At 47.0% G+C, this 230,686-nt stretch carries 190 protein-coding genes, 3 rRNA genes and 2 pseudogenes (2 of these 195 running past the window's edge); 104 read left to right on the top strand and 91 right to left on the bottom strand.

Annotation, left to right across the window (positions count from 1 at the left end; genetic code table 11):
* The 8 genes from AYJ58_RS04165 to AYJ58_RS04130 all read right to left on the bottom strand — a co-directional run.
* Window positions 1-1,351, bottom strand: the 5' portion of a protein-coding gene (locus tag AYJ58_RS04165) for an AAA family ATPase (RefSeq protein ID WP_106649108.1). The gene continues 98 nt to the left of window position 1, outside the view; 1,351 of the gene's 1,449 nt are visible here — the first part of the coding sequence; it begins with the start codon at window positions 1,349-1,351; its stop codon lies beyond the left edge, outside the window.
* Between the two features lie 18 nt (window positions 1,352-1,369).
* Window positions 1,370-2,446, bottom strand: coding sequence for a 3-dehydroquinate synthase (gene aroB, locus AYJ58_RS04160; RefSeq protein WP_106649107.1), 1,077 nt, complete (start codon window positions 2,444-2,446; stop codon window positions 1,370-1,372).
* A 9-nt stretch (window positions 2,447-2,455) separates the two neighbouring features.
* On the bottom strand, window positions 2,456-2,971 hold the full coding sequence (gene aroK / locus AYJ58_RS04155) for a shikimate kinase AroK (RefSeq protein ID WP_006083542.1): 516 nt from the start codon (window positions 2,969-2,971) through the stop codon (window positions 2,456-2,458).
* Between the two features lie 216 nt (window positions 2,972-3,187).
* Complete coding sequence (locus AYJ58_RS04150; RefSeq protein ID WP_106649106.1) at window positions 3,188-5,239, bottom strand: type IV pilus secretin PilQ; 2,052 nt, start codon at window positions 5,237-5,239, stop codon at window positions 3,188-3,190.
* 21 nt (window positions 5,240-5,260) lie between these two features.
* Window positions 5,261-5,776, bottom strand: a complete 516-nt coding sequence (locus AYJ58_RS04145; protein ID WP_106649105.1) for a pilus assembly protein PilP — start codon at window positions 5,774-5,776, stop codon at window positions 5,261-5,263.
* Window positions 5,776-6,399 (bottom strand): type 4a pilus biogenesis protein PilO, encoded by a 624-nt coding sequence (locus AYJ58_RS04140; RefSeq protein ID WP_106649104.1) that lies wholly within the window; start codon window positions 6,397-6,399, stop codon window positions 5,776-5,778. The genes AYJ58_RS04145 and AYJ58_RS04140 overlap by 1 nt, the downstream gene beginning before the upstream one ends.
* Window positions 6,396-6,980: a PilN domain-containing protein gene (locus AYJ58_RS04135; protein ID WP_106649103.1), complete on the bottom strand. Its 585-nt coding sequence runs from the start codon at window positions 6,978-6,980 to the stop codon at window positions 6,396-6,398. Before AYJ58_RS04135 ends, AYJ58_RS04140 begins: the two co-directional genes overlap by 4 nt.
* Complete coding sequence (locus AYJ58_RS04130) at window positions 6,968-8,047, bottom strand: pilus assembly protein PilM (protein WP_106651741.1); 1,080 nt, start codon at window positions 8,045-8,047, stop codon at window positions 6,968-6,970. Before AYJ58_RS04130 ends, AYJ58_RS04135 begins: the two co-directional genes overlap by 13 nt.
* 188 nt (window positions 8,048-8,235) lie before the next feature.
* Here AYJ58_RS04130 and AYJ58_RS04125 point away from each other — a divergent pair, with 188 nt between their 5' ends.
* Window positions 8,236-10,770, top strand: a complete 2,535-nt coding sequence (locus AYJ58_RS04125; RefSeq protein ID WP_106649102.1) for a penicillin-binding protein 1A — start codon at window positions 8,236-8,238, stop codon at window positions 10,768-10,770.
* 101 nt (window positions 10,771-10,871) lie between these two features.
* On the opposite strand, the gene argH is transcribed toward AYJ58_RS04125, so the two are convergent.
* The 5 genes from argH to argC all read right to left on the bottom strand — a co-directional run bounded on the left by argH (window position 10,872) and on the right by argC (window position 16,359).
* Window positions 10,872-12,239: an argininosuccinate lyase gene (gene argH, locus AYJ58_RS04120; RefSeq protein ID WP_106649101.1), complete on the bottom strand. Its 1,368-nt coding sequence runs from the start codon at window positions 12,237-12,239 to the stop codon at window positions 10,872-10,874.
* Between the two features lie 109 nt (window positions 12,240-12,348).
* Window positions 12,349-13,587 (bottom strand): argininosuccinate synthase, encoded by a 1,239-nt coding sequence (locus AYJ58_RS04115; protein WP_106649100.1) that lies wholly within the window; start codon window positions 13,585-13,587, stop codon window positions 12,349-12,351.
* A 59-nt stretch (window positions 13,588-13,646) separates the two neighbouring features.
* Window positions 13,647-14,552 (bottom strand): ornithine carbamoyltransferase, encoded by a 906-nt coding sequence (locus AYJ58_RS04110; protein ID WP_106649099.1) that lies wholly within the window; start codon window positions 14,550-14,552, stop codon window positions 13,647-13,649.
* A 12-nt stretch (window positions 14,553-14,564) separates the two neighbouring features.
* The gene (gene argB, locus AYJ58_RS04105; RefSeq protein ID WP_106649098.1) at window positions 14,565-15,347 is read right to left on the bottom strand and encodes an acetylglutamate kinase; all 783 of its coding nucleotides are present in this window, start codon (window positions 15,345-15,347) and stop codon (window positions 14,565-14,567) included.
* Between the two features lie 31 nt (window positions 15,348-15,378).
* Window positions 15,379-16,359, bottom strand: a complete 981-nt coding sequence (argC, locus tag AYJ58_RS04100; protein ID WP_106649097.1) for an N-acetyl-gamma-glutamyl-phosphate reductase — start codon at window positions 16,357-16,359, stop codon at window positions 15,379-15,381.
* A gap of 620 nt (window positions 16,360-16,979) precedes the next feature.
* Between argC and ppc the strand changes: the two genes are divergently transcribed.
* Together ppc and AYJ58_RS04090 are read left to right on the top strand one after the other, a co-directional pair.
* The gene (gene ppc / locus AYJ58_RS04095) at window positions 16,980-19,649 is read left to right on the top strand and encodes a phosphoenolpyruvate carboxylase (RefSeq protein ID WP_106649096.1); all 2,670 of its coding nucleotides are present in this window, start codon (window positions 16,980-16,982) and stop codon (window positions 19,647-19,649) included.
* Window positions 19,649-20,194, top strand: coding sequence for a DUF1439 domain-containing protein (locus AYJ58_RS04090; protein WP_106649095.1), 546 nt, complete (start codon window positions 19,649-19,651; stop codon window positions 20,192-20,194). Before ppc ends, AYJ58_RS04090 begins: the two co-directional genes overlap by 1 nt.
* A gap of 91 nt (window positions 20,195-20,285) precedes the next feature.
* Here the strand turns inward: AYJ58_RS04090 and AYJ58_RS04085 are convergent, their stop codons facing one another.
* The 6 genes from AYJ58_RS04085 to AYJ58_RS04060 all read right to left on the bottom strand — a co-directional run bounded on the left by AYJ58_RS04085 (window position 20,286) and on the right by AYJ58_RS04060 (window position 29,665).
* Window positions 20,286-21,560, bottom strand: a complete 1,275-nt coding sequence (locus AYJ58_RS04085; RefSeq protein ID WP_106649094.1) for a CinA family nicotinamide mononucleotide deamidase-related protein — start codon at window positions 21,558-21,560, stop codon at window positions 20,286-20,288.
* Window positions 21,561-21,872: 312 nt separating this feature from the next.
* Window positions 21,873-21,988: ribosomal RNA gene (gene rrf / locus AYJ58_RS04080) — 5S ribosomal RNA — on the bottom strand.
* A gap of 229 nt (window positions 21,989-22,217) precedes the next feature.
* A 23S ribosomal RNA gene (locus tag AYJ58_RS04075) occupies window positions 22,218-25,120 on the bottom strand.
* 366 nt (window positions 25,121-25,486) lie between these two features.
* Window positions 25,487-27,029 (bottom strand): 16S ribosomal RNA (locus AYJ58_RS04070).
* Together the 16S, 23S and 5S rRNA genes form the textbook arrangement of a ribosomal RNA operon.
* 794 nt (window positions 27,030-27,823) lie before the next feature.
* The gene (locus AYJ58_RS04065; protein WP_006083558.1) at window positions 27,824-28,729 is read right to left on the bottom strand and encodes a helix-turn-helix transcriptional regulator; all 906 of its coding nucleotides are present in this window, start codon (window positions 28,727-28,729) and stop codon (window positions 27,824-27,826) included.
* A 69-nt stretch (window positions 28,730-28,798) separates the two neighbouring features.
* Entirely contained in the window at window positions 28,799-29,665 is an 867-nt protein-coding gene (locus AYJ58_RS04060; RefSeq protein ID WP_106649093.1) for a formate dehydrogenase accessory sulfurtransferase FdhD, read from the bottom strand.
* A gap of 319 nt (window positions 29,666-29,984) precedes the next feature.
* Here AYJ58_RS04060 and AYJ58_RS04055 point away from each other — a divergent pair, with 319 nt between their 5' ends.
* From AYJ58_RS04055 to AYJ58_RS04000, 12 genes are all read left to right on the top strand, one after another.
* Complete coding sequence (locus tag AYJ58_RS04055) at window positions 29,985-30,449, top strand: DUF3305 domain-containing protein (RefSeq protein ID WP_106649092.1); 465 nt, start codon at window positions 29,985-29,987, stop codon at window positions 30,447-30,449.
* Window positions 30,449-31,099 (top strand): DUF3306 domain-containing protein, encoded by a 651-nt coding sequence (locus AYJ58_RS04050; RefSeq protein ID WP_106649091.1) that lies wholly within the window; start codon window positions 30,449-30,451, stop codon window positions 31,097-31,099. Before AYJ58_RS04055 ends, AYJ58_RS04050 begins: the two co-directional genes overlap by 1 nt.
* A gap of 189 nt (window positions 31,100-31,288) precedes the next feature.
* Window positions 31,289-32,950 carry a 4Fe-4S binding protein gene (locus AYJ58_RS04045; RefSeq protein ID WP_198555667.1) on the top strand — a complete coding sequence of 554 codons (1,662 nt, stop codon included), beginning with the start codon at window positions 31,289-31,291 and terminating at the stop codon, window positions 32,948-32,950.
* A gap of 10 nt (window positions 32,951-32,960) precedes the next feature.
* Window positions 32,961-33,638, top strand: a complete 678-nt coding sequence (locus AYJ58_RS04040; protein WP_106649089.1) for a TorD/DmsD family molecular chaperone — start codon at window positions 32,961-32,963, stop codon at window positions 33,636-33,638.
* A 175-nt stretch (window positions 33,639-33,813) separates the two neighbouring features.
* The gene (locus AYJ58_RS04035; RefSeq protein WP_006083564.1) at window positions 33,814-34,011 is read left to right on the top strand and encodes a twin-arginine translocation signal domain-containing protein; all 198 of its coding nucleotides are present in this window, start codon (window positions 33,814-33,816) and stop codon (window positions 34,009-34,011) included.
* Window positions 34,012-34,028: 17 nt separating this feature from the next.
* Entirely contained in the window at window positions 34,029-36,881 is a 2,853-nt protein-coding gene (locus tag AYJ58_RS04030; protein ID WP_106649088.1) for a molybdopterin-dependent oxidoreductase, read from the top strand.
* Window positions 36,882-36,907: 26 nt separating this feature from the next.
* Window positions 36,908-37,504: a formate dehydrogenase FDH3 subunit beta gene (gene fdh3B, locus AYJ58_RS04025; RefSeq protein WP_106649087.1), complete on the top strand. Its 597-nt coding sequence runs from the start codon at window positions 36,908-36,910 to the stop codon at window positions 37,502-37,504.
* 49 nt (window positions 37,505-37,553) lie between these two features.
* The gene (locus tag AYJ58_RS04020) at window positions 37,554-38,582 is read left to right on the top strand and encodes a formate dehydrogenase subunit gamma (protein WP_012090498.1); all 1,029 of its coding nucleotides are present in this window, start codon (window positions 37,554-37,556) and stop codon (window positions 38,580-38,582) included.
* A gap of 382 nt (window positions 38,583-38,964) precedes the next feature.
* Complete coding sequence (locus AYJ58_RS04015; RefSeq protein ID WP_012090499.1) at window positions 38,965-39,165, top strand: twin-arginine translocation signal domain-containing protein; 201 nt, start codon at window positions 38,965-38,967, stop codon at window positions 39,163-39,165.
* 17 nt (window positions 39,166-39,182) lie between these two features.
* Complete coding sequence (locus AYJ58_RS04010) at window positions 39,183-42,035, top strand: molybdopterin-dependent oxidoreductase (protein ID WP_106649086.1); 2,853 nt, start codon at window positions 39,183-39,185, stop codon at window positions 42,033-42,035.
* Between the two features lie 29 nt (window positions 42,036-42,064).
* On the top strand, window positions 42,065-42,634 hold the full coding sequence (gene fdh3B / locus AYJ58_RS04005) for a formate dehydrogenase FDH3 subunit beta (protein ID WP_105250558.1): 570 nt from the start codon (window positions 42,065-42,067) through the stop codon (window positions 42,632-42,634).
* Window positions 42,635-42,711: 77 nt separating this feature from the next.
* Complete coding sequence (locus AYJ58_RS04000) at window positions 42,712-43,695, top strand: formate dehydrogenase subunit gamma (protein WP_106649085.1); 984 nt, start codon at window positions 42,712-42,714, stop codon at window positions 43,693-43,695.
* 79 nt (window positions 43,696-43,774) lie between these two features.
* On the opposite strand, the gene AYJ58_RS03995 is transcribed toward AYJ58_RS04000, so the two are convergent.
* The gene (locus AYJ58_RS03995) at window positions 43,775-45,832 is read right to left on the bottom strand and encodes a TonB-dependent receptor (protein ID WP_106651740.1); all 2,058 of its coding nucleotides are present in this window, start codon (window positions 45,830-45,832) and stop codon (window positions 43,775-43,777) included.
* 568 nt (window positions 45,833-46,400) lie between these two features.
* Between AYJ58_RS03995 and AYJ58_RS03990 the strand changes: the two genes are divergently transcribed.
* The 3 genes from AYJ58_RS03990 to AYJ58_RS03980 all read left to right on the top strand — a co-directional run bounded on the left by AYJ58_RS03990 (window position 46,401) and on the right by AYJ58_RS03980 (window position 50,473).
* Window positions 46,401-47,984, top strand: coding sequence for a methyl-accepting chemotaxis protein (locus tag AYJ58_RS03990; protein WP_106649084.1), 1,584 nt, complete (start codon window positions 46,401-46,403; stop codon window positions 47,982-47,984).
* Between the two features lie 353 nt (window positions 47,985-48,337).
* Window positions 48,338-49,879 (top strand): esterase-like activity of phytase family protein, encoded by a 1,542-nt coding sequence (locus tag AYJ58_RS03985; protein ID WP_106649083.1) that lies wholly within the window; start codon window positions 48,338-48,340, stop codon window positions 49,877-49,879.
* A 132-nt stretch (window positions 49,880-50,011) separates the two neighbouring features.
* Window positions 50,012-50,473, top strand: a complete 462-nt coding sequence (locus tag AYJ58_RS03980) for a hypothetical protein (RefSeq protein ID WP_232790857.1) — start codon at window positions 50,012-50,014, stop codon at window positions 50,471-50,473.
* Here AYJ58_RS03980 and AYJ58_RS03975 read toward each other — a convergent pair.
* Entirely contained in the window at window positions 50,462-51,373 is a 912-nt protein-coding gene (locus AYJ58_RS03975; RefSeq protein ID WP_198555586.1) for a bile acid:sodium symporter family protein, read from the bottom strand. The two genes, AYJ58_RS03980 and AYJ58_RS03975, sit on opposite strands and share 12 nt — an antisense overlap.
* 379 nt (window positions 51,374-51,752) lie before the next feature.
* Between AYJ58_RS03975 and AYJ58_RS03970 the strand changes: the two genes are divergently transcribed.
* The 3 genes from AYJ58_RS03970 (at window position 51,753) to AYJ58_RS03960 (ending at window position 54,426) form a co-directional block, all read left to right on the top strand.
* A complete protein-coding gene (locus tag AYJ58_RS03970; protein ID WP_106649082.1) occupies window positions 51,753-53,090 on the top strand; it encodes a coproporphyrinogen III oxidase family protein in 1,338 nt (445 codons plus the stop codon).
* 132 nt (window positions 53,091-53,222) lie between these two features.
* A complete protein-coding gene (locus tag AYJ58_RS03965; RefSeq protein WP_106649081.1) occupies window positions 53,223-53,456 on the top strand; it encodes a hypothetical protein in 234 nt (77 codons plus the stop codon).
* Window positions 53,457-53,484: 28 nt separating this feature from the next.
* Entirely contained in the window at window positions 53,485-54,426 is a 942-nt protein-coding gene (locus tag AYJ58_RS03960; RefSeq protein ID WP_106649080.1) for a DUF4424 domain-containing protein, read from the top strand.
* Between the two features lie 56 nt (window positions 54,427-54,482).
* Here AYJ58_RS03960 and AYJ58_RS03955 read toward each other — a convergent pair whose 3' ends face one another.
* A complete protein-coding gene (locus tag AYJ58_RS03955; RefSeq protein ID WP_106649079.1) occupies window positions 54,483-56,483 on the bottom strand; it encodes a ligand-gated channel protein in 2,001 nt (666 codons plus the stop codon).
* 124 nt (window positions 56,484-56,607) lie between these two features.
* On the opposite strand from AYJ58_RS03955, the gene AYJ58_RS03950 reads away from it, so the two are divergent.
* Both AYJ58_RS03950 and AYJ58_RS03945 read left to right on the top strand, forming a co-directional pair.
* Complete coding sequence (locus AYJ58_RS03950) at window positions 56,608-57,621, top strand: LysR family transcriptional regulator (protein WP_106649078.1); 1,014 nt, start codon at window positions 56,608-56,610, stop codon at window positions 57,619-57,621.
* 78 nt (window positions 57,622-57,699) lie between these two features.
* Window positions 57,700-58,581: a patatin-like phospholipase family protein gene (locus AYJ58_RS03945; RefSeq protein WP_106649077.1), complete on the top strand. Its 882-nt coding sequence runs from the start codon at window positions 57,700-57,702 to the stop codon at window positions 58,579-58,581.
* Here AYJ58_RS03945 and AYJ58_RS03940 read toward each other — a convergent pair.
* From AYJ58_RS03940 to AYJ58_RS03930, 3 genes are all read right to left on the bottom strand, one after another.
* A complete protein-coding gene (locus AYJ58_RS03940; RefSeq protein WP_006084548.1) occupies window positions 58,565-59,506 on the bottom strand; it encodes a LysR family transcriptional regulator in 942 nt (313 codons plus the stop codon). The genes AYJ58_RS03945 and AYJ58_RS03940 overlap by 17 nt on opposite strands.
* Window positions 59,507-59,534: 28 nt before the next feature.
* Window positions 59,535-60,392, bottom strand: coding sequence for a DMT family transporter (locus tag AYJ58_RS03935; RefSeq protein ID WP_106649076.1), 858 nt, complete (start codon window positions 60,390-60,392; stop codon window positions 59,535-59,537).
* 126 nt (window positions 60,393-60,518) lie between these two features.
* Window positions 60,519-61,292 carry an ABC transporter substrate-binding protein gene (locus AYJ58_RS03930; RefSeq protein ID WP_106649075.1) on the bottom strand — a complete coding sequence of 258 codons (774 nt, stop codon included), beginning with the start codon at window positions 61,290-61,292 and terminating at the stop codon, window positions 60,519-60,521.
* 160 nt (window positions 61,293-61,452) lie between these two features.
* Between AYJ58_RS03930 and trmL the strand changes: the two genes are divergently transcribed.
* Window positions 61,453-61,917 (top strand): tRNA (uridine(34)/cytosine(34)/5-carboxymethylaminomethyluridine(34)-2'-O)-methyltransferase TrmL, encoded by a 465-nt coding sequence (trmL, locus tag AYJ58_RS03925; RefSeq protein ID WP_006084553.1) that lies wholly within the window; start codon window positions 61,453-61,455, stop codon window positions 61,915-61,917.
* A 42-nt stretch (window positions 61,918-61,959) separates the two neighbouring features.
* Here the strand turns inward: trmL and AYJ58_RS03920 are convergent, their stop codons facing one another.
* On the bottom strand, window positions 61,960-62,556 hold the full coding sequence (locus tag AYJ58_RS03920; RefSeq protein ID WP_106649074.1) for a hypothetical protein: 597 nt from the start codon (window positions 62,554-62,556) through the stop codon (window positions 61,960-61,962).
* Between the two features lie 294 nt (window positions 62,557-62,850).
* Between AYJ58_RS03920 and AYJ58_RS03915 the strand changes: the two are divergent.
* The 3 genes and pseudogenes from AYJ58_RS03915 to AYJ58_RS03905 form a co-directional block, all read left to right on the top strand.
* A pseudogene (locus tag AYJ58_RS03915) lies at window positions 62,851-64,233 on the top strand (S9 family peptidase); the annotation flags it as partial.
* Between the two features lie 103 nt (window positions 64,234-64,336).
* Complete coding sequence (locus tag AYJ58_RS03910; protein WP_001206290.1) at window positions 64,337-65,545, top strand: IS4-like element IS10A family transposase; 1,209 nt, start codon at window positions 64,337-64,339, stop codon at window positions 65,543-65,545.
* A 13-nt stretch (window positions 65,546-65,558) separates the two neighbouring features.
* Window positions 65,559-66,209, top strand: a pseudogene (locus AYJ58_RS03905) (S9 family peptidase); the annotation flags it as partial.
* Window positions 66,210-66,311: 102 nt separating this feature from the next.
* Here AYJ58_RS03905 and AYJ58_RS03900 read toward each other — a convergent pair.
* The 5 genes from AYJ58_RS03900 to AYJ58_RS03880 all read right to left on the bottom strand — a co-directional run bounded on the left by AYJ58_RS03900 (window position 66,312) and on the right by AYJ58_RS03880 (window position 73,483).
* The gene (locus AYJ58_RS03900; protein WP_106651738.1) at window positions 66,312-67,775 is read right to left on the bottom strand and encodes a M16 family metallopeptidase; all 1,464 of its coding nucleotides are present in this window, start codon (window positions 67,773-67,775) and stop codon (window positions 66,312-66,314) included.
* Window positions 67,776-67,816: 41 nt separating this feature from the next.
* Window positions 67,817-69,148, bottom strand: coding sequence for a M16 family metallopeptidase (locus AYJ58_RS03895; protein WP_106649073.1), 1,332 nt, complete (start codon window positions 69,146-69,148; stop codon window positions 67,817-67,819).
* Window positions 69,149-69,285: 137 nt separating this feature from the next.
* Window positions 69,286-70,701 carry an amidohydrolase gene (locus AYJ58_RS03890; protein WP_106649072.1) on the bottom strand — a complete coding sequence of 472 codons (1,416 nt, stop codon included), beginning with the start codon at window positions 70,699-70,701 and terminating at the stop codon, window positions 69,286-69,288.
* A 192-nt stretch (window positions 70,702-70,893) separates the two neighbouring features.
* Complete coding sequence (locus AYJ58_RS03885) at window positions 70,894-72,069, bottom strand: hypothetical protein (RefSeq protein WP_106649071.1); 1,176 nt, start codon at window positions 72,067-72,069, stop codon at window positions 70,894-70,896.
* A 682-nt stretch (window positions 72,070-72,751) separates the two neighbouring features.
* Window positions 72,752-73,483, bottom strand: coding sequence for an ArsR/SmtB family transcription factor (locus AYJ58_RS03880; protein ID WP_106649070.1), 732 nt, complete (start codon window positions 73,481-73,483; stop codon window positions 72,752-72,754).
* 64 nt (window positions 73,484-73,547) lie between these two features.
* On the opposite strand from AYJ58_RS03880, the gene AYJ58_RS03875 reads away from it, so the two are divergent.
* The 3 genes from AYJ58_RS03875 to AYJ58_RS03865 are packed head-to-tail and all read left to right on the top strand — an operon-like array spanning window position 73,548 to window position 74,906.
* The gene (locus AYJ58_RS03875; protein WP_106651737.1) at window positions 73,548-73,931 is read left to right on the top strand and encodes an NIPSNAP family protein; all 384 of its coding nucleotides are present in this window, start codon (window positions 73,548-73,550) and stop codon (window positions 73,929-73,931) included.
* Entirely contained in the window at window positions 73,928-74,257 is a 330-nt protein-coding gene (locus AYJ58_RS03870; protein ID WP_106649069.1) for an antibiotic biosynthesis monooxygenase family protein, read from the top strand. Before AYJ58_RS03875 ends, AYJ58_RS03870 begins: the two co-directional genes overlap by 4 nt.
* A gap of 1 nt (window position 74,258) precedes the next feature.
* Window positions 74,259-74,906 carry a DUF6058 family natural product biosynthesis protein gene (locus tag AYJ58_RS03865; protein WP_106649068.1) on the top strand — a complete coding sequence of 216 codons (648 nt, stop codon included), beginning with the start codon at window positions 74,259-74,261 and terminating at the stop codon, window positions 74,904-74,906.
* A gap of 46 nt (window positions 74,907-74,952) precedes the next feature.
* Here the strand turns inward: AYJ58_RS03865 and AYJ58_RS03860 are convergent, their stop codons facing one another.
* Window positions 74,953-75,603, bottom strand: a complete 651-nt coding sequence (locus AYJ58_RS03860) for a methyltransferase domain-containing protein (RefSeq protein ID WP_106649067.1) — start codon at window positions 75,601-75,603, stop codon at window positions 74,953-74,955.
* Between the two features lie 105 nt (window positions 75,604-75,708).
* On the bottom strand, window positions 75,709-76,047 hold the full coding sequence (locus AYJ58_RS03855; protein ID WP_106651736.1) for a hypothetical protein: 339 nt from the start codon (window positions 76,045-76,047) through the stop codon (window positions 75,709-75,711).
* A gap of 326 nt (window positions 76,048-76,373) precedes the next feature.
* Here AYJ58_RS03855 and AYJ58_RS03850 point away from each other — a divergent pair, with 326 nt between their 5' ends.
* The gene (locus tag AYJ58_RS03850) at window positions 76,374-78,494 is read left to right on the top strand and encodes a putative bifunctional diguanylate cyclase/phosphodiesterase (protein ID WP_106649066.1); all 2,121 of its coding nucleotides are present in this window, start codon (window positions 76,374-76,376) and stop codon (window positions 78,492-78,494) included.
* 719 nt (window positions 78,495-79,213) lie between these two features.
* Here AYJ58_RS03850 and AYJ58_RS03845 read toward each other — a convergent pair.
* Both AYJ58_RS03845 and AYJ58_RS03840 read right to left on the bottom strand, forming a co-directional pair.
* Complete coding sequence (locus tag AYJ58_RS03845; protein WP_106649065.1) at window positions 79,214-79,837, bottom strand: tRNA-uridine aminocarboxypropyltransferase; 624 nt, start codon at window positions 79,835-79,837, stop codon at window positions 79,214-79,216.
* 156 nt (window positions 79,838-79,993) lie between these two features.
* Window positions 79,994-81,202, bottom strand: coding sequence for a multidrug effflux MFS transporter (locus AYJ58_RS03840; protein WP_106649064.1), 1,209 nt, complete (start codon window positions 81,200-81,202; stop codon window positions 79,994-79,996).
* A gap of 113 nt (window positions 81,203-81,315) precedes the next feature.
* On the opposite strand from AYJ58_RS03840, the gene AYJ58_RS03835 reads away from it, so the two are divergent.
* Window positions 81,316-82,287, top strand: a complete 972-nt coding sequence (locus tag AYJ58_RS03835; protein ID WP_106649063.1) for a LysR family transcriptional regulator — start codon at window positions 81,316-81,318, stop codon at window positions 82,285-82,287.
* A gap of 82 nt (window positions 82,288-82,369) precedes the next feature.
* On the opposite strand, the gene AYJ58_RS03830 is transcribed toward AYJ58_RS03835, so the two are convergent.
* On the bottom strand, window positions 82,370-84,241 hold the full coding sequence (locus AYJ58_RS03830; RefSeq protein WP_106649062.1) for a methyl-accepting chemotaxis protein: 1,872 nt from the start codon (window positions 84,239-84,241) through the stop codon (window positions 82,370-82,372).
* A 396-nt stretch (window positions 84,242-84,637) separates the two neighbouring features.
* Window positions 84,638-86,509 carry a methyl-accepting chemotaxis protein gene (locus AYJ58_RS03825; RefSeq protein WP_106649061.1) on the bottom strand — a complete coding sequence of 624 codons (1,872 nt, stop codon included), beginning with the start codon at window positions 86,507-86,509 and terminating at the stop codon, window positions 84,638-84,640.
* 374 nt (window positions 86,510-86,883) lie between these two features.
* Here AYJ58_RS03825 and AYJ58_RS03820 point away from each other — a divergent pair, with 374 nt between their 5' ends.
* Window positions 86,884-87,231 (top strand): hypothetical protein, encoded by a 348-nt coding sequence (locus AYJ58_RS03820; protein WP_106649060.1) that lies wholly within the window; start codon window positions 86,884-86,886, stop codon window positions 87,229-87,231.
* A gap of 19 nt (window positions 87,232-87,250) precedes the next feature.
* Here AYJ58_RS03820 and AYJ58_RS03815 read toward each other — a convergent pair whose 3' ends face one another.
* The gene (locus AYJ58_RS03815; RefSeq protein ID WP_106649059.1) at window positions 87,251-88,723 is read right to left on the bottom strand and encodes a DUF4145 domain-containing protein; all 1,473 of its coding nucleotides are present in this window, start codon (window positions 88,721-88,723) and stop codon (window positions 87,251-87,253) included.
* 33 nt (window positions 88,724-88,756) lie between these two features.
* Window positions 88,757-89,464 carry a hypothetical protein gene (locus tag AYJ58_RS03810; RefSeq protein WP_106649058.1) on the bottom strand — a complete coding sequence of 236 codons (708 nt, stop codon included), beginning with the start codon at window positions 89,462-89,464 and terminating at the stop codon, window positions 88,757-88,759.
* 190 nt (window positions 89,465-89,654) lie between these two features.
* On the opposite strand from AYJ58_RS03810, the gene AYJ58_RS03805 reads away from it, so the two are divergent.
* Together AYJ58_RS03805 and AYJ58_RS03800 are read left to right on the top strand one after the other, a co-directional pair.
* A complete protein-coding gene (locus tag AYJ58_RS03805; RefSeq protein WP_106649057.1) occupies window positions 89,655-90,185 on the top strand; it encodes a DUF2780 domain-containing protein in 531 nt (176 codons plus the stop codon).
* A gap of 100 nt (window positions 90,186-90,285) precedes the next feature.
* Window positions 90,286-90,759, top strand: a complete 474-nt coding sequence (locus AYJ58_RS03800; protein ID WP_106649056.1) for a tellurite resistance TerB family protein — start codon at window positions 90,286-90,288, stop codon at window positions 90,757-90,759.
* A gap of 175 nt (window positions 90,760-90,934) precedes the next feature.
* Here the strand turns inward: AYJ58_RS03800 and AYJ58_RS03795 are convergent, their stop codons facing one another.
* Window positions 90,935-91,759, bottom strand: coding sequence for an HDOD domain-containing protein (locus AYJ58_RS03795; protein WP_106649055.1), 825 nt, complete (start codon window positions 91,757-91,759; stop codon window positions 90,935-90,937).
* A 339-nt stretch (window positions 91,760-92,098) separates the two neighbouring features.
* Here AYJ58_RS03795 and AYJ58_RS03790 point away from each other — a divergent pair, with 339 nt between their 5' ends.
* Entirely contained in the window at window positions 92,099-92,710 is a 612-nt protein-coding gene (locus AYJ58_RS03790) for an energy transducer TonB (RefSeq protein WP_106649054.1), read from the top strand.
* A gap of 90 nt (window positions 92,711-92,800) precedes the next feature.
* Here the strand turns inward: AYJ58_RS03790 and yjeH are convergent, their stop codons facing one another.
* Window positions 92,801-94,063, bottom strand: a complete 1,263-nt coding sequence (gene yjeH / locus AYJ58_RS03785; protein WP_106649053.1) for an L-methionine/branched-chain amino acid transporter — start codon at window positions 94,061-94,063, stop codon at window positions 92,801-92,803.
* A 251-nt stretch (window positions 94,064-94,314) separates the two neighbouring features.
* Here yjeH and AYJ58_RS03780 point away from each other — a divergent pair, with 251 nt between their 5' ends.
* Window positions 94,315-94,746 carry an Lrp/AsnC family transcriptional regulator gene (locus AYJ58_RS03780; RefSeq protein ID WP_006079646.1) on the top strand — a complete coding sequence of 144 codons (432 nt, stop codon included), beginning with the start codon at window positions 94,315-94,317 and terminating at the stop codon, window positions 94,744-94,746.
* Window positions 94,747-95,019: 273 nt separating this feature from the next.
* On the opposite strand, the gene nrfD is transcribed toward AYJ58_RS03780, so the two are convergent.
* The 4 genes from nrfD to AYJ58_RS03760 all read right to left on the bottom strand — a co-directional run bounded on the left by nrfD (window position 95,020) and on the right by AYJ58_RS03760 (window position 97,669).
* Window positions 95,020-95,961 (bottom strand): cytochrome c nitrite reductase subunit NrfD, encoded by a 942-nt coding sequence (gene nrfD / locus AYJ58_RS03775; protein ID WP_106649052.1) that lies wholly within the window; start codon window positions 95,959-95,961, stop codon window positions 95,020-95,022.
* Window positions 95,958-96,644 (bottom strand): 4Fe-4S dicluster domain-containing protein, encoded by a 687-nt coding sequence (locus AYJ58_RS03770; protein ID WP_106649051.1) that lies wholly within the window; start codon window positions 96,642-96,644, stop codon window positions 95,958-95,960. The genes nrfD and AYJ58_RS03770 overlap by 4 nt, the downstream gene beginning before the upstream one ends.
* Window positions 96,645-96,653: 9 nt before the next feature.
* Window positions 96,654-97,115, bottom strand: a complete 462-nt coding sequence (locus tag AYJ58_RS03765; protein ID WP_106649050.1) for a nitrite reductase — start codon at window positions 97,113-97,115, stop codon at window positions 96,654-96,656.
* Window positions 97,116-97,192: 77 nt separating this feature from the next.
* Window positions 97,193-97,669, bottom strand: a complete 477-nt coding sequence (locus tag AYJ58_RS03760; RefSeq protein WP_106649049.1) for a DUF2726 domain-containing protein — start codon at window positions 97,667-97,669, stop codon at window positions 97,193-97,195.
* 410 nt (window positions 97,670-98,079) lie between these two features.
* On the opposite strand from AYJ58_RS03760, the gene AYJ58_RS03755 reads away from it, so the two are divergent.
* The 5 genes from AYJ58_RS03755 to menE all read left to right on the top strand — a co-directional run bounded on the left by AYJ58_RS03755 (window position 98,080) and on the right by menE (window position 104,281).
* The gene (locus AYJ58_RS03755) at window positions 98,080-99,048 is read left to right on the top strand and encodes a LysR family transcriptional regulator (protein ID WP_106649048.1); all 969 of its coding nucleotides are present in this window, start codon (window positions 98,080-98,082) and stop codon (window positions 99,046-99,048) included.
* 181 nt (window positions 99,049-99,229) lie between these two features.
* The gene (menD, locus tag AYJ58_RS03750; protein WP_106649047.1) at window positions 99,230-100,951 is read left to right on the top strand and encodes a 2-succinyl-5-enolpyruvyl-6-hydroxy-3-cyclohexene-1-carboxylic-acid synthase; all 1,722 of its coding nucleotides are present in this window, start codon (window positions 99,230-99,232) and stop codon (window positions 100,949-100,951) included.
* Window positions 100,951-101,745 carry a 2-succinyl-6-hydroxy-2,4-cyclohexadiene-1-carboxylate synthase gene (gene menH / locus AYJ58_RS03745; RefSeq protein WP_106649046.1) on the top strand — a complete coding sequence of 265 codons (795 nt, stop codon included), beginning with the start codon at window positions 100,951-100,953 and terminating at the stop codon, window positions 101,743-101,745. Before menD ends, menH begins: the two co-directional genes overlap by 1 nt.
* A 27-nt stretch (window positions 101,746-101,772) precedes the next feature.
* Complete coding sequence (gene menC, locus AYJ58_RS03740) at window positions 101,773-102,867, top strand: o-succinylbenzoate synthase (protein WP_106649045.1); 1,095 nt, start codon at window positions 101,773-101,775, stop codon at window positions 102,865-102,867.
* 1 nt (window position 102,868) lies between these two features.
* Window positions 102,869-104,281 (top strand): o-succinylbenzoate--CoA ligase, encoded by a 1,413-nt coding sequence (gene menE / locus AYJ58_RS03735; protein WP_106649044.1) that lies wholly within the window; start codon window positions 102,869-102,871, stop codon window positions 104,279-104,281.
* Window positions 104,282-104,381: 100 nt separating this feature from the next.
* Here menE and rpoH read toward each other — a convergent pair whose 3' ends face one another.
* From rpoH to ftsY, 4 genes are all read right to left on the bottom strand, one after another.
* Window positions 104,382-105,239, bottom strand: coding sequence for an RNA polymerase sigma factor RpoH (gene rpoH / locus AYJ58_RS03730; RefSeq protein ID WP_006079635.1), 858 nt, complete (start codon window positions 105,237-105,239; stop codon window positions 104,382-104,384).
* Window positions 105,240-105,460: 221 nt separating this feature from the next.
* Complete coding sequence (gene ftsX / locus AYJ58_RS03725; RefSeq protein WP_106649043.1) at window positions 105,461-106,426, bottom strand: permease-like cell division protein FtsX; 966 nt, start codon at window positions 106,424-106,426, stop codon at window positions 105,461-105,463.
* Window positions 106,423-107,136 (bottom strand): cell division ATP-binding protein FtsE, encoded by a 714-nt coding sequence (ftsE, locus tag AYJ58_RS03720; RefSeq protein WP_106649042.1) that lies wholly within the window; start codon window positions 107,134-107,136, stop codon window positions 106,423-106,425. The genes ftsX and ftsE overlap by 4 nt, the downstream gene beginning before the upstream one ends.
* 3 nt (window positions 107,137-107,139) lie before the next feature.
* Entirely contained in the window at window positions 107,140-108,663 is a 1,524-nt protein-coding gene (gene ftsY, locus AYJ58_RS03715; protein ID WP_106649041.1) for a signal recognition particle-docking protein FtsY, read from the bottom strand.
* A gap of 213 nt (window positions 108,664-108,876) precedes the next feature.
* On the opposite strand from ftsY, the gene rsmD reads away from it, so the two are divergent.
* Window positions 108,877-109,545: a 16S rRNA (guanine(966)-N(2))-methyltransferase RsmD gene (gene rsmD / locus AYJ58_RS03710; RefSeq protein ID WP_106649040.1), complete on the top strand. Its 669-nt coding sequence runs from the start codon at window positions 108,877-108,879 to the stop codon at window positions 109,543-109,545.
* Entirely contained in the window at window positions 109,520-109,804 is a 285-nt protein-coding gene (locus AYJ58_RS03705) for a DUF1145 domain-containing protein (RefSeq protein WP_198555582.1), read from the top strand. Before rsmD ends, AYJ58_RS03705 begins: the two co-directional genes overlap by 26 nt.
* 96 nt (window positions 109,805-109,900) lie before the next feature.
* Here AYJ58_RS03705 and AYJ58_RS03700 read toward each other — a convergent pair whose 3' ends face one another.
* A complete protein-coding gene (locus AYJ58_RS03700; protein ID WP_006079625.1) occupies window positions 109,901-110,464 on the bottom strand; it encodes a NapC/NirT family cytochrome c in 564 nt (187 codons plus the stop codon).
* Window positions 110,465-110,899: 435 nt separating this feature from the next.
* On the opposite strand from AYJ58_RS03700, the gene AYJ58_RS03695 reads away from it, so the two are divergent.
* The 6 genes from AYJ58_RS03695 to AYJ58_RS03670 all read left to right on the top strand — a co-directional run bounded on the left by AYJ58_RS03695 (window position 110,900) and on the right by AYJ58_RS03670 (window position 117,612).
* A complete protein-coding gene (locus AYJ58_RS03695) occupies window positions 110,900-111,262 on the top strand; it encodes a hypothetical protein (protein ID WP_106649038.1) in 363 nt (120 codons plus the stop codon).
* Between the two features lie 101 nt (window positions 111,263-111,363).
* Window positions 111,364-111,819 carry a DUF2057 family protein gene (locus AYJ58_RS03690; protein WP_106649037.1) on the top strand — a complete coding sequence of 152 codons (456 nt, stop codon included), beginning with the start codon at window positions 111,364-111,366 and terminating at the stop codon, window positions 111,817-111,819.
* A gap of 109 nt (window positions 111,820-111,928) precedes the next feature.
* Entirely contained in the window at window positions 111,929-112,366 is a 438-nt protein-coding gene (locus AYJ58_RS03685) for a hypothetical protein (protein WP_232790856.1), read from the top strand.
* 266 nt (window positions 112,367-112,632) lie between these two features.
* Window positions 112,633-112,893 carry a heavy metal-binding domain-containing protein gene (locus AYJ58_RS03680; protein ID WP_106649035.1) on the top strand — a complete coding sequence of 87 codons (261 nt, stop codon included), beginning with the start codon at window positions 112,633-112,635 and terminating at the stop codon, window positions 112,891-112,893.
* 21 nt (window positions 112,894-112,914) lie between these two features.
* Window positions 112,915-114,459 (top strand): efflux RND transporter periplasmic adaptor subunit, encoded by a 1,545-nt coding sequence (locus AYJ58_RS03675; protein ID WP_106649034.1) that lies wholly within the window; start codon window positions 112,915-112,917, stop codon window positions 114,457-114,459.
* Window positions 114,460-114,468: 9 nt separating this feature from the next.
* Window positions 114,469-117,612, top strand: a complete 3,144-nt coding sequence (locus AYJ58_RS03670) for an efflux RND transporter permease subunit (RefSeq protein ID WP_106649033.1) — start codon at window positions 114,469-114,471, stop codon at window positions 117,610-117,612.
* A gap of 74 nt (window positions 117,613-117,686) precedes the next feature.
* On the opposite strand, the gene AYJ58_RS03665 is transcribed toward AYJ58_RS03670, so the two are convergent.
* On the bottom strand, window positions 117,687-119,261 hold the full coding sequence (locus AYJ58_RS03665) for a hypothetical protein (protein ID WP_106649032.1): 1,575 nt from the start codon (window positions 119,259-119,261) through the stop codon (window positions 117,687-117,689).
* Between the two features lie 181 nt (window positions 119,262-119,442).
* Here AYJ58_RS03665 and AYJ58_RS03660 point away from each other — a divergent pair, with 181 nt between their 5' ends.
* Complete coding sequence (locus AYJ58_RS03660; protein ID WP_106649031.1) at window positions 119,443-120,612, top strand: ribonuclease T2 family protein; 1,170 nt, start codon at window positions 119,443-119,445, stop codon at window positions 120,610-120,612.
* A gap of 78 nt (window positions 120,613-120,690) precedes the next feature.
* Here AYJ58_RS03660 and AYJ58_RS03655 read toward each other — a convergent pair whose 3' ends face one another.
* From AYJ58_RS03655 to plsB, 3 genes are all read right to left on the bottom strand, one after another.
* Window positions 120,691-121,464 (bottom strand): VOC family protein, encoded by a 774-nt coding sequence (locus AYJ58_RS03655; RefSeq protein ID WP_106649030.1) that lies wholly within the window; start codon window positions 121,462-121,464, stop codon window positions 120,691-120,693.
* Window positions 121,465-121,613: 149 nt separating this feature from the next.
* Window positions 121,614-122,870: a tryptophan permease gene (gene mtr / locus AYJ58_RS03650; RefSeq protein ID WP_106649029.1), complete on the bottom strand. Its 1,257-nt coding sequence runs from the start codon at window positions 122,868-122,870 to the stop codon at window positions 121,614-121,616.
* A complete protein-coding gene (plsB, locus tag AYJ58_RS03645) occupies window positions 122,870-125,293 on the bottom strand; it encodes a glycerol-3-phosphate 1-O-acyltransferase PlsB (RefSeq protein ID WP_106649028.1) in 2,424 nt (807 codons plus the stop codon). Before plsB ends, mtr begins: the two co-directional genes overlap by 1 nt.
* A gap of 160 nt (window positions 125,294-125,453) precedes the next feature.
* Between plsB and lexA the strand changes: the two genes are divergently transcribed.
* The 6 genes from lexA (at window position 125,454) to AYJ58_RS03615 (ending at window position 131,581) form a co-directional block, all read left to right on the top strand.
* Complete coding sequence (gene lexA / locus AYJ58_RS03640) at window positions 125,454-126,074, top strand: transcriptional repressor LexA (RefSeq protein ID WP_106649027.1); 621 nt, start codon at window positions 125,454-125,456, stop codon at window positions 126,072-126,074.
* Window positions 126,071-126,583 (top strand): cell division inhibitor SulA, encoded by a 513-nt coding sequence (locus AYJ58_RS03635; RefSeq protein WP_006084614.1) that lies wholly within the window; start codon window positions 126,071-126,073, stop codon window positions 126,581-126,583. The genes lexA and AYJ58_RS03635 overlap by 4 nt, the downstream gene beginning before the upstream one ends.
* Before the next feature lie 402 nt (window positions 126,584-126,985).
* Window positions 126,986-128,524 (top strand): cytochrome c oxidase subunit II, encoded by a 1,539-nt coding sequence (gene coxB, locus AYJ58_RS03630; protein ID WP_106649026.1) that lies wholly within the window; start codon window positions 126,986-126,988, stop codon window positions 128,522-128,524.
* 9 nt (window positions 128,525-128,533) lie between these two features.
* Window positions 128,534-130,126: a cytochrome c oxidase subunit I gene (gene ctaD, locus AYJ58_RS03625; RefSeq protein ID WP_106649025.1), complete on the top strand. Its 1,593-nt coding sequence runs from the start codon at window positions 128,534-128,536 to the stop codon at window positions 130,124-130,126.
* A gap of 1 nt (window position 130,127) precedes the next feature.
* Window positions 130,128-130,709 carry a cytochrome c oxidase assembly protein gene (locus tag AYJ58_RS03620; RefSeq protein ID WP_106649024.1) on the top strand — a complete coding sequence of 194 codons (582 nt, stop codon included), beginning with the start codon at window positions 130,128-130,130 and terminating at the stop codon, window positions 130,707-130,709.
* Complete coding sequence (locus AYJ58_RS03615; protein WP_106649023.1) at window positions 130,706-131,581, top strand: cytochrome c oxidase subunit 3; 876 nt, start codon at window positions 130,706-130,708, stop codon at window positions 131,579-131,581. The genes AYJ58_RS03620 and AYJ58_RS03615 overlap by 4 nt, the downstream gene beginning before the upstream one ends.
* 4 nt (window positions 131,582-131,585) lie before the next feature.
* On the opposite strand, the gene AYJ58_RS03610 is transcribed toward AYJ58_RS03615, so the two are convergent.
* Entirely contained in the window at window positions 131,586-131,804 is a 219-nt protein-coding gene (locus AYJ58_RS03610; protein ID WP_106649022.1) for a DUF2909 family protein, read from the bottom strand.
* Between AYJ58_RS03610 and AYJ58_RS03605 the strand changes: the two genes are divergently transcribed.
* From AYJ58_RS03605 to AYJ58_RS03585, 5 genes are all read left to right on the top strand, one after another.
* On the top strand, window positions 131,803-132,567 hold the full coding sequence (locus AYJ58_RS03605; RefSeq protein ID WP_106649021.1) for an SURF1 family protein: 765 nt from the start codon (window positions 131,803-131,805) through the stop codon (window positions 132,565-132,567). The genes AYJ58_RS03610 and AYJ58_RS03605 overlap by 2 nt on opposite strands.
* Window positions 132,568-132,658: 91 nt before the next feature.
* A complete protein-coding gene (locus AYJ58_RS03600; protein WP_106649020.1) occupies window positions 132,659-133,204 on the top strand; it encodes a hypothetical protein in 546 nt (181 codons plus the stop codon).
* The gene (locus AYJ58_RS03595) at window positions 133,204-134,181 is read left to right on the top strand and encodes a COX15/CtaA family protein (protein ID WP_106649019.1); all 978 of its coding nucleotides are present in this window, start codon (window positions 133,204-133,206) and stop codon (window positions 134,179-134,181) included. Before AYJ58_RS03600 ends, AYJ58_RS03595 begins: the two co-directional genes overlap by 1 nt.
* A 14-nt stretch (window positions 134,182-134,195) precedes the next feature.
* Window positions 134,196-135,101 (top strand): heme o synthase, encoded by a 906-nt coding sequence (gene cyoE / locus AYJ58_RS03590; protein WP_006079596.1) that lies wholly within the window; start codon window positions 134,196-134,198, stop codon window positions 135,099-135,101.
* Window positions 135,102-135,148: 47 nt separating this feature from the next.
* Window positions 135,149-135,781, top strand: a complete 633-nt coding sequence (locus AYJ58_RS03585; protein WP_106649018.1) for an SCO family protein — start codon at window positions 135,149-135,151, stop codon at window positions 135,779-135,781.
* On the opposite strand, the gene AYJ58_RS03580 is transcribed toward AYJ58_RS03585, so the two are convergent.
* A complete protein-coding gene (locus tag AYJ58_RS03580) occupies window positions 135,782-136,828 on the bottom strand; it encodes a polysaccharide deacetylase family protein (protein ID WP_106649017.1) in 1,047 nt (348 codons plus the stop codon).
* Between the two features lie 22 nt (window positions 136,829-136,850).
* Here AYJ58_RS03580 and AYJ58_RS03575 point away from each other — a divergent pair, with 22 nt between their 5' ends.
* The gene (locus AYJ58_RS03575; protein ID WP_106649016.1) at window positions 136,851-138,218 is read left to right on the top strand and encodes an MATE family efflux transporter; all 1,368 of its coding nucleotides are present in this window, start codon (window positions 136,851-136,853) and stop codon (window positions 138,216-138,218) included.
* A 79-nt stretch (window positions 138,219-138,297) separates the two neighbouring features.
* Complete coding sequence (locus AYJ58_RS03570) at window positions 138,298-140,235, top strand: alpha/beta hydrolase family protein (protein ID WP_106649015.1); 1,938 nt, start codon at window positions 138,298-138,300, stop codon at window positions 140,233-140,235.
* 84 nt (window positions 140,236-140,319) lie between these two features.
* Here AYJ58_RS03570 and nfuA read toward each other — a convergent pair whose 3' ends face one another.
* On the bottom strand, window positions 140,320-140,898 hold the full coding sequence (gene nfuA / locus AYJ58_RS03565) for a Fe-S biogenesis protein NfuA (protein WP_006079591.1): 579 nt from the start codon (window positions 140,896-140,898) through the stop codon (window positions 140,320-140,322).
* Between the two features lie 241 nt (window positions 140,899-141,139).
* On the bottom strand, window positions 141,140-141,931 hold the full coding sequence (locus AYJ58_RS03560; protein ID WP_198555580.1) for a ComF family protein: 792 nt from the start codon (window positions 141,929-141,931) through the stop codon (window positions 141,140-141,142).
* Between the two features lie 32 nt (window positions 141,932-141,963).
* Between AYJ58_RS03560 and bioH the strand changes: the two genes are divergently transcribed.
* On the top strand, window positions 141,964-142,758 hold the full coding sequence (gene bioH, locus AYJ58_RS03555) for a pimeloyl-ACP methyl ester esterase BioH (RefSeq protein WP_106649014.1): 795 nt from the start codon (window positions 141,964-141,966) through the stop codon (window positions 142,756-142,758).
* A 61-nt stretch (window positions 142,759-142,819) separates the two neighbouring features.
* Window positions 142,820-143,377: a hypothetical protein gene (locus tag AYJ58_RS03550; RefSeq protein ID WP_106649013.1), complete on the top strand. Its 558-nt coding sequence runs from the start codon at window positions 142,820-142,822 to the stop codon at window positions 143,375-143,377.
* A 99-nt stretch (window positions 143,378-143,476) separates the two neighbouring features.
* Here the strand turns inward: AYJ58_RS03550 and AYJ58_RS03545 are convergent, their stop codons facing one another.
* From AYJ58_RS03545 to greB, 3 genes are all read right to left on the bottom strand, one after another.
* The gene (locus tag AYJ58_RS03545; RefSeq protein ID WP_106649012.1) at window positions 143,477-145,441 is read right to left on the bottom strand and encodes an LTA synthase family protein; all 1,965 of its coding nucleotides are present in this window, start codon (window positions 145,439-145,441) and stop codon (window positions 143,477-143,479) included.
* Between the two features lie 217 nt (window positions 145,442-145,658).
* On the bottom strand, window positions 145,659-148,022 hold the full coding sequence (locus AYJ58_RS03540) for a Tex family protein (RefSeq protein ID WP_106649011.1): 2,364 nt from the start codon (window positions 148,020-148,022) through the stop codon (window positions 145,659-145,661).
* A gap of 163 nt (window positions 148,023-148,185) precedes the next feature.
* Window positions 148,186-148,689, bottom strand: a complete 504-nt coding sequence (gene greB / locus AYJ58_RS03535; RefSeq protein ID WP_006079584.1) for a transcription elongation factor GreB — start codon at window positions 148,687-148,689, stop codon at window positions 148,186-148,188.
* 394 nt (window positions 148,690-149,083) lie between these two features.
* Between greB and ompR the strand changes: the two genes are divergently transcribed.
* The 3 genes from ompR (at window position 149,084) to AYJ58_RS03520 (ending at window position 153,280) form a co-directional block, all read left to right on the top strand.
* Entirely contained in the window at window positions 149,084-149,809 is a 726-nt protein-coding gene (gene ompR / locus AYJ58_RS03530) for an osmolarity response regulator transcription factor OmpR (protein ID WP_006079507.1), read from the top strand.
* Between the two features lie 42 nt (window positions 149,810-149,851).
* Window positions 149,852-151,168 carry a two-component system sensor histidine kinase EnvZ gene (gene envZ, locus AYJ58_RS03525; protein WP_106649010.1) on the top strand — a complete coding sequence of 439 codons (1,317 nt, stop codon included), beginning with the start codon at window positions 149,852-149,854 and terminating at the stop codon, window positions 151,166-151,168.
* Window positions 151,169-151,297: 129 nt separating this feature from the next.
* Window positions 151,298-153,280, top strand: a complete 1,983-nt coding sequence (locus tag AYJ58_RS03520; RefSeq protein ID WP_106649009.1) for a methyl-accepting chemotaxis protein — start codon at window positions 151,298-151,300, stop codon at window positions 153,278-153,280.
* 82 nt (window positions 153,281-153,362) lie between these two features.
* Here AYJ58_RS03520 and AYJ58_RS03515 read toward each other — a convergent pair whose 3' ends face one another.
* Together AYJ58_RS03515 and AYJ58_RS03510 are read right to left on the bottom strand one after the other, a co-directional pair.
* Window positions 153,363-153,836 carry a peroxiredoxin gene (locus AYJ58_RS03515; RefSeq protein WP_106649008.1) on the bottom strand — a complete coding sequence of 158 codons (474 nt, stop codon included), beginning with the start codon at window positions 153,834-153,836 and terminating at the stop codon, window positions 153,363-153,365.
* An 80-nt stretch (window positions 153,837-153,916) separates the two neighbouring features.
* Window positions 153,917-154,861, bottom strand: a complete 945-nt coding sequence (locus AYJ58_RS03510; protein WP_106649007.1) for a choice-of-anchor H family protein — start codon at window positions 154,859-154,861, stop codon at window positions 153,917-153,919.
* 359 nt (window positions 154,862-155,220) lie between these two features.
* On the opposite strand from AYJ58_RS03510, the gene AYJ58_RS03505 reads away from it, so the two are divergent.
* The 4 genes from AYJ58_RS03505 (at window position 155,221) to AYJ58_RS03490 (ending at window position 159,229) form a co-directional block, all read left to right on the top strand.
* Window positions 155,221-155,523: a PepSY domain-containing protein gene (locus AYJ58_RS03505; protein WP_106649006.1), complete on the top strand. Its 303-nt coding sequence runs from the start codon at window positions 155,221-155,223 to the stop codon at window positions 155,521-155,523.
* 2 nt (window positions 155,524-155,525) lie between these two features.
* A complete protein-coding gene (locus tag AYJ58_RS03500; protein ID WP_006079500.1) occupies window positions 155,526-156,221 on the top strand; it encodes a response regulator transcription factor in 696 nt (231 codons plus the stop codon).
* A complete protein-coding gene (locus AYJ58_RS03495) occupies window positions 156,214-157,578 on the top strand; it encodes an ATP-binding protein (protein WP_106649005.1) in 1,365 nt (454 codons plus the stop codon). The genes AYJ58_RS03500 and AYJ58_RS03495 overlap by 8 nt, the downstream gene beginning before the upstream one ends.
* Before the next feature lie 148 nt (window positions 157,579-157,726).
* A complete protein-coding gene (locus AYJ58_RS03490) occupies window positions 157,727-159,229 on the top strand; it encodes a DUF3300 domain-containing protein (RefSeq protein WP_106649004.1) in 1,503 nt (500 codons plus the stop codon).
* Window positions 159,230-159,318: 89 nt separating this feature from the next.
* On the opposite strand, the gene AYJ58_RS03485 is transcribed toward AYJ58_RS03490, so the two are convergent.
* A complete protein-coding gene (locus AYJ58_RS03485; protein ID WP_106649003.1) occupies window positions 159,319-159,795 on the bottom strand; it encodes a cytoplasmic protein in 477 nt (158 codons plus the stop codon).
* Between the two features lie 97 nt (window positions 159,796-159,892).
* Entirely contained in the window at window positions 159,893-163,438 is a 3,546-nt protein-coding gene (locus AYJ58_RS03480) for a bifunctional diguanylate cyclase/phosphodiesterase (RefSeq protein WP_232790855.1), read from the bottom strand.
* 704 nt (window positions 163,439-164,142) lie between these two features.
* Between AYJ58_RS03480 and AYJ58_RS03475 the strand changes: the two genes are divergently transcribed.
* The 6 genes from AYJ58_RS03475 (at window position 164,143) to cyoE (AYJ58_RS03450) (ending at window position 169,658) form a co-directional block, all read left to right on the top strand.
* Window positions 164,143-164,532 carry a hypothetical protein gene (locus tag AYJ58_RS03475; protein WP_106649000.1) on the top strand — a complete coding sequence of 130 codons (390 nt, stop codon included), beginning with the start codon at window positions 164,143-164,145 and terminating at the stop codon, window positions 164,530-164,532.
* A 188-nt stretch (window positions 164,533-164,720) separates the two neighbouring features.
* Window positions 164,721-165,764 (top strand): ubiquinol oxidase subunit II, encoded by a 1,044-nt coding sequence (cyoA, locus tag AYJ58_RS03470; RefSeq protein WP_106648998.1) that lies wholly within the window; start codon window positions 164,721-164,723, stop codon window positions 165,762-165,764.
* Between the two features lie 2 nt (window positions 165,765-165,766).
* The gene (cyoB, locus tag AYJ58_RS03465; protein ID WP_106648995.1) at window positions 165,767-167,746 is read left to right on the top strand and encodes a cytochrome o ubiquinol oxidase subunit I; all 1,980 of its coding nucleotides are present in this window, start codon (window positions 165,767-165,769) and stop codon (window positions 167,744-167,746) included.
* 1 nt (window position 167,747) lies between these two features.
* Window positions 167,748-168,368: a cytochrome o ubiquinol oxidase subunit III gene (gene cyoC, locus AYJ58_RS03460; protein ID WP_006084646.1), complete on the top strand. Its 621-nt coding sequence runs from the start codon at window positions 167,748-167,750 to the stop codon at window positions 168,366-168,368.
* A complete protein-coding gene (gene cyoD / locus AYJ58_RS03455; protein WP_106648993.1) occupies window positions 168,368-168,712 on the top strand; it encodes a cytochrome o ubiquinol oxidase subunit IV in 345 nt (114 codons plus the stop codon). The genes cyoC and cyoD overlap by 1 nt, the downstream gene beginning before the upstream one ends.
* A gap of 13 nt (window positions 168,713-168,725) precedes the next feature.
* On the top strand, window positions 168,726-169,658 hold the full coding sequence (gene cyoE, locus AYJ58_RS03450; protein WP_106648991.1) for a heme o synthase: 933 nt from the start codon (window positions 168,726-168,728) through the stop codon (window positions 169,656-169,658).
* A gap of 110 nt (window positions 169,659-169,768) precedes the next feature.
* On the opposite strand, the gene AYJ58_RS03445 is transcribed toward cyoE (AYJ58_RS03450), so the two are convergent.
* From AYJ58_RS03445 to AYJ58_RS03420, 6 genes are all read right to left on the bottom strand, one after another.
* Window positions 169,769-170,293, bottom strand: a complete 525-nt coding sequence (locus AYJ58_RS03445) for a protein disulfide oxidoreductase (RefSeq protein ID WP_106651734.1) — start codon at window positions 170,291-170,293, stop codon at window positions 169,769-169,771.
* A gap of 25 nt (window positions 170,294-170,318) precedes the next feature.
* Window positions 170,319-171,203, bottom strand: coding sequence for a DsbA family protein (locus AYJ58_RS03440; protein ID WP_106648989.1), 885 nt, complete (start codon window positions 171,201-171,203; stop codon window positions 170,319-170,321).
* Between the two features lie 123 nt (window positions 171,204-171,326).
* A complete protein-coding gene (locus AYJ58_RS03435; RefSeq protein WP_106648987.1) occupies window positions 171,327-173,438 on the bottom strand; it encodes a protein-disulfide reductase DsbD family protein in 2,112 nt (703 codons plus the stop codon).
* A gap of 382 nt (window positions 173,439-173,820) precedes the next feature.
* On the bottom strand, window positions 173,821-174,249 hold the full coding sequence (locus AYJ58_RS03430; protein ID WP_106648985.1) for a hypothetical protein: 429 nt from the start codon (window positions 174,247-174,249) through the stop codon (window positions 173,821-173,823).
* 441 nt (window positions 174,250-174,690) lie between these two features.
* Entirely contained in the window at window positions 174,691-176,244 is a 1,554-nt protein-coding gene (locus tag AYJ58_RS03425) for an ABC-F family ATP-binding cassette domain-containing protein (RefSeq protein WP_106648983.1), read from the bottom strand.
* Between the two features lie 410 nt (window positions 176,245-176,654).
* Window positions 176,655-177,401 carry a class I SAM-dependent methyltransferase gene (locus AYJ58_RS03420; RefSeq protein WP_106648981.1) on the bottom strand — a complete coding sequence of 249 codons (747 nt, stop codon included), beginning with the start codon at window positions 177,399-177,401 and terminating at the stop codon, window positions 176,655-176,657.
* Between the two features lie 266 nt (window positions 177,402-177,667).
* On the opposite strand from AYJ58_RS03420, the gene AYJ58_RS03415 reads away from it, so the two are divergent.
* Both AYJ58_RS03415 and AYJ58_RS03410 read left to right on the top strand, forming a co-directional pair.
* A complete protein-coding gene (locus AYJ58_RS03415) occupies window positions 177,668-179,932 on the top strand; it encodes a bifunctional diguanylate cyclase/phosphodiesterase (RefSeq protein WP_106648979.1) in 2,265 nt (754 codons plus the stop codon).
* A gap of 92 nt (window positions 179,933-180,024) precedes the next feature.
* Entirely contained in the window at window positions 180,025-180,870 is an 846-nt protein-coding gene (locus AYJ58_RS03410) for a 23S rRNA (adenine(2030)-N(6))-methyltransferase RlmJ (RefSeq protein WP_006079458.1), read from the top strand.
* Between the two features lie 68 nt (window positions 180,871-180,938).
* Here the strand turns inward: AYJ58_RS03410 and AYJ58_RS03405 are convergent, their stop codons facing one another.
* Genes AYJ58_RS03405 through AYJ58_RS03395 form a run of 3 tightly spaced genes read right to left on the bottom strand, consistent with a single transcriptional unit; the run spans window position 180,939 to window position 183,347 of the window.
* The gene (locus AYJ58_RS03405; RefSeq protein ID WP_106648977.1) at window positions 180,939-181,694 is read right to left on the bottom strand and encodes a lytic transglycosylase domain-containing protein; all 756 of its coding nucleotides are present in this window, start codon (window positions 181,692-181,694) and stop codon (window positions 180,939-180,941) included.
* A complete protein-coding gene (locus AYJ58_RS03400) occupies window positions 181,694-182,731 on the bottom strand; it encodes a DUF3137 domain-containing protein (RefSeq protein WP_106648975.1) in 1,038 nt (345 codons plus the stop codon). The genes AYJ58_RS03405 and AYJ58_RS03400 overlap by 1 nt, the downstream gene beginning before the upstream one ends.
* 49 nt (window positions 182,732-182,780) lie before the next feature.
* The gene (locus tag AYJ58_RS03395; protein WP_106648973.1) at window positions 182,781-183,347 is read right to left on the bottom strand and encodes a LemA family protein; all 567 of its coding nucleotides are present in this window, start codon (window positions 183,345-183,347) and stop codon (window positions 182,781-182,783) included.
* A 577-nt stretch (window positions 183,348-183,924) separates the two neighbouring features.
* Between AYJ58_RS03395 and AYJ58_RS03390 the strand changes: the two genes are divergently transcribed.
* Window positions 183,925-185,547 (top strand): AbgT family transporter, encoded by a 1,623-nt coding sequence (locus AYJ58_RS03390; RefSeq protein WP_106648966.1) that lies wholly within the window; start codon window positions 183,925-183,927, stop codon window positions 185,545-185,547.
* Window positions 185,548-185,621: 74 nt separating this feature from the next.
* Here AYJ58_RS03390 and AYJ58_RS03385 read toward each other — a convergent pair whose 3' ends face one another.
* The 4 genes from AYJ58_RS03385 to AYJ58_RS03370 all read right to left on the bottom strand — a co-directional run bounded on the left by AYJ58_RS03385 (window position 185,622) and on the right by AYJ58_RS03370 (window position 190,679).
* Window positions 185,622-185,945: a hypothetical protein gene (locus AYJ58_RS03385; protein WP_106648964.1), complete on the bottom strand. Its 324-nt coding sequence runs from the start codon at window positions 185,943-185,945 to the stop codon at window positions 185,622-185,624.
* 46 nt (window positions 185,946-185,991) lie between these two features.
* The gene (locus tag AYJ58_RS03380) at window positions 185,992-186,255 is read right to left on the bottom strand and encodes a hypothetical protein (RefSeq protein ID WP_106648962.1); all 264 of its coding nucleotides are present in this window, start codon (window positions 186,253-186,255) and stop codon (window positions 185,992-185,994) included.
* A gap of 134 nt (window positions 186,256-186,389) precedes the next feature.
* Window positions 186,390-189,524 carry an efflux RND transporter permease subunit gene (locus tag AYJ58_RS03375; RefSeq protein ID WP_106648960.1) on the bottom strand — a complete coding sequence of 1,045 codons (3,135 nt, stop codon included), beginning with the start codon at window positions 189,522-189,524 and terminating at the stop codon, window positions 186,390-186,392.
* A 9-nt stretch (window positions 189,525-189,533) separates the two neighbouring features.
* Window positions 189,534-190,679 (bottom strand): efflux RND transporter periplasmic adaptor subunit, encoded by a 1,146-nt coding sequence (locus tag AYJ58_RS03370; RefSeq protein WP_106648958.1) that lies wholly within the window; start codon window positions 190,677-190,679, stop codon window positions 189,534-189,536.
* Between the two features lie 906 nt (window positions 190,680-191,585).
* Here AYJ58_RS03370 and AYJ58_RS03365 point away from each other — a divergent pair.
* Window positions 191,586-192,332 (top strand): TorF family putative porin, encoded by a 747-nt coding sequence (locus tag AYJ58_RS03365; protein WP_106648956.1) that lies wholly within the window; start codon window positions 191,586-191,588, stop codon window positions 192,330-192,332.
* Window positions 192,333-192,465: 133 nt separating this feature from the next.
* Here AYJ58_RS03365 and AYJ58_RS03360 read toward each other — a convergent pair whose 3' ends face one another.
* A complete protein-coding gene (locus AYJ58_RS03360; RefSeq protein ID WP_106648954.1) occupies window positions 192,466-193,155 on the bottom strand; it encodes a DNA-3-methyladenine glycosylase I in 690 nt (229 codons plus the stop codon).
* Between the two features lie 207 nt (window positions 193,156-193,362).
* Between AYJ58_RS03360 and AYJ58_RS03355 the strand changes: the two genes are divergently transcribed.
* Window positions 193,363-194,010 (top strand): glutathione S-transferase family protein, encoded by a 648-nt coding sequence (locus AYJ58_RS03355; protein WP_106648952.1) that lies wholly within the window; start codon window positions 193,363-193,365, stop codon window positions 194,008-194,010.
* 24 nt (window positions 194,011-194,034) lie between these two features.
* On the opposite strand, the gene AYJ58_RS03350 is transcribed toward AYJ58_RS03355, so the two are convergent.
* Both AYJ58_RS03350 and prlC read right to left on the bottom strand, forming a co-directional pair.
* Window positions 194,035-194,565, bottom strand: a complete 531-nt coding sequence (locus AYJ58_RS03350; protein WP_106648950.1) for a thioesterase family protein — start codon at window positions 194,563-194,565, stop codon at window positions 194,035-194,037.
* 184 nt (window positions 194,566-194,749) lie between these two features.
* Window positions 194,750-196,789: an oligopeptidase A gene (prlC, locus tag AYJ58_RS03345; protein ID WP_106648949.1), complete on the bottom strand. Its 2,040-nt coding sequence runs from the start codon at window positions 196,787-196,789 to the stop codon at window positions 194,750-194,752.
* Between the two features lie 324 nt (window positions 196,790-197,113).
* Between prlC and AYJ58_RS03340 the strand changes: the two genes are divergently transcribed.
* The 3 genes from AYJ58_RS03340 to gorA all read left to right on the top strand — a co-directional run bounded on the left by AYJ58_RS03340 (window position 197,114) and on the right by gorA (window position 200,102).
* Window positions 197,114-197,896: a hypothetical protein gene (locus AYJ58_RS03340; RefSeq protein ID WP_106648947.1), complete on the top strand. Its 783-nt coding sequence runs from the start codon at window positions 197,114-197,116 to the stop codon at window positions 197,894-197,896.
* Window positions 197,897-198,035: 139 nt separating this feature from the next.
* Entirely contained in the window at window positions 198,036-198,578 is a 543-nt protein-coding gene (locus tag AYJ58_RS03335; protein WP_106648945.1) for a hypothetical protein, read from the top strand.
* Between the two features lie 168 nt (window positions 198,579-198,746).
* A complete protein-coding gene (gene gorA, locus AYJ58_RS03330) occupies window positions 198,747-200,102 on the top strand; it encodes a glutathione-disulfide reductase (protein ID WP_106648943.1) in 1,356 nt (451 codons plus the stop codon).
* A gap of 273 nt (window positions 200,103-200,375) precedes the next feature.
* On the opposite strand, the gene AYJ58_RS03325 is transcribed toward gorA, so the two are convergent.
* The 5 genes from AYJ58_RS03325 to AYJ58_RS03305 form a co-directional block, all read right to left on the bottom strand.
* Entirely contained in the window at window positions 200,376-201,383 is a 1,008-nt protein-coding gene (locus tag AYJ58_RS03325; protein ID WP_106648941.1) for an NADP-dependent oxidoreductase, read from the bottom strand.
* A 10-nt stretch (window positions 201,384-201,393) separates the two neighbouring features.
* Complete coding sequence (locus tag AYJ58_RS03320) at window positions 201,394-201,792, bottom strand: hypothetical protein (protein ID WP_106648939.1); 399 nt, start codon at window positions 201,790-201,792, stop codon at window positions 201,394-201,396.
* A 5-nt stretch (window positions 201,793-201,797) separates the two neighbouring features.
* Window positions 201,798-202,616: an oxidoreductase gene (locus AYJ58_RS03315; RefSeq protein ID WP_106648937.1), complete on the bottom strand. Its 819-nt coding sequence runs from the start codon at window positions 202,614-202,616 to the stop codon at window positions 201,798-201,800.
* Window positions 202,617-202,683: 67 nt separating this feature from the next.
* Entirely contained in the window at window positions 202,684-203,469 is a 786-nt protein-coding gene (locus tag AYJ58_RS03310; RefSeq protein WP_106648935.1) for an SDR family NAD(P)-dependent oxidoreductase, read from the bottom strand.
* Between the two features lie 70 nt (window positions 203,470-203,539).
* Entirely contained in the window at window positions 203,540-204,631 is a 1,092-nt protein-coding gene (locus AYJ58_RS03305) for an alkene reductase (RefSeq protein WP_106648933.1), read from the bottom strand.
* 130 nt (window positions 204,632-204,761) lie between these two features.
* On the opposite strand from AYJ58_RS03305, the gene AYJ58_RS03300 reads away from it, so the two are divergent.
* From AYJ58_RS03300 to AYJ58_RS03235, 15 genes are all read left to right on the top strand, one after another.
* Window positions 204,762-205,331 (top strand): TetR/AcrR family transcriptional regulator, encoded by a 570-nt coding sequence (locus tag AYJ58_RS03300; protein WP_106648931.1) that lies wholly within the window; start codon window positions 204,762-204,764, stop codon window positions 205,329-205,331.
* A 235-nt stretch (window positions 205,332-205,566) separates the two neighbouring features.
* Entirely contained in the window at window positions 205,567-205,767 is a 201-nt protein-coding gene (locus tag AYJ58_RS03295) for a DUF1656 domain-containing protein (protein ID WP_006079439.1), read from the top strand.
* 6 nt (window positions 205,768-205,773) lie between these two features.
* The gene (locus AYJ58_RS03290; RefSeq protein ID WP_106648929.1) at window positions 205,774-206,637 is read left to right on the top strand and encodes an efflux RND transporter periplasmic adaptor subunit; all 864 of its coding nucleotides are present in this window, start codon (window positions 205,774-205,776) and stop codon (window positions 206,635-206,637) included.
* A 5-nt stretch (window positions 206,638-206,642) separates the two neighbouring features.
* The gene (locus AYJ58_RS03285) at window positions 206,643-208,715 is read left to right on the top strand and encodes an FUSC family protein (protein WP_106648927.1); all 2,073 of its coding nucleotides are present in this window, start codon (window positions 206,643-206,645) and stop codon (window positions 208,713-208,715) included.
* 163 nt (window positions 208,716-208,878) lie between these two features.
* Complete coding sequence (locus AYJ58_RS21895; protein ID WP_198555578.1) at window positions 208,879-209,055, top strand: hypothetical protein; 177 nt, start codon at window positions 208,879-208,881, stop codon at window positions 209,053-209,055.
* 3 nt (window positions 209,056-209,058) lie between these two features.
* On the top strand, window positions 209,059-210,555 hold the full coding sequence (gene putP / locus AYJ58_RS03280; RefSeq protein WP_106648925.1) for a sodium/proline symporter PutP: 1,497 nt from the start codon (window positions 209,059-209,061) through the stop codon (window positions 210,553-210,555).
* An 11-nt stretch (window positions 210,556-210,566) separates the two neighbouring features.
* A complete protein-coding gene (gene proB / locus AYJ58_RS03275; RefSeq protein WP_106648923.1) occupies window positions 210,567-211,667 on the top strand; it encodes a glutamate 5-kinase in 1,101 nt (366 codons plus the stop codon).
* 48 nt (window positions 211,668-211,715) lie between these two features.
* Complete coding sequence (locus tag AYJ58_RS03270; RefSeq protein WP_106648921.1) at window positions 211,716-212,963, top strand: glutamate-5-semialdehyde dehydrogenase; 1,248 nt, start codon at window positions 211,716-211,718, stop codon at window positions 212,961-212,963.
* Between the two features lie 402 nt (window positions 212,964-213,365).
* Window positions 213,366-215,552, top strand: coding sequence for a TonB-dependent siderophore receptor (locus tag AYJ58_RS03265; protein WP_106648919.1), 2,187 nt, complete (start codon window positions 213,366-213,368; stop codon window positions 215,550-215,552).
* Window positions 215,553-215,592: 40 nt separating this feature from the next.
* Window positions 215,593-216,234, top strand: coding sequence for a nickel transporter (locus AYJ58_RS03260; protein WP_106648917.1), 642 nt, complete (start codon window positions 215,593-215,595; stop codon window positions 216,232-216,234).
* A gap of 27 nt (window positions 216,235-216,261) precedes the next feature.
* On the top strand, window positions 216,262-217,311 hold the full coding sequence (locus AYJ58_RS03255; protein ID WP_106648915.1) for an efflux RND transporter periplasmic adaptor subunit: 1,050 nt from the start codon (window positions 216,262-216,264) through the stop codon (window positions 217,309-217,311).
* Between the two features lie 4 nt (window positions 217,312-217,315).
* Window positions 217,316-220,495: an efflux RND transporter permease subunit gene (locus tag AYJ58_RS03250; RefSeq protein ID WP_106648913.1), complete on the top strand. Its 3,180-nt coding sequence runs from the start codon at window positions 217,316-217,318 to the stop codon at window positions 220,493-220,495.
* Entirely contained in the window at window positions 220,488-220,856 is a 369-nt protein-coding gene (locus AYJ58_RS03245; protein WP_106648911.1) for a hypothetical protein, read from the top strand. Before AYJ58_RS03250 ends, AYJ58_RS03245 begins: the two co-directional genes overlap by 8 nt.
* Window positions 220,853-222,442, top strand: a complete 1,590-nt coding sequence (locus AYJ58_RS03240) for a PepSY-associated TM helix domain-containing protein (RefSeq protein ID WP_106648908.1) — start codon at window positions 220,853-220,855, stop codon at window positions 222,440-222,442. Before AYJ58_RS03245 ends, AYJ58_RS03240 begins: the two co-directional genes overlap by 4 nt.
* Entirely contained in the window at window positions 222,439-222,765 is a 327-nt protein-coding gene (locus tag AYJ58_RS03235) for a DUF3325 domain-containing protein (RefSeq protein WP_106648905.1), read from the top strand. The genes AYJ58_RS03240 and AYJ58_RS03235 overlap by 4 nt, the downstream gene beginning before the upstream one ends.
* Window positions 222,766-223,150: 385 nt before the next feature.
* On the opposite strand, the gene AYJ58_RS03230 is transcribed toward AYJ58_RS03235, so the two are convergent.
* From AYJ58_RS03230 to AYJ58_RS03225, 3 genes are all read right to left on the bottom strand, one after another.
* Window positions 223,151-225,802 carry an SIR2 family protein gene (locus tag AYJ58_RS03230; RefSeq protein ID WP_106648901.1) on the bottom strand — a complete coding sequence of 884 codons (2,652 nt, stop codon included), beginning with the start codon at window positions 225,800-225,802 and terminating at the stop codon, window positions 223,151-223,153.
* Window positions 225,803-226,123: 321 nt separating this feature from the next.
* Entirely contained in the window at window positions 226,124-226,258 is a 135-nt protein-coding gene (locus AYJ58_RS22105) for a hypothetical protein (protein ID WP_269801903.1), read from the bottom strand.
* A gap of 10 nt (window positions 226,259-226,268) precedes the next feature.
* Window positions 226,269-227,801: a DUF3612 domain-containing protein gene (locus tag AYJ58_RS03225; protein WP_106648898.1), complete on the bottom strand. Its 1,533-nt coding sequence runs from the start codon at window positions 227,799-227,801 to the stop codon at window positions 226,269-226,271.
* A gap of 252 nt (window positions 227,802-228,053) precedes the next feature.
* Here AYJ58_RS03225 and AYJ58_RS03220 point away from each other — a divergent pair, with 252 nt between their 5' ends.
* The gene (locus AYJ58_RS03220; RefSeq protein ID WP_106648894.1) at window positions 228,054-228,617 is read left to right on the top strand and encodes a malate synthase; all 564 of its coding nucleotides are present in this window, start codon (window positions 228,054-228,056) and stop codon (window positions 228,615-228,617) included.
* Window positions 228,618-228,903: 286 nt separating this feature from the next.
* Window positions 228,904-229,854, top strand: coding sequence for a YeiH family protein (locus tag AYJ58_RS03215; protein WP_106648891.1), 951 nt, complete (start codon window positions 228,904-228,906; stop codon window positions 229,852-229,854).
* A 22-nt stretch (window positions 229,855-229,876) separates the two neighbouring features.
* Here the strand turns inward: AYJ58_RS03215 and AYJ58_RS03210 are convergent, their stop codons facing one another.
* Complete coding sequence (locus AYJ58_RS03210) at window positions 229,877-230,023, bottom strand: hypothetical protein (protein WP_105253023.1); 147 nt, start codon at window positions 230,021-230,023, stop codon at window positions 229,877-229,879.
* Between the two features lie 142 nt (window positions 230,024-230,165).
* Window positions 230,166-230,686: the 3' portion of a paraquat-inducible protein A gene (locus AYJ58_RS03205; protein ID WP_106648887.1), read on the bottom strand. The gene runs 115 nt beyond the window's last position; 521 of the gene's 636 nt are visible here — the last part of the coding sequence; its start codon lies beyond the right edge, outside the window; its stop codon occupies window positions 230,166-230,168.

Genomic DNA, 230,686 nt, shown 5'->3' with positions numbered 1-230,686 from the left:
TAACCACTTGTGCGGCGGCATTCGAAGCTGACTTGCTATTGCTGTAGTTGCCAACAAGGACAACCCAGCGTTGCTTATGTCGTGCAACGCGAACACCCTCGACATGCTCGATACTCTTTAGTGTTGAACGCAGGGTATCCAATTGAGCAACACTGGCAATCTGTATTGTGTAACCCTTGAGCGGCTTTTTCGTATCAAAGAATACTTTAGTTATCGGCTTTTCAACCTTTACAGTCGCAGCCGTTACAGGTTGAATCTCTGCTACTTTGGCTTGTGATTTGGTCCCTTCAGGCGGCTTATCCTCACCAAAAGACTTGCTACTCTCCTCACCCACACTCATCAAAGCGGCATCGTCAGGCACAGGATGTGGCGCTTCACCGTGGAATTCACTTAAAGGATCAAAGGCTTGTTCAGTTTTGGCTTCTGCCGTCTCGATTTCAATCACTTTCGCAGTCTCCGCAGCGAGCTTTAGTTGCTCAGCGCGCAGCATAAAATAGGGCGCTAAAACTTTTTGCCCGTAGGACAAGAAGGCGGGTGAATCTATCGATGGATAAGTCACGACCTCTGGAGCTTGCTCTTCAGAAAAAGGCTGAGTAACGCCAAACCAAATACCTAGCGCTAACAACATGCTCACAGCTGTCACCATCACGGCTTTATACTTCATCCAAGAAGATGTTTTCTCTGGCGTACTATGCAAGGCTTTATCTAACAGATTGACCACTTCCTGCGGCGTACCCGTTTGCTTCTCAAGCTGACTACGTACAATTTCCCTTGGCGTAAAAGGATTTTGCTCGCTGTATCTCAGTAACGTTTGATACAAGGCCTCACGCTCGGGCATGGTTAACGGCTCAATATTGATAGGCAATATCTGCCGCCGTAACGGCTCAGGCAATTGGGGTAATAGGTCGGCTAAAAATGCCGGTGGAACCGTGAGCGTGACGGCGATATTTTTACCCGCACACTGGATCTGATTGAGAATAATACACTCTGCCCATAATGCCTTAGGCAATAAATGCGCATCATCGATAATAATATGTAGGGGTTTAGTTTGGGTACTAGCAAGCCGCAACAAGGTATCGGCAAGGGGAATATCGTCGTCAAAAATCGGGGATGAAATTAACTGGACTAGAATTTTGCGCCGTATCTCAGCGTTATCAGCATGCATAGGACAAATCACAAATGCCGCATTGGATTCGTCAAAATCAGTCGCTAATCCGGTCACTAAGGTGGTTTTGCCTGAGCCGCTGACACCAGAAAGCACCAGCAGCTGATCGCTATAACTGGCAACATGATGCATTCTTTGTATGAGGGCTTCCTGAGAAGGAAGCAAGACAGAACCCTGAAACGTCACTCACCCACCACACAGTTTTTATGCGCAGCGAATAACCTGTTCAAGGGTGGATTCTGTGACTTGACTAAACACATCCGCGCGGCCTATAGCCGTTGGGAGCACGAGTCGAATCTGACCGCCTAAAACTTTTTTATCGCGTCGCATATGTTGAATGAAACTGTCGAAATCCATAGATTCCGGCGCACTCACTGGAAGATCAAAAGCTTGTAGTAACGCTATGATACGACAAACTATTGACTCATCGATAAGCCCCAGTGCCTTAGCTGTTTTAGCAGCAAGGACTGTGCCAGCTGACACTGCTTCACCATGCAACCAATTACCGTAGCCCATTTCGGCTTCAATCGCGTGACCAAAGGTATGACCCAGATTCAATAAAGCACGAACACCTTGCTCAGTTTCGTCTTGGCTAACCACATCAGCCTTAATCTCACAGCAACGGGAGATAGCATAAACCAATGCTTGGGCATCTAAGGTTTTTAGCGCCGTTACATTATCTTCAAGCCATTGAAAAAAATCAGCATCCCACATGATGCCATACTTGATGACTTCCGCCATTCCCGCCGCAAACTCGCGCGCTGGAAGCGTATGTAAACATAAAGTATCGATAAGCACGATTTGTGGCTGATAAAAGGCCCCAATCATGTTTTTACCAAGAGGATGGTTAACAGCCGTTTTACCGCCGACGGAAGAATCCACCTGCGACAATAAAGTTGTCGGAATTTGAATAAAATCGATCCCACGTTGATAACATGCCGCGGCAAAGCCCGTCATATCACCAATTACGCCACCACCCAAAGCCACCAGCACAGAATCTCGACCATAGTTTTGCTGCAGCAATGCAGTAAAAATAACATCTAGATGTGCTAAATCTTTGAATTGTTCGCCATCGGGGAGGATAACACTCTCTACCTCACCAAACGAAGCCATCGTCTCTTGTATCTGTTTTAGATACAAAGGCGCGACAGTTTCATTGGTGACGATAAGAATACGTTTTTTAAGCAGGTAGCGAGACAAGGTCTCGCCATCACTCATCAAATTCTGGCCAATGTAAATGGGATAACTACGTACACCTAAATCAACCTGAATTTGCTTCATAAATTCTGCCTAAAAACCTAATTGCTCAATGATCTGATTGGCGACAATCTTTGCGCTTTGATCATCAGTTTTGACAATCACATCGGCAATTTCTTCGTACAATGGATTACGGATCTCTGCAAGATTCTCCAACACTTCTCGAGGATCATCCACTTGCAATAATGGGCGTCGCTTGTCTCTTTGAGTACGAGCGACCTGTTTGTCGATAGTGGTTTCCAGATAAACCACAATGCCACGAGCAGACAGATGATTACGGATATCTTTGCTTTGTACTGAACCACCACCGGTGGCAAGGACAATACCTTGTTTCTCAGACAAATCAGCAATAACCTGAGCTTCACGACGACGGAAGCCTTCTTCACCTTCGACGTCAAACACCCAAGCAATATCAGCGCCTGTGCGTTGCTCAATCTCTTGATCTGAATCGTGGAATTCTAAATGCAGCATTTGCGCCAGATGGCGACCAATTGTGCTTTTACCTGCGCCCATAGGGCCTACCAGAAAAATATTACGTTTTTCAGCCATTTCTTGTACGTCTGAATCTTATTGAAAAGTATGCCTATATCGACTCAACATCAAGCCGACCTATATGTTACCTTGCTCTTATGAGACTTGACCGAGGATTATCTCAGCTTAAGGTCTACTATGGCAAGCCATGTGCGCTATTTATGCAAAGAATTGTATACCAGTAATAATAAAGCCAGCAATTACTGCTGGCTTTAGTCGATACATAGCAAGTGCTTAGATCTTCTCACCGACAATTTTCGGGGTGACGAAAATAAGTAGCTCTTGACGCTCATTTTTGTCTGTTGTGTTCCTAAACAAGAAACCAACTAAGGGAATATCACCTAGGATTGGCACTTTACTGACACGGCTAATGAGATTTTGCTGATAAATACCACCAAGTACTATGGTTTCGCCGTTATTAACGAGCACTTGGGTACCAATACGTTGAGTATCGATGGCCACAGCAGGACCCGTTGGAGTATCAACGGTTTTACCCTGAGAATCTTGAGTAATTTCTAGATCTAAAATGACTCGGTTATCAGGTGTAATTTGTGGTGTAACCCGTAGAGATAACACCGCCTTCTTAAACGTGACTGACGTTGCACCACTCGAAGTCGACTGCACATAAGGGATCTCGACACCTTGCTCAATATAAGCCGCCTTTTGGTTAGAGGTGGTAATACGAGGGCTAGCGATGATCTCACCTTTGTTTTCTTGCTCTAACGCACTTAATTCCAAATCTAGAATGGTTCCATCTGCCAATTTAGCGACATGAAAAGCAATACTCGCTGGATTAGTTGCTGCCGCGGGTAAGTTAACATTTAAACGCTGATCGGGGGTGGGGATAATTCCGTTGGCAATATTCTGTGCACCTTCTAATGTGCCAGAAGTTCCCTTGCTACCCTGCTGATCGGTGACACCCCAACGAATACCTAAGTCTTCGGAGACATCATCTTTTACAGTCACCATACGTGACTCGATCAACACTTGGCGGATAGGGATATCGAGCACTTCAACTAAGCGGTGGATGTTCTCAATCGTTTCAGCCGTATCTTTCACCAGTACAGTGTTGGTACGTTCATCGACCGCGACTGAACCTCGTGGTGAAAGTAAGCTCGAATCCGTACTTTTTAATAACTCTGCAATATCGACCGCTTTCGCGTAGTTAATTTGTAAATACTCGGAATAGAGCGGTGCTAACTCTTTAACCTCTTGTTTGTTTTTGAGGTTTTGGCTTTCACGAATTGCCAGCTCTTCGCTCGGCGCCACCATTAAGATATTACCTTCGATACGCTTATCTAATCCTTTGGTTTGAAGAATTAGTTCTAAAGCTTGATCCCAAGGCACATCATCCAATCTTAAAGTGATATTACCTTCCACAGTATCACTGGTGACTAAGTTAAAATTGTTATAGTCGGCAATGATTTGTAGCACAGTCCGTACAGGGATATTTTGAAAGTTAAGCGACAAGGTACGGCCATTGTATTTTTTAACATCTTTCTTGGCGGCGACTCTCTCGACTTTATTCATTGAAAGTCTAAAGAGATTATCTTCTTGCTTGTAAGTGAAATCATATTCACCCGCAATATCAACGACAATACGCGCTGTTAAATCTTCTTTAAATGTCTCGAAGCTTTTTACTGGTGTGGAGAAGTCTTTCACATCCATAACATACAGAAGATCGTTATTAATATCTGTGTTATACAACTTCACTTCAAGCTTAGCGCCCACTTGCTCGACATTAGCCGCAACCGAGCGATTATTGAGATAGACCAATAACTCACCGCCACCATTATCATTACGACGGAAATCGATATTTTTAATGCTATTAACGAAGGGGTTTTCAGCTTGGGCTTGAGTCCCTGACACTTCATCGTTAATCGTAAGCCGATATGAATTGCCCATTACTGAACCTTGGTAAGGTTTCACTTTGGACATACCTAAGATGACTTTTAGTTGGGTATCTTGCTGCTCAGTGGTGATATCTGCAACCCCAACCTGATTAATAGGTAAACGATCCTTAGATAAACCCGAGATACTATTATCGAAGGTCAGCACTAGCTCGGCGGGCGAAGCATTTGAATCTATTGCAGGCGGAGCGACCGCATCTTCAAAGACCAATTCTAGCTCCAATTGATGATCAACCAGAGCATGGTATTTAACATCCATTAATCGATTTGCCGCAAAGCTCGATGGCAAAATTCCAAATACCAGTGCGATCCCTATAACAGACTTGATTAAGCCTGAAGAAATTAACGGGACTTTTATCGCGGCAGAAGATTTCATTATTCCCTCATCCTTCGCTCGTTATTCTCCAGAAAGTTCTAAATTGCTTGTCCTTTCGGACCAACAACCAGAACCATCTGGAATTAATTCTACTACTTCGACATTTTGTGAAGTAACTTTAGAAATGCGTCCATTAAACAGACCTAAATACTCACCAACGCCCATCCGATACACACTGCCATCGTTTGTTTCGACTAGTGCCCAAGTCGTATCGGCTTCACTTAAGGTGCCGCGCATTTTTAAATTATCTAAAGGATAAGTTTCTAATCGTCCTTTTCGACGCTTTAAATCTGGTTGTAAACAATCTTTGCTGGTATCAACAACCTCTTCAGTTAGTTCACGTGAAGGTGGTACAAATGGGCTACGCATTAGCTCAGCCTGATAGGCAAAGTGCTCAAACTTTGGCGGTTCTTTTAAAGGTGGAATATGAGCAACGTGTTGCGCTTTAGTTGTAGTAACAAATAGCTCTAAATCACTGCGATCGCCAACACAACCCATTAAAAAAAGACTCAACGCCAATAGAGGTAAGAATTTCATTATTTCTTCCCCTTCTTAGCAGGCTTTTCAGGCGGTAATTCAGCCCCTTCTTTAAAGCGATAGGTCTTAGCTAAAATATCCATGGCTAAGTTACCAGCATCGTCGCGCTTAATCGTAAAATCATGCAGACTGACAATACGCGGCAGTTTTGCTACGCCACTTACCATATTACCTAGCTGATGATAATCGCCTGTAACAGACATTTTAATGGGGAATTCAATATAAAAATCCCGCTGAATTTCCGGCTCCCAATCTAAACTCTTAATTCGAAGTCCTGCATCGGTGGCGACAAAGGTTAAATCATCTAGCAAGCCTGGCATTTCATTCTCAGAGGGTAGCATCTTCAATAACTCGGCAAATTGCACTTCCATCGTTGCTAACTGCTCACGATAAAGTTTTAAATTTGCTGCGAGTTGATACTTATTCTTAAAATCATCTCTGAGTTGAAATTCCCTATCTTGCTCTGCGGTATAAGAGTCAATCGAATCTGAAACTACTAAGAAATAACCCGCTGCAAAAACACACAGTGCCAACAGGATCGCGAAAAAACTTTTAACTTGGTTAGGCCAACCACCAATATTTTCAAAGTCGATATCATTAAATTGACTTAGATCGAGTTTCATTTACTCGCTCCTTTTGTCATTTTCTCAGGCTCGCCCACATTCGCGCCTTTAATCGTGACTCTTAAACTGAATCGCTGTAATTGCCGTAATTCTTCATTTTGAGTCACAATCGACTGCATATTGGGATCGGTTAGCCACTCCGAGGTCTTAACCTTACGCATCATATTGGCAACGTTATTATTTGATTCACTGCGTCCTTCAATCAGTAACAAGCTGCCCTTTTTCTCTAAGCTAGAAAGGTAAATTCCTGGGGGCACAATTCGCACTAACTCATCTAACACATGGGTCGGTAAATTACGGGATTGTTGTAAATTCAAAATAATTTCGGTGCGGCGTTCAATATCCTTCTTACGCTCGGTAATCTTCTTAATCTCAGAAATTTGTGTTTCTAGCAGGCTAATTTCCGATTGCAAATAGGCATTACGCGCTTTTTGCTCATCAGTCATCACGTCCAAAAGAGATACAGCCACATAAACCAAGATTGCCGACGCTAAAAATACCGCGGCTAGAATACCAATATAATCGCGCTTTTGTTTCTCTCTCGCCTCTTCTCGCCAAGGGAGTAGGTTTATGTTCGCCATTGACCGTAACTCCTCAATGCTAAGCCACATGCAACCATATATTTACTGATTGTAGGTTGCAGTACAGTTTTAACCGACTCATCAGCATGCAGGCACCCTTGAAAAGGATCGGCAATAATAGTGTGGACCCCCAATTCATTCGTCAGTAAATTGGCCATACCTTCTAATTTAGAGGTCCCACCACATAATACGAGGTAGTCAACTTTATCTTTTCCACTCGAAGTACAATAGATTTGCAGCGTACGTTTTATTTGTTGTAATAGCTGAGTTTGGAAAGGTGATAGGACTTCAAACATATAATTTCGTGGTAGGTCGCCTTCAATTTTTGCTTTTTCGGCTTGATCATAAGACATGCCATAGAAGGATAATATTGACTGAGTAAATTGCTCACCTCCGAAGGCTTGTTCACGAATAAAAGTCGTCTCTCCCGCTTCAACTACAGAAAAAGTCGTCATATTGGCGCCAATATCGACCATAGCAACGGCCTTATGTTTCGCTCCTTCGGGTAGCTGGGCCAGAATTAATTCAGCTGCGCGACCTAAAGCATAACCTTCTACATCAACCACTTTAGCCTCAAGTTCTACACTATCGAGCGCATCGACTCTGACATCAATATTGTCGGTGCGGCATGCGCTCAACAACACATCCACTTTGGTAGGATCTGTACTGTTTACACTGAGGGTTTCAAAATCTATGCTGACTTCATCGAGTGAATACGGAATAAGGTTATCGGCTTCGATTTCGATCTGTGCTTCCATTTCCTCCTCGCTCAGCGAGGCGTCCATGTAAATGACTTTAGTCATGACTGCAGAGCCTGAAACACAAACCGCAGCATATTTAACCGATTTAGGTAAATTGCGTTTTATTTGCCTAAGGCATTCGACAACGGCATCAGCATCACGAATATCATGATCGTTAACGGCCCCTTTTTTTATAGGTACCGCCGCATGACTCACTATCTTGTATCCATCAGCAGTCTTACTCAACAAAATGGCCTTAACTTCATGGGAACCGATATCGATTCCGACCATCTGCGGAGCCTGACGCTTCCATAAATTTGAAAGCATATCCATTGTCACTTTTTTATTTATATTTCAGTAAAAGAGATTAGCACAAAATCAACTTGTTATACTTACTTGTATCGAATGTTTCGTCATTTTACAAATGCTATTTTAGGCTTCTCACGTTTTTACTTCACCAAGAGGTGTACGCCTTATATACTGTCGCACTTAACGGAACATTAGGATAAATTTTGGTGAAGTGGTTAAAACGTATTGTTATAGCACTATTCAGTCTAGCCCTTTTGGGCGTAGGCGCCATTGTGGCAGCATACTTTTATGTTTTGCCGGATTTGCCGGATGTTTCAACACTAAAAAATGTGCAACTTCAAACACCTTTACGCATTTACAGCAGTGACGGCAAACTTATTTCACAATTTGGTGAGAAGCGTCGCATTCCATTGAAGCTAGACGAAGTACCAAAACCCTTGCTTCAAGCATTTATTGCAACTGAAGATGCGCGTTTTTACGAACATGGTGGTATTGATCCTGTTGGCGTACTTCGCGCAGCATTAGTCATGCTAACCACAGGAGAGAAGAAGCAAGGTGCGAGTACCATTACCATGCAGGTCGCACGTAACTTCTTCTTAACCCGCGACAAAACGATTATTCGTAAAGTGAAGGAGATCTTTATTTCCTATCACATTGAAGAATTACTTACCAAAGATGAGATTTTAGAACTCTATGTGAACCGCATTTACTTAGGCCAACGCGCCTATGGTGTTGGTGCCGCTGCACAGGTTTATTTTGGTAAAGATGTTAAAGATCTTACACTCTCAGAAATGAGTATGATCGCCGGCTTACCCAAAGCGCCTTCAACACTCAACCCTGTGACCTCACCTTCTCGTGCTGTCGCTCGCCGTAATGTCGTCCTCATGCGGATGAATGAAGTAGGTTATATCAGCCAAGCTGAATACCAAGCCGCTTTACAAGAACCGCTGATTGCTAAATACCACGGCGCCGAAATTGATCTCTATGCCCCGTATATTTCTGAAATGGCTCGGGATTATATGGTGCAAAAGTACGGTGAAGAAGAAGCCTATACCAATGGCTACAACGTCTACACGACCATTTCATCGGATATACAACTGAAGGCTCAACAAGCGCTACGCAATAACGTTTATGCCTATGATGAGCGTCATGGCTATCGTGGTCCTGCCGCTGTGTTGTGGACAGACGAGAAACCAGAACAAGCTCAAATCAAGGCTGAACTTGCTAAGGTGGCTTCGATTCAAGAACTGCAACCCGCAGCCGTCATCAGCGTGGCAGATCAACAAGCCAGCGTCATGACCGCCAAGGGCGAAACTAAAATCATTGCTTGGGATGGTCTGAAGTGGGCGCGTAAATTTATTACCGATAAGCGTCAAGGCAGCGTTCCTAAGTCAGCCTCTGACATGCTCAAGGTCGGTGAACGTATTTGGATCCGTGATAACGGTCAATATTTGCAGTTATCGCAAGTACCAGAAGTTGCCAGCGCGACTGTGTCACTCGACCCACAAAATGGTGCGATTCGATCTCTAGTTGGCGGATATAGCTTTAGCCAAAGCCAATACAACCGCGTCACTCAAGCGAAACGGCAATTAGGCTCAAACATTAAACCTTTTATTTATGCTGCAGCGTTAGAGAAAGGCTTTACCTTAGCAACCCTAATTAACAATGCACCAATCAATAAACCCGATATCAGCCAAGGTACTGCATGGCGCCCTAAAAACTCGCCAGATATCTATGGCGGCCCAACCCGTTTACGTGTTGGCTTAGCGCAGTCAATTAACGTGATGTCTGTACGTGCAATGCGCCATGTTGGGCTCGATGCCACCATTGCAGAATTGGTTAAGTTTGGTTTCGATCCTAATGACTTACCGCGTAACGAGTCGATAGCTTTAGGTTCGTCTTCAGTAACACCATTACAAGTGGTTACTGCGTTTAACGTGTTTGCTAACGGCGGTTTCTTACTCGAGCCTTTCTATATCGATCGCGTCGAAGATGCCTACGGCAATGTGATTGAAAAAGCCAATCCAACATTGGCCTGTAAACCTAGCCAAAGCCTTAGCCAACCTGTAACACCGAGCGATCCTATGGCGTTCAGTGTTAGTAGAGATAGCAGCACAGAACCGAGTGCGCCCGTTGCTCAGTGTTTCGAACAAACGGGTCGCTTTGCACCTCAGATCATTTCAGAACAAACGGCATTCCTCATCACCGAAGCATTAAAGAGCGTGATCTGGGGGGGCGGCGATTGGAGCAAAGGCACGGGTTGGCAAGGTACAGCTTGGCGCGCAGCAAGATTGATAAAGCGTCATGATATTGCAGGTAAAACGGGTACAACTAACGAATCTCGCGATACGTGGTTCAGTGGATTTAGCCCGATACTCACTAGTACATTCTGGGTTGGTTTCGACGATCACGGTCGACAACTAGGCAGAACAGCATGGAACGCCAATGGCGAAAAAGATCAGATAACTGGCGCCGAAGCGGGCGCGAAAACGGCAGGTCCGGGCTGGAACGAGTTTATGAACAGTGTCTTACAAGGCACACCTGAAAGCACATCGATTCCGCCAGAAGGCATAGTTTCGGTACGCATCGATTTAGCGACAGGTAAACTTACCCGTAAAACCGACTATACCAGTGCGTTCGAGTACTTCATCTCGGGCACTGAGCCAAAGGAATACATTAGTGAAACGCAGGATGAAAATAACCTTTTCATCGATGCACCAACCGATGATTTATTCCAATAAACGAGTGATAGAAAGTCATTGCCGATACGCTGAATGACCCAATAAAAAACGCGACCTTAAGTCGCGTTTTTTTATTGGCTTGTTGATTTGAACAACTCGCCTTAGCGGGCTTTTTTAGCCGCTATCGCCTGCTGAATTTGCGGCAGTGCTGTCCCACCAAGCACATCGCGTTTCGCTAAACAAGCTTCAATAGTCAGGTTTGGATAGACATCATCTTCAATGATAGCGGCAAAAGTTTTTAATTCAGCCAAGGAGAAATCCTCGAGCGGAATTTGCTTCGCTATCGCGGCAACCACGACTTCACCCACAACGTGGTGCGCCTCACGAAATGGCATACCTTTAGATACGAGATAATCAGCAAGCTCAGTAGAATTGGCATAACCTTGCTGCGCGGCTAACAGCGCATTCGGACGATTCACCACTAAACCCGATAACACTAACGCCGCCATATCGAGGCAAATTGCCCAGCTATCAACCACGTCAAACAGGCCTTCTTTATCTTCCTGCATATCTTTGTTGTACGCCAAAGGCAGCGCTTTCATGGTCGTAAGAATGCCCACTAAGCTGCCATATACACGACCCGTTTTGCCACGGATAAGCTCTAATGCATCAGGATTTTTCTTCTGCGGCATCAGGGATGAGCCCGAGGTCACTTCATCACTCAAGGAAATAAAGTTGGCTTCGCCCGAGTTAAAGAAAATTAAATCTTCAGCCATACGGCTTAAGTGCATCATGCTGATCGATGCCGTTGAGCAAAGTTCAACCACGTGGTCTCTGTCTGACACACTGTCTAAACTATTGAGCGTCGGCGAAGCAAAGTTCAGCGCGGCAGCCAGTGCATGGCGATCCATTTTATAAGCTGTACCCGCAAGGGCGCCTGAACCTAAAGGACAAGTGTTAGCACGAGTTAACGCATCGGCTAAACGGCTGATATCCCGCTCAGTCATTTCTACATAGGCTAAACACCAGTGGCCAAATGTCACAGGTTGGGCGCGCTGCAGGTGAGTGTAACCCGGCATTACCGCATCAAACTCACGTTCTGCCAACGCCAGTAATTCAGCATGTAAGCTGTGAAGGCGCGCGAGTAATGCTTGGCCTTCGGATTGACACCAAAGCTTTAAATCGGTGGCAACTTGATCGTTACGGCTACGGCCAGTGTGCAGTTTTTTACCGAGATCGCCCACTTTGGCAATCAAGGCAGACTCGACGAAACTGTGAATATCTTCGGCGCCCGAGGCGAGAATAATCGCTGGATCGCCATTCACTTCCACCAGCAAATCATTGAGCGCTTTTTTCAAGTCGCTGCATTCAGTGGCAGTAATAATACCGACGCTAGCAATCGCATCGGCCCAAGCGATAGAACCGACCACATCCTGTTCGAACAGGCGATAATCCACGGGTAGCGAATCGTTGAATAATTTGAATAGCGCGCTCGTTTCGCCCTGAAATCTTCCACCCCATAAAGCCATGCTAACTCCCCTTACACACTGCTGATTTGAAATCGACTCATCTGAATCAAAAAACCGGATCAAAACCTAGAAACAAAAAAGGGCGCTAGGCGCCCTCTTTAACGACCTATTACTTACCCTTAACGTCATTAGCGTTGAGTGCGCGGATGCGGCTCGCTAACGAGTACAAGCGGATAAAGCCTTCTGCATGTTTTTGATCGTACACTTGGTCTTCACCGAAAGTGGCAAACGCTTCAGAGTACAAGCTGTTAGGTGAACGTTTCTTCACTGCCGTCGCTTGGCCTTTGTAGAGTTTAACCACGACTTCACCGTTAACTGACTCAGCCAATGACTCAGATGCCGCCAGCAGTGACTTACACAGAGGCGTGAACCAACGGCCGTCATACACTAAATGCGCCATTTGTGCGGCAACTTGCTCACGCCAGTTACGGCTAGTCTTGTCGAGTACAAGCTCTTCAATCGCACGTAGTGCTGCGAACATCACAGTGCCGCCGGGTGTTTCGTAACAGCCACGGGACTTCATGCCGACTAAACGGTTTTCGGTAATGTCGATACGACCCACACCGTGTGGCGCAGCAATGGCGTTTAATGTCATCAGCGCAGCATAAGGCGTTAGCGCTTCACCATTCACTTTAGTAATACGGCCATGTTCTACTTCTAGCGACACATATTCAGGCTTGTTCGGTGCATCTTCAGGATCGGCAGTCAGTGTCCATACGCCTTTGCTTGGCTCGTTCCATGGATCTTCTAACTCACCGCCTTCATGGGAAATATGGAAAGCGTTGGCATCACGGCTATAGATTTTAGTCGCTGACGCTGACGTCTTGATGTCACGTTCAGCTAAATAGGCCAGCAGATCTTCACGGCTCTGCATGGTCCATTCACGCCATGGTGCAATCACTTTTAAATCAGGTGCTAATGCGGCGAAGCAACCTTCGAAACGCACTTGATCGTTCCCTTTGCCGGTACAACCATGACACAGAGCATCGGCCCCCACTTTACGAGCCACTTCAACCTGCGCTTTAGCAATGATAGGACGCGCCATTGACGTACCGAGTAAATAAGTGCCTTCGTAAATCGCACCGCTCGCTATCGTTGGGTAGATATAGTCTTTAACGAATTCTTCTTTTAGATCGACGATATGACATTCAGAAGCACCTGAAGCTAAGGCTTTTTCAGTCAAGCCAACCAGCTCTTCTTCGCCTTGGCCAACGTCGGCGCAGAATGCGATGATTTCACAGTTATCGTAGTTTTCTTTTAACCAAGGAATAATGGCCGAGGTATCTAGACCACCTGAATAGGCTAAAACCACTTTTTTCACGCCAGTATTTTTTATCTCGATAGACATCTTAAATTCCTATGACTCGTTTCTCTCAAGGAGAAAACAGGCTGCTAAACAGGGTTAATTTAACTAAATAAGGTTACCAGTACCGCATTTTGGGCATGCATCCGATTTTCGGCTTGTTGCAGAATTAAGGATCCTGCACCGTCCATCACTTCATCTGTTACTTCTACACCACGGTGGGCGGGCAAACAATGCATAAAGAAGTTAGCGCCCGCTTTCGCCATCAAAGCTTTGTTGACTTGGTATGGTGCAAACTTCGCTTTGATATCCGCTAGCGGAGTGGGATCGCCCATTGAAATCCAAGTATCGGTATAAATAGCGTCGTGACCTTCAATCGCATCGATATCTGAAGTCAGTACCAGCTTACCGCCATATCGCTTAGCAAGCTCTTGCACTTCTGCCACTACGTAGCCATCAGGAAAGTGACCCGCTGGGCAGATCACTGTCATGGTGGCACCGAGAATAGCCGCACAGTACATCAGCGAGTGAGTGACATTATTACCATCACCAACATAAGCTAATTTAGCTTTGCTGACATCCTCAAACTGCTCTGCCAGTGTTAAAAAGTCAGCTAAGGCTTGGCAAGGATGATAAAGATCTGACAGCGCATTGATCACGGGCACTGTGCCAAACTCGGCTAATTGTTCAATGGTGGTGTGCGAATAGGTTCTCGCCACAATTGCGTCGGCCCAGCAAGACAGGTTAGAAGCAAAGTCAGCAACCGATTCCCGTTGACCTAGCGCACCATTTTGTTGATCTAGGTATAAACAGTGGCCACCGAGCTTATTAATACCGATATCAAAGCTAACGCGTGTTCTGAGCGAGGGCTTTTCAAATAACATCACCACACTCTTGCCATCCAGCGCGTGGCGGTACTCAGCCGGATTGGCTTTGATCGTCTTTGCCAAGGCAATCAGATCGAGTAACTGCTGCTGGGTTAACTCTTTTATCGATAGTAAATGCTTCATAACCTACTCCGTTTATGGTTGGATTTGTGTGCCCACGGCTTCACCTTTTGCTAATGCTATTAATTGGCTTGCATCACGCCACGAGGCAACTTGCACCGCCTGCCCCATCCACTGCGCGACTTCGAGCGCAGCTTCAACTTTGACCTTCATTCCTTTTTCGATCACACCTTGTTTAACAAGGTCTGCTATCTGCTTGCCATTTAAACTATGGATGAGCTGGCCTTTACCATCGAGCACCCCAGACACATCCGACAGCAGCACTAACTTGCCGCCCACTAATTTGGCTAAGGCCGTCGCCGCTTGGTCTGCATTGACGTTCAGCATTTGGCCATCGTCCATCATGGCGATGGAGCTACAAATCGGCATCCAACCTTGGGCGAGGATAAACTTAAGATAAGTGCCATCGTTTGGCGTGACTTCGCCCACTAAGCCTAAACGTTCATCTTTAATCTTTGCCGATACAGTATTGCCATCGGCGAGGCTCATGCCCACACTCACAATCCCAGCCTTAGTCGCTGCACCTTGCAGAATTTTGTTCGAAGTGCCCGCAAGTGCGCCGGCAATAATCGGCATTTGCTCAGGCGGAGTCACACGTAAACCTTCTAACTTGACGGTTTCCATGCCGTTAGCCGCTAACTGTTCATCCACCAAACAGCCGCCGCCATGCACCATCAACACTTGCTGACCATTGGCTAACATAGCCGCAGCCGTATCCATCAATCGCGCCATCCCCATTTCACATTGCAGCAGCGCGCCGCCCACTTTAAGCACTAATACTGAGTTGTTTGTAGACATCTTGACGACTCTCTTAAATAAGGATGAACAATTAAAGGTTAAAATGAATCTTTATGCATTGCAGCGCTTGGCTGGCAGCACCTTTCATCAAGTTATCGATGGCACTGGCTACCACTAAGTAACCGCTATTCTCATCAAACTTCCAACCTAAATGGCAGTTGGGTGTCAGCACCACATCGTCCACTTTAGGGAACTGATTGTGCTTTACGGTTACCAATGGCGCCTTGTCATACACGCTATAGGCATCTGCCACATCGGCAGTCGTAGTGCCTGGTTTTAGCTGCACGGTAATAGTCGCTAAAATGCCACGCTTAAAGTTGCCAAGGTGTGGGGTAAATATCACTTCTTGGCCAAGTTGAGTGGCGATCTCGGGTTGATGTCTGTGGCCTAATACGCCATAGGGTGTCAGGCTCACTTCACAAAAACTGGTGTGTAGCTGCGCTTTACGGCCCGCACCTGTTACGCCGCTCACGGCATTGATCACCGGATAAGCCGATGTCAGTAAACTCGCTAGCGGTTTTAACGCTGTCAATGATGCGGTTGGGTAACAACCTGGCACGGCAATCATCTTAGTCGCCGCGATTTCTTTAGCATTCCATTCGGCAAGGCCATATACGGCTTTGGCTAAAACTTCAGGATATTCATGCTCAAAGCCATACCACTTAGGATATTGCGCCACATCGCTGAAACGATAGGCACCGCTTAAATCGAATACTGCTAACCCTTGACTATAAAACCAAGCGGCTAAATGTAAGCTCACCGAATGCTCGGTCGCCAGCACCACGGCATCGGCTTCTGCAACGATTTTAGCCTTAGCCTCATCGGACAATGGTGACAGCGTTAACTCAATATGGCTAAAGCTAGGGTACAAATTCGCTAAAGGCTTACCTTTATCTAAACTGTTTTCAGAAACATACAAACCCTGAATCGTCAGTTCTGCTTCTGCATGGATTAAAGCGGTCAGTTGTGCGCCTGTGTAACCACTGGCACCAATAATGGCGATATTTTTCATGTGTTGTCTTATTAACCGAATCAAACAAACTTAAAGAATAGATGAATAGCGTACACGCATCCGCGCATATCTATGATGACAAGATTATCGTCGCAGGAAATCGTAATTGGTTGTTATTTTATTCACTGTCAGGTTAATGCTCTGAATCATGATATTTACTCTACGGGTCACAGAGGGTGACTCATCTCAACTGCAGGCTAGACTACCACAAATATCTAATTATGCAATATATGTGAATATATATTTTTAATTTATTTTTATGTTTTTTACTAAAACGCCGATCTGACCAGCCAGTCACTTATTCAGCTAACTCGTTAATAACTCAGTTATCCGTGGCAAATTTATGCAAAATTAGTCCTTTTTATTAACAGCTAAGATACATGACTGCAAAACCTAAAATGATGCACTTCATATTCACTTACGCTAATCATCACAAAATATTGCGTAGCTTCGCATTTATATTGAATATTCCTCAATGAACATTGCGATTGGTTGCATATTAGATAAGCCAGTCGTATAAGTTATAAGTTCTGCTGTTGACCATAGCCCCAAGTGATAGGTATTGTGCTAACGGGCTAAATGTACGGCAGGATTTTCATGTTTTTCTATTCGGAGTAACTATGGTTGTAACCAAGGCAGACAATATGACAGATATGTATGCGTCATTAAGATCAAACGTGAGTATGTTAGGACAAATCCTCGGTGACACTATGCGCACCCACCTCGGGGACTCCTTTCTCGAGAAGGTTGAACAGATCCGTAAACTTGCTAAAGATTCACGCCGGGGCGATCAAGCCGCTAGAGAGCAAATGCTCGAGTTACTCACCGCCCTGCCAGACGAAGAATTAGTTCCGTTTGCAAAGGCATTTAACCAGTTCCTCAACTTAGCTAATTTATCTGAACAATTTCATACCATTAGCCGCAACTGTGACGAACTCGTCTGTGTGCCAGATCCCGTGGAACAGCTGCTAGGCCGCATGTTAAATGGCCGTGTAGACCAAACGAAAATGCTCGACTGCCTTAAGACACTGGATATCGATCTAGTGCTGACAGCGCATCCCACTGAAATTTCCCGTCGCACCCTGATCCAAAAATACGCCGCCATTGTCGACTGCTTAACAGAGCAAGAAAACGACCAACTGTCGGATAGAGAACGTCAACAGATCAATCTGCGCCTGCGCCAATTAATCGCGCAAATATGGCACACCAATGAGATCCGCCGCGAGCGTCCAACTCCAGTAGATGAGGCTCGCTGGGGATTATCCACCATTGAAGAGTCACTCTGGCATGCGGTGCCTGACTTCTTAAGACAACTTAACGACCGAGTGCAGCAACGCACAGGCCAGCAATTACCGATTGATATCGCGCCAGTGCGCTTTTCAAGCTGGATGGGCGGCGATCGCGACGGCAACCCGTTTGTAACTGCCAAAGTCACCCAAGAGGTGCTCGATCGTAACCGCCATGCTGCCGCCAGATTATTCTTAAAAGATATCGTGCTGCTGGTCGGTGAACTGTCGATGGAAGAAGCCAATGATGAGTTAAAGGCTTATACCAATAACAGCTGCGAGCCATACCGCCACGTGTTGCGCTCCATTCGTCAAAGACTGCGCGATACCATAGATTATTTAAATGCGCGCATCGAAGGCCACAATCCTGAAGTCGATAAGTCGAGTCTGATTTGGCAAGAAAGTGATCTCAAAGCGCCGCTAGAAATGCTCTATAAGAGTTTAACCGACTGCGGTATGCGCTTAATTGCCAACGGTTTATTGCTCGACATTCTCCGCCGTCTCGCCTGCTTTGGCATTCATATGCTCAGGCTCGACATTCGCCAAGATGCCAGCCGTCACAGCGATGTGCTCGCCGAGTTAACTCGCTATCTCGGCATGGGTGATTTCAACCATTGGGACGAGACTGAGAAGCAAGCCTTCTTATTACGCGAACTCAGCAACCGTCGTCCACTGATCCCAGGTAACTGGCAACCCTCAGCCGATGTGGCCGAAGTGCTTAATACCTGTCGTTTGATTGCTAAACATCCGGCTAAAGCACTTGGATCCTATGTGATTTCGATGGCGGGTAAGCCATCGGATGTCTTAACGGTTTTACTCTTGCTCAAAGAAACGGGCTGTTCGCATCCAATGCGCGTGGTGCCACTGTTTGAAACCCTAAGCGACTTAAACAACGCCGCGGCCTGTATTACCGATTTGCTCGATATTGACTGGTATCGTGGCTATACCAAAGGCATGCAAGAGGTCATGATTGGCTACTCTGACTCCGCTAAAGATGCCGGTGTTATGGCGGCGGCTTGGGCTCAGTATCACGCTCAAGAACAGTTAGTGGCCGTCTGTAAACAAGCGGGCGTCAAGCTTACGCTATTCCATGGCCGTGGTGGCAGCATTGGTCGCGGGGGTGGTCCTGCACACAAAGCAATCCTATCGCAACCACCAGGTTCGGTAGATGGCCGCATTCGTGTGACTGAGCAGGGCGAAATGATCCGCTTCAAGTTTGGCTTGCCAAAACTCGCGGTTCAAAGCTTAGCCCTGTATACCTCGGCCGTATTGGAAGCAACCCTATTACCACCGCCAGAGCCTAAACAAGAATGGCGCAATTGCATGCAACGTATCGCTGAAGAATCAGTGGGTGCATACCGTGGCATAGTGCGTGATGAACCTGATTTTGTGGCTTATTTCCGCGCGGCAACGCCAGAAGTGGAATTAGGAAAACTGCCACTCGGCAGCCGCCCAGCTAAACGTCGTGTCGATGGTGGGATCGAAAGTCTGCGAGCCATTCCATGGATTTTTGCTTGGTCGCAAAACCGCTTGATGTTACCCGCATGGCTCGGCGCAGGTGAAGCACTACAAGCCGCCAGTGAACGCGGTGAAATGGGTTTACTGCAAGACATGGAGCGGGAATGGCCCTTCTTCAGCACTCGCATTTCAATGCTAGAAATGGTGTACGCCAAGGCGGAACCTAATTTGGCCCGCTACTACGAAACCTGTTTAGTACCTAAGGAATTGCATCACTTAGGCGAAACCTTGCGCCAACGCTTAGATCTGGGCATTAAAGTCGTGCTTGAGCTGACAAAATCGGATAGTTTAATGGCGCATACACCGTGGAATCGCGAATCAGTTAAACTGCGAAATCCGTATATCGATCCATTAAACTTCTTACAAACCGAGCTATTAGCGCGGACACGTAAGGAAACAACCGAAACTCCTGCGTCTGAACATGTGCAATTAGCGCTAATGCTGACTATTGCAGGTGTGGCAGCGGGTATGAGAAACACTGGTTAATGAAAAAACTTTCCCGCACGATTTGCTTGGGACTGACTGTACTGCTTGGCGGCTGCGTCTCGCAGTACAGTATCAGCGAGCACGAAATGGAGCAGTACCTCAGTAAAGAGATCCATTTTGAGATTAAACAAGGCAATCAATTAGTTGGCGCAGAAGTACGCATTAACGACATTAGTGTCAAGCTAGGTGCAAAACCTGACACTATGAGCGTAAGTGCCGCAACTCAAGTATCAATTAAGAATCCGATCTTTCCATTGAGTGCCAAACTCACTACGACTTTCGAAGCCAAGCCTTGGTATGACAGCGCAACGCACAGTGTCTATCTGCGCCAGCTCGAATTAGTCAAAGTGGAGTCAACACCAAAAGATATTGAAAAAGCCATCAGCAGTGCCACGCCGCAGGTAATGGGCTATCTAAGACAATTCTTAGAAAACCAGCCTGTGTATGTGCTGGATACTAAGGATAGTAACCAAGCACTGATGGCAAAAATGACCGAAAGCATTCAAGTTGCCCCAGGCAAATTAATGCTTAAGTTCACTAAATAATCTGCCATTTTTGTCGCTCTGTAGAAGTTAAAATGCTCCATCAGGAGCATTTTTGTTGGCGGATTTAAACTGGTATATACCCGTATAAGAGTTACTTACTGAATCGCCCAATCGACTGATAATCGACGATCACAGCTTCAGCTAAAAGCTCACGTCTTAGCATATCGTAAGCCACAGCAGCACTTAAACTGCGTACCAGATCCCGTGAACGTCTCGGTAGTTTAATCATCTGACTATAAACACCGCCGCGAGTTGCTAAAGCGATCGCCACAGTGCCCACAGGTTTCTCATCTGTGCCACCATCGGGCCCCGCAATTCCACTGGTTGCCAGCGCATAATCACTGTCTAAAATTTGCCTTGCCCCCTTAGCCATTTCTTCCACAGTCGCAATAGAGACTGCACCATGATCATCTAAGGTTGAAGGATTAACACCTAACACACGCACTTTAGATTCATTACTGTAAGTCACTAATCCGTGCTGTAAGTAAGATGAACTGCCAGGGAAATCAACTAACTGACTGGTGATCATGCCGCCAGTGCAAGACTCGGCAACGCTTAAGGTCAAGCCTGAGTTAAGTAGCTTATAATGAATTTCTTCGGCAAGAGTGGCTTTATCTTCCGCGACAACCGCAGTACCCAGCACCATTTTGATGTGCCCAGCGACGCGAGGTAATACTGCAATCGCTTTATCGCCACGGGCGAAAATCTTAATCTCAATATGCGGCATAGAAGAGCGGTAACCAATAGTAATGCCTTCTGGCAGCTCTAGCGGTTCTAACTTATCTGCCAAAGCGGACTCACCTTGACCTATGGTCAATAGTTTCTTTAATGCGACCTTAGCATCAAGGTTAAACTCTTCGCGAATAAAGGGCACAAACTGCTCTGTAACCATGTGCTTCAGCTCAAAAGGCACACCAGGCGTAAAGAATAACCAAGCGCGGTTAAGCTTAACTCTAAAACCACAAGCGGTTCCCACTGGGTTATCAACCATCACAGCTGAGGCTGGCAGCATAGCTTGCTTGAGATTACTTGAAGGCATTTCACGGTTATTACGGGTAAACCACTCCTCTAAACGCTCACGCCACTCCGCATTCTCAACCAATGGTTCGCCCTTTGCCTTAGCCATCGCTAAAGCAGACATATCATCACTCGTCGGCCCGAGACCACCATTAACGAGAATCACATCGGCATGTAGGCTACGTTCTTGGAAAACAGCAATCAGATCCTCGAGACGATCGCCGACGGTTACTCGACGCTGGATCTCGACACCATGCTCCATCATAGTACTGGCAAACCAAGCGGCGTTGGTATCAACAATCTGTCCCGCCAACACCTCTTCCCCAGTGCAAATCATCTCTAACTTCATCTCAGATCCTTATCTACCCCAATAAATTAAAACATAAGGTAAGTAACCGCTTAACTAATAGCAATAGCTAGGCTCGATCGAGAACTAAGATCGCTGTAGCAAAATCGGAGCATTGACAAAATAACCGTACAAATAACCAACAACCATTACTTATTATTGATGTCATGAAGAGTGAAAGAGAGTGTTAAGGAGAGAAAAATAGGAGGAAAACTGACTAATTGAATAGACACTAGGCTGGATTTAACAAATTGCGGACGCAAAAAAGCCAGCTTATTCAGCTGGCTTCGTTACATCTCTATGAGATAATTAGGCGCTTGGCGATGACCTACTCTCACATGGGGAGACCCCACACTACCATCGGCGCGTTTGCGTTTCACTTCTGAGTTCGGGATGGGATCAGGTGGTTCCACAAGGCTATTGTCACCAAGCAAATTCTTACTGGTTAATTGTCCGTCTGACGGCATTGTCTCCTTGCTACTGTGCTCATGTACTAACGTACACTCCGCGCCTCGCTCGTCACGGCTTTGTCAGCCTAACAATTTCCTGCGTAATTAACCTTTTAATTAAAATTTGAAAAGCTGATTTGCTTTGAGTCTTTCACTTTATCAAGTGTCGATATTCTGTCTAAGTTCGCTTAGCAAAACCCATCTGGGTTGTATGGTTAAGCCTCTCGAGTCATTAGTACATGTTAGCTCAACGCCTCACAACGCTTACACACCATGCCTATCAACGTCCTAGTCTCGAACGGCTCTTTAGAGGAATTAAATTCCTAGGGATGACTCATCTTAGGGCTCGCTTCCCGCTTAGATGCTTTCAGCGGTTATCGATTCCGAACGTAGCTACCGGGCAATGCCATTGGCATGACAACCCGAACACCAGCGGTTCGTCCACTCCGGTCCTCTCGTACTAGGAGCAGCTCCCTTCAATCATCCAACGCCCACGGCAGATAGGGACCGAACTGTCTCACGACGTTCTGAACCCAGCTCGCGTACCACTTTAAATGGCGAACAGCCATACCCTTGGGACCGACTTCAGCCCCAGGATGTGATGAGCCGACATCGAGGTGCCAAACACCGCCGTCGATATGAACTCTTGGGCGGTATCAGCCTGTTATCCCCGGAGTACCTTTTATCCGTTGAGCGATGGCCCTTCCATTCAGAACCACCGGATCACTATGACCTACTTTCGTACCTGCTCGACGTGTATGTCTCGCAGTTAAGCTGGCTTATGCCATTGCACTAACCGTACGATGTCCGACCGTACTTAGCCAACCTTCGTGCTCCTCCGTTACTCTTTGGGAGGAGACCGCCCCAGTCAAACTACCCACCAGGCACTGTCCCTAATCCCGATAAGGGACCTAGGTTAGAACATCAAAACTACAAGGGTGGTATTTCAAGGACGACTCCATCATGACTAGCGTCACAACTTCAAAGTCTCCCACCTATCCTACACATGTAGGTTCAATGTTCAGTGCCAAGCTATAGTAAAGGTTCACGGGGTCTTTCCGTCTAGCCGCGGGTATACGGCATCTTCACCGCAATTTCAACTTCACTGAGTCTCGGCTGGAGACAGCGTGGCCATCATTACGCCATTCGTGCAGGTCGGAACTTACCCGACAAGGAATTTCGCTACCTTAGGACCGTTATAGTTACGGCCGCCGTTTACCGGGGCTTCGATCATGAGCTTCTCTTGCGATAACCCAATCAATTAACCTTCCGGCACCGGGCAGGCGTCACACCGTATACTTCCTCTTGCGAGTTTGCACAGTGCTGTGTTTTTGATAAACAGTTGCAGCCACCTGGTATCTGCGACTCCCGTCAGCTTAGAGAGCAAGTCTCATCACCAACAGGAGCGTACCTTCTCCCGAAGTTACGGTACCATTTTGCCTAGTTCCTTCAGCCGAGTTCTCTCAAGCGCCTTGGTATTCTCTACCCGACCACCTGTGTCGGTTTGGGGTACGATTCCCGCTAACCTGAAGCTTAGAAGATTTTCCTGGAAGCATGGCATCAACTACTTCAGTCCCTTAGGACCTCGTCATCAGCTCTCAGTGTGTACATCAAAGTACGTGTCCCCGGATTTGCCTAAGAACACCACCTACCACCTTAAACGCGGACTACCAACGCCGCGCTAGCCTAGCCTTCTCCGTCTCTCCATCGCAGTTAGCGGAAGTACAGAAATATTAATCTGTTTCCCATCGATTACGCCTTTCGGCCTCACCTTAGGGGTCGACTCACCCTGCCCCGATTAACGTTGGACAGGAACCCTTGGTCTTTCGGCGAGGGGGTTTTTCACCCCCTTTATCGTTACTCATGTCAGCATTCGCACTTCTGATACCTCCAGCGTGGGTTACCCCTTCACCTTCAACGGCTTACAGAACGCTCCTCTACCGCGCACAGTAAACTGTGCACCCGTAGCTTCGGTGACTAGCTTAGCCCCGTTACATCTTCCGCGCAGGCCGACTCGACTAGTGAGCTATTACGCTTTCTTTAAATGATGGCTGCTTCTAAGCCAACATCCTAGCTGTCTAAGCCTTCCCACATCGTTTCCCACTTAGCTAGTACTTTGGGACCTTAGCTGACGGTCTGGGTTGTTTCCCTTTTGACGACGGACGTTAGCACCCGCCGTCTGTCTCCCGAGTAGTACTCATTGGTATTCGGAGTTTGCAAAGGGTTGGTAAGTCGGGATGACCCCCTAGCCTTAACAGTGCTCTACCCCCAATGGTATTCGCTCGAGGCGCTACCTAAATAGCTTTCGAGGAGAACCAGATATCTCCCGGTTTGATTGGCCTTTCACCCCCAGCCACAAGTCATCCGCTAATTTTTCAACATTAGTCGGTTCGGTCCTCCAGTTGATGTTACTCAACCTTCAACCTGCCCATGGCTAGATCACCGGGTTTCGGGTCTACACCTTGCAACTAAACGCGCAGTTAACACTCGGTTTCCCTACGGCTCCGCTATTCGCTTAACCTCGCTACAAAATGTAAGTCGCTGACCCATTATACAAAAGGTACGCAGTCACGGTCTCAAGAACCGCTCCCACTGCTTGTACGTATACGGTTTCAGGTTCTATTTCACTCCCCTCACAGGGGTTCTTTTCGCCTTTCCCTCACGGTACTGGTTCACTATCGGTCAGTCAGGAGTATTTAGCCTTGGAGGATGGTCCCCCCATATTCAAACAGGATGTCACGTGTCCCGCCTTACTCGTTTTCATCAATGGTTAGTTTTCATGTACGGGGCTATCACCCTGTGCCGCTGTGCTTTCCAACACATTCCACTAACACCCCACTGACTTAAGGGCTAATCCCCGTTCGCTCGCCGCTACTAGGGGAATCTCGGTTGATTTCTTTTCCTAAGGGTACTTAGATGTTTCAGTTCCCCTCGTTCGCCTCGCAACACTATGTATTCATGTTGCGATAACAGCTTATGCTGCTGGGTTCCCCCATTCGGACATCGTTAGCTCAAATGCTTGTTACTAGCTCGCCAACGCTTTTCGCAAGTTACTACGTCCTTCATCGCCTCTGACTGCCAAGGCATCCACCGTATACGCTTAGTCGCTTAACCATACAACCCAAATGAGTTTCACTCACCTGAGTCGCACTGCGACCAGCTTGGTTTTACTTGTCTCACTTCTGACCAAAGAAGTGGACGCGCCTTAGACGTAAACTATCCAATAAAGAATAATTTACTTTTGAATATTCAAGACACTTAATAAAGTGTTTGAGAACTCATGATGCAAACGTTTCCACGTTTACATCGGTTTGTAATTAATCACATGACAGACTCATGCAATTAAATACTATCAGCTTTCCAAATTGTTAAAGAACAATGCTAACCGGCTCGCGGCGCATTCAGCTCTGACTTCTCCTAAGAGAAGCTAAACAAGCAATCTGTGTGAACACTCAACAAACATTAAGTTAGTCGTATAGGTAAGGAGGTGATCCAGCCCCAGGTTCCCCTAGGGCTACCTTGTTACGACTTCACCCCAGTCATGAACCACAAAGTGGTGAGCGCCCCCCCGAAGGTTAAGCTACCCACTTCTTTTGCAGCCCACTCCCATGGTGTGACGGGCGGTGTGTACAAGGCCCGGGAACGTATTCACCGTGGCATTCTGATCCACGATTACTAGCGATTCCGACTTCATGGAGTCGAGTTGCAGACTCCAATCCGGACTACGACGAGCTTTGTGAGATTAGCTCCACCTCGCGGCTTTGCAACCCTCTGTACTCGCCATTGTAGCACGTGTGTAGCCCTACTCGTAAGGGCCATGATGACTTGACGTCGTCCCCACCTTCCTCCGGTTTATCACCGGCAGTCTCCCTAGAGTTCCCACCATTACGTGCTGGCAAATAAGGATAGGGGTTGCGCTCGTTGCGGGACTTAACCCAACATTTCACAACACGAGCTGACGACAGCCATGCAGCACCTGTCTCACGGTTCCCGAAGGCACTAAGCTATCTCTAGCGAATTCCGTGGATGTCAAGAGTAGGTAAGGTTCTTCGCGTTGCATCGAATTAAACCACATGCTCCACCGCTTGTGCGGGCCCCCGTCAATTCATTTGAGTTTTAACCTTGCGGCCGTACTCCCCAGGCGGTCTACTTAATGCGTTAGCTTGAGAGCCCAGTGTTCAAGACACCAAACTCCGAGTAGACATCGTTTACGGCGTGGACTACCAGGGTATCTAATCCTGTTTGCTCCCCACGCTTTCGTGCCTGAGCGTCAGTCTTTGTCCAGGGGGCCGCCTTCGCCACCGGTATTCCTCCAGATCTCTACGCATTTCACCGCTACACCTGGAATTCTACCCCCCTCTACAAGACTCTAGTTCGCCAGTTCGAAATGCAATTCCCAGGTTGAGCCCGGGGCTTTCACATCTCGCTTAACAAACCGCCTGCGCACGCTTTACGCCCAGTAATTCCGATTAACGCTCGGACCCTCCGTATTACCGCGGCTGCTGGCACGGAGTTAGCCGGTCCTTCTTCTGTAGGTAACGTCACAGCAATGGTGTATTAAACCATTACCTTTCCTCCCTACTGAAAGTGCTTTACAACCCGAAGGCCTTCTTCACACACGCGGCATGGCTGCATCAGGGTTTCCCCCATTGTGCAATATTCCCCACTGCTGCCTCCCGTAGGAGTCTGGGCCGTGTCTCAGTCCCAGTGTGGCTGATCATCCTCTCAGAACAGCTAGGGATCGTCGCCTTGGTGAGCCATTACCTCACCAACTAGCTAATCCCACCTAGGTTCATCCAATCGCGGAAGGCCCGAAGGTCCCCTCCTTTCCCCCGTAGGGCGTATGCGGTATTAGCAGTCGTTTCCAACTGTTATCCCCCTCGACTGGGCAGATCCCTAGGCATTACTCACCCGTCCGCCGCTCGCCACCTCAGAAGTAAACTCCCTTGTGCTGCCGCTCGACTTGCATGTGTTAGGCCTGCCGCCAGCGTTCAATCTGAGCCATGATCAAACTCTTCAATTAAAGTTTTGTTGCTTCCGTCTTGCGACTTCAGCGGCTCAATGAATTCTGATTTTTTGTTTCTCGCTAAAAGAAACAAACTGTACATATTGCTATGAACACTCATTGTTACATTGATTTAAATTTTTGACTGCCAACCCGAAGGCTAAGCAGTTTCGATTAACTCAACACCTGTGAGTGTCCACACAGATTTCTTGTTTTATCTTGTTAAAGAGCAACTCAATATTCGTAAGAGAACTTGAGCACCACACTGAGCGCCGAACGCTTCCAGTTGGCTAGGGCTGCGTATTCTACGCATTTCCCGTTTCGCGTCAAGGAGTATTTTTCAAATACTTGCCGCGCTTGAATTAAATGCTTAAAAGCTACTCAATTCAACCTAACTCGTCAGCTGGCTTTCGCTGTCTGCCGTGTCAGTGGATGCGCATTATAGGGAGCAGGAGATTTTGTGCAACCCCTATTTTAAGGAAATTTGCAGTTAATTCTAATTATCTAATCTAACCACACCATACCCACCACTTACCCCCAAAGTTATCCACAAAATGGCATTTTCTCTGCTGTTACTCCTCATATTCTGCGGTTCTACGGCATCAAGACGAAGGGATTTGCGCATAGATTCTATGAAAGTTTAGATAAGGATAACGGCTACTCGAGCCGAAATAACTTAATCAGGGACAGGGAGAGATCTCTTTAATCCTTATTTTGTAACTCGCTATATAAGTAGCAGCATAAGTAACTGTCATAAGTAGTGCAGAGATCATTCGACTGTATTCACCTTCATCTATTTCCGAGTGAGCGGATTAGCTCGCACTCCAAAGTAATTGTCCGCAGTCGGTAAGATCATAGCCACCCAGTAGCGCCGCCATTTGCCTCGAGTGGCCGCTCGCTAACATAGTAAAGAGTTGTTGAAGCTGACGACGGAAGTAAATGCTTTGCGGCATAACGAAATCGAAGGACTCTTTAATCAGTGGCACGAAACTCAAACCACTCTCCAATGCCACCGATTGACAACCAAACCCGATATCGGCATCACCACGGGCGATATAACCTGCCAGCTCGCGTTCACTATAGGCCGTCAGCACGACATTAAGCTGATCTAAGCGAGCGCCTTGCTTTAACAACCAATGTTCTAAATGTTGCTGGCTACCCGCGCCGCCCTGACGACTCACCCAACGCCAAGGTAAGTTCACGACTTTATCTTCCTCTTGGCATCTGTGGTGCATATCGGCACGCATGATCAATCCTTGCTGGCGGGAGTAACCGTGCACCATGATCCATTGTTGGTGATTGTTATACCCTTTAAGTAAGGCGGGATGGCGGATATTGCGATCCTCCATACTGCCCCAGTGCAAGGTACACACATCGGCATAACCTTTAGCGAGTAACTCTAATCCTAAGCGCGAACCTGTCGCGCTGTAGCTTATCAACTCACGACTACCGACTTGTGCCATCAAGCGCGCCACCAGCATAGATAAGAGTGGATCGTCACTGCCGGTGATCAATAAACGGTCGGTGAGCATGCCGCTGTGGCACGAATCCATCACCCAACGGTCGATTAGCACTTTCGGGAATAGCCATTTACCGGTGATTTTAGTAGCGGGGAGAATTCTATCATTGGCCATGGCGTAGACTTTTTTCTCGTTCAGATCTAGATACTCGGCCACTTGCTTCGCACTCATGTAAACCAATTCACTGGCAGACGTCATCTTGTTTCCTTGTCTTATTCTTTATTACTGCATGTAAGTCTTAGCATTACTGTCTTAGCTAATTAGGGACTAAGGAGTGGTATTGGCATCAAATTGCAGATTTTCACTGCCGTGATACACCAAAAAGTGTCGACCTTTAGCGCGGGCGATAATAGTAATGCCTAACTGCTGCGCCAGTGCTAAGCCCATCTGAGTCACGCCGCTACGTGATAGCAAAATGGGGATCCCCATTTTGGCGACTTTAATCACCATTTCAGAGGTTAAGCGGCCTGTGGTATAAAAAATCTTGTTATCGCCACGATCCTGCGTCAACCACATGTCTCCGGCTAACGTATCGACGGCGTTGTGACGGCCGACATCTTCAACGAAGGCCATAATCCTATCGTCTTCGCACAAACCACAGCCATGCACAGCGCCAGCATTCTTATAGGTTTCGTTATAGTCGTTGATATTTTTCAATAAGCTATACAAGGTGCTTTGCTTCAAACTCGGTGTAGGTAAATTGATGTTATCGAGATCCTGCATAAAGCTGCCATAAACCGTGCCTTGACCACAGCCTGACGTCACGGTTTTTTCGGAGAGTTTCTCGTCGAGATCGGCGATTTGTTCGCGGGTAATCACAGCCGCAGAACTCACATCCCAATCGACGATAACAGAGTCCAGCAGGCTCACATCCGAAATAAAACCTTGGTTCTTCAGATAACCTAACGCCAGAGACTCAGGTTTTGCCCCTAGGGTCATTAGCGTCACTATGGGACGCCAGTTTAAATAAACGGTAAGTGGCCGTTCACAGGCAACAAATTTATCCAGCACTTCCCCCGCCTCATTCACTGCTTTTACGGCAATGGTTAAGGGCACTTCTGCTTGGGTTCTCACAAAAGAACACTGATGAGACTTTCGAGTGGAGTTCACTGCAACTTCTTTATCTGTGCCCATGCTGTTTTCCAAAATCATAATACTACCGCTTAACGAGTCATGGCCTGAGCATAGCAATATTTGTACCTAGGCATAAAACTCGGGGTTAAATGCGTGATCTGCCGCAATACTGATTTTTCATTAGCCCTTTTATGTCCCAAACAAAAACCAGCATTGGACAAAATGTCCAATTTTTAGAGTTTTTTTGATGATCTACTTCAAACTAATACCCCATGTTTACTGGCACCAATATTGCAGTGACCTTTTATTGCAATTTGTTGGTAAAACCGATCCGTTCAATCGACGGTTCGTCCATCAACACGGCTGAGACGGAGAGACAATGCAACATACAACGAATGTTTGGCCCATGTACGTTTCACTCAAAAAAGTAGAGAAACAAGTTGGCCGCTGGACCTCAGTACAATGGGAAATTGAACATCTACTTCCCGCCACCCATCAAGCCCCAGACAACGCCACATTAGTGCTACTCGAACTGCACAAAGACGAACGAGCCAGCTATCGTCTCAATCTCGATGTCGATAACGCTATGCTGTATTTAGTGTGCGATGAAACGGCCGATGGCACTTGGATACCCGCAGCGCTGTCGGCGGATCAAAACGTCGCCGCAGGTTGTCTTGAGGGTAATACCCCTGTTATCAACCTACTGATGCCAGAAGCAATAGCTTGCTGGATTGAAGCCTTTATTACCCAGCATGGCGAAGTCGAAATCGCCGCCCATCGCCGTAAGCATGTCGATGGCCGTAAGAATCAAGGCCCGAGTCACGATCCACTTCGGAGGGACTAATGGCTGAATCCACGCAAAAAACGCCTGGGCTACTGAGTCGCTGGAACCAAAGGCGCGAACAAGTTGCCGCTGAGCAAGCACGAGAAACTCAAGCGCCGATCGCGACCGAAGCCACTGTGGCAGTTGAGCCGCTTCAATCGACAGAGCCCGCAGTAGAGTCCAATACTGCCGAGCATGACGATCCGAATCGCATGCTCACTGCGGCGGATTTACCTAATCCTGACGAAATTGAAATTGGCGGTAGCTTTGCGAGTTTTATGGGCGCGAATGTTGATCCGGCGGCGAAATCTGCGGCACTGAGAGCGCTGTGGAAACAACCGCATTTCAACGAGATAGATGGACTTTTGGAATATGCGCTCGATTACAGTAATCAGCCCAAACTCAGCGCCGAAGTTTCAGCAGAATTAGCGCAAAAAGTCTTCCGCTACATCACCAAAGACAGCGAAACGCCGGATGAAGAATTAACCTTAGCTAAACAAGCTGCAGAAACTAATCCATCCGCTAGTCTTGATGTAAGCGAAACCACGACTCAAGCAGTCGACACCGAAATGGCAGCAGAGCCGATAGCGGACAATTTGGATGGGGAGACTGATGACCTACCCCAAAATGCACCAGAGCCCTCGGCTCAGGTCCAAACCCGAGTTGTTTAACGTCAGTTTAGCTAATTTTAATGTCCGTAACTTTGGTATGTGAATTGCTGTACTAAGGCATAAAAAAGCTTAGATAAAAGCAGAAAAGGCAATGACTTACTTATTACCAGCCGCCTAAATCTGCCCAGATACAGTAAAACAAGAAACAGCCAAAGTACTGTTCAGGAACGCAATGTGAGCACTCATTTGATGACCAATCAAACCCAAGAAGCGTTAAAACAAGCGCGGCAACAGGTGTTAGCGCAAACTCAGATGTTGCAGAATCTGATCCCGCCAACCGTCAGCTACACTACTGAAGGCAATGTCCTTATTATCGGCCCAGAAGATCTGGCTCGCCTCGCCGCGGACAAATTGTCCACTATGGCTCATCGCGTGATTTTGGCCAATGAAGCCATTACCAGCCAAGATGAAGCGCACCTTGAGCGCGTGATGGCGGCGGCAACCGATGTCGAAAGTTACTACAACAAACTCATTGGCGTAAAAGGCTTTTTAGGCCAATTCCAAGTCAGTGTTGAACATCAAGATGGCGCGGCCGAACTCAGTTTAGTGGCGATTCGTAAACCCCATTTCGATATCGTGCTCGATTTAAGCAATACAGCTTGTTTGAACTTAGAAATGCTACCTCCCGGTTATTTCTATGTCGGCCAAGACGCCGAGAAACTCGAAGATGCCCTCGCGCAAATTCCCGATCTTGTCGGCCAATTCGACAAGCCTCGCTACGTCAAAATCAACCCAGATATTTGTGCCCACGACCGTAACGGCATCAATGGTTGCAATCGTTGCCTTAACTTTTGCCCAGCCGATGCGATTAGTAGCGTGGCGAAGAAAATTGAAATCGACCCATACCTTTGCCACGGCGCAGGCAGTTGTACCAGCGCTTGCCCAACGGGTGCTATCAGTTACGATCTACCGACGCCACAGGCCTTACATTCATATCTAAACAAAGTCGTTAACCGTTTCCGCGAGCACGCCCAAACCGCACCGGTGATTTTGTTTCACGATAATGCCGTCGGCGCTGACTTTATTAGCGACGATCTAGCGGGTGATGTTATCCCCGTCGCCCTAGAAGAAATTACCGTTGCCAGCTTAGATCATTGGCTGTCAGTACTCGCTTGGGGCGCACGCCAAGTACTGATCCTCAACACAGACGCCACGGCGCCAACTCTTACGCAAATGCTTAAAGGCGAGCTTTCGTTAGCCAACAGCATTTTAGATGAAATGGGTCAGCCACAACGTATCAGCCTCATCGACCCAAGCAAGCTTGCCGATTTAGATTCGATGCTCGATATCAGCTTAGATTGGCCCGTGATCGTGCCCGCTGCATTTGTCTCGACTACCAAACGCAACACGCTATTTGAAGCGATAGACCACCTCAATAGCCAAGCGGGTGAAATCGATACTTGCCTTAGCCTCAGCAACATTCCCTTTGGCAAAGTCAGCGTGAATGTCGAAAAGTGCACTATGTGTATGTCCTGCGTGGCAATTTGCCCAACTGTGGCATTGCAAGATGGCGGCGACAAACCTGCACTACACTTTATTGAGCAAAACTGCGTGCAATGCGGCTTATGTGAGGCAGCCTGTCCTGAGAAGGTTATCAGCCTAACGCCACAAATTAATTTTGATAAAGCTGCTCGTCAGCAACAACACACCCTGAAAGAGGAAGCCCCCTTCGAATGTATTCGCTGCGGCTCTCCTTTTGCGACCCAATCTATGGTGCATCGGATGCTGGATATGGTCGGCGCGCACAGCGCATTTTCTGCCAATATTGAGCGCTTGAAAATGTGTGGCGACTGCCGGGTAAAAGACATGTTTGAAGACATTCTTCAAGATCCTGAAAAGCAACTGCGATAAGAGATCCGCTATGACCGAATCAGTAAGACAAGTTTCAGAAAACGATCAGTTGAGAGCCGATATCTATCAACTGTTAGCCGCCCTATTACGCCGTCAGCCGAGCCCTGAACTGCTGCAATTTTTGGCCAATCTTGAAATCGATGCCAATGAAGACAACGAGATGACCAAGGCTTGGTTATCCGTGCAGCTCGCCGCCCAGCAGTTCAACAATGAACAGCTCGAAGACGAGTATTTTGCGCTATTCCTCGGTGTAGGTTCTGGCGAGATCTTGCCCTACGGCAGCTGGTTTATGACTGGCTCTTTAATGGATAAACCGCTGGCATTACTGCGCCAAGACCTAATGCAACTCGGATTTGAGCGCGAAGACAACGTTAAAGAACCCGAAGATCACGTAGCCGCCCTGTGTGAAGTGATGGGAACCCTGATTTTAGAAGCGCCGAGCTATCGCCAACTGGCTTTTTACCAACGCCATATCGGCAGCTGGATTGGTCGCTTCTGTGACAGCTTAGCCAAGGCACCCAGCGCTGCGTTTTACGCAACCGTCGCCCAGCTGGCAAAAGCCTTCTTTGAAATGGAAGCCAGTGCCTTTGAACAACTGAGCTTAGATATTCCCGTCAATTGCCCAGGCAGCGCTGACCTACAACCGGCCACCAGCGATTTAGCAAAACCAGTAGAGTTAATGAACTGAGACTAAACTGAATGATAGCGCGACATGTGCGTGCTAGACGTCAATGCTAGATGAGTTCAAACCGCGAAGGTGAAGTCACACGCACCTTCGCAACAATAACGAAAGCTTAGGCTTTCACAATAACCGAGGTGGTCGCCGTTTGTGCCACCTTAATCCCGCAACACAAGGAGACACTATGAAGAAGCCAGCTTCCGACATGGGCCGTCGTCAATTGCTCAAAGCATTGGCACTCGGCAGTGCGGCAGGCGCAGTGGTAACCGTGAGCAGTCAGGCGTTAGCTTCGACAAAAACGGCAGCAACCACAGAGCCTAAGAGTGAGAACTACCGCGAAACCGACCATATCCGTAACTATTATGCGTCGTTGAACAACTAACCAGAGGAGAGTGTGTGATGCGATTAACCCGCAAAACAGACCAGGTTGTCGAATCTAAAGCGCCAGCACTGGGTCTCAATCGTCGTCAGTTCTTAAAATCGGCAGGTCTTGCCACAGGTGGCATCGCTGCGGCGTCCATGCTAGGTACAGGCATGATGCGTAAAGCTCAAGCCCAAGAAGACATAGGCCACAATGTTCCCACCGAAGTTAAACGTACCATCTGTTCTCACTGCGCCGTCGGTTGTGGTGTATATGCAGAAGTACAAAATGGCGTGTGGACAGGTCAAGAACCGGCATTTGACCATCCCTTTAACCAAGGCGGACACTGCGCGAAAGGTGCGGCACTGCGTGAGCACGGCCACGGTGAAAAACGCCTGAAATACCCAATGAAGTTAGAAGGCGGCAAGTGGAAAAAGATCTCTTGGGATCAAGCGATTAATGAAGTCGGCGACAAGATGGCAGCGATTCGTCAAGAGTCGGGTCCAGATTCCGTTTACTTTATGGGTAGCGCCAAGTTTTCGAACGAACAAGCTTATTTATATCGCAAATTAGCGGCACTGTGGGGCACGAACAACGTCGACCATTCAGCCCGTATTTGTCACTCTACCACGGTAGCCGGTGTTGCTAACACTTGGGGCTACGGTGCGCAAACCAACTCGTTAAACGATATCCGCAACTCTAAGTGCGTCATGTTTGTGGGTTCAAACCCAAGTGAAGCCCACCCAGTCGCAATGCAACACATTTTGGTGGCTAAAGAACGCGGCGCCAAAATTATCGTAGTAGATCCTCGTTTCACCCGTACTGCAGCGAAATCTGACGAGTACGTGCATATCCGCCCTGGTACAGATATCCCCTTCATTTATGGCCTGTTATGGCACATTTTTGAAAACGGCTGGGAAGATAAAGACTTCTTAAAACAACGTGTATACGGTATGGAACGTATCCGCGAAGAAGCCAAAAAATACACTCCAGAAGAAGTTGAGTTGGTTGCAGGCGTGCCTAAGGCGCAAATGTACCGCGTTGCCAAGATGATGGCCGAAACCAAACCCGGCACTATCGTTTGGTGTATGGGCGGTACTCAGCATCACGTTGGTAATGCCAATACCCGTTCATACTGTATTTTACAGTTAGCCCTTGGCAACATGGGGGTTTCTGGTGGTGGGACTAACATCTTCCGTGGTCACGATAACGTACAAGGTGCAACGGACTTCGGTCTGTTATTCGACAACTTGCCCGGTTACTACGGTTTAACCTCTGGCGCTTGGGCTCACTGGTCGAATGTATGGGACTTAGATCCAAAATGGGTAGCCAGTCGTTTCGACCAAGGTGAATACTTAGGTCAAACACCACAAACCTCAACTGGTATTCCTTGCTCTCGCTGGCACGATGGGGTGTTAGAAGATAAAACCAAAATTGCGCAGAAAGACAATATCCGTCTGGCGTTCTTCTGGGGACAATCGGTGAACACTGAAACCCGTGGTCGCGAAGTGCGTGAAGCATTGAACAAGATGGATACTGTGGTGGTGGTCGATCCGTTCCCAACCATGGCAGGGGTGATGCACCAACGTAAAGACGGTGTATATCTGTTGCCTGCGGCGACCCAGTTCGAAACCTATGGTTCAGTTTCAGCGACCAACCGCTCAATCCAATGGCGCACTAAGGTCATCGAGCCGCTGTTCGAATCTCTACCAGATCATGTGATCATGTATAAGTTCGCCAAAAAATGGGGCGTTGAAAAAGAATTCTGTAAGCACATTCAAGTGAATGGCGACGAGCCTTTAATTGAAGATGTGACCCGCGAATTCAATACCGGTATGTGGACTGTAGGTTACACTGGGCAAAGTCCTGAGCGTTTAAAGATGCACCAAGAAAACTGGGGTACTTTCGACGTCAACAGCTTACAAGCTCCCGGCGGCCCAGCTAAGGGTGAAACCTATGGCTTACCTTGGCCATGTTGGGGCACTCCAGAGATGAAACATCCTGGTACCCAGATCCTGTATGACCAATCAAAACACGTAAAAGACGGTGGCGGTAACTTCCGTGCCCGTTACGGTGTTGAGCACGATGGCGTCAACATTCTCGCCGAAGGCTCATTCTCTAAAGGCAGTGAGATTCAAGATGGTTATCCTGAATTTACCGCCGACATGCTCAAGCAATTGGGTTGGTGGGATGAACTTACTGATGCGGAGAAAAAACGCGCCGAAGGCAAAAACTGGAAGACAGATATCTCTGGTGGCATCCAACGTGTTGCGATCAAGCATGGTTGTATTCCATTTGGTAATGCGAAAGCCCGTTGTATCGTTTGGACTTTCCCAGATGATATCCCGAAACATCGTGAACCACTTTACACTCCTCGCCGTGACTTAGTCGCTAAGTACCCAACCTACGAAGACCGTATGGTTGCGCGTCTGCCGACCTTGTATAAGTCAATTCAAGATAAGGACTTTACCCAAGGCTTCCCACTGACACTGACCTCTGGTCGTCTAGTGGAATACGAAGGCGGTGGTGAAGAATCCCGTTCTAACCCTTGGCTTGCTGAGCTGCAACAAGAAATGTTCATCGAGATGAACCCTGCGGATGCTGCGGATCGCGGCGTGCGTGACGGTGACAATGTCTTTGTACATGGCCCAGAAGGCGCCAAGATCACGGTTAAGGCTATGGTGACACCGCGCGTTATTGCCGGTGAATGTTTTATGCCATACCACTTTGCTGGTGTGTTTGAGGGCGAAAGCCTAGCGAAAAACTATCCTGAAGGCACAGTGCCTTACGTGATAGGCGAATCGGCAAACACCATTTTAACTTATGGCTACGACGTTGTGACTCAGATGCAAGAAACTAAGTCCAGCCTATGCCAAATCAGCAAAGCCTAACCTACTTGATGAGGAGATAAGCCATTATGGCAGTCATGAAATTTCTGTGTGACACCAAGCGCTGCATCGAGTGTAACGGTTGTGTCACTGCATGTAAGAACGAAAACGACTCCGCTCTCGAGTGGGGAATCCAACGTCGCCGCGTGGTGACAATTAACGATGGTCAACCGGGTGAAGCATCGATTTCAGTGGCATGTATGCACTGTACTGACGCTCCCTGCATGGCCGTATGTCCGGCAGATTGTTTCTACCGTACCGACGATGGCATAGTGCTGCACAACAAAGATACCTGTATCGGTTGTGGTTATTGCTTCTATGCTTGTCCATTTGGTGCACCGCAATTCCCGAAAAAGACTGCGTTTGGTAGTCGTGGCAAGATGGACAAGTGTACTTTCTGCGCCGGTGGCCCAGAAGAAACCTTCTCCGAAGCCGAGCGTAAAAAATACGGCGCCAACCGTATTGCTGAGGGCAAGTTGCCTATGTGTGCTGAGCTTTGTTCGACAAAAGCCCTGCTCGCGGGTGATGCGGAAGTGGTATCCAATATCTACCGTCAACGTATGGCCTCTCGTGGCAATCCTAACGTGATTTGGGGTTACAACCCCAAGACAGGTGAGATTAACTAAGCAGAGCGAGGGTTAGGGAGTCATCCCTAACCTCTGGCAAGGAGTGAAAATGTTAAACAAACAGTTAAACAAATCACTGCGCAGTCTGTTTGCTCTGTTGGTGCTCGTCATGGGATTGGGATTAGGTTCAGTAATGAGCGCAAGCCCAGTACACGCAAGTGATCAGCAATCGAGTCAACAACAGGCGAAAGCGCAAACCAGCGAGGCCGATCTTTGGCGCGCGGTAAAAGCAGGCGATGCCGGCTATACCACGGCTAAAGGGGTCGAAACTGGGGTGTTGATTAACGTTGCCGGTAACCAAGGTAAAGAACTGAGAAACCAATATCTAACCCCAATTATGGCTTTAGCCGTTGTCGGTGTGTTTGGGGCTTTCTTATTGTTCTATCTGGTGAATGGTCCATCAAAACTCAGCAAGGGCTTTTCAGGCAAGCTAGTGGCGCGTTGGTCAAAGGCGGATCTGTGGATCCACTGGATCATGGCGAGTAGCTGCCTGACACTGATGTTTACCGGTTTAACCATAATGTTAGGTAAGCATGTTGTTCAGCCAATGTTAGGGCCTGATCTGTGGGCACCATTGATCTACGGCAGCAAAACCATCCACGATTGGGCAGGTCCCATCTTTATCGCGGCTTGGGCTGTCTGTGTGGTGAAATGGATGCCACTACAAACCTTCAAGATGTATGATTTGAAATGGTTTTTAGTGGTCGGTGGTTATATCAACTTTGGTCCATTCAAAGGTAAACACCCTGACAGTGGTTTTGCTAACGCTGGTGAAAAAATGTGGTTCTGGACCCTGATGTTATTTGGTTTATTCATCAGTGTTTCAGGCATCATGTTGGTATTACCTGGCTTAGACTTGCCGCGCGAAGCCTCCATGGGTGCGCTACTGATCCACTCTATCAGCGCCATTATCCTGATTGCCTTTACCATAGTGCATATCTGGATGGCGACCGTACTCAGCGAAGGCGGTATGGAGTGTATGAAGTCAGGCTATTGTGATGAAAACTGGGCAATCCAGCACCACAATCTCTGGTATGACGAAATCAAAGCCAACGGCAACTTAAAGTATAAAGACTAAGTTAAACCGCAGCTTTTAGGTCCTTAGAACACCCCGCCATGCGGGGTGTTCTTTTATCAGCACTTCATTAGATAATACAAAAACTTAACACCTGAAACTCCGTGATACAAAAAGCCACCAGCGCCCAGCTCCCAAGGGAGTTTCGAAACTATGAGCGAGTTAACGCTTTAAGAGAACGGCTGCCGATTTCAACACTGCAAACTGTCCTAGATCAATTCCTACTCAACCCTTTCCTACTATATTGCCGTCACGCGCGATGATTGATGGCAAACAAGATGATTTCATTATCTTTCCCACCGCTAATCTTCACTTTTTGATAACAAGATAAACCCCACAAAAAGCCGTGCGATCTCAAAACTAAACCCTAATTTCAGGAGTCAGCATGAAGCAGCAACCCAGCGATTTATCTCGCCGATCTTTGCTCAAAGCGCTCACCGTCGGCAGCGTAGCGGGTGCCACGATTGCCGCAACCGGCATGAGCGTGGCACAAGCCAGCGAGAGCAGCAAGGTAACCACCAAAGCGTCAAAGGGTTACCACGAAACTGCGCACATCAGCAGCTATTACAATAGCTTGCGCAGCTAATCTAGGAGAAGTCAGCGATGAAGTTAACTCGCAAGTCTAGTGTCGCCCCAGTGGCAGACAAACCGGCGTTAGGCATTAGCCGTCGTCAATTTATGAAGCACGCAGGTATTGCCACAGGTGGTATTGCCGCAGCATCTCTGATGGGCACAGGCATGATGCGTCGCGTCGAAGCCAAAGAAGTGCCGCATGATGCCCCTATCGAAGTCAAACGTACTATTTGTAGTGCCTGCGCCGTCGGTTGTGGTCTGTATGCTGAAGTACAAAATGGCGTGTGGACGGGTCAAGAACCCGCATTCGATCACCCCTTCAACGCTGGCGGTCACTGTGCTAAAGGTGCGGCACTGCGTGAACATGGTCACGGTGAAAAACGCCTGAAATACCCAATGAAATTGGTTGATGGCAAGTGGAAAAAAATCTCTTGGGAAGATGCGATTAACGAAGTGGGCGACCAAATGCTCAACATTCGGAAAGAATCCGGCCCAGACTCAGTGTACTTCATGGGTAGCGCTAAATTCTCAAACGAAGGTTGTTACATGTACCGCAAACTAGCGGCCATGTGGGGCACAAACAACGTCGACCATTCAGCTCGTATTTGTCACTCTACCACGGTAGCCGGTGTTGCTAACACTTGGGGCTACGGTGCGCAAACTAACTCCTTTAACGATATCCAAAACGCGAATGCGATTTTCTTTATCGGTGCCAACCCTGCAGAAGCCCACCCAGTGGCGATGCAACATATTCTGATCGCGAAAGAAAGAAACAACGCTAAGTTGATCGTGGTTGATCCACGTTTCTCTCGTACTGCGGCGCATTCAGATCTGCACTGCGCATTGCGTCCAGGTACAGATATTCCTTTTATTTACGGTATGTTATGGCACATTTTTGAAAACGGTTGGGAAGATAAAACTTTTATCCAACAACGTGTTTTTGAGATGGATACCATTCGCGCCGAAGTGAAAAAGTTCCCACCTAAAGAAGTGGAAAACATCACAGGCGTGAGCGAAGCCGAGGTTTATCAAGCCGCGAAACTCATGGCTGATAACCGCCCTGGTACTGTGATTTGGTGTATGGGTGGTACTCAACACCACGTCGGTAACGCCAACACTCGCGCTTACTGTATTCTGCAATTAGCACTAGGCAACATGGGCGTGTCAGGCGGCGGTACTAACATTTTCCGTGGTCACGATAACGTGCAAGGCGCGACTGACTTAGGTTTGTTATTCGATAACTTACCGGGTTACTACGGCTTAACAACGGGTGCTTGGACCCACTGGACCCACGTGTGGGATCTGGACATGGAATGGATGAAGAGCCGTTTCGATCAAGGCACTTATCTTGGCCGTGAACCTATGACTACGCCCGGTATCCCTTGCTCTCGCTGGCACGATGGTGTGTTAGAAGAAAAAGGCAAACTTGCGCAGCAAGATAACATCCGTATGGCGTTTTTCTGGGGACAATCGGTCAACACCGAAACCCGTCAACGTGATGTACGTGATGCTTTAGACAAGATGGACACTGTGGTCGTTGTCGATCCATTCCCAACTATGGCAGGTGTGATGCATCGCCGTAAGAATGGTGTTTACTTGCTACCAGCAGCGACACAGTTTGAAACTGAAGGCTCAGTGTCTAACTCTGGGCGCAGTCAACAATGGCGCGAAAAAGTCATAGAGCCACTGTTTGAATCTAAAACCGATATCGAAATTATGTATCGCTTAGCGCAAAAACTAGGGTTTGCTGAGCAGTACACGAAACGCATCGCCAAAGAAAATGATTTGCCTGTGATTGAAGACATCACCCGCGAAATCAACCGCGGTATGTGGACTATCGGTATGACGGGCCAAAGCCCTGAACGCCTGAAACTGCACACCCAAAACTGGGGCACCTTCAGCAATAAGACGCTCGAAGCTGCAGGCGGCCCAGCGAAAGGCGAAACCTACGGTTTACCTTGGCCATGTTGGGGCACACCAGAAGCGAAACACCCTGGCACCCAAATTCTGTATAACCAATCGAAACACGTTAAAGACGGTGGTGGTAACTTCCGTGCCCGTTATGGTGTTGAATACAATGGTAAAAACCTATTGGCCGAAGGCTCTTTCTCTAAAGGTGCTGAAATCCAAGACGGTTACCCAGAGTTCTCCGATAAGCTGCTCAAACAACTCGGTTGGTGGGATGATCTGACTGCTGCAGAAAAAGCCGAAGCCGAAGGCCGCAACTGGAAGACAGACTTGTCAGGCGGCATAGTACGCGTGGCGATCAAGCACGGTTGCATTCCCTTTGGTAACGCCAAAGCCCGTTGTATTGTTTGGACTTTCCCAGACCAAGCGCCTGTGCACCGTGAGCCGTTATACACGCCTCGCCGTGACTTAGTGGCAAAATACCCTACCTATGCCGACATGCAAGTGCACCGTCTGCCTACGCTGTATAAGTCAATCCAAGACAAAGACATGAGCGTCAAGTATCCACTGGCATTGACCTCAGGTCGACTAGTGGAATACGAAGGTGGCGGTGAAGAATCTCGTTGTAACCCTTGGCTAGCAGAACTTCAACAGGAAATGTTTGTTGAGATAAGCCCTGCCGATGCTGCTGATCGCGGTATTCGTAACGGTGATTTCGTGTGGTTAGAAGGCGCCGAAGGTGGCCGCATTAAGGTACAAGCCATGGTAACCCCACGGGTTAAACCTGGCGTGACCTTTATGCCATACCACTTTGCGGGTGTGATGCACGGTGAAAGTTTAGCGCCTAATTACCCAGAGGGCACAGTACCTTACGTTATCGGTGAATCCGCTAACACTGCGCTGACCTATGGTTATGACCCTGTGACGCAAATGCAGGAAACCAAGGCATCACTGTGTCAGATCGTTAAAGCGTAAGTGCAGCTTAAGCTAGGAGAATTGCCATTATGGCTACAATGAAATTTTTGTGTGATACCAAGCGCTGCATCGAATGTAACGGTTGTGTCACTGCCTGTAAAAACGAAAACGACTCCGCTCTCGAGTGGGGTATCCAACGCCGCCGCGTCGTGACCATTAACGATGGTCAACGCGGAGAAGCCTCTATCTCTGTCGCCTGTATGCATTGCTCAGACGCGCCATGTATGGCGGTTTGCCCTGCAAACTGCTTCTACAGAACTGACGACGGCATAGTGCTACACGACAAAGATGCCTGTATTGGTTGCGGTTACTGCTTGTACGCCTGTCCGTTTGGCGCACCTCAGTTCCCGAAAAAAGGGGCCTTTGGTAGCCGCGGTAAGATGGATAAATGTACCTTCTGTGCCGGCGGCCCAGAAGAAAACCACTCAGATGCAGAGCGCCAAAAATACGGTTCAAACCGTATTGCCGAAGGCAAACTGCCTATGTGTGCAGAACTGTGTGCGACTAAAGCCCTGTTAGCGGGTGATGCAGAGGTAGTTTCTAGCATCTTCCGTGAGCGTGTGGCTTACCGTGGCGCTAAAAACGCGGCTTGGAATTAATTCAGGTCAACAGGATCTGTCCACAGACTTAGCTTGGCGCCTGCAGGCAGGCGCCACTAAGCGAGAGAGGATGTATGATGAACAAATGGTTCAAACACATAGGCTTAGCCATAGCACTGTTATTTAGTGCCGTGTGTCTAGCCAATGGTGGTGATGACCAAGCGCTCCAACCTCAAGCCTCTGATGCCCAAATTTGGGCACAGCTAAAGGATGGCGCCACGGGATACACTACCTCCCAAAGCGAGTTCCACGCTCAACCGATCAATACCTATGACCTGCGGGTGCTCGAACTACGTAGCGACTGGTTAGCCCCGGCCTTAATGGCAGCGCTATTCGGCATGATCATTATCTTTGTCTTATTTATCAAGGTGAACGGCATCTCCAAGCTACACCATGGTTTTTCAGGCAAGTTAGTGCATCGCTGGTCTAAGTTTGACGTTTCAATCCACTGGTTAGGCGCAATCCCGTGCTTGCTGTTGATTTTAACAGGCTTAACCTTGCTAGCGGGTCGCTTCTTCTTCCAACCTTGGCTCAGCGAAGGCATATGGGAAGCTATCGTCTATGGCGCTAAGCAAATCCATGACGTGATGGCGATTCCCTTCATGATAGGTTGGGCATTAATGACCACCCTATGGGCGAAAAACCAGCTACCAAAAATGTACGACGTGAAGTGGTTCTTAGTGGTCGGTGGTTACATTAACTTTGGCCCGTTTAAAGGTAAGCACCCAGACGCAGGTTTTGCCAACGCCGGTGAGAAAATGTGGTTCTGGGCCTTTGCCCTGTTCGGATTAGTGATTTCAGCCTCGGGCATGTTGTTACTGTTCCCAAATCTTTTCGAACCAAGCCGTACATTAAGCTTGATCGCACTCGTGCTGCACTCAGTGAGCGCTATCGTGATCTGCGCCTTCTCTATCGTGCATATCTTCATGGCAACGGTAATGTCTGAAGGTGGTATGGAGTGCATGGTGTCTGGTTATTGCGATGAAAACTGGGCAACTCAACACCACAACCTGTGGTACGACGAAATCAAAGCCAATGGCACTTTGACATATAAAGAGTAAAAGTCGCTGAAAATACAAAGCCTCCACAGTATGCTGTGGAGGTTTTTTATAGGTAAAATAAGTGCGTTAAATCGAGCGCTTAAAAGCGGTACATCACAGAGACACCCAGATTTCTGGGGTCGATAATCGCCGCATAACCATCGGGGTAACTGCGGCTGGCGGGTTCATTTACCGTCAATGCTTGCTCATCAAACAGGTTGTTTATAAAACCGCTGACTCTCCAGCTATCGGTTTGATAATCGAGGCTTAAGCGAGCCACCACATAGTCACCAGCCACCCGTGATTCGGTATTATTGATATCCGCAAAATACTCACCCACATAGTTGCCTGAAAATCCGAAAGAAAACGCATCGCCCAACCAATATTTTAAGCCCGCATTGGCGGTCATGTGCGGCGCCGAGTTCAGCTGATTGCCGATAATGTCACCATAGCTAGGATCCGCTTGTTTGATCTCACTATCGAGTAACCCTACGCCCGAAATAAATTGCAGGTTTTCGGTTAACATGGCACTAAATTCCGCCTCAATACCGTAGCTGACCGCTTTATCGATATTGGTAATTTTGCGGGCGCTATTAGACGCCTGATAACCATCAAAATCGTTGTAGAAGAGGTTGGCACTTAAGTTAACATCGCCATTGGCAAATGAGCTGCGACTGCTGAGTTCATAGGTATTGACGTACTCTTCGTCGTAATAGTAATACTCACTTTCGGCTAGCGACAGCGCACCACCGCCCGAGTTATAACCCCGGCGAACACTGGCCGCCAAGGTCGTGCTGTCATTCAGCGCATATTGCAACACCAGCTTGGGCAGGGTGACAGTATTGGCATCGTCGAGTTTTTCCTGCAATTGGCTGCCCTGATAGAGCATATTGAAGTTACGTAATTGCTCGTCACGCATCACGCGGCCGCCGACTGTAACCCAGAGTGACTCGGCAAGCCCATAGGTTATTTCACCGTAAATGGAGGTGGACTTAGTGCTGTCATCACCACTGTAAACGGAACTGCCAGTACTGCCAAAATCTTGGCTGCGTTTAAAGTACGCTAAACCCACAAAGCCGTTGAAGTCTTTATCTTTCAGACCAAAGCTGTATTTACCATCGACAGTGTAACTCTGGTCGCTCATATCGACATATTGCTGCGCCGTGACAAGGGGTTCATAGGATTCAAAGCCCCAGTCATAATCCATATAAGCCACGATGAGATCTAAGGCGCGCCCTTCACCGAGGTCATAATCAACTTTCACTGAGTGAGTCGTCGATTTAGTCTCGATATATCGCTGGAAAATGGGTTTAAACGCCCAAGGATCATCACCGGTAAAATAGTTACGTCCAGAGTCACCTTTCTCATCATTGTATGAAAAGCTGTAGAGCACTTTGAGATCTTCAATCGCACTCGGTTGCCACAGGAATTTACCGCGCCAGCGATTGGTGATCAGTTCATTTTGATCAAAAGTGGCGGGATTAGTCTCGTATTCCAAGCCTTTATTGAAGGTATTCCCTGTCACATTTTGTCCGCTCACCCTAAATGCCAACTCATCATCGAGGATCGGGCCTGAGAGCATCACAGCACTGTCGATAAAGTTATCTTGATTACGATAACCGACACGAGCCGCGCCTTGCCAATCGAAGGTTGGATCTTCGGTTTTAATAAACACTGTGCCACCAATGCTGTTACGGCCGTTAATCGTCGATTGTGGGCCGCGATACACCTCAATTTGTTGGATATCCCATAGGCCAGTGTCACCAGTAAGATCGGCAACAAAAGGCTCAGCAACCCCATCGACTAAGGTGGATACCCGCGCCCGAGCGCCACCGGTAAAAGAGTTAAATCCAGAGGCTGAGCCGTTACCTGAAACCCCACGGATATCCGGCACAGAACCCGATAGCACCACCACGTTAGGTACTTCAGATAAAGCACTCGAGGTGGATTGATATTGACCGCTGTCGAGCGCTTCCTTGTCGATCACCGAAATAGAAGAGGTTGTATCCTTAAGACTACGTTCAATCTTTTCACCATAAACAGTAATCTTCTCAATAGGTTCAGAAGATTCAGCATCTACGCCTGCATAAGCTGAAGATATCAACAAACTCGAAACTATTGCGGCAATTGCACTTTTTTTAAACGCCCTGCATTCCATAAAAACCTCGACAGCAATCATTGATTAAACGGTGTTAGCTTGAAATGCCGACAATCTACATTAAAACAACCTTAAATCCAAATGATAACCAATATCATTTACATTAAGCTTGTGACTTTGTGACTGACCGCAAATTTGCGTGTGATGATAAGTTGATAGGTAAAAGAGTGAAGTGCCGTTATTCCTCCCACCTGAGGAGCAGCTCGTATAATTGATAGTACGAGCAGGAGCTTGCCAGACAAACCATTTGGGCAGCGTTTGCGTGTTTTGCGATCTGCGTCACAATCGCCTTTTGCACTGTTAATAAGCTGTAGAATGGCGGCTAACCCTGCTTTATTTTTACCTTAAAAATCAATTAACTGAGATATTATTAAATTTTAATTACACAACATATAACAACCAGGAGGTTATTTCAAACCAACAAAATAATAACAACCCCTTTAAAAACATAAATTTACGTCAAAAAGGCTCAAAATATCACCTTGCGACTGTGTAATTCCAAGCGTTAAAATGGCCGCTATATGTAATTTAATTACACCTCTCTTGATTTATACCTCAGTAGGCCACCATGTTTAACAATGCAAAAACCAGCACATTGACGGCGCTGCCTTCAGTATTTTCGAGTATTCTATTGATCATTATCGGTATTTTCTCCTATCGGGGCTTTGCCGAACTCAATGACACCAGCAGCAAACTGGTCAACAATACCCAGCTCGCCGAAACCTTCACTAGTGTGCGTGAATCCTTCTTTGAACTGCGTTTAGCAACATTAGTCCATAACACTGACGCCATCAGTTCACAACAACGAAATGTGCAGCTGCTCATAGAGAAACTCGCAAACTTCAACACCGATTTTATGGGGCCAGATGCCAGAACGATCCGCACGCTGTTGCCGCAAATTGAGCAATATGTGCGTCTGTATCAGCAAGAAATCAACTACGCCAAACAAACTGGCGCAGAGCCTGAACTAACACTCGAGCGCAAGGCCCTTGGACCCAAAGTAAGCAATGAAATTAATCAATTAGTTAAGTTGATCACTCAGCGAAACCATGATCTTGGCAAACAAGCCGAAGACAAAGTGAACGCCACCGAGGCATTGCTCCTTGGCCTAATCCTAATTGCCATCGTCGCCTCACTCCTTAGTGCACTCTTTATGAGCAAACGCTTAGTCAGGATAGTCAATGACATTAAGCGGGTAATGGAACGCCTTGCCAATGGCGATCTGACACATAAAACAAATATCAAAGGTGACAACGAACTCTGCTCACTCGCCACAGATCTCGATCGCATTATCGATAATCTACGCCATATCATCTCGGATATTACCCAAGCCTCAGACCATATCTCAGATCAAATTGGCCAACTGAACGTGCAGTCCAATGCCAATACCCATGCATTGCAAACCCACGCGGTAGAAACCGACCAAGTCGTCACGGCCATGACAGAAATGAGCGCGACTGCCCACAATGTCGCAGGCGATGCTGCATCTGCCGCCCAGTTTACTCAGCAAGCCAATGAACAAGCAGATAAATCGAAGAAATCCGTTGAACAGGCCGCCAACACTGTGATTGCCTTAGTGACTAAAGTGGATGTCGCTGCCGATGCGATTAATGATATGAATGAAAACACCCGCCATATCGCTACTATCTTGGATGTGATTGGGGATATTGCCGATCAAACCAATCTGCTTGCGCTCAATGCGGCTATCGAAGCTGCACGTGCCGGTGAACAGGGTCGGGGCTTTGCCGTTGTCGCCGACGAAGTACGTACGCTGGCCGCTCGCACTCAAGCCAGCACATCCGAGATCAATCAAATGCTTGAACGCTTACGCCACGGCGCCGACGCTGCCGTCACAGCAATGGAGCAAACCAAACACAGTTGCCAACAAGCCGCCGACACCACGACTCTGGTAACAGAAAATCTCGATACCCTGACGACGTATGTGTTCGATATTAATGGGCTCAGTAATCAAATCGCGACCGCAGCAGAAGAGCAAAGCGCTGTCACCGAAGAGATAAATCGTAATCTGACCACCATTCGTGAAATGGTCGATGAACTGAATCAAAGTGGTAAAGCCACCCTCAATAGCGCAACCTCTTTGGCCGCGACGAAAGAACAACTCGTCGGCGTGGTCTCGCATTTTAAGCTTTAAGTTTACTGAACTAAGCTTTTCAACCTGCGGCCTAATAAAAAATTATTAGGCCGCAGATTTTTTTGATGAAAAACAAAAAGAATCACACATCTCCAATATAAATCGCTGTCAGGAAATCTAAGTGGTTTAGAAAATAAAATCATGAAAATCAATTACTTATACCATATTAAACATCAATAAAACGTCTCGCTCAGCCACTCAATTACACCATAATCAGCTTCCCACTCACGCCAACACACAGTATTCGTGCTCGATACGTTAAGCGGCACACTTGTCACATTTAGTTCACAGCCTAACTTTATATTACCTGCCAACAACATAGCTAATCACTTTAAGAATCGGGATATATTAAGATGAAAAATGTGCTCGTCACCTCAGGCTTGTGCCTGTCAGTTTTGCTACTGAGTGCTTGTAATTCGGATGATAAAGACATCAATAGCCTGACCACACAAACCACCTTAATTGGCGGTGATAGCCACTGCTGGATGGGCGGCACTCGCACAGATTCGGGTCTTGATAACAACGATAACGGCAAGCTCGACAGTAATGAAGTGGTTGATAGCAGCTATGCATGTAATGCCGACCTGTTTACGGATAAAGCGGTGCATTTACCTTTCACTGTGCTGCGCGATGATTTAGACAATGGCGCTATGCCTGGTACTAAATTTGAAATTCGTAACGGCGGCTATGGCTCTGATGCAGCGCCCAACCCCAATAACCCTATTCAATTTTATGCCCTCACCGATCGCGGCCCGAATGCAGATTACAGCGGTAGTTTAGGCAAAGGAAAAATGTTTCCAACGCCTGACTACACGCCACGTATCGGTTTGTTTGAACTGCAAACCAATGGCACTATCACTAAGATCAAAGACATCTTATTTAAACGCCCTGATGGCAGCTTGATCACTGGACTGCCTAATAGCAGTAGCCTTGGCGGCACAGGAGAAATCCCCTATGACGCAGCAGGTGAAGTCATTCGTCAAGACATGAGCCAGCCTTATAATGCCCAGACCAACCCCATCAAACTCGATGATTATGGGTTAGATTCTGAAGGTCTCGCCGCCATGGATGATGGCAGTTTTTGGGTCAGCGATGAGTATGGTCCACACATAGTGCATTACTCGGCTGAAGGGGTAGAAATAGCGCGGATTAATCCTTTCGCAGACGATGCACGCAACTTATATAGCCTACCGGCAGAATTTGCTCATCGCCGTGCCAACCGCGGGATGGAAGGGCTGACCATCACGCCCGATCAGTCGACACTTGTGGGCATAATGCAATCGACCATCTCCAATCCCGATAAGAGTGTTAACAACAATACCCTGACTCGAATCGTGACCATCAACTTAGCGACAGGCACTATTGGCCAATATTTATATCAGCAAGAAATTGCCCAGAACTCTAACTCAGCGATCGTTGCCTTAAGTAACAGCCAATTTTTAGTGTTAGAACGTGATGGCAAGTTTTTTAATATCGACACTGATGTGATGAAGCATGTGTACAAGATAGATATCAGCGACGCGACAGATCTCGAGACCGTCACTGCACAAGCTGATATAGCCCAAGATGCGGCGTTAGGTTTAACCATTAAAGGTAAAACCTTAGAGCAGGTAGCGCTAAGCGATGGCTGGGAGGCACTTGCAGCCAATGGCATCATACCCGCGACAAAATCACTGGTGCTAGATATGGCTGCCAAAACACAATATCCCCATGACAAAATGGAGGGTTTGTGGCTAATTGATAATAAGCGTTTAGGTGTGCTAAATGACGACGACTTCGCCACTTGGAGTAATAACAACACCTTAGAACAGAAATATCTCGATAGTGCGCAAAGTGACATCGACGGCAACACTTTGTATATCGTTGACGACTTACCCTTATCAGCTAATAAATAACCATTAAGTATTCAGCCGCATGAGTCATCACAGTCTTTAGTGGTGGCTCATGACACACTCAAATTGCAATAGATGTTGTTATAACGAAAGCATAAACCACATAACATCAGCACATCACTTAAGGATTAACCGATGAAAACAGCCTCACAGACGATGATGTCATTCACGTTAGCTTCAAGTGTCCTGCTCGCTTCATGTGTGGTACAAGCAAATCCTGTTGAAACATCAAGGGAATATAAGCTGCTGCTAGACCCAAGCCACTTTAATTACGCCACTCAAAGTACAACCGCCAATAACTATCTAACTGATGCTAAACAAGCTATTAGCAACGCAATTAGTCGCAATGTCACAGGCTCTTGGGCATTAACCAAAGCGCGTCAAGTGGCCTTCTATGACACCCCAACCAGTTGTCAGCTAAAGCAGTTAGGTTATATCTTTCGTGACCGAACGAGCGATGGCCAAAGTGAAGTGACGCTCAAATTTCGCAGCCCTGATCGATTTATTGCTGACTTTGAAGATCTCAGCTCACCCGATAATCAAGCCGACACAAAACTCGAAGTGTCTATTTTCGCCAGCAACATCTTAATCTTGTGATTCCCTCGCCCAATATCCTGCCAAGATGGCGCCTGATAGGTTATGCCATATCGAAAATATCGCGCTGGGGATGGCAGAAATAGGGCTAAAGAATTTAATACATAAAGCAGTGGCGAGACCGGAGTTTTGTAGGCCAACTTCGATGGAGATCGTTTTACAGACTGTGTGGTTAAAGCCTAATAAACGGCAACAGAAATAGCCTAAGGCGAGACCAAGACCATTATGTAAGAACACGGCCAGCAGAATAATGGGGCCAACTTTATCAAACTGATTGGCATTTAACGCCACGATAATGGTAATCGCCATCACAATTGCCAAGATAGAAATCAGTGGCAATGCAGGAGCGACTTTAGCCACCAGCGATTTAAAAAAATGATTGATAATCACGCCAACGCTGACAGGGAACAGCACAATTTTCACTAAACTCAGCAGCATATCGGTGAAGGGTATATCGATCATTTCGCCAATCAACAGCTTAATAATCAGTGGCGTTAACACTACGCCCGCTAAGGTCGACAGTGCCGTCATGGTTATCGATAAAGCCACGTCACCTTTCGCTAAATAACAGACCACGTTTGAGGCAGTGCCACCTGCAACGCTACCCACCAACACCATGCCAATGGTGAGTTCCCTATCTAATCCCAATAACTGACTGATCAATAATGCGCTGAGCGGCATGACCGAAAATTGCAGCACGAGTCCCGTAAGTACTGCACGTTTCTGTTTGAATGCATTAGCAAAATCCTGCAGTTCTAAGGTGAGCCCCATAGAGAGCATGATGATCACCAACAGCGGCACTATGGCGGATTTAAGCTCAGTAAACCAACTCGGCATCAGATAAGCTGTCACTGCGCCTATCAGTGCCAACAGCGGGAAGAAGCGGTTTACGTTTACCAACATAGCTAGCCCTTTAGATCATGAGGTTATTTCATCGCTCGGATGATGACAGTCGAGCATTGGATAGACAAGCGCTAATCCGTCAGCAATAAAAGCCTTTAATGGTGATATTTTAATCTCAACATTAAGACTGACACCTTAAGTTAACTCCTCAAATTCACAGTAAATTCCTCCAAAAAGTACAGGTTAAAAATGCATGCTTAATCACTAAAACATGATCTGCTTAACAAAAAGCCCGTGATTTCCTTGTTAGGAAACCGTAACTTATAACCAGTTCACGTTTTAACAATTACATACGAGGTAGTCTAATTGCGCTAGGTGGTCGTGAATTACCTAAAGCAATTTCGGTGTTTACGGTTAGCACTCACAGATAGGAATCGTTATGTCATCAGTTATCCAAACGCTCAACGGCGCTATCGCAACGCCTTATCAAGCGAATATTACCGTCCCTAACTGGATGCTCGGCTCGATGGAACGAGTCATGCAGTACTACGTCGATAAGAATCTTCGCCTCGATACCCTTTCCGCGGAAATGATGCCAGCGCCCGTAGAAGGCAAAAAGTATATGCTGTACGCGCATATCCCCTTCTGCCATACCCTGTGTTCTTACTGCACCTTCCACCGCTTTATGTTTAAGGAAGACAAGGCGCGCGCCTATTTCATCTCATTGCGTAAAGAGATGGAAATGGTCAAAGCCCTCGGCTATGACTTTGAATCTATGTACATTGGCGGCGGCACCACCACAGTATTAGAAGATGAATTAGCCCGTACTATCGAACACGCGAAAACCCTGTTCCCGAGCATTAAAGAAGTCTCCTGCGAGTCCGATCCGCAGCATTTAGACAGCCCAGGCTTTAAGCAACTCAAAGGCTTAGTGGATCGCATGTCCATCGGCGTGCAAAGCTTTAATGACGATATTTTAAAAATGACTGACCGACTCGATAAGTTCGGTACGGGTCAACAAACATTCGACAAGATCATGGGCGCCAAAGAGCTGTTCCCCATTATCAACGTCGACCTGATTTTTGGTTTCCGCGGCCAAACCGATGAAGTGATCCAACACGATCTCGACATGGCATCGCGCCTCGATCCAAGACAAATTACCACTTATCCGCTGATGATCACTCATCAAACTCGTAAGAGCGTGAAAGGCAAATTAGCGGCGCCGCAGGCGGATATGGCCAACCAATATCGTCAGATCTTAAACAGCCTAAATGGCCAATATAATCAACTATCTGCATGGGCATTTGGTAAGGCGAATGACGAAGGCTTCGACGAATACGTTATCGACTACGACGAATATTTAGGGGTAGGTTCGGGCTCATTTAGCTTCTTAAATGACACGCTTTATGTGAATACTTTCTCGCTACGTAAGTACCAAGAACGCATTGCAGCTGGCCACATGGGCGTCGAGCAGCAAAAGAACTACAGCAAAAAAGATGTGATGCAATATCGCTTTTTGCTGGGCATGTTCTCCGGCCGTTTATCGCGTAAATATTTCCGCGATACCTTTGGCGTCAACTTAGATACCGCCTTGTTTAAAGAAATGACCTCGATGAAACTGATTGGCGCGATTAAAAATGATCCAACCGATCCCGACAAGCTGATCGTCACCGATAACGGCAAGATGATGGGTCTATTGATGATGAAAGAGTTTTACGCCGGTATGGATAACGTACGCGCCCAATTGCGTAAACCGCTCAAACCCTGTGATATGTAACACTTATTGATGATTATTGATTCATAAAGACTAAACAGGCCCTTCGAGGGCCTTTTTGTTAACTCGGTTTAAAGGTAGTCTTGCCCAGTGCTATTAATTGAGCACAATCCCAACAATAAAGGAGTATTCGTTATGGGTTTTAATGAACAAGAAAAACATGCTTTATTGGCACTCAAAGGCGTTGGTCCCACTGTGATAAAGCGCTTCGAAGAAATAGGTATCAGTTCACTGCAACAACTCGCCCAACACGAAGTGGATGATATCGCGAACTTAGTCGCCAGCATGCTACGCACCACGTGTTGGAAAAACAGTCCCCAAGCGCGAAACGCCATCGCCGCGGCTATTGAGCTTGCTCGCCGCAGCTAGTCTGATATTTCTCTCCCTCGAGATGTTTATGCCATCTTATTTTCGCATCTTAACTTGCACGATAACCGCGCTGTTATTTAGCACACCGGCTTTTGCCAACGACAGCAGTTTTGGCGATGCTAATGGCTCTATTACCTTGAAATATCAGCCTAATATCAGTATGGACAAAGAGTCCCTCTTTATCAGCGAGACCGAAGTCAGGGTCGATTATGTGTTTACCAACACCAGTTCGCAGGATCTTATCGTCCCCATCGCCTTCCCCATGCCACCGATGTTTTTTGGCTCCGCGGATCACAGCAGCATTGATAACTTCACCCTTAAAGTGAATGGCGAAACCCAACCAACTCAGCACAGGCTCGTCGCCAAACTTGCCGATAAAACCGATATTTCAACTGAGCTTAAGCAACTTGGCTGGAGTGTGGATGAAGTGGCTTACTTTGCCGAATATGGCGTAGTTCCCAAGGGTAAGCCTGCACTCCCCCAGCAATGGTTGGATGAGAACCAACAAATCGCCTTTACCCTAAGTGACTACTTTGTCTGGCAACAAACCTTTCCCGCAGGCCAATCTGTTGCAATCAGCCATAGCTACAGCCCGAGTATTTCAACGGGTGTTCCCTATCCCGCCAGCGAAATTATCGATACTCATACTGAACTGGCCTGTTTAGATGAAAGCGCCAAACAAGGCATTAGGAAGCGCAACCTTATCGTTAAACAAGACGGTGAAGATCAGGAGATTGGCGTCGAATGGAGCCACCTTAGCTATATTTTGGTGACGGCCAATAACTGGCAAGGGGCGATTAAGGACTTCAAACTCACCCTGAAAAAATCCCAACCCACAGATCTCATCAGCTTGTGTTTTGATGGCGAGCTTAAAAAAACCGATCCACTCACCTTTGAATTCCAACAAAAACAGTTCACGCCAAAGCAAGATCTCAGCATACTGTTTATTCGTAAACCGAATATTGAATAATCAAAAAAGAAGCCAGCTAAGTGCTGGCTTCTTTCAAGACGAGATATGTTTTTAATTTAAAAACTGTAGGTCATACCTAACCAATAGCGGCGGCCGTCTTCGATATAACCGTATTCTTCTTGGGTAATGTCCTTATCGAAGGCGTTGTAAATACCCGCGCTAAATTTCAGGCTATCGTTCAACTGATAGTTAGCGCCTAAATCTAGCAGAGTGTAAGAAGGGGCGATTAAACTGCTCGATGACGGCCCCGTCGTCGGTTGGCTCTCTTCGCCACGGTAGTTGACTCTCAACCAAGTGCTTAAGTTATCAATAGGCTCGTAGTTGAACGACGCTTGGATCAAATGCTTAGGCAATTGATTCAATGGGCTACCTTTGTAAGCTCCCGTCTTTTGCTCTGAATCCGTGTAAGTGTAGTTACCCGTAAAGCTCAGGTTTGAGCGAATCCGATAGTCGATACTCAGCTCAATCCCTTGAGTCACAGCATCGTCGATATTCACGTAAGTGGTTGGGTCAGAACCAAATTGATTGGGGCCATCGGTACATTGAGTCGCAGGACAGGCCACACGGGTGATCTTATCTTTAAACTCGTTATAGAACACGCCCGCACTGGCGGTAATGCTCTCGGTCAGATCCGAATACACACCTAACTCATAGTTCACTGAGGTTTCGGGTTGTAAATCTGGATTACCGTACATGTTGCCGCCACGGCTCACTTGTCCCCAATCGGGCACTGTCTGGCGCAAACTCGGCGCCCTAAAGCCCGTCGACACGCCGCCCTTTAAGGTGGTGCTGTCGGTTAATCCCCACACGCCGTAAACACGCGGGCTGACATGATTACCAAAGTTTTCATCGTCATCCAAACGCAGCCCCATGGTCAGGGCAAAGTTATCGACTATGCGCCATTCATCCTCAGAAAATACCGACCATTGTTTGCGACTAATATCAGTTAAGTCACTTACTTGGTTACCTGTTTCGTCGGTTAAATCTTGATGGTTAAATGCCGCGCCAAAAGTCGCCGTATGGCTTTGACCTAAGGTGGTGATCAAGCTAGATTGCGCATCCGTGTTAGTGATCTTCATCTTGCGGGTTTTGTTATCAAAAACCTCATGCTTGATATAAGAATCCGAGGTACCAAAGTCCCAGCGCCCTGTGTGTGACAGCGAAATGGTGCTGTTTTCGTATTCTGTCGTTGAAGATTGAGGACAACCGCGACGACCACAGGCTTCGCCCGGCGCTAGCGGTGTAACGGTTTTACCTAAACTACTGTCGAGTTCTTGGTCAGAAGTGCCAACTTCGAGCATGATGTCGTGGTTATCATTGGGGGTGAGCGCAAACCGCGCGGTCAGATTCGTCGCATCGCGGCCACGGTAACCGCCATAGATATTATCTTCTTCACGCTGAGTGTATTGACCGTACAGTTGCATCCCCAGCAGATCTTTAATCAAACCACCGTTGACGAAAAAGTTGCCTTGATACACATTTCCCGAGGTCGACTTTTCCTGCAATGTCGTGTCGAGTCGCACTTCACCCTGCCACTCGTTCGGCACTTTACGGGTGATAATGTTGATCACCCCGCCAATGGCATCCGAACCATAAAGTGATGACATAGGTCCGCGAACGATTTCAATTCTGTCGATGGCCGCCAAGGGTGGTGTCCAAGCGCCTTCAACACCTGGACCGTCGCTGTTAGTGCGTGTCTCGCGCGAAGATTGACGTTTACCATCCACTAAAATTAACGTGTATTGGCTGCCCATGCCCCGCAGGCTGATGTCCTGACGGTCAGCGCCGCCAGTAATCACTACACCGGGGACTTCTAACATGGCATCGGTTAAGTCGCGATAGAAGCGGTTATCCAGATCCTCACGGGTGATCACACTGATAGATGCGGGCGCGTCGCGAATTTGTTGTTCAAATCCCGATGCGGTTACCACGATTCTTTCCATCATCTTTTCTTTATCAGGCGCGGTATCCGCAAGGGCATTTGTCACAGATACTGCGGGCAACAAACATAAAGCGGTGATCACTTGAGCGAGGTACTTCTTACGACTTAACAACATAACCGACAAGTCTCCATTGGGCACAGATTGTAAATGAGAACAATTTTCAATACGGCAATGTATCCCTATGTTACAATCAGCTCAAGTTAGACTTTAGGTATTCACTTGTAAGAGTTACTTAAAAATGAATAAAAACATGATCAAAGGTATGATCGTTTTTGCGGCAATCGCAGAAAAGGGCTCAATGAGTGCCGCGGCGCAGCAGTTAAACCTCAGCTCGTCGGCGGTGAGTCAACAAGTAACTAAGCTCGAAATGGACATGGGGATCAGTCTATTCCATCGCAATACTCGCAATCTTACCCTTACAGAGGCGGGCAGCTTGTTCTATGAAAATTGCTGCAAAGTCATTGCGATAGTCGAAAGCACTGAGCAGAAACTCAATAACTTGAAAGGGATTCCTTCGGGGGAATTAAAGATTGCCGCGCCCATAGGTTTTGGCGGCGGCTTGCTGAGCGAGCCCTTTAACTACCTATTGGCGGCGCATCCGCAGATAAGTTTGAATTTACTGCTGCAGGATGGCCCAATAGATATAGTCAACGAGGGGATTGATCTGGCGATTTGCATCGGGCCTTTATCCGATTCCAACTTAATTGCCCGTCACTTAGCCGATTGGCGCATGTTGCTGTGCGCCTCGCCCGATTATCTGCCAATGCACACAACTATTCAGCATCCCGCTGAATTAGCTGCCTTTAATCGCATTAATCACCCCAGCGCTAACAGTGAAACCTTGACCCACAGCCGCAGCAAAGAATGCTTCGAACTGACAAGCCAGCGCATTACGGTCAACAATATGCAGGCATTAATCCAACTCACTCTCGATGGTCTCGGGTTTGCCGCTCTGCCCGAACCAGAAATACGTAAATACCTCGAAAGCGGCCAGCTTGTGACCCTCTTACCCGAATGGTCACTCAATACTTACAGCGTTTACAGCGTCACTTCGGCGCGGGATAAGCAGCCCGCAAAAGTGAAAGAAGCGCTCAATACACTTAGCCAATACTTCAGTCAGGCGGATTTTACCCCTGCCGTTCAATCTAAACAGCCTGTTCAAAATGGTGGCACAAAGGATTGCGTGACCAATATTTTACCCATAAAGCCCAAGCAAGCGTCCCATCACACCAACGTCGATCACGCATCTTAAGTGTGCCTTTTGCGCATTCATTTCTGCGCTAAGCTGAGGTATTCTGCTGGGATAAACCAATAAAAAAGATGTAACTCGATGAAAGATGTGGCCTTAGTGTTGGAAGGTGGCGGCCTTCGAGCCATTTATACCGCAGGTGTGTTAGACGCGTTTTTGCAGCAGTCGCTCAACTTCAGCTATGTGATTGGGGTGTCTGCGGGTGCCATTTATCCCGCGTCCTATGTGTCCCGCCAATTTGGGCGTAATCTTCAAATTCAGCAGCAATATCTCAACGATAAACGCTATATGGGCCTGCGCCATTGGTTGGCGACAGGCAACTATGTTAACACAGACTTTACCTATCGCCGCATGGCCTATGAGTTACTGCCATTTGATTTTGATACATTTTTAAATAGTCATACCGAATTTAAGGTCGGCGCCTTTAACTGCAATACAGGGAAAACCGATTACTTCGGTATGGCCGATTTTAATGACCACGATAAATTACTCGACGTGCTCATCGCCTCCTCTAGCCTGCCTTTTATGTCTAAACCCAGCGTGATTAACCAACACCATTACCTCGATGGCGGCATCGGCGAACCGATACCGTTAGCGCAATCACGCAAAGATGGTTTTGCACGCCAAGTGGTGATCTTGACTCAAGATCAGCATTACCAAAAATCCGCGATGAAAATGAATTGGTTAGCCCGTAAAGCCTATAAACGCTACCCCGCAGTTGCCCATGCGTTAAGTGAGCGCCACCGAGTTTATAATCAAGCATTAACCGAGTTAGACCAAGCCGTTGCAGCCAATAACGCCTTTGTGATCCGCCCAGCACTGCCGCTTAATTTATCCAGGCTCGATCGCAATATCGATAAAGTGACCGCCGTCTATCAACAAGGGCTAGCGGATGGGAAAGCTGTCTTACCCACATTAACCGCTTGGTTAGCGGCGCCAAAAGAGCCTAAACCCGAGGCGTAATCGACGGCAGCACTTGGCTTATGATCAACTCACGTAGCCATTTATGGCTCAAGTCATGCTCGAAGTGTTTATGCCACATCAATAAATACGCGCCGGGGATCAGCTTGATAGGAGATGGCAAAGACTGAAGCTCGAAGGATTTCATCACAGCAAAGGCATAACGGGACGGCGCGCAAAGAATTAAATCGCTTTGTTCACACAGGGCCAGAGCGCTCTGAAAGTCGGTCATATTCACGGCGATATCGCGCTGACGCCCCTCAAGTTGCAGCACATCATCCAGCAACCAATGCTCTATGCCACCAAAAGCCACTTGCAGATGGCGATAGCTCAAGAAGGTGTCTAAATTCCACTCTTGTGCTAACGCCGGATGATCGCGGCGCATCAAGCACACAGTATAATCCTGCACTAACTCGACATGGCACAAGTCGTCGGGAATATGATTCACATGCATAGGCGAACGCTCGTCCCACTCGCGGCAACCTATGGCTAAGTCGATGTCGCAGCGCAGTAATCTGTCCATAGTATCGAGCCGCCAAGTTTGGCAATTGAGACTCACACCGGGCGCTTGGGCGAGCAGCGAGGGCATAAAATGCGGAAAAGTAAGCGAGTATGTGGTCTCAACCAAATGCATTCTAAACTGCCGTTGACTTAAGGCGGGCTCAAAGGTATCGGGCCGGGTAAATTGCGCCAATTGCTGTAAACATTGGCGCAACTCAGGCGCGAGCGACAAGGCTTTAGGCGTCGGTTTTAGGCCGTAGGCGGTGCGCTCAAACAGAGGATCATCAAACACTTCCCTCAGGCGTGTCAATTGTTTACTCACCGCCGACTGGCTCAAATGCAAACGCGCCGCAGCGGCGGTTACACTTTGTTCCTCAAGCAGGATTTCCAGTACGGGTAGTAAATTCAGATCCAAACGTTTTAGCATCTATCCCTCATTTATCCCAAAATACTGACTAGGGCTGCACTTTTTTAAATGGGTTTAACCTTAAATTCTGTGGCAATTTCATCAATAACAGCGACAGTAATATCACACCTATCCCCGCCCACTGACGCATGTCTAAGGTCTCACCCACGATCATAACCCCTAATGATACGGCAACCACGGGATTGACTAAAGCAACCATGCCCATGATTTCTGGCCCTAAATTTCGCATCGACCACAGCCAAGCCCAATAAGCGATGGCGGTGTTGGCAATCACTAACCATAGTAACGACGGCACCACTGTCAGGCTAGGTAACTGCGGCGGGCCCGCCATAAACCATGCCAGCGGAATTAACATCAAGCCGCCCAAAAACAGTTGCCATGCTGTAAGCACTAAAAAGTCGCCCACATCCCACTTTTGCATCCAGCGAGAAGAGAAAGCAATTAACGTCGTCGCGCTTAACATGCACAAGACCCCAATAGGGTCGAGATCCGCCGACGGGTTTAGCAGTAAAATCACCCCTCCTAATCCCATCAAACCTAATAGCAACCACTTCATACCAGGGCGTTTTTTATCTATCACCCAAGCTAAGATTAAGAAAATTAACGGCAGCGTCGCCCCTAAGGTACCCGCCACAGCGCCCGGCAAACGATACGCACCGATAAACAGCAGCGCAAAGAAGGCGCCAATATTACAAAACGCCAGCAAGCTTAATTTAGACCAAGCCAGCATTGGTAAACGTGGACGCAGCATCAACATCAGTATTCCCGCCGGCAGCGCGCGCCACACGGCCACCCAGTAGGGCGACATATCATGTAAGTAGAGACTCACTAACGCATAGGTCGTCCCCCAAAATACAGGGGCGAGTAAGGCGATGACAAAAGGCATAATAACTCTTTAGAAAGTATCTTGATGTGGAGATATATTATTATCAGTCTTCACTCCTAGCAAGTGAAGTTTCAGAATATCTCGTTATCGGCGGGAAATAATCAGGTTAACTATTTGATTTAAAAGCTAAGGTTGCCAGTCATTGTAGGACAGATGGATAGTTTGATAAATCAGGCTTAATTCTCCAGTCTGCCGCAGTAATTCAATCATGCGAGTCAAATATGCATCCACGGCATCCCCTTCGGGACCCTTGGCAATCACAAACACATCTTCAAAATCGCCAAAGTCTTCACGGTGGATATTATGCAATTTCAACTGTTTCAGCATCATATCGGCCTCTTCCTGCGCCCAAACGAAGGCATCGATACGGCCATGGGAAAGTTTTAGCAAAGAACGTTTAATGGTTATCGAAGGTTCCGCAGGGATAGGCATGTAATCTGGAATCGCCTCCACGGTAAATACGCGCCCCGTTTGCTGTTGATCAAATAACATGGCCTTCGTTATCGGCTTATCCACATTGGTATAAAGCACATGGGTGACTTGCCCAAATGAAACAGAGCTAAAACGGTAAGGTAAGGCATCTAATGCGGCATTGTTACGAATGGCGGGCAAACCAAAATCAGCACGACCGAGCGACACACCTAGCATAGCCCGTGAAAGCGGGAAAACCTTAATCTCAATTTCAACCTCAGGATCTGCCCTATCAATTGCTTTAACCAGTTCCACAAATGGCCCTGTGCCATCGGCATTAATTAATCCAGGGATCTCCCCTAAATAAGCCGTCATTTGCCGCTTTCCGCCCGCATTGCTCACAACATCATCCGCCGCATAGACTGAGGTAAGAATGCTTTGAAGAAAAAGCACAGAAAAAATACATAAGGTAATAAAGTGACTGAACATGGGTGGTCCCTCAGTGGCTTTCTCAAGCTTAGCAGACGACAACGATTATGGCGTTCATTCCTCGCATCCAGATGAGAACGTGATAAAGCATCACTCAGTCACTGCGCTTAAGTCTTGTTTGCCGTATAATCAGCCGTCATTTTTCTATAGGCGGGCCAGCATGTTCCATATCGCACTCTATGAGCCAGAAATCGCACCTAACACAGGTAATATCATTCGCTTATGCGCCAACAACGGCAGCCAACTTCATCTAATTGAGCCACTAGGGTTTGATTTTGAAGAGAAAAAATTGCGCCGCGCGGGCTTAGACTATGCTGATTTAACCAATGTGACTCGCCACAAAGACTTCGATGCCTTCCTCGAAGCCATGGCAGGCAAGCGCATTATGGCTTGTACCACTAAAGGCAGTCGCCCGCATACTGAGCTGACTTTTGCGAAAGATGATGTGCTGTTATTTGGCCCTGAAACCCGCGGCCTGCCGATGGCGATTATCGAGTCAATTCCAACCGAGCAGCGATTACGCATTCCCATGGCGGCCACCAGCCGTAGTTTAAACCTCTCCAATGCGGTGGCGATTATCAGCTACGAAGCGTGGCGTCAGCTCGGGTTTGAAGGCGCTATTTAAGCACTGTCGAAGCTAAATCGCGGATTTGTGGCTAAGGGGCGGCTAATGAGATGGCGCGACAGGCGTCATCTCTATCCCACGAAACAGCTGATAGCGGTCGATATCATCGTCTAAATATTGGATATTCTGCGTCCATTCCCAACCACCCGCTTGAGCCTGAGTCTGAGTCTGAGTCTGAGTCTGAGTCTGAGTCTGAGTCTGAGTCTGAGTCTGAGCATCAAAGAGTAACTGGATCAACGCGGGTCTCGCATTAACAACGCCTTCCCCTAGCAGGGAATAATCCCCATTTTGTCGATATAAACTAAAGACTTGTTGTTTATCTTCCGCCACACCGTCGTAATAGGTCAGTAATACTTGATCGCCCTGCTCCCTAAACCACCAGGTTTCACTAAAAGGCGCCCGCGTGCCGATACTCACAGATAAGATCAACTGGCGCTGATCGTGGGAGCAAACGCCCGTGACGGCCACTTTTTTCGGAATTTCCCCCGCCTTGGCAGCATCACCCGCCCATTGCCCCACCAATTGTGGACAAAATTCCTTGAAACTGACCTTAGCGGCCATGACTGAAAAGGACGAAAACACGCTCAGTACAATGGCAAGACCCAGCATAAAGTTCAAACGGTCGATTTTAAGCGGCATATCTCTAGCACCTACCCGAAACAGATCAATACATTAGCGTTAAAAGCATCAATCGACAAATCCCCTAACGCAAACGATTCCTTTAACGACGGAATGAGCGCTTTGGTATTGTCGTTAGCCTGATTTTTTAGCGCCTAGATCAACCACTTTTGAGCTGAGATGCCCAACAAAGATTCACAGTTGCTTACATAACAGCTTATTCAGGCATGGCGGGTTTTCATGCTAACTTGCCACTTAGCAAAAATACGCAACATCATAATTCTAGTAACTGTTTGTATCACAAGGAGACACATAGTGAAGAAGACAAGCATTTTATTACTCTGTTTACTGCTGCCCTTTAGCTTGGCATTTGCAGAACAGGGCAAACCACTCTCAGCAGAATTGCTTTGGCAACTCAAACGTATCGGTAGCCCGATTGTCTCCCCCACGGGCGAGCACATTATCGCGCCAGTCACAGAGTACGATCTCAAAACGGATAAAGGCTCAACCCAGCTGTGGCATTTCGATGGCAAGCAAAACCGAGCCATCACAGCCAAAGGTTTAAGGGTGAGCGAGCCCGTGTTTTCCCCCGACGGCAAAACCTTGGCATTTGTAAGTAAGCGCAATGAAGACGAGGCGAGCCAAATTTACCTGCTGCCGATGGACGGTCCGGGTGAAGCGCAGCGCTTAACCGATATTCCCACTGGCGTTAACAGCATTAAGTGGGTTGGCAAGCATTTGTATTTCATCAGCAATATCTTTCCTAATCAAAGCTGGGAGGAAATGAAAACCCAGCTTGCCACAGATACCGACAATAAGGTTTCTGCCCATCAATGGAACGCCTTGCCCTATTCACAATTTGATCACTGGTTAGACGAACGTCGCCAAGCCCACGTATTTAGAATTCCGGCCAAAGGCGGTAATGTCGAAAATATCACCCAGCCTGCAGGCCATGAATTACCACGCTCAGACCAAAGCAGTGCAAGCTATGATGTTTCCCCCAATGAACGCTGGATTGCCTTCAATGCCTATGGCTCAGAGAATAAAGTCGATCCTAAAATTGATATATTTCTCGCTGCGATTGGAGACAACAAGGCCGAAAATCTCACCGCAGATAATCAAGCGCCGGATCTGAATCCTAGCTTTAGCCCTAACGGTAAAACGCTCGCCTTTACCCGCCAGAAAATCCCCGGTTTCTACGCCGATACCTCAAGGCTGATGCTGCTAGATATCGACAGCCGTAAACTCACAACACTCACAGCTGACTGGGACCGTTCTGTCTCTCAATTCAGTTGGACACCCGACAATAAGGGCTTTTATGCCACTGTGGAAGACGCCGCCACAAACCGCATTTACTCTATCGATGCAAAAAACGGCAAAGTAAAAGCCATCACAGAGGCAACCGATTTTAGCCAACCCGCCATAGGCAAAGACGGTGCACTGATTGCCACCAATCAGAGCTTCTTGTATCCCGCTCGCTTAGTCAGCATCAATCCCCGCACTGGCAAGATTGAACGCCTAGAAAACTTTAACGACGATATTCTCAAAGATGTCGACCTAGGCACTTATGAATCCGTCACCTATAAAGGCTATCAAGGTAAAGATATTCAAATGTGGGTTCACTATCCCGCAGGGTTTGATCGCAGCAAAAAATACCCATTGTTTATGCTCGTCCACGGCGGACCACACAATGCCCTGAAGAATCCCCTGATGATTTACAAATAAATCATCAAATTAGGGTGGAAGCGCATCTTGTTGCATGATCAAATGGTTTCGCCAAAAACTACACTTGGACAACAAGATGCGCGAAGCCAATATCCTACAACATTCTTTACACCAATACTGCCCAGAACTTCACCTAAAACGATTAAACAGCTTGATGCTGGCCTCTAAGGCACTGATTGAATGTAAGACACTGACCTTGACTGAGTTAGGTCGAAATTTACCAACCACGGCCCGAACCAAGCACAACATCAAGCGCATTGATCGTTTGCTCGGCAACACGCATCTGCATCAAGAACGGTTAGCTGTCTACCAATGGCATGCCAGCCTCATCTGTTCTGGTAACCCTATGCCGATTGTGCTCGTCGATTGGTCAGACATCCGAGAGCATAAACGCATCATGGCCCTGCGCGCCTCAATAGCCTTCAATGGCCGCTCTATTACCCTGTATGAGAAGTCCTATCCCCTATCAGAACAATGCTCTAAGGCCTCCCACAACGGTTTTTTAGCGGACTTAGCCAAGATTTTACCTTTGCATGTTACCCCTCTCATCGTGACTGACGCGGGGTTCAAAGTGCCTTGGTACAAAGAGGTTGAGGCGCATGGTTGGTTTTGGCTAAGCCGTATTCGCGGTACAGTTCAATTTGCAGATATTGGCGCTGAAAATTGGCGTGCAGTTCGCAGTACACATGACTTGGCCAACGGTCAAGCGAAGAGCCTGGGTTGTAAGACCTTGACCAAAACTAACCCTATCAATTGCCATCTCACGCTTTATCGTAGCAAACCTAAGGGGCGTACAAATCAGCGTTCAACGAGGACTAATTGCCACCATCCATCGGCAAAAACGTACTCAACATCGGCGAAAGAGCCTTGGGTGTTAGCCAGCAATTTACCACCAGAATCTCGGAGCCCAAAGCAGCTGGTAAACCTGTACGCCAAACGTATGCAAATAGAGGAAACCTTTCGTGACCTCAAAAGCCCGGCATACGGCTTTGGCTTACGCCAAAGTCGTACCAACAGTCCAGAGCGATTCGACATCATCCTACTGATAGCGTTGATGGTTCAATGCCTGTTGTGGCTAGTTGGTTTACACGCACAGCAACAGGGCTGGGATAAGCATTTTCAGGCCAATACCATTGGGCATCGAACGGTACTCTCAACGATTCGCTTGGGATTGGAGGTACTCAGGCGGCCTGATTATCAAATCACGGAGAAAGAATTGCTGGCGGCCTGGGTATTATTCGCCAATCAGTTGCTCAAATATGGCTATGCTATGGCTGATTTATGAGGGGATCCTTCAGCACAATGCCATTACCGACGGTTTCCATTACCGTTGGAACGCGCAAACCTTTGCTTCTTGGGGTTATGTCACTGCGTGGCCAAACTTCCACGGTTCGAGCGGCTTTGGTCAGGAATTTGCCGATGCCATCAATCCCGATTGGAAGACAAAACCCCTTGAGGATGTGCTCAAGGCGGCAGACTGGTTTAAACAACAAAGCTGGATAGACAGTGATCGCATGGTGGCGGGCGGCGCAAGTTATGGTGGTTACCTGACCTCGATTATTTTGGGTCAACCGCATCCCTTTAAAGCGCTATTGATCCATGCTGCGGTTTACGACATGTATGCACAAATGGCGTCGGACTTTGCCGTGCACAGCACCCGATTTGGCTACTATTGGGATAATCCAGAACTGTATAAAGCCATATCGCCCCATTACTTTGCGGGCAATTTCAACACTCCAACCTTAGTCAGTCATGGTCAACTCGATTACTTAGTGCCGGCGACCCAAGGGTTTGAGCTGTTCCACACCCTACAAAGTCGACATGTTGAATCGCGGATGATTTATTTCCCCGATGAAAATCACTGGATTATGAAGCCCAATAACTCAGTCTACTGGTATAACGAAGTGAAGAAGTGGATGACCAATTATGCTAAGCCGGGTGGACAATAAACGCTGCATCTAGAACCTAGAACCTAGAACCTAGAACAGGAAAGCAAAAGGTCTGCACTATGCAGACCTTTTCTTTATTGAATCAAGCCTCGCAATGATAGCTTATTGGCCAAATCCCGTGGCTTTAATATCCACGGTTTGCACTTTGCCATACTTAGCGGCGATAGGAGCAATCTTAGCCGCGTTGCCAATCAGCACAAATTGCAGATCTTTTTGCGGGAAATACGTTTTCACGAGTCTTTGGGTTTCAGCTAAGGTCAAACCATCCACCTTTGCTTGGAACTCATTGATAAACTTATCATCGAAGCCATACAGATACATGCCAGACAATAATCCCGCCAGTTGGCCTGAGGTTTCAAACTTAGGTGGGAACTGGCCCTTCACATAGGCTTTAGCCGAATCTAAGGTCGCTTGATCTACGCCTTTCTCCCATAAACGAGCATAGGTTTTCAGTGCGAGATCAATCGCTTCTTGAGTGGTTTCCGTCTTAGTAAAAGTACTGATAGTAAACACACCCGAGTCGGTATAAGGGCTAAAACCTGAGCGTGCGCCATAGGTTAAGCCAGCGTTTACCCGCAGCTCGTCGTTAAGCCAAGAGGTAAAACGACCACCTAAAATAGTGTTCACTACTGTTAAACCGACATAGTCTGGATTGTCACGACTAATGCCTAAACCGCCGATAACAAAGGTGGTCTCGATGGCATCGGGTTTATCCACCAGCAAAACTTTAGCCGCAGTTAACTGAGGTAAACCTTGGTTTAAGTCAGGCTGCACCAGCTTTTCGCTGCCTTGCCACTGACCAAAGGTTTGCGTCAACTTAGCCTTCATGGCGGCAACATCAAAGTCACCCACGACGGTAATCGCGGTATTGGCCGGTTGGTAGTAACTCTTATGGAAAGCGCGCAGTTGCGACACTGTCACTTGTTCAAGCGAATCACTGTTACCCGAAGCCGCATTACCATAAGGATGGGCACCGAATACCAGCTTATCGAAGTAACGACCAATCACAGCTCGTGGGCTTTCTTTATCTTGCTGCAGCCCCGCAATCGCGCGTTGCTTAAGCTTATCGAACTCGGCAGCATCAAAGTCTGGCGTTAACATCGCCGCGCTAAATAAGCCCAGCATGACGTCAGTGTCTTTCGCCATAAAATCGGCACTAAGATAACTGCCTTCTTTATCCGCTTCAGCCCCTAAACTTGCACCGAGAAAATCCACTTGCTGCTCGATATCCGCCTTAGATTTACCCGCCGCCCCTAACAACAAACCTTCTGCTGTCATTTGCGCCACGCCTGCGGTGGTGTCATTAACCGCACCCGCACGTACCACGGCATTTAAGGTGACCAAAGGCACTTCTCGCTGCGGCATTAAATACACAGTTAAGCCGTTATCCAGCACGAACTTGTCGTAACTTGGCATCACAAAGCTGCCAGTTTCGACACGTTTTGGCGCCGATGTCGAAGCACAACCCGCTAAGGCTAAACTTGTGCCTAGGGCTAATGCGGCCATTAACTTAGAAGGTTTGCCAAGTGATGCCATCTTAAGTGATTTCATTGCTGTCGATTTCATTGCCATCGATTTCGCTGCCGTTGATTTCATTGCCATCGCTTTCATTGGGAGCTCTCCTCGTTTGCCGCCAGCACAGCTACAGTGCGATTCGATTTACGTAAATAGGTTTGGGCAACACGTTGAATATCTGCTGGCGTCACCTTGTTATAGGCTTCTGGCGCATTAAATAGCTTGTCATAACTGCCAAAATACATCTCATAGGTGCCTATGGTATTGGCCTTGCCATTGATGGTTTCCATCGAACGATAAAAATCCATCAACTTGATATTTTTAACTTTATCCAGCTCTTGCTGGGTAACACCCGTTGTCGCAATCGCATCGATTTGTTCAATCAGTGCCTGCTCCAGCGTCGAGGCTTTCACCTCAGGTGTGGCAACACCCATCACATAGAAGAGGTTAGGGTCGACCGACATCGGCATATAGGTTTGCGCTTCTAAGGCCACTTGTTTATCAACCAGTGATTGATATAAACGCGAGCTATTACCTTGGCTTAGAATCGAGCTTAATAAATCCAACGCATAAAAATCTGCGTGAGTCGCCGCCGGAATATGATAAGCCAGCATCACATTAGGTGTGCTCACCGATGCCTTTTGCACAAAGGTACGACGCTCACCCTTTTGCTCAGGTTCTACGGTGCGAATCGCTTTAGGCGGAGTTTGTGCCGGAATAGGCGCAAAGTACTTGTCGGCCAAGGCTTTAACTTGGGCAAGTTTCACATCACCGGCAATCACGACCACAGCATTGTTCGGCGCATAATAGGTTTTGTGGTACTGCACAAGATCGTCCAGTGTCCAAGCGGCGATATCCGACTCGTGACCGATCACCGACCAAGAATACGGATGGGCTAAAAACGCCACGCCTTTGATTTCACCCTCGAGGGCATTCCAGTTAGAGTTTTCTAAGCCAGTGGAGCGTTCCGACTGCACTACGCCACGTTCGCTATCGACCATAGTTTGGTTGATATCTAAGTTTGCGATACGGTCGGCTTCGAGATCGAACATAGTTTCGAGCGCATTAGCGGGGAACCAATCGGTATAAACCGTCATGTCTTCAGTGGTATACGCATTGTTCGCGCCACCTGCGGCTTCCATAGTGCGGTCGAACATTTTTGGACCGTACTTTTTCGAACCGTTAAACATCATGTGTTCGAAAAAGTGCGAAATACCGGTGATGCCGGGCACTTCGTTACGTGAACCGACTTTCCAAAACAAGTACATGTTGGCATTGGGAATAGAGGCATCTTCTAGCACCATGATTTTCATGCCGTTATCTAGCGTGAAACTCTTAATGTCTTCTGCCGTGGTGGCCTGTGCTTGGCTTAGGGGATTAAAAAGTCCCATGGCCAACACCAGAGCCGATAGCGTGCGCTTCATCTTGTTCGCTCCTTGCTGTAAGTATTTACATATGAAGGTAAATTGTTTAACAAATCAAGCGCAGAAAGCGTATCCCGCGCCGATTTTTTGTAAGCTCAAGTTATACCGAAGAGCTTACGGAATAAGACTTGCGCGGCTTATTGCGCGTTAAGCGCCGTTAATGCCACTTTAGTCATGGCCTCAACCCCGACTTTTAACGCACTTTCATCTACATAAAAAGCCGGAGAATGATTGCTGGCCGCGGTTTCAGGGTCCGTTCCCTTTGGCGTTACCCCGAGGAAGAAAAACATCCCCGGCGCTTCTAAGGCGTAATAAGAAAAATCTTCGGCACCTGTGATTAACCCAGGCTCAATCAGCATCTTATCGCCCACCACACTGGCAAGCACAGGGCGCATGCTAGCGACTAATTCAGGATTATTGACCACAACAGGATAACCTGGGTGGATCTCTGTGGTCGCGGTCGCACCAAGGGTTTTCGCCGACAGCTCGGCTATTTCAGTTAAACGCACTTTGATATCGGCGCGCATGGGCTGGTCGAAGGTGCGAATAGTGCCAATCAGCTCGACTTCATCGGGAATAATGTTAGAGCGAATGCCACCATTAACCGCACCAAAGCTCACTACGGCAGGGGCTTTAGTGATATCCACCTGACGGCTGACGATCGTTTGCACGTTAGTGATAATTTGCGCCGCAGCGACAATAGGATCGACCCCATTCCAAGGGCGCGAACCGTGGGTTTGGCGGCCTTTCACTTTGATGGTAAAAGAATCCTCACTCGCCATCGCCGGACCACTGCGCACACCAATCATGCCACTCGGCATGCTCGAGGTCACATGCATACCAAACACTTGGTCAGGTTTACGCTTAGCAAACAGCCCTTCTTTAAGCATTAATTCTGCGCCGCCTTCTTCCCCGTCTGGCGCGCCTTCTTCGGCAGGTTGGAAGATAAACATCACATCCCCCGCGAGGCTATCTTTCACTTTGACTAAGTTCTCGGCCACACCCATCAACATAGCCACATGGGTATCGTGGCCACAGGCATGCATCACACCCACCTTTTGAACGCGGTAAGTGTCGGTCGCCTTAGAGGCAAAGGGTAAGTCAACCACCTCAGTCACAGGTAAAGCATCCATATCCGCCCGAATCGCAATCAAGGGACCGGGCTTCCCGCCTTTCAAAATGGCCACCACGCCCGTATGTGCAACACCCGTTTGCACTTCTAAACCTAATGATTTCAGATGCTTTTCAATAATCTTGCTGGTGCGAAACTCACGGTTAGACAACTCAGGGTGTTGATGCAAATCACGACGCCAGCCGATCACCTTTTGCTCCACACCCGCCGCCAACTTAGCCGCATCCGGCATAGTATTGGTCGCCGCTTGCGCCGAACTCAAACCCGCGCCCATAAAGCTCAAGGCTAAAGCCGAAGCGAGTAATGTCTTGGAAAAAATGGCTTTGTTTGCAGAAAAGTTAAGCCCAAATGATCTTGGGATCGATGATGTTGAGATAGCAGATTTTGAAATAGCAGATGGTGATACAGAGGATGCAGTCATAGCGATGGCCTATTGTTGTTTTTATAAGCTACCTAAACTACACGGAGATCACAGTATTGTTAATAGATTTAATTATTGGGTTGAGTAAGTTCATCTAGAATGACATCTACACTTTCGTATTTGACAGCCTCATTTACTGCAAAATCTACCTCCGCACGAGGTAGATTTAACAGGGTAAAATACTATTTAAACTTAATTACATAATCCCATATATTCATACGTCAGATCTTGCGGATTACATTTCTCTTTTTCAGTTCCACATCCGTATCCTGCATAGCCACGTATGGATGTCTGAAAGCGGCAAATTTGAACACCCCCCTCGTCTAAAACCCCTCCCCAATGACCATATATTTCATCACTGGAAAGAGATGTCTGAGTGGTCGTTTGAGTTTTGTTTCGCTCAAAAAATTGTACTAAACATGGATCAACTTTATCCCCATTAAATCGCACTGAATTATCTTTACCTGATGGAGTGAAAAGATCTCTAATTGAAACACCTCCAGCATAAGAAAGATCTGGTTCTAATTCAAAATTAAAACCTAAACTTCTTTTCCCTTTTATATAATACGTCCCACCATATGAAACACTAAAGGTCAGTCTGTTATCAGGCATTACACGATCATCATTTTCATCGTAAATCATATAAACAAAGATTTTACTAGCAGTACTGTGATTAAAACTAATACCAACTTCTGTGAGACCTAAAGTGAGCCCTGTGAGATCTGTATCCTTAAATCCCTCAATATACTGTGCCCAAGTCTGCCCGCCTAAACTTTTTTTCATTATATCACCAAGCTCATTAAACACCTGTTGTTTATAATCTTTTGATGTAAAAAAATCAGTAGGGAAAGGAGACATAGTACATTGTGCATTTTGATTTGAGCCAATGCCTTGTGAAAACTGTGCAGATAGAGTGTTTTTATTTAAGTAGCTGTTATCATCTTCTCCGGCATAAGCCACTATTGAGTTTTCACTAAGTTGACGGAATGAATTATCAATTTCATAAAATATGTCTAAATCACTCTTCTCACCTTGTGTCAGGGGTAGTGACTTTATTTCAATATAACCAGACTCATCCGCTGAATAAACAATAAACTTGCTTGCAATCCTTTCTACTGGATTTGCTACAATCATTGTTTTATTTTGCTTATAACAAACCCAATCCTCTTCCTGAGGCACTTCTCCTTTTGGAGTTGTAAATTTACATTTCTTTGGAGGAACCTCTTTTTTCACTACACTAGTAAAATCTGTATGACTACAATTATGACATGCGTATGCTGTAATCTTTGAGCCTGTGGAACCATATGATAAAAAACTAAATAGTGGAATAACTAAAAAAACAACTGGAAAAAACTTTAATACCCTCATTTACAATTTCTCATTAACTACATTAAATTTGAAACTTTGCCATGCTGTTTCAAGTTGCACAATACGCTATTAGTATTAACAATATTACAGCATGTCATGCCAAAAAATGACATGCCAACCACACAATCAACCAGCTAATTAATAACATGTAAAATGACAATACATTTTGTACAAAAAACAAACTAGATCAACGTTTAGTTTATAAGTCCACTAAATATATTTTTTCTTAAAATAATCTATTTCTAAAATTACAGACTAATTTAAACTCAAGCATTTATGCAAAAACACTACGTCCTTATCGATGACAAAAGGATGGAGACAAAAAGATGGGACATACATAACTTCTAGGGTTGAATGTAGTCTTTTCACATTAACTTTTCTAGAGCCAAAGCATGATTCACCCTATTTATCTTTTGAACTGAGAAACTGGCCTTGGGGCAAAAGCGTATTAGCCAACAGCGAATGTAAAATTCGCCGAGTTTCGTGCATGAACCAGACTAAGCAAGTCTGATTCACAAATTTTAACGATCATGTATTTCAATCTCGTCCTAAAGACATTTTATAAAACCTTCAGGCCAAAAATTTTCATTGATAAATGCCTTGAAAAATCGGACTGGCGGCGCTCTATTAAACAAGGCCAAGATGCTAAGCACCATTGGTAAAATAGACAACATTAAATTGTCTATTTTGTCGCAATGCCATAGTCAGCACGAAAGGATTTCAACCCTCGGCTTGAAAATTGTAGGGCACGGGTGTCGAGGGCTTTCTCTGCCCAGCCTTTAGCCAAAATATCCTTAAGAATCCATTGACCTAGAACACCTGCAAGATGACTGCGGCGTTCGCTCCAATCGAGGCATGACTTACACAAAGGGCGGCGAGATTGACGACTTTTCGGCACATAACTTAAACCATCTATTTCTCCATCCGTGATGCCCAGCAACGAGAGATCCACACCACGTTTGGCAAAAAAGGTCATCCCTGCCGCGGTGATTTTTGTTTCGCCCCCTTCATGGACGATCAAATCCTGCCGACTTAAGCTGTCGTAAAGTGCAACACCCAATTCACCCGCGAGATGGTCATAACAAACACGAGCTAGTCTCAATCTAGGGTCCGCAGGTCCATGAATGACCTTAGGGTTCGCAATGGCAGCGCTCATGTTGAGCAGACTTTCCAACAGTTCGGCCACTTGGCGGCTCTGCAGCTGAAAATACTTATGCCTCCCCTGCTTACGCACGAGCAATAGTTCACCTTCAACCAACTTAGTTAAATGGCTGCTGGCAGTCTGTGGCGTGATGTCTGCTTCAAGAGCCAGTTCTGTTGCCGTCAATGCCTGTCCGCCCATAAGAGCAATCAACATACGTGAGCGGGCGGCGTCACCAATCAAGTTGGCAATAAAAGCGATGTTAGGTTCCATGCTTGTAATCTCATTCGGGAACAGTTCGATAACCATCGAAGCATTAAGTTTTCAGGTAATTACAATGCAACTAAAACCTCTAGCACACAAGTCAATGGCGCCAAACACTATGAAAATTACCTGTTTTATCGAATACAAAATAGACCCCTTCAAATTGGAACAATTTGCCCAATATGCTGAAAACTGGGGCGATATTATTCCAGCCTACGGCGGCGAACTCCTTGGCTACTTTCTGCCACACGAAGGCACCAATGACACTGCATATGGTCTCATTAGTTTCGATAGTCTGGCCCACTATGAACGCTATAGAGACAAACTGAAGACAGAAGCCGCAGGCAAGGCAAATTTTCAGTTGGCCAAGCAAGGAGAATTTATTTTGAGTGAAAAACGCAGTTTCCTAAAGCCGATAGCCAAGACCTATCAAAGAGCTGCGGAGACAAAACTATGATGGTCGTTATTTTTGAAGTCGTGCCGAATACCGGCTACCAAGAAAGGTATTTAGAGATAGCCGCCGACCTGAAATCGAGCCTGAGTAACATTGAAGGATTTATTTCAATCGAACGGTTTCAGAGTATGGTCAATCCCGAACGCTTATTATCGCTGTCATTCTGGGAGAATGAGGCTGCGGTACAGGCTTGGCGACAACAGATATATCACCGCGAGGCACAAACTCAAGGACGCGAACAATTATTCGCCGATTATCGCCTGCGGGTTGCCGAAGTTGTTCGTGACTATGGCATGTTCGACCGTGCTCAGGCACCAAGGAGCAACTGATATGCTGCTACTTGAGTATCTGAACGCCCATTTTTATACTCGGCAACAACTGCTCGAAGTGACAGGGCAGACAGAAGCTAGGTTGATTAACTACCAAAATCAAGGCGTTATGCCTGCATGCTCCTATCGACTGCAGCTCAGCATAGTTTGCGATTCCGTCTTTGGCACACATAATGAACAGCTGGCAATTGAATACTATGCCAAAGGCTATGGCGCTTGGTTAACTATGCTGCATCAACTCGATACAGACACAGACATTTATCCCATCTTTCAGCGGCGCTATCTTGAAGCCATTGAAAAATTAACCACCCCAGAAGGCAACGGCCTCGAGCGGATTCCAGACACCAATCTAGAGCAACATATACAGCAGGAATGGGAGCATTTCCTAGCGGGCACCTATGGCTTATGTACTCAATCTGGATTACCGGAAGATATTGCCGCCAAAGAACTCGCCATAATCACAATTAACGCTTTAACCAGCAAAGACGAGCTGAGTCATAACGAGCTGCTCAAACTGACAACGGCAGTCACGCTGCTAGATGAGGTCAGCGCTGCATTTGCGCCGCACGAAAAATCCCGAAGTTCCCGCTATCGTCTAGTGGATGAAATACGTCGGCGTTATCGACTAGCGGATCACGCCAACACATAGCCTTAGCTGCAAAGGACATGATTTCAGTTAAACAACTACGACTGCATTAATTTACTTTATGCATCTCTTTATATAAAAACACTACGTCTTTATCGATGATTTCGAGTCGCCAGCCATAGTAATGCGCAAGCCATTCAAAGGTCGCTTCGGCATAAAAGTTGATGTGGGTGGGATCGTTTTTATAGTGCCAGCGGGTAAATGCGGTTTTATCCTGCACGCGCTTGGTCATGACCGCCAAAATGCCGTTGGATTTTAATAACCTATCTAGCTGAGTAAGCAAACCTGCGGCATCGCTCACATGCTCTATGACTTCTGTTAACGTAATAAAATCGTATTGGCGAGCCAAGGCTTCAGGATTGTTGGCGTAATAAAGGTCGTAATTATCGATTTGATAGCCACGCGCCTTTGCCATCAAACTCAATGCCTTGCCTTCGCCGCAGCCAAAATCGAGCCCTTGAGCCGCAGTGCTAACACGGCTAAGTAGTGGCTCGAGTGTGCGGTTTAAAAAGGTTTGATAGCCAAAGTCATCGGCATGATTCTCGTGCTTATCGTACTCGGCTTTTTCTGCCTCGGCCGAGAGATAAAACTCAGGAGGCACGCTCACCAGTTGGCAGGTTTGGCATTGATGGTAGTCGCGCTTTTTATCTTGATGATAAGCGAGTAATTCAGTGCCATGGCATAAGGGGCAGATATTCAACAACAATTCCTAGGGATAGTAAGGTGCATAGTAATGAGAATAGTCGCAATGCCAACAAATAATGCTCGCACTGCCTAGCTGAAATCGACTGTGTCGATGCTCTAATTAAGGCTTAGGGATTTTACGCTCTTTTGCTGCGGCTTCTTTTGCTTCCCGTAAATATTTTTGCTCGCGACTTTCTCTTTCGTCGAACTGTTTCTGTGCCTTGAGTTTTTGCTGAGCCTCCCAATCATTGGTTTGGGACTGCTGTTTGATTTTATCTTCTCGCTCTGCCGTCTCTTTCGCCGCTTGGCGCGCCTTTTCTAATTGGGCCTGCTCTAATCGCTGGGAGTCTATGCGGGCCTTATCGGCTCTTTGCTCTAGGGTTAATTTTGGCTTAGGGGACTCGGCGGCATTGGCTACAGCAAAATAAACACTAGAAATCAGTATTAACGACATCAACATTTTAGAGATTAGCACTTTAGATAAATGCGCCATTTCCGGCCTCCTTTATTTGGTCATCGGATGGATGAACGATAACAGCCAACTCGCACAAGATGCGCAAAACATAGCATAAAATCTGCCTAAGCTTGGAATATTCAGCAGGTGTTCTTAAAAAATATGCTTAAATACAAGTCTTAAACTACACTTTTTGAGTTTCTATTTGAGTGAAACAACAATTAGGTTTATTTTTAACCCCATTGGAATGATGTACTATTGGGCAACTTCGTATCAACGAAGACCTAAAAAATAGGATGTGACCTTATATGTGTCACAAGGGAGTATCCTAAATGATCAGATGGCAACACTTACTTAAGAAACTCAGTACGGATGATCCAGTACTGCAAGAAAAGCTGTCGCTCTGGCAAGCACATCCCCACAAAACTCCCCTAGCCTTAATTCAAGGCTTCAGCTTTATTAGCGCCAACCAAGCGACACTCGGTTATTTTGAGACTGAGTATGACGCCTTTGTGAATGCGACTCCCTATGACTTTTCTCCGAGAATTCAATCATCCGGCCGCAACAGTGTTGAATATGCGAGGGAAATGATCCTCGAAGCCATTGCAGGAAATAATGTTGAATTCAACTGGCTACACTTGAGTCAACTCGGCAATGAACTGCCAACTCGAGTAAACCTTTATCGCTGCTATCTGCAGCAACAGCCCGTTGTGCTCGTGGAATTTCAAGCGCTCAATCGCCGTAATCAAATGCGCGAAATTATTACCGATGGCTTTGCCCATATTCCTAAAGAGATTTTGTCGACGACGCTCGAGGAAAGTGCCGAAGCTGTGTATATCACAGACTCCGATGATCAGATTTTGGCCGTTAATAAAGCTATGTGCCGTATTTGCGGTTATAGCGCCGAGCAGCTTATCAGTAAAACCCCTGAATTTTTAGAGTTGAAAAGCCATCATTTAGGGGCAGAAACCGAATGCCAAACTGCACTGAAGCAAAGGGGCTTTTGGCAGGGTGAAACCTGGAAGAAACGTTCAGATGGTAGCAATTTCCCTGCTTGGCAGAGTAGCCGTAAAATCATTACCGAAGATGGCGCTCACTATAATGTGAATATTTTCAGTGATATTAGCACGAAAAAGCTGCTCGAAACTCAGCTGACGACCCGTGCTATGTACGATACCTTGACTGGATTGCCTAACCGATTCCACCTTAAGCAGATCCTCAATACTGCCCTCGAAAAACTTAAAACCGATCCCCTCGCCCTCGGTGCGCTAATGTTTTTAGATCTCAATGGGTTTAAAAATATCAATGACAGCTTCGGCCACTCCATGGGCGATAGAGTATTACAACTCGTCGCAGCCAGACTCGAAGCCGGTTGTATCGAAAAAGCAGACATAGCCAGGATGGGCGGAGATGAGTTTACCTTAGTGCTGCAAGACTGTAGCTGCAAGGATGAAATCCAACTGTTTGCAGAACAGATACTCAGCTTATTTGAGAGCCCCTTTGAAATTGAAGGACAAAAGTTTTTCTTAGGCACAAGTATCGGCATTGCACTATTTCCGACCCACAGTGATAAGGCGGGACAACTGATAAGTCTTGCAGATACGGCTATGTACTGTGCTAAAAAGAGCTTACCGCACCTCGTATTTTACGATAAGGCTATGAGCCAGGCTGCAGAGTTAAAGCTGCAGTTAATCAATAGTCTAAGACATGCTCACAGCTTAAAACAGTTCACTCTCGCCTATCAGGCCATAGTGGATTTACACACAAATCAAACGATTGCAGCCGAAGCATTACTGCGCTGGCAAAAATCACCTACCGAGTATTATGACGCTGCCGACTTTGTACCATTGCTGGAAGAAACAGGGTTAATTGTCAGTATTGGTCAATGGGTATTAGAACAAGCTTGTGTGCAAGCGGCACTATGGCGGGCACATAATCAGGCGGACTTTAGAATTTCAGTCAATGTGTCACCACTGCAATTGGAACACTTAGACTTTATCGACCAAGTACTTAACGCCTTGGACATGGCTAATTTACCTGCTGAAGCACTGATTTTAGAAATCACCGAATCGGCACTTTTACGCCAACCTGAGCAAGCACGACTCACACTCAACCGCATAAAAGCCCTAGGTGTCAGCATTGCCATAGATGATTTTGGTACTGGGTTATCTTCACTCAGTCGTTTAGGCACTTTGCCCATAGACAGTGTAAAAATTGATGCCGAGTTTGCCTTGCGCTTAAACGAAGTTTCAGGACAAAAGCTCTGCAATGCCATAGTGCAACTCGCACAGGCACTCGATATTCACTTCGTCGCCGAAGGTATAGAGACTCAACAACAAAGGGACATAATGACAGACATGGGCCAAGGTTTTGCCCAAGGATTTCTTTTTGGTTATCCGAGTTCAGTCGATAACTTCACCCAAACCTTTCTTGCGGAAAAACATATAGCTTAAGGCTCGATAGCCCTGCCAGCACGCCATCAACTAATGGTGATTAACAATAGAATTACTCCCCTGCAAAGCCAGTTATGGACTGGCAAAGCACTCTCAACATTCGCACCGAACAATGAACACCTATGCAACTGTTTTCTAGGAAGAGTTTGATTAGAATGAGAGAAGAAACAGAGGCGTTACAGAAGTATTCTTGCGGAAAAACATATAGCTTAAAACTCGATAGCCCTGCCAGCACGCCATCAACTAATTGTGATTAACAATGGAATTACTCCCCTGCAAAGCCAATTATTGACTGGCAAAGCACTCTCACTATGATTAACAAAAACATATAGCTAAAGCTCGATAGCCCTGCCAGCACGCCATTAACTAATTGTGATTAACAATGGAATCACTCCCCTGCAAAGCCAATTATTGACTGGCAAAGCACTCTCACTATGATTAACAAAAACATATAGCTAAAGCTCGATAGCCCTGCCAGCACGCCATCAACTAATGGTGATTAACAATGGAATCACTCCCCTGCAAAGCAATTGGCTGGCAAAGCTATCTCATCATTTGCTGCGCAAATGAATCCTTATTATTAAACCGTATTTCACACTAAGTTAGCGTGATCTGAATAAGATTTTGACTAATTTAATTCGTACGCAGTATCAAAACTCAATAACTTAAAGGCATTAATTCAGACCTAAAACCTCTAAGTCTAAATAATGTCAAAACATTCACTTAGTCTCGCAGTTAGGTTTGTTTGAGTTCTGATAACGAGCCTGCACAGTGCTCGGCATCGCCTTAATTCGCAGCTCAACCATAGCATCAAATGCCGCCATTAATGGCTGAACATCCAGTGCTGGATCAAGAGCGCTTAGCATATAAGCGCAAGCTTCTAAGGTCGATAAACTGTCGCTACGACTCGACTTACGGATCCGATAACGCGACTCATAACCTTCAGCCATATGCACCGCTGGATACTGGGTTAACCAAGGATTCAGCTGCAACATCTTAAATGCCTTACGCCAAGTACCATCGAGTAAGAGCAATACACAACCAGGGTTGATAGGCTGCTGTTCAACACTCACACTTTGCTCAGAGGGATAGACGAGATAAATCGGCTTATTACATGCCGCTAAATATTCCCGCAAACCATTGAAGTCGGCCTCGTTTTCGCCCACATAAACTTGCGTTTCAGCGACCACAAGACTCAATACCCGCACACTATTTTTTTTATGTTCGACTTCACTCGGGTGCTGTAAAACCACCAACTGAGTCATTGGAGAGATAGGCTGAACACTCGCACACAGGCAAGCATTCAGGGGATAACGACAAATAGCACAATAGTGGCGGGACAAGCTTTCCCCCTGTTTGAGTAAGTTATTTTACGAGTATACCAAAGGATAAAGAGGTACAAGGCACAATAAAAAATACCCACAGTTCGCGGTCAAACAAACTGTGGGTAAAGGGTGTACTCTATGATTAACGACTTTGTAATTAACCTGTGCTGCGAACTAATGCTCGCCAGCTAACTGCTCTTGATGCCAGTGGTCAAATCGACTCAGCGCCATCATCAATAATAAACCGAGAGGAAATACGCCCATCACTAAGGCCACTGCATAAGGTGCGGTTAAACTCGTTTGTTGTACGAGTCCAGCAAGCACGGACGCACCGCTCATCTGAATAAAACCTAACATAGCCGCGGCAGTTCCAGCTCGTTCACCAAAGGCCGACAGAGCCATACTGGTCGCTGGACCGAGTAAGAAGGAAAACCCAACCCCTAACATCAACATAGGCAACATAAAGGCAAACGCTGCCATCATTCCAGTACTCGGACCGAATTGCTGACCCGCCACAGTGAGTGCTGCAGACAAAACGAGTATGGACAGGGCCAAAATCGTTGTAGGACGATTACCGAGTTTGCGAATGATCAGGGGTGCAGTAAAACAGGCCACGATATTAAACACGGCATTGAAACCGAATAGACCACTAAACATGAGCTCAGAAAGCCCTAAATGCCCAATCAACCATACTGGCGCATACGACACGTAACACAAAATCGCGGCCATCGCTGACATACAAGCAAAGGCATAAAACAAAAAATGAGCGTTACCGAGTACAGGCTTATATCGACCCCAACGGTAAAGTGGGCCAGTGGTGACCGTATTGGCAGGTCGAGTCTCAGGTAAGCGATAACCGACAACAAGCATCATCAACATGGCATATAACGTCATGAAGACGAAGGTTGAGCGCCAACCAAATTGCATTGCTAATAAGCCGCCTAAGGTCGGTGCTAATGCGGGAATAACGCAAATGGCGCCATTTAAGTAACTGTAAATCTTAGCGCCTTCCTTTTGATCGTAGCAGTCACGTACGGCGCTGAACACCACAATAGAAGTCGAACAGGCAGCCAAACCTTGCAGCAAACGGGCAATCTGTAACCAATGAAATTCGACAGCTGCAGCTGCTAAAAGGCTACTCGCACAGTAGAGTAACACCCCGAAAATAGCCACGGGACGGCGACCATAACGGTCGGCTAATGGCCCAATCAACACTTGACCTAAACCCATAGCGAATAAAAATAATACGATCGTGGATTGCACATCACTGGCAGATACGGCGAATTCTGCCGCCATAGTCGGCATTGAAGGTAAGTAAATATCGATGGCTAATGGGCTAAGAAGCACCATAGACATCAGGATAGGTAATAGATTGCGCCGCATAAATAATCTCAGTTGATCAGGAAAAGGTATTTCAGTGGGCGCTATTTTAATTAACTCAAGGTATGAACAGAAATGGTATAATTTCCAAAGTAAATTTCCTCTGAGGAATATCTGTGAATATCGACAACTTAGCCAGAATCGATCTTAACTTGCTGGTCATACTCAAAGTTCTGCTAGAAGAGCAAAGCGTGACTCGCGCCGCAAGCCGATTACATATAAGCCAGTCTGCCCTCAGCAAAAGCTTAAATCGGCTCAGAGAAACCTTAGATGATCCGCTATTTCAGCGTACAGCCCACGGCTTAAAACCCACGGCACATGCCCTCATTCTGGGACAAAAACTGCCGAATATTTTGCAAGACTTGTATCAACTCACTCAGCCTCCGACCTTCAATCCCGCCAGTAGCAATCGACAATTCTCCTTTGCCATGGTGGAAAGCGCCTATGAAACCTTAATCCCATATTTTATTGGCCCTATGTTGACCACGGCGCCCAATGTCAAACTTGACTCCTATGTCTGGACCGAAAAGTCGATGCAGGATTTACAACAAGGGCAAATTGACTTTGGTATTTCAGGGCGGGACTTGCATCCATTGTCCGATTTTCAGGTGGATCGCCTACCTGAAGGGATTGCCTATCAAACACTATTTACCGATCAACAAGTGTGTTTAGTACGTGAAGATCACCCATTGATGGCTGCGCTGGCTTCAGACCAATGGGCTCTCCCACTCTACCTCGACATGGCCCATGTGCAGGTTCGCTGTGAAGGCAGCGATTGGTGGGCGTTGGATTACTTTCTTGCCGATCTCGGCCATCGACGCCGGATCAGTACAACAGTACCCGATTTTTATGGTGCCGCCAGTGTGTGCGCCCACAGCGATTTAATTTTCACTCTGCCTTCGAGCTTTGCACGGCACGCCTGCCAGCTCTATCCGCTTAAACTACTGCCCTTACCCTTCGAATTTATGCCCATGGCCTATGTATTGTTATGGCATCAAAGAAATGATGAAGATCAGGGGCATAAATGGATTAGAGAAACGATTTGTCAAAGTGTGGCTAAGTTATTCAATCCCACAGAAATGCTTTAACACGACAAAACGGCCAGTAAAAAGCCCGACAAAGTAAAGGCTTTATCGGGCTAATATCGAGACAAACAATTAAGAATAGCGTTTACAGAATAAATGTCGCGACTTGCGCATTCAGGTCATTAGCGCGAGCTTTTAAGCCCCTCGCCTGTGCCAAATCTGCCATGGCCGATGCGGTAATCTCATCAGTCACATCTTTAATCGCAACCGTATTCTGGGTTATTTCACCCGTCACTTGAGTCTGTTCTTCCGCTGCGGTAGCAATTTGGCCTGCCATATCTGAAATCACGTTGACCGCTTGCGTAATTTCTTCAAGGGCTTTCGCCGCCGCATTGGCATCTTCTACGCTATGACCCGCTAAGGCTTGGCTGCTTTCCATCAAGCTGACTGCTCGAGCGGTAGTGCGTTGTAGCGTTTCAATCGTGGTATGTACTTCCTGAGTCGAATCTTGTGTGCGGCGCGATAATACTCGAACTTCATCGGCAACGACCGCAAAACCACGGCCTTGCTCGCCAGCACGAGCCGCTTCAATGGCTGCGTTAAGCGCCAACAGGTTAGTTTGCTCAGCAATCCCTTGAATTGTCGCCAGAATACTCGAGATAGACTTAGCGTGACGACTTAAATCGCCAATAACATCCGTTGCTTGAGTCACTTCATCGGCGAGTGAATTAATCGAGTTACGAGTTTTATTCACTAACTCTTTGCCCTGTAAACTGCTCGCTGCAGACTGTTGAGCCGCCGTTGCCGTGTTCTCAGCATTGGCTGCGATCTCATTAGTCGCACTCGCCATTTCAGTTACCGCAGTCGCGACCATAGCGACTTCTTGCTGCTGACGTTGTAACTCGGCAACTGAAGTTTGCGTGGTGGCAAGACTACGTTCAGCATCGGCATCTAACTCATTCGCTAACTGACGGATATGGCTGATCAGCTGATGTTGACTGCCCACAAAGCGGTTAAAGCTGTCGGCAAGCACGCCCACTTCATCTTGAGTGTCGACAGAAATACGTTGAGTTAAATCACCATTACCATCGGCAATACGCGCCAGTGCCTGCGATACTCGGCTCAACGGACCAAGTAGGACACTTACTAACCAAGAAATGGCAAATACACTTAAAATCAACACGAGTGCAGATAGCCCAAACTGAGTAAATAACAGGCTCGACAGCGGCGCTTCTAGCGTTTCCTTATCAAGCACTAGCACCAATTTCCAATCTGTATTGGGGATATCTACGCCCCAGACTAGTTTGTCACGGGCTTCATTTTCAAAATACATAGGTAACAAAGCACCAGCTTTACGGCTTAATTCCGGTAAGCTGTTATTCAGTTCGTTGTCGATATCACCTACTGGTTTCATCGTCTTTGCCGGATCTTTATAAGCGATAACCGTGCCATCTTTGTGCATCATGACTGCATAACCATTAGCCGGTAACTTCATCCGATTAACTTCTTCGATGAGATTACTAATCGACAAGTCTCCTGCAATAACTCCACCAGCAACAGGCTCAGCCAAAGTCACAACTAGAATGTTAAAAGCAGTATCGAGATAAGGTCGAGTTAATACACTCCCACCGGTTCGCGTAGCCTCTTGATACCAAGGTCGTGTACGAGGATCATAATTTGTATAGTCAGTTGCTGGCTCTGAGTCTCTCATATTACCGTTAGACTCACCAAAATATGTCGATTCAAATCCTCCCGATTGTTTAGCCTGTTTCATTGCTTGCACAATGTCATTATTCAACTGCCCACTGATTCCTTTAACAATTTGCTGGCGACTTGCAAGCCACTCACCAATCAGTAACGCTTGCTGGTCTCCAAGACGTTGAGCCTGTTCTAAGTTTACGTCTAACAGTACTTTCTTCTGACTTGTATAACTTTGCCAAGATAACAGTAAAATAACTGCTGAAAGAGCAAGAATTACAGATGAAAGGATTTTCTGCCTTAATGAATATGATTTCATAATATATTTCACAAATAAAAACAGGATAATTATGCCGACCAGAAAAATAACTGCTTCCAGTAGCGCTTAGTTTACTTAGATACGTCAAAATGACAGCGAATGAACTCACTCCTGTTCGTAAAAATAAACAAATTCATAATAAAAGCCAAGGAAAATCAACGTACACGTCTGAGCACTGGCATCCTGTTTAATAGAAATTAAAATTTATCCAGATTTAAATATGCACTATAGATTGCATGAAATTTAAAAAATCGCATATTAATGCTTATTGTTAAGAATTAAATTCAATTAGCAATATTGATTACTTATAAAAATATCTAGCTATAAAAATAAAGTGTCATTTTATTACATGACACTTTTATATAAAACTACACCATTCACTATTTTAAGCTTAGGCTATAGAATAAAGGTCGCGACCTGTGCATTAAGATCGTTAGCGCGGGCTTTTAAGTCTCGCGCCTGTGCCAAATCAGCCATGGCCGAGGCGGTAATCTCATCGGTCACATCTTTAATCGCAACCGTATTTTGAGTGATTTCACCCGTCACTTGAGTCTGCTCTTCCGCTGCAGTCGCAATTTGGCCTGCCATATCTGAAATCACGTTGACCGCTTGTGTAATCTCTTCAAGGGCTTTTGCCGCCGCATTCGCATCGTCAACACTGTGACCCGCTAATGCTTGGCTGCTTTCCATTAAGCTGACGGCTCTAGCGGTCGTACGTTGCAGTGTTTCAATCGTGGTATGCACTTCTTGGGTCGAATCCTGAGTACGGCGTGACAGTACACGCACTTCATCGGCGACCACGGCAAAGCCACGGCCCTGTTCACCAGCACGAGCCGCTTCAATAGCCGCGTTAAGCGCTAATAAGTTGGTTTGCTCTGCAATCCCTTGAATCGTCGCTAGAATGCTTGAAATTGATTGAGCATGACGGCTCAAATCCCCAATGACATCGGTCGCTTGAGTGACTTCATCGGCCAACGAATTAATCGAGTTACGGGTTTTATTGACTAACTCTTTACCCTGTAAACTGCTCGCTGCAGATTGTTGAGCCGCCGTCGCTGTGTTTTCAGCATTGGCCGCAATCTCATTGGTCGCACTCGCCATTTCTGTGACTGCGGTCGCGACCATAGCCACTTCCTGTTGCTGACGTTGCAGTTCAGCCACCGAGGTTTGCGTGGTGGTAAGACTACGTTCAGCATCAGCATCTAATTCATTCGCTAACTGACGGATATGGCTGATCAACTGATGTTGACTACCGACAAAACGGTTAAAGCTGTCGGCAAGTACGCCCACTTCATCTTGAGTATCGACAGAAATACGCTGAGTTAAATCACCGTTACCATCGGCGATACGTGCCAGTGCCTGCGATACTCGGCTCAACGGGCCCAGTAACATGCCAACTAACCAAGAAATCGCTAACACACTCAAGAGCAATACAAGTGCCGATAGCCCCAGTTGGGTGAGTAACAGGCTCGTGAGTGGCGCTTCTAGCGTTTCCTTATCAAGCACTAACACTAATTCCCAATCTGTATTAGGAATATCAACGCTCCAAACTAACTTGTCGCGTCCTTCATTTTCAAAGTACATAGGTAACAGAGTGCCAGATGCACGACTCTGTTCAGGCAAGTTACGATTCAGCTCATTGTCGATATCACCTATAGGTTTCATCGTCTTAGCTTGATCTTTATAAGCGATAACCGTGCCGTCTTTGTGCATCATGATGGCATAACCGTTGGCCGGTAACTTCATCCGATTAACACCGTCCACTAGGCTTGCGATAGATAAGTCACCACCGACAACACCTTGCGCGGTAGGCTGCGCCATAGTCACAACCAGAATGTTATAAGCCACATCCACGTATGGTTTTGTCAAAATAAGACCGCGCTCACTGATGGCTTGTTGATACCAAGGGCGGCTACGGGGATCATAGCCCGTTCGGTCTATACTCGGATCAGAATCCAGCATTTGCCCCGCTTGGCTCCCAAAATAAGTTAACTGGAAACGGCCAGACGCTTGTGCTTGTTGTAATGTATTTAGGCTATCACCCTCAACTTTACTCGCCAGTGCCCCCATAATATCTTGGCGGCCAGCCAACCATTCTTGAATACGCTCTGCCTGCTGCTCACCTAAGCGTTGCACTTGTTCTAGGCTGTTTTGTAACAGCTGGGACTTTTGGCTGGAATAACTTTGCCATGACAACAAACCAATCACGAGTGAAAGGGCTACCACGACGGAGAACAGAATTTTTTGCTTGAGCGAATATGAGTTCATGTTGGCGTCTAATTTATTAACAAAGCAGTGAAATAAGAGGGTGTCTGAGCGAGTTGAACAAACATTTACATCCAATGTAATAAGGCGGCTAACTGAGTTAAAACTGCAGCTTAATCTGAACTGAATTTTCTCATACTCTGTACAGTTCGCAAAGAAGTTGCTCAGATTTACATCAAAAAGATTCTTGTTAAAACATATAATTAACCGACTGTTATTCGATGAACAACATGGGCGACCTCGAGATCACATCTCAAGATGATACGTAACAGCTCAATAGCCTCAGAGGTAAAATAAAGTAAATTAATCAAGATTAACGTGACCTAGACACACTCGCTATTGCACACTAAATGTCCACTGCCTATCGAGGAGTTCTTATGATTTATCACCAGTTCCAACAGAGCCCGCTGCAGACCCGAATTTCTGGCCCACGGGCTTGGTTAGCCATGGCGCTTAGCGTTAGTCTGATCTGTTTATCGCTATTTTTATTGCCCTTCGTGCTTTTATTTGGCGCTATTGCGCTCGGTTGTTTAGTCCTGTTTAGCCGTTTTTACATGGCACGTCAGTTGGCTAAATTTAATCAAGCACAGGCAAACGCCAAGCAACATGCCCATGCTGCAGAAGAGCCACAGAGCCAAGTTTATGGTTCAGAGACAATTGTTAGGGAAACGAATGCAACGCGCTATCAAGGGCGAACTTTTGAGCATAAAGAGGATGAACACTAGCAGCGATAGCATACTCCCCTTAAGCGAGTAATGTCTGTGCGCGATTAAGGCTATGAATTTCCGCGGGATCTTGAGTGACTTTAAGTACATTTTCAATCTGTAATGCAAGAGAACGCCAAAGAGGCTCGATAATATCAGCCTCTTTTTTATTGGCATTTTGTCGCGCCAGCTTCAGCAAAGCGGCGGCTCCCACAACATCAACTCGCCCTAAGATACCGTCGGCCAGCGCCATACTCAGCTCGATCATCGCGGGCACACTGTGGCCATATTTAATCACTTGGCGCAGATAATCCTCAGCCTGAGTCAAGTCACTACCAAAGGCATTATCATCATTAAGCATATGCTGTGCCCGCGTCAGCATGGCATCGAGTTGTCCTTGCTCGGCAGCTTCTGCCATCCAATACTCGCTGGCAATCATATCTCGAGTACAACCGTCACCATTGGCGAGCATTAATGCCAAATGATACTGAGCGTGGGGATAACCCGCTTGTGCGGCTTTGCTTATAAAATGATAGGCTTGGGCGAGATTTTTTTGCTGATAATACAGCACACCTAAATTTGCCATTGCTTCGGTTTGCTCACCCTCTGCGGCGCGTTGTAAGTATTGCAGTGCCAACTGACTATCGGGTCGAAACGACTCACTGCCGACAAGATAAAAATATCCCAATAACGCCATCGCATTGACGACCCCAGCCTCGGCCGCCGTCGCAATAAGTTGCTCACCTTTCGCCACCTCTGGCACACCTTGATAACCGTGGATCAAGGCCACACCGTGCTCATGTAAGGCTTCCATATGCTTAGGCGCCGCAAGGGCAAACCAATAGGCGGCACGGGCAAAACTGTCAGCGGCGCTGATGTGGGAAGTAAGAGGTAAAACGCCAGAAGGTTCTGGATTAGCAGTAGCTTCAGCTGAAGTGACAAACTCTTGATCTTGTTGCAGCTCTTGCTCTTTCAGTATCAGGGCCTTGGTCTTAAAGGATATTCCCACTAGATACTGAGCTTCGGCGTCATCTTCCATCACAGCGCGGTAGCATAAATCCTTCGCCGTCAGAGTATCAGATGCTTCATAACGATAATCAGGTGCGACTTGGCCTTTAACCTTGGGATACAAGTGTTCGACTAGCGCCAAAACATCTTTAATAGATTTTTGCGCCAGCGCGAGCAATTGCGCTTGGGTCAGGTGATATTTTTCTGGATGGGCGCCGCGGTTACCGTCGGCCCGCAATCGATGCAGCGCGCGAGTCGTCTTAACATCGATAACGCGCTGCTGATTTAGTTGCTCGATCCTATCGTATAGATTCGGACTCGAGAACGCGATTTGCTTATCTTGTCCCAGTAACTCAGTAAGCTTGTGGGTAAAGCTGCGAATGTGCAGTAGCGACTGAGTCGGCACATCCTGCACATAGCTTTTCGCTTTGAGATAGTCATCACTCAAGGAAGCCGAAAAATCTTGGATAAACTCACTATCCTTAATGACTGTTTTCGTCCCCATGAGTGATTCCCTGCAGGCTGAATTGAGTTTACATTACTCGACGCTTGGTTTTTTCGACACCATATATAAGCGGAACAAAGCCACGTTAACGAATAAACCAATGAAAGACATAAAGGTATCCGATAGCATTTGCAGCGGCAATCCGCCCATAGCGGCGGCACCTGACAGCAAGTTACCCACCACAGAAAGAGGCAAATAGAGCATTAATAGTGCAATAGTTTTCAACACGATAGGGCCACTAAAGCTAAAACTGCCCTTGATGGCTTCCAGCGGTGTTAAACGCTCAACCACGACCATAAAGTTCACATAGGCCAAACGGGCGAAGAGATAAAAGCTAATAACCAACCCCACCAGCCACACAGGACCAAAGGCAGCAAACAGCATCACTGGCGCTAAAATCGCTAAACCAGAAAACACCCCAGCTAATAATAGTGGTGGAACGAAAGGTAAACTGGCCTTCAGCACCATGCCGGCAGAAGGACTATGCCCTTGAGAACGCAGCTCTAAAAACAGCGTCAACGCGGCGATTAATACCGAAAAGGTGAGCAGTAACAGCATCATGGCGACCATGTGTGGTGCGCCAAACTGTGGATTTTCAAGATCGACTTTACTCATCTCTACGCCAAGCCACAACTGGATCCCCACTTGGATCAAAAGTAATGGAATCGTCAGCATAGCGAGTTGCGCCAGATGATTACGGAAGAAGTTATAGGCTTCTGACAAAATTGCGGACAGTGACATGCGACTTTCCAAATAATTGAAATGAATTAACACTTAGAATTGCCGCTAAGGATACCGAAAATCCCGTTGCAATGCACAGCAGAAATCACCAGTGTGAATCGTAAATCACAGAAAACTACTGCAACAAAAGTTGCAAACCCGCTAAACTGTTCTGCGAACACGTGCGCAAACCATCAAAGGACGCTTCCATATGAAACACACTCTTACCCTCTCGATCTTCCTCGGCACTTGTATTTTAGCGGCGCCAGCCAGTGCAGGATGGTTAGATAACTTGGCCGGAACTCAAGCCAAAACGGAAAAAGCGGCCACGACGGCGACAGCGACTCAGTCAAATGATTTGGTTGGCAACGTCATGTCACAATTGGGTTTAAACCAAACTCAAGCCGAAGGTGGCTTAGGCAGTTTATTAGGCTTAGCGCAATCAAGCCTAGGGACAACCGACTACTCAAAACTGGCTGCCAGCATTCCTAATGCCGATAGCTTGTTAGCGGCAGCACCTAAATTGGACTCAACATCAGGCGTTTCTGGCTTGTTATCCAAGGCGGGTAATTTAGGCTCATCACTGCAAGGCAGTGCTATGGTGTTAGACGCCTTTGAAAAATTGGGTATTTCTAAAGATCTGGCGATGCCAATGATCAACATTGCTAAGTCTTACTTAGAAACCAATGGCACTGAAGGCACCTCTGACTTACTGATGAAAGGTCTGAACTCGCTACTGTAATCCCGTTTTATCTCACCCTAAGCAACTCAGTGCTTAGGGTGAACTTTCGCCCCTCAATCGACTCTACCTTATATTCCCCCCAACATGAGAACCGCCAAATATGATTGCGAAGTTAAGACGATTCTTTGAAGCACATACGCAAGCAGTCTCACCTGAAGACAAGGCGCATCAACTTAAACTCGCCGCAGCGAGCATGTTACTTGAAGTGGTGTTTGCCGATGATACCTTAACGGCTGAGGAGGAAGCCTTATTGCCTAAGCTACTGACAGAAACGCTATCAATGCCAGAAGCTGACGCTAAAACACTGATTACTGAAGCTAAAAGTGTGCAAGGTAGCGCGACCTCACTGTTTGAATTTACCTCAGCGATTAACGCCGAATTTAGCCTAGCGCAAAAGCAGCAATTATTGCTCGCCATGTGGCAACTGGCCTATGCCGATGGGCAGTTATCCCAATATGAAGACCAAATCATTCGCCGTACCGCTGATTTGCTGTACCTCAAACACAGCGAGTTAATTCAAATGCGCAATCTTGCCATCGCCGCCAATCGACATACTGATCAAGCGCCTCAGTAATTCCACGGTTAAATCAAGGTAACAATTGATTAATCCGTCGCATAAAAAAGCGTGAATGCAAAACGCTATCTCGTTTCACATTCACGCTATAGTCTCAAGACTCTATTGATATCGCCTTTGACTAAAAATGATTTGTCCTGCCGCGCGATTGACTTAAACCCAACTCACCTAAACCCTAAGCTAAGGCTCTACCGATTTCGAACCCTGAGCCGCGTAACTCAGTCAACTTAGTCCGCAATCCCCCCATCTCCATCCTTAATCCTTTCTTTGTGGCTAACTGAGATAACCAACTGGTTTTCTCATCATCCTCAATCGTGTCCCACTCATCCAACACTTTGTAAGATAGGCATAATAATGCGGCAAGTTTTGAAAATGGGTCCGAATCCTTAGGGTGATCTTGATATAAAATACCTTCTACCAGCGCTGTGGTGAATTTCCAATTTTTAGCCAGCAGTGCGCCAATATCGGGTGAGTCATATCCAAGCAACTCACGTTCAAACTCATGCTTATCTTTACCCTGAGCAACAGCTTCAGCTATTTTCGCCGCATCTTCAGGTGACACGGCCGCAATGAGTAAGTCGCCAATTCGATGCAAGATACCGCAGGTAAATGCTTCTTCAGGCATAACACCACAACGTTTCGCCATTTCTTGGCTATAAAGGGCAATCTCAAAGGTTTGTCCCCAAAATTGGGCTAAGTCGATTCCTTCACACTTAGGAACAGCGCCAATTACAGCCGATGCAAGCACTAAGGTACGCAGGGTTTGCATCCCAAGACGCACCACGGCTTCGTCGATCGTGCCCACCTCTCGACTGCGTCCGTAGTGGGCACAGTTGGCAAGGCGTAATACTCTAGCGCTGATTAAGGGATCGTGTGCAACCTTAGTGGCAATACTTTTTACTGTCGCATTGTCGTCATTGACTGCGTCTAATAGCTCACTGATCGCCTTGGGTAACCTGGGTAATTCATCCACTCGATTGAGTAACGCAGCTGAATCCATTTTTATGCTCCTTCTATATGAATGATCAAAATATAGAACACAAGTTATCGCCTCGCTCACCGAGATACATTAAATATCAGTAATGTGCGGTACTTCGGCAACAAAGCATGGCGCTCATCAGACTTAAGGTTTACCTCTCGATTTAACTTAATTTAATCACACTCGATTCTATCCTGCTCCGAGATCGACAAAGCGCTACGCAGGCTGACGTTAAGCGAAAGCGGAGCTGAACCCTTAACGCTAAAGGCGCAATCTTAGTTAAATTGTAAATAAATATTTCAAAAATTCAGTAAAGAGTGATATTGATAAAAGGCCATTAACTCACTGTAAGGAAGCAATATGAGCCAAAACGCACTCGTTAGCCGCACTGGTCTTATCTTAGCTAGCGCTTTAATCACCTTAGGGCTGTTCGTCTTTATGGCGCAGCTCATCAACAAACCACAAACTGTCACAGGACAAGCCTCGGATGCGCCGCAAATCAATATACTGATGACAGAACGCACGCCGATACCACCAAAAGAAAAAACGAAACCCGAACCACCCAAGCCCATTCCTGCACGGGAGCGTGTGAGTGTCCCCGGTGAAACCAGCGAGTCTTTAGCTTTTACCCCTGAGACATTCATGCCTGAAATGCCAACGCAAACCACCCTGTATACGCAATCTGCGATGACAGCTGAAGCCTTACCAGTTGTGCAAGTGTCGCCTCGTTATCCCATAGATGCGGCGCAAAGTGGTAAAGAAGGTTATGTCGTTGTGGGGTTTGATATTACGGCCGATGGCACCGTGAGTAATGTGCGGGTATTAGATGCGAACCCTAAGCGCGTTTTCGATAAGGCAGCGTTATCAGCGGTACAGAATTGGAAATACAAACCGAAATTTGATGCGGGCAAAGCCGTTGCGCAACTTAATCAGCAAGTGCAGTTAGACTTTAAATTAGATCAAAAAATTTAATCCACTGACACCTCAAAGCGCACAAAAAAGCCCTGCAGTCTCTTTCGTATTACAAGAGCTCAGGGCTTTTTGATTGAACTTTTGTCAGGATTACTCAGGAATCGCTACACCTTGCTTGCGGCTAATATGGGTCTTTTGCCACCACAAGAATGGCGCCACCACTAATATCAAAACTAATACATAGGACATGCTCGCACCCAAGGCAAAACCTAATGCCAAGCAAAACGCACAACCCAGCGCGACGAGTGGCCAATTATGGCGCGGTAATAACTTAGCGGCCGCTAACATTGCCATCAAATAGATCACCACAAATACGCCGTTGCTCCATGCAATAAGGTGTTCTAACTCTTGTCCGGTAAGATAAGTCAGCACTATCACGCTCGCCATCACAGATAACAGTGCTGCCAGCGCGCGAATGGGTACGCCATGGGCGTTCTTCACCGCAAAGAAACGCGGCAAAATACCTTCACAGCTAAAACTCCACACTAAACGTGCCGCACTGGCCGCATACACGTTTACAGTGGCCAATCCACTTGCAATCCCCAACACGCCGATCACTTGTGCGCCGTAACCACCGAGCAACTGGTCAAATACGCCGATCATGGCGACGCTTTTATCCGTCGGCACTAATAGTAGTAATAGTGTACAAGCCACATAAATGACCCCCACCAGCACAGTGCCCATCATCATAGCGGGGATCATATCCTGCTGCGGACGGCGAAAATCATCAGCCAAATGGGTCATCGCTTCTATGCCCAAGAAACTCCAAAAAGCGATGCCAGCGGCAATCATCACGGTTGGCATTTCAGGCATACCATGGCTGGCGAGTGTTGTCAGGTGACCTGGCTGAAAACTACTTGCGCCAAATAAGAGGACAACGACGGCCACTATGCACAGCGTCAGGCCAAATTGCAGCTTGGCCGACACTTGAATCCCCCTTAAATTAATCAGGAACAGGCCAACAATCACTAATACTTCAACACCGACCTTGGACCAACCCGATATCGGCATTAAGGCATTCACAAACTGAAAGGTCATCAAAATCGCGGCCGGCGCCCCCATGGGCACAACCAGTAAAAAGATCAGTCCAATTGTTCGACCAGCGGTGCGACCAAAGGCTTTTTCGACAAAATAAGCAGGGCCAGCGGCATGGGGAAATACACTCGCTAAACGGCCAAAAACCAGCGCCACAGGAATAATGGCTAAGGTGAGCAATATCCACGCGACTAGGGCGCCAGACTGCGCTTTTTCAATTGTCATCTGAGGCAAAATAAACACCCCAGTACCAAGCAAAGTGGTCGCCATTAAACCCGCACCTTGCCAACGACCTATAGTTCCGCTATTTGAATTCATCTGATAATATTCTGTGGTATTTGAGCTGTCAGTATAGTGAGATTTTGCCCCACAATCTGCCGTTAATTTCAGTGTTCTCCACGCCCAATACCGGCAAAATCACGGAATATAGCGTTATTTCCATCAAAATGACGGTCAACTTAAGATGTGGCTAAATAACCAGCCAAAATACTCAGTAAATTTTGTTACTATTCAAAACAATGGCAAAATTTTATACAGATATGATATCGCCATTTTCACTGGAGTCACCCTTGGATAAATTCGATACCGCCATCATTCATAGTTTGCGTCAGGATGCACGCCAGAGCGTGTCGAATATTGCCGAACAAGTGAACCTTTCCCGCAGCGCGGTAGCCGAGCGGATTAAAAAACTCGAACAGACTGGGGTGATCCGTGGCTATCAAGTACTCTTGAGTGAGTCGCAAAAAGAAGGGGTGTCGGCTTATTTCGAAATCCAACACCAATGTCCACGTTGTGCCGACGTGGTACACGTTTTTCAAGCGATCCCCGAGGTGATTACCTGCCGTGGTATTTCCGGTGATATGGATTTACTCGTGTACGTGCATGCACCTTCGATGCGCCGCCTGCATGAGATCCGTGAGTACATCGACACGCACACAGATATCATCAAGATCAAAACCCATGTGGTGATGAGTGAGTGGATTAATAATCTAGGCGAGTAAAGGACAGTTGCCCTAAAACAAGAAACGCCACCCTAAGGAATAGAGGTGGCGAGGCCCATTTGGAGGCAGGGCAAAATATTGAAGTGTAAAACATGGCATCCTTGCCCAGCGACCTCCCTGTTACACAACCAATCGCGACTAGACTTACCCCTTGAGAGCTCAGCCAGCGCCGCAAGGGCCTCATCTACAATGTTTTCCTTTGACATTGTTTCCGCGATCCGTCGATTTCCTTGATTCTTATCATCTTGTTCATTATGAATGTAGTGTCGCGCCTTAAGCGATCGTCATTTGTCCTGTGTACAGAATAAAGTTACGCAGCAATAAAACCCCGATTAAACTCAAGCATGCCGTCCCTGCAACATAAGCCCATTTGCGTTTCGACGTCGTAGTCATAAACAGGTTCATCGCTAAGGGGCCTGATAAACCGAGCCCGATAATCCCCACCCAGAAAATCCAGCCCCAGAAGCCATAACCTAGCGCATTAAAGGCGGCCATCTTACTCTGTCCTCCTGTAAGCACTAAGCCCATAAAGAAGGTAAAAATCAGCACAATTTCGACTAAAATCAGTGGAATTTCAACCTTGTGGATAAAGTGCACCTCTTTGTCATTCGGTTTGCCATTCATCAACACGCCACCAAGTAATGAAGATGCCGCGCCGGAAGACAATCCAGATGCCAAAAACAGTAAAGGCAGTACAGGATTTTTCAGCATGGGATAGCCGGGTAATGCCGATAACAAGAAGCCGGTATATGCGCCTAATGCTAAGGATAGAATCACCAGTAACCCCGTAATCGTCGCCTCAAGCCGAGCGAGTAAAGCCGTCAATTTAAGGACGATAGGAAAACGCGATTCACACCAAGCATCGACAGGTTTACGAAAGATCAACCCAATCCACATAAACATAAACACTTGGTAAATCAACAGAATAAGTACACCCATCGACATCACAGATTTAGGATTGTAAAACACCAAAATCTTCCAGAAATCGAGGGGTTTAGTTAAATCTGCCACCAATATGCCTAAGCCCGCCATTACGGCGACTGGGGCGACAATACAGGCGGCACGTATAAAACCAGACTGATAGGCGTTTTGCTTCAAAACAAAATGTTTCAACAGTACGGCGAAGAACATAGCCCCTGCTGATACACCCGCTAAAAACAGGTAAATTGCAATCGGCCAATGCCAGACTAAGGTATCAAAATGTAGGGCACTCATAGTATCACCTCCCCGGATTTTGCCAGGATACGGAACAACTTAGGTCGCGTTCCGAGGGCGACTTTCGCGCGTTGAGTTGGGTTAGCACGCAGCACTTGTACTAACTCAGACGTTGGATCTTTTAAATTACCGAACACTAACGCCTTAGTCGGACAAGCCTCAACGCAGGCAGGCTGTTTACCTTGCGCAAGATTCGTCTCACGGCAGAAATCACACTTATCCGCCGCGTGGGTGACTGGATTAATAAAACGAATTTTGTAAGGGCAAGCCGCAATACAATATTGGCAGCCGACACATTTCCACGCATTGACTGACACTATGCCGGTTTCTTTCTCAATAAAGGCAGCCCCCGTTGGGCACACGTTGACACAAGGTGCATCTTCACAATGCTGACAAGAAACACGGCTAAAGTGATAATACTCATTCGGATACTCACCGAACGGTCCAGTTTGCTCAATCCTGACCCGTGAAACCCCTTCTGGCACTTGATTGGTTTCACGACATGCCACTTCACATGCGCGGCAACCAATACACTTAGCTTCATCATGAATCATCGCATATTTAATATCTGACTCTGCTTTAACACTATCCGATGCATTCACTGTGGCGAGCAGTGATGCGCCCGTAGCGCCAGCAAATAAGGCACATGTGCCTTTTAGAAATCTTCTTTTTGAATTTTCCATAACCTACCCCTACTGGCCACTATGGCAATTGCGGCACAGCTCACTGCGAACTTTTGGCGTCATATCCGCCATTGGTTCGGTTGGGCTATGTAATTTATGACAGGCGGCACAGGACACTTTTTGTGCATGCACATTATGCGTCCACTCGGTTTCACCCAGTTTTCGCTGTGTATGGCACTTATGACAAACGGCGAGCTGAGTATCAAGCTCCGAGCCATCTTTCAGACCAAACACTACGATATCATTCGGCTTTTTAGGGTGGTCGCCTTTTTCGCCATGACAGGTTGAACAGGTCATTTTCATCGCATCTTGGCCGTGATGCCCTAACATTTGACCGTTACGTTTGTGACACTTCATACAACTCATGTCACTGTTAATTTGAAGGGCCGACTCGGCACTTGTCGCACCAAAGCTTAAAAGCAATGCAATTGCACCCAAGCGAATCGACCACAGCCATTGTCTTTTGGACATAGGGAGTCCTCATATTTATTTGGGGAAGGAAGAAGAGGAGTGTCAGGGTTCGGAGTTACCCGAACCCGACGGTCGGATCAGACGGCTAACGCTTGCTTTAGGCTTTGTGTATCCCACTGTTTATGTTGGTTCATTTCAATAAAGTTGATATTGAACTTACTAAACAGCTTTTTCATTGGCGAGTTATTTTCTTTGCCAAAATCACTGATCACCATTTTCACTTCAGATGAGTCATGATCTATTAACACATAGTCTAGTCGGCACTCATGATTTAAATCAGCATCATGCTGGTCCATTTCAAATACAGTGTCTAGCGGGACATTACAGCAAACATCGTATTTGCCTTCCACTACGGTTTTTAAAGATTTAAAAAAGTTAAAACTTTGTTTATCGAACAGTACTGGTTTAAGTTTCATTTCATGATGTTCTGCCTCATCGGGGCCCGCTTTAAAAAACTTAATGCAGGTCATGACGAACATGACAAAAACAAATGGCACTGCTACAAACAGCACGAAATACATAAACGCATAGCTGAGAATGACTGAAGTATTCATAACGCCTCCAATAACCTATTTATTTTTTGTTATCTCCTTTAAAGCAACTTCAGTATTAACGTGAAGCGTTTTATTTTTTTTGACCAAGATCACATTTAACAATGGTAATTTAATAAAAAACAACAAGTTAAGAATCAGATCTCATTACTATTTAGCGCAAATCTTGAATGTAAAAATTGATAATTGATAATCGCCAATGTGAAATTAAACTATATGAATTTCACCTTTTTAAAATTCCAAATTTATCTTTATCACATTTTGAAATATAAAAAACATTAAATCTAAAAACGACACTAGCAGACTGCGATATTATAGTTTTGAAGTTGAGATATGTTTCACATTAAAATTATTTAATGACGCCATAATTAATCGCTCCTTAAAGCATTTGCTCGACAAAAGGAATATAAAAAATGCACATTAGTAACATGGATGGCCTGGATATTCTGAGTTTGAAAATACTCGTTTCATTATATGAGAACAAGTCTGCAACTTATGTATCTAAGGCCCTTGATATTCCGGCTCCTAAAATAAGTCGTAGCCTTAAAAATCTACGGGAAATTTTTGGTGATGAACTTTTTATTCGTCGTAAATACGGACTATTCCCTAATGAGTTTGCGACCCATTTATATCCAATCGCGAAAGAAGCCATTGAATGTACTGATAAGTTTCATAAGGCCAGAGCCGCAAATGCTAACTTAGTAAAGACGCATATAGAAATTGCAGCTCCCGGCTTAATTGCTTACGCTTTTCCGAAAGCATTAATGCAAGCCATTAAAGATGAACAGAAGCTGATGCACATTAATATCACGCCTTGGTCTATGCATACGACCCATGATATTGTTAACGGTGATACTACACTGGGTATTTGCTGCAATAAAAGTACGGCAGATGTGGCCGCCTTTGGTGATAAACTCCTGACGACCACTTTGCAACGCATGGATAAGGTTTACCTTATTGCGAGCCGTAATCATCCTATTTTCAAACGGGAAATTACTTTAGAGACGATTGCAGAATATCCCTACGTCAATACCGACCTCGGTAATCCCAGCTCTAAGCTCAGTCCTTACCAAGAGTTTTGTCTGAAGAGCAACATTAAACTCAATACTGAAATTACCATTACTAGTATTTCAAGTTTGTTTGAATACCTAGGTGAGAGTCAGGCACTGTCGTTATTACCCTACCGCGTGGTTTACGAGATGGTGAGTGATGTGGCTGAACTGCACACATGCCAACTGTCACAACACGAAGCCGAACGTTTATATGCTCATACTGAAGCGCCAACCATTTTCTTAGTGCAAAAAAATCAGCCAAGCAAAGTGAGTGATGATTTAGTGTGGCTAAGTGGGCAAATTAAAAAGATTGTTGACCATATTATTTAGCCCAAAGCCGCTTACGCAACGCTTAGATTAGCCACTGTACAGAGGTGATAGGCATCCCCTGCCTTAGCTTATGCTCCACCTCAGCTCCCACACAAACCCGCCGAGAATTGTTAAGCCAAGCATACATCTTGGAGCATAAACACGTTACACTAAGCCCATCTTTATCCTAATAGATTCAGCTATGCGGACCGAAAATACAGCCACTCTTAATCTTATTTGGGGCGCACTTATTCTTGAGGAGTTAGCACGTCTTGGTGTGCAACATGTGTGTATGGCACCGGGCTCGCGCTCGACGCCGTTAACCCTCGCCGCCGCCCAGCAAACTAAACTCCAGCGTCACCTGCATTTTGACGAACGTGGACTCGGCTTTATGGCCTTAGGTCTGGCAAAAGCCAGCCGCGCACCGGTCGCTATCATCACCACCTCGGGCACCGCCGTCGCTAACTTGTATCCTGCGATTGTTGAAGCTTGGCTAACCCATGTGCCTTTGATCGTCTTAAGTGGCGATCGTCCGCCCGAATTACTCGGCTGCGGTGCCAATCAAGCCATAGTCCAACCGGGGATTTTTGCGAATTACGCCACCCAAGTTAATTTGCCAACGCCGGACATGCATATCGCACCGCAGGCATTGCTCACCACAGTGGATGAAGCAGTGGCGAATCAAACTCGTCCGGTGCACATCAACTGCATGTACCGTGAACCCTTGTATCCGAGTGAACTCGGTGGCGCGATTCTCGATGCCGAATCACCCTACCTCAAACCATTGCAAACTTGGCTGCAGCTCGCCCGCCCATATACCCAATATGGCAAGAGCAAGCAACTGAGCAGCCCCAGTGACGATGCCATTGTGCGGTTCGTCCACGGTAAAGGGGTGATCGTTGTCGGCACTCTCACGCCCGAGCAAGATCCACAGCAGCTTATCGCCCTATCGCAAAAAATCGGCTGGCCTTTGCTTACCGATGCCCAGTCGCAACTGCGTCAGCATCCCGCGGCAATAGGTAATATTGATCAACTGCTGCAACATCCAAGGGCACGCAATCTATTACAGGAAGCGGATCGCGTACTCGTATTCGGCGGCCGTTTATTATCAAAACGCTTGATAGGCTATCTCGCAGAGCAAAATTGGCACAGCTACTGGCAGGTGTTACCAGAACAAGACAGGCTAGATCCGAGCCACAATGCTAAACACATTTGGCACGCGAATGCACAGCAGTTTGCGGCCTTGAATTGGTATCGCTCATCCTCGGCAAACTGGGCGAATACCTTAATCACCTATAACGATGAATTGCATAACTTATTTGTGCGTAATATCGACCAAGGGGAATTTGGTGAAGCACAAGTTGTGCGGACTATCGCCAACACTCGTCCCTTAGAACAGCAGCTTTTTATCGGTAACAGCCTGCCTGTACGCTTGTACGACATGTATGCTCCAGTCAGTTGCTGCACAGCGACGACTTATACCAACCGTGGCGCCTCGGGTATTGACGGCTTGCTCGCCACCGCCTGCGGCATTGCAGCCCACGAAGGCAAACCCACCAGTTTGATCATCGGTGATTTATCGCAACTGCACGATCTTAACTCGCTGGCTATCGCCAAAGGCTTAACCAGCCCGCTGGTGATCGTGATCCTCAATAACGATGGCGGCAATATCTTTAACTTATTGCCGGTTCCCAATGAACAAGTTCGCAGCGATTATTATCGACTCAGCCACGGCTTAGAATTTGGCTATGCCGCTGCCATGTTTAATTTGCCCTATAATCAGGTGGATAATTTAGCCGATTTTCAAGATAGCTATAATGAAGCGCTGGATTTTCAGGGGGCTTCAATCATTGAAGTAAATGTGAGCCAAAACCAAGCCAGCGACCAAATCGCCGCGCTCAACCTTTGGGTGAAACAAAGCTAATGCCAACCATGGCCCGTTACGGCGATCCTTCACTACCGACCTTAGTGCTACTGCACGGCTTTTTAGGCACTAAGGCCGACTGGTTGCCGTTAATGCCTGCGCTAAGCCAGCACTTCCATTGTATTTGCTTAGATCTGCCGGGCCATGGGGATAATCAAGCTGAAGAGTCGAATGAGGCTAAACTCGATTTTGACTTCTGCGTCGAAAGCATAATAGCGCGGCTCAACCGCCTTAATCCAAGTCCCGACCCATTTCATCTCTACGGTTATTCCTTAGGTGGGCGTATTGCCTTGCACCTTGCAAAAGCTTATCCGCAGCGCTTGCTAAGTTTGAACCTCGAATCCTGCCACCCAGGACTGGTAGACCCGCAAGAAAAAACGGCCAGAACCAAGAATGATGCCCAATGGGCCGAGCGTTTATTGCATCTGACCAGCAAAGATTTTTTAAGCCTGTGGTATCAGCAGCCCGTGTTTGCTGACATGACTGTGGCCAAACGTAAAGCCTTAATCGAGCATCGTTCTGCAGCATTAGATCTGCATCCTAAACAGCTGCTTAAAGAAGTATTCTTAGCCACTTCACTTGCGCGCCAAGCATCGATGTGGGATGTGCCTTCGCAACTTGCCTGTGAGTGCCATTTCTTTGTGGGCAGCCAAGATACCAAGTTCCACGCCCTCGCCCAAGAATGGCAATTACACGCGCCCATCCTCGTCCATAGTATTCACGGCGCCGGCCACAACATACACCAAGCAGCTCCCGAGGCATTAATCGCAACAATAGTTAAGCTGCTAGGGTAAATAACAGCATTTAAATGTAGGAAATATATGATCTTAACTTCGCTTAACCTGTATCAATATCGACTACCGCTCGACGTATTATTGCCCGTCGGCAAGCAACGCATCGATCACAGGGCTGGATTAGTATTGCAAGCCTGCGCCAGAGCCGAGGGGGAGCACAGACAAGTCGAAGTTGAAATCGCCCCACTCTCTGGTATAGATGTCGATGAACAAGTCTTAGTGGGATTTAGCCGCGAAACACTGGCTCAAGTGCAAACGGCGTTAACTGAGTTATTACCCCAACTCGACGGTCAGCATATCGATACCCTGCTGGATTACGCCGAGCAAAGCCCTTCCCCTTCCTTGGCCTTTGGTTTAAGTCTGTTGCATGCCAAGTTAATGGGTAAGCTCAATGCTATCCGCCCACAAACTGCCACAGTCCCTTTGATTTATCATCCAACAGATGCGGGCAAAGACTTGCTCGATAACAAGATTGCGGCGCTCGGCAAGCATATTCATTCGGTGAAAGTTAAAGTCGCGCAGACCTCAATCGAAGACGAACTGAACCTGATTTATGGCATTTTACGCACCCGCCCCGATCTCAAATTGCGTTTAGACGCCAACCGTGGTTTTACACTTGAGCAAGCCATCGAATTTGCCGCTTGCTTGCCCCTAGATACCATCGAATACATAGAAGAGCCTTGTCAAAATCCACAGGATAATCTGGAGTTTTATCAAGCGATTGGCATGCCCTACGCCCTCGATGAATCGCTTAACGATCCCGATTATCAGTTTGCCATGCACAATGGCCTAACAGCGCTCGTCATCAAACCTATGCTGCTCGGCAGTATTGAAAAGCTAGCTAATTTAATCGAGACGGCGCAAAGCTATGGCGTGCGTTGCATTATCAGTTCGAGTCTTGAAAGCAGTTTAGGCATTAGCGATCTGGCCCATTTAGCCGCGATTCTCACGCCCGATGAAATCCCAGGACTCGATACCCTCAGCGCCTTTAGCCAAGATTTAATCGTGTCATCGGGTAAAAAACACTGCCTTACTCTGGCGCAACTTGAGCCTATTGCACAACACGTCATTGATTCAACGACGCAAAGTAATTTGGCTGCAGCCAAGCGTGAGGAAAACTAGTTTGTCTGACACCCGTCTATCAAAGTCGCTAGCACTGTCACCCCTGCACCAAGGCGCACTGGCGTTTCCACAACAGGCGGCCATCAAGTTGGCGGGGCAAGACATTTGTTACTCTGAGCTTAGCCAGCGCGTTATCGCTCTAGGTCAGCAGCTAAGAGCAGCAGGTCTTACAGAGGGTGAGCCACTCGCCTGTATTGCAGTGAATAATCTCCAGATGATTTGCCTCTATTGGGCCTGCATCGATATCGGAGCGATTTTTTTCCCAATATCACCTCGTTTTCCTCTCGCACAGATCCAAGGTTTAATCGATGGACATCAGATCCGCTATGTGTGGCGGGCTGAGATTTCTGATCTGCAGAATTGCGGCCAACTAGCCTTAGATTTTAATCGCCTCAGCAACGAGTCAGCCCAGCCTATCGATGTTACCCGACCCGCCAATGTGATTTTAACGTCGGGTTCTAGCGGTTTTCCAAAAGCGGCGGTGCATTGCTTAGCCAACCATATTGCCAATGCCGAAGGCGCTCGCAGCTTAATCCCGCTCGAACAAGGTGATGCTTGGCTGCTCTCATTGCCCTTATTTCATATCGGCGGCCTAGCGATATTAAACCGCTGCGCCTTAGTCGGTGCCAGTGTTGTCATGCCAGACCAAGCGCTGAATCTGAGTCAACAAATTGACCAAGATAAGCTGACCCACCTCTCTCTGGTGCCAGCACAACTGAGAAAATTATTAGCCGATACAAGTAGCAAGCTTAAAAGTATCAAAGCCTTACTACTTGGCGGCGGCGCAGTCTCGCTAGACTCACTCGTCGAGCTTAAGCAACGCAATATCGCCAGCTACACGAGTTACGGCATGACAGAAATGGGCTCGCAGATCACCACAGGCCCCGCATTAAGCGACGGCAGCAGTGGCAAATTACTCCCCAAACGTGAGCTTAAAATCGAAGACGGTGTGATTTGGGTGCGCGGCGAATGCCTGTTTATGGGCTACCTCACCCCTGAGGGAATACAAGCTGGTGTGGATAAAGACGGCTGGTTTTGTACTAAAGATAGAGGCGAATGGGACGAAAATGGCAATCTGCGCATCCTTGGCCGCGTCGATAACATGTTCATCTGTGGCGGTGAAAATATCCAACCAGAAGAAATCGAAGCCGCGCTTAAACTGCACTCACAAATAGACGATGCTATCGTTTTCGCTATCCCCGATGCCCAATTTGGCAATCTCCCCGCCGCTATCCTTCGCGGCAGTTTAACTCATCACACTGAGTCGATTGCCAATGAACTCGAATTGTTTCTCGCCGACAAAATCGCCCGCTTCAAACGCCCAAGACAATATTATGTATGGCCAGAAAATCATGAGCAGACAGGGCTGAAAGTCAACAGAAAAGCCTTGATAGCTAATCTTGTTAAACACTGATTTATCATCAAGGTCATCGAGCCAAATTGCAGCCATAAAAAAACCTGCCGTAGCAGGTTTTTTTATGGCTAAATCACTGTCACCTTAAACGTGATGCGACTTAGGCTTCCATGCAAGCTTTCAGCTTGTTCATGGCATTTTTCTCAAGTTGGCGAATACGTTCAGCTGACACTTGATAAGTCTCTGCAAGTTCTTGCAGTGTGGTTTTATCGTCATCTAACCAACGGGCACGCAGAATATGCTGGCTGCGTTCGTCTAAGGTCTTGATGGCAGACAATAAACGACCTTGGGCATTCGATTCCCAGTTATCGTTTTCGATATTTTCCGCTAAATCCGATGAATGATCTTCCAAGTAATGGACTGGGGCAAAATCATGCTCCTCATCTTGATCATTGGTTAAATCAAATGCCGGATCTTGCGCTGCCATACGTGATTCCATTTCGGTCACATCGGCCTTAGATACACCTAAATTTTCAGCCACCATAGTGACTTCTGCATCGCTGAACCAACCTAAGCGTTTTTTCGCTTTACGGATGTTAAAGAACAACTTACGTTGCGCTTTAGTGGTCGCGACTTTAACTATGCGCCAGTTTTTCAGCACATATTCATGAATTTCAGCTTTAATCCAGTGCACAGCAAAAGACACGAGACGCACGCCAACATCGGGATCGAAGCGTTTAACCGCTTTCATCAAGCCTATGTTGCCTTCTTGGATCAGATCTGCCTGTGGCAAGCCATAGCCTGAATAGCCTTTAGCAACGTGCACTACAAAACGTAAGTGCGACATAATCAGTTGCTTCGCAGCTTGTAGATCACCAGTTTCCTGTAAACGCTTGGCTAACTCATACTCAGCCTCAGCGTCCAGCATACTGATGCTAGTCACTGAATGGATATAAGCTTCTAGACTACTGGCGCCCTGTGGGACTGTCAGTGCCATTGATTGCGTTTGAAAGGTCATTCGCTCTCCTACATTTATCAGACTACTTACGAGTGCATTCTTAGGTTCAACAAAAACACCATAAGAATAAGCTCACGAACTATCGGCTAATTGACAGACTATGTCAACCTCAGCCCGTTTACGGATAGCCTTTTTACCTCGCTGAAGTAGACATTGCAAGTGACCAAAAGTTCATTCCTCAGCATTTTTTCATCACTTTTTTTAATTTAATCGACTGATTATTATGAAGGTTCAATCGAGCGTAAATGCTGGCGTACAGACAAATACGAACCTAACCAACCTAAAAATGATGCCAGTCCAACCAACTGCAACAGTTCAGTAAAAGTGAGTGATTTCATCTCTAGCTGACTGCCATACAAGCCCAGTAGCTCGGCAAGGGCCGAATCGAGATACCAGACTAATAAGTTAATGATAAGCCAGGCCAATATGCCTCCAATCACTCCATACCAAATCCCAGTGTAGAGGAATGGACGTTGGATAAAGGCTTCAGTTGCCCCGACGAGCTTCATCACTTCAATTTCGCTGCGTCTATTCATAATTGCTAAGCGAATGGTATTACCTATGACTAGCACAACAGCCAGCACGAGTAATGCGGCAATCGCCATCACAGTACGTTCGAGTAGGCGCACTACTGCCTGTAACCGCTCTAGCCATTCGATGTCTAAGCGGCCAAAGCTAATCTCAGGCTCGCGTTCTAGCTTAGTTAAGAGTTCACGGGCTCCCACTGGCGTTGAATAACGTGGCGTAGGCGTGACAGTAATAACCGAAGGTAACGGGTTTTTATCTAAATAGGCCAAAGCTTCACCAAAACCAGATAAGCGTTGAAACTCTTCTAGGGCTTGGTTTTTATCAATATATTGCACTTTATCCACTTCGGAATAAGTGCGAATCCGCGTCAGCAGGCTCTGAATCGTTTGCTCGCTGCGATTATCTTCGATAAACAAAGAGATCTCCGCAGCACTGTTCCAAGAGCTGGTAATGGTTTCAGCGTTTTTCACTAACACTTGCAAAGCCGCAGGCAAGCTCAGGCTCACTCCCAATACCGCCATCGTCATCACGGAAGACACTGGATTGCGCCAGAGTTCTCCCATACTCGCCATCGCTTGCTGTGCGTGACGAATAAAGAACATCACAATCCGCCCAGACAGAGGTAACTTACTGCGGGTTAATTTAGCGCTGTCGCTCATTGCCCTTCACCTCTATTGGTCGGTACGCGCGTATGCACACTAGGATGCAGCTCCTGTGCGCCCAACATACGACCCTGTTTGAGGGTGAAAGTGCGATATTTCATCCGCGCGATTAAGCCTAAATCATGGGTCGCAATTAACACGCTGGTTCCTGCATCGTTGAAGGTTTCAAACAGACGCAAAATATCCATCGATAATTTAGGATCTAAGTTACCCGTTGGTTCATCGGCGAGCAGTAAGGGCGGCTTGTTCACAATCGCACGGGCAATGCCGACGCGTTGCTGTTCACCGCCGGACAACATAATCGGGTTATGACGTTCTTTGCCATATAAACCCACCATGTCGAGGGCGCCGGCCACTCGCTTACGGATTTCACCGTGGGAGAAACCTTCAATCACCAAAGGCAAGGCCACATTGTCGAACACGCTTCGGTCCATCAATAGATGATGGTTTTGGAAAATCATCCCAATATTGCGACGCAAATAAGGCACATGTTTAGGGCTGACTTTAGCGATATCGTGGCCATTGATGGCGACACGACCCGTGGTCGCCCGCTCGATAACCGTGATTAATTTCAACAGCGTACTTTTACCCGCACCTGAGTGGCCGGTTAAAAATGCCATTTCACCTTGTTGTAGATGAAAATTCACATCTTCCAGCGCCATTTGGCCGCCAGGATAAATCTTACTGACCTGCTGAAAATCAATCATAAATTAGCTATCCGCTTTTTCTTGAGTGAACAAGGCATCGATAAATTCTTTCGAATTAAAGGTACGCAAATCATCAATTTGCTCACCCACGCCTATGTAACGGATCGGAATATTAAACTTGTCGGCAATCGCAAACACCACGCCGCCCTTAGCCGTTCCGTCTAACTTACTGATAGTTATACCCGTTACACCTACGGCTTCTTGGAATAATTGCGCTTGGCTAATCGCATTTTGTCCTGTGCTCGCATCGAGTGTCAGCATGACCTCATGCGGCGTATCTGGGTCGAGTTTTTTCATCACTCGCACCACTTTCTTCAATTCTTCCATCAAGTGCGCTTTGTTCTGTAAACGACCGGCTGTGTCAGCGATCAACACATCCACTTTACGTGCCTTGGCGGCTTGTAAAGCGTCAAACAGCACTGATGCACTGTCGGCACCCGTATGTTGGGCAATCACTGTAATATCATTACGTTGGCCCCAAACCTGTAACTGCTCAACCGCGGCTGCGCGGAAGGTATCGCCCGCGGCTAACATCACCGACTTACCTTGGCTCTGATATTGTTTGGCTAGTTTGCCAATAGTGGTGGTTTTACCCACGCCATTAACGCCGACCATTAAAATCACAAATGGACCATTCGCATTATCTGGTACTAACGGAATTGCGACAGGATCGAGCGTCTTCTGCATTTCCTCCCGCAGCAAATCATATAAAGCTTCGGCATCTTTAAGCTGCTTACGTGAGGCATGCTCAGTCAAATTCTTGATCAAACGCGTGGTTGTTTCGACGCCAACATCGGCGATTAATAACTGTTCTTCGAGTTCTTCAAACAGATCGTCATCAATTTTCTTGCCGCGGAATAGGCCGATAAAACCACTGCCAATATTCTCGCTGGTACGCATCAAACCGCGTTTCAAGCGAGCAAATAGCCCTTCCTTAACGGGTCTCGCCTGCGGCTCTGGCTGCAATTCAACAACAGGCTCAGCGGGTTGCAGATCTTCGGCTTGTTGTTGCACTAACGCCTCTGCTTGCTCACGTGCTAATTGCTCTGCAGCCAGTTGCTCCGCAGCTAACGCTTCAGCGGCAGCTTGTTCGGCGGCAACACGAGCACGTTCAGCTTCCTCGGCTGCAGCTTGCTCAGCAGCGAGTCGTTCAGCGGCCAACTGATCTGCAGCAAGCTGTTCAGCGGCTAACTTATTTGCTGCAAGCTGTTCGGCCTCTAACTGAGCGGCAGCCAGTCGCGCTGCTTCGGCTTGTTGCTCGGCTAAACGCTGAGCTTCAATTTGCGCTTGCTCTTGGACAATGCGCTCGGCTTGCGCCTGCTCGGCAGCTAACTGCTCTGCTGCCAGCTTTTCTGCGGCCGCTTGAGCCTCTGCCTCAGCAGCTAAACGTTGCGCCTCTGCGCGTTCCTGTTCTAAACGCTCTGCTGCTTCAGTGTCTGGTGTTGGAGTAACAACTGGAGTTTCAGCGACGACCTCATCTTGGGACTTATCTTTACGAAACCAGGAGAAAAAACCTTTCTTTGCCATGTGTGATTCCAGCGCTCTACTTCAGTGTTGAATTTTGAATAAGACCCTGATGTTATACCAGATTGCCTCGGCAATTACGCCCAAAAAGTCGGCAATTAGCTAAGCTCACTCAGCCTTCTCACCTTTTAGTGAGACTTTGATATAAAATAGTGGCCTTTATTAAGGTGGCATAGTCTACCACTTTCTTTCTTCAGGCAAAATCACGGGGGCACTTTGGTTAAGAATCGAACGGTCAACAATAATGTGACCAAAAGTCAAACCGCCAAAAATAAACCCGGTAGCGGCCAAGTGCGGATTATCGCGGGACAATGGCGCTCGCGTCGTTTACCTATTCAAGATCTCGAAGGTTTACGCCCGACAACAGACAGAGTGCGCGAAACCCTGTTTAACTGGCTTGCCAATGACTTAGTTAATGCGCGAGTGCTCGACTGTTTCGGCGGCAGCGGCGCTTTAGCCCTCGAAGCCCTATCTCGCTATGCCAGTTTCGCCAAGATTATCGAGTTGCAACGCGGCGCAGCCATGCAATTAAAAGAGAATCTGCAAACCCTTAAATGCGATAAGGCCGAAGTGCTTAACGCCGATACCTTAGTGGTATTGCAAAGGGGCTGCGAGCAAGGTTTCGATGTGGTGTTTATCGATCCGCCCTTTCGCAAGGGATTGGCAGAAAAGACCATTCAACTGCTCGATACTCAAGCTTGGCTCAATGATGGCGCGCTGATTTATGTCGAGATCGAATCTGAATTAACCCAACTGGCCATTCCACCTTGCTGGCACGCCTTGAAAGAAAAGAATGCGGGGCAAGTGAGTTACCGCTTATATCAATATCAAGCAGAAAACACTGCCGAGCCTATAGAAGATGAAAGCCATGCCCTTGCTGATTAACCTAGGTAAAGCCATTACCCTCAGCGCTTGGTTGATGATGGCCTACAACTTGGTTATGCCATTTGAAGGCAATGTGGCGATTATTTTGAATATCCTGTTTGGCATAACCTGCATGATGCACTGCTTCCAAGTGGCCATTTTCCACATGCTATTTAAGACCTTACTGCCATTAACAAAGCTTGATTATCTGCTGGTGTTTATCTTCGGTATTTTTAGCCTGTTAGCTTATCGACAAAAAGTGATGATTCCAGCGAGTTAACCTAACATTTAGACACCATCAGGCACTCAGACAGCAAAAAGCCCTCAACAGAGGGCTTTTTAATGACTCATGATAACGCAAGTTAACCGTTAAACCTTATCCTTTAGGGTAAGGATGAGCGACGCCTTTGTGACAGTCGATACAGGTTTTTCTGTCTTCAGGGGCTTTCTTGAAGTTATTGCTGTGCATTCTCACTGCCATTTTGCTCATATTTTCTGATTGGTTTTCATAAATACGGTTGTGACAGTTTTGACAGGTTGAAGAATCGATTGCACGTAGGTAATCACGCGCTAATTCAGCTTGTTCTTTACGGTTTTCATCTAACCATGCTTGCGTGTTAAAGCCATCGATAGTTAAGAAACCAATAACGTCCTTAGAAACGATGATCTTTTTCTTCAGGTATTGGAATGGTTCCTGTGCGATGTGACATTGCTGACACTGAACCACGATACCCACACGGTTATTGCCGTGGGCAGACGCCATCACTTCATCTTTCAATGAATGCTGGCTGTGGCAGCTCATACAGAATGCGTCTTGGCTGGTTGCATGTAAGGTTGTTTGGGTTGCGAAGTAGCCCACAACACCGATAACAATACCGACGACCAGTAGCGCCAGGATTGAATATTTTGCGCTAGGTTTAAATAGTGCACGCCAGTTCATCACTCTATCTCCAAAAATTGTCAAAATTAGTTTTTATAAGACTAGTTTATGTTCTTTCATTTATTAGAAATTTGATTTTAAGCCGAAATTTGCCGATTAAATTAACCTTAAAAGCGCAAAATGAGACTTAGCTCTAACTATTAGGACGACATTTGGTAAAAACCGCTAGCTGAGCTGCAATGCACTTTAACTAAAGCTAATGCAATCATCCCATAATCGCAAGTTAGCGATTATCGCGATGAGATTTCCCCTTTGAGAATCAATAACTATTGAAATCATTTCTAGAAAATAGAAATGTGATCCGGTCGAGGTTTTGTTTAATTATTGAAGGAGGCGGAGAAATAAATCATTAAAAATTAAAATTTGAACCGTATATGAAACTTTATCGGGCTAACTAAGGTCTCTAAGGGTAAGCAATCAATTTTCCGAGTTATCATGGCTAAATTTTGGATCACCATAGCAGTGTTATTTTCGCTAATCGCCCAATCGGCGATGGTGAGTGCTATGCCAACTTCAGCCAACATTAATGGCCACAGCAGTCAAACCATGCTGATCATGGATGCAGAAATGAACTGCACCATGCCAGATTGTGCTGCGTCCGATTGCTTGCAACACTGCCAAGATAGTATGACAAATCATTGTCAAACCCATTGCCTATCATCACTTTACCTTGAGCCTGCAGTGCTAGAACTGGCCTTCGCCAACCCAGCAAACAAGCGTATTGCCATCCAAGGCTGGGCGATGCAAACTGCCGACCTCGGGCTCACCACACCGCCTCCTAACTCCTATTCACTGTAAACGTCACTCGTTTTTTACAACGTAAAACCGACTAAACACCTTAGCTTGCGCCGCTGCATATTCGCACTGCAACTAGGTACAGAGAATTTTTGGAGTTTATTATGAAAACCACTTTATTGAACAAAAGCTTACTAGGCCTTACCTTCGTTATCGGTGCCTTATTAAGTAGCACCACAGTGACAGCCGCCAGCTTAAAAAGTACAGAGGCGCTCAGTGTTATCAGTATCAATGGTGAACCAGCGACACCCTTTAAACCTATTCAACTCACCGCGGGAAAAGTACTGATCGAGCTAAAATATCAGGATATATTTAATTATCGCGCCGATGATAATGGCAACTGGGTTAAATCAGAACCGCTTTACTTAGTGTTGGATGTAAAGGCAAGTGACAGTTACCAAATCACGCCGCCAAACATAATGACTGAAACTGAAGCGCGCCAATTTATTAAATATCCAACGATTCAACTCAGTATTAATGGTGATAGAGCGGGCGAATACCCATTGCAAAACCACAGCCAACTGATGGCGAAAATGCTCGTCAGCAATCCTGCATTCTAATTTAGATAAGCAAAATATTTAATCTGAGGCATGTGCTGAAATGTGAGTTAAATCATTACAGCATAATGCCTCTATGCTAGAATCGAGCCGTTCATCATTTGGAATACTTATGCATCACACACTCGGTCGTTACTTTTTAGTCATGTTCACTTTACTCGCACTCGTCGGGCAAAGTGTTGTGTCTAATGGTCACGCCATGGTGCCACACACTATGGATATGAGTGCGATGAATCATGAAGCTTCCTCCCAAATGCACCATGCTGCCATGATGCAGATGAACACTGAGAACCCTTCTGACTCACATTCAATGGCCAACGCGGATTGCTGCAACGATAAAATGCTTCCCGGCGCGAAACAGCATTGCTGTGATGGCACCACATCATGTTCAAATGATTGTGGTCATTGTTTGACGATTTCAGTCGCTGGCACTCTATTCAGCCCACACCTCTGGCCAAGTGTGAGCATGAGCGATACTGCAATTGCCACTCCTATGCCTCATTTCCACTCGATCTCTTTGTCTTCGGCCTTTAAACCACCGATAGCCTAGGCCTACTTTGCGCTTAATGGGCAAATCGCCCTTAAAGAAGCCAAGCTAACGACAATCCAGTTAGCTCTAAGCTAACACCCAAATTAGCCGTTTATTGTGGTGCCTTATCGTTAAATCGTGCACCAGAGTCTCGCAAAACGTTGATAACTGAGCCGAATGCCAAGTTGTGGCATTAATCCGTCTATCGAAGCGAACCGCTTTGATCTGCTGTGCTCACAGACGTTTATGCGCTCATATTCGGCCGTTAATCCGATGGAGTGAATAATATGAAAACCCTAACTAATCTCGCCTTAATTGCATTCTTGCTGACCAGCACTAACGTGTTTGCCACGGCTACGCCACACGAACATCAACACGACAATGCAAATCCGCAGCAACAAGCACAAACCTATGTTTGCCCTATGCACCCCGAAGTAACAGGCACTAAAGGCGATTCCTGCCCTAAATGTGGTATGGATTTAGAGCCAAAAGCGACGGAAGCAAAAACAGCTGAAGGTGCGATGCACAACGCGCACGAACACCACTAAGCTAGGCTGGAGATGAGGCATATGAACCAATTTAATACCGCGAAAAAGCAGGCCCCTAAGGCCGTACTGATCTTGAGTAGCTTACTCATCAGTACGCCTTGGCTGAGCCATGCCCAACTGGCGAGCACACAAGAACCCGTTGCGACCGAAGCTGCAGTGACGCAATCCGCCACTGCACCTAAAAACAACCCGTTAAATCAAGTGAAAACCTACACTTGCCCTATGCACCCCGAAGTGATCAGCCATGAGCCCGGTCGCTGCCCTAAGTGCAATATGTTTTTGGTCGAAAAACTCGATACCACGAGCCCTGCTGCCGAGCATGCACAGCATCAAGCCGCCGATCATCAGTCCTCTGAGCATGGGCAAACCTCTGCTGCCAAGGCTTCGAGTCAAGTATTTGATACTCCTACACTTAAGGCCGACAGTTTAGTTAAAACCCAAAATAACGTGACAACAATCAAGTACGTTTGCCCTATGCATGCCCACATTATTAGTGATGTCCCAGGCACTTGCCCTATCTGCGGTATGAACTTAGAAAAAGTTGAAACGGGCGGCAATACCCAAGAAATCAACATCAATGTTTCCGGCAGTATGCAGCAAGCGCTGGCGTTAAAGGTGGCCAAGGTTGAACGCGACACACTGTGGAAATTCGTCGAAACCGTCGGTCAAATCGACTATGACGAAAGCCAGATCACCCATATCCATGCCCGTGTTACCGGCTGGATTGAAAAGCTGATGATCAAATCCGTGGGTGATACCGTCAAGAAAGACCAGCTAATCTATGAGATCTACTCCCCCGATTTAATCAACGCCCAAGATGACTACCTGCTTGCGATAGACACAGCTAAAGCAAACGGCCAAGGTCGCTACAAAGATTTGGTGCGTAATGCGGGCTTACGCTTATCTTTCCTCGGTTTTAACGACAAACAAATCAAACAATTAGCGGAATCACATCAAACCCAATATCGGGTACCTTTCTACGCCAAAGAAGACGGCATAGTGAAAGCCCTCGATGTTCGCGATGGCATGTATATTCAACCGTCAACCGAAGTCATGTCTGTGGTGGATCTGTCTAAAGTCTGGGTGATTGCCGACGTATTTGAGAATGAGCAAAGCTGGATTGCCAAAGGTCAGAAGGCCGAAATTGCCGTCCCCGCCATGAACATCAGTGGCGTCGAAGGCACAATCGATTACATCTACCCTGAACTTGATCCTGTCACTCGCAGCCTGCGAGTACGAGTGGTGCTCAACAATAACGACGTCGATTTAAGACCTAAAACCCTCGCCAAAGTCTCACTATTTGGAGGCCCGAATAGAGATGTGCTTGTGATCCCGCAGGAAGCTTTAATCCAAACGGGTAAAGAAAACCGCGTAATCGTTAAGCAAAGCGACGACAGCTTTACTGCCAAGGCCGTAACCGTCGGCATGATGAGCCAAGGCAAGGCCGAGATTATTTCAGGCCTGAATGAAGGTGAACGTGTGGTGATTTCGGGGCAATTTTTACTCGACTCTGAAGCCAGCCTCAAGGGCAGTTTAATGCGTTTAAGCAGCGGTCATCAGCACTAGGAGCGCGTTATGTTAAAATATATTATCGAGGCGTCCATCAGGCAGCGATTTATGGTGTTGATTATCGCCATCATGATCACTGTTTGGGGCGTACAGGAGCTGCGCAAAACGCCGCTCGATGCGCTGCCGGATTTATCCGATGTGCAAGTGATCATTAAAACCCCTTATCCTGGTCAAGCGCCAAAATTGGTTGAAGAACAAGTGACTTATCCCTTGTCGACCGCCATGTTAGCCGTACCTGGTGCCAAAACCGTGCGTGGTTATTCCATGTTCGGCGACTCCTACGTTTATGTGATCTTTGAAGATGGCACCGACATTTACTGGGCTCGCTCACGGGTGCTTGAATACCTAAGTCAGATCAGCAGCCGTTTACCACAAAATGTGCAACCTTCCCTCGGCCCCGATGCATCTGGCGTCGGTTGGGTGTTTGAATATGCGCTAGTCGATCGCTCCGGCAATTTAGATTTATCGCAACTCAAGAGTCTGCAGGATTGGTATCTCAAGCTAGAGCTACAAAGCGTGGCGGGCGTGTCTGAAGTCGCCACTGTCGGCGGCATGGAGCAAACCTATCAGATAGTGCTCGAGCCCGATAAAATGGCGATCTACAAGCTGGATATCGCCACCATTAAACAAGCCATAGACAAAGCGAACAGCGAAGCGGGCGGCTCAGTGATCGAGATGGCCGAAGCTGAATACATGGTGCGCGCCAAAGGCTATCGCCAGACGCTAGAGGATTTCCGTGAAATCCCCCTTGGCATCACTAGCCCTTCTGGCACAGGCTTAACCCTCAAAGATGTTGCCACTGTGCGTAAAGGCCCTGCCTCTCGCCGCGGCATTGCCGAACTCGACGGCGAAGGCGAAGTCGTTGGCGGCATTGTGGTGATGCGTTACGGTGAAAACGCCCTAGCGACAATTGATGCGGTGAAAGCAAAACTCGAAGAACTCAAGGCAGGTTTACCCGATGGGGTGGAGATTATCCCCACCTATGACAGATCTCACTTGATTCTTAAGTCCGTCGACAACCTATTTAGCAAGGTCGTCGAAGAAATGTTGGTGGTCGGCTTAGTCTGCTTGCTGTTTTTACTGCATGCGCGCTCGACACTCGTGGCCGTGATCACCCTGCCGCTATCCATCCTTATCGCCTTTATCGTGATGAATAAGATGGGTGTAAACGCCAATATCATGAGCCTTGGCGGTATCGCCATTGCTATCGGCGCTGTGGTGGATGGCGCGATTGTGATGATCGAAAACTTGCACAAGCATTTAGAGCATTTTAAAGCGGAACATGAGCGCGAACCCGATACAAAAGAGCATTGGCGCATCGTCACCGAGGCCTCGATTGAAGTCGGCCCTGCGCTATTTTTCTCATTAATTATTATCACCTTAAGCTTTGTACCTGTATTTGCACTCGAGGCGCAGGAAGGTCGATTATTCGCGCCATTGGCCTACACTAAAACCTTCGCCATGGCAGCGGCGGCCTTTTTATCCATTACCTTAGTGCCGATTTTGATGGGTTACTTTATTCGCGGCAAAATCCCCAGCGAACGCAGCAATCCCATCAGCCGTTTCTTGATCGCGATTTATCAACCGTCACTCAAACTGGTACTTAAATTTCCTAAAGTCACCCTGATGTTAGCCTTAGTCGCTCTGGCCAGCGCTTGGTATCCTATGACCCGCATGGGCAGCGAGTTTATGCCCGCCCTCGAAGAAGGCGATTTACTCTACATGCCAACGGCATTGCCCGGCATCAGTGCCAGCAAGGCCGCCGAAGTGTTGCAGCAAACCGACCGGTTAATCAAAACCGTGCCCGAAGTAGCCCGCGTGTTTGGCAAAGTAGGCCGCGCCGAAACCGCGACCGACCCCGCGCCGCTGACCATGCTTGAAACCACTATCATGCTTAAACCCCATGACGAATGGCGTGAAGGCATGACCTTAGATGGCATCATTGCCCAGCTGCAGCAAACCGTAAAAGTACCGGGACTCACCAATGCATGGGTGCAACCCATCAAGACCCGAATCGACATGCTCTCGACGGGAATAAAAACCCCTGTTGGCATCAAGATCACCGGTGCTGATGTTAACGAGTTACAAAGTCTAGGCACTAAGATTGAAGCTATCTTAAGCAAAGTGCCGCACACTAAGTCGGCTTATGCTGAGCGAAGTGGCGGCGGGCGTTATATCGATATCAGTCCGAAACTGGATGTAGCCGCACGTTACGGTATGACGTTGCAGGATATTCAAGATGTGGTGCGTTACGCCATCGGCGGTATGGACATTGGCGAGTCGGTGCAAGGCGCCGAACGCTATCCTATCAACCTGCGTTATCCCCGTGAGCTGCGCGACAATATTGAGAAACTGCGCGAGCTGCCCGTGATCACTAAGTCAGGGCATTATCTGCCGCTACGTAACTTGGCCGACATCGAAATTAACGATGGCGCGCCTATGTTAAAGAGTGAGAATGGCCGCTTAATCTCTTGGGTGTTTATCGATATCGAAGGCACCTCTATCGGTGAGTATATCGCCACTGCGAAAACTGCCTTAGACGCCGAACTCGTCGTCCCGCCCCGTTACAGCTATAGCTTTGCGGGTCAGTACGAATATATGCAAAGGGTCGATGCCAAGCTTAAGCAAGTGATCCCTATGGCATTAGCCGTCATCTTCATCCTGCTGATGATGACCTTCGGCTCCACCATTCAGGCCAGCATTATTATGCTAAGCCTCCCCTTCGCATTGGTCGGCAGCACTTGGTTGTTGTATCTGCTGGATTACAACATCTCAGTGGCCGTCGCTGTCGGTATGATTGCCTTAGCAGGTGTCGCCGCCGAGTTTGGGGTGGTGATGTTGGTGTATCTCAATAACGCCATCAAACACAGGCAAGAAAAAGATAATTACCACAGCGTCAATGACTTGAAAGAAGCCTTGATTGAAGGCGCCGTTATGCGGATCCGTCCCAAAGCGATGACAGTGGCAACCATCTTCTTCGGCCTACTGCCCATTATGTGGGGCGCAGGTTCGGGTAACGATGTAATGCAAAAAATCGCCGCACCTATGGTAGGCGGTATGGTCACAGCGCCCATACTGTCGCTGTTTGTCCTGCCTGCACTCTATCTACTGATTTACTCGCGTAAATTAAACAAAGACGCGGTTCAGTAATAATTCATGCATAAAAAAATCCCCCAAACCATAATAGTTTGGGGGATTTTTTATTCAACCGCCTTTAAAGAGAGTTATTTAGTCGTGTTAACAAACACAGGGTTAGAATAGAACCACAGGTCGTTATAGTTACGATCATTAATCTTGTTATACCAAGCCTGAACCGATTCATCTTCGGCTTGATTAATCACAGCTGATTTTAAAGGATTACCTTTTTCCGTCAGGTTAGCTTGGTTGTAATCTAGATTAGTCCCACGCAAACGGAAGTATTGATGCTGATCCGCAATAAAACTGTAACTCATGCTGTAGTAGCCATCGGCATCTTTATGCCAGTCTGCACTGGTAAAGGTTTTGACCACTAAGGTTGAATCGTTTGTTTCCTTTGCGTAAGCCGCTGTTCCAGGCTCAGCACGCTGACCCACATTACCTGCGATCAAGTCGATGTGGTTTACACTAGGGTTAATGCCTGCATAAGCTTCATTACCGATATCCGACTCTTTATTATTCAATGCCGGACTTTTAAAGCGAATAGTGAGCGTTAACTTGTCACCCGCTTTCGCTACCAAAGTTTGCCCCATGGTGACACTATTCTTATTGCCACTTTCAAGCTTAAAATCCAAGTCATCAATCAAATCGCCAAACACAGAAAAGCTATTGCCCGAGCGTAACCCCTTTAACAGCGCCGTAGTATCTTTGCCATCGACCCAAGTGTAGTTTTTCGCATATTCACCGGGATAATAACTACTGGCGTAGGGTGTTCGTGTTTTGAAATGGATATCTGAGTTACCCATATTCCAAATTTGGCGGCCTTCACCCAATAGCGCATCCCACCAACCACCGACCTGAGCAACGACTGGGTCAACGCCGCCATACACGCCGCTACTGCGCTCACCATAGTCACCACGGTTACCACTGAACTGCCCGCCAACGAGACCTTCAACCATAAAGAAAACATTCGGCGCTACATCGTTCAACTCTCTAACATCTTGAATCGTATAACTCGTTAAATAACGACGAGGATGATTTAACATCCCATAGCTACTATCGGGATAATGAGTCTCTAACCATTTCAACGCCGCAACGGCATCTTCGTGAGTCTGGTTTTGACGGGTATCACCCGCAGCAGTCCAAGCAGTGACATCTTGGGGATCAAAGTCGGCAATATCATTTTTACTACTAAATCTGTACTCGAAGGTTTTAACCGCCGACAAGACTTTAGCTTCATCACCTAAAATACCGATATTAAAGTGCTCATGGGTTGGCATATCCCACTCAAAACTCGAATAGGCAATTTTGCCCTCATAGTTAGGCATGGCCTTTTTTAGACCAGGAATTTCATACTGAGTTAAGGCATCGTAATAAAGCAAACCACCTACGTCGTTATCATCATTATCTTGACTGTTATTACGCATATGATTCGATAAGGAAACATAGTCTAAACCGAAGTCATCAAAGGCCCACTTCAGAATATCAGACTGGGTTTCGCGAGCATCCTGCGAAACCGCAGTGTGTACATGTAAGTCACCTTTTAACCAACGCCCAGCTGGTTCAATCGGTGTAGAATTAGTGTCGTCAGAGTCAGAATTACAACCCGATAGCACCACAAGAGACGATAACAAAACAGCATTTAGATTGATTACCTTACGCACGAATAACCTCTTTATATTCACAAGTAGAAACCTGAATATAAGTCGAATGCATGACACCATAATGACATGGGTATTCGCTATCAATAAAATAAGCCTCTTAGTTTATAACGCTTATGTGTACCATTAACTTAGCGCACCACAGGATTGACCCGACTTACTGCAGCAGAAAGGATTCCATCACATGATTAAGCCATTTTGTATGACCATCCGCCGGATATGGCCGCAAGCACTTTCCCTTAAAAGCCTATCGCGTGCATTATTTGCGGCGTTCGGTTTATGCGCTGCACTAATGATTTCAGCAGCACCTGCCTTTACCGCACCCGCGACCGGTGAGTTTGTTGCCGATAAACGCTGTGAGCTATTTCAATCGAAAAATAAGCAGACGAATCCAGATCAATGGCAGAGCAATATTGGTGAGCGCTATCCGGTACTCGAAATCCTCGGCAACAGCGCTAAACCTGACTGGCTACGAGTGCGCACCAACGCAGTGAAGTCTCCCATGCGGTGGATTAGTGGCGATTGTGGTCAGTATCTGTCTAATATTGCAGGCAGTAATGTATCGACACCTGCAACAGCGGTAGAACCGGCGCAAACCACCACGGCATCGGACATTAAAGCCAAAAGCCGAGATAGCCTTAAAGAGCATGGCACACCAGAGAAACGCCAAGGAGATCAATGCCAAATCGGCGGTGAATTTGACGCCAACGTGCTGGCCTTAAGCTGGCAAAGTACCTTTTGTGAACTCTATGGCCGCCGCAAAGCCGAATGTCGCGCCCTCAGCCAAACGCCTGAATCGAGCCAGTGGCAACACTTCAGCCTGCACGGACTGTGGCCGAATAAACAACAATGCGGCACGCGTTACGGTTATTGCAGCACGGTCAAACTACAACCAAATGATTTCTGTACTTATCCTGAGTTTGAACTGAATCCATCTGTGCGCAAAAATTTAGAAGAAGTCATGCCGAGCGCTCAATATGGCACCTGTTTAGAACGCCACGAATGGTGGAAACACGGCACTTGCCGTAGCCAAGATCCTAACGAGTACTTTTTGCTGGCAGCCCAGCTGACCCAAGCCGTAAACGCCTCGGCATGGGTGCAAAAGTATATTCATGACAACATAGGTAAGAGTGTCAGTAAAAGTGAACTAAACCAAAGCTTTGACAGCAGTTTTGGTCAAGGTGCTCACGTTAAAATGAGCCTAGAATGTGGCAAGGGATTACTGAGTGAAATCCGCATTAACTTGCCCGAGGTCATTAAAGCCTCAGACTCCTTGCCTAGTCTACTCGCCAAAGCAAGTAAAGCAGGCAGAGGCTCCTGCCCTGAGACAATCATGATTGATAATGCTAATTAAACAAATGGTTAGACGAATAAAAACGGCGACTGAGTGTCGCCGTTTTTAATCTTAATATGACTCGTCCTAAATATGGCCTTACATCTGATTAAGCTCGATCACCGCAAAGGTGGCACCTTGAGCATCAGCTATCACAGAGAATCGACCCACATCGGGGATATCACTAGGCAGAATGCACACTTGTGCGCCTAAGGCTTGGGCTTTTTCTGCAAATGCATCGCAATCGGCTACGGCAAAATAAAGCAGCCAATGGGGAGAGATATCGCCCCATTCGGGCATTATGGTCATCATACCGCCGATGGATTGCCCATCAACTTGCCACTCAGAGTATTCGATGTCTGGCATATCGCTGGGCGTGTTAGTCCAAGGGAATATTTTGCAGTAAAAGGCTTCTTCAGCGCATGGTTCTTTACAAGCCAGTTCAACCCAGCAAAGGGTATTGAGTTCACCCTGACGGCGAGCACCGATATGGTTCTTCGCTTGCCACAGTGCAAAACGTGCGCCTTGCGGATCGCTCACCTGCGCCATCACCCCCACATCTCCCACAATATGCGGCCCCATGTGCACTTGGCCGCCCGCAGCTTGAATCGCTGCAATGCTGGCATCCATATCATCCACGGCAAAGTAGACACGCCAATGACTGGGGATCTGCGACTCAGACTCAGGAATTTGGTACATGGCGCCTAAATCATCACCTGCTAAATTAAATAGCGAAAAATGACCTTCTGGGATAGGCATTTCAACTGAGTCCCAACCAAATAACGCTTGATAAAATGCCTTAGCAGCTTGCCAATCGTGGCTTGCGAGTTCAACCCAACATGCATGTCCTTGTGCGTACTGAGTAATTTTCATCATTGGCTCCTTCATTTTTACAATCATTCGAGTTAAGCCTGAGTTCGGGCTTCTGTCCAGTGTCGGGATAAAAAAGATCTTCAGAATTAAAACTCAATGGCCAAATACAAAAAAGCCCTCACGCAGAGGGCTTAAATCATCGAAACAAATTAGGAATACTGAGGCAATAAATTTGCCATCGCGAGCAGATGACAAGCACCCGTGACTATGCCGAATAACACCACAAGAATAATTAACGGTGTACCGCCTATCACTCTAAAACCTGTGCTCTCGGGGAATAACTGCCGTGATTTATAGGCCATCAGCGCTGGGACGATTACCGCCCATACAGTCGCCGCTAATGCCGCAAAACCAATCGCCACTAAGAAGCCGTCGGGGAACAGTAATCCTAAAATCGTTGGCGGCACAAAGGTCACTAACGCGGTTTTCATCCGGCCCGAGCGTGAATCGTCAAAACCAAACAAGTCGGCGAGATAATCGAACAAACCTAAGGTCACCCCTAAGAAAGATGAGGCCACGGCCAAGTTAGCAAACAGGGTCAACATGCTGTCTAACCAGCGACTCGCCATCACCTCAGACAAAGCGCCCACCAAGACACCCATATTGCCGCCTTGGGCAATAATATCGATAAACTGGCTGCGGGGAATATTGCCCATAGTCGCCACTAACCAACAGGCATAAATCACCAGCGCGATAAAGGTGCCGACGAAAATCGCCTTGATAATGGTGGCGGAATCTTTGCCGTAATACTTCACTAAGCTGGGAACGTTACCATGGTAGCCAAAGCTGGCAAGACCAAAGGGCAGCGCCGCCCACAGATATGGTGAAAAGCTGTTATTACCATCGGGTTCGAGCAACTTAGTCACATCGATTTCGATCAGTAAGTTACCGATAGCGAGGAAAAAGGTAATGATCATACCGCCGAGCATAATCGTGGTAATACGATCCACGGCTTTAGTACTGATCAACACTATGCTCGCCAACACTATGGCGAACACTAGCCCTGCAACACTTTGCGGTAACTCAATTCCCATGCCCTGCAAGCTGTGGTTTACAATCGAACCACCGCCGCTGATATAGGCATAGGTCAAAATATATAGCACGAACGCGATAGAAACGCCGTTCACTATCCGCCAAAACTGTCCGAGGGTTTGCTTAGTTAAGGTATCGAAGCTGGCACCGGGTTCGAAATGCAAATTGGTTTCGAGTAAGAGCAAGCCCGACATCAACATGCAAAACCAAATACCCAATAACATCAAAATCGAATAGCCAAACCACATACCTGCACCGACCACGGGCAGAGAAAACATCCCAGCACCTACGGTCGTGCCAGCAATAATCATGGCACCACCAAGCAAGGACTTACCTGCGGGCTTATGCTTAGCCGCATTCATATGATTTGCCATTAAACTGTGTGCTCCGCGGTGACACTCGCCACTATCGTTTGTCTCACTGACGGACGTAATAAGCTATTGGCTTGATCTCGGATGCGATTGATATTGGACTTATCTTGGTTATCTGCCAGATAGCCCAATTCTTTGAGCTTAACACTCAAGGTGCCGTAGAGTTTTTTATCGTAGAACTCAGGCGCAGTAATGCCATGCAAAGCGCCTAAACGCTGGGCAAGTAGATGGCTCTCAGACTCAAGTTCTGAGCGCTCCATCTTAGGTCTGTTTGCTAACAGATTGAAAATAATCGCATAGCGTTGCAAGGTCTCGCTCACTGAACTGGCTAACAATAATAGTTGGCTAGTGTGCTCTGGCACGACAGCTAAGGTATCAGTCTCGACCACTAACCCTTGTTCAATGAAGAAATCCAGCACTTGGTTGACATAGGCAGGTACATCTTTAATGCCCATAAAGAGTTCTGCTTTCAGTAGCGGATAAAAATCGGCAACGATTGACACCACTTGCTGACGCGGGATCTGCTCATTATGCGTTAAACAACTCGCAATTAATGACGGCACGATAAATAAGTGGATGATATTGTTACGATAGTAAGTCATGGACACAGCCTGACTCGCTTCGATAGACACGATTTCTCCTAAAGGATCGGCACTAACAACAAACTTGTTCAGATCTAAACCTTGCTGCACTAGATGCTTGCCATCACCTTCGGCAACCGAAGTGTAAGCAGTGTAAGGCACTTTTTTGAGTAGGGTCAGATACAAATCAAGCTGACGCTCCAACAGACTGCGCTCTAAGGCATTTTGATCTGTCGCCAGCAACACTAAGCTCGTCAAGGTCACTGAACTCGCTGCCGCCGCATCATTGATACGTGTCATCACTCGATTCGCTAGCACGTTTACCGCTGGCGTTAACCAACTCGGTTTTTGCTCAGGATCATCGGCTACCTCATTACGCCAGTTTGGCGCACGCTCATTTAAGAAGTTTTGCAGGGTAATGGGCTCGCCAAAGTTCACATAACCTTGGCCGAAATTACCCAGTTTGCGGATCGCGCCAAACACTTGCCACACAGATTCTTTTTTCTTTTTCTTACCGCTTAATTCTTTATGGTAAGTCGCTACCTCCATCACATGGTCGTAGCCTAAATATACAGGCACTAGCGTGACTGGACGCTCGATACCGCGCAGCACGCTGTTCATCGTCATAGCGATCATGCCAGTTTTGGGCGCCAATAGACGCCCCGTACGTGAGCGGCCGCCTTCGGAGAAATATTCCACCGAATAACCTTTAGCAAACAGTTGATCTAAATACTCACGGAATACTGCGGTATACAGCTTGTTGCCATTAAAACTACGGCGGATAAAGAAGGCACCACCGCGACGGAACATAGGTCCAGCAGGCCAGAAGTTGAGGTTAATACCAGCGGCAATGTGCGGCGGAACCATACCTTGATAGTACAAAATATACGATAACAGCAGGTAATCCATGTGACTGCGATGGCAAGGCACATAAACAATCTCGTGACCATCGTGGTGTAACTGGCGAACTTGCTCGGCACCTTTGATATTGATCCCGCTGTAAAGCTTGTTCCATAACCAAGTTAAGAAACGCTCGGCAATACGAACTAAACTATCTGAGTAATCGGCAGCGATTTCATCGAGATACTCAATGGCTGTCTCGCGCGCTTGGGTCTCTGAAATCTTCTTACTGACGGCTTCTTCTTGAATCGCTTTACGCAACGATTCAGATTTGAGCAACGAATGAAACAGTGCTTGGCGATTTGGCAGCACAGGCCCTGTCATCACCTTGCGTTGACGACGGAAATGCACCCGCGCGACCCGCGCTAACTTATGGGCGATACCCATGTCTGTGCCATGCTCGTCGGCCATATAACGCAGGGATACCGCATTCGAAAACTGCACGAAGTTATGTCGACCTAAGAACAGAATCATCAGACACTTACGCAGCCAAGTCGGGTTTTCCCGCTCAAACACAGCCGCCTTCATAGTGTCGTCTTCTTTCCCTGGTGTGCGGCCCCAATACAGGCTCACGGGCACCAGTTGAATATCCAATTCAGGGCGCTCCTTATGCACGGCTAACAAACGCATAAAGCATTCGAGGAAAGGCTCGTTACCGGCACGCTCGCCAAACAGCGGCTTACGCCCCTGGAGGCAGACAACCCGAGGCGCAATCACACCATTCGCCACTAAAGGCTCATAGGGGCTCGGTAGTCCTAACTTTGCCGTTATTTCACTCAGGGCAGCGATGTCACTCAGCGATTCCGTTTTCATCACATAAGCAAGGGGTCTGGAGGCATCCAGATTCAGATCGGCAAAGGGATCCTGAGGCACAACAATAGTGTGCACTAAGTGTTTTTGGATCCAGCGTAATGATTTCAACCAAAGAGAGTCGTGTTTAGGCATTATTCTTATGCAATTAAGTACGTTTACTAGCCCGATAGAATACCAGACTATGGGTAATATTCGCTAATTCTCTCCAACATAGCTAAAAAGTGGTTAATACTTGCGCTGCAAATAATACTGTATATACTAACAGTAACTGTATAGAAAAACAGGAAACACCATGAGACCTTTGACGCCACGCCAAGCTGAAATTTTAGAGCTAATTAAACGAAATATTGCCGATACTGGCATGCCACCCACACGGGCAGAAATCGCGACCCGTTTAGGTTTTAAGAGCGCCAATGCGGCTGAAGAGCATCTTAAAGCGTTGGCGAAAAAGGGCTGCATTGAGATCATGCCGGGCACTTCGCGGGGCATTCGCCTACCTGCGGAAGTCGAAGATTTAACTGAAACAGGTTTACCGCTCATCGGCCAAGTGGCCGCGGGTGAACCTATCCTCGCCCAAGAACATGTTGAACAGTACTACCAAGTCGACCCGAGCATGTTCCATCCCGCCGCCGATTTCTTACTGCGGGTTAAAGGCGACAGCATGAAGAATATCGGCATTCTCGAAGGAGATTTGCTGGCTGTTCATAAAGTACAACAAGCTAGAAATGGTCAAGTGGTTGTCGCTAGAGTCGACGACGATGTCACTGTTAAACGTTTCGAAAAAAAAGGCAATGTGGTCTATCTACACGCCGAAAATGAAGACTATTCCCCGATAAAAGTGGATTTAGGCTATCAAAGTTTAACAATTGAAGGACTCGCCGTCGGTGTGATCCGTAATGGAGATTGGCTATGAACAAACTACTTGGCAATGCACCCCGCCATCCGGGCTTGTGGCTCGATGAAGTCCGTGATGCCGACTATGACTGGCACCACGCACCTATCGCCTGCATGCCAACTAAGACTCAAGGCCGCCAAGAGTTAATCCATTTGAGTGCGCAACTCGCCCAGTTAAGCCAACAGGGTCGTTGGTTAGTACTCATCAACCCACCGAGCATTGGCTACAAACAAATGCTCGCCAATGCAGGCGTGCGTATGGACAGAGTCTTGCTGGTGCACGCTAAAGATGAAGTCGAAACCCTGTGGGCGATGGAAAAAGCCTTAACAAGTGGTACGTCCAGTGCAGTTATTACTTGGACCCAATCACTGGATGCACGCGATAATCGTCGCCTGCAAATCGTGGCTAAAAGTGCCCGCGCCATGGGCATAGTGCTTGAAGACGTAAACAGTCACTTACATGGCGACGTACGCATTGAGCAAGGCAATCTCTTCGGCCAACAATCTTTTTTTAGCGCTGTACATTAAATATTCATTTATTTTTTTACCTTGAAAGCCGCCTCGCCTATGAATGTGAGGCTTTTTTTTGGCAATTTTTCAGACAATTAGATAAATAAGTGATCTTGATCAATATTTAAACAGCAAGTATGGTTGATTTAGTCGGCGATGATATATCGCCGCCCGTGGCAAATAACTCGAGCCGTAATCGAGTTCAAAATGCCACTAAAAATAGAGAAAAGATTTATTTCAGTCGTATGTGCCAGCGTGGCTAATACCAGCAGTAACAATACTTAATTAAAAGTAACAGCCGCCAACGCACGTTGAAGTCAAAAACGCTTTTTTGGAAACTGAAGAGTTTGCATAGAGTTGAGACTTACTGTGTTGCTCTTCTTTGTAGTTGCTATTCGCAATTGGCAGAGGAGAAGTCTTGTGAAGCAATTGTTGTATTGTTTACTCGTGGTGTTATTCGCACCACCGTTGGCCGCCGCGGACATGCGGTTCAACATGACCCCTGGCGTAACCGAGATCAGTGGCAAGGTTTATCACTTGCACATGACCATCTTGTATATCTGCTGCGCCATTGGCCTTGTGGTCTTTGGCGTGATGATTTACGCCATGATCAATCACAGAAAATCCAAAGGCGCTGTCGCGTCGCACTTTCACGAAAGCACTAAAGTTGAAATCGCTTGGACGATTCTGCCATTTATCATTTTGATCTTAATGGCGATTCCAGCGACAAAAACCTTAATTGCGATGGAAGATCCCAGCAATGCCGATCTCACCGTTAAAGTCACAGGTTCCCAATGGAAATGGCACTACAGCTATTTCGATCAAGACATTGATTTTTACAGCATACTCGCAACCCCAAGAACACAAATCGACGGTACCGAAACCAAGGGTGAACACTACCTTTTGGAGGTCGATAAGCCGCTCGTGCTGCCGATAAACCGCAAAATTCGCTTCCTGATGACCTCAGAAGATGTGATCCATTCATGGTGGGTTCCCGCTTTTGCGGTGAAGAAAGATGCCAACCCAGGATTTATCAATGAGGCCTGGACTCGCATAGACAAACCCGGCATTTACCGTGGTCAGTGCGCCGAGCTTTGCGGTAAAGACCATGGTTTTATGCCCATTGTAGTGCAAGCCCTACCCGAAGCCGAGTTTGAAGCTTGGGTAGCGGAGCAAAAACAAGCTGCAGGCGCGGCGGCAGAAGCTGCTCAAGCTGCATTGTCACAGACCCTTAGCAAAGAGGAGCTAATGATCCAAGGTGAGCAAGTTTACCTCGGTCACTGCGCAGCCTGCCACCAGCCTAATGGCGAGGGGTTACAAGGCGTATTCCCACACCTCAAAGGCAGTCCGATAGCAACGGGACCGCTCAGCGGCCACCTTGAAATCGTGATTAACGGTAAAGCGGGTACCGCCATGCAAGCCTTTGGTAAGCAATTGACGGCACAAGAAATGGCCGCCGTTATTACCTATGAGCGTAATGCATGGGGCAATAATACTGGCGATGCTGTGCAGGCCAAAGATGTTAACGAGCATATGAACGGCAGCGCTGGCACACCAGCATCTACTGCAGCGCCAGCCAATACGACCCCAACTCCCGCGCCTGAACCTGAGCCAGTTGCAGTTGTCGATCCCGCCAGCCTCCCCACACTCACCCACGACGCCTTGATGGCCGAAGGTGAAACTGTTTACGCCACCACTTGTGCGGCCTGCCATCAGTTAACGGGAGCTGGCATACCACCAGCCTTCCCCGCCCTCGCTGGCAGTGCTATCGCCACAGGACCCGTTGCTAATCATCTAGATATTGTGATGCACGGCAAAACGGGCACGGCTATGCAGGCATTTGGCAAACAACTCAGCCCACAGCAACTCGCGGCCGTCATTACCTATGAGCGCAATGCTTGGGGCAACAATACCGGCGATACAGTGCAACCCGCTGATATCGCCAGCCATGGACAGTAGGGGATTATGATGAGCACAACGACTCAAGATCAAACCGCAGCCCATGATGACCATCATCATGGTGCGCCAAAGGGCATCATGCGCTGGGTGCTAACCACCAACCATAAAGACATTGGTACTCTGTATTTATGGTTCAGCTTCATTATGTTTTTAACCGGTGGCGCTATGGCCATGGTGATCCGCGCTGAACTGTTTCAGCCCGGATTACAATTGGTCGAGCCCAATTTTTTCAACCAAATGACCACAGTCCATGGGCTGATTATGGTGTTCGGCGCCGTGATGCCAGCCTTTACTGGGCTCGCCAACTGGCTGATCCCTATGATGATTGGGGCGCCCGATATGGCGCTGCCACGGATGAATAACTGGAGTTTTTGGATCTTACCCTTCGCCTTTACCATTTTGCTCAGCTCACTGTTTATGGAAGGCGGCGGGCCTAACTTTGGTTGGACCTTCTACGCGCCACTATCAACCACTTATAGCCCCGATAGCACGGCACTCTTCGTGTTCTCTATTCATATCATGGGGATAAGTTCAATTATGGGCGCAATCAACGTGATTGTGACCATAGTGAACTTACGTGCGCCCGGCATGACATGGATGAAGTTACCGCTATTTGTATGGACTTGGCTTATCACAGCATTCCTGCTGATCGCTGTGATGCCCGTCCTCGCGGGCGCTGTAACTATGGTGCTGACCGATAAGTTTTTCGGCACTAGCTTCTTCGACGCCGCGGGGGGTGGCGATCCTGTGATGTTCCAGCATATCTTCTGGTTCTTCGGCCACCCCGAAGTTTACATCATGATCTTGCCGTCCTTTGGTATCATCTCAGCCATAGTGCCCGCCTTCAGTCGCAAACCCTTATTTGGCTATGCATCAATGGTTTATGCAACTGCGAGTATTGCAATTCTGTCGTTCCTCGTGTGGGCACATCATATGTTCACTACAGGTATGCCAGTGTTTGCCGAGCTGTTTTTCATGTATTGCACTATGTTGATTGCGGTGCCAACGGGGGTGAAAGTATTTAACTGGGTGGCGACTATGTGGCGCGGCTCGCTCAGCTTCGAAACCCCTATGTTGTTCGCCGTGGCCTTTATCATACTCTTCACCATTGGCGGTTTTTCGGGGTTAATGCTCGCCATTACGCCCGCCGACTTCCAATACCACGACACCTATTTTGTGGTGGCGCATTTCCATTATGTGCTCGTAACAGGGGCGATTTTCTCCATCATGGCGGCGGCCTATTACTGGCTACCTAAGTGGACGGGGCATATGTACAACGAACGACTGGGACAATGGCACTTCTGGTGTTCGGTGATTTCGGTCAATGTGCTGTTTTTCCCCATGCATTTCCTTGGGCTCGCGGGTATGCCAAGGCGCATTCCCGATTACTCGATTCAATTTGCCGATGTTAATCAAATCGTCTCGATTGGTGGCTTTGCCTTCGGTTTATCGCAATTGATTTTCTTAGTCTTAGTGATCAAGTGCATCCGTGGTGGCGAGAAAGCCCCCGCTAAACCTTGGGAAGGCAGCGAGGGATTAGAGTGGACATTGCCAAGCCCCGCACCCTACCACTCCTTCACGACACCACCTGAGGTGAAATGAAATGACCAACCATAGCCAGCCAGAAAAACCTAAGTCAAATCGAAAGCTTATCAGCATGCTCGTCATGGGCTGTATCGGTATGTTTGGTTTTGGGTTCGCGCTGGTGCCGCTATACGATGTGCTGTGTGAGAAGCTAGGGATTAACGGTAAAACCTCCAATACTGCCAGTAGTTATCAAGCGATAACCGTCGATACTAGCCGTGTTGTCATCGTGGAATTTATCTCCCAAGTGCAAACGGGTATGCCGTGGAAATTTGAGCCGCAAACCAAGCGGCTCGAAGTCCACCCCGGCGAACTGATACACACAGCATTTTTGGCACGCAATGTGTCAGACAGAGCAACGGTCGGTCAGGCGATACCTTCGGTATCCCCAGGCCAAGGTGCTGCCTATTTTAATAAAACTGAATGTTTTTGCTTTAATCAACAGCACTTAGCGGCTTCGACCAGCGCAGAGTTGCCACTCATTTTCTTTGTGGATCCTCAGTTACCTGAGTCCATCCACACTCTGACCCTCTCTTACACCCTCTACGACATTACCGACAAGCAGTTAGCGTCTGCCCTAGAGCAAGGAGCTGCAAAATGACTACAAAACATGAACCTTACTATGTCCCCGCCCAAAGCGCTTGGCCCATCATTGGTGCTATAGGGCTGTTTTTAATCGCCTTTGGTGCAGGAAGCTTTGTACAACAACTAAAATCAGGCGCATCGGGTGGCGGTTATATCCTACTCGCGGGTATCGCCGTGATCCTCTTTATGCTGGTTGGCTGGTTTAGAACCGTGATCAACGAATCCATGACAGGACTTTATTCGCACCAAATGGATAGATCCTTTCGCCAAGGCATGAGTTGGTTTATTTTCTCCGAAGTGATGTTTTTCGCGGCATTTTTCGGGGCATTATTTTATGCTCGCATGGTCGCGGTGCCTTGGCTTGGCGGCGCCTCGAATAATGCCATGACCCACGAAGTGCTCTGGCCACAGTTCGAAGCCGTTTGGCCATTGATCACCACACCTGATGGGACAAAAACCGAGGCTATGCCATGGACTGGTCTGCCATTAATCAACACTATTGTGCTGCTAACCTCTTCTGTCACCTTACATTTTGCCCATGTCAGCTTAGAAAAAGGCAAACGTCCCGCCATTACCCTCTGGCTCGGGATCACCATACTCTTAGGGATGGGTTTCCTTGCCTTACAGGCCGAAGAGTATATCCACGCCTATCAGGAAATGGGACTCACCTTAACCTCTGGGATTTATGGCAATACCTTCTTCCTGCTAACGGGTTTTCACGGCATGCACGTGACCCTAGGAACGGTATTCTTATTAGTGTTGTTTTTCAGAGTGTTGAAGGGTCACTTTAGCGCAGATAAGCATTTTGCTTTCCAAGCGGGGAGTTGGTATTGGCACTTTGTGGATGTGGTCTGGCTGTGTTTGTTTATTTTCGTCTACGTACTTTAAGGCTTTAGTAAGGCGTGGGATTGTGGCTGATTAACCCAGTCCCCAATGCCACCAGCAGTAACAGAATAACGAGTACAGAGAAAATCACTCGGCGACCAAGATAACGGCTCATCGGCACTTTATTGTCACCTTTCACCATAATAAACAAGGCGCGACCTAGATTAAAAATGATGAACAGCAACAGCAGAACTAAGACCAACTTAAAAATGAATAGGGTATTCATGCAATATCCTTATGTTCTGCTGAATAAATTAACGGTTTTTTTGCTGATACTGACTGTGGCTGTATTCGGGATTTTGGTCAAGCTGGGCCTATGGCAATTAGCCCGAGGTGAAGAAAAAACCGTCCTACAAGCGCAAATGGAGGCGAGGCAATCCTTATTACCACTCAGTTTTGAGCAGCTCCAGCTAAAGGTAAATAAGGAAAGCGTCACAGGTTATCGTCTACAAGTACAGGCAACGCCCGCGAGCTCACAAATCTGGCTACTGGATAATCAAATCTATCAGGGTCAAGTGGGCTATTTAGCCTTTCAGCCCCTACAAGTGGAAGCTGGAAAACCTTGGTTGCTGGTCGAACTCGGTTTTGTCGCCGCAGGCTCCCACCGTGGTGAGTTGCCTCAAATCACCCCACTTAGCGGTGAATTAATTCTCGAAGGTCGGCTTTATCAAAAGCAAATCAATCCTTTGAGTCAGTCCTTGATGGCTGAGTCGGGGGCAAATATTCGCTTTCAGAATCTCAATATTCCCGAGATGTCGCAGATGCTAGGCCACCCTTTACTCCCTGCGGTGCTGCAACCGGATGAGTTACCAACACTTGCCTTACCGCATCCTTGGCAACCCTTCCCTCTGCCAGCACAAAAACATTGGGGTTATGCGTTGCAGTGGTTCTCTATGGCGGCCGTGTTTGCTGGGCTCATGTTGTGGCAAGGGATTAAATATGTAAAACGCCAGAGTGCCGAAACAATCGCAAACTCAAGGAGCGAATAGGGAAATTCGTACCATACTTAGCAAGACACAAATAAAAACTAAATAAATATAAAACAATAAATTAGGGATAATTTGAATGAGAGGAGCAAGCATGAACTCCCAGAATAAATCTAAACACAAAGCATTGGGCTTGTTGTTGCTGGCGTTTATCGCGCCCGTGGTAATAGCCAAGCTAGTGCTGAGCCTGAATTTATACCACGGCGGCGCCACTAATCATGGCGAGCTGATCAATCCTGAGACCAGTTATGCCAGCCTTGGGGTTGAAAATCCCAATCCTAAAGAATGGCAACTGCTATATTTACTGCCCGCCCAATGCGACGATGCTTGCCGCGAACGCCTGTATATTTTACGCCAAAGCCACACTGCGCTAGGGCCAGATCAGGCGCGAGTCGAACCACTCATTCTCACCCATCCCGACAGCGATCTTAACGCTTTAAGCGCCTTTCACTTCAACACTCGTCCCGCCAATGCTGGCTTAAGCCACTGGCTAGATGAACAGCAGCTGATCATAGTCGATCCCTTAGGCAGCTTAGTGCTGCGCTATCCCCAAGTGCAGGGTAGAGAAGCGCATTTAGCTCAAGGCAAAGCCTTGATTGCGGATCTGCGTAAGTTGTTAAAACTGTCGAGGGTAGATTGATGCAGCTAACTTGGGTTCTTCGCTTAACCTTAGTCTTTACCCTATTAGTGATTTTAATGGGTGCTTACACTCGCCTATCGGATGCAGGTCTAGGCTGCCCCGATTGGCCGGGTTGCTACGGCCATATCAAGGTGCCTACCCAAGACCATGAAATCGCCCATGCCCAAACCATCTTTCCCGATCACGATATCCACCCAGAGAAAGCCTGGCTGGAGATGATCCACAGATATATCGCAGGCGGACTTGGCTTACTGGTGTTGTTAATCTTAGTTTTGTGCCTGAAAACGCCAGAAGCACCGAAAAAGTTACCGCTCATCATAGTGCTGCTGATCCTCTTTCAAGCCGCACTCGGCATGTGGACAGTGACGATGAAACTCATGCCCATAGTGGTGATGTCGCATCTTATTGGTGGATTCAGCCTAATTTCACTGTTGTTACTCCTCTATCTACGAACGCGGCCGCGGCGGATCTTTAATAGCGAATCCCATGCCCGTAATCTGGCACCGTTGGCGCTGGTGAGCCTGTTCGTGCTTGTGGGTCAGATTATGCTGGGCGCTTGGACCTCATCTAACTATGCGGCGCTAGCCTGCACCGCATTACCCATTTGCGAAGGCAACTGGATGGATAACTTGGCAATAGCGGAGGCCTTTTCACCATTCCAAGGCCAACACCACAGTTTCGAATTTGGGGTACTCGATTACCCAGCGCGGATGACTATCCATATCGCCCACAGAATAGGCGCTATCGTCACCGCGAGTTTATTACTCGTGCTCGCCTATCGATTATTTGTTGGCGCTGCAGGGATGAGGGCCTTAAGCCTCTTACTGGTGGGGCTAGTGATCCTACAAGTGAGCTTAGGTATTTCTAACGTAGTAATGCATTTACCACTGGGTATTGCCGTGTCTCACAACGGCGGGGCGGCACTACTGCTGCTGACCTTAGTCGCAATCAACTATTTCTTATGGCGCAAAGCCTAAGCGAGGGCTCCAAGATGGCAAAACCACTCTCAATCACCAGTAGCCTACCCACGTTCAGCGTGACATGGCGCGCCTATTTTGAAATGACTAAACCTAAAGTGGTCGCACTCATGCTGCTCACTGTCTTAGTCGGCATGTGTCTGGCTGTGCCCCATGCTGTGCCCGTTCAACCTTTACTCGCGGGTATGCTGGGCATTGCCATGATGGCGGGTTCGGCGGCGGCGCTAAATCATCTGATCGATCGCCGTATTGATGGCTTAATGGCACGCACCTACAATCGCCCACTACCCAAAGGGCGTATTTCGGCAACCCGCGCGTTAATTTTCGCCGCTAGCTTAGGTAGTCTTGGCTTTATCGTCTTATATTCTTTAGTAAATCCACTCACAGCTTGGCTCACCTTTGCCAGCTTGATTGGTTATGCCTTGGTTTATACGGCCTATTTGAAGCGCGCAACATCACAAAACATTGTGATTGGAGGCCTTGCGGGAGCTATGCCACCCTTGCTGGGATGGACTGCAGTGACGAACGAATTTCACGGCCATGCGCTGTTGTTAGTGATCATCATCTTTACGTGGACGCCGCCACATTTTTGGGCTCTGGCCATTCACAGACGCGCCGAATATGCCAAAGTGGATATTCCCATGCTGCCGGTTACCCACGGTGTCGAGTTTACTAAAACCTGTATTCTGCTCTACACAGTATTGCTGGCAATTGCTTGCCTATTACCTGTGCTGGTTGGTATGTGTGGGCCCGTGTATTTCGTCTGCTCGAGTTTACTCAGCACGGGATTTATTTATAAAGCATGGCAACTTAAATATCGGGATCATGATGGCTTAGCGATGCAAGTGTTCCGCTTCTCTATCTATCATTTGATGTTGTTATTCATGGCATTACTGCTCGACCACTATTTGTGGAACTAGTGTATGCAACTCATTTGTCGCGCTAACCTGTCGTTATGGAGCCAATAATGCAGAAAAGAATTTTAATCATCGCCATTTTATTATTCGGTCTTGGCGGCCTATTTGCGGTGAAATTTAATCCCCCGAAACCTATCGAGCTAGAGAGCGGATTTCTGTATCCACAGGCCTATGAATTAGCGCCCTTTGAATTGGTTGATCAACATAAGCAGGCTTTTACCAACGCCAGTTTGCAGGGGAAGTGGAGCTTATTTTTTATCGGTTTTACATTTTGCCCCGATGTTTGCCCGACGACCTTAAATAAACTCGCGGCGGCTTATCCCGATCTAAACAAAATTGCGCCATTACAGGTGGTGTTTCTATCCGTCGACCCCAAACGGGACACACCGGATAAACTCCTGACCTATGTGAATTTTTTCAATCCAGAATTTAAAGCGGTCACGGGCGAGCAGACACAAATCTTCCCGCTCACCCGCAGCTTAGGGCTGACCTATGCCATGGTGGGTGAAGGGGAAAACTACCAAGTCGACCATAGTGCGGGTTATGTGTTGGTATCGCCGCAGGGTACACGCGTTGCAGTGTTCAAACCTACGGCTGCGCTAGGCAAGCCGCCGCAGGTGTTAAATGATGAAATGATTAGCGATTTTAGAAAAATAGTGACGCAATACAAACCTAACCGTTGATCACTCTTTGACCCAAGAACCATCATCCTTTGGCCTCACCCAAGGCTGAGAAAACCAATAGTAGCCATTGCGCGCCTTACTCGGCGCAGTGCAGTTGTAACGCGAACGCCCCGCAGGTAAGGCTAAATCCGCTTGAACACTAAACTCGGTTTCACTGAGCCAAGTCGGCTGTTTTGAACCTTGGCCTTGGATGTAACACATCACCTGCTTAGCAGAGATATCGCTCATATCGAGGGTCACTTTAAGCTCTGGACGCCAGTGGCCGCCCTTTAACTCAGGATCGCTAGGACTCTGTGCAATTACAGGCATGTTTAAACTGTATAGCTTGGCCTTAAGGCTTTTTAAATCCGCATATTGTCCCGCAACAGGGAAACGCGGCAGTGCCGTTAACGGCGAATAGGGCCCAGCGGCTCCCGATTGCTGCCCTAAAGCGACAAAGCCGTTCTCGGTTAACATATCCTGCAAGGCTTGATTGTACTCACCGTAGGGATAAGCCAGCATTTTAAAATTGTGCCCAGTGGCATCTGCAATCGCCTTTTCTGTATCTAAGATATTGGCTTTTATCCGCGTTAACCATTGCGCCTGTGATTCATTTTCTAAGGCGCGAATCAAATGTTCGTGGGCCCAACTGTGGTTAGCAATATCGGCGCCTTCCTTGGATAGCGTTATCAGCTCATCCCAGGTCATCATCTCGGTAAACTTTTGTTTAATCGGCTCAATTGCCACAAACAAGGTGTAGGGAAAGCCAAATTCCTTTAGGATAGGATGCGCCGTCGTGGCTATGCTGCGATAACCATCGTCGAAGGTAATCGCGACTGTTTTGGCCGGTAAATCTTGTTTTTGCTTTATCGCTTCAACTACCTGAGAAAGCGGTATCACCTTAAAGCCATCATCGGCTAGAAACTGCATTTGCTCACGAAATTGCGCGGGCGTCACGCTTGTGGCCGCCGGAGTGGTCTCAGATACATGGTGATATTGCAGAATGACCACGGCATGGGCAGAAAACGTCATTAGCCCTATGAGTGCCAACAGCACACGTTTAACCATAATGTGAACACCTCTGAAATTAATGAATACAGCTAAATCAACTTGGCTCGACCTGATGCTCAACGGCGCGAAAAATCGTCAATTACTCATCCTCGCCCTGCCGATGATACTCTCCAATATCACTGTCCCACTGTTGGGCTTAGTCGATACGGCTGTCATAGGTCATCTGAGTGAAGCCTATTATTTAGGGGGAGTCGCCGTCGGGTCAACGATTATCACATTAATCATTTGGTTATTGGGATTTTTGCGTATGGCGACCACAGGTTTGGTCGCGCAAGCCTTTGGTGCTGACGATCTTCATGCCCAGCACAAACTCTTAGTCCAAGGCGCTATGCTAGCGATGTTATTGGGCGCAGGCGTTATCGCACTACAGGTCCCGATATTGAATTTAGCCTTAGGATTATCCGAAGCGAGTAGCGAAGTCGAACGTTATTGCCGCGAATATTTTCAGGTACGGATTTGGTCAACGCCCTTCGCCCTACTCAATTTAGTTATGTTAGGTTGGCTCTTAGGGCGACAACAACCTAAAGCCGCCATGTGGCAGCTGATATTAGCGAACCTTGCCAATATTATTCTCGATGTGGTGTTTGTCCTCGGCTTAGGCTGGGGCGTTAAAGGCGCAGCCCTCGCCTCAGTCTTTGCCGATATCACCGCTTTCGCAGTCGCACTCACTATGGTGTTACAGCAACTCAAGCGCGAAGCCGATTTTCACTTATCCCAACTATTACCCCATGTCACCCTGACGGGTTATGGCAAATTACTGAGGCTCAACACAGATATTTTTATCCGCAGTCTCTGCCTGCAAGCAGCTTTTGCCTTTATGACATTCCATGGTGCAGGTCTGGGTGATAATACCGTTGCCGCTAATGCCGTGTTATTGAATTTACTGCTGTTAATCTCCTATGCACTCGATGGCATTGCCTATTATGCCGAGGCAGAAGTCGGCCGAGCCTATGGCCAAAAACAGGCGGAACAATTGAGGGAAGCCGTGATCTTAGCGTGGAGCTGGTCAGCCATTACTGCGCTCGGGTTCTGCGCTGTATTCAGTCTTTTTGGCAGTAATATTATCGCGTTACTGACCAGCATTAATGAGGTCAGAGCAACTGCGCAAACCTATCTTATCTGGCTGATATTTTTGCCTTTATGGTCTTTTAGCTCGTATTTGTTCGACGGAGTCTACATAGGTGCCGCTAAAGGTAAAGTGATGCGTAATAGCATGATACTCGCCACCTTCGGCGCATTTTTCCCGACATGGTATTTACTGCAGCAACTATTATTACCAGAGCAAGGTAACCACGCTCTCTGGGCCGCTATGAGTGCCTTTATGATCGCCAGAAGCCTGACGCTTGCTGGGCACTATTATTTCAGCAAAGACTTTTTAAATAAATAATCTGTAAAGACAGTAGTTTACTAATCTCATAATCATTATGATATTGATTTTACAATTGTAACAATGATGTGAATCGATAATGAAAAGGATTTTACCGCTGTTTTTCCTGTGGCTATGCAACCATGCCGTTGCCGACACCGCGCCACAATTACCCGTTGAAGCCTTTGCCAGCATCCCAGATGTGAGCTCTGTACAACTCTCACCTAATGGCAAAAAAATCGCTTCTGTTGTCCGCGTCGATCAAGCCAAACTCAAAGGTACTGTCGTTAGTATCCAAGATATAGAAACGGGCGAAAAGAGCATTCCACTGCACACAGATAATCAAAAATTTGTCATTCTGTCTCTGCAGTGGGCAAACGATAATATCTTACTGATCAATGCTAAGTTTCCTGCTAACCGTTACGGCACACCGACAACCGAAACCCGCCTTGTTAAGTATGATTTGACCACGAAAAAGACCTCGAGTGTCATTCCCCGCAGTGTCTTAGACCGTCTCAATTGGATCCCGCAACATCAGGGGCAAATTATCGATCTTATGCCAGATGATCCCGACAATATTTTACTGTCATTAGACGGAATGGGCGAAAACGTAGGCGAAGATAGCGTACTGAAAGTCAATTTAGCGCAGGGTAAATCCAGTTACAGCCAAAATGCTAAAAAGAAGATCATCAGTTGGATTACCGACAGACAACACAAGGTCCGTATTTCTATCTATAACGATGAGACTGAGTACCGTATTTATGAACAGCCAGAACAGAAGAGTGATTCACGCTTACTTTGGACCTTTAAAGCCTTTTCAGAAGACAGTGTTTGGCCCTTAGGTTTCGATGCTGATCCTAACATTCTTTACGTTCGCGCCTATCACAATGGTTTCGAAGCCATATTTAAAGTCAATCTGACCGATCCTAAGCTCACAAAAGAATTAGTCTACGCCAATGAAGATACTGACGTTGAAGGTAATTTACTCTATTCGAAACTGAAGAAAAAAGTCATTGGTATCAGTGAGGGTGACGGCGAAGAATTCACCTTTTGGGAAAAAGAATATTTGGGCCTACAAAATGGCCTAAAAGCCGTGTTACCCAATGCACACAACTATATTACTCAATTCAGTGCAGATGAACGCCGCTATATAGTGTATTCCACTAGCTCGACCGAGCCCGGTACTTACTATTTTGGCGATAGGGACGAAAAAACGCTTTATCCCATCGCTAACCGATATGGAAAGCTCAAGAGTGAACTCCTCGCCGATACCCAATATTTGACCTATGAGGCAAGAGATAAGCTCAAAATCGATGCTTACCTAACAGTGCCAAAAGGGCTTGAAGCCAAGCAACTGCCGACGATAATCTTCCCCCATGGCGGCCCCATCAGTTACGACAGCAACGACTTCGACTACTGGGCACAGTTCTTCGCTAATCGTGGTTATGCGGTATTTCGGATGAACTTCAGGGGCTCGGCGGGTTACGGCTATGAGTTTATGAAAGCTGGCCTGAAAAGCTGGGGACTCGAAATGCAAAACGACGTCGAAGATGGAACTCGCTACCTAATAGATCAAGGGATTAGCGATCCTAAACGTATTTGTATTGTCGGGGCTAGCTATGGGGGTTATGCGGCCTTAATGGGGGCTGCTATGACTCCCGATCTCTACCGCTGCGCCGTGAGTGTGGCAGGCGTTACCGATGTGGCCTATCTAGTGAAATCGAGCCGAAGATTTACTAACTACAAAGTGGTTAAAGAGCAAATAGGGGATGACTTTGATGCGCTCTATGACCGCTCCCCGATCAGTAAAGCCGATAAAATTAGCATCCCAGTATTGCTGCTACATGGTGATAAGGACAGAGTGGTGAAGGTTCAACATAGCCGAGAAATGTATGACGAACTCAAATCACTGAAAAAACCGGTGGAGTATATTGAGCTGGAAAATGGCGATCATTACCTGAGCAATAACGACAACAGACTAGCGACGTTTAAAGCTTTAGATAAGTTCTTAGCTGATAATCTCAACCCAAAGTTATAACTGAACAACAGCAGTTTAAGCTAAAGCCAAATATAAAAAACGCGACTCTAAGATCGCGTTTTTTATTCAGCTCAACCAACAAGATTAAGCGTAAGAATGTTCACCATGTTGGTGATCTGTCACGTCACGTACACCAGTCAACTCACCTGGGAACATGTCTAACAGTTGTTTTTCGATACCATCCTTCAGGGTGATATCAACTTGAGAACAACCGTTACATCCACCGCCGAACTGCAGTACAGCTACACCTTCTTTGGTAATTTCAACCAGCATGATATTACCACCATGGCCGGCTAACTGAGGGTTGATCTCAGATTGGATCACGTATTCAATACGCTCGACTAAAGGTGCATCACCAGACACTTTACGCATTTTTGCGTTAGGCGCTTTGAGCGTGAGTTGTGAACCTAATTGGTCAGTTACAAAATCGATAGTGGCATCTTCAAGGAAAGGTGCACTCTTCTCATCGACCATAGCATTGAAGCCAGTGAACTCGATTTCAATATCATCACTTTCTACTGCATCCGGTGGACAATAAGACACACCACACTCGGCTTGCGAGGTTCCTGGACTGATCACAAATACGCGAATATGAGTGCCTTCAGGTTGATCTGCTAACAACTTAACAAAATGGGCTTGAGCCGCATCGGAAATGGTAATCATGAAAACCTGCTCCGTCAGGGGATACCTGAGTGTTTTAGTAAGAATTAGCCGTATGATACTCCGACTCACCTTTGCTTTGTAGTCCCTTGGGCAGCAAGTTTGTGGATTTTTGCCATAGCGATCACGATTTGACTGAGCCATTTGAGCTGTTCAAACGATATGATCTTAACGTATTAAAATCGAATAATGCTCCTAAGGCAGTCACTTAAGCAGACATTCCAAGATGTTCTATACATGCTTCTCATTCATTATCGAGATCATCCAACAAGCCTGGCGCCTCTGCCCTTGCCAGACACCATACTTGCACGTGCACATAACGCGCTTCGAATAAGCGGGCAATTTCAGAGACGGTAGTGCCTGTCGTGACCACATCATCCACCAGTGCAATCCGCTGGAACGCAAAATCATCCGCTAACATAAAGGCCTCGTGTAAGTTGCGTCGTCGCTGTGCACCCGAAAGTCCGGCCTGCGGCCGAGTGTCTTGCTGGCGCGTTAATCCCTCGCTCACTAATGGCAGTTGTAAGAGCTGTGAAAGCTCATGAGCAATTAACCACGCCTGATTAAATCCCCGTTGCTGTAAGCGTTTGGGATGCAATGGAACTGGCACTATCGCTTGCGGCAAGGTGATTAATCCTTGCTGTTCTAATAGCTGAATTCGCGCCACTAAGGCGCGACACAGCACGGGCAAAGCGGCAAGTTGCCCCTGATACTTAATCGCGCCAATCCAAGCACCTAAACCTTGATGGTAACTGCAGGGGGCAACGACTTTATACGGCTGGCGCTTTTGGCATTCACCGCAATAATCGACCTCGATTTGCATCGACTTACCGCAGCCTAAGCAAATAGGTCCATGGTATAAGCCAGATTGAAGACAAACGGCGCAAATACCCGTCTCGGGGATAGGTATGGATTGGTGGCACAGCAGGCAACGGTTAGGTAAACTGCTCGCCAACCAGCTTGTGCCGAGTTGATAGCCTAAACGCATTATCCGCCAAGCGGATGGCGGCCAAATCCTTTTGACAAAGCGCGGCATACATTCACCTAATCCATTTTTGAGGCACTCAAGTGAGCCAAGTGACATCCACAAACCATGCAAATTTGCATATTGAAATCAGAGGCCAAGGGCCAGATCTGGTGATGCTTCACGGTTGGGGAGTCAATAGCGCTGTGTTTACACCATTACATGAGTCACTGTCTCAGTATAGGGTGCACTATGTCGACTTGCCGGGCTTTGGCCATAGCCAAATGGTGGAGGGTGATCTATCCACTTGGGTCGATGCCTTAGTCACCGCATTACCAGAACACGCTATTTGGGCCGGCTGGTCACTTGGTGGGCTAGTTGCGACTCAGGCAGCACTGAGTTATCCAAAAAAAATCAAAGGCTTGATCACTATCGCTTCATCCCCCTGCTTTATGGCAAGGGAAGACGAAGCATGGCCGGGCATTCCACCCCAAGTCCTTAATCAATTTAGAGAACAACTCGGGCAAAATTTACCTAAAACTATAGAGAGATTTCTAGCGATTCAGGCCATGGGCAGCGAAACCGCCAAAGAAGATATCAAACGGCTGCGCGATCTTGTGCTTGCGCGCCCATTACCCGATGCCAGAGCCTTAAATCAAGGTTTAAGCATGCTGACTGACATCGACTTAAGACCGCAACTAACAGAATTACAGCAACCTTGGCTAAGGGTCTGGGGTCGACTCGATGGGCTAGTGCCCAAACGCGTACCACCTAAGATGCCGATCACGCCGCAAATTGAAGATGTGATGCTTGCCAAAGCCTCCCATGCGCCGTTTATTTCCCATCAACAGGAGTTTTTGCAGGTATTTATGCCTTGGTTAGCGTTACAGGCGCGCTAACGCTTTATCTTTGAGCGATTAATGGCTAGTATTTAACCATTAGTGCACCAAGGAATTTTCCATGTTAGTTGTCAGTAACTACCCCCAAGTCCCACTAGCGACCAGTAATGTCGCGACGGATTCGGCTCGGGTCGACAACCAACTGAAACCTGTGGTCATTCCCCCACAAGCTGCCACTAAAGGCCATGAAGAACGCGCCTTTAATCCGCAGAATGAACGCACAGCAGATCAAACTCAGCAACAAACCAAAACGCTCGAGCATAATCAACAGCAAGTTCAAGAAAAACAGCAGCAACAGCAATCCTCACAGCAACAGAACCAACAACAGCAAGAGAAAAAAGCGCCCCTTGTAGTGGCCGAGCGTGTTTTACCTAAAACGCTAAAAATTGCTGCAAGAGGCCAAGCGGCGCTGCAACGTAAGGATATACGCTTAAAGGTCAGTCAAGGTGCGGCAAATTATGCCAGCAGTAACGCCAAAGCGAATACCAGCAGTACAGCAAGGCAATCGCTTCAAGGCGAATCGAGTCAATTTTATCAACAACTTGGGCAACGCATTAGTCAGTTCTATCAACAACAGACTCAGCCAGAGCAAGAATCTATTATGTCGACGTGGATTTAACCTATTCCAATCGTATGAATCCGTTTGCGCACAAAATTAGCAGGAATGATAAACAAAAATGCCGCTAAAAATAGCGGCATTTTCCATTCTGTTTAACGCTTATTTAGGCAAACGATACAGCTCTTGCTGGTAGGCTAAACTGCCCCACAATGCCCAACTTAAGGCTTTCTTCTCTAGCGCGGCAGCAGCGGGGGGATGAGGCGTTAACTGCTCGTTTTTTTCATTATATTCGAAACCCTGTGCCTCTTTCTCTGGTTGCAGAATGACCACATCTTTACCTTCCATCAGCGCAAAGTTTTTATCGTATTGCATCAGAGCACGCCCTGGCCAATCATCGCTGACCTGAGTTAAGTCACGGCCCAGCATAGGGTAAGAGTCAGATATTCCAATCAAGGATAACAAAGTCGGCGGCAAGTCAATTTGACTCACGATACGATGATCGCGTTTTGGCGCAACATTATCCCCAAGAATTAATCCCGGAATACGGAAACGCGATACTGGCACCAGATCCGCACCACCCACTCGACTGTCATGGTCGGCAACCACGATAAAAATCGTATCTTTCCAATAGTCTGCGTTTTTCGCCAATTTGAAAAACTCACCAACCGCATAGTCAGCATATTTCGCCGCATTGTTGCGAGTTTGCTTAGGTTGTTCATAAAGTTCGATACGATCATCTGGGAATTCAAATGGATCATGGTTGCTCGAACTAAACACTAAACTAAAGAAAGGCTTACCTTCGCTATGCAGACGCTCAAACTCACTGTTCGCCTTGCGCATTAAATCTTCGTCTGACGCGCCCCACGAACCCACGAAGGCCGGAGATTTGTAATCTTTCTGATCTATGATGTCACTAAAGCCGTTGCCCAAGAAGAAGCTACGCATATTGTCGAAATGGCTCTCACCACCATAAATAAACTGCGTTGTATAACCATGATTTTTAAGTAATTCAGCAATACTGAAAAAGCCAACTTGGCTCTTACCTAGCTTCACCACAGCGCGAGCTGGCGTTGGCGTAAAACCTGTTGTCACAGCTTCGATTCCGCGTACAGATCGTGTACCAGTAGCGTACAAGTTATCGAAATACCAACCTTCTTTAGACAAGGCATCGATATTCGGTGTCAGGGGTAACCCACCTAAACTACCGACAAAACGTGCGCCTAAGCTCTCTTGCAGTAGGATCACTAAGTTCTTTGGCTTACCAGTATAACTGGCTTGGTTAAAGCTCAGTGATGGGATATCCGTTGAAGTAAAGGCACTTTCAGGGCGACCACTTTCCTGCCTAATCGTTGCAATAACCTCCGCGTTATCTAGCTTGCCATACACTTTAGAAGCATCTTCTTCACTATCCATCTGCTTGATGGCAAACACCAAGGAATAAGCAGAGTTAATCACTAAAGAGTTCACTAATGGATCGTCAGCAAAGGCCACCAGAGCGGGGTTAAGCGGACGATGACCCAAGGTTGAACGGGCACCTAATATCGTAATTGCGATAACGATTAACGCTAATACTGGACGCCAATACCAGCGTGGAAAGCGTAGGTTTCTCGTCAGTTTACCGCTGAGAACCCAACCGCCCCAGAGTGTACCTATGGTTAATAATATTGAGAAAATAAGCTCAAGCTTACGACCCGCCCACAGCATAGAAAGCACTTCTTTCGGGTAGATCAGATATTCCACATACAAACGATTCGGACGAAAACCATATTCTTCAATAAAAGCGGGGGTCGATGCTTCTAAAAAGAGCATGATCCACAGACCGACGGTTAACCACACCCGTAAAATCGGCTGCCATAGACGGCCAATAAAATGATCACCTGAAAATAATGCGGTTCCTAAGGCAGCAATACCCCATAACCAGCACAGGGTAGCGATATCGACGCGTAAACCTTGGATTAATAGATGCGACCAACCTTCCACAGCGGCCACGCGATCTGCTTGCCACAGCCCTAAAGCAATACGGCTCGCGGTGGCAATAAAAAGCACTAATAGTGAGAAAATAAAGATGGCGCGGAAAGGCCCATGGGCATTGTGATGCCCGCGAGGTGATAAACCAGATTGCATGTGTTACCCCAAAACGTATAAAGAGCCACTCAGCGTTGGAGTGTCAATTTGAAAAAAATCGGTGAATAAGCTGTGCTATGACAACCGATTTTGCTTAACGTTGCATTAAATGCCGACTTTATATTCCCTAAGGCGACATTGATGCAACAATTTTGTGAGTAACATGTAAAAAAGTCGACTCGGACAAGGTTTAAGTCCGAGTCTTAACGGTTAACGCTTACTTTTTCAGCTTAGCGAAGGCATCGGCAAAGGCATTGCCCATAGCCGCATTTGCCGGCGCTTTAGGTGCTTGTTTTTGCGCCGGACGTGCGGCAGGTTTTACCGACTGAGGCGCCTTGCCATTATGAGTTTTGGCAGAGTTGTGCGGTCTTTGCTGCGACTTACTCTGGTCGATAGCTTCGTCCAAACGCATGCTCAAACCGATACGGCGACGCTCAACGTCCACTTCCATCACTTTAACTTTGACCACATCACCCGCTTTCACCACAGTATGCGGATCGCTGATAAACTTGTCGGTCAGTGAAGAGATATGCACCAGTCCATCTTGATGCACGCCAATATCGACGAAGGCACCAAAGTTAGTCACGTTGGTCACTACGCCTTCGAGCACCATTTCTGGTTTCAAATGTTTAAGCTCTTCGACACCATCTTTAAACTTAGCGGTTTTAAACTCACCACGGGGATCGCGACCCGGTTTATCCAGTTCGGCCAAAATGTCCGTCACGGTCGGCAAACCAAATTCCGCCGTAATAAACTCTTCTGCCTTGATGCTACGCAGCAAATCAGAGTTACCCATCAGGCTCGCCAGTTCCACTTGTTTAGCCTTAGCGATAGTTTCGACGAGTGAATAAGCCTCTGGATGCACAGACGAAGCATCGAGTGGATTATCACCTTCACGAATACGCAAAAAGCCCGCCGCTTGCTCATAGGCTTTAGGCCCTAAACGTGGCACTTTCAGCAGCTCTTTACGATTCTTAAACTGACCATTGGCATCGCGGTAATCAACCACGTTTTTCGCTAACGTCTTATTTAACCCCGCCACTTGTGACAATAACGGCACAGAGGCCATGTTGAGATCCACACCCACGCCGTTTACACAGTCTTCCACCACGGCTTCCAGTGAACCCGATAATTGGCTTTGGCTCACATCGTGTTGATACTGACCCACACCGATAGACTTAGGCTCAATTTTCACCAGTTCGGCTAACGGATCCTGTAAACGACGCGCGATAGACACAGCACCACGAATCGAGACATCGAGATCGGGGAACTCAAGCGCCGCCAATTCCGATGCCGAATACACAGACGCGCCCGCCTCACTAACCATCACTTTGGTCAAATGTGGATGGGTATCTTTCACTGCGGCAATCAGCTCAGCAGCCAGTTTGTCGGTTTCCCGTGATGCCGTGCCGTTACCAATCGCAATTAATTCAACTTTGTGCATTTTGACTAAGTTAGCCAAAGTACGGATCGACTTTTCCCACAGATTTTGCGGTGCATGCGGGAAAATCGTCGCATGGCACAACATCTTACCCGTGTTATCGACCACAGCCACTTTCACGCCGGTACGTAAACCGGGATCGAGTCCCATGGTGGCTTTCGCGCCCGCTGGAGCAGCCATCAATAAATCGCCTAAGTTACGGGCGAAAACTTTAATCGCTTCGGTTTCGGCGCGTTCGCGCATTTGCGAAATAAACTCAGTTTCCATCTGCAACGCAATCTTAATGCGCCATGTCGCCGTCACCACGGTTTTCAACCATTGATCAACGCTGCTATCACCTAATTTCAGCCCTAAGTGATCACAGATAATCACTTCGCAGTAACTACCTTGGCCCGCTTCGGCGGCGGGGTCTGCATTCATAGATAAGGTTAAGAAACCTTCATTACGGCCACGCAGCATAGCCAGCGCACGGTGTGATGGGATCTTAGCTAACTGTTCGGTATGCTCAAAATAATCTCGGAATTTCGCGCCTTCTTTCTCTTTACCGGCAATTAAACGGCTTTCTAACACACTGTTTTGGCTTAAATGCTCACGCACTTTACGCAGTAATTCAGCGTCTTCGGCGTAGCGTTCCATCAGGATATAACGCGCACCTTCGAGCACAGCTTTAACATCGGCAAAACCCGCTTCGCTATTGATATAACCCGCCGCTGTAGTCTCGACATCTACGCTACGATCAACCAGTAAGGCATCGGCTAATGGCTCAAGCCCAGCTTCGATAGCGATTTGGCCTTTAGTGCGGCGCTTAGGTTTGAAGGGCAGGTATAAATCTTCGAGACGTGTCTTACTGTCTGCCTCGTCAATCGCCCTTTGTAATTCTGGCGTTAACTTACCCTGAGCTTGGATGCTAGACAGGATCACTTGGCGTCTGTCGTTCAGCTCACGCAGGTAACCTAAACGTGTGTACAAGGTACGCAGTTGCGTATCGTCTAATCCGCCCGTGGCTTCTTTACGGTAGCGGGCAACGAAGGGAACTGTCGCACCATCGTCAAGCAGAGTGATGGTTGCGGCAACTTGTTGCTCACGAACATTCAGTTCTTGAGCGATAATCTGAGCGATGTTATGTGCATTAGTTTGCATAAATAAAGTGTCGTGCCTAACTGTAAAGTAAGTCGTTATTGCGCCAAAGATACCACAGGCGCCCCGTATGTTTCATGCTAAAGCCTAAGTCAAATCAGAGTCTTTGATCTTTCCCCGTTATGCCATGGTGACCGTAGCGATTGTCACAGTGGCAACCCTGTCGCTAATCAGCCTCGCTGGCGAGAGTTGTTTCAAAAGGAGTGTAACGGATCTGATTGATATACCACTCTTTTGGACCCGATGGCGTTTGCACTACCACCTCATCGTCCACTTGCTTGCCGATTAAGGCACGCGCCATGGGCGAGTCGATGGTGATGTAGCCCAATTTAGTATCGAGCTCATCTTTACCGACGATCCGATAACGCACGCGATCACCCGCTTCATTTTCAAGCTCAAACCAAGCGCCGAAGAATATTTTACCTTCCTGCTGCGGCGAGTAATCGACGATTTTCAATTCTTCCAGCCGCTTAACTAAGTATCTAACTCGGCCGTCAATTTGTCTTAACAAACGCTTGTTGTAAGTGTAATCAGCGTTCTCACTACGGTCGCCCTGCGCCGCCGCCTCTTGGACTTTAAGGGTGATTTGCGGCCGATACTCTTTCCACAAATACTTCAATTCTTTATCTAAAGTTTGCCAACCCTGTCGGGTGATCAAATGCGCTTTCATACTCATTACTCAATCGTTGGATTAAACGACCACAATTGATGCGGGATAATATATTGGACTGATGATACTCAGACTGGACGCTAAAGTTAACTCACTAAATCATCTCTGTGCATAATGGCTTTTAAATCACCGCTTTCACTGATGCCAATTTAGTTACAATTTCACCCTTGGCGTGAATAAACGCGAGTATTCCCATGCAATTTCATTTGCTTAGTATTAACATTGGGCAATAAATGTCAGCATTTATCGCATTCAAGCCACTAAGGTGAGCTAGTCGCCTAGGTTGAATGCGGCTATATTAGGCAGATTCGTTTTCAATTTCAGCCATTTGGTTAATCTTAACTGTTTCTCCTCAGTAGAATAAGCACCAATCTGAGCAATTAAAGGACATCCCATGGGACAAGAAACCTCGAAAATCCTCGTCGTCGATGATGATATGCGCCTGCGAGCGTTACTCGAGCGTTACCTGATGGAGCAAGGTTATCAGGTGCGCAGCGCGGCCAATGCCGAGCAGATGGACCGCCTATTAGAACGTGAAAACTTCCATCTACTCGTGCTCGACTTGATGTTGCCCGGTGAAGATGGCCTGTCTATCTGTCGCCGTTTGCGCCAGCAAGGTAATCCTATTCCTATCGTGATGCTGACGGCCAAGGGCGATGAAGTCGATCGTATTATTGGCCTAGAGTTAGGCGCCGACGATTATCTGCCAAAACCTTTCAATCCACGGGAATTACTCGCACGGATCAAAGCAGTGATGCGTCGCCAAACCCAAGATGTGCCCGGTGCGCCCGCCCAGCAAGAAGCACAAATCAGCTTCGGTGAGTTTTCGCTAGATTTAGCCACCCGTGAGATGTACCACGGCGACGAATCGATTGCGCTCACCAGCGGTGAGTTTGCCGTGCTTAAAGTGCTCGTTACCCATCCACGCGAGCCCTTGTCGCGGGATAAGTTGATGAACCTCGCCCGTGGCCGCGATTATTCTGCGCTAGAACGCTCCATCGACGTGCAAGTGTCACGTCTGCGCCGCTTGATCGAGAAAGATCCTGCAAATCCGCGTTACATTCAAACGGTGTGGGGATTAGGTTATGTGTTTGTGCCCGATGGCGCCGCGCGTCGATGAGCCGCGTTGCCATCTTAATCTGCTGCGGTTATTGAGCCCACGATGAAACCTAAGTTTTGGTGGCGGTTTGTGCCTCGCAGCGCGTTTAGTCAAACCGTGATGCTGATTGGTTGTCTATTGCTGATCAATCAGCTGGTGTCTTACGTCACGGTTGCCGTCTATGTGCTTAAGCCAAGCTACCAACAAATCAATCAGTTAATTGCTCGCCAAGTCAAATTACTGTTTGTCGATGGCATAGATATTGGCCGCGAACACTTAACCATAGTCGACGCACTCAATGCCAAAGTCCACGACGATGGCATGAAGATTTACAATCAACAGCAAGCGCGCGAAGCCGGTATTGAGCAAGCGACTTACTATGGTTTCTGGTCGGCGCAGATGTCGGAATATCTCGGCGGCGACGCCGAAGTGCGTGTCACCCACGGCAGCGTATTGCAGATTTGGATCCGTCCGCCACAGGCGCCCTCGATTTGGATAAAAGTGCCGCTGATTGGCCAAAATGTTTCAGATCTCTCGCCGCTCACCCTCTATTTAATGGTCATTGGTGCCCTCAGCGTCGCTGGGGGTTGGTGGTTTGCCCGCCAACAAAACCGCCCACTTAGACGACTACAAAAAGCCGCGATTGCCGTTTCCCGCGGTGAATTCCCCGAGCCCTTGCCGCTGAATGGTTCGAGTGAAATTGTCGAAGTGACTAACGCCTTCAACCAGATGGCGCACAGCATGAAACAACTGGAGCAGGACAGAGCGCTATTGATGGCCGGGATTTCCCACGACTTGCGCACGCCGCTCACCCGTATTCGGCTCGCTTCTGAGATGATGGTTGAGGAAGATCAATATCTTAAAGATGGCATAGTTAACGATATCGAAGATATGGACGCCATCATCAGCCAGTTTATTGCGTATATTCGCCAAGATCAGGAAACCAGCCGTGAGCTAGGGCAAATCAATAAACTCATTCAAGATGTCGCTCAAGCAGAGGCCAATCGCGCCGGCGAAATTGAAGTGGTGTTAACTGACTGCCCCGAAGCCCAATTCCAAGCGATTGCCATTAAACGGGTACTGAGCAACTTAGTCGAAAATGCCTTTCGCTATGGTTCTGGCTGGATCCGCATTAGCTCGCAGTTCGATGGCAAACGTATCGGTTTTAGTGTTGAAGATAATGGCCCAGGAATCGACGAGACACAAATTACCAAACTATTTCAACCATTTACCCAAGGTGATATCGCCCGAGGCAGTGTCGGTTCAGGCCTAGGTCTCGCCATCATCAAACGGATTATCGATAGACACCAAGGGCAAGTCACCCTCTCCAACCGCACCGAAGGCGGTTTAAGGGCCCAAGTGTGGCTGCCGCTGGAATAACGCGAGATCACATATCGGCAAATCAAATGACAACGCTGACATTCATGTTGGCGCTTGTCATATTAGTGTCACGCTAAATTCATAAACTCAGAACAGTTAACTGGCTCTGACAATTATGAAGATTGCAAAATGAAAATTTCAACGCTGTCGCTCTCTGCTTCTGCCCTGTTGTTATTGCTCGCGGGATTATTGGCGGCCGTAGTGCTGTGGAGCAGTGATCAGCGACAAAATATAGAACAGCAAACACTCACACTGCAAAGCATACAAGAAGACTTCCTCGTCGGCGTACGCCGCGATCTCGACGGCTATCTCGCGAGCGGCAACGCTAGCCAACTTGAACAAGCTAAAACTAAACTCAGCGCCATTAAGAACCAGCTCACAGAGCTTAATCTCGCCACCATGGGCGCTACCGATAATGACTTGCAAGCAAGTCTCAGCAGCTTCATTCAAGATTTAGATACCAAGTACCGCGCCGCGGGTAAACTCGCTGGCAACCCTAGGCAACTGCTGGCCCACGCCGAATCTGAAATGCTCGACTATAACCGTCGTTTGGGCAGTTATGCCGATAAAGGCTTAACCACAAATGCGGCGGTCGCCGAACAATATCTGCAATTGAGCCGCGATTTACCTTCTATCGTCTATCAACTTTCCCAGCTGACCGATGGCTACCTCATCGGCAAAAATCAGCAACTCAAGGGCATTTTAGACAGCACCAGCAAAGAGCTCAATACGTGGCACGACGCACTCAGCGCACTGCCGTTAATCGGCGTATATGAGCAGCAAGAAGCCGATGAATTTGCCCTCGGTGCAAGCGAACCGGAACAGGTTGAAGTCGGCGAAAGTGACCGTAGTGAACTGCTGAGTCTCGCCAATCGATACAATAAAGAAGTCGCTAATACTCACCAATTGCTGCAAGCCAACCAAGAGATGCAAGATCAACTCATTCAAGCGATTAGCAATGTGGAACAACAGCTTATTGGCTTAGGTGAGGCTCAAGCAGCAAAGAATCAACAGCTGAAATATGAGTTACAGCTGATCCTCTACACTATGGTTTCGATCATGGCCTTGTTTGCGATTGGTTATTTAATCCTGCAGCAAAACCGCGTCGTCAAACCGTTAAAACGTCTCAACCAAGCCTTTATGAAATTAAGCGAATCGAACAGCCGCGAGCGTTTAGACATTAATCGGCGCTGCGAGACGGGCCAAATCGCAGGTCATTTCAACCAGTTGCTGCAAAGATTTGAACAGGAAGATGAGGCGCAGCGCCAGCAAATCACTAGGGTTTCTCAATCATTAAGCCAACTGGTGGCGCGCATTACTCAGCTATCGCAGCACACGGAGCACACCCAAACGATTGTGGCCGATACGCAAACACAAACCGAACATATCCGCAGCCTCGCCAATGAGGTGAGCCATACTTCGGCACTCGTGGAAGACAGCGCCGCCGAAACCATGCGCCAAATGCAGTCGAGCCAAACACAGGCCGAGGCCGTACTGAGCGCAACCGAGCAGACGCAAACCGCCGTTGGCCTTTGCCATGCTTCCCTCGAAAGCCTGAATAACTCAGTGACGGACGTATCGAAAATCATTGATGTGATTGGCAATATTGCCGAGCAAACTAACTTACTAGCCCTCAATGCCGCCATTGAAGCTGCGCGGGCGGGAGAGCAAGGTCGCGGCTTTGCCGTGGTCGCCGATGAAGTGCGAAATTTAAGTCAGCGCACCCAAGTGTCTTTAAATGAAATCGTGAAGATTCTGCAGCAACTGACCCAATCGAATCATGCTCTCAGTGAGAGTGTCGATGGCATAGCAGAGGCCACCAGCAGCCAAAAACTGCGCGCTCAAAGCCTATGGCAAGTGGCGCAAACGGTGCAAAATCAAGCGAGTGACATGGCCAATACCGCCAAACAAGGCTCGCTCAATGCCAAGGAGCAAGTCGATTATCTCGATCAATTTGTGCGCACTATGGATAGTTTAAAAGAACAGGCGCAAACCAGTTCACAACAGAGTGAAGTCATCGCCCAAGAAGTGCAACAGAGCGTCGAGGATATTGAGACCAGTTTAGGCATTGCCGATGTTGGTAACTTAGCACCGCAGTCGCGGGCCGCTTAACCCACTAAAATACCAATAAAAATGGGAGCCTAGGCTAGGCTCCCATCTATTTTGATGTCCGATTAAATTCGGAGCTGAATCATTACAGAGCAGCTAAAACCACTTCGGCTTTACTGGCTTCAAAAGCCTTTGGCTCTTCAACATTCAGCAGAGTCACTACGCCGTTATCTATGATCATGGCGTAACGTTGTGAACGCACGCCACCAAAACCAGCTGTATCCATTTCTAAGCCTAACGCTTTAGTAAAGCTAGCATCGCCATCGGCTAACATCATCAATTCAGAAGCATTTTGCGCTTCGCCCCAGGCTTTCATCACGAAGGCATCATTCACTGATACACAGGCAATCAAATCCACGCCTTTCGCTTTAAATTGATCGGCTAATACCACATAACCAGGTAAATGCGCTTCAGAACAGGTCGGAGTAAAAGCACCGGGTACAGCAAACAATACCACTTTTTTACCAGCAAACAGTTCAGTAACTTGGTGATTCACCATGCCATCTTTCGTCAGCTGGCTTAATGTGGCGGCTGGTAATGTTTGACCTTGAGCAATCATGTTTATCTCCATTGAGTTAAATTAACCTGTCCATACTAGCCCTATTTACCTGAGATAAACACAGAGAGAAATAAGGGTGATTAGGCGCGAGTGCGACTCATCCGCAGCCCGGCACACAAACCGAGGAATAACAGACCCAATACCGATAAACTACCGCCACTTTCTTCGACAACAATGACTTCAGGTTCTCGGTCTCGATCGCTACTTTCCAACGGCAAGGCATACAAACTATCGGTTTCATCGGCACTGATGGTCGCGACAATGTCGCTGTAACCCACTTCATACACATCAATCAACACATCATAGTGATCCGTCGCATAACCCGTGTAGAGCGTAGTCAGTACTTCATAGTCGTCTTGTGTTGAATCGCCATAAATAGTAAACACGTCTGTGGTGTAGTAATGCACCCAAGGGCCGCCATTACGACTGAGATACAGCTCAGCAAATAAGTCTGCTCTTTCATTAAGATAGGCGCCGTTTACATCGACGTCGAAGGTCACACTAAAGGTTTGATAAAATCCATCGTAGTCAAAGTCTTCGAACAAACGGCTGCTGGCATCAAAAATCGAAAAGCTGTGATACACAGGGGCGCGGTAGGGATCTTCACTAGTCGCGCTCGAACTCGGTATGCCTTGGCTCACATGTTTCGCAGTGACTTGCTCACGCGTCATCGGCGAGGCGCCCATTAGTTGCACGCGGTTTGCCGTCGGCGATTTGGCCGATAATACGGGCGCCAAGGATTTAACGGCCGCAGCGGCAGCTTCAGTGACATTTTTTGCTGGCGCCGCTTGTTGTAACAGGGCTAAAGCTTGCTGCTCCTGCTCGGCCGCTTGCTCGCTGTTTTCGGCTTTTTTGGCAATGCCGACACTGGCCGCAGTAAATGGCGTTAAGCTTTGCGATGACTCTAGTTCGCGGGGCTGAGCGCTAACAGCGGAGGACGCTAAAAACAGCGCGGCAATGGCCGTCGCTTTAATGAAATGACCGTTAACTGTGGCTGCCATACCTTGTTTATTGAGTGTGTTCATCTTGAATACCCCATGGATAACCCGTTCAAATTGGAGCCATTAAAGTGCAATGAAGGTGAACATAAGCTGAACATCAACATTTAGTGTTTTTTAACGTAAAAATACGTTCAGCCTTAGTTCATCTGGATTAGCCGACACTAGGGCATATTGAATGCGAGCATAGGAATAGACTCGCTGACAGAGCTGCAGTTCTGTCACGCATAACAAAATGACTACCAAAGTTAATTTTGATGGAATTGTGCCAACCAATTGGCTGATCTCTATGTGTTTGTTAAGGTGTTGAGGTATTCTTAGTCGACTCGATAAGTTATCCATCTCATTCATTAACTTAAGATCGCCGAACATTGCGGGTACCAGATATGAAACTTGGTTTGACCTTGGCCCTAATCGCTTGCTTATTCGCCTCCTTTGGCAGCATGGCAGGCAATGATAGACAGGATGATCGCACTCAGTCTCGCAACCAAAATGCGAAGAATGAGCAACGCCGTCTGGCGGTCAATAGCCCAGATCAAGCTGTGGCAATGGCGCAACGACAATTTCAAGGCAAAGTATTGAGCGTACAATCCAGCGGATCGGGATATCGTATTAAAATCCTCAATAATGATGGCCAAGTGTTTTCTGTCTCAGTGGATGCCGCATCTGGCCGAGTGTCGAGGAACTAACTATGCGATTGTTATTGGTTGAAGATGATTTAGAACTGCAAGCGAACTTAAAACAACATCTGCTCGACGCCCATTACAGTATCGATGTGGCGAGCGATGGTGAAGAAGGCTTATTTCAAGCACTCGAATACAACTATGATGCGGCGATCATCGATGTCGGTTTGCCTAAACTCGATGGTATCGCGCTTATCCGTAGCGTACGCGAACAGGAACGCGACTTCCCAATCCTGATTTTAACCGCGAGGGACAGTTGGCAAGATAAAGTAGAAGGACTCGACGCCGGTGCCGACGACTACCTGACGAAACCTTTTCATCCCCAAGAACTGGTCGCGCGGCTCAAAGCCCTGATCCGTCGCTCTGCCGGCAAGGCCAGCCCTTTAATTTATAACGGCCCATTTAGCTTGAATACCAGCAGCTTAGAAGTGCGTAAGGGTGAAGAACTGGTTAACCTCAGCGGCTCTGAATACAAGTTATTCGAATTTTTTATGCTGCATCAGGGCGAAGTGAAATCTAAAACCGTATTGACGGAGCACATCTACGATCAGGATTTTGATTTAGATTCAAACGTCATCGAAGTCTTTATCCGTCGGTTACGTAAAAAACTCGATCCTGATAATCAATACAACCTGATTGAAACCCTGCGCGGCCAAGGTTATCGCCTAAAAGCGTTAACGCCCGAGCCCACTGCCGATGAGTAAACGTGCCATTGTGTGGCAAGTATTGAACTCCCTTAAAGCGCGCTTAGTGATTAGCGCGCTATTGTTTATCTTAGTGTTATTACCTTTGATCGGCGTTGCCTTAAACGATGCCTTTACCGAACAAGTTAAAAGCGCGACCAAAAATGAACTCAGCGCCTATGTCTATTCGATACTCGCGGTGACTGAAGTCGAGAATAAACAAATCTCTATCCCAGAATTAGTACTCGAAAATCGTTTTAACCTCATTCAATCAGGGCTGTATGCCATTGCGACCACTGAAGATGCCAGCGGCAAACAAACGATCGTGTGGCACTCGCAATCTTTTATGGGCATGGTGCCACCGCCGCATTTTACTATCCCAGCAACGGGTCAAAGTGCCTTTGAGCAAATCGAGCTCGCCGAACAACCCCATTTGATTTATAGCTTTAGCGTCAGTTTTGCCAGCCAAAATCAAAACGTGCCCGTGACGATTCACATCATTAAGGACGAGCGCGAATTTCAGCAGCAAATCGATCAATTTAACCAGCAGCTTTGGACTTGGCTGCTGATCCTCATGTTCGTCATGCTGGTGTTCCAACTGAGCTGGCTAGTGTGGACGCTGCGGCCATTGGCACGCTTTACCCAAGAATTACATTCCGTCGAGCAAGGTAAGTCGATGCAGCTAAGTAGTCAGTACCCCACTGAATTACAAGCCGTTGCGCGGCAGCTCAATATTTTGCTCAATACCGAGCAAACCCAACGCAAACGCTACCGTAATGCCTTGGCCGATCTTGCCCACAGCCTCAAAACACCGCTGGCGGTGATCAAGAGTCAGGCCGACTTAAGCGAAGCCTCCAGCGAGCAAGTGTCGGTGATCAGCCGCATTATTGGCCACCAGCTAAAGCGCGCCCAAACGGCAGCGGCAGCCTCGTGGCATTTAGGCATTCGCGTCGATGACGTCGCCGCTAAGTTATTACGCACCTTAGCTAAAATTTATCGTGAGCCGCAAATCAACCTCAGCGGCGAGATGGCGGACGCAGCAGTATTCAAAGGTGATGAAGCAGATCTCACGGAAATTCTCGGTAACGTGCTCGACAACGCCTGCAAAGCGGCAAAGTCCACAGTTAAATTAACCGTGACCGGCGATGCCTATCAACTGCTTATCTGCATCGAAGATGATGGCCCAGGGATCAGTGAAGCCCTGCAAAATCAAATCTTTGAACGTGGTATTCGCGCAGACTCCTACCTTCAAGGTAATGGTATTGGGCTTGCTATCGTGCGCGATTTAGTCGACAGCTATAACGGCAGAATTTCTGTCTCTCGTTCGGAAACCTTAGGTGGTGCCAAATTTAGCATCAGCTTTGCACACTCAGTTTAAGTCTTTATTTTCAATACCATAGATTTAAATTCCCACCTAAATTGCGGTTAAAAATAACTTTTTAACCGCAAAATGCTTTCAGCTTATGTTCATATTCAAACGCCTATGATGCCCATAACATCCTCGAACAGGATTATTGGAGCAAACCATGAACAGACAACATCGATGGAATTGGCTAGTGTTAACGGCGGCATTAGTGGCCTTGCCTTTCACTACCACAGCACAAGCTGCGGGCGTATCTGTGAGTCAGGGCTCGAGCGCTGCGGCAAGCCAAGCCGAACTCGAACAAATGCTGGCGCCTATTGCCCTGTATCCCGATAGCTTATTGACCCACATACTTATTGCCTCAACTTATCCACTCGAAATCGTGCAGGCACAACGTTGGTTAACCCAGCGCCCCAAATCCTCGGTCGATCAACTGATGTCGCAGGCCGAAGATCAAGATTGGGACCCGAGCGTCAAAGCCTTGCTGGCCTTTCCGACGCTGCTGCAAAAAATGAGTGAAGATCTCGACTGGACTCAAAGACTCGGTGAAGCCTTCTTAGAAGATGAAGGCCAAGTGATGAACAGCATTCAGTCCCTAAGACAACAGGCTGATAAAGCGAATAGCTTAGCGGACATGGATAACATGGCAATTACCCGCGCCAACAATCAGATCATCATAGAACCCGCTAAGCGAGAAATCGTCTACGTCCCCTATTACGATCCACGCGTGGTTTACGGCACATGGCGTTGGGGTGTGGCTTATCCACCTGTATATTGGGAATTTGGCGGCTATGCTGGCTACCCCTATCGTCCGAGTCATACCCATTTCTACTGGTCACCGGGCATCCATATTTCCTTTAACTACTTCTTCAGTTCGTTCCACTGGCACAACCATAAAGTGGTGGTGATCGACTATCGCCATTCACACCGATATCGCCCACGTGAAAGATACAGTGTTAGCCATGGCGCACAACCTTGGAAACATAAACCCGAACATAGACGCGGCGTGAGTTACCACAACCCCGTCGTGAAGCAACGCTATTACAACGAAAATAAGTATCGCGGTAGAGATTCATACTCTAGCGGCAGCAAGCAACACTTCAATAGCCAATATTCGAAGTCAAAAGAACGCCAAGAGACCCATAGCAATCAAGGTAATATGAGTAATCAGGGTCATAAGAGTCGTGACAATAAGGACTATCATAGCGCCAGTCGTGAACGTGATAACCGCGCACCGAGTTATCAAAAAACGCAGGCCGAGTTAAAGGAACGTCGCACCGCGGCTATGGTACAAACGCCGACTCACAAGGATCGCAATGACATGCAATCGAGACCCGTGCAGCCAAAGCCAATACCATCGAGGGAGCCGCAGCAAAGGCAATACCAAACTCGTGAATCGCAGCCGCGTAATGTCGATCAACAAAGGACGCAGCCACAAAGGCAAGAAAATCCAAGGACTGCGACCCCAAGAGTTGAAACGCCACGACCCGAGATAAGACGCGCAGAACCGCAACGTATTGAACAACCAAGGCAAGCGGCGCCGAGACAACGCGAAGACGTAAGAGTGAGACAAAGTGAGCCACGCCAAAATGCGCAAACCGCTCGCTCGGTAGAACATAACCAAGGCCGCTCAACTCAAAGCCAAGAACGCCGTCATAGGGAATAATCCCGCTATGGCCGCATTAACACAAAGAGCGCAGTTAACTGCGCTCTTTGTGTTTTAATTAGTTGTTAAATGACTTATTTTTAAGCCGCTTAAAACTTTAAGGTCAGGGACTGACCTTCACCCATGCCCTGCCATTCGATACTCAGATCCATAATCTCATTAAGAATATGTTCAAAGTCCGATTGGCTGACGGTTGGAACGGCTAGGTCGCGGCTGTTGCAGGCTTGTTCTAACAGATAAATAAAGCCGTCATAGGTTGGCGTTTCGCCCGACCAGAGTAGCGACTGCAGGGTCTCGACTATGGATTCGGTTTGCCACACTTCCGTTTTATCTGCGATAGCGCGGGAGGTTTCATTATGATCTAAGGTAAAGCTGATATCGGCGCCAGCTCTGACCTGCGAGAAGAAAGCCCCTTGAATATGCAGACGTTTTTCAACCACATAATGAATCATATCGTGGGGAGCAATGCCCTGTTCTGGCATTTGGGTTTGGGTCGCACTACCGTCCATGCGCACGCAGCGCAACTGACCATAACGCTGGGTTCCTTTGGTGAAGATGACTTGCATAAAACCATCCTTAGTATTTCGATTAACGCATACATAACGCGAACTCAAGTATAGTCCAACTCAGCGCCAGTATTAGGAAACCAACAATACTCTGCCGTTATAAATTACGCTGAATAAAGCGGAAACACTCTTCTGCCGCCAAAGGTTTACTAAAGTAAAACCCTTGCACTAAGTCGCACCCCATGCTCGACAATAATACCAATTGTGCTTCGTTTTCAACGCCTTCTGCCACCACAGTTAGCCCCAACTCATGGGACATAGAAATGGTCGCAGCACTGATAGCAGCATCGTTCGGGTCGCTCTCAATATCCTTCACAAAGGAGCGGTCGAGCTTCAATCTGTCTAAGGGCAAGAGTTTCAAATAGGATAAGGAGGAATAACCTGTGCCGAAATCATCAATCGCAAGCTCGATACCATGCTGGCGCAATTCCGCTAACAGGCGCGCATTCTGCTCCGGATATTGCATTGCCACACTCTCGGTGATTTCGAGCTCCAATGCCCCTTTGCCCAACTTATGCTTTAAAAGCACATTGGTGATATCGGCGACAATGCTATCTTTGCGGAGTTGATGCGCTGACAAGTTCACTGCCATTCGCAGCTCAGTCGCGCCCGCAGCGCGCCAAACGGCAAGCTGCGCCATCGCAGTTTCTAACACCCATTTGCCGATAGGAATGATCATGTCAATCTCTTCGGCGATGGGAATAAAGCGGTCTGGCGCTACCATGCCAAACTCAGGATGTTGCCAGCGCACTAAGGCTTCGACACTGACCACTTGCCCAGTGCGGATATCAATTTGTGGCTGATAATGCAGTCGTAATTCATCGTTAGCGAGCACTTGCCTCAGGCCCGTTTCAATTTGCTGGCGCTCGGTGATCAAGGTATTCATCGCCGCAGTAAAGAATTGATAGTTGTTGCGCCCCGCAGCCTTGGCGCGGTACATGGCCATATCGGCGTTTTTCATCAAGGCTTCAACACTGTCGCCGTCGGTCGGGAATAAACTGATGCCTATACTCGGTGATGAATGTAATGCTTGATTGTTAATAACATAGGTTTGACTCAAACCACTGCGCAGCGCTTCAGCTAAACTGGCCACCTCATCATGGTTCGTATCAGATAAGGCAACCACAAACTCATCGCCACCTAGACGTGCCACAGTGTCAGTATCACCAACGATGTTTTTCAAACGCCGCGCAACTTCTAACAACAGTTGATCGCCCACATGATGGCCCAAGGTGTCGTTGATATTTTTAAAGTGGTCCATGTCGATAAACATCACGGCAATTTGACTGTCGGATGCCAGCGCCTCCCTGAAAACCACTTCGAGGCGCGACTGTAAGCTGAGTCGATTAGGCAGTAACGTCAAAGAATCATGGTGGGCGAGGAAATGAATCCGTTCTTCACTGACTTTACGCTCGCTGATATCGGTAAAGCTGCCGATGTAATGGCTCACCGCACCTGCATCATCGCGCACCACAGACATCATCAACCATTTGGGGAAATCGTAACCATGCTTATGTCTGTCCCAAACTTCGCCTTGCCAGAATCCCGTTTGTTCAAGGGCAGCACGCACTTGAGGGTCGATATTTTTGTCGGTACGCTCGGCCTCTAAAAAGCGGCAGTTTTTACCAATGATTTCTTCTCGTGAATAGCCGGTTATCTGAGAAAACGCAGTATTCACATCCACAATAATGTCGTTGGCATCCATAATAGTGATGCCTTCACCGCTTTGCTGGAACACCTGCGCCAATAGATTTACCCGCGCAACGGTGCGCTCCTGCTCGGTAATATCTTCAACGATAAAGAGAATAAGCTGTTCACCATCGGCACCTGTGACTAACGCACCATTGAGACGCACCGCCACTAATTGACCATTCTTATTCAAATAATGCTTCTGATAAGGGCCATAACGACGCGTTTGCTTTAGACGTTCTAATTGCTCAGTTTCACTTAATTGGTAACGCTTTGGTGTGAGCTCCCAAGGGTCAAGCTCATTTAACTCAGCGAGTGTGTAACCCGTGATCGCTTCGAATGCGGGGTTGATCGCCACAAACTGGCTATCGTCTAAACGTTTAAGCACATGCCCTACAGGCGCCTTATCAAACAAGTTACGATATCTTTGCTCGCTTTCGACTAAAGTGGCCTGAAAAGCCTGACGACGGGCAATTTCCTTTGACAAGGCCATGGTTTTTTCCGTCACTTTCGCGGCAATACGTTGACGCTCACCGGAAGAAACCAGTGTCATACCGCCCACAACGGCACAGGTAATAAAGGCAAGCAGAAGCATCAGTAGCGATAAGCTAAAAGTATCACCCATTAGCACTGCATAGGATTGATAAATCACTATGTGCCAATGACGATCCGCTAACATCAGGTTTGCCTGAAAATACTGCCCAGTTTTATCGCTAAATAGCTTGCTATTAAACTCGGGAAACGACTTCTGGGTATTGCTGTAAAGCAATGCACCGCCCGCACTCATGTCAGAGAGTTTCCACTGCAATCCCTTTACGCTTTCAACATCATTAATAATGCTCTGCAAATCAATCACAGCCGAACAAAATCCTGAGATTTTGCCTAGCCGATCGAACGAGGGTGCTATAAGCAAGGTGCCACCAGGGCCATTGGGATCTTGTGCTAATTGGATCTTAGCCGTCATCACAGGCGCTAAAGTCGCGCGCACTTTGGCAATGGCGGCGGCTCGTGTTGGTTCACTATTGAGATCTAATCCCAATGCCGCCTCATTACCTACGAGTGGCTGAATATACATCACAGGGACTAGCCAGCCATCGGCATTAGCTTGCCAATCTTGAGGCCGCTTGACTTTGTAGGGAGCGCCAATGGCCGAACGGGTTGATGCCTCAAAACTGGGTAGATCGGCAGCCGCCACTAACGGCGACCAAGACCAAGCTCTAAAGCCATCTTTCTGCAACATGTTACGTTTGCCAAACTGCACAAACTCTTCATCAGAAACCTGCTCGCTATTATCGAATAAACTCGCTAAGGCGATAATTTGCTGCAGGTTGGCGCTCTGAAAACTATCAATATTGCTAATAATGGCATTGGATTGGATTTGAAACTTATCTTGCAGTTGTTGGCGCTGATTCATATTTGAGTAGTAATAAATACCCACGCAGAATAAAAAGCCCACCAGCAGAGGCACGCCGGTCTGAATGCGGCGAACACGCCAGATTGTCCGCTTATCAAATAACAACATAGTCAAGGGGATAAAGATCACGGCGCCGAGTAAATCTCCTATCCACCAATTCACTAAACTTCCCAGTAAATCGGATGGCGGAATCGTACCGTTGATCACTAAAGCGCAGTTGCCAAAAACGGTCGCCACAATACAAGTAAAGGCCAAGCTCAAGCAGGATTTAATGACGGTATTAGGATTATCTAAGGCAAATAAATGATCGACTCGCCCAAGAACATGGGCAGAAAGCACAGCCTGTATGCAAGACCCAATCGAGATAGCAAAGGGTAACCAGCCCCAATGGATATGCCCGCCAATATTGATGTTGATCAGTAGCGAACCAATAAACACCCCCACCCAAGGGACATATTCTTTCCACAGGATACAGGCAGCAATGGCAATCCCTGCGGCAGGCCAAATGGCAGCTGAATATCCTGGTGGCAACGCAATCATCAAGCCTAGTTTACCTACAATTATGTAAGCTAAGGCGATGAAAATGTTTACCTTAAGGTATGGGGTAATTGACTTTATGTGTAATCCTTTAAACTGCCATAGTTACAATATTCAGAATCATAATGCCCTACTCGTTAACTCAATCTCAAGTAGATATCTGGGCAGTGATAAAATCACAGTCTAATAATCGTTTTACCTAATGTAAATAGCGTAAATGACTGACACGACCATTGTTTTAACTTGATGTTTTTATTTGAGATGCCCATCTAAAATCCGCTTAGTCAAACTTTACTCGCATTAAAAATAAGCATGTAAACATGTGCGCATGAGTCAGAGAAAACAGCAGTGCTATTCGGCACGCCTAAAAAGTAAATGTTGGCTAAAACCCGCAAGTTTATCGAGGTATTCATCCACCCCATGACTTAGCCAATACATCAACTTTAGCCAAAATGAATAAATGAAGCGCCTCACACATTCCCAATTTATGAGAACCAAATCAGTTAAATTTAAGTTAATTTTGTAAATTTATTGATTTTATTTGGTTTTAATTAAGGTTTTTTTAATGCTTAACGTCTTTTCGCACGGGGATCCGCTTTCAATCAATAGCCGCTTCTTGGTATCCTCCTGCCGCATAAAAAAGTTGCATGCTGAATATTTTTTGTTCTGCCAACTGACTCCCTTTCCCGTTCAACCGGACCCGTTAATTGAAATTAGCTCTTAGCCAATTCATTGCTGAAAGATTGAACCTGATTATTCGGTTTTCAACCTTTAGCATGACAAACCTAACCCTGTTTTTCGGGTTATTGTTTGTGCTGCCTGTAGCTGACGTTTTATACGTATTAATCGGCGGTTGTGTTGATATTAGTGAACTCATCAGCCTCAGCAATGGCTTTTTAGTCGAGTTTATCGGCGCCAGTCTGCTTAGCCTGTTATTGCTCAACCCCCTCGTTATTCTGCAGTTATGGCATTTAATCGACTGCTGCTTCAAATTTTTCAATAATCTCGATTTAACTAACGCTTCACTTTTTTTAGCACCCCCAAGGCTAAAATCCCTCGAATATACCGCCCACGGTTGTCGCGCCCCACCATTTTAACCCTCTGTTTTTAAATTCAAATTAAGCATTAAGCGCTGAAAGCGGATCTTCGATTTCGTCGGGATGGCTGCACATTGTTGTGTCATGTCTCTTGGATTTCAGGATTTGCGCTCAGATAACGCCGCTTAGTGCGACTGCCTGTTCACGCTTGGCAGAGTTGTAAACCTTAGGGTTAGAGGAATCTTCCTTTGTTAATTCGAAAATTAAGTAAAGCGGCAATCGCGGCAGTAGCATTCATGCTCGCGGGTTGTGATGGCGGTGTGTTGGACCCTAAGGGTCAAATCGGTATCGATGAAAAACACCTGATTATCGTCGCCACCCTACTCATGCTCATTGTTGTTATCCCAGTGATTGCCATGACATTGTACTTCGCGTGGAAATACCGCGATGGCCGTGATCAAGAAATCTATGCGCCTAAATGGGCACACTCAACGGCGATTGAAACCGTAGTGTGGATAGTGCCGATTGTGATCGTGATAGTGCTAGGTGTGATCACTTGGGGTTCGACCCATGATCTTGATCCCTATAAACCTTTAGTACACGAAGCGAAACCCGTCACGGTTGAAGTGGTGTCGCTGGACTGGAAATGGTTATTCATTTATCCAGAACAAGGCGTGGCATCGGTCAATGAGTTGGCGTTCCCAGCCAATGTGCCAGTGAATTTTAAGATTACCTCTGACACTGCGATGAACTCCTTCTTCATCCCTCAGTTAGGCAGCCAGATTTACTCTATGGCGGGCATGACCACTAAATTGCATTTGATCGCTAACGAGCCTGGCACCTTCGACGGTATCTCGGCTAACTACAGCGGCGCCGGATTTGCGGGCATGAAGTTTAAAGCGATTGCCACTCAAACACCTGCCGACTTCGATGCATGGGTGGCCAAGTTAAAACAACAGGGTAAGACTTTGGACTCAGCGGCCTACGCCACACTGGCTAAACCGAGTGAATACAATCCGGTTGAATACTTTGGCTCAGTCAGCAAAGGGATGTTTGACCAAATCGTGATGCAATACATGCACATGGACTCACATGAAGGCATGCAAGATCACGAAGCAATGCAACACATGGGTGCCGACCACAACATGGCTGGCATGCACCACGATATGGCGTATATGGCAAGCGAACAGGCTATGCCAAACGCACAGAAAATGGCCGACACGGAAAGCTCAACCCATTCTGACACTTCATCTACAGAACACTCATCCACCCAAAAAGTGGAGGCGGAGTAATCATGTCATTTCTCGGTAAATTAAGCTTAGATGCGATTCCGTATCACGAGCCTATCATCATGGTGACCTTAGCGGTCGTCGCGGTGGTGGGTTTGTATATCGCAGCCTTGATCACTAAACACAAAAAATGGAGCGTACTCTGGCACGACTGGTTAACCTCTGTTGACCATAAACGCCTCGGTATCATGTACATAGTGTTGGCTTTGGTGATGCTTATTCGTGGCTTCTCCGATGCCATTATGATGCGTACCCAGCAAGCACTTGCCACAAACGGCGCCGCAGGTTATCTGCCGCCTGAACATTACGACCAAATCTTCACCGCCCATGGCGTGATCATGATTATCTTTATGGCGATGCCATTTATGATAGGTCTGATGAACTTAGTCTTGCCACTGCAAATTGGTGCCCGCGACGTTGCCTTCCCCTTCTTGAACAACCTCAGCTTCTGGCTTACCGCCTCGGGCGCTGTGCTGATCAATATTTCATTGGGTTTGGGTGAATTTGCTAAGACAGGTTGGGTGGCGTACCCGCCCTTGTCTGAGCTGGCTTACAGTCCGGGAGTTGGGGTCGATTACTATATCTGGGCACTGCAGATTTCGGGCATAGGGACGACCTTAACCGGGGTGAACTTTATCGCCACCGTACTGAAGATGCGTGCCCCAGGCATGAAGCTGATGCAAATGCCAATCTTCACTTGGACTTGTACTTGGGCGAACATTTTGATCGTCGCGTCTTTCCCCATCTTAACCGCTGTGTTAGCGCTGCTGACACTCGACCGTTACATGGATTTCCACTTCTTCACCAATGACGGTGGCGGTAACGCCATGATGTACATCAACCTGTTTTGGGCGTGGGGACATCCTGAAGTTTACATCCTGATTTTGCCTGCTTTTGGTATTTTCTCCGATGTGATCTCAACCTTTACCTCCAAACGTCTGTTCGGTTACACCTCTATGGTGTGGGCGAGTGGTGCGATTTCAATTTTAGGTTTCATCGTTTGGTTACACCACTTCTTCACCATGGGTTCAAGCGCCAACGTCAACGCCTTCTTCGGGGTGATGACTATGGTGATTGCGGTTCCAACCGGGGTAAAACTGTTTAACTGGTTGTTCACTATCTACCGTGGCCGCCTACGTTTAACGGTACCTGTGTTGTGGACACTAGGCTTTATGGTGACTTTCACCATAGGCGGCATGACAGGTGTGTTATTAGCCTTACCAGGTGCCGACTACGTTCTACATAACAGTTTGTTTTTAATCGCACATTTCCATAACACTATTATTGGTGGTGCGGTCTTTGGTTACTTAGCAGGCTTTGCTTACTGGTTCCCGAAAGCAACAGGTTTCCACTTAAATGAGCGTTTAGGAAAAGCGTCATTCTGGTGCTGGCAAATCGGTTTCTATGTGGCCTTTATGCCGTTGTACGTACTGGGCTTTATGGGTATGACACGCCGTATCAACCACATTGATAACCCAGCGTGGAACCTGTGGATCTACTTAGCCGCCGTGGGTGCTTGCATCATCATGGTCGGTATCATTCTGCAGTTTATCCAACTGTACGTGAGTATCCGTGACCGCGACCAAAACCGCGACACCACGGGCGATCCATGGAATGGCCATACTTTAGAGTGGTCAACCGCTTCTCCACCGCAGTTCTATAACTTCGCTAAGCTGCCACAGGTTGCTGATATCGATGCCTTTACCGATGCGAAAGAAAAAGGCGTGGCTTATCAAGGTCAAAAACACTACCAAGCTATCCATATGCCAAAAAATACCCCAAGCGGTATCTTAATGGCGCTGGGGATCACGGCCGCTGGTTTTGCCGCTATTTGGCACATCCTGTGGTTAGCCATTGTGGGTTTAGTTGGCGCTTTCGTGGTGTTCCTGTTCCGTGCTTATAACAATGACGTCGACTATTACGTGCAACCCGATGAAGTGGCTCGCATTGAAAATGCCCACTTAAACAATGTAGTAAGGGGCTGATATGAGTATTGCAATCCCAGCAGATTTAGAAGTAGCTCACGCAGAAGATCACCACGAACACCATGACACGAGTGGCAACACTCTGTTTGGTTTTTGGATTTACCTGATGACCGACTGCATTTTGTTTGCCTCGGTTTTCGCAACCTATGCTGTGCTCTACATGAACACGGACGGCGGCGTTTCGGGTAAAGACATTTTCGAATTGGACTTTGTGCTGATTGAAACTGCCGCCCTACTCGTTAGTAGTATTACCTACGGCATGGCGCTGATTTTTGCTAAGCGCCACAACAAAGCCGCGACCCTCACTTGGTTAGCCATTACCTTTGCACTGGGTTGTGTGTTTATCGGGATGGAAGTCTATGAATTCCATCACCTGATTGAACACGGTAATGGCCCACAACGCAGCGCTTTCCTGTCGTCCTTCTTCACCCTTGTCGGTATGCATGGTTTGCACGTAACCGCAGGTCTAATTTGGATGGCGATCATGATGATTGAAGTGGCGAAAACCGGTTTAGGTAATCGCAGCATCACCCGCCTGAGCTGCTTAAGCTTGTTTTGGCATTTCCTCGACATCGTATGGATTTGTGTATTCACAGTCGTGTATTTATTAGGAGCACTGTAATGAGCGCACATAGTCATACGCACAATCAGCCTAGCCATGGCACTGACGATCTGGCCACGAGCATTAAGTCATATCTAATGGGCTTTGTGCTGTCTGTGGTATTAACCGCCATTCCATTTTGGGCGGTAATGACCCATCACTTCGAGAAAGCGACCACCCTTAGCTTAGTGCTAGTGATGGCGATAGTGCAGATATTGGTACATCTTAAGTACTTCTTGCACTTAGATTTCTCGAAAGAAGGCAAAGTGAATACCTTCTCCTTCCTGTTTACCGCCCTGATCATTGTCATGGTCGTCGGCCTGTCGGTGTGGATCATACTCGAAGCCAACGCTTTGATGATGTAACGAGAAACAGTCTATGCAAATACAAGACAGATTTATGTCACCGCAATGGAAAGCACGCTTCAAAGGGTATGTACAGGTGACTAAGCCTGGCATCATTTTCGGGAATCTGATTTCCGTTGCTGGCGGTTTTTTATTAGCCGCCAAAGGCGACGTAAATCTGGTCTTGATGCTGGCAAGCTTAGTGGGATTATCCTTAGTCGTCGCCTCAGGCTGTGCGATTAATAACTGTATTGACCGTGACATTGACGCCAAAATGCAGCGAACCTGCAAACGCGTGACCGTCACGGGCGAAATAGCCGTGGGTAACGTACTCGCGTTTGGACTCACCTTAGGTGTGTTGGGCTTTAGCATCTTAGCCTTGTTTACCAATGCATTAGCCCTGCTATTTGCCGTTATTGGTTACATAGTTTATGTGGGGGTTTATAGCCTCTACATGAAACGTAACTCAGTGTATGGCACTTTGGTTGGCAGCTTCTCGGGCGCAGTACCGCCCGTGGTTGGCTATTGCAGCGTGACAGGGCAAATGGACATGGGCGCGGCTATTTTGCTGTTGATGTTCAGTCTATGGCAGATGCCACATTCTTACGCCATCGCGATTTTCCGTTTTAATGACTATGCGGCCGCTAATATTCCTGTGCTGCCGGTTGCAGAAGGCATGACCAAAGCAAAGCTGCATATCGTGCTTTATATTGCCGTATTCGCCTTAGTCAGTGCGCTGTTGCCACTTGCGGGTTACACAGGTATCGCCTTTATGGCAGTCACCTGCGCCACCAGCCTGTGGTGGCTTGCCATGGCATTAAAAGGTTATCGCCACGGCGTAGACATGCACCGCTGGGCTCGCCAAGTGTTTGGGTTTTCAATCATCACTATTACGGCGCTCAGCGTGACTATGGCGCTCGACTTTCAAGTTGTGAGTCAGGCGCCACTGCTCACCTTAGTGAAGTAAACCCTAAGCTTTCAGCTAGTTGCCTAGTCCTTAAATAAGTTGATAATACAAAAGCGCTAACCTAGATTAGCGCTTTTTTCTCCCTTAAAACTTCCCCTGATGTATCACCTCTAAGTGAACATCATTCGCCACCACATACCGGGTAGGCTAGTAAAGCCAGTCGTGTAGTGTTTTAACTCGCCCTCTTTAAAGATCATAATGGTTGGCGTCGCCTGCAATGACCAATCACGGGCAATCTTGCTGTCACTATCGTTAATAGTGTCAAAGCCATAATCCTGATGCTGAAGATATTTTCTCAGTTTCTCATCCTCCCCCGAATTCATGGCAACCGTCACCACGGGGTAATAGGCCGACATTTGATTGACCGCCGGACTGACAAAATTACACACAGGGCACCAAGTGCCCCAGAAGTACACTAATATCGCCTGATCTTGGCTGAGCGTAGCAATATCAAGCGAATCCCCAGCCAACGTCGTCCCTTGGAGCTGCGGCAAATTATCCCGTGGGATATCTTTGCCGCGCCAGATGTCCATCACGCTGGTCACGATAAGGGCAATGAGCAGCCAAAGTGCCAGCTGCTTAATCCAGCCCAATATGCGCTTAGGTAAAGATATCGAAACTTGTTCGGCGCTCATATTTTCAGTTTCCTTTGGCGGCATCTTAACTGCTCTTCTGCGTCTTATCTTTAGCGGCAATCGCGGCTTCAAGCTGCTCTTTTAACACTTCGTAAGGCACTAATCCGGGAATAAGCGTATCGGCCACTATCATACTTGGCGTGCCACCTATGCCTAACTCATTCATTAAATTAACATTGTCATCGACCATTTTAGCCACGCGCGCATCTGTGTTGCCGACCCAACGCTCGGTTGCCGTTAGTTTAGCGACCTTAGCGATGGCGGCGGCATCGAGTCCACGCGGACTCGACATCAACATATCCTTCACCTTGAGATACTTTTCAGGCTCGTTTAACCAAACCGTTTGGGCAAAATCGACCGCCATTTTGGAGCCTTCGCCCTGCAGCGGCACCATTTTGACTATGATTTTTAGCTGCGGAAATTCTTCAATCAGCTGGTTCAGCGAAGGCTCGATTTTCTTGCAGTATGGGCAGTTAAAATCAGTGAAGTACACCATCTCAATCTCAGGTGTCGCAGCACCCTTCCACGGATCGCTTTGGGTCTCATACATGGCTTTATGATGGGTTACTAGGCTAGTTTGCATGGCCGTATTTGCCCCCTCTTGCTCCCTTGCTTGCCACGCAATAATCGCTTCTCTCATTAGGTCAGGATCATTGATCAAAGCATCTTTAAGAATTGCTCGCACCTCTTGTTGCTGCGCCGCCGATAAACTGCTGTCCTTGGCATAGGCAGATGCCGTCAGCGAAGGCAAGGAAACCACTAGCATGGCCATGGCGACACCCGAGACAGCAAACATCTGCAACTTGCGATGTTTGAATAAAGAGCTAAATTTCGACATTTTAGTGCCTCCGATGACTTGAGTATTATTCATTGATTCAGTGATGTTTTGTGCTTCAATTGTCTGTTTCATAATCGATTTCCATTGTCTTAGGTCAGAGTTATCCCTGACGTGAGTATTTGTTGAGGGCCACTCGACTCGCTATTGAATGAGACTCGCCAGTGATATTGCCGAGTGAACGGCTGGTCGTTAGCGTTATTTCCCTGCCGCTACGGATGACTTTTCAGGGGACGCAGAGGCCTGCTCAATAGCAGCGAGCACAAGGTCAGCCGATAGAATTTCCGGTAACTCAATCCCTTGCGGTGCACCCGGGCCGTAAACCACGTTGAATGGCACCCCGAAACGATTATGGCTTTGCAGGTAGTGAGTAATGGGCTCAGAAGGCGTGGTCCAATCGCCCTTCATCGGCACAATATGCGGCTGTTGCAACAGGCTATAGACTGGGTCTTGCAGGATCACGCCAACTTTATTGGCCTTACAGGTGATACACCAATCGGCAGTGACATCAACAAACACAGTTTTGCCTTGGGCGACCTGCTGATTGATCAATGCTTGATCCAATGGCGTCCAAGCAAGGTCCACAGGTAAAGGTTTTGCCCACTGGTTCACCGTCATAAAGGCGATGATTGCCGACAGTAAAATGCCGATACCTAAGCAGCTCACAATGGCAATCGCGCCATATTTTTTAGCCATAAACAGCATAAATATCAGTGTAATGGCACCCGCTAACGGCCACAGGTAGCTAGTATCTATGAAGCTTGCCAACAGGCTAATCAGCCACAAACTGGTGATGAGCAACATGCCGGAGAAAAACACTTTGACTGTATTCATCCAACGACCGGGTTTAGGGAAATAACCCGCCACCTGCGGAAATGCCGCCACAATCAACCAAGGGAACGCCATACCCACGGCCAACGCGGTAAAGATGGCAAACAGGCTCAGTACATCGGCGCCCAAGGCGAAAGCGACCGCAGTACCCAAAAATGGCGCACTGCACGGCGTCGCCAGTAGCGTCGCAAACATGCCTTGTAAAAAGTGCCCGCTGTTATTATTGCCGCCCGTCGTCGCCAACTTAGTTTGCACGTTAGAGGGTAAGTTGATCTCAAACACGCCTAACATATTGAAGGCAAACACTGTGGTCACCAGCGCCATAAAACCGATAAACCAAGGGTTTTGGAACTGCACACCCCAACCAATCGCTTGACCCGTGAGCTTAAGCATTAAGATAAAACCAGCCAGTAACCAGAATGAGGCCAATATCCCCAGCGCTGATGCGATGAACTGTTGGCGGATTTGATTACGTTTAAGATGAGGTGCTGCAACCACTGAACTGAGCTTCATACCAAGAACGGGTAACACGCAGGGCATGACGTTTAAGATCAACCCCCCAATAAGTGCTAACAAAATCATGCCAAATATTGAGGTGCTTGCTTGGGTAATCACCACAGGCTTCACTTCGGCGCTATATTCCAGCGCTCGCTCACTATCGACGACAGTAACATTCAGCGACTTACCTAAGACTTCAGGCTCGCCCAGCCAACTTTGACCATTGAAAATACCAATCAATTGCTTGCCGTTAACATCGCTTTCACTTGGTTTTAAGCTCACTAGCTTAAATGTGGTATCTGGCTCGCCATCGATAATCACGGTTGGATTTTGCCAGTTGGCATCATTAAGCCTGACTTCAAGTTGACCTTTGGCGGCATCCCAACCCATGGTCATCGCAGGATTTTGGCCCTCTTGGGTCAATACTTTTTGTGGCACAAGCGACTTGGCCTTGTTATAGGCCAACATGGCATCGGTATCCGCTTGCAGCGCATTGGGCGTGAAGTCGAGACTAATCTGATAATCCGTCAGTACACAGATAGTGGTACAAGTCGACAAGGTCACTTTGCCACGCAACTGAGTTGGCGCAGCGATAGCATCGACTTTTAGGGTTAAGGGAAAGGTGGTATTACCTTTGTAACCAAAGGTTTGTAATCCCAATAATGAGAATTCCTCTGGCGCAGGCCACCTCCAATCCACTTGCTGTAGATTGCGAGAGCCATCCCACTTGATGGTAGGTGCAATGCCGCCTTCCCCAGGACTGCGCCAATAGGTTTTCCAATCGCCCTCAAGTTGTACTTCAAGCACCGCGGGCAAAGTATTCGTTACGGGATCAACCTCCCCCGTCAGCATAAAACGTACTTTGGCTGGCGGGTGATTATCGTTAACTAACCACCCCGTCGATGCGGCCAATAGTGACGGACTCGTCACTATCAAGGCGAGTATCCAGAATCTGCTTAATATGGATTTTAATGTACTCATTTTGTCCCCAAAATATGCATTAACTGTATGTTATTCAATTGCATATTAATCTCTTCGATATATCGTCAGCATCTGCCATTGCAATACTTAATCAAGCTAAGTGAAACAAGACTCAGTGATGCGGCATACATGCTTACCTTGCTTCTAAGCCATATAAATATTGGCTAACGCTATGTTCTGGTTACCAATATCGTAACGGCTTAAGAAACATCGCGTGATAAAGCGGGTTTAATTCAAGAAGTCTGATAGGAAAGTGTGATGTGTAAAACAGGCGATCTGCTGCGATTAAATTTGATTTCTGCTGACAAACTGCGAGAAAAATCAACTCTTTAGCGAGAGAAAGCATGCCTAAAAACCACCTATCAAATTGATAAATAGGTTTTTATTCTTGAAAGCGACAATGTGTGAGATGTATTCGCCTAGGTTTAGCTTGATAACCTTGTAGAGGTAACAGGGTTATCACGCGGGAGGCGCGGGGAAGTAACGGTAGTAGAAACAACAGGATAAGAAATGGGATGCTACTCGGAGTGTCGATACAGGTTCGAATCGATTTCTCAGACAATTCACATTTTTTAGGCCCGCTTTTGACCAGATCAGTACCCGCCAATTGGATATCGACGTGGCTAGCCATATTGCTTGAAGCTGAGCCGCGGTTTAAAGCTGAACTTGCGTTTGAAACTGAGTTAGCGCTAAAACCAGCACCAGAAAAAGACGTAGCCGACATCGCTTGCGCGCTCGACTCTTTGAGCAACAAGTTAAGTAGTCCACTATTTTGAGTCAAACAGAACAAGGTCAGAATGGTAAACACCATCACGCCCCATAAGTTGCCTGTTTTCTTAGTCAATAACGTAAAAATATGGATTTCTCTTCGTCTTATTATTTGATTATAAAGATAAAAAATGAGTGTCTTTCAACAGATAGCTGAACATAAGACCGGCGGAGTGTAACAATAGTTCATCAACAAGCAAATTATTTAGCCTATAAAAGACTAACCCGCCAGTCATGACGCCTATATCAATCCGATACTTGGTTAACTTCGCGGATGACCCACCACAATACTGCAAGGTTCGATATTTGGGGTGACGATACTATTGCGGCAGCAACCACATCTATCGTCACCCTCGGCATATATATCGTGCCTTACTAAGCTATTACCAATATGAGTATGCTCTTTGCCTACATACGACTTTCTCGATGAAATCTATAAAGGAATAAAATAAAACCAATCCACACTATGCATATGGCTCTGCGTTTAAGTACACTCTTCGGCGGCGATAACAGTTTGAATATCCACAATCCTGTCAGGCCAGTCGGCGACAAAATCCCGCTCATGAGACACCACAATGATAGTCCCAGAGTATTCAATCAAGGCATGCTTAAGTGCTGCTTTTACAGTGACATCTAAATGTGTTGTAGGCTCATCTAGTATTAACAAGTTAGTCGGATTTTGTGCCAATCGGCAAAGCTTTACCTTTGTTTGCTCACCACCACTAAGGGTACGAATAGGCTGCATAGCGAGTTTTCCTGACACCCCAAACTGGGCTAATTGTTGCCTGACCGCTTTATCATCGAGTCCACCACATGCAGATTTAATGAGATTGGCTGCTGTGGCGTCTGGATATGGCCAATGTAATTCCTGCTCAAAATAGCCAAGTTTGACCCCCGTAGAAATTGCTATCTGCCCAGCAACTGGCGCCAACTCACCCACCAAGGTTTTCAACAAGGTAGATTTACCTATGCCGTTAAAACCTGTGATCAGCACCTTTTCGCCGCGGCTAATGTTAAGTGCGATAGTGGGGAGCAGTGGCCGCGAATAACCAATTAGCAGGTCAGTTGCACTCAGCACTTGCTGGGCATTATGGGTCGTATGTTTAAACGCTATCGATATTGGCTTCTCTAATTCCGGCGCGGCGAGCTTCGTTATGCGGGTTAGCTGTTTTTTACGACCATTGGCAATACTGGCATTGACGCCAGCGCCATTTTTGGCAATGAACTGCTCCAGTTTATCGATGTGTTTTTTCTGCGCCAGATATTGCTTAGCATGAGCCGCACCATCGCTAACTTTTTGCGCCATAGCCTTATCGATATTACCTTTGTATTTGCGGATCTGTTGTCTATCTATGTCGCAAATACTAGTGGCAATACGATTCAAAAAAGCGTGATCGTGCGACACCACCATAAAGGCACCATTAAAATCAGTAAGGTAGTCGGCTAACCATTGAATATGAACACTATCTAAATAGTTGGTTGGCTCATCCAGCAATAACACGTCCGGTGACATCAACAGCAACGACGCCAACATCACCTTATGACGCTGCCCACCACTTAACTCGCCAAGCCTTGTGTGCATACCAAACTGAGTAATGCCGAGTCCGTCTGCGACCGCGTCGATATGGCTCTCAACTTGGTAAAATGACTGGCTCTCGAGCTGGGTCTGAATGTCAGCGGCGCGCACAAGGTAGCTATCATCTGCGCTTTTTTCGGCGCAGGCGTATATCGCCATCATTTCTGCTTCAAGTAAGTACAGCTCAGAAAAGGCGGTTTTAAGGTAATCACGAACTTGGATCTGGGCATCCATTTGGGCGTGTTGGTCCAAATACCCCACTTTCACAGAGGGTCGCCAAATGATATCGCCACCGTCTGGCAGTAACTGTGTTTGCAGTAATTTAAGTAAGGTACTTTTACCTACGCCATTACTCCCAGTAACCCCAACATGCTCTGCGGGAAAGAGATGGAAATCAGCATTCTGGTACAAGGTTTTATCACCGATGTGATAAGTCAGATTATGAACTTTGAGTAAACTCATTGTATTACATCCAAAAAAACGAGGGGCGGTAGTGGATATACCGGCCCCTCGTTTCAAGAAACATTGAAACTTTGCTTCTGACTTTCATCAGACACAAAAAAGCCGACGATGAAGCATCATCGTCGGCTAAGTTTCTGCAATGTTCAGATACAAGCACATCTCCCACTTAAAGACGGGAAATCACCTTGCAGCTGATGAAGATTCAGAAAACATCAAGCTCCGAGCAACACTTCACCGTGTTAGTGCGCGGAGCAAAGTCTCCTGACAAATTTCTTGAATAGGATGTACAACATTGCAGAGAACCAAAAATCTAATCAGATGGCGACTTTAGCGAAGTCGAGAATTGTAGTCAAATCCAAAGTGCGCGCTCCGTAGCAGCGCTGAATATTCTCTTTAAACAAAAACCTTCGCTATTTCATCGCGGCTTTTACGTATACATCAAAACGGTTTTTCTTGGTTTCAATAACTGTATTAGGCTTAACCCCGTCCAAATCTTCGGCATAGTCTGGGCGCTTAACGACGACACGTTTCGTTGCTAAAGCTAAAGCGGGGGCGAGTAAACCATCGGCATCTAAATCGGCACCGACTAAGGATTGGAATACCCGCATTTCCTTTTTAACGAGGGCCGATTTATCGCGGTGGGGATACATAGGGTCGAGGTACACCACATCCACCTCTTGTGCCAATTTAGATAGAGCTTCAAGGCTCGAACCATGGAACAGACGCATCCGCTCACGCATCCAATCGCCGATTTCAGCATCCTGATAGGCGCGGCGCAGGCCGTCTTCAAGCAATGCCGCAACCACAGGATGACGCTCAACCATAGTCAGAGTGCAACCAAGGCTTGCAAGCACAAAGGCATCGCGCCCTAAACCCGCAGTGCCATCAACCACACTCGGTGTTACCCCTTGCTTTAATCCCACGGCTTTAGCGATGGATTGGCCGCGACCACCACCGAACTTACGTCTATGGGCGACAGCGCCAGTCACAAAGTCCACCACTATACCGTCGAGCTTAGGCTCATCGCGTTTATGCAGTGATAAAGTATCTGATTCAAAACGTAATTCGAAGGTCGCATTCGCATCGTAGACGAGTTGCCAACGTGCACAAATATCCACAAGTGTTGGGTATTGCTGATTGAAAAAAATCGGGGTCACAGGCTGTCTTCTAACCAATGAAAATGATGGCCATTATGCCTAAAAATCTCGTTTATGAATATGCTAGTCAGCAAATCACATCACCAAACTCATCACTGTCTTAGTCAATTTGTCGCAGTGCCCCCTTAACGATTCAAACAGGCATCACATTGTAATCCACTGATTTATAAAGACAGTAATCTATTTGTATAACAATTTAGTGATTTATGTTATATGTTATATCCCCAGTCAACCTGCGTGACTTCCGTATGGGATAAGGACTCTTTTTGCTTCAATGGCTAAAAGGTTTTTTGTTTATTAGGGATCAAGACTTTTTAAATCCTGATAGAACAATATTAAAAACCAGCTTATTGCGGATTATTCTGCTCAGTGGCGCGATTTTGACCACTAGCATAGTGCTGCATAGCTCTTTAATTGCGTATGAGTTAAACCTCGCTTTTATTATCAGCATTACGGTCAGTTTTCTAACTGTGCTGTTTTTGGCTTTATGGTTTACCCGCAAATATTTACTCGCCAGTTCAATAAGCCTGCTGGCTATGGTCATTGCCGCCTGTATTTCTATACTCTTGTTTATCCCAGATTTTAACTTATCCCAGGCAGGGATTACCTTCTTATATACCCTTCCCTTAATGGCGCTTTTTCTATTTGGCAGAAAAGTAGCCGTTATTATGATGTTTTTTAATGTATTGCCTTTTTTACTGCTACTGCGTAACCAAAATATTCCCCCGATTATTGATATTGATATCAGTCTGCCTGCGACCCACGCTTATCTGAATGGTTTACTGTTTGTCTTTTTTAATATTTGCATTCCCTTGTCGGCGATGCGCTTGCTAAAAACCCAGAAAGTCCATGCTCAGCAAATGATCCAGCATCAAAATGCTCTGCAGCGTACCTTAGATCAATATGCTGAAATCTTTGAAAATAATGGCACCGCCTCTTTCTTCTGTAATGAGGACGGCGTGATCCTCAACCTGAATAATGCAGCCCAAAAAATCGCCGGAGAGGTCACGCTAAACCGCACTCGCTTATGTGACATTTTTGAACTTACCGAAGATACCAGCACAAACTTACTGGCGGCCTCGTTTCCGACCCATTTAAAGAACAATAACAGCACTAAATACCTGCTGCAGAAAGCCTCATTAGAGCACCATGACACTTTGTTGTTTCACTGCCACGATGTCACTGAACAGGCCAACCATGCAATTGAACTAAGCCGACTTAAAAAGCACCATATCAGCACACATTTCTATGATTTAGTGACTGGATTACCCAACGAGAATCACTGGTATAACCCAGCCCCAAGCACAATCCATTTGGATATGACAGCTGCCATAGTCAAAATTGATAACCTGAGTCAAATCAATGCCGCCTTCGGGATCAGCGTCGGAGATGCCATCCTAAAAGCCTTTGCAACCGAACTCAAAAATCGCTTTGGTCACCACGCAAAAATATACCGTTTTAGGGGAGCCTCGTTTGCGCTTGAGTTTACCAGCCTGCCGCTGATTTCCCCCGAAAACCTCGCGCAGCAATTACGCGAGCGTGTTCCAACACACCTGCAGCTTAAGCAAGAACAACAGATTGAATATCATCTCGAGTGCCGAGTCGGTTGCAGTTCGGGCAATAAGGCCTCACCGCAGCAAGCCGCAGAGCAATGTTTAATTGCCATAAAACAAACCACCCAAGCTAGCCCAGTAATGGTGTATTACATTGGTTTAATTAATAATCTTCTCGAAGCCTCATCACAGAAAGCCAGAATTCGTGATGCATTAAAACATAATCGCCTTGAAATGTGGCTCCAGCCTAAAGTGATGGCCGATGGCCACATTATTAGCTTTGAAGCACTGGCACGAATGTTCGATGAAGACGGCACTATGATTATGCCAAACACGTTTATTCCCATCATAGAGTCATCCCAATTGCAGGCGATTTTTGCGATAAAAGTCTTTAGGCAATTACTGCAACTGATCCGTTCTTGGCCAAAAAATGTGCCTCTGGTCAGGATTGCCTTCAACCTATCTGGACAGGATATTCTGTCGGATCGCTTCTTTAAGGTGTTGATTCAAACCTATATGAATCACCCCGAACTCATCCCATTATTAGAAATTGAGATTACTGAAACCTCAGTATTTTCAACCCATAAAGAAACGGGCCGACGCTTAAACACCTTGGCTCGTATGGGAGTGTCTATCGCCATTGACGATTTTGGTACTGGCCATGCCTCATTAAGCCAACTCATCGATATCAGTGCCGACACGATTAAAATCGACCGCTGCTTTGTCAGTCAAATGGGCATTAGTGAACGCCATACCCAAATTGTGAATGCCGCCATCCTGTTAGCTAAGAGCTTAAAACTCAACGTCATTGCCGAAGGTATCGAAACCGAAGCCCAGTTATTGCAACTCACAGCGTTAGGATGTGAACAATTTCAAGGCTATCTATTTGGCAAACCCGCACCCGCGAATCTATGGCTGAAAACCTTTCAAATGCAAACCCCCACACACTGGTTTGCTAATAAACAGAGCGCCAACTGAGGCATTAAATTTACGCCTACAAGCATCGCAGGTATAATTAGCGACTGGCATTTGCCTCTCTTTGCTTTGTTTGCAAATTACTAGGATCCCCCATGTTAAGTTACCGCCATGGTTATCACGCTGGCAATTATGCCGATGTGTTGAAACACGCCATCTTGCTTCAAACCTTGCAGCTGATGCACAAGAAAGACAAACCACTCGTGTATATCGATACCCATGCGGGCGCGGGTGGTTATGCTTTAAGCGATGAATTTGCACAAAAAACCGGTGAATACCTCGAAGGTGTAGCTAAGCTTTGGGATAAAACTGATCTGCCGCAATCGCTGCAGGACTATGTCGCCGCCGTGCGTCATTTTAATGAAGAAAATCCTGACGAACTCAACTTCTACCCAGGTTCGCCCGCCATTATAGATATGGAATTAGGGCCTAAAGATCGCATGGTGCTGCACGAGCTGCACAGCACTGATTATGTGTTGCTGGACGATTATTTTTGCGAAGACAGACAAGTAAAAGTGATCAAAGGTGATGGTTTAAAAGGCCTTATCGCCGCAGTGCCACCCTTAGAGCGCCGCGCTCTGGTGCTTGTCGATCCTAGCTACGAGATGAAAACCGATTACCAAGATGTAGCCGAAACCCTGATCAAAGCACACAAACGTTTTGCCACGGGTGTGTTTATGCTTTGGTATCCCGTGGTGAATCGCGCTCAGACTGAAGGCATGTTATCGCGTCTCGCCAGCAGTGGTATTAAACGTCAGCTAAGAATCGAGCAGGCGATTAAACCCGATTCGGATGAGTTTGGCATGACAGCGGCAGGATTATGGATCATCAATCCGCCATGGCAGTTAGATGAAATCGCAACCGAATTAATGGATTACTTAGGTAAGACGCTCGGACAAGCGGACGGTAACATCACAGTAAAATGGGAAGTCGGCGAATAACCTTCCACTCAAATAGCGGCGATCATCTCAGGTTTTCGCCGCTTGATTTTAGTTCACAAAGTCTACAGCTACACGCCTTTCTGCTCGCGATAACGCTTCAACAGAATTTTCACCCGTTCAACATAGGCTTGGGTTTCAGGATAGGGCGGAATACCATTGTACTGCACCACAGTTGTCGGCCCCGCATTATAGGCCGCACAGGCTAAGGCTACATCCCCGTTAAACTGTTTTAGCATTTGCGCCAGATACTTACTGCCACCTAAGATATTTTCTTCGGGTAAAAACGCATTTGCTACCCCCATTTCTTTGGCCGTTTCTGGCATTAATTGCATTAATCCCATAGCGCCAGTACGCGACAATGCACGCGCATTAAAGGCTGATTCTGCGTGGATCACCGCGCGGATCAAGGCGGGGTCAAGTTGATGTTTATGGGCCGCGCGACTGATCAGGGCATCATAATTGGCGGTAAATAATCGGATGCCATTCCAATCTATGGTTGAATCGGGGCGGCAGGCAAAACAGTCATACAACAAAATTTGATACGGGTTATTGGCTGGGGCTTTGTCGGTAAATACAGTGACGCCATTGGCTTGTTGGTATTGATAAATTTTGAGTTTTTCTAAGCCTTCACGGCTGACGATGCCGCTCTCTGAATATCTGGCAACGATACGCGGCTTAGGCTTTGCGCTTGTCTCTTCTGCTTTTACGCTCGCCATCAGACTCGATATCAACCATAAGCACAGACCCAACACGGCAAGGCGGCGAGGCGATAACAAGGCCGCAGCCATCGATGGGCGAGTCGGTGCTGAGCGAGTGAGCAACATCAAAGTCCCGTGTGCTGATTAAGTTTAAGTACTTCAATGATAGCAAAGAGTTGCTTCATCTCTCGGTTTATCTGACTAAATTCTGCTGAAAAGGTCGCGCCATTAAAAATAGACTGCATTTGAAAACGCGTTCTGCGATTTGGTAGGAACATAATCAACTTATTGCGAAAGAAAGCGCATTGAATATTTCCACCAAAATGCTTGGCAAGTTCCTGTAAGCGCTCCATAAATGCCGTATTGAGCAAATAGCGAGACTCCACTTGATCCGTTGAAAATACATCGAACTCTTTTTCAAATTGCGGATCTTCAAGTTTGACTCGCACTAGTCCAGCATGGCTGTCGGACAGGAAATTCGCTAAACCACCGCGATCCCTCAGCACCACAGTGTGGCCGATAAACGCTTTATGGCTACTCAGCTCAACCACTAAGCCACTAAACTGGGTTTCGGTGCGGGTAACGGTTCTGCGCCTATGGGTACTAGCATCCAGTTCTTCGACTTGCACATTCTTGGTCAAGGTGAGCTCATTAATCGTCAACTCAACGCCTTTATAGCGGCCTTGAATATAGTCGCCGAAACTGACTTTATCGTATTGCGGCAACACTTTAGCCGCAACAAGTCGATTCATATCGAGGCGCATTTCACGGCTATAAACAAAATCATCACCGAAATATTTAAACATCAGTGGATAAATATCCCGCTGAACCAAATGTTTAAAATCTCGAGTCGGTGCAAAGCTCCACCAGCTCAAGCCAACTAAGGCAAGCAAAGGTAAAGGCGGGAAATACGCGCGACCACTGTAGTAGCCAATAACGGTGAGCAAGCTCAGCCCAAGCACTATCATTAAACTCAAATATAAACGTTTACGCGCCGCCTTAAGACAGGCCACACGCTTATTTTCATATTTACGACTAATGGGGGCGAGGTGTTCTTCGTAATACGCTTCGAGTTGAGGAAGTTCATCCAAATCCGCAGACAAACCAACATGACCCCGATAAGTTTGAATCGGGCTACCTAAAATGAAGGTTAAAATATTCATATTGATATCATAGTATTGCAGGGTGATAGCTCACCCTGCACAGCTAGGCTTACAAGTATTCGGCCGCATCTATGGGCGCTTTTGCCGCTTCGCTCCCTTCATAAAAAGGCATAACTTTAATACTCGCCATTGAAGCGATAATCGAGCCAGGGAAGATTTCAACAGCAGTATTCAGCTCTGACACTGCCGAATTATAGAAACGTCTCGCAGCGGAGATATGCGCTTCGACTTCGTTATAGGTCTGCATCGCCTGCAGCATAGTGTTGTCGGACTTGAGCTCAGGATAGTTCTCCACATTCACCATCAAGGCGCCCATTTTGTCATTCAACTGCTCAGCCTGAACTAAATGCTCTTTAACGGCATTCGGATCAGCCTTGTTATAATTACGGCTAAGCTGAGTACGTAATTCGGTGATTTCAGTGAGCAACGACTTTTCATGATCCATAAATCGTTTAGCGATTTTTAGAATATTAGGCACAAGATCGGCACGCTTAGTAAGTTGTACATCAATACCCGACAGGGCCTCGAGTGCGGTATTGCGCTTTTTGACTAAGCTGACGTACCAAAGATAGGTCACGATAAAAATCAGCGTTAATCCCAATAACAATTTTTCCATCTTCCATCCTTAGGTTTCTTATTCTTGTTAACAGGATACAGCTAATCATAAATGAGTGGAAATTTCACCTATGGCACAGATTAAGTCGATGAAATTATTCGCTGGTCAGAGCTGGCGACAGTAGAAGCAGTTATCTAGAGCTTCGACCACCAGCAAAATCCCACTTTAGGCCATAATCTTTGTTCATGTGAATTAAAAAGCACTATAAAAATAGAAATTTAACAATATTCAGCTCCGATACAGCAAACAAGGTCTATAGTGTTATGGCACAACATTAGAGCATCCAATTTTGCTCGTGAATACTGGACTCCTCGAGAGTCCATTTTTTTATCCTATTTTTTCCTAACCGCTTCCACATCGCCCATCGCCCATCGCCCATCGCAACATTTAAGTTTCAATTAAAACTTAACAATCATACTTTCCGGCTAATTTTTTAACTTTTACCTTAGCTTTCACCCAGAGTATTTGCAGCCAGAGTAATCTCCCTCAGCCACGTCATCGGCCGTCGGCAACGCCTCGCGCCAGTTCTAGGGTAAAAGATAGTGCGCTGCGCAAAGGTCGACATAAAGGAAGTACGATGAGTTTTAATTCCGGTGATATCCCCCCAAAAAAGGCTCCTGAGCCAAATCCACAACATGGCGATATCAGCACCAGTGGTTGGTTTGTGCGTTTTCTCAATATTGTTGAACGCTTAGGTAATCTTCTTCCCCACCCAATCACCCTTTTCGCACTGTTCTGTGTTGCTGTAGTCATTATTTCAGGTATCGCGGGTTACTTTGGTTTAACCGTTGTCGACCCAAGGCCCGTTGGCTCCCATGGCCGCAGTGCAGACGGGTTAATTCATGTGGTTAGCCTAATGAACGCCGAAGGCTTGCGGATGATAGTGTCGCATTTGGTGACTAACTTTACCGGATTTACACCGCTTGGCACTGTGCTCGTCGCACTTCTTGGCGTCGGGATTGCTGAGCGTTCTGGCTTATTATCCGCCGCTATGCGTGCCTTAGTCATGGGCGCCTCAAAGCGATTGGTTACTGTGACCATAGTCTTTGCCGGCATTATGTCTAACACGGCCGCCGAGCTTGGCTATGTGGTACTTATCCCTATGGCGGCGATGATTTTCCATTCCCTAGGTCGCCATCCTCTGGCGGGTTTGGCTGCAGCTTTTGCAGGGGTTTCAGGAGGCTATAGTGCTAACTTGTTACTGGGTACTGTCGATCCCTTATTATCTGGCATAACCGAAGCAGCGGCGCGCATGATAGATCCTGAGTACAACGTCGGCCCAGAAGTGAACTGGTACTTCATGTTTGTTTCCACCTTTGTGATCACTTTCCTCGGCGCCTTTGTTACCGAGAAAATCGTCGAGCCTAAGTTAGGCAAATACCAAGGTGAAGATGCGGATGAAACCGTACTGCAATCAATGGAGAGCGTCAGTGCGATTGAAAAGCGTGGCTTAAAATGGGCGGGGTTATCTATGTTAGTGCTCGCCGTTATCCTAGCGCTTTCAGTCGTCCCTGAAGGTGCACCGCTGCGTCATCCAGAAACTGGCCTTATCTCAGGTTCGCCCTTCCTCAAGGGTATAGTCGCCTTCATCTTTATTTGTTTTGCCATACCGGGCTTTATTTACGGCAAAGTCGTTGGCAGCATCAAAAATGATAAAGATGTCATCAATGCCATGTCCCACAGCATGAGCACTATGGGCATGTATATCGTCCTCGTCTTCTTCGCCGCGCAGTTTGTCGCCTTCTTCAACTGGAGTAATTTAGGTGCGGTACTCGCAGTGTTAGGGGCCGATGGGCTGCAATCCATAGGCTTGACTGGCCCTATTGTGTTCCTGTTCTTTATTATGCTTTGCGGCTTTATCAACTTGATGCTCGGCAGCGCCTCGGCGCAATGGGCCATTACCGCTCCTATTTTTGTGCCTATGCTGATGCTGGTTGGTTATGCGCCCGAAACGATTCAAGCGGCATACCGTATTGGGGACTCAGTGACTAACTTAGTCACGCCTATGATGAGCTACTTCGGTTTGATATTAGCGGTCGCCTGTCGTTACCAGAAAAACCTCGGTATAGGCACGCTGATCGCCACTATGCTGCCGTACACTCTGGTGTTTTTCGTGGGTTGGACGGCGTTCTTCTTCCTGTGGGTATTTGGTTTTGGTCTGCCCGTCGGGCCGGGCGCTGCGACTTACTACACGCCTTAGTCGCAATAAAAAGGGCGTCGATGATCAAGTCGACGCCCTTGCTTTATCGGGTTGATCTACTAAAACCCGTAGATTTAGTCGTATAGCCATTCCATTAACAGACTGCAGATCATCAAAAAAAGACCGAGATTAAACACATAGGTTTGCAGTGTGGATTTTTCTGGCGTGTCTTTGGCTTGCGACACGATTTGGCTTACTGGCATAAAAAAGAATTGCGGTGCTAATCCCATTCCCACAAATAACACGCCAGCGCCAACACAACGGGTTAACTCGGGCACTGCAAGCGACTCTAAATAAAACGCATAAACGCCATAGGCCAAAAACGCCAGCGCGATACTATGGCATATCATCCCAACGATAAGTTGCTTAGTGGCAAGATTACCCCACGAAAACACCATGTCACCCCTATACTCAGCTTAACCAGAACTATTGATGCTATTGATGCTATTGAGCGTGCAGTTTATCTCGCTTACGATGAATCTGCACCCACGCAAACCAACCAAATAAAATGCCGCTAATGGGATAAATATAGAGTGCTCTTTGTAGTTCCGCCCAGAATGGATCGCCCAAGATAAAATAATGGATTAAGGCGACCACAAGGGACGTCAACATACCCCAGTAAAGTACACCAAAGACGACAATAAAGTACCACTTACCCTTAGCGAGTAGTGCATCTAATTTTTGCAATTCCAATGCTGCATCATCCATGTTTCGTCCTCTTAACGGCCTAAGTGCAATATGCCAGAACTCGCGTACAGAGCCTATCCATCTTTATAACTAACAAGCATTAAAATAGCAAAAAGCCCCGCTATTGCAGGGCTTTAGTTTAGAAACGACTGAGCTTATTCAGCTGAGCTTGGCTTCTCTTCTTTAGCTTTCTTCTCACGCTTACTGAAGATGCGCTCCACTATCACGAAGAATAATGGTACGAAGAAAATACCTAGGAAGGTCGAGCTCATCATACCGCCAAGTACCGCAGTACCAATGGCGTTTTGGCTACCAGAACCCACACCCGAGCTAATGGCTAACGGCACAACACCTAAACCAAAGGCAAGAGACGTCATCAAAATAGGGCGCAAACGTACACGTACCGCATGCAGGGTCGCCTCGACTAAGCCAGAACCTTTCTCGTAGAACTCTTTCGCGAATTCTACAATCAAGATGGCATTCTTAGTTGCCAAACCTACTGTGGTTAACAGTCCTACTTGGAAGAATACGTCGTTTGGCAAGCCGCGACCGTTCATTGCAATCAAGGCACCGATGATCCCGAGTGGCACCACAAGCACAACGGCAAACGGCACCGACCAGCTCTCATAGAGTGCAGCCAGTACGAGGAATACCACTAAGATCGACAAGGCATACAGCGCAGGCGCTTGGTTACCCGATAGACGCTCTTCGTACGATAAGCCGTTCCACTCAACACCAAATCCAGGAGGAAGCTGCTTAGCAAGATCTTCCATGATTTCCATCGCCGCGCCGGTACTGAACCCAGGAGCCGTAGCACCCTGAATGTTCATCGACGGTAAGCCGTTAAAGCGCTCTAGACGTGGGGAACCGTATTCCCATGTACCCGTCGCAAAGGCTGAGAATGGCACCATGTCGCCCTTGTTGTTACGCACATACCAAGTGTCTAAATCTCCTGGTTGCATACGATACTGGGCATCACCTTGCACATACACTTTCTTCACGCGGCCGCGGTCGATAAAGTCGTTCACATAAGAACCACCCCAAGCCGTCGCAAGCACGCTGTTCACATTGGTGATTTCAATGCCTAACGCGCTTAACTTAGCGTGATCTACATGTAATTGATAAATCGGCGCATCTTCTTGGCCGTTAGGACGCACACCCACCAGATTTGGATTCTGTGCCGCCATGCCCAGCAGTTGGTTACGTGCCGCCACTAACTTCTCGTGACCTTGGCCGTTCTTATCCTGCAAGTACATGTCGAAACCGTTCGCCGTACCCAACTCGATAACCGCAGGCGGTACGAAGGCGAAAACTAAGGCATCTTTCATCTGGCCGAACACCCCCATGGCACGACCCGCAATAGACTTAACATCCATGCCTGGCGCTTCACGCTCAGACCAATCCTTCAAGCCAACGAAAGCGATACCCATGTTTTGCCCTTGACCCGCAAAACTGAAGCCCGCCACGCTGAATACCGATCTCACGCCTTCTTCTGCCATAAAGTGATCAGACACTTTCTCTAATACTTTTAAAGTGCTTTCTTGGGTTGAGTTAGTCGGTAAAATCGCTTGGGTAAACAAAATACCTTGATCTTCATCTGGCAAGAAGGCGGTAGGCATACGGATGAAGATCCAACCCACTGCAATCACCAGCACAATATAAATCGTCATCACTCTGAAGCTGCGTTTGATGATACCGGCCACGCTCGATTCATAACGATTAGTCAGCTTGTCGAAAGTACGGTTAAACCAACCGAAGAAGCCTGTTTCTATGTGACCATGGCCCTTCTTGACTGGCTTGAGCATAGTCGCACACAGTGCTGGCGTTAAAATCAACGCCACCAGTACAGACAGCGCCATCGCAGAGACGATAGTGATCGAGAACTGACGGTAGATCACACCCGTTGAACCTGACATAAATGCCATAGGTACAAACACAGCAGATAGGGTCAGACCAATACCGACTAAGGCACCAGTAATTTGGTCCATCGACTTACGCGTCGCTTCGAGTGGACTTAAGCCCTCTTCGGACATCACCCGCTCGACGTTTTCCACCACCACAATCGCATCGTCCACCAGCAAACCGATGGCGAGCACCATAGCGAACATGGTTAGGGTGTTAATCGAGAAGCCCGCCATCGATAGAATCGCAAAGGTACCCAGCAATACCACAGGTACCGCAATGGTCGGGATCAAGGTTGCACGGAAGTTTTGCAGGAAGAGGTACATGATGACGAACACAAGTACGATAGCTTCAAGCAAGGTATGCACCACACCTTCGATAGATTGCTCTACGAAAGGTGTTGTATCGTATGGATAAACCACTTCTAACCCCTGCGGGAAGAAAGGCTTCATCTCAGCAATTTTTTCACGAACCGCTGATGCGGTATCCAGCGCGTTAGCACCCGTTGCTAGCTTAATTGCTAACCCTGTTGCAGGTTGACCATTATACAGTGACACCACGGCATAACTTTCAGAACCTAACTCAACTCGCGCCACATCACCGAGGAAGACATTTGCACCTGAAATATCCGATTTAAGGATAATCTTGCGAAACTCTTCCGCCGTTTGTAAGCGGCTTTGAGCCGATACCGTCGCGTTCAGCTCTTGGCCAGCCACAGATGGCGCGCCACCTAACTGTCCAGCGGAGACTTGAGCGTTTTGAGAACGAATCGCCGCAACAACATCTAAGCTGGTTAAGCTGTATTGAGTCAACTTCAACGGATCTAGCCATATACGCATCGCATATTGGGCACCGAACAGCTGAATTTCACCTACACCAGGAACACGGCTCATAGGATCTTGAATGTTCGCACCCACGTAGTCGGCAATATCGCCTTTATCTAACGAACCGTCGGTCGATACGAAGCCTAATACCATTAAGAAGCCAGAACTCGACTTGTTAACGTTAACCCCTTGCGACTGCACTTCTTGCGGTAACAGGGTCATAGCTCCCTGCAACTTGTTCTGCACTTGAACCTGTGCAATATCCGGATCGGCTTCGGCGTTGAAGGTTAAGGTAATAGACGCATTACCAAAACTGTCACTGGTTGAGGAGATATAACGGAGGTGATCGATACCCGTCATACGTTGCTCAATCACCTGAGTTACAGAATCTTCAACGATCTTAGCGGAAGCGCCAGGATAGTTGGCACTGATCACCACGGTCGGTGGTGCAATGTTAGGATATTGGGACACTGGCAGCGAGCGGATCGAGAGGATCCCCGCCAGCATAATAATCAAGGCGATCACCCACGCAAAGATGGGGCGATCAATAAAAAAACGTGCCATAGCTATGCCCTATTGTGCTTGCGTTTCAGAAATAACTTTGGTGGTTACTGGAGCGCCTGGACGAATTTTCTGTAATCCTTCCACAATTAATTTATCGCCCACAGCTAAACCAGAAGTGACTCGCCATTGATTGTTAATCACTTCAGCGGTCGTTACAGTTTTCGATTCAACGACACCTTGGTCATTCACAACCATAGCCACAGCTTCACCCTTAGAGTTACGCGTAATCGCTTTTTGCGGAACTAAGATAGCCTGTGGATCCGTGCCCGCATTCAACATAGCGCGAACATACATACCAGGTAACAAGATACCTTCAGGGTTAGGGAATTCAGCGCGCAGAATGACTGAACCTGTGTTTGGGTCCACACTCACTTCAGCGAACTGTAACTTACCTGGATGGCTGTATTGTGTGCCATCTTCGAGCAACAGCTGCACATCAGCATTTTCTGACGCTTGTAACTTACCTTGCTTCAACTTAGCTTTAAGACGTAACAATTGCGCACTCGATTGCGCGATATCCACATTGATTGGATCAAGTTGTTGAATCGTCGCCAGCGTTTGGCTTTGGTTGGCGGTCACTAACGCACCCGCAGTCACACTCGATTTACCGATACGACCAGAGATAGGCGCTAATACTTCAGTGTATTGCAGGTTGATTTTAGCTGTGTTGATCGCAGCTTCTGCCACTGTGACATTCGCTAATGCTTCTTTGTAAGCCGCTTCAGCTTCATCAAATTCTTGCTTACTGATGGCGTTGGTTTTCACCAGTTGCTGATAACGTGCCGCCTTAGCTTTTGCTGAGGCTAAACCCGCATTGGCTCTGGCTAAATCGGCATTGGCACTGACTAACGCAGCTTTGTAAGTTGAAGAGTCAATCTGATACAAGGATTCACCCTGTTTCACATTGCCGCCTTCAACAAAACTACGCTTAGTGATAATACCGTTAACCTGTGGACGCACTTCAGCCTCGAGGAAAGCTTTACTGCGTCCAGGTAATTCCACCTGAATCACTTGTGGCTGGGCAACAACATTAAGGATTCCCACTTCCATACTACGTGGGCCAGCGCCCGCCTGAGCGCTCTCTTCTTGAGGGCTGCAAGCTGCCATCCATAACGCCACGCTTATAACTGAGGCAAGTTTAATTGTCTGCCGCATGAGAACTCCTTCAAATATTAACTGCCCACATACCAGTACACTTATTGCGCTGACACGAGCCGTAATTGTAACTAAAATCAAATCCGTTATTTATCTCATAGCCTATATGAATCAACAAGGAAGATAACGAAACTAAATTGTAAACTAATGAAAATTTTCACTCATTCGGCATTACTATATTCATCGAATTGTTATTCGATTTAAGAATCCCGTTAACTTTGAGCAACATTGTTAGAGGGATATGCCGTAAAACACCCAATAAGCCTACTCCATATTGAATATGTTGCAAATCTGTTCATATTCTACACTTAGCGCAGGCCAAGGCCCACAGCTCAACGGCGTTAGCTTAACCGCCACTTGTTGCAATAATTTGTACATAGAGACGAAAACACTGCGCTGCTATTTTTTACTCAGGCCACTCTCAGCATCTAGCCGTTAAAAACGACCCTATTAAAACTGATAATACCGAAAGAGAGTAAGCAAAGAATTGGCTTCAGACTGCCAGCGCGTAAAAAACATCATTTAGCGGATTAATGTGCAATTTGTTACCTCAAACCGCTTAATATGGCCGAAATGCGGTGCCAATGGTTTAAGTCAAACCCACAACAATAAAATTAACCGTCTCAAATCATACTGAGCGGGTTATTTTAGTGATTCCCCATAGGCGGAGCAAACCCGAAATCCAGTTTAATACCCCATTAAATGAAACTCAGACTCCCACAAATAACACTTCTTTAATGGCGAATATTGCTTACAAAGCTAAAAACTCCTCGCTTTAAAACGCATTTGTTCATATTCATTCACATATTTTCGTGATTGGTTCATTCCAAGCATCACGGCTATTCACAACTTATTTTTACGATAATGGTGCGCTAACAACTCCCAATATTTTGAAATAATTTTGAGATGATGATTATGAAGACTCGCACTACATTTTTGCTTAGCGGGGCGTTACTTTCCCTTGCTATGACTGTCCAAGCGGCCGATGACAACCAGCTCTTAGGCGGTACGATTAATGCCAATGTTAACTTTGCCTCCGATTATGTATTCCGCGGTGAATCTGAAACCTTAGATGGTGATATCCCCGTAGTGCAAGGCACCTTAAGTTGGAATCATAATGAAGGTTGGTATGCGGGGGTATTTAGCTCCAACATCAAGTTTGCCGATCCTAATTTAGAGATAGTTACCGCGCCTTTTATCGGCAAAGCCGGTGAATTTGGCGACTCAGGATTTACCTATGATGTAATGCTATTTTCATACCTCTACCCGGGTGCATCCTATTCAAATTACACAGAACTCTGGCTCAAAGTCGGCAAACAGTTTGGCCGTGCCAACCTGCAATTAGAAGTCACGCCCACAGTCGATGACTGGTTTGGAGTCGATGGCTGGCACGGCGTGAACTACGCCTTACATCCAAGCTATAACTTCGATAATGGCGTGAAAATCTCAGGCTCTGTCGGTTATCAAGACTTGAGCGGTGAAGGTGCTGAAGGTTGGGGGCACTGGAACTTAGGTCTAAGCAAAATGTTCTACGGGCTTAATTTTGATGTCCGTTACCACGGCAGCACAGTCGATACCGACCATAAAGTCTATGGTACTCAGACTGAAATCTTCGATGACAGATTTGTGGTTGGCATCAGCAAAAGTTTTTAAGTTTAGTTAGTCGCGTTACCCGCTCATCCGCTGCTTCCCTGCGGCACTCCAGTGGCTTGATAAATAGAGCCTTGACCAGCCCCCGCGGCTGGTCTTTTTTATGTTGCGCTTACAAGTGCTAAATCTAAATATCCTAAATTCGATTATCCCCTACACTACAGGCCAAAATACGGCTGATGTCGGCCAAACAACGCCCTGATTCCTGTTGCCACTGATTAAATACTGCTTGTACTTGTTTAAGCGCTGTCTGTGACGTAAAACCCGCATCGATCAATTTGTGCGCTTTAAAATAGCCTTGCACATCATCGGTTAACAAAAAGGTATCTTTACCAATACCGCGCAGAAAATAAGGACCTGTGTTGCCGCCCAATCGAGTACCACGTTTCTTCAACAGTGCCCATAAACCGATAATATCCTGCGTCGGCCAAGCGGCGATCAGCTGCGCCAAGCTGCCATGTTCGCGAGCAATATCGTGGATCATTAAAGCATTATCATAAATGGCTTGAGTCTTTTTCAGATGGCGGATCAGCGTCGCATCACTCGCCCGCGCTTGAATTTGCTCTGGGGATAACATCAAGACTTTATGCGGTTCAAACCCAAAGAATGACTTCTCATATTCAGGCCATTTATTAACAACTACCCGCCACACAAAGCCACTTTGAAACACCTGACGACTCATCGCAGACAATAATTCAGCATCCCGATACTGGCGAATTTCATCATCGGACAGGCAACCAAATAATAAGGCTTCGAGCCCCGCAGGGCCGCCTTTGCGCTCACTGGCTCTGGCATAAATAGATGAAAAACGCTCTAACTGGCTCATATTATTACCTTTAAAATAATTAAATCCCGACACTTTTGAAATGTCGTTAATAATACCGATTTTTATCCTTGATGGATCATTTGGCTGTGCCGCGAAAAATTGGCTTTGCCCCTACATTTTTTAGAAAAACTCCTACAGCAAGCGCTTCAATTGCGACTAAAGTTAAGGCGTAAAGTCAGTAAAATACAGGGTTTGGAGTGAGTGCCTATGGAGCTTTTTTATCATCCCTTATCACGCTATTCGCAAAAGGTGTTGATCGCACTTTATGAAAAGCAGGCCAATTTCTATCCCAGAATCATAGATCTGCGCGACCCTTTTTCACGCAAGGAATTTCACCAAACCTATCCACAGGCAAGAGTTCCGCTACTCAAAACCCAGGATGATCAGTTGATCCCCGAGTCCAGCATTATTATCGAATACCTAGATAGGCATTTTAATAACAGTACCCAGTTGCTCCCCCAAGAACCGCAACGCAATTTACAGGTGCGTTTGTTCGATCGCATCATAGACAACGATATTAACAACCCTTTATTTCAATTAGAAAAATTAAAGCACATCGAGGACAGCAACGAGTTCGAAATCAAACAATTAGAGAAACAACTACTGGCCCAGTTTCAACGCTTAGACACCCAGCTCACGCAACACCATTGGGTCTGTGGCGACAGTTTTACCTTAGCCGACTGCGCCCTAATCCCTTGTTTGAGCTATAGCTTTCAACACTTAAATCTATTGGATTTAGATGAAGTCGTGCGTTATTGGCAGCAGGCACAATTGCGCGGCGCTTGGATGTTAGTACAAGAAGAGGTGTTGCTGGCTGAAATGGAGGAAACGACGGGAATAAGAGGCATACCTTAGCGGGTAAGTCATGCCTCAACACAGTCACATATTGCGTTCTTTCTTCAACTGCAAAAATGCTTTCCACTTCACGACTTCTGGCGGTAATTCAGGTGCGGCATCGGAATAACCCGCCTCTTTCACTAACACATCGAGCGGCACTTGCTTACCTTTGCACACAAATACACCGCGCACATGGACGATACAATGTAGGCCTCGTTCGCTCACAAAGCGTTGTTCAATATAGAAATACTTCTCATCCCAGCCAACAACTTTGGTTTCAATCTCAAAGGTTTTTAGCGGCTTGATATCGCGAATATAGGTAAATTCGGCAGCGTTAACTATCGGCATCCACTTCAACTTTAAGAAACGCTTCAGTAGACCCATCTCGGCCAACATATAGGTTCGCGCCAGATCCATAAACGCAGGATAGCGAGAATTAGTCAGATGGAAATTGATGTCGCAATCGCTCGGTAAAGCACGATAGGTGATACGGCTTGTGCCTAGAAAATCGATCTTACGACAATGGCGCGTGCGCCAGAATAACAACCAAAACAAACGAAAATACAGATTCATAACCAGTCGCCCTTGGAATAAGAGCCACAGGCTAACAGAGGTCATACCACAGGGCAAGCGGGATCTATGTCACAAAAAAGGCGTCAGATGACGCCTTTTTATCGATTAACAAAACTAAATGCTCAGAGAAAATCAGCCCGTTATAATGGGCTGATTTATCAAGGCGAACAATTGCTTATCTAGCTTATGCAGCAATACCTGAATGTCTTAACAGGGCATCGATATTAGGCTCGCGTCCCATAAACTGCTTGAACAAGTCCATAGGTTCGGCTGAGCCACCCATTTCGAGGATATTGTGCAGGAAACGACGACCCGTTTCAGGGTTGAAAATCCCTTCCTCTTCGAAGCGGGAAAACGCATCCGCCGACAGCACTTCTGCCCATTTATAGCTGTAATAACCTGCGGCATAACCGCCCGCAAAAATGTGGGCAAAACCATGTTGGAAACGGTTAAAGTCTGGCGGCGTTAATACGGCGACCTGACGACGCACTTCGTCTAAGGTTTCTTGAATGCGTGCGCCTTTAGCGGGGTCGTATTCGTGGTGCATTCTAAAATCGAATAGCGAGAACTCAAGTTGGCGCAGCATCATCATGCCAGATTGGAAGTTCTTCGCCGCCAGCATCTTATCTAACAAGGCTTTAGGTAATGGTTCACCTGTTTCGAAGTGACCTGAAATTTCGGCTAAGGCTTCTTCCTGCCAGCACCAATTTTCCATAAATTGGCTTGGTAACTCGACCGCATCCCAAGGCACACCATTGATACCTGACACGCCTGCAACATCGATTTTGGTCAGCATGTGGTGGATACCATGGCCAAATTCGTGGAACAGGGTTGTCACTTCATCATGGGTAAACAGCGCAGGTTTGCCATCGACTGGACCATTAAAGTTACAGGTCAAATAGGCCACTGGCTTTTGTAATCCATTGGCGGTTTGACGGCGCACGCGGCAGTCATCCATCCAAGCACCACCACGTTTACCTGTGCGGGCATATAAGTCGAGGTAAAAACTGCCTCTGTGTTCGCCGGTTTCGTCGAAAATATCGAAGAAACGCACGTCTTTATGCCAACGATCAAGGTCTTTTTGCTCAACTATTTTAAGGCCGAACAAACGCGAGACTGTGTAGAACAAACCCGAGAGCACTTTATCTTCGGGGAAGTATGGACGCAGGATTTCCTGTGAAATCTCATACTTATGCTGCTGCAACTTCTCGGCATAGAAACTTAAGTCCCAAGATGCCATTTCAGTCACACCGTATTGTGCCTCAGCAAACGCTCTCAGCTCGGCCACTTCTGCCTTAGCTTGATCCTTTGAGCGCAGCGCTAACTCATTTAAAAATGCCATCACCTGCGCCGGCGTTTCAGCCATTTTCGTCGCTAGGGATTTGTCGGCAAAACTGTCAAAACCGAGTAACAATGCCAGTTCGTGGCGCAGCGCTAGGATTTCGTCCATCAGCGGGCTGTTATCAAACTCGCCAGCATTTGGGCCTTGATCCGAGGCGCGCGTAACAAAGGCGCGGTAACACTCTTCGCGAAGGCTACGGTTTTCACTATAAGTCATGACAGGTAAATAAGAAGGAAAATCCAAGGTAAATAACCAACCTTCTAGCTCACGTGCCTCGGCCATCGCCTTAGCGGCGGCTTTGGCAGACTCTGGCAGGCCCGCAAGCTCAGCTTCATCTGTGATCAACTTAGTCCAAGCTTGGGTCGCATCCAGTAATTGATTCGAAAAGCCACTGGTGAGTTCAGAAAGACGTTTGACCATTTCGCCATAACGCACTTTTTGCGCATCATCTAAGCCAATACCCGATAGTTCAAAATCGCGCAGGCTGTGCTCTATCACCCTCTGCTGTGCTTGGCTCAATTGAGCAAATTCATCCGATGCACGCAGGGCCTTATAGGCTTGATATAAACCTTGATGTTGGCCAACGTAAGTACCGTATTCCGATAAAAGAGGTAAACAAGCATCGTGGGCGGCACGCCACTCATCTGTGCTGGTCACTGAATTCATATGGGAAACCGGCGACCAAATTTGGCTTAGTTCATCGTCAACCTGTTCTAATGGCGCGACCAAGTTGTCCCAAGTGTAAGGACCTTGATTCTGCAGCACTTCATCAATCTTAGTGCGGCACTGAGCAATGGCATGCTCAACGGCGACTTGAATATGTTCCGGTTTAATCTGTGAAAAAAGCGGTAATTTTGCGCCGCTAAGCAAAGGGTTGCTCATTCTAACTCCTCAATAATCTGTATAGGGTGTACGCCCGAGCCACTTCAAGATGCGAGATGCAGGATCTTGAGGTTATTTGAGTATAAATAAGGGCTAATGTGCTATTTATCAAGGCAAGAAAACCAATTGTCCCCTTCGAATATCGCTATCTAGCTCGATTTCCTCTAAAAAAAAGTGAACTGGTTCGCATTTAAGATTTACACTTAATTTACTTAAGTATTGTTGTTGGTTCGATCGCAAATCGAATCAATTCGCATTAATGTTTAAGTGCGTTCAAGGTACTATTCGCGTAACTCACGCACTGCTACCTAAATCAGCAAAAATATGGCAACACATTCTGTTAAATTCATGGCTGGTATCCTCTGCGCTCTTGGTATCAATGGTATTAGTGGCAGTGCACTCGCTAATGAAAGTATCGAAAGCATTTCAAACACAGTATTACCCAGCCAATCTAGTGAAGCCTTAGCTGTGACACTAGATTTAGGGTGGGACAGTCAATACATCTCACAGGGTCGCAATAACTTGCAAGATGGCGGTATCTATTGGCTGAATACAGCAGTGCAATTCGGCAACCTTACTACCTACGCCTTAGTCGGCCGTGGTGATAGCCAAGCCTATACAGAGTGGAATATCGGCCTCGAATATGGGTTCAATATCGCCGAGAACCTAGAAGCAAATCTGGGATATCAGCGCATTGAAGGCTACAGCAATAGCCGTTGCCAAGATAACGAGCTATTTGCCGAACTCGCTTACACCGCAGAAGCTTGGCTAATACCATCGATGAGTTACGTCTATTCAACCGAAGCTGCGGGTTACTTTGTTGAAGTGAGTTTGCACAGTTATTGGAATGTCACAGAGCAACTCAGCCTCACACCATACATCACTCAAGGCTTTGATTTTAAATACCGAACAGAAGAACATGATGGTCGCAATAACCTACAGTTTGGCCTAGAAGCCAATTATCAGTTGTCATCCTACATGAATGTTAGCGGCCACATTAGCCACAGCATTGCCCAGGGTGATATTGAGCAAGAAGCGACGGCAAATGGCGATATAAGCTCGCAAGATGAAACCTATGCCGGCATCCACTTTGCGATGACGTTTTAACACCTTATTTCTCGCGCCGTAATGCAACCCTGCTCAATCAATTTATCCGCTACATTTGGCAAAATAACGCTCGCTAACTACACTCAAAAAGTCGACGGAACGACTCACCATTCATATCGATTTTGCCGAGGAACAAGGAATGTTAGCCCAGCACTGCTACCTTATTCGCACCACAGTTATTGCCTTGCTTCTGCTTTTTACCCCAATAATGAGCTCGGCTGACACACGGCAACGGCTTGAGCCTGAACCGAGTCTAGAATCCTTATCCCAATCGACACAAACCGCGCCTTTGCCCTTAGGTACCTTGCTCGATAGTGAGGGCAAGCCGATTACTGTGCCTAACCAAGTGCAAAGCAGTTTCGAGTATGCAGCTCCCACTCTCACGCCGTCCAAAGCCACTAAATCAACGAAAGACACGCAATCGACCAAAGCCACTAAGAGTAAAAAACTCACCCGCAAGCAACAACTTGCCAGCCGTGAACACGTAGCCAATGACCCCAACTGCCGCTGGCTCGATAAACGTATGGATCAGTTAGAAGCACAACTCGGCGGCAAACAAGATAATGCTGCAGCCCATCAAGCCGACGAACTCAGCGCCCGCCAAAAGGAATGGCAATGTTTGAAATGTGGTGCAGAAGGCCCTGCTCAAAACGATCACTCCAAGTGCCAATATCGCCGCTAGATAACCGCACGATGCTCAGTTAGGCTCAGTGTAAAGCTCGGGATCTTTTTCAGTCAAAGTACGGTCTTATACGTTAGTCATGCAATGGGCTGGTCTGTTATCGCAAACACCCCTACAATGACCTTCTGCTGTAAAGCATCTCATCCTTGAAGTAAGACGGAGAAACTCATGGCTCAACATTTTGACTATATCTGCCTAGGCGCAGGCAGCGGCGGTATCGCCTCAGCAAACCGAGCGGCAATGCGTGGTGCTAAGGTTCTACTCATCGAAGCCAAACACGTAGGTGGCACCTGTGTAAACGTAGGTTGTGTGCCGAAAAAAGTCATGTGGTATGGCGCCCATGTTGCCGAAGCGATAAACCTTTACGCCAAAGATTATGGTTTCGACGTCACTGTTAATAAATTCGATTGGAATACCTTGGTCGAAAACCGCGAAGCCTACATTGGCCGCATTCACGATGCCTATGGCCGTGGTTTTGCCAATAACAAAGTAACGCTGTTAAATGGCTATGGCCGTTTTGTCGATGGCAACACCATCGAAGTGGACGGCGAACATTACACCGCCGATCACATCCTTATCGCCACTGGCGGCGCACCGACTATTCCGAACATTCCTGGCGCGCAATACGGTATCGACTCCGATGGTTTCTTCGCACTACGCGAGCAACCAAAGCGCGTAGCCGTTGTAGGTGCGGGCTATATCGCCGTTGAAGTCGCTGGCGTGTTACATGCTCTAGGCAGTGAAACTCACTTATTAGTGCGTAAACATGCACCGCTGCGTAACTTTGACCCCATCTTAGTTGATGCACTCGTCGATGCCATGGCAACCGAAGGCCCAACATTGCACACCCATAGCGTGCCAAAAGCCGTGGTCAAAAATGCCGATGACAGCCTGACATTAAACTTAGAAAACGGTGAAAGCATTACAGTCGATTGCTTGATTTGGGCGATTGGCCGTTCTCCTGCAACGGGCAATATCGGCTTAGAAAACACCGTAGTGCAATTAGATAACAAGGGCTATGTCATCACTGACGAACAGCAAAATACCACTCACAAAGGGATTTACTGTGTCGGCGACATTATGGCGGGCGGCGTAGAGCTCACTCCTGTTGCGGTTAAAGCGGGCCGTTTGTTATCCGAGCGTTTATTTAACGGTATGACAGATGCCAAAATGGATTACAACCTGATCCCAACCGTTGTATTCAGCCATCCACCAATCGGCACTATGGGCTTAACCGAACCAGAAGCCAGAACTCAATACGGCGACGATAACGTCAAAGTATATACCTCGACGTTTACCTCAATGTATACCGCCGTCACGGCCCATCGCCAAGCCTGTAAGATGAAGTTAGTCTGCGCAGGCAAGGACGAAAAAGTCGTCGGTATTCATGGTATTGGTTTTGGTATGGACGAAATCCTTCAAGGTTTCGGCGTCGCCATGAAAATGGGTGCAACTAAGGCCGATTTCGATGCGGTCGTTGCTATCCACCCAACGGGCGCGGAAGAATTTGTCACTATGCGTTAGTGTAGGAAACCCACCCACACAGGTTCGTACTGTAGAAAAACTGAGAGGCCAGAGCACCGTTCTCTGGTCTTTTTTTAATCATCGATACATTGCCTTTTCTAAAAAATTTATGACCCACTCCTTCTTACAGAGCCTGCTAACAGCAGCATTAAACTTGCTCTTGCCGACTATATTTTAGTAATAATACAAAGTGAGCACTATTGCAGGTTCGGATCATCATGTAGCTCTTCGTAAATGTGGCTATATGCAGCTCATTAGTAAATATTGATAGCTTTACTCATGTATTTTGACAACAACTTTTCCTTTGGCATGTCCTTCGGCGAGGTAAGCCAGCGCTTGTTTTGCCTGTTCGAATGGAAAGACTTTGTCGATAACAGGTTTGATCGTTTCTGCTTCAAGGAGTTTGCTGATTTCGCTAAGTTGGCTGCCATCGGGACGTACAAAAAGGAAAGAGTAGTCAACACCTTTCTTTTTCGATAAACGGTTGATTTTCAGGCTCATCAACCCAAATACAAAGGCTAATATCCCATTCAGTTTGCGTGCCCGCGCAAAAGCCGCGTCTAACGGGCCAACAAGAGAGATGATTTTGCTTCCTGGTTTGAGGATGTTGATGGATTTTTCTATGGTGTCGCCTCTTGTGGTGCCTAACACGGCATCATAGTTGCGTAGCACAGCTTCAAACGCTTGTTTTTTATAGTCCACAACCGTGTCTGCGCCAAGACTACGTACCAAATCGATATTTTTTGTACTGGTCGTTGTAGCAACCGAAGCGCCAAGGTGTTTTGCTAGCTGAATCGCAAACGTCCCTATGCCACCTGAGCCCGCGGGGATAAAGACTTTCTGACCCGCTTTGAGGTTGGCCCTTTCCTTGAGTGCTTGCCAAGCAGTTAGGCCGACCATTGGGATTGAGGCGGCTTGCACGAAATCAAGATTAGCCGGTTTCAGCGCGGCCGCACTTTCTGGCACCACAGCAAATTCAGCAAGCGAGCCAATGCCTAGATCAAAGATGCTGGCAAAAATAGCATCGCCAGGCTTGAATCGGGTGACTTGGCTGCCAACTTCAGTGACAACGCCCGCTAAGTCGCTGCCGAGTGTTGCTGGCAACTTAAAATGCAGAATAGGTTTAAAAGTCCCTGTTGGGATCATATTGTCGATAGGGTTTATGCCCGCAGCATAGATCTGAACGAGCATTTCGTTGGGTTTAATTGTCGGTTTAGGGACATCGCTAAACTCAATAACGGGTGATGATTTATGGTATTTCTTGAGGGTGAGCGCTTTCATTAGTGTGTTCTCAACTTATTGCTAACGTGATGTTTTTTTTAATCGATGTTCGCCAAACATACAAAAAAGCCAATCCTAAAATCGCCTCTATCAACGCTGCTATCAGGATTTTGTTATTCACCTGACCGACTGAAAACTCATAAACAGCGAGTAATATTAGTACAGTACAAGTTGTTATTATTCCTTTGATGAGTGCCATTCTGGTCGCAGAATGCTCAGCATTTCTAGCCATGAAAAACATGGCGGCGAACCCTAGATAAAATGCTGCACCACGGCGACTAACAACGCCTGTGCCATCGCTATATTGCACTCCCCATTGCGTTAGCATTTGCTCGGGACATAACATCCAGCCGAGGGCTAAGACTAGAAACAACAAGGAAGTGAGTATTGCCACATGTCGAAAACTCACTGGTTTTATCCTTTCTCATCAATCCGTAAGCTTTTACGTATGCCTTTATCCAATACTGAGGCTGGGGCAAATCTGCGTAAAAATTTAAGCTGGCTAGCAGCCTTTCCTGCGGTATAACGTAATTGAGGCTTAGTTGCCTGAGCCGCTTTTACTACCACATCCGCGACAACTTCAGGTGTGTCGCCACCTTCCATCGCCTCTTCTACAACTTTAGTCAGCTTAGCGCGGATCTTGTCGTATTCTGGAAGCATAGAATCGGGTTGGACATTGTTTGCTTCGAATTTGGTTTTAGTAAACGCCGGTTCGATCAATGACACCCTAATGCCGCGGGTACGCAATTCATGATCTAACGCCTCAGAGTAGCCCTCAACAGCATGCTTGCTGGCGGCATAAAGCGCCACATAGGGCATAGGCACTACCCCTATAATTGAACTGATGTTAATGATCCGGCCAGCTCCTTGACGGCGCATATAGGGCACGATTGCACGCGTCATACGGACAATACCGAAGAAGTTTGTGTCAAGAATACTCTTGGCTTGTTCTATTGAACTTTCTTCTGCGCCTGCGGGGGCAACGCCAAAACCCGCATTATTAACTAAAAGGTCAATGCGCCCCTCAAGGCGAAGCAGTTCGGTAACGGCAGCGTCGACAGATTGATCATTAGTCACATCAAGCGCCAGCATTGGAAAGCGAGCGTCACTCGAGGTTGCCCCACGTCGGCTGGTGCCGTAAACGCGGTAGCCAGCTGCTGCAAGTTTGATGGCCGTGGCCTCGCCAATGCCGGATGAGGCGCCCGTCACCAGTGCCACAAGTTTATTCGTCATTTTTTAAATCCTTAAACAAGGCTTGATTGTCAGTGCCTTAGCAAGGCACTGAATTAAGGTTCGAACGTTATTTAGCTGTTTTATAACGCGCTGCTGCTTGTGACATCTCGATGTCGGACAGCAATCCTTGTCGCGCCTTTTCTAAATCATCCCAACGTGTCTCTTTATGCAATGGCGGAATGGTGACCAGTTCCTTGCGATCGAAACCAACCAGTGCCGCATCGACGAGTTCATTGACTTCCATCATAGGTGAGGAGTTACTGATATCGATTCCTGCGCGTTCCCAGATTTCGGTATAAGTGCCTGCTGGCAGAAGCGCTTGTACGTAAATGCCTTTAGATGACAATTCTTGGTGCATGCCTTGAGATAAGAACAAGACGAACGCTTTGCTGGCACCGTAGACAGACATTTGGTATTCAGGTGCTAGGCCAACAACCGAAGACACATTGACGATAGCGCCTTTGCCTTGTTGGACTAAACGTGGCGTTACCGCATTGGCAAGTCTGGTTAGCGCAGTGATGTTAAGTGCGATCAGTTTTTCAATTAAGTCGGGAGTTTGTTCAACAAAGCTACCTGATTGCGCGATACCCGCGTTGTTAATCAGAGTGTCGATACGCGCATCGTCTTGCAGACGTTTTTCAACGATAGCAAGGTCGCTTGATTTGGTGAGATCAGCGGGCAGCACATCGACATTTACGCGATACTCTTGGCGCAAGCGGGTTGCCAGAGCCTTAAGTTTTGCACCATCACGGGCAACGATGACGAGATCGTGGCCACGACGAGCAAAGCGATCCGCATAGATAGCGCCAATACCGGTAGAAGCGCCTGTGATAAGGACTGTAGAAGTGGTCATTATGTTTTACTCTCAAAAATAGTTCGTTAAAAGGTCGCGAATTACCTTATGTATTTCGCGAGTTAATGTTTTAGGCGTTAGCATCGGCCAGCGTTGGATAATCGGTATAACCTTTAGCGCTGCCGCCATAGAGTGTTGTGCCATCAAGCGCGTTTAACGCGGCGCCTGTTTTCAATCTTTCAACGAGATCAGGGTTTGAAATGAATAGGCGACCAAGGGCAAACAAATCTGCTTTGCCTTCTGCTAACTGAGCAGACGCCAGCTCAGTGTTATAGCCATTGTTGCCCATGTAAGTATTTTTGAAGCGTTGGCGGAGTGAGCCGTAATCAAAGGGGGCTATATCACGCGGACCTCCGGTTGCACCTTCGACAACATGTAGATACGCAATGCCAAGTTCGTTCAACTTATCCGCTACGTAGTCGTATTGTTCCTGTGGATTGCTGATGGAAATGGCATTAGCGGGTGAAACAGGAGAAATACGCACACCCGTGCGCTCAGCGCCAATTTCTTTACTTACCGCATCAGTGACTTCCAACAGCAGGCGAGCACGGTTTTCAACAGACCCACCATAGGCGTCGGTGCGCTGATTAGCCCCATCTTTTAGAAATTGCTCCAACAGATACCCATTCGCGCCGTGAACTTCCACGCCATCAAAGCCCGCTTTTATTGCATTGGCAGCCGCTTGGCGGAAATCTTCAATGATCACTGGGATCTCATCGAGTGCTAATGCGCGAGGTTCAGAAGTATCTGCAAAGCCATTATTCACAAATACTTTGGTTTCAGCTCGGATCGCCGACGGCGCAACTGGCGCAGCACCATCGGGTTGTAAGTCAACGTGGGAGATGCGCCCGACGTGCCAGAGTTGGACAAAGATTTTTCCACCTTTGGCATGTACTGCGTCGGTCACTTTACGCCAGCCATTGATTTGCGCCTGAGTGTAGAGTCCAGGTGTGTCTTGGTAGCCTTGTGCTTGAGGAGATATCTGTGTCGCTTCGGTAATAATCAGACCCGCTGATGCGCGCTGAGCGTAATAAGTGGCTGCAAGTTCACTCGGCACTAAGCCTGCACCCGCACGGTTACGCGTCAGTGGTGCCATAACAAAGCGATTAGCAAGAGTAAGCGAGCCAAGCTGGTAGGGTTGAAATAGAGCTTTATCTGTCATTTTGCGTTTTCCGTTTTATTACTGGAGAATGGCGTTATGATGACGATCATAATCTAAGATGTCAATACTTTGATTATGACCATAATCTAAGTATACTAAGCCATGTTTTATGCGAGGAGACGTAATAGAGATGAAAGTGACAAAAGCACAGGCTCAAGAAAACCGTGAGCACATTGTTAAAACCGCTTCTGTGTTGTTTCGTGAGCGTGGCTATGACGGTGTGGGGATCGCTGAGTTAATGTCTACAGCAGGATTTACGCATGGGGGGTTTTATAAACATTTTAAGTCTAAAGCGGACTTGATGGCAGAAGCTGCGGCCTACAGTTTTACCCAATCAAACGCACAAATGGCTGATTTTGACATTATCTCTTTTGTGCAAAAATACCTATCCCGTGAGCATCGTGATACCTCAGGTAACGGCTGCACCATGGCCGCGCTATGTGCTGATGCGGGGCGTCAATCTGAGCAACTCAAAGAAACATTTTCGAGTGGGATTGAAAATCAACTAGCCAGTTTGTCAAATGGAGAAGAGATCACTACGGAGGAGCGAAAGGCTAGATTGAACGCCATTGCTCATGCCGTTGGTGCGCTTGTTTTATCTCGATCTTGCCCAGATGATTCACTTCTTGCTGAAGAGATTCTGGATGTGTGTCGTGAAGAAATACTGGCGAAACTAACCACAAAAAATAGCAGGCGTTGAGTGATATAAAATGCTTTATCGAACTAAAAAACACCAAGCTTAAAGACAATGAAATAGCGATTTTCGCTTTGATTTCATCATATTTAGGGCCAGCTAATGCTGGCCCTAATTGATCACAGATAGCATAAAATCATTAACTCTCACGCGACTTTCCTATAATCTCGACTGAGTACTTTGCATTTTAAACACATAGCGCGGTTATCGCTGCGCCACTGTAATCGGGATGAATAGCGTAATGCTTAAAGAACTCGCGTTCGATGGTTTGTTATTTAGTCCATTAATTATCTTTATTCCCTTAGCTTTTCTGCTTTCCTGCATCACTCGCTTGGTGCTCTATCAAACTGGGCTCTATCACAAGCTGTGGCGCGAAGCTTGGTTCGAAGTTGGGCTGTTTATCTGCTATCTGGCGTTGGTCATTTACTTGCTTGGGAGTTGATTGTTCATGGGAAAAATCTTTCGTATCAGCCTCACCCTCATTGTGGTCGCGGTTGCAGGTATCGCGGGATATTGGATATGGTCACACTACCTTTATTCTCCTTGGACTCGCGACGGCCGAGTTCGTGCCGAAATCATTACCATAGCGCCAGATGTGTCCGGTTGGGTGAACCAATTGAATGTCAAAGACAATCAAGTCGTTAATAAAGGTGATGTGTTGTTCACTGTGGACGATACCCGCTACAAGGCCACGATTGCCGAATTGAATGCCAAAGCGGAAAGCCAAAAATTGGCATGGGAACTGGCAAAGCATAAGTACAAACGCCGTATCGGTTTGACCAATGACAACTTAGTCAGCAAAGAAACCTTCGACGAAGCCTTTATCAATACCGAACTGGCACGAACCAGTTATGAGCTCGCACAGGCGCAATTGAATACCGCCAAAATTGACTTAGCGCGAACGCAAATTCACGCTCCCGAAAACGGCACTCTGATCAATTTAAGCCTGCGTAATGGCAACTATGTCAGCAAAGGCAACTCAGTATTCTCACTCGTCAAACAAGATTCTCTCTATATCACAGGCTATTTTGAAGAAACCAAAATCCCTTTGGTTCACATAGGTCAAAACGCCGAAGTCAGCTTAATGAGTGGCGGCCATGTCTTGCATGGCAAAGTGGTCAGCATAGGTAAGGCAATCGCTAATACCAATGTCACCACTAATGGACAGTTATTGCCGCAAATCGGCCAAACCTTTAATTGGGTGAGATTGTCGCAGCGTATTCCGGTCGATATCCAGTTAGATAACATTCCTAAGGACATAGAGCTGAGCGTCGGCATGACAGTTTCCATCCAGCTACAAACTGACCAATAGTCATTATGACGCTGTTACTGAAGAGTTTATTCTTTCCTGACCGACGACCCCTCATCTTCGCGATTAAGGGCGTGATCTCGATGGCGCTCGCCTTATATGTGGCCATGTTCTTAAATCTAGAACGACCATATTGGGCGCTGGTGTCGGCGGTATTTCTGCAAATCCGCCCCGAAAGCGGACTCGTGATCGAAAAGGGCTTATGCCAAATCGGCGGCACCTTAGTCGGCGCACTTGTGGGGATTGCCATACTCAACGGGTTTACGCCCTATCCCGAACTCGCCTTAGGAATACTCGCCTGCTGGATAGGACTAAATTCTGGGTTGTCGGCCATGGTACGCCAGCAAAATTTTGTCTATGCCTTTGCCATGGCGGGCATGACCGCCTGCTTGATAGTGCTCATTGTGATGGCGAGCCCGAACACGGCCGATAGTGCAAAAATATTCGATGTGGCGCAATCGAGGATCAGCGAGATTGTCGTCGGGGCGATTTGCGCCGTCTTGGTCAGCTCGCTACTTTGGCCGAGCAAGGTAAAACAAGGTCTGCAACTGCATGCTAAAAACACGATTAATCAGACGCTTAACTATCTTGCATTAGAACTCGATTTACAGGGAGAACACGCAAGTCGCCATGAACATATCGATAAGATTATGGAGTCAGTATCGGCGCTGAGTGACGACGCCAGCGCGGTGATTTATGAAGGTCCCGAAGGACGCGGGCAGAACCACGCGGCGAATTTTCTCTGTAATAAAACCCTTTCCCTATTGGCGACAATCCAGATATTTGACCGCCTTCAGCGCAATCATCCTCAACTCGTTAGCGAACCGCTGGCGAAAACCTTAGCCAATATGCGCAGCAGTTTTACCCTGATGGCGCAATCCAGTGATGACCAAGAATGCTACAAAATGGCGCGCGCCTTAAGATATCAACTCCAGCAAAACCTGATGCAATACCGCGACCGCGCGCCACTAGAGACGCGCTTACTCAAAGTCGCGATGGAATTAAGCGCCGATCTGATCATGGTGCTCAAGAGTTATAACGTGTTATCCAGTCATTCTGCGGTGCAGCTCAATGCGCCGCCGATAGCGTTTCACCGAGATCCGTTAATCGGTATTACCACGGGCCTGCGCAGCATGACGGTGTTTGTCATTGGGGCTTCGCTGTGGATTGGCACAGGGTCGAGCGCTGTCCTTATGATGATCCTGCTGCCCGTGGTCTTTTCCATCATGATGGCGCGCCAGCCACTGCCAATGTTAACCACAATTTTGCGCCGTATTCTTGTTGGTATCACTATCGCTGTGCCCCTCACAGTGTTTTACGCTTTACCTTTGCTGGCACAGAGTAGCGGCGATTTTGAAATCCTCGTTTTAGTGCTCGCGGGGCCGTTTTTTATTGGCTTGCTCGCCTTAGCGAATCGACCGACCTTGCCCTATGGTCTCGGGATTTGCGTGCCGTTTGCGGTTTTAGTACAGCCCAGCAACAGCATTTCATTTGCGATAGAAAACACCGTCAGCAATGCCTTAGCGATTTTTATGGGTGTTACTGTGCTGTATTGGTTATTTAAATTAATTACCGAACCTAGCCAGCGGCTGATGCAATATCGTCTGCTGCAATCCATCCAAAAAGATCTGGTGCATATCGCGCAGCATGATGATCCTGAGCCTTGGTTCAACGCCCGTATGGGCGATCGACTGCTGCGGATCGCCAGTTACGAAAAAGGCTCGGGCAAGCGTTCGAGGGTATTTACCGATCTGGTTTTTACGGCGCTGAATCTCGGCCATGTGTCGATTCGAATGCGGCGCATGTTACAAGACATTGCAGATAGGCACTCAGAGTTAGGCTTAGAAAATATACTCAACCATTGGCAACATAATTTAGGTCAGGCATTTATCGCCTGCGCCCACGGCCAAGTCGCAGAAGAGTTTAACATCAGCAGCGAGGCCTTATTACAAGCGCTGGCCCAATGTCCGTTACCCCACGAACAATTCACTATGATTGCTGGGATGTTTGAACGCATCACTTTAACCTTTGAACGCACTGCCCACAGTATTGCAGAGCAGAAAAACACCGCTCAAAAATAGTCAGTTCTCAAACTATTTACCGCCGTAAAAGCCACGATCACACCGCCACAAAAACCATTTAAATCCAATAGAAGCTTGATATTTGGCCGATAAAATGCCTTAATATAATTAGATCACTAACTATATTGGTGATATTAATTCAGCTATCAACCAAGGAGCTATTATGTCAACGGAGACCCCAGCAGAGGAAAATCTCATCTCGCAGGCAGCAAGTTTTACCCGATTACACGCCAAGGAAACAATGCAGTTTATATGTTTATTTGCAATATTAAGCACCTATCTCTTTGTCATTTTGAAACCGAGTATTATTCAAAATAACAAAGCGTTAGGAGATAAATAATCCATGAATTACCTCGCTTATATTTCCTTAGCTGTTTATTTTATTGCTATGCTCGCCATTGGTTTATTCGCTTACAAAAAATCCACCAGCGATGTGTCTGGCTATATTCTGGGTGGCCGCAAGGTAAGTCCACAGGTGACCGCACTTTCAGCGGGGGCGTCTGACATGAGTGGCTGGATGCTCATGGGGCTTCCCGGCGCTATGTTTTTGGTTGGCTTCGAAACCATTTACATCGCACTCGGACTATTGATTGGTGCTCTAATCAATTACTTAATCGTCGCACCTAAACTTAGGGTCTATACCGAAGTGGCGGATAACGCCCTCACTATTCCAGAGTTTTTTGCTAAACGCTTTGGTAATGCCAATAGCAGTATACGTATTATTGCCGCGGCGATAATTGTGATCTTCTTTACCTTGTATACCTCAGCGGGTTTAGTGGCTGGCGGTAAGTTATTTGAGTCGGCATTTGGCCTGAACTACGACTTAGGTTTAGTCGTCACCCTCGCTGTTGTGGTTTCTTATACTTTATTGGGCGGTTTCTTGGCTGTGAGCCTCACTGACTTTGTTCAAGGCTGTATCATGTTTATCGCCTTAGTCTTAGTCCCTGTAGTTGCATATCAGGAATTTACCAGCGCCGACAAGATGATGAACTTTGCCTATCAGTCGATTCCACACTTCACCGATGCGATGCAAAACGTCACTATGTTAGGGCTTATCTCGAGCCTATCTTGGGGACTCGGTTACTTTGGCCAACCGCATATTATTGTGCGTTTTATGGCGATTCGTTCAGTCGCTGACATTAAAACCGCCAGACACATAGGTATGGGCTGGATGACAGTGACCATAATTGGTGCACTGGCAACGGGCCTTGTCGGTATCGCTTACGCCAATAAATTTGGTATGAAGCTAACAGACCCTGAAACCATCTTTATCGTGTTTTCTGAGCTGTTGTTCCATCCGATCATTAGTGGCTTCTTACTGGCCGCCATTCTGGCCGCGATCATGAGCACCATTTCATCACAGCTATTAGTGTCATCAAGCTCACTCACCGAAGATATCTATCGCGTGATGTCGAAGAAAGAATCTACCGAAAAAGACATGGTGAAAATGGGTCGCTTTGGCGTAGCAGGCGTGGCAATTGTCGCGAGTCTACTGGCGCTCGACCGCTCTAGCAGTGTGCTGTCACTGGTGAGTAATGCATGGGCAGGATTCGGCGCAGCCTTTGGTCCATTAGTTTTGTTTAGCTTGTATAAAGCTAACTTAACTCACAAAGCCGCGATTGCGGGCATTGTCTCTGGCGCAGCTACCGTTCTATTTTGGATTTATGCACCGGTATTGGCAGATGGAAAAGCCCTAACCACAGTAGTGTATGAAATGATCCCCGGCTTTGCAGTCAGCAGTGTGGTGATTTGGGTTGTCTCGTTACTCGATACTGATCCCTGTGCCAAAACCACTAAATTATTCCACAAAGCTGGCCGTGTTTTAGCCGAAGACAGATGAGGCACGCAGGTATGACTGACTTACCCTGGAAACGCATTGTCGTTAAGGTAGGTAGTGCCCTGATTGCACCACACAAGCAAGGTTGCAGCAGCCACTACTTACTCGGCATTGCCCAATTTATTACTTATTGTCGTGCCCAAGGGATCCAAGTTGTCTTGGTCTCTTCGGGCTCAGTCGCCGCGGGATGGCATCACTTTGGCGTGGTGGATAAACCGAGCGTCACTGTGAAGAAAGCCATGGCAGCAGCGGGTCAGGCCGATATGATGGCCACATGGAACAAGTTATTTGATTTCCCGACCGCACAGCTACTGTTAACCCACGGCGATTTACGCAATCGAGATCGTTACATCAGTATTAAAGATACGATTTTCAGCCTACTCGAACATGGGCTACTGCCTATCATCAACGAGAACGATGCCGTTACCGCCGACAAGCTCAAAGTTGGCGATAACGATAATCTCTCGGCCATGGTAGCCGCGGCGGCCGATGCCGATACCCTGATTATCTGTTCAGATGTGAACGGGCTTTACACACAAAACCCCCATGAAAATCCCGATGCACAGCTTATCAAGCAAGTGAACGAGATTAATGCCGAAATCTACGCCATGGCAGGCGGCGCCAGCAGTGCCGTCGGCACAGGTGGTATGCGGACTAAGATACAAGCCGCCAAGAAGGCGATTTCCCACGGGATTGAAACCTTTATCATCAATGGTTTCGATGCTGACTCATTCAACCAACTGTTGAAGGGGCAAAATCCGGGCACACTCTTCACTTCCCATGAAAAACCCATGCAAGAACATCTGCATTGGATGACACATACCTCGCAGGCTCAAGGTGAAGTTATTGTCGAAAATGACTTTAGTATCGACCTAGACGAACATAGCGAGCAATTGACCAGCGACGATGTCGTTGCCATCAATGGGGACTTCTCTGCCGGTGACACCATTTTAGTTCGCAAAGGTGATGGGACTAAATTGGCCAAGGCCAAATCCAATTACAGTAGTTGTTTACTTAGCTTTATTACGGACCAAGACGATCGCGAGTTTGCCAGTGAATTTCAGCAAAAGACTGGACCGATCATTTCCGAGAAAAATATCGCCATTCTCGAATAAGCATCAGCCGAATAACGCTAAGCGATTAAACATCTTAACGGAGTAAATATGACTTTAATCAAAAATTTATCTCAAGAAGCTGCCAAGGCGGCTCTGATCCTCGCCCAAGTCGACGAACAGCTTAAAAATACTGTACTCCTCGACATGGCGCGTTCATTACGTGAAAAGTCCTACGAAATCCAAAGCGCTAACTTGATTGACCTACACAGAGCAACAGCCGATAACCTTGCCCCAGCTATGCTCGACCGCTTAACGCTAACACCGGAACGCGTAGAAGCCATGGCAGCGGGGATTGAAACCATCGCCGCTTTGCCCGATCCGATTGGCAACGAACGCTATATTGGTCAACGACCTAACGGCTTATCCATCAGCAAAATGCGCGTGCCATTAGGCGTAGTTTGTATGATTTATGAAGCCCGTCCGAATGTGACCGCCGATGCGGGCGCCCTGTGCTTTAAATCCGGTAATGCCGTGATTTTGCGCGGCGGTAAAGAGGCCCTGCATACCAGCAAAATCATCGCCAGCATTTTGCAAAGTGTATTAAAACAATACGGCTTGCCCGAGGCGTTAATCACTGTGGTGCCCGATCCAGATCGCGCCCTCATGTTAGAACTGATGCAGCAGCGGGATTATATCGATGTGATCATTCCCCGTGGTGGCGAAGGCTTGATTCAATTTGTGACTGACAACAGTAAAATCCCAGTGATCCAGCATTTTAAAGGCGTATGTCATTTATACGTCGATAAAGATGCCGATCTGGATATTGCTTTGGACTTACTGCTCAACGGTAAAACCCAGCGCACAGGCGTGTGTAATGCCCTCGAAGCGCTCTTAGTGCACCAAGAAATTGCCGCGCAATTTCTACCTAAAGTGGCCAAAGCGCTGGCCGAGCATAAGGTTAAAATCAACGCTTGTACCCAATCAGGTGGTTACTTCGCAAACTGCACTTATATGAAAGAAGACGATTTCGGCCAAGAGTATTTAGATCTCGAAATTGCCATTCGCCAAGTCGATCACTTCGACCATGCAATCCAACATATTGCCCGCTTTGGTAGCCAGCACACCGAAGTGATTTGCACCGAAAACGAAGTCACTGCCGCACGCTTCCAACGTGCAGTCGATGCTTCTGTGGTAATGGTCAATGCCTCTTCGCGCTTCTCCGACGGCAGCGAACTCGGCCTTGGTGCGGAAATCGGCATCGCCACCACTAAACTACATGCCTATGGCCCAATGGGGCTCGAATCCTTGACCGCTGAGAAGTATTTAGTCTCAGGCACAGGCCAAGTACGGGCATAAACCGAGAATGTAAATCACACTTTTAGGCTTAATACGTCGGTTGGATTTCGATTCGATTGTAAAGATTAAAGGCCACAGTCGGTAACGACTGTGGCCTTTTTGTTGGCTAAATTGACTCGAGCCACAACAGCTTTTGTTCAAAGTCGATGCCCCGAAACCGAGTTATAGTAAGGCATGCGCTAAAAGTGCCACACCCATCGCGACCGCTTATCACAGCTCACTGACAAACTATTCGCCAATAAGTTACAACCCTGCTTCAACAATTTACACATTGGGCATATTGCATTTATTTTCAACAAACCTATTATGCGATCGATTCTCATTTGCAACTATGTGCTTTATTTGCACTCAGGATCGCCAATCATCATTTAATCTGAAATCGCCTGAAAGGATTGAAATACCATGCCTCCCCTATCTGTTTTAACGTCTTGGCGCTCGCCATTGATCCCTGTACTTCTCAGCACACTTACTCTGTCGGTTCAAGCCAATACTGACCCTAAGCAAGATGAGAAAAAAGATACAGAACAGATAGAAAGATTAAACGTAGTAGGAACCTACACCCGCGCGGCAATGAATAGCGCCACGGGTTTGTCTATGTCACTCAAAGAAACCCCGCAAAGCGTCACCTTAATTACCGAAGAGATGATCAGTGATAAAGGTTTGGTCACTATGGAGTCAGTGTTAAATCACACTCCGGGCGTCACTATGGTGGGCGATGCCTCTGAAAATAGTCAGATATTCGTGCGCGGCTATGCACTCGACAGCGGGGTGCAAATTGACGGCTTAATCACTACCTCTTCATCCCATGTTTACAGCGGCTCAATAGATCAAGGTTTAGACCCTGTAATTGCCGAACGGGTTGAAGTATTAAAAGGTGCGGCTGGGATCTTAAGCGGTTTAGGTGAACCTTCTGCCACGGTTAATTTTATTCGTAAACGCCCAACGGATGACACCCGTGCCACGGCAAGTATCAGTTATGGCTCATGGAATACCTATAGATTAGAGGCCGATGTTTCTGGCTGGCTAACGGATTCTGGCAATGTGAAAGGTCGATTCGTGAGTGCGGTGAAGAAAGGCGATTCATTTATCGACCGCTATCAGCGCGATACCACTGTGCTTTATGGCGTAGTTGAAACGAGTCTCGGCATAGATACTAGCCTATCACTGTTTGCGGACTATCAAAAATCGCAAACCGACGGCGTGTATAACTGGAACTCTAATCCCGCATTTTATACCGATGGCACAGCTGTCGATTTTGGCCGCAGCTATTCCAGCTCACAGGACTGGACCCATTGGGATGTGACCCAAAAGAGTCTCATGGCCGAATTTAAACATAGATTCGATAACGACTGGTCACTCGTCAGTGCCTATCGTATTGCCAACGCCACCATAGACGCATTGGCCTTTTACCCAGGCGATTATATTGTCAAATCAACCGGCGAATTTGTTGGCCCTTGGGGCGATACCTATGCCGCCCAGCATGATCGCGAATCCGATACCAACAGCTTCAACCTGTACGCCACGGGTAACTTCGACTTACTCGGCCGTGAACATAGTGCGGTGATCGGTTTTAACTATGGTGACAACGAGTTTGATAACATCAACACAAACTCCGCACGCCAACGTCGCTATAACGTGGCGGATCAAGGCCATTATCCCAAGCCTAATCTGCCTAATTCACCCACCAATGGCCAAACCAATGAGCAAAGCCAATCGGGTGTTTACGGCACTGTCCGTGTCAATGTGTTGGATTCACTGAAATTAATGGTCGGCGGACGCGTAAGTAACTGGTCCTATGAAAAGCATGATCTCGTGGGTAACAGCACAGATGCGACCATGGAAAAAACCGGTATTTTCATCCCCTACTATGGCCTAGTCTACGATGTGACCGAACAAATCTCTGTCTATGCCAGCCGTACTGAAATCTTCAAACCTGGCACCTATTTTGGTGAAGATGGCCAACTGCTCGAACCCGCAGAAGGCACCAACGTCGAAGGCGGCATCAAGGTCGCACTGTTCGATGACACACTCAATATGTCAGCGGCCATCTACGAAACCAATAAAGACAACGAACCCGAATATGCGGGTAAAGGTCAGCTCCCTTCTGGGGATTCTATCTACGAAAGTGTGGATGGCATTACCACCAAGGGCTACGAGTTAGAAATTGCCGGACGGCTTACCGACTTATGGGATATCAGTGGCGGTTATACCCATAACGACGCGGAAGATGAAGATGGCCTACGTCGTCAAACTTATCTGCCCGAAGATATCTTCAAACTCACCACTAAATATAACTTTGAAGACATTCTGCCGGGCATTACTGCAGGTGCAAGCTGGCGCTGGCAGAGCAGCACCTTCTATCAAGGCACTATTTATGGTGTCGATGGCGCGCCGAATGTGGCTTACCGCCAAACACAATCAGCCTACTCACTCGTCGACTTAATGTTTGGCTACCAAATCACACCTTCTATTTCTATGCAATTGAACATTAACAATATTTTCGACAAGAACTACAACCGTTCACTCTGGGGTTACGCCGACTTTGGCGAGCCACGTAATGCCACGCTGTCACTACGTTGGACATTGTAAAAATTTGCACGCTACCCTAAACAACATTAAGGATAATTATATGAAACAAGCATTTGCAATACTCACTTTACTCGGCGGAATCGCCTTTTCGGCTCAAGCGCATGAAGTGTGGCTTGAGCGTAATACCGATGGTTCGGTTAAAGTGCAATTTGGCGAACCGGGTTCAGAGCAAGCTTCGGCTGAAGAGTTAGCATCCTTAAGCGCAGCACGAATTTTCGATGCCAATGCCAAAGCGCCGCTGACCGCCACAGCGCAGGCCGATCATCTACTGGTTAAAACACGCGATGGCAAGAGTGACGTCAGCTTCTATGCCGATACCGCGTGGCAACCCTGGAAAACCGAGACTGGACTACAAGCCGCAATACTCTATGCCCGCACGGGACAAGAACACACCAAAGCGCTGCAAGATTTTGAATTTACGCCAGTAAAGTCAGGTACACCCGAGTTTGTGCTTAGCTATAAAGGCGCGCCACTGGTGAATCATCCAGTACAAGTTTATCGCCCCGGTTTTTGGAGCAAATCTTTCACCACAGATGCCCAAGGTAAGTTCGCCCTCGATACCCCAGATGCAGGCCGCTACTTGCTCGTCAGTAACCACACCACAGAAGGCAAACAAACACTGGCTGGCAACGAAGTTGATAGTGTTTTACACATCACCACCACGAGTTTTATCACTCAGTAATGATCTTAATAGTGAGATGGAGTTAACGTGCGGTATTTAATGATAGGTTTATACCTACTGTGTTTTGCAGTCCACGCAAACGCAGTACCAGTAACAGTTGCCTTGCCCCAAACAGGCAATACCAATGAACTTTTGCCACTCAGTGGCTCCATTAAATCCGCACGGGTGGCCCGCTTATCGGCTCGCACCGATGGCCTAGTCGCCAAAGTGTTGGTCGATGCGGGATCGCAAGTCCGCGCTGGCCAGCCTCTACTCGCACTCGATGACACCTTAGCCGTACACCAATTAGCACAGCGTCAGGCCGATGTAATGGCCGCTAAGACCATGCTGCTAGAAAAACAGCGGCTCCTCACCGAGGCGCAAACGCTCAGTTCTCAGCAATTATTCCCTGAAACTGAGCGCGCGATTCGTCAAGCGGCGTTAACCGAAGCCGAAGCTAATCTGCAGAGTTTAACGGCAGCATTAGCACACCAAAAAGAGGTGGTCGCCCGCCACCAACTGATCGCGCCGTTTGCGGGAGTGATTGCAAGCAAACAAACTGAAATCGGTGAATGGGTCAATGTCGGCACAGAAATCTTCACCTTAGTGTCCCAAGAGCAGCTCTGGCTCGATATTCAAGTCCCACAGGAAATGTTCCAAAACATAGCCACAGCAACTCAAGTCGATATTGCTGCAGATATGCTGCCTGAACAGCAGTTTATCGGCCATGTGAATGCACTCGTCCCCGTGAGCGACCACAATGCTCGCAGCTTCTTGGTGCGCTTAACCATTCCTGAGGCAGATGGACTTTTGATGCCCGGCACATCGGCCACCGCCACCTTCCACCTACAGCGGGCGCAACACAGTGTTGTCGTGCCGCAAGATGCGCTAGTCCGTCACCCCGACGGCCAATTCAGTGTCTTTACCGTGCAAAACAACATAGCCCAACGGCATACCGTTCAAGTGGGCCATACGAGCGCCATCGGGATTGAAATCCTCAGCCCATTACCTAAAGATGCGCCCGTAGTGATCCGCGGTAACGAGAGCCTACAAGACCAACAGCCAGTCTCTGTACTCAACTCTGCAGTAGGAGGTTAGTGGGATGCTGAAGTTTGGAATTAAACATGGCACCTTACTGTCGGTCATAGTCCTGATATTTTGCGTATTGGGCACGGCTGTAGCACTGCGTATCCCAATCCAAATGATCCCCGACTTAGATGTGCGCACCATCAGCGTGGCCACAGGTTGGCCGGGAGCAACACCGCAAGATGTCGAAAAAGAAATTCTGCTTGAGCAGGAACGCTACCTGCGCACCCTACCTAACTTACAACGCATGACCTCTTGGGCCGATACGGGTTCGGCATGGATAGAACTCGAATTCCCCCAAAGCACAGAGATAAGCGATGCGCTTATTCGGGTTAGCAATGCGCTCAGCCAAGTGTCGTCTTATCCTGAAAACGTCGACCAACCAAGGCTTTACAGCAGTTCATATTCAGACAACGCTTTCATGTATTTCCGTCTCGTGCCTATCGCGGGGAACCCGCTGAATCTAGATATAGACATGATGCGCGATTTCGCTAACGACTTTATTCGGCCACAAATGGAGCGTGTCAAAGGCGTTTCCTCCGTCACCATTCAAGGCGGCGCCGAACGGCAAATTCAAATACGGCTCGATCCCGCCAAACTCGCCCAACGTGGCATCAGCATTATGGACGTGCGCCAAGCCATTCGAGATCGCAACAAGGACACTTCTGCGGGCGATATCGACAGTGGTAAAAAACGTTATTTACTGCGGGTGATTGGCCGTTTTGAGGATTTAAATCAACTTAAGCAACTGATTTTAAAACGCCAAGGAAATACGAATATTCTGCTGCAAGATGTTGCCGAGATAAAACTCGACCACGCCGAGATCCGTGAACTGTCCTTTGCCGAACAAGAACGCACCCTCAGCTTAGCGGTCAAACGGGATGTCGGTTCTAACGTTATCGCCATCAAAGATGCCATGATGCCCGTGATAGCGCAGATCAATCAAAATCAACTCGCCCAGCACGCCATGCAGTTAGAGTTATTCAGTGATGATGTGCGCTATGTGCAAGATTCGGTTGCAAATGTCTGGGTCAATTTAGGCCTAGGTGCCTTACTAGCAACCTTAGTGATGTATCTCTTTTTACGCTCGAATCGAGCCACCCTGATTGGTGTTATCGGTATTCCGCTGTGTACCTTAGCCGCCTTCGTCGGGCTGCTGGTGTTTGATCGCACTATTAATGTCATTTCGCTGGCGGGTGTGGCCTTTGCCATCGGCATGACGGTCGATAACAGCATCGTGGTGCTCGAAAGTATTGAACAAGCGCGCAGACGCGGATTAGATCGTCTCGAAGCAGCCATCAGTGGTATCTACGATGTGTGGCCCGCAGTATTAGCCTCGACACTCACCACAGTGCTAGTGTTTGTACCCATTCTATTTATCAAACAAGAAGCGGGGCAACTGTACTCGGATATCGCGATTGCCATCGCTTCATCCATTATTGCTTCTATGCTGGTTGCGGTGTTCATCGTACCCGCCGCTATTGCCCGTTTTGGTTTCGGTAAGATGCACTCGGCGCAGACAAACCAAAGTGAGCAGCCCAAAGCATCACGCATATTGAGCTTAGTCAGTCAGCTGGTACTGTCAGCCAAACGCCGCGCCTTTGTGATTGTGCTGTCACTCGTCTTAACGATTGGGCTAGCGGCTTGGCTTATGCCTCCGGCCGAATATCTACCCGAAGGCGAAGAACCAAAAGCCTTTACCTCTATGGTCGCACCGCCGGGTTACAGCCTGTCGGAAATGGCTAAAATTGCTGAAGAATTAACGACTCAGCTATCGGCGAGAGTCAATGCCGAGGCGGCATCCTTTGAATCTGGTGAGCAAAAAATCCCGCCGCTAAAATACTATACCCTCAGCGTGGGTGTCGGCAGTATTTGGGTGATGAGCGAGCCTGTTCGCAGCCAAGATATGGATGCCATGATGAGCTCACTCACCGCCTTGTTTGAGCAATATCCGGGCATGCGCGCCTATTCATCGCGGGGTTCGATTATTTCCAGCAACGATGGTGGCACCCGCGCTGTCGCCTTGGATATTTCTGGCCCGAATCAAGCCAGCCTCTATCGCGCTGCCGAAGCGGCGTATCAAGCGGCGGAAAAAGTATTTGCCGAGCCGCAGCTGTATTCAGACCCATCAACCTTGTCGCTAGATCAACCACTTTGGCAGATTTCCCCTCGCTGGCAACGTCTTGTAGAACAAGATTTTAGCGGCAGCGAGTTTGGCTATGCGGTTTCGGCACTGAGCGATGGCGCCTATGTCGACGAGTTTTTCCTCAATGATAACAAGGTGGATATCTTTCTATTTAGTCTGGCAGGCAATCAACAGAGTTTGTCGCAATTGGCGCTCGCGCCGATAGTCACGCCTAAGGGTAATGTACTGCCACTGCAAGCCTTAGCCGACATTAGCGAGCAGATGGATAGCGACAGTTTACGCCGCGTCGATGGCCGCAGAACCGTGACCCTTTACATTATTCCGCCGCGCTCCATTGCATTGGAAACCGCTGTGGCTAAGGTGCGGGAAGAACTAGTCCCCATCCTCTATCAACAAGGTGCGGTCAGCAAAGATGTCAGTTTGGATATTTCGGGCGCAGCTGATCAGCTCGAAGCGACGAAAGCGGCACTCTCCAGCAATTTTCTGGTCGCCGTGTTGATCATCTACTTGTTATTAGTCGCGATTTTTAATCACTGGGGTTATCCGTTATTTGTGCTGATCACTATCCCGCTCGGACTTGCTGGCGGGTTAGTCGGCTTACAAGCGCTTAATTCTATTGGCAGCTTATTTGCGTATCTTGGCGGCCAAGGTTGGCACCAACCCTTTGATATGATTACTATGCTTGGATTTCTAATCCTACTCGGCACTGTCGTTAACAACCCGATTTTGATCGTGGAACAGAGCCGTAAAAACCTGCAATCGGGTCAGTTTGGTGTCGTTGATGCCGTCAAATCTGCCGTCGCCAGTCGATTACGACCGATTCTAATGTCTACCGCGACGACCTTGTTTGGCTTATTGCCGTTGGTGTTATTCCCCGGTGCTGGCAGCGAACTCTACCGCGGCGTTGGCATAGTGGTGCTGACAGGCCTTATCGTGGCAACGCTACTCAGCTTAACCTTTTTACCTGCGCTGTTAATCTCTGTGTTGTCCTACACCAACAGGGCCAATTTAACCGCCAGTTCAGCCAAAGTGGCACACCATAATGACTGAGAAAATCGCCATGACTCAGCCGTTAATACAAAGGCTAACGCGTTGGAAAAACGCCGCTATTTGGCGCGATAGCCTGCACATAGGCAATCGCTGTCTCGCAGCAACCTTTGGTGGCTATTTGTTAAGTGCGGTAGCGACTATTTTGCTCGCACAAATCCTGCCGTTATCTCAGGTTGATCGGGTGTTAACCGCCATGATGCTTTCATTTACTGTGTACACCTGCGCCGTGATTTGGGTGTTCAGCGTTAAATCAACATGGCGATACTGGCTGGATTTATTCGCGCTTAGCGGTCTGCTGTATTTAGCTTACCTAGCCGCTAAAGCGTTTGATGCTACAAGTGCTCAAGGGAGTGGATTATGAAAGACTCCTTTTTTCGTTCAATGACTTGGCTACACACTTGGGTTGGATTACTCACCTGCTGGGTGTTGTTTCTGGTTTTTTTCGCCGGAACAGCGGCCTATTACCGTGCTGAAATCAACCTGTGGATGCAACCCGAAAACCACGGCAGCCAATATGATGCCAATGCGGATAATCAACAATTGATACTCAAGGGCCTCACGTCCTTGGCACAACAAGCGCCTGACGCTGAGTCATGGTGGATTTACTTACCCACACACCGGATGCCATTACTGACCTATGCATGGAGCGATCCCGCCGCTGAAGGTCAGCGATTTGGTGATTATCATCAAGGCTTTATTAACCCTGCAACAGGTGAAGCCTTACCTAAAGCACGGGAAAGCCGAGGGGGCGACTTTCTCTATCGACTGCATTTCGACTTGTACTACATGAGTGTGCTCACAGCGCGTTGGATCGTCGGTTTTTGCACTATGTTCATGTTGGTCGCCATCATCAGCGGGATAGTGATCCACAAACGTATTTTTAAGGATTTTTTTAGTTTTCGCCCCGGAAAAGGCCCGCGCTCTTGGTTAGATGCCCATGTCGCCAGCTCAGTGCTCGCATTGCCCTTTCATCTTATGATCACTTACACCGGCCTAGTGACTTTGATGTTTATGTATATGCCATGGGGACTTAACACACAATATGGTGATGAAACTCAAGCCTTTTATTCGCAATGGAAACCCATTTACCAAACTCCCGCCGCCACGGGCACGCCAGCCACTATGCTCGATAGTCAGAGTTTACTCAGTGCGATTCACAGTGTCGTCGGTGAGTCACCAATTGAAGGCTTGCAGTTTGATAATCTCAACGACAGCAATGCCAGCGTAACAGTCAAAATCGCCCCTGAGCACAGCTTAAATCAGCAAGCGCCTTGGTATCACTTGTCTACTGTGACAGGTGCTGTGTTGGCGCAGTCGGCTGTGACTTCGGGAGCGAATCAAACCCAAAGTGCCATGATAGCCCTGCACAGTGGTCGCTTTGCTGGCCAAGGCCTACGTTTACTGTATTTACTGGCGGGATTAACGGGCTGCGTGATGATCGCCAGCGGCGCGATTATGTGGGCCGATAAACTGGCACAAAAGCAGCTTAAAAAAGATAAGAATCATAACGGGCTCACGCTAGTGAACATGTTGAATCTCGCCACCTTTGGTGGCCTGCCCATTGCGCTAGCCTGTTATTTTTATGCCAATCGACTCTTACCCGTCACCTTTGCAGATAGAGAAAACTGGGAAATCCATTGTTTCTTTATCAGTTGGGCGTTAGTCGCACTGCTCGCTTGTTTCAAACGAGATAAACAAACATGGCAACGACTCTTTTTACTCACAGCCTTGCTCTATGGCCTGTTACCCCTGCTCAATGCCATGACTTCACAGTATCAGCTGATAAGCAATCTACAGCGCCAAGCCTATGTTCTCGCAGGATTTGATCTCATGATGCTCGCACTTGCAGCGCTGTTTTACATGGCAGCCAAACGCTTGCGTAGCCCTAAAAAAGTACTGGCTACAAGGGTAACCAAAGCGACGACAGAATTAGGAGTTGAATCATGACAGCCACAGGCGAATTGTTAACCTGTTTTATCGCCATGGGGCTGTTGGCATTGTCTTATTTTAGCCACCACCGCGCCGTGCGTAACCGCCCGTTAACCGATGCACAGGCACGCGGATTTCGCACCGCTGGTACTGCAACGCTCGTCCTGTGCTATTGGCTTGCCAGTCGTCACTACGGCCCCGCGTACGCCAGCGTATTACTGCTCGGCTGGGTGTGTTTAAGTTCGATAATCCTAGTGATTTTACTCAGTTACAAACCACGCTGGCTACAACCCATATTACCCGCCAGCACCGTAGTGTGTTTGCTCGGTTTGTTGTTTTAACCAATGATTTTAAAAACAAAATGGCGTCAATAAGGCTCAATATAGACAAGATTTAGGGAATTTTTACTACTGGAATTGATGCTGCTATCCGCTAACCATTAGCTAGATAATGGTTCTGATTGAAGCCAATCGCACCGTAAAATTCTAGACCGAACATACCGAACATATTAATAAGCGACGCTGAAATGATTAAGCACTCTCATTCCAGTGACTCGCCGTGAATATATCCCTATAGGCTCGACGGCGGCATCCATGCCGCCAACGGTCACTTACACGCGAGGGCTTAATCTCGCTAACTCCTATGTATATCTGCTACCAACTACTTTAATAAACTCTTCGACTCAATCAGCCATATAACTGGTATTTATGATATCTACTCTTCATCTTAATTTATTGACTGAATTGATTGCGTGTCAGTGGAGTCCAAACTAACTTGATTATTGATAGGAGGCAGATAATCATTAGGAATTACAGGCCATTTATTGAATGAAAACAGGTCGGAATAATTTTTACTAATTGAAGCGTTTATTAATCTCATTGCTTGCACCTTTTTTCCGAACAAACACTCAGCAGCAATAATTAAATGCTCACTATAACCATGAGATATAATATTTCTAATAGCTACTTCATTTAGTGTTTCACCTAAATTTTTAGCAGCTAACTCTCTATTTATCAATAACAAATCCCTACCCGCAGAGGATTTCACCTTGCTATTGTTTGAGTCGAGTAAATTTTTCACTTGGTGGTATTTTTCATATCTTAACAAAATGTAAGACTTTCTAATCAAATAGTCTTCAAATGGAACTCCATTTTTATATGCCAGATCAATGTAATCTAAAGCTTCATTGTGTAAACCCTTTTCAACTGCAATATCAGACTTAATCATATTTAATGTTAACTCGCTTACTTTTTCAGATATTTTATTTACAAAAGCATCCATTATTTCAAAATCTGAAGAAATACTTGTCAAATGACTTATTATAGAACGAGCATATTCATAACCGTTTGGATGTACGCAACACTCACTCAACTTAATTAAACATTTTTCAACATCACGATCTACTTTCAGTAGATACTCAGAATGACATATTAGCAAAGAAATAGGCTTATTCTTCTTATCATATGACTTGAACAAATCACTTTCTATGAATGTAGTCCAATCCTTCATATAATTATTATTATTTTTATAATCATATAAACTTGTAAATCTCTCGCAAATTAGATCAAATATTTTAACTTTTTTATTATCAGAAGACTGACTGTAACAAACCTTTAGATGATCTATTGCTTTCATTGCTTTTTCGTAATCTTTTTCTAAGTAAGAATCACGCAAAGTAATCTCAAGGTACTTTAAGTGTGAATCATTAATTACCCTTGCCTTCTCTACAAAGTTACTTATTGATTCTGACTTTAAAGATTTTGATTTTTTATCAATAACATCAGAAAATTTCTCATCAATTATATCAAGCTTTATTTTCCACGCTTGATTATCTAAGCCAGGGTTTAAACTCAAGCTTTTATCAACAAATGACTCTAAATTTTCAATATTAAAAACAGGAGAACCTTTAGTATATTTAAGCTCATCAAAACCAGTACTTGCTATATAATTTTGAAATACATAATTTTTTTCAAACTTATTTTTATTATCTTTTAATAAATCACATCTTTCCGTTAAGTTACTCAAATTTTCCGCTTTAAATATAAAATTCCTAACGCTAAACGGATCCATTTCAATAAGTTCGTCACATAATTTTATTGATTCACTCTCCGAACCTTGAAGCTTATTAATTCCAATTAATTTTCTAATATAGATTTCTTTAGATTTCAAGTTTTCAACATTTTCAAGATGCACCTTCAGCATATCTTTTGCTTGCGTATAATTTTTCTCTTTTAATAGCCTGTCAATTTTAAGAAAAACCTTAAAATCATCCTCTGAAAATATTTTGTCATCATCATCATTGAACTCTTTCTCATTCAGCTCTCTAATTAAATTAGATATGTCCATGCTATCTTTATGTTTTCTTAATTGAGAAATATCATATTTAATTAACTCTGACTTTTCAGAAAGCTTGAACTCATCTTTTGTAAACGAAGAAATTATTAATTCTTTCTTTGAATTGGTAAAATTATCTTCTAAAGAAAGCTCCTTAGCTAAAGTATGATGAATCTCAGCTAAAACCTCATCAAAACCATCAATTTTTATAAAATAGACTCTATCTTTCCATAGGAGCTTAGTCAATTCTGGATTGATATAATCGCTCTCCCTTATACACCAATAAATCCCATTTTTTAAATACTCTTCAGTTTTAAGCAAGTGACTAATCACATCCATTATTGATCTGTCATTACCAGAATAGCCAATAACAATCAGGCCATATTCTTTTGAAAACTCGATGAGTTTCTCTTTTGTGTTAGACTCTAAAGACTCTGTCTCTCTTAATGTACTTTTTATATCATCGAATAAATAGTCACCATGTAACTTTATTATCTTTGGTCTTGAAGAACTAATTGATATGCTATTAAGAGATGAATCGTGAGCACAAACTATTGGCCTTGTCTGTGAGAATTGATAAAAAGCTTCACTTAAAAGATCATCAAAGTTAGTAGTATAAACTGTGTCAAAATATCTATTTTTAGTTAATGAGACTAAATATGAGTAACCAATTGAAGGAAGTTTGTTATCGACCTCCTGCTCAACAAAACGTCTACGTTGATTTGGCAGGTCAAACTTATATTCAAAAAGTGAGGAATACTCATTTGACAATGAGTACCAATTACTATGATTTGTAATTAAGAATTCTTTCGCGACTTTGACATCATAATCAGATTTTCCTGACAATTTCTTATATATCTCTTGTCGCCACACATCAACCAAATTCCCTCCAGTTCTTATTCCAGATGAAAATGAGGCGCCAGCTCCAAGTAACAAACTATAGTTTGGCACAGAATTATTTGTTCTTGTACCAATATACGAGATCAAATCATCTATTGTCCTTTCTTTATGACTAAGTTCTTCTCTAAGCTTTTTATAGTCCATGTCACACCTTTTTACTTATTAAAATATAATAAAAATGAATCAAGATTTTAATTAAATAAATATTATTTCATTAATTTAATAGTGCTTATAAAATGAACATTAGCCTTTATAGAAATACTTATAAGATTGGGTAGTCTTTTTTTCATAACTCATCCTTAAGTAAGCGTTCAATAATTATACATCCACTTTTATACTACTTTTTCTTCCGCTCATTTGAAATGGAGAATGTCACATAAATGTAAATTTCCGTCTATTTCATACCTAATCTTAACAACACTCGGAGTATCATGCCTGCACTTAGATTTTATGCTTTGTAAAATATCAGGATTTGCAGAGTTCAACTAAATTAAGCTCTCTCGCGGCAGTGACCGTTGGCGGCATGGATGCCGCCGTCGAGCCCTCAGGGACGAGTTTACGGCGAGTCACTGGAGTGAGAGTGCTTAACATCAATCCCATCTGCGATACTTTATTCAGTACCATCACACTGTGACTTACCTGCTTGATAGCAACTTGGTTGACGTGGGCATACGGCGCCGCGGGAGCAAATAAGGCGGGCGTCGTTTTTAATCCCGCGTTCTATCCAGTTGATATTGAGGATTTTTGCGACGCTCACCAGATCGCTTTTAATGTGTTTTGGAATAGTGACTGAACCGCCGCTGGCGACACAGGCATTCTTCAAATCGTGGGCGATAGACAGGGCATCTTTACCTTGGGCTTCAATCGCTGGATTCAAATCGATACCAGCGCAGAGCACATGCGGGTTGCCCGCAGAATCTTCGACTTTAATCGACTCACAGCAGTAAATGCGGGGTTCGTTGCCGACGTTTAAAATCGAAATCTGTGCCGAAGTGCCGACCGTTGGCTCGCTGATCATCCTAAATACGGCCCAATGCTGACAAGGATCTTCTACTAGTCGCATATTGCCCCAAGGCAGTGGGATACCGTTGCCACGGTAAACGGCTTTGAGCTTGCCCGGTGCGTAAGCGTCGAAATAATGCCAATGGGGATAAGGAGAGACCACTGTCATGCGCCGCATGGCGACCGAGGCTGATACTTGCAGTTGCTTGTGTACCTCAATCTCATAGCCGTGGCGGTCGAGTAATTGGCGATAAGGCACTTTAGGGCACAGCAGCGCACCGGCGAAGAAGCTCGATTCAAAATCGCGCCACGCATGCAAGATATCCTGCGCGTTCAAGGTATTGGACTGCATACCCGCCTCTTCATCCACTTCTAATTTGCGGCCTGAGATCATCACACTCTTGAGGCCGTCCTTGTTGTGCAACACGCAATGACCTATGTGCACGGCTAAATCATATTTGAGTCTATTGGGACGATTTTTGAGGATTTTATTTACATAAATCGTGCTCGGCGGCTCAATAAATGAGGTGACCAACTGACGTGAACTCACACCCATTTCATCGATAACTTCCTGCGGTGTACTGTCTATCCACTTGATTTTTAATCCCATTTCCTTAGCGATATCCAGCATATCGTCCAGAGATAAGGGCATACGTTTGAGGCCGACTTCTTCGGCGGCCCGTTCAAGATCGGGGAAATGATTTTGATGGTGTTCTTGATGGGCGCGGATCAATAAATGGGCAAACTGCCGACCTGAGATCCCCGTCTGCGACAGCATTTCTGGTATCGCGATTTGTAAAATATCATTGGAAAACAAAAAACTGGGTTCGAGCGCCATACCGCTTATGCCACCTCGGCGGCCCTTGTCTGGTGTAATGGCGTTTTCTTCGGGCACATCGTCTAAGAACCAGTCGGCGTCTTTTTGAAAAACCGCGGCGATGACTGCCAGCATTCCGGCACTTGGCACACGCTTGCCACGCTCGATCATCGACAAATATGACACAGAGGGCGCACTTCCCGCGTCGACTCGAATGCAGCGTGCCGACAAATCTTCCATAGTTAAATTATTACGTTTCCGTAGGTTACGTATTTTTGTGCCTAGGAAATGTGATTTTCTCATCAAGCTCTGGTCATTGCGCATTTTGTAAAATTCACAGTGTAAAATTTTTATTGTGAAATTGTATTCAAAAAAAGACTAGACTACAAATTAAGCAATCGAGAAACGACTCAAGCAAACCAGCGGAGTCAGCCCATTCAAGAAATGCTTAACCACTAACATCTAAAACGGGCAAGCACTTAAAGCGGACAAGCCAAGTTGAAAACAAACTTTGATAAGCCAAAAGTAAAATCAAAACCCTGAATTTTTAAATTGAAAGAGTGAGAGGAACAAGCGATGAATATGTCAATTATCAAGAGCAACCAGATCCAACCGAATCTAAACAGCCTCATCGCAGAAGAAGTGCTAGCCGTGGCGCAAGTGAATGTCGCCGAGCACGAAAAGATCGCTAATGCGAAACAATTCCTCGACCGCCTCTTTCCACTTAACTCTGGTTCACACCAAGATGTGAGCAGCTATGTGGTTTACTATCAACACCTTTTGGCCTTTTTTGCTGACGGCAGCCACAGTGGTTTACGTCAGCCAAAACAGTTTGTTGCCTTTAACGGTACTAAAGATGCGCCCTGCGCCATAGTGTTGCGGGACCTTGGTTGCCATGTTGAGCTCAGTTTCGATCGCAACGGCATGATAGGTGCGAGAGACGTTGCCAATCTGGAAGATATCCAAATCGAAACGTCATTAAACATGGTCGTCGGAACACCAGAGTCACGTTCAGCCGCATCGCGTCATTGGCTCAGCCTGTTACATGCGGGTATGTCCAGCGCCAACGACACCCAAGATAAACTATTTACCGCAAAGGATGGCAGTGTTTACAGTTTGAAAAGTATCGTAAATTTATAATTTTACGCTCTGTAAGCTCACCATTTATTATCTAGCTAAGAAGATGAACTGAGCACAGTTCATCTTCTTCGATTTACCCTCCTGCTTTGCCAAACCTTCTGAGAGTCAATAAAACTGATTAACTAGTTAAGTTTAATTGATTTTATTGAGGATCATACACACAGCTATAATGCCCTCTTGCATCTGTCTCCATGATCAATCCAATTGATCGCCATTTTGTATCCGTCGCTTAATGTGAAGATCTGTGGTTGGAACGATAAACCGAATCGCTCGAGCCTAAGGCGTTATGAATTCTTCATCAACATCACAGCAAGATAATAAGACTCACCGCATCGTTTTCATCTGTGCGGGCTTGTTATGCCTCGCGCCTTTTATCTCATCGCCCATGGCGCTAGTGTTAGGTTTTACCTTAGCCAGTCTTGGCTGGGTGCCAGTGCAATGGAATATCGCCGCGCTCACCAAAAAACTCCTGTCTTATTCGATCATTGGCTTAGGGTTTGGGATTAACTTAAACGCGGCGATAGAGGCGAGCACCCACAACTTCGGCCTGATTGTTGGCTCAATCTTTTTCACCCTGAGCTTAGGGTTTGTGCTTACCCGCGCCCTGAAATTTGATCATGTCACGGGCCATTTGATTGCTTCTGGTACTGCTATTTGTGGTGGCAGCGCCATTGCCGCAGTCGCTCCGGCCATCAATGCGCGTAACGATCAAACCGCCACTGCGTTAGCCTGCGTATTTGTGCTCAATTCAGTCGCACTGTTTTTATTCCCCGCACTCGGTCACTTGCTCAATATGAGCCAATACGATTTTGGCGTGTGGAGTGCCATCGCCATCCACGATACTTCATCGGTTGTCGGCGCCGCTTCGGCCTATGGCGATGAAGCCTTAAAAACCGCTACCACCATAAAACTCGCCCGCGCCCTGTGGATTATCCCGATCGCATTGGTCAGCGCTATGCTGTTTGGTGGCGATAAGCGCAAACTTAACCTACCGTATTTTATCGGTTTTTATTGTCTAGCTATTGCCGTGGCCCATTGGTTACCACAATTCCACGCTGTTTATGACACCTTATTTATGGTGTCGAAACGGGCATTAGTACTGTGTTTATTTTTGATTGGTGCAGGCATTACAGTGCAGAAAATGCGGGCGAGTGGCCCCAAACCTTTGTTACTTGGGGTCATGCTGTGGGCAGCGATTGGTATCACGTCTTTAGTGTATATTCTTTATTTTCAATAAATATGGTTAGCAAGAAGCCAGTCTACTCTGCCGTCGGCTTCATTCGCCAAGCCCAGTAGAGGACGCCAACAAAGGCGGAGAATTCGATAAGTGAGCGCACGAGTCCTGTGGTTTGCGTCGAAGCGACCAAGGCAATCAGGCAAAACACGATAATCAGCCAGTTTTTCAATTGCATCTTCCTGCAAACTTAGGGGATGCTCATTATTATTTAGAACTAAAAACTCAGCAAATATCGATTTTCAATAACAAATAGCTATAACAGCTAAGCCAATCCAGCGGCGCTTAAACCGCTATAGGGCATTTGGAACTCGCTACAAAATTGGCGTTGGACGACGCACTAAAAAGCCACTCAAAATCGATAAAATGCAGTAGGCGGTAAAGAAGTAAAATCCATTTTCAAATTGCGCTTGGGTTTTTAGCATTTCCCCCATGCCACCTGAGGCGTTCCCCGCCATAAAGGTGATGATCAGCGCCACCACAAACACATCGGCCATCGACCACTTAGCGAGTGCGTTGACGACGGCATTAATCCTCAGCTTCAGGCCAATCGAGCTAACACATTGCTGTGCCAGCATTAAACTCAACTTCAAGGCAGGCACTACTACACTGAATAACATGACTAATCCCGCAACGAGCCCGTTCCCAGAGTGATAAAGTTCGGTTACCGTTCCCCAAATACTACGGGTTTTCTGTAGCACTTCGACCTCGCCCTTAAGGCTATTGAGCCCCAGCAAACCACTGACCATACTCAGCATACCGCGAGCGCTGTCGCGCCCCGAGTCTTCATCGAACCTTTGGGCAACTTGCTCTATGCCTTGTTCCGCCAGCTTGG

This window comes from Shewanella sp. Pdp11, assembly GCF_002838165.1.
GTDB lineage: Bacteria > Pseudomonadota > Gammaproteobacteria > Enterobacterales > Shewanellaceae > Shewanella > Shewanella hafniensis.
Note: the sequence above shows the minus strand (reverse complement) of the source record. Positions and strands in the feature narration are given on the sequence as shown.

What these genes read in the sequence shown, in the direction of transcription:
- AYJ58_RS03580 (WP_106649017.1), bottom strand. Translation starts at nt 136,828, where the DNA reads ATGGTTAAACGTGTGCTGTTGGCACTCATAGGGCTAATGACGTTTTCT.
- AYJ58_RS03290 (WP_106648929.1), top strand. Translation starts at nt 205,774, where the DNA reads ATGGGAAAAATCTTTCGTATCAGCCTCACCCTCATTGTGGTCGCGGTT.
- AYJ58_RS03505 (WP_106649006.1), top strand. Translation starts at nt 155,221, where the DNA reads ATGAAACTTGGTTTGACCTTGGCCCTAATCGCTTGCTTATTCGCCTCC.
- AYJ58_RS03220 (WP_106648894.1), top strand. Translation starts at nt 228,054, where the DNA reads ATGAATATGTCAATTATCAAGAGCAACCAGATCCAACCGAATCTAAAC.
- AYJ58_RS03560 (WP_198555580.1), bottom strand. Translation starts at nt 141,931, where the DNA reads ATGCCGCGCTTTGTCAAAAGGATTTGGCCGCCATCCGCTTGGCGGATA.
- AYJ58_RS03920 (WP_106649074.1), bottom strand. Translation starts at nt 62,556, where the DNA reads ATGCCGCTTAAAATCGACCGTTTGAACTTTATGCTGGGTCTTGCCATT.
- AYJ58_RS04010 (WP_106649086.1), top strand. Translation starts at nt 39,183, where the DNA reads ATGAAGTTAACTCGCAAGTCTAGTGTCGCCCCAGTGGCAGACAAACCG.
- AYJ58_RS03685 (WP_232790856.1), top strand. Translation starts at nt 111,929, where the DNA reads ATGCATCACACACTCGGTCGTTACTTTTTAGTCATGTTCACTTTACTC.
- AYJ58_RS04020 (WP_012090498.1), top strand. Translation starts at nt 37,554, where the DNA reads ATGTTAAACAAACAGTTAAACAAATCACTGCGCAGTCTGTTTGCTCTG.
- AYJ58_RS03880 (WP_106649070.1), bottom strand. Translation starts at nt 73,483, where the DNA reads ATGGAACCTAACATCGCTTTTATTGCCAACTTGATTGGTGACGCCGCC.
- AYJ58_RS03620 (WP_106649024.1), top strand. Translation starts at nt 130,128, where the DNA reads ATGACCAACCATAGCCAGCCAGAAAAACCTAAGTCAAATCGAAAGCTT.
- AYJ58_RS03445 (WP_106651734.1), bottom strand. Translation starts at nt 170,293, where the DNA reads ATGAGCGCCGAACAAGTTTCGATATCTTTACCTAAGCGCATATTGGGC.
- nfuA (WP_006079591.1), bottom strand. Translation starts at nt 140,898, where the DNA reads ATGATTACCATTTCCGATGCGGCTCAAGCCCATTTTGTTAAGTTGTTA.
- AYJ58_RS03540 (WP_106649011.1), bottom strand. Translation starts at nt 148,022, where the DNA reads ATGCAAACTAATGCACATAACATCGCTCAGATTATCGCTCAAGAACTG.
- fdh3B (WP_106649087.1), top strand. Translation starts at nt 36,908, where the DNA reads ATGGCAGTCATGAAATTTCTGTGTGACACCAAGCGCTGCATCGAGTGT.
- ftsY (WP_106649041.1), bottom strand. Translation starts at nt 108,663, where the DNA reads ATGGCAAAGAAAGGTTTTTTCTCCTGGTTTCGTAAAGATAAGTCCCAA.
- AYJ58_RS03375 (WP_106648960.1), bottom strand. Translation starts at nt 189,524, where the DNA reads ATGGCACGTTTTTTTATTGATCGCCCCATCTTTGCGTGGGTGATCGCC.
- AYJ58_RS03975 (WP_198555586.1), bottom strand. Translation starts at nt 51,373, where the DNA reads ATGTTGGTAAACGTAAACCGCTTCTTCCCGCTGTTGGCACTGATAGGC.
- AYJ58_RS03595 (WP_106649019.1), top strand. Translation starts at nt 133,204, where the DNA reads ATGCAGCTAACTTGGGTTCTTCGCTTAACCTTAGTCTTTACCCTATTA.
- AYJ58_RS03840 (WP_106649064.1), bottom strand. Translation starts at nt 81,202, where the DNA reads ATGCGGCGCAATCTATTACCTATCCTGATGTCTATGGTGCTTCTTAGC.
- prlC (WP_106648949.1), bottom strand. Translation starts at nt 196,789, where the DNA reads ATGAGCAACCCTTTGCTTAGCGGCGCAAAATTACCGCTTTTTTCACAG.
- AYJ58_RS03360 (WP_106648954.1), bottom strand. Translation starts at nt 193,155, where the DNA reads ATGAGCCAGTTAGAGCGTTTTTCATCTATTTATGCCAGAGCCAGTGAG.
- AYJ58_RS03240 (WP_106648908.1), top strand. Translation starts at nt 220,853, where the DNA reads ATGAAAGACTCCTTTTTTCGTTCAATGACTTGGCTACACACTTGGGTT.
- AYJ58_RS03820 (WP_106649060.1), top strand. Translation starts at nt 86,884, where the DNA reads ATGATTTATCACCAGTTCCAACAGAGCCCGCTGCAGACCCGAATTTCT.
- AYJ58_RS22105 (WP_269801903.1), bottom strand. Translation starts at nt 226,258, where the DNA reads ATGGGATTGATGTTAAGCACTCTCACTCCAGTGACTCGCCGTAAACTC.
- AYJ58_RS03895 (WP_106649073.1), bottom strand. Translation starts at nt 69,148, where the DNA reads ATGAAGCGCACGCTATCGGCTCTGGTGTTGGCCATGGGACTTTTTAAT.
- AYJ58_RS03500 (WP_006079500.1), top strand. Translation starts at nt 155,526, where the DNA reads ATGCGATTGTTATTGGTTGAAGATGATTTAGAACTGCAAGCGAACTTA.
- AYJ58_RS03930 (WP_106649075.1), bottom strand. Translation starts at nt 61,292, where the DNA reads ATGTTCAGTCACTTTATTACCTTATGTATTTTTTCTGTGCTTTTTCTT.
- AYJ58_RS03350 (WP_106648950.1), bottom strand. Translation starts at nt 194,565, where the DNA reads ATGAATCTGTATTTTCGTTTGTTTTGGTTGTTATTCTGGCGCACGCGC.
- AYJ58_RS03655 (WP_106649030.1), bottom strand. Translation starts at nt 121,464, where the DNA reads ATGAAAATTACTCAGTACGCACAAGGACATGCATGTTGGGTTGAACTC.
- AYJ58_RS03910 (WP_001206290.1), top strand. Translation starts at nt 64,337, where the DNA reads ATGCGCGAAGCCAATATCCTACAACATTCTTTACACCAATACTGCCCA.
- cyoD (WP_106648993.1), top strand. Translation starts at nt 168,368, where the DNA reads ATGAGCGCACATAGTCATACGCACAATCAGCCTAGCCATGGCACTGAC.
- AYJ58_RS03935 (WP_106649076.1), bottom strand. Translation starts at nt 60,392, where the DNA reads ATGCCTTTTGTCATCGCCTTACTCGCCCCTGTATTTTGGGGGACGACC.
- argH (WP_106649101.1), bottom strand. Translation starts at nt 12,239, where the DNA reads ATGGCTTTATGGGGTGGAAGATTTCAGGGCGAAACGAGCGCGCTATTC.
- AYJ58_RS03960 (WP_106649080.1), top strand. Translation starts at nt 53,485, where the DNA reads ATGCCATCTTATTTTCGCATCTTAACTTGCACGATAACCGCGCTGTTA.
- envZ (WP_106649010.1), top strand. Translation starts at nt 149,852, where the DNA reads ATGAAACCTAAGTTTTGGTGGCGGTTTGTGCCTCGCAGCGCGTTTAGT.
- AYJ58_RS04055 (WP_106649092.1), top strand. Translation starts at nt 29,985, where the DNA reads ATGCAACATACAACGAATGTTTGGCCCATGTACGTTTCACTCAAAAAA.
- AYJ58_RS04150 (WP_106649106.1), bottom strand. Translation starts at nt 5,239, where the DNA reads ATGAAATCTTCTGCCGCGATAAAAGTCCCGTTAATTTCTTCAGGCTTA.
- mtr (WP_106649029.1), bottom strand. Translation starts at nt 122,870, where the DNA reads ATGGCAAATCATATGAATGCGGCTAAGCATAAGCCCGCAGGTAAGTCC.
- AYJ58_RS03805 (WP_106649057.1), top strand. Translation starts at nt 89,655, where the DNA reads ATGAAACACACTCTTACCCTCTCGATCTTCCTCGGCACTTGTATTTTA.
- AYJ58_RS04015 (WP_012090499.1), top strand. Translation starts at nt 38,965, where the DNA reads ATGAAGCAGCAACCCAGCGATTTATCTCGCCGATCTTTGCTCAAAGCG.
- ctaD (WP_106649025.1), top strand. Translation starts at nt 128,534, where the DNA reads ATGAGCACAACGACTCAAGATCAAACCGCAGCCCATGATGACCATCAT.
- AYJ58_RS03270 (WP_106648921.1), top strand. Translation starts at nt 211,716, where the DNA reads ATGACTTTAATCAAAAATTTATCTCAAGAAGCTGCCAAGGCGGCTCTG.
- AYJ58_RS03810 (WP_106649058.1), bottom strand. Translation starts at nt 89,464, where the DNA reads ATGTCACTGTCCGCAATTTTGTCAGAAGCCTATAACTTCTTCCGTAAT.
- trmL (WP_006084553.1), top strand. Translation starts at nt 61,453, where the DNA reads ATGTTCCATATCGCACTCTATGAGCCAGAAATCGCACCTAACACAGGT.
- AYJ58_RS03970 (WP_106649082.1), top strand. Translation starts at nt 51,753, where the DNA reads ATGTCATCAGTTATCCAAACGCTCAACGGCGCTATCGCAACGCCTTAT.
- AYJ58_RS04130 (WP_106651741.1), bottom strand. Translation starts at nt 8,047, where the DNA reads ATGCTTTCAAATTTATGGAAGCGTCAGGCTCCGCAGATGGTCGGAATC.
- AYJ58_RS03615 (WP_106649023.1), top strand. Translation starts at nt 130,706, where the DNA reads ATGACTACAAAACATGAACCTTACTATGTCCCCGCCCAAAGCGCTTGG.
- gorA (WP_106648943.1), top strand. Translation starts at nt 198,747, where the DNA reads ATGGCTCAACATTTTGACTATATCTGCCTAGGCGCAGGCAGCGGCGGT.
- AYJ58_RS03430 (WP_106648985.1), bottom strand. Translation starts at nt 174,249, where the DNA reads ATGGTGTTTACCATTCTGACCTTGTTCTGTTTGACTCAAAATAGTGGA.
- aroB (WP_106649107.1), bottom strand. Translation starts at nt 2,446, where the DNA reads ATGAAGCAAATTCAGGTTGATTTAGGTGTACGTAGTTATCCCATTTAC.
- AYJ58_RS03760 (WP_106649049.1), bottom strand. Translation starts at nt 97,669, where the DNA reads ATGAATACTTCAGTCATTCTCAGCTATGCGTTTATGTATTTCGTGCTG.
- AYJ58_RS03795 (WP_106649055.1), bottom strand. Translation starts at nt 91,759, where the DNA reads ATGGATTCAGCTGCGTTACTCAATCGAGTGGATGAATTACCCAGGTTA.
- AYJ58_RS03850 (WP_106649066.1), top strand. Translation starts at nt 76,374, where the DNA reads ATGATCAGATGGCAACACTTACTTAAGAAACTCAGTACGGATGATCCA.
- ftsX (WP_106649043.1), bottom strand. Translation starts at nt 106,426, where the DNA reads ATGAGCGACAGCGCTAAATTAACCCGCAGTAAGTTACCTCTGTCTGGG.
- AYJ58_RS03235 (WP_106648905.1), top strand. Translation starts at nt 222,439, where the DNA reads ATGACAGCCACAGGCGAATTGTTAACCTGTTTTATCGCCATGGGGCTG.
- AYJ58_RS03755 (WP_106649048.1), top strand. Translation starts at nt 98,080, where the DNA reads ATGCACATTAGTAACATGGATGGCCTGGATATTCTGAGTTTGAAAATA.
- AYJ58_RS03485 (WP_106649003.1), bottom strand. Translation starts at nt 159,795, where the DNA reads ATGCAAGTCATCTTCACCAAAGGAACCCAGCGTTATGGTCAGTTGCGC.
- AYJ58_RS04030 (WP_106649088.1), top strand. Translation starts at nt 34,029, where the DNA reads ATGCGATTAACCCGCAAAACAGACCAGGTTGTCGAATCTAAAGCGCCA.
- AYJ58_RS04140 (WP_106649104.1), bottom strand. Translation starts at nt 6,399, where the DNA reads ATGAAACTCGATCTAAGTCAATTTAATGATATCGACTTTGAAAATATT.
- AYJ58_RS03965 (WP_106649081.1), top strand. Translation starts at nt 53,223, where the DNA reads ATGGGTTTTAATGAACAAGAAAAACATGCTTTATTGGCACTCAAAGGC.
- ftsE (WP_106649042.1), bottom strand. Translation starts at nt 107,136, where the DNA reads ATGATTGATTTTCAGCAGGTCAGTAAGATTTATCCTGGCGGCCAAATG.
- nrfD (WP_106649052.1), bottom strand. Translation starts at nt 95,961, where the DNA reads ATGAGTGCCCTACATTTTGATACCTTAGTCTGGCATTGGCCGATTGCA.
- AYJ58_RS03250 (WP_106648913.1), top strand. Translation starts at nt 217,316, where the DNA reads ATGCTGAAGTTTGGAATTAAACATGGCACCTTACTGTCGGTCATAGTC.
- menD (WP_106649047.1), top strand. Translation starts at nt 99,230, where the DNA reads ATGCGGACCGAAAATACAGCCACTCTTAATCTTATTTGGGGCGCACTT.
- AYJ58_RS03340 (WP_106648947.1), top strand. Translation starts at nt 197,114, where the DNA reads ATGGCAACACATTCTGTTAAATTCATGGCTGGTATCCTCTGCGCTCTT.
- AYJ58_RS03310 (WP_106648935.1), bottom strand. Translation starts at nt 203,469, where the DNA reads ATGACCACTTCTACAGTCCTTATCACAGGCGCTTCTACCGGTATTGGC.
- cyoC (WP_006084646.1), top strand. Translation starts at nt 167,748, where the DNA reads ATGAGTATTGCAATCCCAGCAGATTTAGAAGTAGCTCACGCAGAAGAT.
- AYJ58_RS03440 (WP_106648989.1), bottom strand. Translation starts at nt 171,203, where the DNA reads ATGAAACAGACAATTGAAGCACAAAACATCACTGAATCAATGAATAAT.
- AYJ58_RS03940 (WP_006084548.1), bottom strand. Translation starts at nt 59,506, where the DNA reads ATGCTAAAACGTTTGGATCTGAATTTACTACCCGTACTGGAAATCCTG.
- AYJ58_RS03955 (WP_106649079.1), bottom strand. Translation starts at nt 56,483, where the DNA reads ATGTTGTTAAGTCGTAAGAAGTACCTCGCTCAAGTGATCACCGCTTTA.
- AYJ58_RS03770 (WP_106649051.1), bottom strand. Translation starts at nt 96,644, where the DNA reads ATGGAAAATTCAAAAAGAAGATTTCTAAAAGGCACATGTGCCTTATTT.
- menH (WP_106649046.1), top strand. Translation starts at nt 100,951, where the DNA reads ATGCCAACCATGGCCCGTTACGGCGATCCTTCACTACCGACCTTAGTG.
- cyoE (WP_006079596.1), top strand. Translation starts at nt 134,196, where the DNA reads ATGGCAAAACCACTCTCAATCACCAGTAGCCTACCCACGTTCAGCGTG.
- AYJ58_RS03400 (WP_106648975.1), bottom strand. Translation starts at nt 182,731, where the DNA reads ATGAATATTTTAACCTTCATTTTAGGTAGCCCGATTCAAACTTATCGG.
- AYJ58_RS03995 (WP_106651740.1), bottom strand. Translation starts at nt 45,832, where the DNA reads ATGGAATGCAGGGCGTTTAAAAAAAGTGCAATTGCCGCAATAGTTTCG.
- AYJ58_RS03585 (WP_106649018.1), top strand. Translation starts at nt 135,149, where the DNA reads ATGCAGAAAAGAATTTTAATCATCGCCATTTTATTATTCGGTCTTGGC.
- AYJ58_RS03295 (WP_006079439.1), top strand. Translation starts at nt 205,567, where the DNA reads ATGCTTAAAGAACTCGCGTTCGATGGTTTGTTATTTAGTCCATTAATT.
- greB (WP_006079584.1), bottom strand. Translation starts at nt 148,689, where the DNA reads ATGAAAGCGCATTTGATCACCCGACAGGGTTGGCAAACTTTAGATAAA.
- AYJ58_RS03385 (WP_106648964.1), bottom strand. Translation starts at nt 185,945, where the DNA reads ATGGTGTTTTCGTGGGGTAATCTTGCCACTAAGCAACTTATCGTTGGG.
- AYJ58_RS03490 (WP_106649004.1), top strand. Translation starts at nt 157,727, where the DNA reads ATGAACAGACAACATCGATGGAATTGGCTAGTGTTAACGGCGGCATTA.
- AYJ58_RS03405 (WP_106648977.1), bottom strand. Translation starts at nt 181,694, where the DNA reads ATGTTGCTCACTCGCTCAGCACCGACTCGCCCATCGATGGCTGCGGCC.
- AYJ58_RS03550 (WP_106649013.1), top strand. Translation starts at nt 142,820, where the DNA reads ATGTTAGTTGTCAGTAACTACCCCCAAGTCCCACTAGCGACCAGTAAT.
- AYJ58_RS03495 (WP_106649005.1), top strand. Translation starts at nt 156,214, where the DNA reads ATGAGTAAACGTGCCATTGTGTGGCAAGTATTGAACTCCCTTAAAGCG.
- ppc (WP_106649096.1), top strand. Translation starts at nt 16,980, where the DNA reads ATGGTTGTAACCAAGGCAGACAATATGACAGATATGTATGCGTCATTA.
- AYJ58_RS03985 (WP_106649083.1), top strand. Translation starts at nt 48,338, where the DNA reads ATGAAAAATGTGCTCGTCACCTCAGGCTTGTGCCTGTCAGTTTTGCTA.
- argC (WP_106649097.1), bottom strand. Translation starts at nt 16,359, where the DNA reads ATGAAAAATATCGCCATTATTGGTGCCAGTGGTTACACAGGCGCACAA.
- cyoB (WP_106648995.1), top strand. Translation starts at nt 165,767, where the DNA reads ATGTCATTTCTCGGTAAATTAAGCTTAGATGCGATTCCGTATCACGAG.
- AYJ58_RS03260 (WP_106648917.1), top strand. Translation starts at nt 215,593, where the DNA reads ATGAAACAAGCATTTGCAATACTCACTTTACTCGGCGGAATCGCCTTT.
- AYJ58_RS03990 (WP_106649084.1), top strand. Translation starts at nt 46,401, where the DNA reads ATGTTTAACAATGCAAAAACCAGCACATTGACGGCGCTGCCTTCAGTA.
- AYJ58_RS03980 (WP_232790857.1), top strand. Translation starts at nt 50,012, where the DNA reads ATGAAAACAGCCTCACAGACGATGATGTCATTCACGTTAGCTTCAAGT.
- AYJ58_RS03300 (WP_106648931.1), top strand. Translation starts at nt 204,762, where the DNA reads ATGAAAGTGACAAAAGCACAGGCTCAAGAAAACCGTGAGCACATTGTT.
- argB (WP_106649098.1), bottom strand. Translation starts at nt 15,347, where the DNA reads ATGTCTACAAACAACTCAGTATTAGTGCTTAAAGTGGGCGGCGCGCTG.
- AYJ58_RS03675 (WP_106649034.1), top strand. Translation starts at nt 112,915, where the DNA reads ATGAACCAATTTAATACCGCGAAAAAGCAGGCCCCTAAGGCCGTACTG.
- AYJ58_RS03365 (WP_106648956.1), top strand. Translation starts at nt 191,586, where the DNA reads ATGATGATTATGAAGACTCGCACTACATTTTTGCTTAGCGGGGCGTTA.
- AYJ58_RS04065 (WP_006083558.1), bottom strand. Translation starts at nt 28,729, where the DNA reads ATGACGTCTGCCAGTGAATTGGTTTACATGAGTGCGAAGCAAGTGGCC.
- AYJ58_RS03515 (WP_106649008.1), bottom strand. Translation starts at nt 153,836, where the DNA reads ATGATTGCTCAAGGTCAAACATTACCAGCCGCCACATTAAGCCAGCTG.
- fdh3B (WP_105250558.1), top strand. Translation starts at nt 42,065, where the DNA reads ATGGCTACAATGAAATTTTTGTGTGATACCAAGCGCTGCATCGAATGT.
- AYJ58_RS03410 (WP_006079458.1), top strand. Translation starts at nt 180,025, where the DNA reads ATGTTAAGTTACCGCCATGGTTATCACGCTGGCAATTATGCCGATGTG.
- AYJ58_RS03370 (WP_106648958.1), bottom strand. Translation starts at nt 190,679, where the DNA reads ATGCGGCAGACAATTAAACTTGCCTCAGTTATAAGCGTGGCGTTATGG.
- aroK (WP_006083542.1), bottom strand. Translation starts at nt 2,971, where the DNA reads ATGGCTGAAAAACGTAATATTTTTCTGGTAGGCCCTATGGGCGCAGGT.
- AYJ58_RS03425 (WP_106648983.1), bottom strand. Translation starts at nt 176,244, where the DNA reads ATGAGTTTACTCAAAGTTCATAATCTGACTTATCACATCGGTGATAAA.
- AYJ58_RS03885 (WP_106649071.1), bottom strand. Translation starts at nt 72,069, where the DNA reads ATGAGGGTATTAAAGTTTTTTCCAGTTGTTTTTTTAGTTATTCCACTA.
- AYJ58_RS03395 (WP_106648973.1), bottom strand. Translation starts at nt 183,347, where the DNA reads ATGGAAAAATTGTTATTGGGATTAACGCTGATTTTTATCGTGACCTAT.
- AYJ58_RS03575 (WP_106649016.1), top strand. Translation starts at nt 136,851, where the DNA reads ATGAATACAGCTAAATCAACTTGGCTCGACCTGATGCTCAACGGCGCG.
- AYJ58_RS03870 (WP_106649069.1), top strand. Translation starts at nt 73,928, where the DNA reads ATGATGGTCGTTATTTTTGAAGTCGTGCCGAATACCGGCTACCAAGAA.
- cyoE (WP_106648991.1), top strand. Translation starts at nt 168,726, where the DNA reads ATGCAAATACAAGACAGATTTATGTCACCGCAATGGAAAGCACGCTTC.
- AYJ58_RS03435 (WP_106648987.1), bottom strand. Translation starts at nt 173,438, where the DNA reads ATGAGTACATTAAAATCCATATTAAGCAGATTCTGGATACTCGCCTTG.
- AYJ58_RS03600 (WP_106649020.1), top strand. Translation starts at nt 132,659, where the DNA reads ATGAACTCCCAGAATAAATCTAAACACAAAGCATTGGGCTTGTTGTTG.
- AYJ58_RS04045 (WP_198555667.1), top strand. Translation starts at nt 31,289, where the DNA reads ATGACCAATCAAACCCAAGAAGCGTTAAAACAAGCGCGGCAACAGGTG.
- AYJ58_RS04145 (WP_106649105.1), bottom strand. Translation starts at nt 5,776, where the DNA reads ATGAAATTCTTACCTCTATTGGCGTTGAGTCTTTTTTTAATGGGTTGT.
- AYJ58_RS03695 (WP_106649038.1), top strand. Translation starts at nt 110,900, where the DNA reads ATGGCTAAATTTTGGATCACCATAGCAGTGTTATTTTCGCTAATCGCC.
- AYJ58_RS21895 (WP_198555578.1), top strand. Translation starts at nt 208,879, where the DNA reads ATGTCAACGGAGACCCCAGCAGAGGAAAATCTCATCTCGCAGGCAGCA.
- AYJ58_RS03605 (WP_106649021.1), top strand. Translation starts at nt 131,803, where the DNA reads ATGCAATATCCTTATGTTCTGCTGAATAAATTAACGGTTTTTTTGCTG.
- AYJ58_RS03950 (WP_106649078.1), top strand. Translation starts at nt 56,608, where the DNA reads ATGAATAAAAACATGATCAAAGGTATGATCGTTTTTGCGGCAATCGCA.
- AYJ58_RS04050 (WP_106649091.1), top strand. Translation starts at nt 30,449, where the DNA reads ATGGCTGAATCCACGCAAAAAACGCCTGGGCTACTGAGTCGCTGGAAC.
- AYJ58_RS03225 (WP_106648898.1), bottom strand. Translation starts at nt 227,801, where the DNA reads ATGCGCAATGACCAGAGCTTGATGAGAAAATCACATTTCCTAGGCACA.
- AYJ58_RS03945 (WP_106649077.1), top strand. Translation starts at nt 57,700, where the DNA reads ATGAAAGATGTGGCCTTAGTGTTGGAAGGTGGCGGCCTTCGAGCCATT.
- AYJ58_RS03690 (WP_106649037.1), top strand. Translation starts at nt 111,364, where the DNA reads ATGAAAACCACTTTATTGAACAAAAGCTTACTAGGCCTTACCTTCGTT.
- putP (WP_106648925.1), top strand. Translation starts at nt 209,059, where the DNA reads ATGAATTACCTCGCTTATATTTCCTTAGCTGTTTATTTTATTGCTATG.
- AYJ58_RS03305 (WP_106648933.1), bottom strand. Translation starts at nt 204,631, where the DNA reads ATGACAGATAAAGCTCTATTTCAACCCTACCAGCTTGGCTCGCTTACT.
- AYJ58_RS03800 (WP_106649056.1), top strand. Translation starts at nt 90,286, where the DNA reads ATGATTGCGAAGTTAAGACGATTCTTTGAAGCACATACGCAAGCAGTC.
- AYJ58_RS04035 (WP_006083564.1), top strand. Translation starts at nt 33,814, where the DNA reads ATGAAGAAGCCAGCTTCCGACATGGGCCGTCGTCAATTGCTCAAAGCA.
- AYJ58_RS04060 (WP_106649093.1), bottom strand. Translation starts at nt 29,665, where the DNA reads ATGGGCACAGATAAAGAAGTTGCAGTGAACTCCACTCGAAAGTCTCAT.
- AYJ58_RS04110 (WP_106649099.1), bottom strand. Translation starts at nt 14,552, where the DNA reads ATGAAGCATTTACTATCGATAAAAGAGTTAACCCAGCAGCAGTTACTC.
- AYJ58_RS03865 (WP_106649068.1), top strand. Translation starts at nt 74,259, where the DNA reads ATGCTGCTACTTGAGTATCTGAACGCCCATTTTTATACTCGGCAACAA.
- AYJ58_RS04040 (WP_106649089.1), top strand. Translation starts at nt 32,961, where the DNA reads ATGACCGAATCAGTAAGACAAGTTTCAGAAAACGATCAGTTGAGAGCC.
- plsB (WP_106649028.1), bottom strand. Translation starts at nt 125,293, where the DNA reads ATGCCTAAACACGACTCTCTTTGGTTGAAATCATTACGCTGGATCCAA.
- AYJ58_RS03830 (WP_106649062.1), bottom strand. Translation starts at nt 84,241, where the DNA reads ATGAAATCATATTCATTAAGGCAGAAAATCCTTTCATCTGTAATTCTT.
- AYJ58_RS03855 (WP_106651736.1), bottom strand. Translation starts at nt 76,047, where the DNA reads ATGTTGATGTCGTTAATACTGATTTCTAGTGTTTATTTTGCTGTAGCC.
- AYJ58_RS03570 (WP_106649015.1), top strand. Translation starts at nt 138,298, where the DNA reads ATGAAAAGGATTTTACCGCTGTTTTTCCTGTGGCTATGCAACCATGCC.
- AYJ58_RS04090 (WP_106649095.1), top strand. Translation starts at nt 19,649, where the DNA reads ATGAAAAAACTTTCCCGCACGATTTGCTTGGGACTGACTGTACTGCTT.
- AYJ58_RS03545 (WP_106649012.1), bottom strand. Translation starts at nt 145,441, where the DNA reads ATGCAATCTGGTTTATCACCTCGCGGGCATCACAATGCCCATGGGCCT.
- AYJ58_RS03215 (WP_106648891.1), top strand. Translation starts at nt 228,904, where the DNA reads ATGAATTCTTCATCAACATCACAGCAAGATAATAAGACTCACCGCATC.
- AYJ58_RS03610 (WP_106649022.1), bottom strand. Translation starts at nt 131,804, where the DNA reads ATGAATACCCTATTCATTTTTAAGTTGGTCTTAGTTCTGCTGTTGCTG.
- AYJ58_RS03790 (WP_106649054.1), top strand. Translation starts at nt 92,099, where the DNA reads ATGAGCCAAAACGCACTCGTTAGCCGCACTGGTCTTATCTTAGCTAGC.
- menC (WP_106649045.1), top strand. Translation starts at nt 101,773, where the DNA reads ATGATCTTAACTTCGCTTAACCTGTATCAATATCGACTACCGCTCGAC.
- lexA (WP_106649027.1), top strand. Translation starts at nt 125,454, where the DNA reads ATGAGACCTTTGACGCCACGCCAAGCTGAAATTTTAGAGCTAATTAAA.
- rpoH (WP_006079635.1), bottom strand. Translation starts at nt 105,239, where the DNA reads ATGACCTTTCAAACGCAATCAATGGCACTGACAGTCCCACAGGGCGCC.
- AYJ58_RS03705 (WP_198555582.1), top strand. Translation starts at nt 109,520, where the DNA reads ATGAAAGCCATGCCCTTGCTGATTAACCTAGGTAAAGCCATTACCCTC.
- AYJ58_RS03670 (WP_106649033.1), top strand. Translation starts at nt 114,469, where the DNA reads ATGTTAAAATATATTATCGAGGCGTCCATCAGGCAGCGATTTATGGTG.
- AYJ58_RS03660 (WP_106649031.1), top strand. Translation starts at nt 119,443, where the DNA reads ATGATTAAGCCATTTTGTATGACCATCCGCCGGATATGGCCGCAAGCA.
- AYJ58_RS03265 (WP_106648919.1), top strand. Translation starts at nt 213,366, where the DNA reads ATGCCTCCCCTATCTGTTTTAACGTCTTGGCGCTCGCCATTGATCCCT.
- AYJ58_RS04115 (WP_106649100.1), bottom strand. Translation starts at nt 13,587, where the DNA reads ATGTCTATCGAGATAAAAAATACTGGCGTGAAAAAAGTGGTTTTAGCC.
- AYJ58_RS03700 (WP_006079625.1), bottom strand. Translation starts at nt 110,464, where the DNA reads ATGAACTGGCGTGCACTATTTAAACCTAGCGCAAAATATTCAATCCTG.
- AYJ58_RS03900 (WP_106651738.1), bottom strand. Translation starts at nt 67,775, where the DNA reads ATGAAATCGACAGCAATGAAATCACTTAAGATGGCATCACTTGGCAAA.
- AYJ58_RS04000 (WP_106649085.1), top strand. Translation starts at nt 42,712, where the DNA reads ATGAACAAATGGTTCAAACACATAGGCTTAGCCATAGCACTGTTATTT.
- AYJ58_RS03355 (WP_106648952.1), top strand. Translation starts at nt 193,363, where the DNA reads ATGGAGCTTTTTTATCATCCCTTATCACGCTATTCGCAAAAGGTGTTG.
- AYJ58_RS04085 (WP_106649094.1), bottom strand. Translation starts at nt 21,560, where the DNA reads ATGAAGTTAGAGATGATTTGCACTGGGGAAGAGGTGTTGGCGGGACAG.
- AYJ58_RS03520 (WP_106649009.1), top strand. Translation starts at nt 151,298, where the DNA reads ATGAAAATTTCAACGCTGTCGCTCTCTGCTTCTGCCCTGTTGTTATTG.
- AYJ58_RS03825 (WP_106649061.1), bottom strand. Translation starts at nt 86,509, where the DNA reads ATGAACTCATATTCGCTCAAGCAAAAAATTCTGTTCTCCGTCGTGGTA.
- AYJ58_RS03325 (WP_106648941.1), bottom strand. Translation starts at nt 201,383, where the DNA reads ATGAAAGCGCTCACCCTCAAGAAATACCATAAATCATCACCCGTTATT.
- AYJ58_RS03230 (WP_106648901.1), bottom strand. Translation starts at nt 225,802, where the DNA reads ATGGACTATAAAAAGCTTAGAGAAGAACTTAGTCATAAAGAAAGGACA.
- AYJ58_RS03890 (WP_106649072.1), bottom strand. Translation starts at nt 70,701, where the DNA reads ATGACTGCATCCTCTGTATCACCATCTGCTATTTCAAAATCTGCTATC.
- AYJ58_RS03765 (WP_106649050.1), bottom strand. Translation starts at nt 97,115, where the DNA reads ATGTCCAAAAGACAATGGCTGTGGTCGATTCGCTTGGGTGCAATTGCA.
- AYJ58_RS03245 (WP_106648911.1), top strand. Translation starts at nt 220,488, where the DNA reads ATGACTGAGAAAATCGCCATGACTCAGCCGTTAATACAAAGGCTAACG.
- AYJ58_RS03390 (WP_106648966.1), top strand. Translation starts at nt 183,925, where the DNA reads ATGAGTTTTAATTCCGGTGATATCCCCCCAAAAAAGGCTCCTGAGCCA.
- AYJ58_RS03815 (WP_106649059.1), bottom strand. Translation starts at nt 88,723, where the DNA reads ATGGGGACGAAAACAGTCATTAAGGATAGTGAGTTTATCCAAGATTTT.
- AYJ58_RS03510 (WP_106649007.1), bottom strand. Translation starts at nt 154,861, where the DNA reads ATGAACACACTCAATAAACAAGGTATGGCAGCCACAGTTAACGGTCAT.
- AYJ58_RS04135 (WP_106649103.1), bottom strand. Translation starts at nt 6,980, where the DNA reads ATGGCGAACATAAACCTACTCCCTTGGCGAGAAGAGGCGAGAGAGAAA.
- AYJ58_RS03680 (WP_106649035.1), top strand. Translation starts at nt 112,633, where the DNA reads ATGAAAACCCTAACTAATCTCGCCTTAATTGCATTCTTGCTGACCAGC.
- AYJ58_RS03480 (WP_232790855.1), bottom strand. Translation starts at nt 163,438, where the DNA reads ATGATTGCGTTGCCACCAGGATATTCAGCTGCCATTTGGCCTGCCGCA.
- AYJ58_RS03875 (WP_106651737.1), top strand. Translation starts at nt 73,548, where the DNA reads ATGCAACTAAAACCTCTAGCACACAAGTCAATGGCGCCAAACACTATG.
- yjeH (WP_106649053.1), bottom strand. Translation starts at nt 94,063, where the DNA reads ATGAATTCAAATAGCGGAACTATAGGTCGTTGGCAAGGTGCGGGTTTA.
- AYJ58_RS03285 (WP_106648927.1), top strand. Translation starts at nt 206,643, where the DNA reads ATGACGCTGTTACTGAAGAGTTTATTCTTTCCTGACCGACGACCCCTC.
- proB (WP_106648923.1), top strand. Translation starts at nt 210,567, where the DNA reads ATGACTGACTTACCCTGGAAACGCATTGTCGTTAAGGTAGGTAGTGCC.
- AYJ58_RS03315 (WP_106648937.1), bottom strand. Translation starts at nt 202,616, where the DNA reads ATGACGAATAAACTTGTGGCACTGGTGACGGGCGCCTCATCCGGCATT.
- ompR (WP_006079507.1), top strand. Translation starts at nt 149,084, where the DNA reads ATGGGACAAGAAACCTCGAAAATCCTCGTCGTCGATGATGATATGCGC.
- AYJ58_RS03635 (WP_006084614.1), top strand. Translation starts at nt 126,071, where the DNA reads ATGAACAAACTACTTGGCAATGCACCCCGCCATCCGGGCTTGTGGCTC.
- AYJ58_RS03335 (WP_106648945.1), top strand. Translation starts at nt 198,036, where the DNA reads ATGTTAGCCCAGCACTGCTACCTTATTCGCACCACAGTTATTGCCTTG.
- AYJ58_RS03380 (WP_106648962.1), bottom strand. Translation starts at nt 186,255, where the DNA reads ATGGATGATGCAGCATTGGAATTGCAAAAATTAGATGCACTACTCGCT.